This is a genomic window from Rhodococcus sp. 4CII, from assembly GCF_014256275.1.
Taxonomy (GTDB): Bacteria; Actinomycetota; Actinomycetes; order Mycobacteriales; family Mycobacteriaceae; genus Rhodococcus_F; species Rhodococcus_F wratislaviensis_A.
Genome location: NZ_JACCFE010000002.1, coordinates 3,252,394 through 3,483,079, shown reverse-complemented (window position 1 = coordinate 3,483,079; position 230,686 = coordinate 3,252,394). Strand labels below are relative to the sequence as shown.

The window sequence follows — 230,686 nt, the reverse complement described above, 5'->3', positions numbered from 1 at the left end:
ATTGACTCGAACAATTGTTCGAATTAGGATCTACCATCGCTGCACGGTCGATGTACTGGGATTCCGGAACGCCAAGATGTGGCCGGCCGCCAAGACGTTGCTCGAGGTGGGGGCGGCGTGGCGAATCGTGATGCTGGGCAGAGGTTTGCGGCTCCAGCCGGAGATCGCGGAAGAATTCTATGGCACCAACATCTCGGCGGAGCATGCCGCGCTCGTCATGAAATTCTGTGAGAGGCCGCCCAAGGGGCTGCCGGTAGAGGCGCTCGGTGCGTGCCGAAATGCATTGCTGCTCGCCGCATCCGGACCGTCTGCGAATACTGATGCGGTGCGCGCCGTCATTACGAGACTGGAACGCGCCCATCCCCGCCCACAATCGGGCCGGGCCGCGAGCATCCTGACCGTGGCGGCTCGTGCGCTGGCGCTGGACGATAACCGACGTCGACCGATCAGTCGTCGGAATGCGAAAGGCCGCAGACGGGACCGTGTTCCGGCTCGGACTGTTGCAGGGTGGACAGTCCCGCACTCTCGGACAACGTCAATCCTCGGGTCTCGGGGGCCCACAAGACCGAGATCGCTGCACCGAAGGCCGTGATGGCGGCGCCGAGGAGCATGGTCGTACCGACTCCCAGCGACGTGAGCGAGACTGGCACCAGATAGGTGCCGATTGCGGCGCCGATTCGGCTGAGCGAGGTAGCCAGGCCATTGGCCGAGCTCCGAATTTCAGTGGGAAACAGCTCGTTCGGATAGACCAGCTGCATGATTTGAGTCCCGCCGATGAAGATGGCGTACGCCAGGAAGAGGATCATGACCGTGACCGTTGACGAGTTCGGGAACAGACCGAGGAACAACAACGCGAACGCCGACCACAGAAAGCTGTGAATCATGAGTGGGCGACGTCCGATCTTGTTCACCAAGTATGCAGCCAGAATGCATCCCACCATGAATGTCACAGTGATGACCGCGGACCCGATCTGCTTCATGCTGTTCCCGAAACCGAGACCGTCGAGGATCACCGGAGCGAATGCATAGACAGCGAAGAGTGGAACGACCGAGGCGGTCCAATATGTCGTGACGAACAGCAACCGACCGCCGTATCCGGATCGCAGAAGGGCACGAAGATCGACGTTCGTCGACTGCTCGTCGGGAAGGTCCTCGACAGTGACATCGGGTCCGAATGCTTTCCGCAGGGCGTCGTTCGCACCGTCGGCCCGGCCCTTGCCGGCGAGCCAACGAGGAGATTCCGGTGTCCCAGTTCGGGCAAGCAGGAAGAGCACGGCAGGAGCGGCTGCGCTCACGAGCATCCAGCGCCAGTTGGCGTCGCCGAGTTGGGTCAGTAATTGTCCGCACACGTACGCGGCAGCGGCGCCGACGAACCACATGACGACGAAGTAACCGAGAATCGGCCCCCGATGCTTGTTCGGTGAGAACTCGGTCCACAGCGAAGTTGCGATCGGATAGTCGGCCCCGATGGCTACCCCGATGAGAACCCGAAGTATGAGCAGCCATACGAGCTCGTCCACGAAGAACTGGAGAAGTGAAAGGGCAGCGATCGAGCCGACGGTCGCCGTGAACGGGATTCTTCGACCGAATAGGTCGGAGATACGGCCACCGAGGATGCCTCCGACGAAGATGCCCAGCATCGACGAGATGCCGACCACGCCTTGCGCGGCGGTGGTCAATCCCCACTCGGTGGACATGTGCACCATTGCGACCCCGATGATCGACAGCACGTAACCGTCGAGGAATGGGCCGCCCGAAGCGGAGAACGCAAGCCGCTTGTGGAATGCCGACAGCGGGGCGTCGTCGAGAGCGTGTGTCGTCATCGAGTGTTCCTTGTCGAAGTAGGCCTTCGCGGTCGTCCGAACCGATGGCGAACCACCGAGTTTCGAGGGCAACCAGATTAGATCACAGATCACACTAGATGTTGCGTTTGGCCTGTTGACGGAGAAGGTGTATCCGTGCGCGCAGGAATCGGCACGGGGGTCGTCAGGGGTTGTCCGCGTGGGTGGTCGTGTCCTGCCTCGTCACGGCCGCCGCGGTGTCGTAGAGATCTCGCCAGCCGACGAGCACCTGATGCACGGTCTCGGCGCCGTGCAACGGGTCGGGGGGTGCGGGCAGGTCGGCGGGATAGACGAGAAACGGGGTGCTCTGCGGTCCGCCCATCCCGCCGTGCGAGCCGACCTGCTCCTCGAACGCCGCGACCTCGTCGGTCTCGGGCCAGTACGCGCCGCCGACCATGATGTCGGCGACGTTGTCGAAGGTGTCGGTGCGCCGGATTTTCGCCAGCGCGTCGGGGCCCATCGCCGCGAGCGGGTTCTGGCCGGTGACCTCGCCGGTGGTCACGTCGACCTGCCCGTGCGGCCCGAGCACCACCGACCCGCCGGGGGCGGTAACGAGCAGGAAGCCGATCCCGGGATGCTCGCGCAGACCGGTGAGCAGACCGGGGTGGGCGGCCTCGATGGCGTTCACGTCGGCGCGTCCGGGCAACCGGGGGAAGTAGACCAGGCCGAGGTTGCCCGAGCCGAGCACGATCGGCTCGCCCGCGACGGTATGCGTCTCCTCGCCGGCGGTCGGTGAGTGCACGCTGGCCGCGGCGTAACCGCGCCCCTCCGCCCCGGGTTGTGGTGAGATGCCGGATTCGCGCTCGTACCAATGTCGCTTCACCTCGGCCGGTTCGCGTCGCGCAGCGAGCCGGACAACCAACTGCCCCAACGTTTCCCCGTAGCGCTGCAGGAATGTGGCGCCCTGACTCTGCCCGTGGTCGGACAGCACGACGACGCGGTAGGTCCGATCGGCCTGATCCACCACGGCGAGCAGCATCTCGATGACGTCGTCGAGTTTGGTGAGCACCGCGAGCGTTTCGGGCCGGGAGATGCCGGAGTGGTGCGACACCTCGTCGTAACCGATCAGGTCGGCGTAGACGACGCTGCGCCCCTTGATCAGATCGCCGACCACCGCGGCCGCGGACACGTCGGTGGCGAGCACGGTCGCGAACGCCCGCACGAGGGGGTAGACCCCGCCCCGCGGCACCCGCGGCCTGACGTCCTTGCGCTTCTGCCGCAGTGACTGGCGTAGTTCGCGTTGCAGTTCCGCGACCATCCGGATGAACGTGCGCAACGCGCTGGCCGGATCGGCGAAATAGCTGCTGTAGCCGGCCCCGCCGCCGAGGCGGGCACCGCGCATCCGGCTGACGACGAGCACATTGTCGTGCGCGCCGCCGGTGAACAGGTTGCCCCGACTGGCACCGTCGTGTGCCAGCAGTCCGGGAATGTCGGATCGTTCGAGTTCACGCTCTTCGTTGTCGGCGGGATTGCTGAACACCGAGATGCGCTCGGTCGTCTTGTCGTACCAGCGGAACGCAGGCACGTTGTGATTGGAACCGTGCAGCACGCCCAACTGGGTCGCACCCGTCTGACTGCTCCAGTCGGTGTGCCACGGCACCAACCGGTGGGTCTCGCGCACCAACTTCGCCAGCCCGGGCGTGACGCCGTCGGCGATCGCGCGACGCAGCACGTCGTAACCGAGGCCGTCGATCTGGATGCACAACAGCCCCGGGGGCGCGTCCACGAGCGCGGCGTTGCGCCGCAACCGGAACCGCTGTCGGCGCACCTGCATCAGTCGGTACGCGGTGTCGGAGCGGGACGCGATCGCGCCCGAGACGACGGAGGTGAACAGCGAGAGCAGCGCCGCGAGGACGAACGCATCGCTCATCTGATCCACCGACGCGACCGGCACCAGGTAGAGCGTCAACAGCATCATCACCCCGCCGGCGAAGAACACCCCGACGAACAACAGCACCGGGCCGATCCACGACATGAACCGCATCATCACCGGCCACAGCGCGGCGTTGAGCAGGCCGAACACCAACGCGAGCGCCAGCGCGGCCGGGAGCGTCGGCAGCGGCGCGAAGCTCGACCGGTCCAGCTCGATGCCGCCGAGGATGCGGTCGAGCACGATGAGCGCGAGTGCGGACGCCCCCCAGAGCACGAGGAACTCGACGAGCACCCGCACCACGCCGCCCACCGTGCGCATCGCACCCCCTTCCCTCGTCTGGAATCGTAAGGGTGGTGAGCGCGACTCCGGGTTCGAATGCCGCCGCATTCGGTGTGCGCTGGCTCGGACATGCCAGCGCGCTGATCGCGGACCGGGGGACGGTCGTCCTCACCGATCCGGTGCTGACCGACCGCGTGGCGCACCTGCGCCGCCGCCGGGGGCCCTCGCCGATCGGGCCGCACGTGCGTAACCCGGACGCCGTCCTGCTCTCCCACCTGCATGCCGACCACACCCACCTGCCGTCGTTGCGGCTGCTGGATCCGCACGTTCCGATCGTCGCCCCGTGGCGGGCGGTCGACGGACTGCCCGCGCTGCGCCAGTTCGCGGACCGCCTGGTGCTGCTGCGGCCCGGCGAGGAGACGAGGATCGGCACGGTCACCGTGCGCGCGGTGCCCGCGCGGCACGACGGCCGGCGGTGGCGGCGCGGCCCGGAGGTCGCGCCGGCGGTCGGGTACGTCGTCGAGGGCGACCGGCGGACCTATTTCGCCGGCGACACCGACCTGTACCCGGACCTCGCCGATCACGTCGGCCCGGTGGACGTCGCGCTGCTACCGGTCGGGGGCTGGGGTCCGACCCTCGGCAAGGGGCATCTCGACCCGCCCCGGGCCGCGGACGTGGCGCGGCAGGTGGAGGCGGGCCTGGCGGTGCCGATCCACTTCGGCACGCTGTGGCCGCTCGGCCTCGACGCCGTGCGCCCCCGGTTGTTCTTCGGTCCGGGCGCCGAGTTCGTCCATCACGCCGAGCGGGCGGGGGTCGTCGCGGTGGAGTTGCACCCGGGTGGAGAACTCGGCCCAGGTTTGCCGGGGACGCACCGAGCGTGAACCCGGTGGCCCGGACGGCCGTCGTTCGAGATTCAGACCTCGGCCGCGACGGGCGGCTTGACCCCGACCACCGGGCACTGCGCCTCGAGGAGGACCCGCTGGGCGACGCTGCCCATGAGGAGTTTGCCGACGGGGGAGCGTCGCCGCATGCCGAGGACGAGGAGTTCGGCCGCGGAGTCGTAGGACGCGTCGATGAGGTTGTCGGCGTGGGAGCGGTCGGGTTCGTTTCGTGCGACGGAGAAGTCGACTCCGGCCGCGTCCGCTTCTTCTCGGGCAGAATGCAATTCGGTGTCGAACCCGGATGCCGAGGCGCTGTCGCCGTCGGCGATCACGACGAGATCTGTTGCGCGCATGCGGGCTTCGGCGAAACCGAAGGCCAGCGCCCCGCGACCTTCGACCGTCGGAACGTAACTGAGAATGACGCTCATCGTGACCTCGGCTCGAGTACGGGGGTGGTGAGGGTGCCGTCGGCGAGGTACTCGTCGAGGTTCTGCAGGGTGAGGGCCTCCATCGCGGCCCGGGTCTGGGTGGTGCCGCTCCCGACGTGGGGAAGCAGGACGACGGTGTCGAGTGCGAGGAGTGCCTCGGGAACCTGCGGTTCCCGGGCGAACACGTCCAGTCCGGCGCCGGCCAGCTTGCGCTCGGTGAGCAGTTCGACGAGTGCGTCCTCGTCGACGACGCTTCCGCGTGCCACGTTGATCAGGTAACCGTCGGGGCCCAGTGCCTCGAGGACGTTGCGGTCGACCAGTTTCGCGGTGCCCTTGCCTCCCGCGGCGGCGACGATCAGCACGTCGACCCGGGCCGCGAGTTTCACCGCCGAATCGACGTACGCGTACGGGGAATCGGGCACCTCGCGCCGATTGTGGTAGGAGATCGTGCACCCGAATCCGGTGAGCCGGGCGGCGATGGCGGAGCCGATGCGGCCGAGTCCGATGATGCCGACGCGGGTTCCGCTCACCTTCCTGGTGAGGGGGGAGTTGCCCTCGGCGGGCCACCGGCCTGCGCGCACGAAGCGGTCGGCGGCGGAGAATCCGCGGAGGGTGTCGATCAGCAAGCCGACCGCGGTGTCGGCGACGCAGTCGGTGAGAACGTCGGGTGTGTTGCTCACGCCGATGCCGAGTTCCTCCGCGAGCGCGACATCGGTTGTGTCGTAACCGACTCCGAAGTGGATGATGGCGCCGAGGTTCGGCAGGGCGGTCATCAGCGCGGCGTCGACGCCGGTGCGGCCGGACGTCACGATGGTGGTGACGGCATCGGCGTGCTCGGCGAGGAAGTCGGCGCGGCCGTCGCCGAGGGGAAGGTCGAGGGCGTCGTACTTCTCCGACAGCGTTGCGGCGAGAGACGGCTTCAGTGGCCCGACCTTCAGGACGCGACCGCCCGAAACGGTCTGTACGGCAGCTTCTTTCACGGACGCCTCTGCGGTCACCATCGTGCCTCCTGACGAGTGGTGGCACGACTCTACGCACCACCGGTTACCCGTACGGTAGGCGGCGCTCGGAATGGCTGTCCAACACGTAAATAACATGGATCGATACCCAAACGGCATGGGTTGCGGGCCTGCTGACGTGCGCAGATGCCGAAGGGTCCCGAACGTGCCGGTCAGAGACGTGCGGCAGTGATCGCGCTCTCCCCGGAACGTGCCTGTGACTGCCCTCACGGACGGTCGGGCGCCGTTTTCCGCTGTTGACGCCTCTCCGGGCCGCTCATAGCGTGTGTCTACCGTCACAGGCGGGCCCTCTTCACTCGCGTCGAGTCCGACACATCCCTACGGAGGACACCATGAGCCCTGCACGTTCGCTGCAGCAGGGAACCCGTTACCGCGTCGTCGTCGCGGCCACCGCCGCAATCACGGTGCCGGCTCTGGTCACCGGTTGCTCGGTGGCCAACTCGAGCCACAGCGATGCCGCCAGCCCCGACACCCTGCGCATCGTGCTCCCGCAGGAGCCCCCCACGCTCGAACCGTGCGACGCGTCCCTCACGTCCACCGGCGTCGTGGTGCGCTCGAACATCACCGAACCGCTCGTCGAGCGCAACGCCGACACGGGCTACCTCGAACCCAAGCTCGCCGATTCGTGGGAGCAGACCTCGCCCACCGTGTGGACGTTCCGGATCCACCCGGGAGTCACGTTCAGCGACGGCAGCGCATTCGACGCCGAGGACGCCGCGTTCTCCATCGATCGGACGGTCAACTCGTCGATCGGCTGCGACGTCGACGGTTACGTCTTCGGCGACGACGCACTGGTGGTCAAGGCAGTCGACCCGATGACGGTGACGGTCGAGACCCCGGCCGCCGATCCCATCCTGCCGCTGCGGATCTCCTTCGTGGAGATGGTGCCGACGACGACGAGCTCCGACGACAAGGTGCGCGACCCGATCGGCACCGGTCCCTACAAGGTCGACTACTGGGACCACGGGCAGCGACTGTCCCTGGTACGCAACGACACCTACTGGGGTGAGGCTCCCGAGTACGCGCGGGCGATCTACCAGTGGCGCACCGAGGGCAGCGTGCGGGCGGCGATGGTGGTGAACGGCGAGGCCGAACTCGCCACGTCCCTCGGCCCGGAGGACGGTGCCGGCGACCTCGGCGCCGCGTATCCCAACAACGAGACCACCGCGCTGCGCATCGACGGCACCCAGGCGCCGCTCGACGACTACCGCGTCCGGGAGGCCATCGATCTGTCCGTCAACCGGCCCGGCATCGTCAAGGCCCTGTTCCAGGGTCTCGGTGAGCCGGCCGGGCAACTCGTCGGGAGCAGCATCGTCGGGTTCGATCCCGACCTCGAACCGACGGAGTACGATCCCGACCGCGCCGCGCGGCTGGTGGCGGAGGCCAAGGCCGACGGTGTGCCCGTCGACCGGCAGATCCGGCTGATCGGGCGCACCGGGCAGTTCCCCAAGATCAACGAGACCGTCGAGGTGATCCAGAATTCGCTGAGCAAGGCGGGTCTCGACGTGAAGATCGAGATGATGGACACGGCCGCGCAGTTGCAGTACCAGGTGCGGCCGTACCCGCAGAGCGGGCCGGTGATGCTGGTGATCCAGCACGGCAACCAGGCCGGCGACGCGCAGTTCACCGTCGACCAGTACATGCGCAGCGACGGGTACCAGAGTTACTTCGGCACTCCCGGTTTCGACGCGCAGATCGATGCGGCCGAAAACGCTGTGGGGGAAGCCCGGCAGAACGCGTTCGCCGACGTCCTGGCGAACGAACCGAAGGACGTTCGGCAGTTCGCGTACATCGCTCACATGAACGGTGTGCTCGCGAAGTCCCCGACCGTGGCCTACACCCCCAACTCCGCGACCGGCGACGAGATGCGCCTGAGCGAGATGACGCACGCGGACGCACCCGCGAACGGTTAGCACCCTCTTCCCAGCCCACCCGGAGGAACCATGATGTCCCATCCGCACCCGATCCGAAGGCGGTGAGCGATGTTCGCCTTCCTGCGTCGTCGGATCTATACCAGCCTCGTCCCCCTGCTCGTCGTGCTCTTCGGAGTGTTTCTGCTCGCCCGGCTCACCGGCGACCCGACCAACCTCTACCTGCCGGTGTCCGCGACGCCGGACCAGCGAGCCGAGTTCGCCGCCGAGAACGGCCTCGACAAGCCGGTTCTGAGCCAGATGGCCGACTATCTGTCGGGGGTCGCGCACCTCGACTTCGGGGAGTCGCTGCGGACGGGCGAATCCGCCGCGACGATGGCCCTGCGCGCGTTCCCCGCCACCCTGCAACTGGCGTTCTTCACGATGCTGCTCGCGATCATCGGCGCCGTCGTGATCGGCTGCTGGGCGGCGTACCGGCCGAATTCGCTCGCCGACCGGATCTCCAGCCTGTTGTCGATGACCGCGGCCAGCATCCCCGACTTCTGGTTCGCGATCACCGGGGTGTGGATCTTCGCGGTCGTGCTCGGGGTGCTCCCGACGTCCGGCACCGGGAGTGCGCTGTCGTGGATCCTGCCGATCGCGACGCTGCTGATCCGTCCGCTCGGCGTGCTCACCCAGGTGGTCCGCGGCGCGATGGTGTCGGCACTGTCGGCACCATACGTACGTCTTGCCCGCAGCAAGGGCGCCGGCGACCTGCGGGTCGTCACGCATCACGCGCTCCGCAACGCCGCCGCACCGGCGCTGACCGTGGCCGGCGACCTCACCGTCGGCCTGGTCAACGGCGCCGTCGTCGTCGAGGCGATCTTCGGGTGGCCCGGCATCGGCAAACTGATGATCGACGCGATCCTGCAGCGCGATTTCGCGGTCCTGCAGGCGGCGGTGCTCCTCACCGCGGTCAGCATCTTCGTTCTCAACATCCTGATCGACGCGGGTTACGCGCTTCTCGATGCGCGTGTGCGCGAGAAGTCCAAGGTCTAGGAGGCCGCCGACATGTCCATAGACAACGCTCCCCGCCTGGGCGGGGCCGGCGGGGCCGGCGAGGCCCTCACGAGCCCCGGCGAGACCCCGGACCTCGCCGCTTCCGCCGACGACGCCGTCCCGCCGCGGCCCCCGCGGAGCAAGACCCCGCTGTGGCGGCTGCTCCTGCGCGACCGGATGGCCACGACGGCGGCCGCGCTCCTGGTGTTCGTGTTCCTCGTGGCCGTCTTCGGCCCGTGGCTCGTCGGCGACGCCGCGACCGATCAGAACCTCGACCGGTCCACCCTCGCACCGTTCGACGTGGCCAACGGGTGGATGAACATCCTCGGCACCGATCCGCTGGGCCGCAGCATGCTGGCCCGGTTGATCGTCGCGTGCCGCACCACGCTCCTGGTGGCGCTGCCCGCGGTCGCGCTGTCCTGCATCGTCGGGTCGCTCATCGGCATGTGGGCCGGCTACCACCGCGGCTGGCGGGAGACGACGGCGATGCGGGTCGCCGACGTGATCATGAGTTTCCCGTCGCTGCTCATGGCCGTCGTCGTGCTGTACGTGTTCTCACCCAGCGCCGCGAACATCGTTCTGGTGCTTGCGATCACCCGCATCCCGATCTACCTGCGCACCGCCCGCGCGGAATCGGCGGAACTGCAGAGCCGGTTGTTCGTCGACGCCGCACGCACGTTCGGCGCCCGCAGCGGTGCGGTGATCCGCAGGCACGTGTTCCCGATCCTGCTGCCCACCCTGCTCACCGTCGCGACGCTCGACTTCTGCTACGTGATGCTCGCCGAGTCGTCGCTCAGCTTCCTCGGCATCGGCATTCAGCCGCCCGAGATCAGCTGGGGCCTGATGGTGTCGCAGGGCCGCACCTACCTGCAGACGGCGTGGTGGCTGTCGTTCTTCCCCGGTCTCGCCATCGTGGTCACCACCGTATCGGCCACGGTGCTCGCCGCGTGGGCCCGGATCGCCACCGACCCCGCCCAGCGCTGGCGCCTCACCGCCCCGCGGTCGCGTCGCTCCCGGCTGTTCCCCACCCGAAAGGTCGTCTCATGAGTGCACCTGCACCGGCCGTCGACACACCCGGCATCGCCGACACCGACCGTGTCGCACTGGAGGTCGCCGATCTGACGGTCGACCTCCGCACCTCCGCGGGTACCGTCCGCGCCGTCGACCACGTGTCGTTCACCGCCCGGCGCGGGGAGACGCTCGCGTTGCTCGGCGAGTCGGGGTGCGGCAAGTCGATGACCGCGCAGGCGCTGGCCGGTCTGCTCGAACCGATCGCCGACGTCACCGACGGTTCGGTCCACCTCGGCGACGTCGACCTGGTGACGGCGAAGGCCCGGACCCGCCGCACCCTCGCCGCCACCGAACTCGCCATCGTGTTCCAGGACGCGCTCACCGCGCTCAACCCGGTCTACACCGTCGGCAAGCAACTGGCCGAGCCGTTCCGGATCCACCGCGGCATGTCGTCGAAAGAAGCGCGCCGGGAAGCGGTCTCGTTGATGCAGCGGGTCGGGATTCCCGAACCCGAGTCGCGGGTCGACTCCTACCCGCACCAGTTCTCCGGCGGCATGCGGCAGCGACTGTTGATCGCGATGGCCGTCGCGCTCAGTCCCACGGTGCTGCTCGCCGACGAGCCGACGACGGCACTCGACGTCACGGTGCAGGCGCAGATCATGTCGTTGCTGCGGGACCTCCGCACCGAACACGACATGGCCGTCATCCTCATCACCCACGACCTCGCGCTGGTCGCGGAGGAGGCCGACCGGGTCGCGATCATGTACGCGGGCAACGTCGTCGAAACCGGACCGGTCGCCGAGGTCTTCTCCTCGCCGCGGCACCCGTACACGAAGGGGCTGCTCGATTCGGTTCCGGTGCACGCGGTCCGCGGCGAAGACCTGAAGTCCATCGGCGGCACCCCACCCGATCTGCATTCCATCCCGTCCGGCTGCGTCTACCAGGCGCGCTGCCCGCTGGCCCGCGACCTGTGCCAGACCACCCGGCCGCCGCTCGCCGACGTCGCCGCAGGCCGGCGCTCCGCCTGCCACTTCCCCGAGGAGGTCTGACATGTCCGAGTCGATTCTGCAGGTGCGGGACCTCACCAAGACGTTCAAGGTGCCCGCGAACAAGGCGGGCAAGAATCAGCTGCGCGCGCTCGACGGCATCGACCTCGACCTGGCCCGCGGCGAGACCCTCGGACTCGTCGGCGAATCGGGTTGTGGCAAGTCCACTCTCGCCCGCACACTGATGATGCTCGAGCGGCCCGACTCCGGTTCGGTGACGTGGGACGGTCTCGACCCGTTCTCCCTGAAGGGCAAGGATCTGCTGGCCCTGCGCCGCCGGGTGCAGATGGTGTTCCAGGACCCTTACGCGTCGCTGAACTCCCGGATGTCGGCGGCCGACATCATCGCCGAGCCGTGGCGCACCCACAAGACGATGTACAAGACGAGCCGCGACCGGGCGGCCCGGGTGCGCGAACTTTTGCACCTGGTGGGTCTGCGGCCCAGCGACGAGCACCGGTACCCGCAGGAGTTCTCCGGCGGCCAGCGTCAGCGTCTCGGCATCGCCCGCGCGCTGGCGTTGAACCCGAGCGTCGTCGTCTGCGACGAACCCGTGTCGGCGCTCGACCTGTCGGTTCAGGCGCAGGTGCTCAACCTGCTCAACGACCTGCAAAAACAACTCGGCATCTCGTACGTGTTCATCTCCCACGACCTGTCCGTGGTCCGGCACGTCGCCGACCGCGTCGCCGTGATGTATCTCGGCCGGATCGTGGAAACGGGTGCGACGGACGCCGTGTTCGACCGCCCCGCCCATCCGTACACCGAGGCGTTGATGTCGGCGGCGCCGAAACTGGACGCCGGATCCCGGGGCAGGCGCATCATCCTCGACGGTGAGGTGCCCTCCCCGCTGAACCCGCCGTCGGGTTGCCGGTTCCGCACCCGCTGCGCCCATGTTTCGGACATCTGCGCGAGCATCGTTCCGCCGGCGGCGGTCGACGAGCGCGAGAACGGCCACGTCGCCGAATGCCACCACCCACGACGTCCGGTCGCACTCGGCGTCCCGGCCACGGTCGGGTGAGCGGGGCCGGGTTCGCGATCATCGCGTCGGCGGTGTTCCTCGCGTCCTGCATGCAGGCGTCGATCGGGTTCGGGATGGGCATGCTCGCGGCACCCGTCGTCGCGCTGGTCGATCCGAGCCTGCTGCCGGGCACGCTGATCATGACGGCGACGGTCGTCACCGTGATGGTGGTGTGGCGGGAGCGCGAAGCGCTGGATCTGGCCGGCACCGGGTGGGCCCTCGCCGGCCGGGTGCCGGGCACGATCGCGGGGGCGTTGCTCCTGGTGTCGTTGCCGGAACGCGGGCTGTCGCTGCTGCTCGCGGCCGTGGTGCTGGCGGGGGTGGTGTTCGCGTGGCTGGGCTGGGCACCGCCGCCCCGACGCCGGAACCTCGCGGTCGCGGGCGCGGCGTCGGGTCTGCTGGGCACGGCGACGTCGATCGGCGGTCCGCCGATGGCGCTGGTGATGCAGGGGTCGAAGGGCGCCCAACTGCGCGGCAACATGAGCGCTTTCTTCCTGGTGGGCTCGTCGCTGTCGGTTGCCGTTCTCGCCGTCACCGGGTCGGTGCATCGCGAGTCGGCGGTGGCGTTCCTGATGCTGATCCCGGCGACGGTGCTCGGCTACGTGGCGTCACGGTTCGTGAACCGCCACCTGGACGCGGCCCGCCTGCGCCGGGCGTCCATCGCCGTGTCCTGTGTGGGCGCGGTGATGCTGATCGGACAACAACTTTTGTGATGCAGAGTCTGCATCGGTCGATGCTCAACAAGTCTTGGACATGTATCGATCGAGCCACTTAGAGTTTTCGTGGTGAGGCGCCTCACGGGCGGCGCTGCGCTGTGAAGGAAGGTCTTCGGAAAATGAGTACATCGAGCACCCCGGTGGTCACCGACATGCGCGTGATCCCGATCGCGGGCCACGACAGCATGCTCCTGAACCTGTCCGGCGCGCATGCCCCCTACTTCACCCGGAACCTGGTGATCCTCACCGACTCCGACGGCAACACCGGTGTCGGTGAGGTGCCCGGCGGTGAGCCGATCCGCCGCACGCTCGAGGACGCCCGCGCGATCGTGACCGGGCGCAGCATCGGCGAGTACAACGGCGTGCTCGCCGACCTGCGCCGCGCGTTCGCCGACCGGGACGCCGCCGGCCGCGGAAACCAGACGTTCGACCTCCGGATCGCGATCCACGCGGTCACCGCGGTCGAGTCGGCGCTCCTCGATGTTCTCGGGCAGCACCTCGGCGTCCCCGTCGCGGCCCTCCTGGGCGACGGACAGCAGCGTGAGAAGGTGCAGGCACTCGGCTACCTGTTCTTCGTCGGCGACCGCAACAAGACCGACCTCGACTACCAGTCGGGCGAAGGGGAGTCGGACGACTGGCTGCGCCTGCGGCACGAGGAGGCCCTCACCCCCGACGCCGTCGTACGACTCGCGGAGGCAGCGCACGCCCGGTACGGATTCGCGGACTTCAAGCTCAAGGGCGGTGTGCTCGCACCCCGCGACGAGGCGGCCGCGGTCACGGCACTGGCCGAACGGTTCCCCGACGCCCGGGTCACCCTCGACCCGAACGGCGGCTGGCTGCTGTCCGAGGCCATCGAGACGTGCCGCGGCCTGAAAGACGTGCTCGCCTATGCCGAAGACCCCGTCGGTCCCGAGGGCAGCTTCTCCGGCCGCGAGGTGATGAGCGAGTTCAAGCGCGCCACCGGACTGCCCACGGCCACCAACATGATCGCCACCGATTGGCGCGAGATGGGGCACACCATCCGCTCCGGCGCCGTCGACATCCCGCTCGCCGATCCGCACTTCTGGACGATGAACGGATCCGTCCGGGTCGCGCAGCTGTGCGACGCGTGGGGCCTCACGTGGGGTTCGCATTCCAACAACCACTTCGACGTGTCCCTCGCCATGTTCACCCACGTCGCGGCCGCGGCGCCCGGCGACATCACCGCCATCGACACGCACTGGATCTGGCAGGACGGTCAGCGGATCACGAAGGCGCCCTACGAGATCGACGGTGGCTACCTCACGGTGCCGACGACGCCGGGTCTCGGTGTGGAACTCGACATGGACCGCGTCGAGGCCGCCCACGAACTGTATCGGCAGAAGGGGCTCGGCGCCCGCGACGATTCGGTCGGCATGCAGTTCCTGGTGCCGAACTGGACGTTCGACAGCAAGAAGCCCGCGCTGGTGCGCGCCTGATGAAGGTCGTCGTCGGCGACCGGAACCTGCTGCCGCACCGCGACCTGTTCGAATCCGGGCTGCCGTCCGGAGCCGCGGTGTCCTGGCATCGGACGTTCGAGGAGGCGGCGATCGTCGCCGACCTGAGCGACGCCGACGTGTACGTGGGCGGCCGGTTCACCGCCGCGATGGCCGCGGCCGCGCCGAAACTCCGCCTCCTGCACGTGGCGGGCGCGGGCACGGACAAGGTGGAATTCGCCGCCCTCCCCGCCGACACCGTGGTGGCCAACACTTTTCACCACGAGGATTCCATCGCCGAGTACATCGTGTCGGCGGCGCTGATGCTGCGCCGCGGGTTCCTGAGTCAGGATCGTGCGCTGCGCGGTGACCGGTGGGCCACCTCGGTGTACGACGACGGCCTCGCGCAGTCCCGGTCGATGCGCGGTGCCCGCGTCGGATTCGTCGGCTTCGGCCACATCGGCAGTCGGGCGTGGAACCTGCTGCGCGCCTTCGGTGCCGACGGCTGCGCCGTGACCGGTCGCGGCACCGTCGACGCCGCCGCCGAGGGGATCGAGTGGGCGGGGGACAACGCGTCGCTCACCCGCCTGATGTCGGAATCCGACGTGGTGGTGGTGTCGGCACCGCTCAACGACCACACCCACGGCATGATCGGCGCCGCGGAACTCCGGGCGCTCGGGCCCGACGGCGTCCTGATCAACGTCGGACGCGGACCGCTCGTGCAGGAACGGCCGCTCTTCGACGCGCTGGCCGCGCGCGGCATCGCAGCCGCGGCCATCGACGTGTGGTACTCGTACCCCGATGCCGGCGGGGCCGGTGCGCCCAGTGCGCTGCCCTTCCGCGACCTGCCGAACGTCCTGATGACGCCGCACTCGTCGGGCGTCACCGACCACACGTTCGTCGGACGGGTCGGCGACATCACCGACAACATCCGCCGGCTCGACACGGGGCGGACGGTCCTGCGGGTGGTCCGCCCCAGGACCGTCTGAGAATCCGTCAACTCTCGGTCGGCGGCGTCATGGACACGACAGGACCCGTGGCGCGGCCCTTCTCGTCCAGGATGTGTCCCAGATGTTTCCCGATCTGCATGACCACCGATCGATCCGCCACCCGGGCTCCGGGCAGGAGCTTCTCGAGAAGTAGTTCGAACCGGTGGACGTCGTTCAGGGTGCGCAACCACACCGCCATGATGAGGTTGTATTCGCTGGCCACGAGCACCGCCAATCGCACCTCCTCGATCCTGCCGAGCGAGGTTCGCAGCCGCTCGACCAGCGGAGCGGGAACCTGCATGAAGTACCACGCGTAGATCGGCCACTCGGAGTACGCCCGGGCGATGTCGGTGCGCAGCCGGAGGGAACCGTCCCGCCGCATCGTCGCGATCGCGTCGGTGATGCGCTGGTTGCTGACGCCGGTGCGCTCGGCGATCGCCGTGGCCGGTGCGCGGCCGTCGAGGCCGAGTTCGTGGTGGATCACGCGTTTCAGGGCGGGGGAGACCGTCCGCGCGGCGCGGGGGCGCGGCGCTCTGGCACCGGGAACCTGCGCGGCCTGCGCCGGGGACAGGGTGCGCAACCGCCAATTCCCGGCCTCGAACAGCACCTCGGTGATGAGGTGGGTGCGGGCCCGCCGGATCGCCGGGTACTCCCCGAGCCGGTGCAGCAGAAATCGCGAGGTGTCCGCTGAATCCTGCGCCATCAACGTGAGCAGGAGGTCGCGTCCACCCGCGGTGAAGTCGATGCCGGAGACCAGGGGATCGTCCGCCAGCGCCTGTGCGGTGCCGACGGATTGACCGGGTGCGCAGTCGATTTCGATCAGGGCGCCGCGCCCCGGCACCCCGGCGTCGTATCCGGTGATCCAGATCAGACCGGCGTCACGGAGCCGTTGATACCGCCGCGACAGCGTCACCGGATCGACGGCGAGGATCGGTGCCAGCGCCTTCCAGGATGCCCGCGGTTCGATCTGCAATGCATGCATGAGTGCGAAATCGACATCATCTGGCTCGTAATCCTGCATGTCCCGTCCTTCAGTGCCGATAATGCTGCAAATTTACATGACGGAATCCAGGGGGCGTCACTCTTCCACCAGTCACTTTCCACTCATCCTCTTGGAGTCGACATGAGTTCTTCGCGCCACATCCGGGGAGGCGACGCTGCCACGGCAGCGGTCGGATTCCTCGTGGTCATGGAGTTCGCCAGCGGTCTGTTGCAGGGGTGGTTCTCCCCGCTGCTCCCCGCCATCGGCGAACGCTTCGACGCGTCGCCCGCAGCCTTGAACTGGGTGAGCGCGATGTATCTACTGGGAACGGCTGCCTGCGTCCCGCTGATCGCGAAACTCGGTGATCTCTTCGGGCACAAGCGTCTTCTCGTCGTCGCCACCGCGTCCGTAGCGCTCGGTTCGTTCGTCGTGGCGCTGGCGCCCTCGTTCGCCTGGCTGCTCGTGGGCCGGGCCCTGCAGGCACCCCTCGCGGCGTTCCTTCCGCTCGAGTTCGCGATCGTGCGGGACCGCAACGCCGCCACGGCGGGCCGGAGCATCGGCCGCCTCGTCGGGTCGCTGACGCTGGGCGCTGCCGTCGGCGGTCTGCTGTCCGGGTTCCTGCTGGACTCCGTGATCGACGACGTGAAGGTCGTGCTGCTCGTTCCCGCCGTCCTCATGACGATCTGCCTGGCAGTGGTGTACTTCCTCGTCCCGGAAACGACGGTACGCAAGGCGGGCACCGTCGACTGGGCGGGTGCGGTTCTGCTCACGGTGGGTCTGCTCGGCGTGCTGGGCGGGGTGTCCAACGCGAGCACCTGGGGTTGGACGAGCGCCCTGACGTGGGCGGCCGTCGGCGCCGGGACCGTGGTTCTCGTCCTGTGGGTGTTCGTGGAACGACGAGTCCAGCACCCCCTCGTGGATCTCGAGGTCATCGGAGGAGGGATGCGGATACCGATGTTGATGGCGTTGCTCTTCGGCGCCCAGTTGTTCGGCGTCCAGACCCCCAGCGCCCTGTTCCTCCGTGCCACCCCGGTGACCAACGGCTACGGGATGGGCGTCACCGCGTCGATCACCGGTCTGATCCTGGCGCTGTTCGCGCTCGCCATGTTCGTCGGCGCGGCGGCGAGCGACCGGCTCGCCCGATCGGCGCTCACCGTGCCCGGATCCCTCGCACTGGGCGCGGCCCTGGCGGCCGTCGCCTACGTGCTGATGATCTTCGTACCGGGGACCCCGGTGACCTTCGCCCTGTGGCTGGTCGTCGCGGGACTGGGCGGCGGCGTGGTGGTCGGGGTGCTGCCCACCGTCATCGTGCAGCAGGCCCCGCCGGATTCGGTCGGCATCGCGTCCGGCCTCTACAACACGTCCCGGACCGCCGCGGGCGCGGTGGCCGGCGCCGTGTTCGCCCTCCTGATGTCGTCGATGGTGACCCCGTCGCTGACCGCCGGCGGCAAGCAGATCCCGTCGCTGGGTGCGTATCACGTGGTGTGGGGAGTGTGCGCGGCGCTGTGCGTCGCCACGGCCCTCCTGGCGCGGAAACTGCGGACACCCACGCCGGTCACCGAAAACGGCACCTCGCCGATTGCCGGCGACGAGCAAGTGCGCGCCTGACATTCCCCTCTACACCGAACGAAAGGACCACCCGTGTCAATCGATCCACATCTCCTCGCTGCCATCGACGAGCTCGGCCCGCGGTACGCCGCCCTGAGCGACGCCATCTGGGACAACCCCGAATTGCGGTGGGAAGAACACGCCTCCGTCGACGCGCAGATCGCCGTCGCCGAATCCGAGGGTTTCGCGATCACCCGGTCGGTCGCCGGTATCCCGACCGCGTTCAGCGCCGAGGCCGGCAGCGGAGCGCCGGTGATCGCGATCGTCGGCGAGTACGACGCCCTCGCCGGACTGAGCCAGAAGGCGGGAAGCGCGGTGCCCGAACCTGATCCCGGCAACGAGTCCGGAAACGGGCAGGGCTGCGGGCACCACCTTCTGGGCGGCGGTTCGCTCCTCGCCGCGACCGCGGTCAAGCGTTACCTCGAGGCGAACGGGCTCCCCGGAACCGTCCGCTACTACGGCTGTCCGGCGGAAGAGGCGGCAGCGGGAAAGACGTTCATGGTCAAGGAGGGTGGATTCGCCGACGTCGACGCCGCGGTGTCGTGGCACCCCGGTGACACCACCACCGTGCAACGAATCCGGACGCTCGCCTACATCCAGGCATACGTCCGGTTCACCGGCATCGCCGCGCACGCCGGGGTGTCCCCCGAACGGGGGCGCAGCGCACTCGACGCCCTCGAACTGATGAACGTGGGCACCAACTTCCTGCGGGAGCACATGCCGTCGGACTGCCGGATCCACTACGCGATCCTCGACACCGGCGGCCGCTCACCCAACGTCGTCCAGGCGACCGCCGAGGCGTACTACCTGGTGCGGTCGCCCGACGTGGCCGGCATGCGCGAGTTGTTCGCCCGGGTGACGAAGATCGCCGAGGGTGCCGCGCTGATGACCGAGACGTCCGTCGAGATCGAGATCGACGGCGGCTGCTCCGACATCCTGCCCAACGTCGTGCTCGAGGATTCGATGCAGGAGCGGCTCCGCGAACTCGGGCCGGTTCCCTTCGACGCCGGCGACCTCACGTCCGCGGAAGCGTTCGTCACGAAGACGGCGTCGGGGCGCACGGCGAGCACGCTCGGCGGCGAAATCGAGGGCGACGGCAGCGCTCTGCACACCGGGATCGCCACGTTCGACGCGCGCACGCCGCGGCCGACGATGACCGGTTCCAGCGACCTCGGCGACGTCAGCTGGGTGACGCCGCTCGTGCAGTGCGCCACCGCGTGCGTCGGTGTCGGCACCGCCGCCCACTCGTGGCAGATGGTCGCTCAGGGCAAGCTTCCCGCCGCGCACAAGGGGATGATCCACGCCGCCAAGCTCATGGCCGCGACCGCGGTCGACCTCTTGACGGACGCCGAACTGCTGGCCTCGGCGCGCAAGGAGTTCACCACCCGCATCTCCGAGACCCCGTACGACTCACCGCTTCCCGGTGACATCGTCGCCCCGCCCCTGCGCGGCGCAGTCGTCGCTCCGTGATCGTCGTTCGCAACTTCCAGGAAGGAACCCACCCATGACTCTCGCCACCTCCGCAGGCGACACCACCGACGCGCGTACCGAATCGCTGAAGGGGACTGCGGCGCAGGTACTCCGGAACCACGAGGCCGGCCTGCTCGAACTCAGCCACCGCATCCACGACGCGCCCGAGATCGCGTTCGAGGAGCATCGCGCCGCCGCGCTCGTCGGCCAGGCACTCCGAGACGCCGGCTTCGACACCACCGTCGGGGTGTACGGGCTCGACACGGCCGTCGAAGCGATCTACGGCAGCGGCGACCTCACCGTCGCGATCTGCGCCGAGTACGACGCGCTGCCCGAGGTCGGACACGCGTGCGGGCACAACATGATCGCCGCCGCCGGTGTCGGCGCGGCCCTCGCGCTCGCGGCGGTCGCGGACGACGCCGGTCTCCGGATCAAACTCCTCGGCACACCCGCCGAGGAGCACGGCGGCGGCAAGATCCCCATGCTCGAAGCCGGTGCGTGGGAGGATGCCACGCTGTCCCTGATGGTCCACGGGGCGTCGGGAACGGACATGCCGTGCGCCTCGCTGTGGATGCAGGCGGTCGACCGGTTCGAGGTCACGTTCACCGGCCGCGCCGCCCATGCCGCCGGCGCCCCCGAGCACGGGATCAACGCCGGTGCCGCCGCGACGATCGCACTGAACGCCCTCGGGCTGGTCCGTCAGCAGTTCCGGGCGAAGACACGCGTCAACGCGTTCGTGTCGCACGGCGGTGAGGTCACCAACATCATCCCGGCCCGGACTGTCGTGCAGGTCGAGGTGCGCGCACCCGAGATCGAGGAATGGCGCGAGGTGAAGGAACGCGTCCTCGCCTGCTTCGAGGCGGGCGCACTCGCGACCGGCTGCGAATGGGACTACGCGGCAACGGAACCGCCGTACGCGCCGATGGTCCAGAACCCGGTGCTCGCGGCGATCTGGGACCGGAACCTGCAGGCCACCGGTCGCGAGCTGACGTCCGCCTCGCTGGGCGGCGGTTCCAGCGACATGGGCAACGTGTCCCAGGTGATGCCGGCCATCCATCCGGCGATCGCCGTCCTCGGCAGCACCGCCGTCCCGCACAACGCCGACTTCGCCGACGCCGCGGCCACTCCCGCGGCCGACGCGGCGATCCTGGACGGCGCGACAGCCCTCGCGTGGACGGTCCTCGACGTCGCGCTCGATCCCGAGGTCCGCGGTGAGCTGCTGCGCCTGCAAGCGGAACGGCCCGCGGGATTCACGCAGACCGCGAACTGGGCATGAGCGCGTACGTCTCCCTGACGGATCTCTTCTCGCTCGGCATCGGTCCCAGCAGTTCGCACACCGTCGGCCCGATGCGCGCGGTAGCGGATTTCGTCGACGGACTGCACGCGTCCGGTCGGCTCGGCCATGTCGGCAGCGTCGAATGCGTTCTCTACGGCGCCCTGGCGGCGACCGGCATCGGCCACGGAACACCTGATGCCGTCGTCGCCGGGTGGGCCGGCGCCCGGCCGGAGACGTGCGACCCCGCCGAGGTCCGGGGCGCGTGGCGACGGCTCGGCGACGGGGCCACCGTCCTTCTCGGTGGGCGGCACCCGGTGGTCGTGCGGGAACGCGACGTCGTGTTCGCGCCGCTGACCCGGATGCCGTTGCACACCAATGCCTTGCGGCTGCGGGCGTTCGACGCGGACCGTGGTGCCGTCGCCGACCGGGTGTACTACTCGGTCGGCGGCGGGTTCGTCGTCCTGGAGGATGCCGAGCCCGTGATCGACGACCGGCCCGCTGTTCCGTTCCCGTTCACGACCGCGGGTGAACTGCTGACGATCTGCGACGAGACCGGGATGAGCATCGCCGACGTCGCGGACGCGAACGAGGCAGCGCTGATCGGCGCCGCGCGGATTCCGGAGGCGGCCGACCGCATCTGGTCGGCCATGGTGTCGTGCATCGACGCCGGGGTGTCCACCGAGGGCCGGTTGCCGGGCGGACTGGACGTCGCGAGGCGGGCTCCCGGCCTGTTCCGGCGGCTCGGATCCGGGGGCCACGATGCGATCGACTGGCTGCAGACGTACGCGATGGCCGTCAACGAGGAGAACGCCGCCGGCGGACGCGTCGTCACCGCACCCACCAACGGGGCCGCCGGGATCGTCCCCGCCGTCGGCCGGTACTACGAGCAGTTCCTCGCCGACGGCAGACCGGACATCCGCGCGTTCCTGCTCACCGCCACGGCGATCGGATCGCTGGTCAAGGCGAACGCCTCCATCTCGGGAGCGGAGGCGGGCTGTCAGGGCGAGGTCGGATCGGCGTGCGCCATGGCGGCCGGGGCCCTGTGCGCGGTGCTCGGCGGGCGGCCGGCGCAAGTGGAGTACGCCGCCGAGATCGCGATGGAACACCACCTCGGGCTCACGTGCGATCCCGTCGGCGGGCTCGTGCAGATCCCCTGCATCGAGCGCAACGGCATCGCGGCGGTCACGGCACTGAGCGCGGCCCGGATGGCGCTGGGCAGCGACGGCAACCAAGTCGTCTCCCTCGACACCGTCATCGAGACGATGCGGCAGACGGGCCTCGACATGTCCGCCAAATACAAGGAGACATCCACGGGCGGTCTCGCGCTGAATGTCGTGATCTGCTGAAACCTCCGCCTCGGACGCTGGACCCGCGCTCGGTCTTCGACCCTGCCGTGTTCACGTTGCTGCTGGTGGTGTTGCTCGAGGAATGGCACTGATCCATCCACCCCTGTGACACAGCCCACCGAACAGGTAAGTTATGTGTAACCGCAAAAACTACTAACCAGTAGGGGTACGACATGCCTGTTCCGACCGCCGCCACGTTCGCGCGGCTCGCCGATCTCATAGCCATCCCGGACGCGGCGGATCGCCCGACGCGGTCCGTCGTCGAGGCGTTCACGGGCAAGGAACTGGCCACCGTCCCGGTCGGCACGGCCCAGGACGCGAAGGATGCCATCGCCCGTGCTCGGGTGGCGCAGAAGGAATGGGCCAAGCGCCCGGTCACCGAACGCGCCGCGATCTTCCACCGCTACCGCGACCTGGTGCTGGAGAACCGCGACGCGCTGATGGACATGGCCCAGGCCGAGACGGGCAAGTCCCGTGCCGCCGCGCAGGAGGAGGTCCTCGACATCTCGATGACCGCCCGCCACTACGCGCGCGTCGCCCCCAAGCTGCTGCGTCCGCGCCGCATCTCCGGCATGCTCCCCGGCCTCACCAAGACGGTGGTGCGGTACCAGCCGAAGGGCGTCGTCGGCGTCATCTCGCCGTGGAACTACCCCATGACCCTCGCGGTGTCCGACGCCGTCGCCGCGCTCCTCGCCGGCAACGCCGTCGTCCTCAAGCCAGACAGCCAGACCCCGTACTGCGCCCTGGCCTGCGTCGACCTGCTGTACCAGGCAGGTCTGCCCCGCGACCTCTTCGCCGTGGTCCCCGGACCGGGCTCGGTGGTCGGCACGGCACTCGTCGAGAACACCGAATACCTGATGTTCACCGGGTCCTCCGCGACCGGTCAGCTGCTCGCCGAGCAGGCCGGACGCCGTCTCATCGGCTTCTCCGCGGAACTCGGCGGCAAGAACCCGATGATCGTCACCGCCGGAGCGAACCTTCGCGAGGTCACCGACGCCGCCGTCCGCGCCTGCTACTCCAACTCCGGGCAGCTGTGCATCTCGATCGAGCGGATCTACGTCGAGGAATCCATCGCCCCAGAGTTCACCCGCATGTTCGGCGAACGCGTCCGCAACATGAAGCTCGGCGCCGGCTACGACTTCGGCATCGAAATGGGCAGCCTCGTCTCCGAGGCGCAGGTCAAGGCCGTCTCCAGCCACGTCGACGACGCCGTCGTCAAGGGGGCCACGGTGGTCGCCGGCGGCAAGGCGCGCCCCGACCTGGGGCCCCTGTTCTACGAGCCGACCGTCCTGACCGGTGTCCCCGAGGACGCCGAGTGCTACCGCGACGAGACGTTCGGACCGCTGGTCTCGATCTACCCCGTCGCCGACGTGGACGAGGCGATCGACCGCGCCAACGACACCGAATACGGCCTGAACGCCAGCGTGTGGGCCGGGACCAAGGCAGAAGGCGAGGCCATCGCCGCGCGGATCCACGCCGGCACGGTCAACGTCGACGAGGGGTACGCCCCGGCGTGGGGCAGCACCGGCGCGCCGATGGGCGGCATGGGAGTGTCCGGCGTCGGTCGCCGCCACGGCGACGACGGACTGCTCAAGTACACCGAACCGCAGACCATCGCCACCACCCGCATCCTCAACCTCGGCGGTCCCCGGGGACTGTCGCCGAAGGTGTGGGCCAAGATCATGCCGCCGTTCGTGAAGGCGCTGCAGTGGATCCCGGGCCGGTAGACGTGGACAGGGCGAGCATCGTGATCGACGTTCCGCCCGCGGCGGTGTGGGATGTGGTCACCGACGTGGAAGGCATGGGCCGCTTCAGCCCCGAGAACACCGGGGCTCGGTGGCGGTCCGGCACCCCGGCGACGGTGGGGGCGCGGTTCGTCGGCGCCAACCGGCACGGGCCGGTGCGCTGGAAGACCCACTGCACCGTCGTGGACGTGATTCCGGAACAGAAGTTTTCGTTCGAGGCGGACGAGCCGAAGGCGCGGTGGACGTATCACCTCGAACCCTCCGGAACCGGCACCCGCGTCACGGAGACCCGGGAGATCTACGCGACCCCTGTCTGGTGGGTGCGGCTGGTGCAGAAGTCGAAGGTTCTGGGCAGCAACCGCGACCAGCTCATGCAGAATGGAATGCGGCAGACCCTCGAGCGCATGAAAGTTGCTCTCGAGGGCTGATTTTCACCCCTAGGGTGACGATTCGTCACCCTAGGGTGGCTGCCGCCGCCGAGCCGAGGGCACCAGACTGGACGGTGCCCACACCTCTCGGAGGCGCCTCCCATGAATCCTTCGCCGAGACCCGTCGAAGCCGATCGGTCGTGTCCCGACGTCCGCCGCGAAGACGTCTGGTTCTCCTCCCGCCGACAGCGACTCGCAGCCTGGTTGTACCGGCGGACGTCCGACTCTCCCATGCCGACAGCATGTGTGGTGCTCGCCCACGGCTGGAGCGGGGTGCGCGAACAGCGGCTGGACGCGTTCGCGGAGCGGTTCGCCGCCGCGGGAATCGCGGCGCTGGTGTTCGACTACCGCTACTTCGGCGCCAGCGGGGGAGAGCCCCGGCAACTGCTCGACATCGACCGTCAACTCGACGACTGGCAGAGCGCGATTTCCTACGTCCGGAGCCGTCCGGACCTCGACTCCGGCCGGGTCGCGCTCTGGGGAACGTCGCTGTCCGGCGGGCTGGTACTGACGGCGGCCGCGCGGGACCGGCGGGTGGCCGCGGTCGTGTCGCAGGTGCCGTACGTCGACGGTCTGACGAACCTTCCGCGACTCGGAATGGCCGGACTGGGCCGCATGGCGGTCGCGTACCTGCGAGACCGGTACGCCCAGTTGCGCCGTCGTCCGCCGTACATGTTCCCCGTGGTCGGTCCGCCGGGATCGTTCGCGGCCATGACCACGCCCGACGCGGAGGCCGGATATCACGGGATGGACCCGCCCGGGTCGACGTGGCGCAACGAGACCCCCGGACGGGTGGCGTTGCAGGCTGCGCTGTACCGGCCGACGACGACGGTGAAGAAGATCGCCTGCCCGGTCTTCTTCGCCATCACCGATCACGACGTCGTCACGTTCACCCGCAGTGCGCAGAAGGCCGCGGCCAGGACCCCCGGCGCCGAGGTGCACCTGTACCCGGGCGGTCATTTCGACCCCTACTTCGGCGCCCTGTTCGAGCGGGTGGTCGCGGACGAGACCGAATTTCTCGTCCGCCACCTCGGTTCGCCGGTGGGCTAGCCGACGGGCGGTCCGTCGCCGACCCTCGCCTGTTAGCAATCACTGTGCTATTTTGCTAACGAATCAGTCGCGAAGGAGACCGTCATGACCACCCCCACCCCGAATCCCAAGTCCGCCAACGCAAAGGCGGAGACACCGTCCGTCGGCTCGCAGTTCGTCGATGCCGCGAAGAAGGCGGGCAACCTGTCACTCGACGTATACGAGAAGGCCCTCGACAGCAGCCTCGACTTCCACACCACCCTCGCCGACGCCAGCAGCTTCGAGTGGATCGGCACCGTCACCGGTGCTCAGGCCACACTGGTGCGGAAGGTGAGCGACGCGGCGACCTCGGCGGCCCGTGAGCTGCTGAAGTAAGCCGCATGCCGGAGGGCCGGTCAGTCGTCGACGTTCGAGTCGTCGCCCGCTGCCGGCCTTCCCCGCTTGCGTTTGCCGCGGGTGACCTCACGGAACGCCTCGTACATTTCCGTGAGGGCCTTGCGTTGTGCGTTCGTCAGGTCGGGGTCCCGATCGATCGCGGTGACGACCCCGGACACGGCTCGAGGTTCGTTCCGGAGCTGCCCGAGCAGCATGTCGGTCGACATCTGCAGATGCTCGGCGATTGCGTCGAGGACGCGTTCGCTCGGCTCCCGGAGGTTGCGCTCGATCTGGGAGAGATAAGGATTGGAGATGCCGACCATCGCGGCGAACTGCCGCATCGGGAGCTCGGCCAGCTCCCGCTGTCGCCGGATCAGTTCCCCCAGGGTGCGATAGCGTGCTTCCTCGTCGACCACTCCATCAGGTTAACCGGTGAGGAATCGGACCAGTATCTCCGCGACGCAGACCGGTCGGCTGCCGCCCACCACGTCGAAGGTGAGGGCGATGGTGGCCTGATATCCGCCGGTGCACGGTTCGACCGCCACGAGGTCGGCGGCCGCGCTGAGCGCCGAATCCACCGGAACGGGTGCCGGAAACCGCACCTTGTTCAGCCCGTAGTTGACGACCTGGTCGCAGTCGGAGACCTCGAAGATCTCCCACAGCAGAGGAACCGCGAGCGAGAGCGTGAGGTATCCGTGCGCGATCGTGGTGCCGAACGGTCCGGTCCGCGCACGATCGCGGTCGACGTGAATCCACTGGCGATCGTCGGTGGCCTCGGCGAAGGTGTCGATGCGATCCTGCGTGACCACGAACGTCCCGGACGAGCCCAGCCGGGTACCGGCCAACGTCGGCAGTTCCGCCATCGTGACACTGCGTGCCGGTGTGTGGGTGGTGACACCTGTCGTCGAATTGGATGCGTTCATGGTCCCCCGTCGATGATGGAGATGATGGGCGAATTTCTTCCGTCATCACCCTTGGAAATCGCACAGTAACGCACACTGCACCGGTCGGGGAAGTGCTTCGCGCGCATTGATTCCGCACCCTTTTCCGGAACGTCACGGTGTTGCATGCAAGTGGCACGCAACCCGAAAAAAGTTACTGCTGAATGAATATCGATCAGAAATGCGTCTCGTGTTTCCATTTTCGACACGGACGCCCATGCTGTCGAAAATGATCTTGATCGAAATATTTATTACGCGCGAGTAACCATTCTCGGTGTTTATGCTCCGATCAACACAGGGACGAATCCCCGCGACGGGGGTGTCTGGTCCAGGTGCTGACAGAGGAGAACCGTTGACCAAGACTGCGGAGACGAAGATCGCACTCGTGACACCCGATGCCACCCCCGACGGGGAAGGTCGCGCCGACGGGTTCGGCGCGACGGACGCGGTGCGCGCACTGACGGGCGCCGTCGGGCAGGGCCGGGTGGTCCTGCGCGAGTCTCTCCGCCTCGGGCTCGAGCTGACGAAGATCGCGGTGGGCAGCTCGGATGTGGCGTCGGCCGAGGGCGATCGGCGATTCACCGACCAGGCGTGGACGGGCAATCCGTTCTACCGCCGCGTGCAGCAAACCTATCTCGCGTCGGTCGACGCGATCGACGGCGTCGTCGAGGAGTGGGGCCGACGGGTCGACCACCGCCACGCGCAGGAAGCGGCGTTCGCGTCGACCGTCCTCACCAGCGCGCTCGCACCGACGAACTACTTGCTCACCAACCCGGCGGCCGTGAAAGAGGCCTTCGACACCGGCGGCATGAGCCTGGTGCGCGGCGCCCGCAACTACGTGTCCGACCTGCGCCGCAACGGCGGGATGCCGCAGATGGTCGATCCCGACGCCTCCACCGTCGGTGTCGATCTCGCCGTGACGCCGGGCGCCGTCGTCGCCCGCGACGAGGTCGCCGAGGTGCTGCAGTACACCCCGACCACGGAGACGGTGTACGAGCGGCCGGTGCTCGTGGTGCCGCCGCCGATCGGCCGCTTCTACTTCCTCGACCTGCGCCCCGGACGCAGCTTCGTCGAGCACGCCGTCTCCCGCGGACTGCGGACGTTCATGCTGGCGTGGCGCAATCCTCGAGCAGAACAGGGGGATTGGGACCTCGACACCTATGCGCAACGCGTGTCGGACGCGATCGACGAGGTTCGGGAGATCACCGGCAGCGACGACGTCAACGTGATCGGGTTCTGCGCCGGCGGTCTCATCACCACCACCCTGCTCAATCACCTCGCCGCGACCGGGGACACCCGTGTGCACAGCATGTCGTACGCCGTGACGATGCTCGACTTCGCGGAACCGGCGGGACTCGCGGCGTTCTCGGCACCGGGTCTGCTGAAGATGGTCAAGGGCCGGTCCCGGCGCAACGGCATCATCTCCGCCCGCGACATGGGCAGCGCCTTCACCTGGATGCGGCCGAACGATCTGGTCTTCAACTACCTGGTCAACAACTACCTCATGGGGCGGAAGCCACCGGCCTTCGACATCCTCGCCTGGAACGCCGACGGCACCAACCTGCCCGGGGCGCTGCACGTCCAGTTCCTCGACATCTTCGAGGACAACACCCTTGCGACGCCGGACGCGATGACCGTACTGGGAACGCCCGTCGACCTCGGCCGGATCACCTTGCCCACCTTCGTGTCCGGCGCGATCGCCGACCACCTCACGAACTGGAAGAATTGCTACGGCACAACGCAGTTGCTGTCGGGTGACAGCAAGTTCGTGCTCAGCTTCTCCGGGCACATCGCCAGCCTCGTCAACCCGCCCGGCAACCCGAAGTCTCACTACTGGGAAGGCGGTGAGCCGGGACCCGATCCGCAGGCGTGGCTCGGCGCGGCGACGAAGAAGACCGGGAGTTGGTGGGAACCGTGGGCCGACTGGGTATCGGAGCGCGCCGGTGAGCGAATCGCCGCGAGTACACGCCTGGGCAGCGACGAGCACACCGTCCTGGGCGACGCACCCGGTCTCTACGTGCGCGACCTGCTTCCCTCGCCGACCGCGTAGGACACGTGAGATGCTCTAGCGGCTCACGGTGCCGAACTGTTCGCGCAGAACACCTTTGACCACCTTTCCGCTGGCGTTGCGGGGCAGTTGCGGCAGAATCTCGACGAACTTGGGCCGCTTGTAGCGGGCGACCCGGCCGTCGAGCCACTTCTCGAGCACCTCTACGTCGAGAACCGTCCCGGCCCGTGGGACGACGACGGCGACGGGAACCTCACCCCAGCGTTCATCGGACCGCCCGATCACGGCGACGTCGACGATGTCCGGGTGGGCGGCCAGGGCATTCTCCACCTCGGCGCAGTAGATGTTCTCCCCACCCGAGATGATCATGTCCTTCTTGCGATCCACCACGTACACGAAGCCTTCGGAGTCGACCCGCACGAGATCGCCGGAGTGGAACCAGCCACCGTCGAACGCGTCGGCGGTGGCCTCCGGGTTCCGCCAGTATCCCTCCATGAGTCCCGTTCCGCGGTAGACGATCTCACCGATCTCGCCCGGGGCCACGTCGTTCATCGCCTCGTCGACCACACGCATCGCCACGGTGTCGATCGGTTTTCCGACCGACCCGATCTTGCGCACGGCGTCCTTGCCGTCGAGCATGCACGTCACGGGCGACATCTCGGTCTGGCCGAAGAACGCGACGATCGCGGCGTCGGGGAACGCGGCGTACAGGCGGTCGAGCAGGGTGGCGGTGGCCGGCGCGGCGCCCCATCCCAGTACCCGCAGCGCGAGGTCCCGGCCGCCCGCACCGACGCCGTCGAGGATGGCCTGCCACTGGGTGGGCACCATGAACACACTGGTCACCCGTTCCCGCTCGAGCGAGTCGAGCACGTCGGTCGCGTCGAACGCGCCCGTCGGGTGGATGACGACGGTGGCGCCGATCAGCAGGAACGGCCCCACACTGCCGAGGGCGGCGATGTGGAACAGCGGCGACGAGACGAGGTTGACCTCGGACTCGGTGTCGAACAGTCGCCACCCGCGGATGAGGGTCAGCGCCTGTGCCTGCAGATTGAGATGCGACAGCACCGCGCCCTTGGGGCGTCCGGTGGTGCCGGAGGTGTACATGATGGCGGCGGGGGAGTCTTCCGCCACGTCCGCGATCGGAAGGCCAGGATCGGCGGCCCGCATCAGTGTGTCGAGCGCGACGTCGTCGGCGGCGTCCCCGACCACCAGGACGGGCACCGTGCCGTCGACCTCGGCGGCGAGGCCGGCGAGCGAATCCTCGACGACCACCACGGTGGCGTCGCTGTCGGCGACGATGAACCGCACTTCGCCGGGACTGAGCCGGAAGTTGACCGGAACGGCGATCGCGCCGAGGCGATTGGCGGCCAGCATCACCTCGAGGAACTCCGGGCGATTGGTCAGCAGCAGCACCACGCGGTCGCCGGGGCCGACACCGCGGGCGGCGAGGACCGCGGCGGTCCGGGCACTGCGGTCTTCGAGCTCACGCCAGGTGGTGGAGGCGCCCCGGAATCGCAGCGCAACCGCATCGGGTTTCGCGAAGGCGTGCCGGGCAACATGATTGGCCCAGTGTGCACGCCGGGACGCGAACGGTTGCGCGTGCGACGCCGCCGTCATCGGGGCGCTCATCCCCGGCCGAACACTGCGGGCCGCTTCTCCAGGAACGCCGCGACGCCCTCCCGGTAGTCCGCGGCGGCGAGGAGTTCGAGTTGCCCCGTGCGTTCACGGTCGAATGCGTTGTCGAGTTCGATGAGGGTCGCGTCGTTGACGGCGTCCTTGGTGAGATGGAACGCCTCCGACGGTCCGTCGGCGAGTCGGCGGGTGAGGGCGGTGACGGATGCGGCGAACTCGTCGTCGGGGAACACGTCGGCGATCAACCCGGACGCGAGTGCCTCACGTGCGGGGAGTCGTTCGGCCAGGAGCGCCAACCGCAGCGCGCGGGCGCGACCGACCGACGCCGCGACGAGCGCGGTGGCGCCGCCGTCCGGCATCAGGCCCACCTTCGCGAACGCGAGCAGGAAGTAGCTCGATTCGGTGGCGACGGTGAGGTCGCAGGCCAGCGCCAGGGAGACGCCGACACCGGCGGCCGGACCGTTGACCGCGCCGATCACGGGTCGAGGGAACGCGCGAATCGCGGCGGCAGTGCGATTCGCCGCATCGATGGTCGCGGAGTCCGGCGGCCCGGAAATGTTCTCACCACCCAGGTCCGCGCCCGTGCAGAAGGCACGGCCGGTACCGGTGAGGATTGCGACACGGACCGCGGCGTCGCCCGCGTACTTGTCGAAACTGTCGGCGACGGCGTCGAGGGTTTCGGTGGTGACCGCGTTCATACGGGCGGGACGGTTCAGCGTGACGCGCAGGACGCCGTCGTCGACGGTCGTGTCCACGCCGGGAATGTCGGAGCTCATGGGGATCCTTTGTCAGGAAGGGCGGACGGAAAGGGCGATCTTGCCGGTGGCGGAACGGGTTTCGAGTGTTCGCAGTGCGTCGCCGGCGTGCTCGAACGAGTAGGTGGTCGGTTCGGCGATCCGGAGTGCGCCCGACTCGAGGAGCGGCCCCAGGGTCGACCACTGCCGGGCCGTGTAACCGGGGTTGGTGCGCACGTACTCGCCCCAGCCGGCGCCGAGGACCGAGATGTTACGCAGGAGAAGCCGATTGACCTTGACGGTGGGGATCTCACCGCCGGTGAAACCGAGAACCACGAGCCGGCCGTTGGGTGCGAGGCTCCGAAGACTGTCGGTGAAGCGATCGCCGCCCACCGGGTCGAGGATGATGTCGACCCCGCGGCCACCGGTGAGGTCGCGGACCCGGTCCTTCCAGCCGTCCACGAGGACGACGTGAGTCGCGCGGTGGGCCTTCGCGATCTCGGCCTTCTCCTCGGTGCTGACGACGGCGATCGTCTCGAGTCCCAGCGCGGCGGCCACCTGCAGCGCGGCGACTCCGACACCGCCGGCGGCGCCGTGCACCAACACGGTTTCACCGGCGCGGTACCGGGCGCGTTCGTCGAGCGCGAAGTGCACGGTGAGGTAGTTCATCAGGAAACCGGCGCCGGCCTCGAGGGACACCGAGTCGGGGAGCGGGAACACCGAGTCGGGTTTCACCGCGACGGTCTGCTGCCATGCGCCGTCCGTCGCGAGTACGGCCACCCGCTGGCCGGCGTCGATGCCGCTGCCCGCGGGTGCGCTGCGCACGATTCCGGCGCCCTCGACGCCCAGCACGAACGGCAGTTCGCGGACCAGTTGGTAGCTGCCGGTGGTCTGCAGCAGATCGGGGAACGACACCCCGGCGGCGTGGAGGTCGACGACGACGAGACCGGTTCCGTCGGGTTCGTCGATCTCGACGAGTTGCACTCCGGCGGGGCCGGATACTGCGGTCAATTGCTGGGCATACACGTGGTGATCTCCTCCGTCGGTCCCTGAATATCCATACCAGACCCAACTGAACGGGCGCTAGATAATCTCGGCCATTGACCGTGCCTGCGACGCCGTGGTACTAACTTTAACGAGCGATCAGTAATCATGTCGAAGGCGGAGGGTGAGACGTGCCAGAACAGACCGAGACGACGGAGGCGGCCGCGCTGTGGGAACGGCGTGGAGGCATCGGCATCATCACGCTGAACCGCCCCAAGGCGCTCAATGCGGTGAACGGTGCGTTGTCGACCGCAGTCGGGACTCTGCTCGAGCAGGCCGAGAACGACCCCGACGTGCGGGTGGTCGTCGTGACCGGATCCGGCCGGGCCTTCTGCGCGGGCGCCGACCTCAAGGCTCTCGCGACGGGCGGAAACATTGCTGCGGAGGGCCACCCCGAATGGGGATTCGCCGGCTACGCGCAGCACTGGATCAGTAAGCCGACCATCGCCGCGGTCAACGGATTCGCCCTGGGCGGCGGCACCGAACTGGTCCTCGCCAGCGACCTCGCGGTCGTGGACGAGGAGGCGAAACTCGGGCTGCCCGAGGTCAAGCGCGGACTCTTCGCCGCCGCGGGCGGGGTGATCCGCCTGCAACAGCAGATCCCCAAGAAGGTCGCGCTGGAGATCGCGTTGACCGGCGAGCCGATCACGGCCGCGCAGGGCAAGGAACTGGGTCTCGTCAACCGGGTCGCGCCGTCCGGCACCGCTCTGGCTGTCGCACTCGAACTCGCGGAGCAGATCGCGGCGAACGCCCCGCTGTCGGTGCGTGAATCGAAGGCCATGATCCACCGCACCGCCACCGAACCCGACTGGGAAAACGGTGCATGGGAGGCGAACACCGCCGCCATCGCGACCATCTTCACCAGCGCAGACGCCAAAGAAGGGCCCACGGCATTCGCCGAGAAGCGCCAACCGGTCTGGCAAGGCCGCTGACCCACGGGCGGCGCAGCCGCACACAATCGAAAGGGAACATCATGACCAACGCTGTCATCGTGGACGTCGTCCGCCTCGCCTCCGGTAAGGGCAAGCCGGGCGGTGCGCTGTCCGGCACGCATCCTGTCGAACTGCTCGCGCACGTGCTGCGCACCATCGTCGAACGCAACGGTATCGACCCCGCACAGGTCGACGACGTCATCGGCGGCTGTGTCGGCCAGGCCGGCGAGCAGGCCCTCAACATCTCCCGGACGGCACTGTTGTCGGCCGGGTTCCCGGAGTCTGTGCCGGCCACCACCGTCGACCGCCAGTGCGGTTCGAGCCAGCAGGCGGCGCACTTCGCCGCGCAGGGCGTGATCGCCGGCGCCTACGACATGGTCATCGCCTGCGGTGTGGAGTCGATGTCCCGCGTCCCGATGGGCACGACCACCCTCGGGCAGGACGCGTCCGGCCCGGGCATCGCGGCCCGCTACCCCGAAGGTCTTGTCAACCAGGGCATCTCGGCGGAACTGATCGCCGCGAAGTGGAAGTTCGATCGCGACACCCTCGACACGTTCTCCGCACAGTCGCATCAGCGTGCCGCAGACGCCCTGGCGAAGGGGTTGTTCGACAAGGAGATCGTCCCGATCTCGGTCACCAACGCTGCCGGTGAGACGGTCACGCACACGGTCGACGAGACGGTGCGCGCCTCCACCACCGCCGAGGGACTGTCCGGTCTGAAGTCCTCGTTCTACTCCGAGAAGTACGCGGCCCGGTTCCCGGAAGCGCAGTGGCACATCACCCCGGGCAACTCGTCGCCGCTGACCGACGGTGCGTCCGCGGCGCTGATCATGAGCGAGGAGATGGCGTCGAAGCTGGGTCTGACCCCGCGGGCCCGCTTCCACTCGTTCGCCGTGGCCGGTGACGACCCGGTCTTCATGCTCACCGCGCCGATCCCCGCGACTAAGAAGATCCTTGCCAAGTCGGGGCTGAGCATCGACGACATCGACGCCTACGAGGTCAACGAGGCGTTCGCACCGGTGCCGCTGGCGTGGGCGCACGAGTTCGGCGCCGACCCGGCCAAGCTCAACCCGTGGGGCGGCGCCATCGCGCTCGGCCACGCGCTCGGCTCGTCGGGCACCCGACTGCTCAGCACCCTGGTCAACAACCTCGAGGCCACCGGCGGACGCTACGGCCTGCAGACGATGTGCGAGGGCGCGGGCATGGCCAACGCCACCATCATCGAACGCATCTGACTCTCACTCCCGAAAAACACTGTCTTCGAAAGGTATACACATGATCGTCAACGACAGCGTCGCCCTCGTCACCGGTGGCGCCTCGGGCCTCGGCCTGGCCACCACCAAGGCCCTGCTCGCCGACGGCGCCAGCGTCGTCATCGTCGACCTGCCCTCGTCCAACGGTGAAACGGTCGCCAAGGAACTCGGCGACCGCGTCCGCTTCGCCGCGGGCGACGTCACCAGCGAGGCCGACGTGGCCGCCGCGCTCGACGTCGCGGAGTCTCTCGGACCGCTGCGTGTCGCCGTGAACTGCGCCGGCATCGGCAACGCCATCAAAACCGTCAGCAAGAACGGCGCGTTCCCGCTGGCCGACTTCACCAAGATCGTCACCGTCAACCTGATCGGCACGTTCAACGTGATCCGCCTTGCTGCCGAGCGCATCTCGAAGAACGAGCCGATCGACGGCGAGCGCGGCGTCATCATCAACACCGCCTCCGTCGCCGCCTACGAGGGCCAGATCGGTCAGGCCGCGTACTCCGCGTCCAAGGGCGGCGTCGTCGGCATGACCCTGCCGATCGCCCGCGACCTCGCGTCGCTGCTGATCCGCGTCAACACGATCGCGCCCGGCCTGTTCAAGACGCCGCTGCTCGGCTCCCTGCCGGAGGCCGCCCAGCAGTCCCTCGGTGGCCAGGTGCCGCACCCCTCGCGTCTCGGTGACCCGTCCGAGTACGGCGCACTCGCCGCGCACATCGTGTCGAACCCGATGCTCAACGGCGAGACAATCCGCCTCGACGGCGCCATCCGCATGGCACCGCGCTGATCGGCGACCTGTGACTCTGCACGAGGACGGGCCGACGACCGCGGAATCGGCATACGCCGACTGGCGGAATTTCGAGGCCCTGCCGCTGACACCCATCCTCGAGCAGGCGCTGGAACTGTTCAACGAGAACGGCTACCACGGCACGACGGTGCGTCAGATCGCCCGTCGTGTCGGGGTGACCGTCCCCGCCCTGTACTACCACCACGAGAGCAAGGAAGCCGTTCTCGTGGCCCTGTTCGAACTGCAGATGCGCGAGCTGAACGAGCGCGCCGAGGCGGCCGCCCGCGACGCCGGCGACGACGTGGTGGCGCAATTCGTCAACGTCGTCGAGGCGATCGTCCTGTACATGACGCACCGGGTGCGGCACGTCTCTCTCGACACCGAGTTGCGGCACGTCTCCGCCGACAGCCGCAGTCGCTACGCCGCGACCCGAAAGCGTCTCGAACTGATGATGATCGATCTCGTCGGCGACGGCGTACACCGCGACGTGTTCCACAGCCGGAACGTCCCCGAGACCGTGCGCGCTCTCCTCGGGATGCTCCAGTCGATTCCGCGGTGGTACCAACTCGGCGGGGCGCTGACCCCCGCGCAGGTCGCCGAGCGCTACGTCGACATCGCCCTCCACACCGTCGGGTATCTACCCGCTCACTGACTGTTGCCCCAGAGGAGCCGTCCCATGCTCTCCACAGCGTTCACTCAGACCTTCGGCGTCCGCCACCCGATCGTGCAAGGCGGCATGCAGTGGGTCGGTCGCGCCGAACTCGTCGCAGCCGTCGCCAACGCCGGTGCGCTCGGCCTGCTCACCGCACTGACTCAGCCCACTCCCGAGGACCTCGCCAAGGAGATCGCCCGCACCCGCGAGCTCACCGACCAGCCCTTCGGCGTGAACCTGACGATCCTGCCGGCGATCACGCCGCCGCCGTACGAGGAGTACCGGCAGGTCATCATCGAGTCCGGCATCAAAATCGTCGAGACGGCCGGCTCCAACCCCGCCCCGCACCTGCCCGACTTCCACGCCGCCGGCGTGAAGGTGCTGCACAAGTGCACCAGCGTCCGGCACGCGATCAAGGCCCAGGACAGCGGCGTCGACGGCATCAGCATCGACGGCTTCGAATGCGCCGGACACCCCGGCGAGGACGACATCCCCGGGCTGGTGCTCATCGCGGCCGCCGCCGAACAGATCACCATCCCGATGGTCGCGTCGGGCGGGTTCGCGGACGGACGCGGGCTGGTCGCGGCGCTGGCGCTCGGCGCCGACGGCATCAACATGGGCACCCGCTTCATGTGCACCGCCGAATCGCCGATTCACCAGAACATCAAGGAAGCCATCGTCGCCGGCACGGAGACCGACACCGAGTTGATCTTCCGGCCGCTGCGCAACACGGCGCGGGTCGCGAGCAACACCGTGAGCCGCGAGGTGGTGGACATCCTCGATCGGGGCGGCAAGTTCGAGGACGTCCGTGAGCTCGTCGCCGGTGCCCGCGGGCGCACGGTGTTCGAGAACGGCGACCCCGACGCGGGCATCTGGACCGTCGGCACCGTCCAGGGCCTCATCCACGACATCCCCACTGCCGGTGAACTCGTCGAACGCATCGTCGACGAGGCGGAGGCGCTGATCGCAGAACGCCTCGCCGGCCTGTCCGTGCCCGTCAGCGCGTGACCCTTCGGTAGGAGAAAAACCATGCAGCGCACTATCTTCGAGAAGGATCACGAAGCGTATCGGGAGACCGTGCGCGAGTTCCTGGCCCGCGAGATCGAACCGAACTACGAACAGTGGGAGTCCGACCGGCTGATCGACCGCTCGGCATGGCTGGCGGCCGGAAAGTCCGGGATCGTCGGTCTCGCCGTGCCGGAGGAGTTCGGCGGCTCCGGCGTCGCCGACTACCGATTCCGGTATGTCGCCGCCGAGGAGATCGCCCGCACCGCGACCACGTCGTTCGGGTCCGGGCTCAGCGTGCACGACGACATCGTCATCCCGTACATCGTGGGGCTCGGCACCGCCGAGCAGAAGCAGCGGTGGCTGCCCGGCATGGCCGCGGGTGAGGTGATCGGCGCGATCGCGATGACCGAGCCCGGCACCGGAAGCGACCTGCAGGGCATCAAGACCACCGCGGTGCGGGACGGCGAAGAGTGGGTGATCAACGGTCAGAAGACGTTCATCACCAACGGTATTCACTCCGACCTGATCATCGTCGTCGCGCGCACCGACCCGAACGCCGGGTCCAAGGGATTCTCGCTCTTCGTCGTGGAGCGGGGCATGCCGGGCTTCAGCCGGGGCCGCAAGCTGCACAAGGTCGGTCTCGCCGGCCAGGACACCGCGGAACTCGTGTTCGAGGACGTCCGGGTGCCCGCGGCCAATCTGCTCGGCACCGAGGGGCGAGGCTTCGTCCATCTCATGGAGAACCTGCCCCTCGAACGTATTTCGATTGCGGTCAACGCGATCGCCGCGGCGAAGGCCGCATACCGGTGGACCCGGGACTATGTGTTCGAGCGGAAGGCGTTCGGGAAGCCGATCGGCGATCTGCAGAACACCCGGTTCGCGCTGGCGGAGATGCTCACCGAGATCGAGGTGACCGAATCGCACATCGACCGGTGCGTACTCGCCCTGAACGCAGACGAACTCACCGCCGTCGACGCGTCGAAGGCGAAGTGGTGGGCCAGTGAGCTGCAGAAACGCGTCGTCGACCGCTGCGTCCAGTTGCACGGCGGCTACGGCTACATGATGGAGTACCCCATCGGCCGCGCCTACGTCGACAGCCGCATCCAGACGATCTACGGCGGAACCACCGAGATCATGAAGGAAATCATCGGTCGCGACATCGCGGCAGGGTAGGCGGCTCCGCCGCCCGTGCGCCTTTTTGGTAGCTGGAACAACCAGAAAGGCGCACGGGCGCGAAGCGCCTATCCCAGGGACGCCCTCGCGTCGGCGTACTCGCGGGTGAGGCGTTCGACGATGTCCGCGACCGGGACGACCGCGTCGACGGCCCCGATGCCCTGCCCGGCGCCCCAGATGTCGCGCCACGGCTTGGCTTCCGACTTCGCGGCGGTATCGGCGTCCTCACCGACGCCGAAGTTCATGGCGGACGGGTCGGAGACGGCGAGGTTGTGCGGGTCGAGTCCGGCGGCCTCGATGCTGCCGCGCAGGTAGTTGCCGTGCACGCCGGTGAACAGGTTGGAGTAGACGATGTCGGAGGCGGTGGAGTCGACGATCATCTGCTTGTAGCCGGCGTCGGCGTTGGCTTCTTCGGTGGCGATGAACGCGGAGCCGATGTAGGCGAGGTCGGCGCCTGCGGCCCGGGCGGCGAGGACGGAGCGGCCGTGGGCGATCGAGCCCGACAGCAGGAGAGGGCCGTCGAACCATTCGCGGATCTCCTGGATCAACGCGAACGGTGACAGGGTGCCTGCGTGCCCGCCCGCACCGGCGGCGACGGCGATGAGCCCGTCGGCGCCCTTCTCGACGGCCTTCTTCGCGAACTTGTTGTTGATGACGTCGTGGAGGACGATCCCGCCGTAGCTGTGGACGGCGTCGTTGACGTCGGTGCGGGCGCCGAGGGAGGTGATGACGATGGGCACCTGGAACTCGACCACGGTGGCGAGGTCTTCGTCGAGTCGGTCGTTGCTCTTGTGCACGATCAGGTTGACCGCGTAAGGGGCGGACGGGGTCTCGGGGTTGTTGGCGTCGTGCTTGGCGAGTTCTTCGGTGATGCGGGTGAGCCACTCGCGCAGGACGGGCTGCGGTCGCGCGTTGAGGGAGGGGAAGGACCCGACGATGCCGGCGGTGGACTGGGCGATCACCAGATCGGGTCCGGAGACGATGAACATCGGCGACGCGACCACGGGCAGGCGAAGCCGGTCTTGCAGAATGGGGGGCAGGCTCACGAATCTCTCCTCGATGCGGTATCTGATTACGGTGCAGTGCTTTACGTCTGGGGAAGCTGGGCGGCCATCCGGGGAATGAGAGCCTGGAGGCCTTTCACGGGTCGAATCATCACCTTGAACGACGTGATCTGATCGCGGTCGTTCCAGTGGATCAGATCGACGCCGTTGACGTGGACGCCGTCGAGTTCGGTGGCGAATTCCAGCACCGCCGAACGGTCGCCGTACCACTCCTCGACGTACCGGAAGCCGGTGCCGTCGAAGACGGTCAGGGCGGCGCCGAGGTAGGCCAGGACCTTCGACTTGCCTTCCTGCGGAGTGAAGACCGCGGGGGAGGAGAAGACGGCGTTTTCGGCCACGAGGGCGTCGAGGGCGGCGAGGTCGCGGTTGTCGACGACGCGGTGCCATGCTTCGACGACGTCGGGACGCCTCGGCGTCGTGGCGGTCATCCGCGGAACGCCGGGGTCGGGAGGTCGTCGCCGAACACGTCCGGCAGGTCGTCGCGCACGCTGTCGGGGAAGACGGCGGGCCGCTTCTCGAGGAAGGCGGAGATGCCCTCCTTCGCATCGGGGCCGATGCCGCGGATGTTGATCCCCCGGGTCTCGACGCGGTGCGCGATCATCGGGTGCTCGGCGCCGAGCGCCCGCCACATCATTTGCCGGGACAGCGCCACGGAGACGGGGGCGGAGTGTTCGGTCAGGCTGCGGGCCAGGGCGTAGGCCTCGTCGAGCAGGGACTCGCGGGGATACAGCTTGTACACGAGGCCTGCGTCGAGAGCTTCCGCGGCGGGGAACACCCGGCCGGAGTACACCCAGTCGAGGGCGGTCTGGAGCGGGACGAGGCGCGGCAGGAACCAGGTGGAGCAGGATTCGGGGACGATGCCGCGGCGGTTGAAGACGAATCCGATGCGGGCGTCGTCGGCGGCGAGCCGGAAGTCGGCCGCGAGGGTCATCGTGATGCCGACCCCGACGGCCGGCCCATTGATGGCCGCGATGATCGGTTTGCGGGATTCGAACATCCGGAGCACCACGCGGCCGCCACCGTCGCGGCGGGCGTCGGCGCTCTCGTCCTCCCCCTGCTCGTCCTGCCACTGTCCGAACGTGTCGGCGCCCGCGGTGAGGTCGGCACCCGCGCAGAACGCTCGTCCGGCTCCGGTGACGACGATCGCCCGCACGGCGTCGTCGGCGTCGAACCGGTCGTAGGCAGCGATCAGCTCGTTCTCCATGGTGGTGGTGAAGGCGTTGAGCTGGTCGGGGCGGTTGAGGGTGATCGTCGCGATGCCGTCGGCGACGTCGAGTTCGATGTGCTCCACCGACCCAGCATGACATTGTTACCGAACGATCGCTAGAGCGGGTTTTGTGACGGGACGCACTACGCTGGGAGCGATCGTGTGATGGGTGAAGCGGGGACGGAGACCGAGGGATGTGCGCTGCAAAGGTGGCCGCGGTGAGCACGGGCACCGGGCGGCAGGTGATCCTCGATTCCGCGGTCGCGAACATGAACGAACGCGGCTATCACGGCACCTCCATGCGCGACATCGCCCGCGGCGCCGACATCACCGTCGCATCGATCTACCACCACTTCGCGTCGAAGCAGGAGATTCTGCAGGACATCATGGTGCGCGCGCTCCACGACGCCATCGCGATGACCCGCGGTGCGCTGCTGCGGTCGGGGGGCGTCCCCGCCGACCAGCTGCAGTCGCTGGTGCGGGCCTGGGTCATGTTCCACACCACCCGGCAACGGGACGCGATGGTCGGTGCCACCGAGATCCGCAGCCTCGATGACGCCGGCCGTCGGCTCGTCGTGGCTCTTCGCGACGAGCAGGAACACCTGTTCCGCGACGTCATCGAGCGGGGCGTCGAGGAGGGCGACTTCGGGACGGAATACCCGAGGGACGCCGTCCGCGGCATCATCAACATGGGCCAGTCGGTGTGCACGTGGTGGCACGCAGACGGACCGATGACCCCCGAGGAACTCGCCGAGCGCTACGCCGACCTGGCCCTCGCGATGGTGAAACCGGTCGCCCGATCACAATGAAATTCGCCAGAAGACTCGACGCTCTCCAGCAGAAGTACCCGGCGATGGGATTCCCGATCGCCGTCACGTACAAGTTCCTCGACGATCAGGGCGTGTATCTCGCGGCGTTGATCGCGTATTACGGGTTCATCTCGCTGTTCCCCCTGCTGCTTCTGCTGTCCACGGTGCTCGGGTTCGTGCTGTCCGGGCGTCCCGACCTGCAGCAGGACATCATCGACTCGGCGCTGAGCCAGTTCCCGGTGATCGGAGCCGACCTGGCCGACCCGCACCGGATCGGCGGCGGCGTGACGGGCCTGGTGATCGGGCTGGTCGGTGCTCTCTACGGCGGCCTCGGCGTGGCACTGGCCTGCCAGAACGCGATGAACACGGCGTGGTCGGTTCCCCGGAACATGCGGCCCGACCCGATCCGCGGCCGGTTGCGGGGTCTGCTGTTGCTCGGCACGATCGGGCTCGCCGTGCTCGGCACGGCCGCCGTCGCCGCGGTCGGCGCCGCGACGCATCTGTCCGGATCGTTCGCCGTGATCCTGATGCTCGCCGCGATCACGATCAATTCCGCGATCTTCGTCCTCGCATTCCGACTCGCCACCGCCCGCCCGCTGTCGGTCGCCGACGTCGCGCCCGGCGCCGTCGCGGCTGCCGTGTTGTGGCAGGTGCTCCAATCGTTCGGTGCGTACTACGTGAGCAAGGTGGTGAGTACGGCGTCGGTGACGAACGGGGTGTTCGCCGTCGTGCTCGGACTGCTGGCGTTCCTGTTCCTCGCCGCCGCGGCGATCGTGGTGTGCGTGGAGATCAACGTCGTCCGCGTCGACAGGCTGCACCCGCGGGCGCTGCTCGTGCCGTTCACCGACAACACCGAACTCGCGGACGGCGACAAGCGGACGTTCACCGACCAGGCGAAGGCGCAGCGCGCGGTTCCGCACGAGGGAATCCACGTCACGTTCGACGAACTTTCTGGGACGATGGACGAGACCACACCGACGTCGAAGGAGGAGCCGTGACCGATCCGATCTTCGACAAGTCGGAACAACTGAAGCAGGTGCAGCAGGGGATCCTTCCCGGTGAGACGATCATCGCCGTGTACGACTGCATCGGCGCGGGCACCGGCTTCCTCGCCATCACGAATCTGCGCGTCGTCATTCAGGACAAGAGCTTCGTCGGGAAGCGCACCGCGATCACGTCCATTCCGTACAAGAACATCCGGTCCGTCTCGTTCCTCAGCAACAAGTCGTGGGCCGGCCAGTTCTTCTCCTCCAGCAGCATCGCCGTCGACGTCGCCCAGACCACGTACGAGGCCGACTTCCGCGGCATGGACAAGGCCCACCACGTCCACACGGTGATTCTCCAGCACATCACGTGACGTAGATCGCTCCGCTCCGCTGCGTCGGCCCACGTCATGGGGATGCCCGCGTCCGAGCGTCGGTGAGTGGAATCACGCCCGACTCGATTGTTAATTCACTTGCGACCTCACCCATACTGGGACGAGCCGGTTTGCCACGATCTCGGCCCGGCATTTTCGTCAGGTGAGTCCAACGACTCGTGCTCGCCGCCCCAACGATCAGCCCCGATGGGAGTCCTGCTGCCATGACGCCACCCTCCGCTGCGCTCACCGAACCCGCGGTCGCCACTCGCCCTTCTCTGCGTCCGCGGTTTCCGTCGCCGAGTCGGCGGGGCGCGATGCTGGCGCTGGCGCTCGGCGGGTTCGGCATTGGCACAACGGAATTCGCGTCCATGGGACTGTTGCCGGCGATGGCGGCGGGCACCGGGGTGTCGGAGCCGGTGGCCGGGCACTTCGTGTCGGCGTATGCGCTCGGCGTCGTCGTCGGCGCGCCCACGATCGCGGCGCTGGCCGCCCGCGTCGAGCGGCGCACATTGCTCATCGCGTTGATGGCCACGTTCGTCATCGGCAATCTCGCGACGGCCCTGGCACCGGGATACGAGTCGCTGCTGGCGGCCCGGTTCCTCGCCGGGCTGCCGCACGGCGCGTACTTCGGCGTCGCGGCGCTGGTCGCCGCGCACCTCGCCGAGCCGGGAAAACGCGCGAAGGCGGTCGCGACGGTGATGATGGGCCTGTCGGTCGCGAACGTGGTCGGGGTGCCGGCGACGGCGTTCTTCGGTCAGATCCTCGGCTGGCGGTCCGCGTTCGTGCTCGTGGTGATCATCGGCATCGTGACGCTGGCCGCACTGGCACGTCTCGTCCCGCCGCTGGCCGGGGTGCACGTGAGCAACCCGGTGGCCGAACTCGGGGCGCTGAGCCGGGTGCAGGTGTGGATGACATTGATCTTCGCGACGGTCGGATTCGGCGGCTCGTTCGCCGTGTACACCTACATCAGCTCGACGCTCACCGAGGTGTCCGGGTTGCCGCAGACGATGGTGCCGGTCGCGTTGATGCTGTTCGGTTCGGGAATGATCCTCGGCAACGTCATCGGCGGACGGATCGCGGACAACGCGGTGGTCCCCGGGCTGTTCGGGTGCATGATCGCCCTCATCGCGGTCCTCGCGCTGTTCGTCGTCGCCGCTCGCAATCCGGTGACGGCGCTGATCGTGCTGTTCTTCATCGGTGTGGCGGTGACCGCCATCTTCCCGTCCGTCCAGTCGCGGCTGATGGACGCGGCGGGCGACGCGAAGACGCTCGCGTCGACGCTGATCCACGGGGCGTTCAACCTCGCCAACGCCGGTGGCGCCTGGATCGGAGGCGTCGTGATCGCGGCCGGGTACGGCTACACCGCCCCGGCCGCGGTCGGGGCACTCCTCGGCGTCGCCGGGCTGATCGTTCTCACCATCGCGGTCGTCCTCGACCGCAGGCGAACGACGGCTCAGGCCGTCACACCCGCGGAGTAACGCTCGCGGAGAGTGCCCTTGACCAGTTTCCCGGTGGGGGTGCGCGGCAGGTCGTCGCTGAACACGAGATTCCGCGGCACCTTGAAACGGGCGAGCCGTTCCCGGACGTGACCCAGCAGTTCGGCGGCCAGCGCGTCGTCACCGGCCACGCCGGGAACCGTCTGGACCACTGCGAGCACCGTTTCGCCCATCTCCTCGTCGGGGACCCCGATCACCGCGACGTCGAGGACGGCCGGGTGCTCGGTGAGGGTGTTCTCGATCTCCTGCGGGTAGATGTTGACGCCGCCGGAGATGATCATGAACGACTTCCGGTCGGTGAGGAACAGGTACCCGTCCTCGTCGAGGTATCCGACGTCGCCGGTCGTGGTCCAGGTCGGGTGCTGCGGGTGCTGTGCGTCCCGGGTCTTCTCCGGCGCGTTGTGGTATTCGAACGGCAGGGTGTCCCGCTCGAAGTACAGGGTGCCGACCTCGCCGGGTGCGAGGTCGGCCCCGTCGTCGCCGCAGATGTGCGCGACCCCGAGGGCGGCCCGGCCGACGGTTCCGGGCTTGCGGAGCCATTCGTCCGAGTTCACCAGGGTCATGCCGTTGAGTTCGGTGGAGGAGTAGTACTCGGACAGGATCGGACCCCACCACTCGATCATCTGCCGTTTCACCTCCACCGGGCACGGGGCCGCGGCGTGCACGGCGACGCGCAGACTGGAGATGTCATATCGCTCGCGCACGTCCCGGGGCAGCTTCAGCATGCGGACGAACATGGTGGGAACCCACTGGCTGTAGGTGACACGGAACTTTTCGATACACGCGAGCGCCGTCTCGGCGTCGAAGCGGTCCATCACGACGACGGTGCCGCCCAGCGCCTGCACCGACGCGCAGGTGCGGAGTGGCGCCGCGTGATACAGCGGGGCGGGTGACAGGTAGACGGTGTCGGGCGTGACTCCCCACACCGTCGCGTTCATCCCGGTCATGGTGTCGCCCGGGTCCTGGATCTGCCGTGCGGGCAACTCCGGTTTGATGCCCTTCGGACGACCGGTGGTGCCGGAGGAGTACAGCATGTCCGCCCCGCGCGGCTGGTCGGGGAGCGGGACGTCGGACTCCGCGGCCGCGGCGTCGTCGAGCGAGGCGTAGCCGGAAATCGTTCCCCCGAACGCGAGCCGGTGCTCGGTGCCGGGGGTGAGGACGGGGAGCTCGCGCGCCACCGCATCGAGTGCGGCATCGACGATGACGGCCCGGGCACCGCAATCCTCGACGATGTAGGCGATCTCGGGCGGAGTGAGATGCCAGTTCACCATCGTGATATAGAGCCCGGAACGCATGGCCGCCCAGTAGACGTCGAAGATCGCGGCAGTGTTCGTGGCCAGCACCGCGACGTGGTCACCGGGGCGCAGGCCGAGCGCGTTCAGGTGCCGGGCGATGCGGATCGAGCGGGACTCCAGTTCGGCGAAGGTGACCGTCTGCCCGGTGCCGGCCATGATCACGGCGGGCTTGTCGGGGGTGGTGGCAGCATGCGCGCCGGGATACATGGTTACTCCAATTCGTGATGGTTCGCGGGTGTTGAATCTCTTCAGCCGAGTTGCTCCTGCGCGACCTTCGATCTCCGGGCGACGCCGGCGACGGCGATCAGTCCGATGACGGCGGCGACGGTGACGAAGAGCGCTGGCGACAGGATGTTTCCGGTCTTCTCCACGAGCCAGACGGCGACGAAGGGGGCGGTCCCGCCCGCGATGACGACGCCGAGGTTCCAGCCCATGGCCACGCCGGTGAAGCGGACGTCCTTGTCGAACAGCAACGGCAGCAGGGTGTACGAGCCGACCTGGGTGCCGATGGTGTTGACCATGATCAGCAGGTAGGCGATCGCCGCGATCCACACACTGTGGTGCATGACGGCCATCGCGGGGTAGGTGACGATCGCGAAACCGGCCAGGCCGATGACCGTGAACCGCAACCGCCCGATCCGGTCGGCGACGATCCCGCCGAGTGGCATTGCGAGCGCAACGATTCCGATGACAGCGGTGGCGATCCAGTAGACGGGGGTGCGTTCGTAACCGAGGCTCTTCATGAGGTGGATGCTCATGTACGTGAGGCCGACGTAGGCGGTTCCGTTGCACGCCAAACTGATTCCGACCGACTGCACGAGGGCGAGCGGCTGGCGCCGGAAGACGGCGACGACCGGCGCCTGGGCCGGTCCGGGCTCGTCGTCGTCGCCGTGGGTCTCCTCGACCCGGGTGCGGGCCCACAGGCAGAGCAGGGTGAGCGGCAACGCGAGCAGGAACGGGACCCGCCACCCCCAGCTCTCGAGTTGCGCGTCGGTGGTGAGTGCGGACACGGTACCCGCGACCGCGGCGGCCATCGCGAATCCCATCGTGGAGCCGAGCGGGGTGAAGGCGCCGTAGGTCGCCTCGAGGTGCCGCGGCGCGGATTCGGAGATGAACGTGGCGGAACCGCCGACCTCGCCGCCGGCCGAGAAGCCCTGGACCATCCGGACGAAAACGAGAAGCACGGTGGCCCAGATGCCCGCCTGCGCATGGGTGGGCAGGAATCCCATCGCCATGCTGCCGAGGCCCATGCAGACGAGCGTCGCGAGGAGGGCCTTCTTCCGTCCGAATCGGTCGCCGAAGTGCCCGAACACGATGCCGCCGAGCGGCCGCATGAGGTAGGCGGTGCCGAACACGGCGAGCGCGGACAGCAGGGCCGTGGCCGGGTCGCTGCTGGGGAAGAACAGTGGCGCCATCACGATCGCGAGGTAGCCGTACAGGCTGAAGTCGTAGTACTCGATCAGGGTGCCGACTCCGCCCGCGACCGCGGCGCGGCGTGCCCGCACGCGGTCTTCGGCCCGCCATTCGGTGGTGGCTGCAGACCCGGTCAACTGGTCCGTCATAGGTGTCCTGACCTTTCGGAGGCGGATGAGACGTGCATCACTTCGGATGGATCATGGCAAGCGAACGATCGATTGGCAAGTGGTTCGATCGGACGTTCTCTCTCACCGCGGTGCCGCCGTGAACTGCACGATATCGGGATATTGACTTCGAGCTCCCGTTCGTTCGATGATGGGCAGCAACCGAACGAGCGTTTGGCTGCACTTCAGATTTCGAAAGGACGCAGCGGATGACGACGTCCCACGCCGAAGCGGACACCGACGCGGACCGGGAGGATTCGGCAGTCGATCTCACCGCCCTCGCCGCCTACCTCGACACCGCTCTCGACGGGGGTGTACAGGGAGAGTTGTCGGCGGGACTGATCAGCGGTGGCCGCTCGAACCCCACCTACCGGGTCGCCGACGCCGACCGGACGTGGGTCCTGCGGCGGCCCCCGTACGGGCACGTCCTGCCGAGCGCCCACGACATGAAGCGCGAGTTCACCGTGATCCGGGGACTGGCGGGAACCGCCGTTCCGGTACCTGAAGCGGTGCTGCTGTGCGAGGACAAGTCCGTGCTCGGCGCGCCGTTCTACCTCATGGAACTGGTGGACGGGATGTCTGTCGGGACGGTCGAGCAGGCGTCGGCGCTGACCCCGGACGACCGGCGGCGGCTCGGACTGGCCCTCGCCGACACCCTCGCGGAGTTGCACGGTGTGGATCCCCACGCGGTCGGGCTGGGTTCCTTCGGCCGCCCCGACGGCTACCTGGAACGGCAACTCGACCGTTGGTCCCGGCAATGGGAGGCCTCGCGCACCACCGACCGCCCCGAGGTGGGCGTGCTGCTGGACAAGCTCCGCCGGGCGTTGCCCACCAGTCGCTTTCCCGGAATCGTGCATGGAGACGTGAAACTCGACAACGTGCTCGCGTCCCGCGACGACGCCGGGACGATCGTCGCGGTCCTGGACTGGGAGATGGCGACCCTCGGCGACACCCTCGCGGACGTCGGGATCATGCTGAGCTTCTGGGACCAGCCCGGCGAGGTCGACAACCCGGTGACCAAGGGCCTCGCGCGACTCGACGGATTCCCCACCCGCGCGGAGCTTCTCGACCGTTACGCCGCGCAGCGCGGCATCGACATCTCCGACATCGACTGGTACACGGTGTTCGCCGACTTCAAGATCGCCGTCATCCTCGAGGGCATCACCGCCCGGCACGCGCAGGGCGGCACCGTCGGTGGCGGTTTCGACGATGTCGGCGACATGGTCGGACCGCTGTTGCAGCGCGCACTCGACCTCGCCGCGGCGTCGGCCGTGTCCGAGCTTCGCCGCTGACCGCGGCATCACCGAAACAGATTGGAGCCACGGAAGTGGAATTCGAGTACAGCCCGAAAGTGCTGGAACTGCAGGCGAAGCTGACGAAATTCATGCAGGAGCGGGTGCTGCCCGCCGAGCGGATCGCCGAGGAACAGCTGGCGTCCAAGCCGGATCACTGGGGGGCGCCGCCGATCGTCGCCGACCTCAAGGCCGCCGCGAAACGCGAGGGCCTGTGGAATCTGTTCCTGCCCGCCCGGGAAGGCGCGGGGCTGACCAACCTCGAATATGCGCCGCTCGCCGAACTCACCGGCTGGAGCCCGCTGATCGCACCCGAGACGGTCAACTGCAACCCGCCCGACACCGGCAACATGGAACTGTTGCACCTCTACGGCACCGACGAACAGAAGTCGGAATGGCTCGAACCTCTTCTCGCGGGTGAATTCCGGTCGTGCTTCTCGATGACCGAACCGGATGTCGCGAGCTCCGACGCGAACAACGTGCGCCTCGAGATCGCCGACGACGGCGATCACTGGGTGCTGACCGGCCGCAAGTGGTGGTCCACCGCGGCCCTGCGCGACGACTGCCGGGTGGCGATGGTCATGGGCGTCACCGACCCCGACGCTCCGGTCGGCAACCGGCACAGCATCGTCCTGGTGCCCATGGACACACCGGGATTGAACATCGTCCGCTCCACCAGGGTGCTCGGCTTCACCGACCGCCACGAGGGTGGACACGGCGAGATCGCCTTCGACAAGGTCCGCGTCCCGAAGGCGAATCTGCTCGGACCGCGCGGCAAAGGATTCGCGGTCGCGCAGGCCCGCCTCGGACCGGGCCGCATCCACCACTGCATGCGGCTGATCGGGATGGCCGAGCGGGCCATCGCGCTGATGACCGAACGCGCCCGCACCCGTGTTGCGTTCGGCAGACCCCTCGCCGACGAGGGCGTCGTGCAGGCCACCGTCGCCGACGCGCGCATCCACCTCGACGCCGCCCGGCTGCTGGTGCTCAAGGCCGCCTGGCGGATGGACGTCGAGGGCACCAAGGCGGCCCGCCACGACATCGCCGCCGCCAAGGTGATGGTTCCGCTGACGGTCAAGCAGATCGTCGACGATGCGATGCAGATCTTCGGCGGCGCCGGACTGTCGGAGGACACCATCCTGCCGGTGCTGTATGCGCAGGCCCGGTTCCTGCAGATCGCGGACGGTCCCGACCAGGTGCACCGCCGCTCCCTGGCCTGCGCCGAGTTCGCCGCCACCCCGGTACTGAAAGAAGTCCGCGGGTGAACGAGGACATGACGCGCGCCCGGCAGCAGTGCATCGGCGACATCCCGCGCCGGTCGGCGGCGCGGTTCCCCGGCAAGCTCGCCGTTGTGCACCGCGACGTGCGGCTGACATTCGCCGAGCTCGATGCCGTCATCGATCGAGTGGCGGCGGCGCTGCACGCGGAGGGACTGCGGGCGGGTGACCGGCTCGCACTGCTGTCGCACAACTGCTGGCAGTACCCGGTGCTGAACTTTGCGACAGCCCGGCTCGGTGTGGTCCTCGTCCCGATCAACTTCATGCTGACCGGAGGGGAGATCACGTACATCCTCGACGACTGCGCAGCCGACGCATTCGTCGTCGAGGCCGCTCTGGTCCTCGCTGCCGAGCAGGCGCTCGCGGAGTCGTCGGGAACGGTCCGGCTGCGGGCGGCGATCCCGCTGAGCGGCGGCGCCGTCCCGGACGGCTGGAGATCGGTGGACGACTGGACGGACGGCGAATACGACTCGCCGCCGGAGATATTCGTTGCCGACGACGACGTCATCCGCATCATGTACACGTCGGGGACCGAGTCGCGGCCCAAGGGTGCGATGCTCACCAGCCGGTCGCTGATGTGGCAGTACATCAGCTGCATCGTCACCGGTGGCATGAGCAGCGAAGACGTGGAGGTGCACGCGCTGCCGCTGTACCACTGCGCCCAGCTCGACAACTTCCTCAGCACCGATATCTATCTCGGCGCGACAAGCATCATCGTCGACGGTCCCGACCCGCAGGTGCTGCTCCGCACCATCGCGGCGGAGCAGGTGACCAACCTGTTCTGCCCGCCCACGGTGTGGATCTCGTTGCTCCAGTCCCCGGACTTCGCCGGCACCGACCTGAGGTCGCTGCGCAAGGGCTATTACGGGGCCTCCCCACTGCCGGTGGAGATCCTGCGCGAGATGAACCGCCGCCTGCCGGGCATCCGGCTGTGGAACTTCTACGGGCAGACGGAAATGGCGTCGCTCGCAACGGCTCTCGGGCCGGAAGACCAGGAGACGCGAGGTGGTTCGGCGGGGAAGCCGGCGCTGAACGTCGAGACGCGGATCGTCGACCAGTTCGAGCGACCGCTGCCGGCCGGCGAGGTGGGCGAGATCGTGCACCGTAGCCCGCACGCCACCGTCGGCTACCTCGGGCAACCAGAGAAGACCGCGGAAGCATTCGCGGGCGGCTGGTTCCACTCCGGCGACCTCGGCTACCTCGACGACGACGGCTACCTCTGGGTGGTCGACCGCAAGAAGGACATGATCAAGTCCGGCGGCGAGAACGTGGCCACCCGTGAGGTCGAGGAAACGCTCTACGAACTCGACGGCGTCGGTGAGGCCGCCGTGTTCGCGGTGCCGCACCCGCGGTGGATCGAAGCGGTGTGCGCAGTGGTGGTTCCCTCCGCCGGCGTCGAACTCGACGAGAAGGACGTCGTCGAGCACTGCCGCGGACGACTCGCCGGATACAAGGTGCCCAAGTACGTCGTCATCACCGACTCCCTGCCGAAGAACCCGAGCGGCAAGATCCTCAAGCGAGTTCTCCGAGACACATTCGGTTCCATTGCCCAAGACTGAGCAGGAGACCACCATGTCCACCGATTCCGCCACACGCCGCGCCGGAAAGCCCCGGGCCGCGCGAGCCTCCTTCGCCGCCGCCATTTCGACGTCGCTCGAGTGGTACGACTTCTTCATCTACGCCACGGCGGCCGCACTCGTCTTCAACACCACTTTCTTCGCGACCGACAGTCAGGTTGTCGCCGCACTCAACTCGTTCGCAACTGTGGCCGTCGGCTTCATAGCCCGGCCCATCGGCGGAGTTCTCGCCGGCCACTTCGGCGACAAGGTGGGCCGCAAGCCGGTTCTCGTCGCTGCCATCGTGATGATGGCCGTCGCGACCTCACTGATCGGCCTCGTTCCCAACACTCAGCTCGTCTGGCTCGCACCCACGATTCTCGTGACCCTGCGCATCTGCCAGGGCCTAGCGGTCGGGGCGCAGTGGGGCGGCGCAGTCCTCCTCGCCACCGAGAACGCCCCCGCCGGACGCCGCGGGTTCTACGGCAGCTTCGCACAGTTGGGGGTGCCCATCGGCGTCGTGCTCGGAAACGTCGTGTTCCTCGTCATCACAGCGCTGTTCGACTCCGAGTCGTTCCTCGCCTGGGCATGGCGCATCCCGTTCTGGATCAGCCTCGTGATGCTCCCGGTCGCGTTCCTCATCCACCGCTACCTGGAGGAGACGCCCGAGTTCCAGGAACTGTCGAAGAAGCTGGCCCAGGCGCCGGTGGCACGAAAGTCCCCAATCCTGCAGGTGCTGCGCAAGAACCCCGGCGCAGTCCTCACCGCGGCCGGAGCGAACGCGATCGGCGTCATATTCTTCTACACGATGATCACCGGCTCCGTGCAGTTCGCCACCACGTACCTCGGGATCGAACGATCCACCGTCCTCGGATTCATCCTCGCCGCCTGCGTTCTGATGATTCCGCTGGTCCCGCTGGCCGGATACCTCTCGGACATATACGGCCGGAAGCTGATCTTCGGAATTGGCACGACCGGGATGCTGCTATGGGGAATTCCCATGTGGCTCATGATCGGACACGCGAGCCAGGGCACCCTGTGGCCGTTCGCGCTCGCCGTCTTCGGCGCGGTGATCGTCATGTCGTTCCAGACCGGAACGCAGGGAACACTGTTCGCCGAACTGTTCCCGCCCGAGATCCGGTTCTCCGGGGCCTCCCTCGGCTACCAGATCTCCGCCATCATCGGTGGCTTCTCACCGATGGTCATGGTGCTGCTCATCAACGGCGATGCGTCCAACGCCTGGCGGGTCGGTGCCTTCCTCGCCGGCGCCGCAGCGATCGGGCTGCTCTGCCTCCTCGCGATCCTCCGGAAGTACTCGTCGCCGGACGTCCAGCAGTCGCCTGCCCGGGAAGCCACCGTGAGGGTGTGAGGTGACGTGAGTGGCAACAGTGAGTGAAACGCTATGGCGGCAAGCACATCTTGTAGTCCTCCAAAGAGGACACTTCGCGCCGAGCGGAGATCAGCGCGACAGTCGGCGCTGCCTTGCGTTGGCGGCGCCGACGAGCGCGCGGAGCGCCTGCGGTGCGCGTTTGGCCGTCCGCAGGATGGCCTGGTCGATCATGCCGAGCTTGGGCGCCCGGCGCGGAAGCGTCCGGGGCGCGTGGGCGGCGTCGGTGAGGGAGTACAGGGTCCAGCGGTCGGGCACCCCCTTGAGGTCGTGCTCCCCGGCGTCGGCGAACCGCAGTCCCGATCCGACCACCAGATCCCGGACGGTCCTCGACACCAGCACCTCGCCTGGGCCGGCCGTCGCGGCGATGCGGGCACCGACGTGCACGGTCATCCCGCTGACGTCCGGACCGTTCCGCTCCACCTGCCCGGTGTGGACTCCGGCCCGCACCTCGAGCCCGAGCTCCTCGGCGCCGTCGACGATGCATCGCGCGCAGTGGACAGCGGACGCCGGGCCGTCGAAGATGCTGAACGTGCCGTCCCCGGCGACGTTGAGAACCCGGCCTCCTGCCTTCTCGACCTCGTCCCGCACCTGCCACTCGTGCGCCGCGCGGAGGTCGCGGTAGGCACCGTCGCCGATCCGCGCGAGCACCTCGGTGGATCCGACGACGTCCGTGAACAGCACCGAGGCTAGGAACCGGCCGGCGTCGGGCTCCGGGTGCCCTCCGGTGGCCATCTGCTCGACGTGGTCGATGATCGGCTTCCACGCCTCCCCCAGCGACGCGCCGGGCGGCGAGGGCGGCAGCAGGTGAAAACTTCCGCGCGGGATGTGGTCGGCGACGTACCGCGCGGCGGGCACCGGCACCGGGCTGCCGGGGACGAGCACTATCCGTGCGGGACACTGGACCGACGACAGTGTGTCGGAAAAATCGAGCCGGAAGATCCACTCCATGTGCGCCTGCGCGACGGTTGGGGTGGCGGAACTGCGCTCGAGCATCGCCATCAGTCGACGGTTGAACGGGGAATCCTCCTGGGGATCCCACAGCGGCACCGTCGCCCCCGACCCCCAGTTCTGCGCCGCGGCCCGCCACCCCGTCACGAACGCGTCCCGCTCGGCGCCGGTCCAGCCTTCGGGGTCGTGGCCACCGCCGAGGAGTCGTTCGGCGAACGGCTGGATGAGGACGAGACCGGAGACCCGGTCGGGTGACCGGGCGGCGACGAGCGCGACGGCGCCGCTCGCGCTCGCCACTCCGACCAGCACGGCCCGCCGCATGCCGACCTCGTCCATGATCGCGACGAGGTCGTCGGCCTGCTCCTCGAGCGTCGGCAGGTGCTCGACCGGGTCGGACAGTCCCAGCCCACGCTGCTGGAAATACACCGTGCGCGCGAACGTGCTGCCCCGTTCCATCAGGTAGTGGATCTGCGGGTCGGTCCACATCAGGTCGAGGTGCATGTTGATCTCGAACAGCCACACCACGTCCGCGGCCCCCGCCCCCACCACCTGATACGCCAGCGCATGCCCGTCCCGCTCCACGTAACGGACGGCCGGTGGGTCCATTTTCCCAGCGTAAACCAGTCAGATCGGGATCGTGCCCAGCTCGCGAGCCCGGGCGACGGCGGACGTCCGCGACTTCACGCCGAGCTTGCCGAAGATGTGCACGAGATGAGATTTGACGGTGGTCTCGGAGAGGAGGAGGTCCTTGCCGATCTCGCGGTTGGATCGCCCGGCGGCGACGAGCGTCAGCACCTGGATCTCCCGGGGGCTGAGACTGGTCGCGGGCCGGCGGACCCGCGTCATCAGTTTCGACGCGACAGCCGGAGAGAGGGCGCTGTCGCCGGCCGACGCCGCCCGGACGGCGGCGAGCAGTTCGACTGGGGGCGTGTCCTTCAGGAGATATCCGGCGGCGCCCGCCGCGACCGCGTCGAGGATGTCGGCGTCGGTGTCGTAGTTGGTGACGACCAGCACGTGCGGGGGGTCCGGCTGGGACCGCAGGCTTCGGGTGGCGTCCACGCCGGACGTGCCCGAGCCGAACCGGAGGTCCATGAGCACGAGGTCGACCGGAGTCGTCGCGCAGAACGCCACCGCCGCCTCTGCGGTCGCCGCCTCGCCGACCACCTCGATGTCGTCCTCGTGCTCGAGGAGGGCGCGCAGGCCCGCGCGGACGATCGCATGGTCGTCGGCGAGCAGCAGTCGGATCATGCGCCGACCTCGAGCGGGAACGACACCGCGACCGCGGTCAGGCCAGGTTCCGATTCCACCGACATCGACCCGTCGAGCAGCTCGACACGGCGTCGAATGGAATTCAACCCGAACGCTTTCGACGGTTCGCGGTCGAGGAGTGTTACATCGAATCCGATGCCGTCGTCGACGACGTCCAACCGGACCGCGTCCTCGTAGTAGGTGAGGGTGACCGCCATCCGGGACGCGTGCGCGTGGCGGACCACGTTGGACACCGCACCCTGGGCAATCCGCACCAACGCCGCCTCGACGGGCATCGGCAACCGCACCGGATCGCCCACGACGACGGCGATGGTGTCGAAGGTGTCGCTGCGCGCCTGCGTGCAGATCCGCGCGAGCGCGTCCGCGAGGGACTGCCCGTCGAGGACGGCGGGTGTGAGATCGCCGATGAGCTGCCGGGTTTCGGCGAGGCTGTCGGCTGCCGTCTCGCGGGCCAGCCGGATGCGGTCGACCGCGGGGTGACCGGGGGCCGCGCGTTCGACGGCGTGGAGCAGCATCTGAATGCTCGACAGGCCCTGCGCGACGGTGTCGTGGATTTCGCGCGCGAGCCGCTCACGTTCGGCCAGGGAACCCGCCGCTCGCTCCTGTTCGGCGAGTTCGGCTCGGGTGCTGGTCAATTCGTCGATGAGACGCTGCCGCTCCACCGCCTCCCGGTACAGGGCCCGGTAGCCGAGTCCGATGGCGACCGCGACGCATGCACCGATCACCGGCCCCACGACACCCGCGACGCTCCAGCCGCGGTGCATTCCGGTCCCCACCACCGCCACCACTGTCGCGGCCGCGACCGCCAGGACTCCCCAGCGTCGCGGCAGCAGATGCAGGTAGAGGAAGAACAGTCCGAACGCGAGATAGGCGGCGTCGGGGGCGAGGAACATCAGCGCCACCCACAGTGCCGTCAGGGCAGCGAGCCACCACGCCCCGCGCAGACGGCGCGTCGCTCCCGCCGCGTACACCGCGAGGAACGCCACCGACAGCACCACGATCGCCGGCGCATGCGGCGCGTCCAGGAGGACGGCGCGCAAGATCACGACTGCAGAGAGCGCCGCGATCAGCGCGTGCAGTCCGAGTTGGAGTCCCGCGAACACGGGGGTGAGAGGGGAGCGGTGCACCTCGCCCAGCTTATCGAGGTCTGATGGCCCGGCATCCATCGAAAGTCGGAGCGGGTACCCCGACCTTCGACGGCCGGGAAGTCCATCCGACGTGCGATGGAACGGTGCGGCGATCGGGGCACCGTGAGTTCGGAGGCCGCGAGCGCGGTCGTGGAGAGGACTACCTGTGTTCGTCGCATCGAGAGACCTGCGCGCGGCGCGCGGTCGATTCGCGCTGATATCCGTCGTCGTGGTGCTGATCGCGCTACTCGTGACCTTCCTCAGCGGACTCACGTCCGGACTGCGCCACCAGAACGTGTCCGCTGTGGAACTCCTCGGCGCGGAGTCGGTGGTCTTCGCCGATACCGATGACGGCCCGTCGTTCGACGAGTCCGTGCTGACGGCCGAGCAGGTGGCGGTGTGGCAGGGCAGCGGCGCTGCGGTCGACCCGATCGGGATCGCTCGCGGCGCGGCGTCCGTCCCGGGCGGGTCATCGAAGACGGTGGCGTTCGTCGGCGCCGACGGCGGGGTCGGCGACCGCGCCCCGGGCACGCCCGGCAGCGTGATCCTCGGCGAGGGTGCGGCGCGGTCGCTCGGGGTAGCCGCCGGCGACGAGGTGACGATCGGCGGCGACTGTTTCACCGTCTCCGCCGTCCGGGGCGACGACTGGTACAGCCACAGCCCCGTCGTGTGGATGACACTCGCCGACTGGCAGCACGCCAACCCGCGCGGCGGGGCCGCGACGGTGCTGGCCGTGTCGGGCGGGGCGGACGCCACCGACACGGTCGCGGGGACGACCTCGCGTCCGGTGGCCGATTCCCTGTCGGCCATCGGCTCCTACACGTCCGAGAACGGGTCGCTGACGTTGATGACGGTGATGCTGTTCGCGATCTCCGCGCTGGTGATCGGCGCGTTCTTCACTGTGTGGACCTTGCAGCGCACCCCCGATGTCGCGACGTTGAAGGCGCTCGGCGCGTCCACCGGGTCGCTCGTGCGGGACGCGCTCGGGCAGGCACTCGTCGTCCTGCTCGCCGGTGCGGGGGCCGGTGTCGGGGTGGCAGCGGTGGCCGGTTCGATGATCGGCGACGCGGTCCCGTTCGTGCTCGACGCCTCCACCACCGTCCTGCCCGCCACCGCCCTCGTCGGGCTGGGCCTCCTCGGCGCCGCCTTCGCGCTCCGCTTCCTCGTCACCACCGACCCCCTCACCGCCCTCGGGAGCACACGTTGACCACCCCCGCCCTCACCTTCGACGACGTCACGCTCACATACCCCGACGGCGCGGGACGCGTCACCGCCCTCGACTCGGTGTCGCTGACCGTCGACCGCGGACAGATTGCCGCGATCACCGGTCCGTCCGGTTCCGGAAAGTCGACACTCCTCGCGGTGGCGTCGACACTGATCCGTCCCGACTCGGGGTCGGTCCGCCTCGGGACGACGGAACTCACCGCGTTGAGCCGGCGTGAGGCGTCGACCCTGCGGCGCGATCGGATCGGCATCGTGTTCCAGCAGTCCAATCTCGTGTCGTCGCTGACGGCCCTCGAACAGCTCGAGGTGATGACACATCTCGGGCAGCGGTTGTTCGTGCCGCGGCGGGCGGGGCGTGCGAAGGCTCGCGACCTGCTCGACGCGGTCGGGCTGGCCGACGACGCGGGGAAACGACCGGCGCAGCTGTCGGGTGGGCAGCGGCAGCGGGTCAACCTGGCACGGGCCCTGATGAACGACCCGTCGCTGCTGGTTGTCGACGAGCCGACCAGCGCGCTCGACCAGGAACGGGGCGCCGCGATCATGGACCTGATCCTCGGTGTCGTCCGGGAGCGTGAGGTCGCGACGCTGCTCGTGACACACGACCGCACGCATCTGTGCAGAATGGATGCAGTCCACCGTGTTGTCGACGGCTCGCTCACCTGTGAGTACTTGTCAACCGCGGGTTAACACGTATTCACAGGTATTTTTCAAAGTCAAGGGTTGACGTTTCTCATGTGCGTGAGATTACATCTTAGCGGTAAGCCTTTGAGGGCTTAAGTAAATGCCTCGACCCGACCCTGAGGATGCTCATGACGACGGTATCGCCCGCCATGGCTGCCACAGCTGAGATGATCAGCGCCCGACTCGAACGCCTGCCGATGAGCAGGTGGCACATCAAGGCACGCGTCATCGTCGGCGCCGTCACGTTCTTCGACGGCTTCGACCAGCTGATGATCGCGTACTCGCTTCCCGTCCTCACCCCCAAGTGGGGCCTGACTCCCGGCGACATCGCCTGGGTGATCGCCATCGGCGGCATCGGCATGCTCGTCGGCGCGCTCGCCGGCGGCTGGTTCGCCGACCGCGTCGGCCGGCTCAACGTCATCATCGCCTCGCTCGCGCTGTACGCCGTGATGAGCCTCGGCATGGCGTTCACCGACTCTCTGGTGCTCTTCCTCGTCTTCCGGTTCGTGCAGGGCATCGGCCTCGGCGCCGAGGTCCCGGTGGCCGCGAGCTACATCGGCGAGATCACCAAAGCGCACAAGCGCGGACGATTCGTGCTGCTCTACGAGGTGATCTTCCCGATCGGCCTCGTGATGTCGGCGATCGTATCGGCGTGGATCGTCCCCAACTACGGCTACAAGATCCTCTTCGCGCTCGGCGCGCTGCCCGTCGTACTGCTGCCGATGCTGTGGCGCCTTCCCGAATCCCCGCGCTGGCTCGCGTCCCGCGGTCGTGCCGAGGACGCGCACAAGGCGATGACCCGCATCGAGAACGAGATCACCGAGAAGTACGGCAAGACGCTCCCAGCTCCGCAGCCGCTGCCCGCCGTCGCCGTCGACACCCGACGCGGAACGTTCGCGGAGGCCTTCCGGGGCATCTACCTGCGCCGAACCCTCATGCTCGCGGCCATCTGGGGCTGCGCCTACTTCGTCAACTACGGCATCGCGTCCTGGCTGCCGACGCTGTACCGATCCGCGTTCCACGTCAGCGTCGGCACCGCCCTGCACTACAGCATCGTCACCAGCGTCGCCGGACTGATCGGCTGCGTCCTCGTCGCCTTCCTCATCGACAACCTCGGTCGCCGCATCTGCATCACCGCGTCGATGGTCCTGTGCTCGTCGCTGCTCTTCCTGCTCGCGGCATCCGGCGCCGACACCGCGACGAAGGTCCTGCTCTGGTCGGCCGGATCCGCGCTGTTCGTCTTCGCCGTCAACATGGCGCTCTACGTCTACACCGCCGAGCTGTATCCCACCCGGATGCGGGCCATCGGCTGCGCGATCGGCGGAGCCAGCGGACGCCTCGGCATCATCGTCGGGCCCCTCGCCGTCGGCGCCATCCTCGACGGGGGCGGCACGCTCACGGTCGTGTTCGGAATGTTCTCCGCGGTCGCGCTGGTCGGCGCCCTCGTCGTCGGCTTCTTCGCCGTCGAGACCCGCGAAAAGACACTCGAGGAGATCTCCCAGTGACCATTCTCGACACCGCACCCCGGACGCTGCCGTTCGTCCCGGTCGCCGACCGGATCCTCGTCGCCGGCGAGTGGCGGCAGGCGAGCGGCCCCGCCTTCGCCGTCACGGACCCGTCGAACGGCGAGACCCTGCAGGTGATCCACCAGGCCACCGCCGACGACGCCGACGAAGCGGTCCGGAAGGGCCGCGCCGCCGCCGACGACCCGGCGTGGCGGTCGCCGCTCCCGCACCAGCGGGCGAAGTACCTGCACCGCATCTCCGACGCCATCGAGGCGAACACGTCCCGGCTCGCGCTGCTGCAGAGCTACAACACCGGCAAGACCGTCGCCGAGACGACGGCTCTCGTCGGCAGTGCCGCGGGCACGTTCCGCTACTTCGCGGGCGTCCTCGAAACCGCGGACGACGACCTCACCGCCCCGCGCGGCAACTTCCTCACGATGAGCGTCCACGAACCGATCGGCGTCATCGGTGCCATCGCGCCGTGGAACTCCCCGGTCGCGAGCGACGCCCAGAAGATCGCCCCGGCCCTCGCGGCGGGCAACGCCGTCGTCCTCAAGCCCGCCGAGTGGACGCCGCTGGTGTCGCTGGAACTGGCCCGGCTCATCGACGAAACGGGATTGCCGAAGGGGCTGTTGTCGGTGCTGCCGGGCAAGGGTTCCGTCGTCGGCGACGCCATCGTCACCCACCCCGACGTCGGGAAGGTGACGTTCACCGGTGGCACCAACACCGGACGGTCCATCGCCCACGCGGCGGCCGAGAAGCTGATGCCCGTGTCGCTGGAGCTGGGCGGCAAGTCGCCGACCATCGTCCTCGACGACGCCGACCTCGACGCCGCCGTGAACGGCGTGATGTACGGAATCTTCTCGTCCACCGGGCAGAGCTGCATCGCCGGCTCCCGGCTGTTCGTCGACCGCCGCATCTACGACGAGTTCGTCGAGAAACTGGTGGCCAAGACGCAGCGACTGCGTCTCGGGCCCGGCCGCGACCCCGACACCCAGATCGGACCGATGGTCCACCGCAGGCACCGCGACAGCGTCGCCGCGTACGTCGACCTCGCCCGCGAGGAAGGCGGACGCGTCCTGTGCGGCGGAGCGATTCCCGACGACGAGCGACTCCGCGACGGCGCGTACTACCCGCCCACCGTCATCGACGGACTGCCCAACAGCTCACGCACCTGCCAGGAGGAAATCTTCGGACCCGTCCTCGTGGTGCTGCCGTTCGACGGTGAAGCGGATCTCGTTGCGCAGGCCAATGATTCGGTGTTCGGTCTCGCATCGGGAATCTGGACGTCCGACTACCGCCGGGCCTGGAAACTCGCCCGCCGACTCCAGGCGGGCACCGTGTGGATCAATACCTACAAACAGTTCAGCATCTCCACCCCCTTCGGCGGCGTGAAGGAAAGCGGGCTGGGTGTGGAGAAGGGCCGCGCGGGGATCGCCGCGTACTCCCGGCAGAAAAGCATCTACTGGGGCCTCGACGAGGAACCGAATCCCTGGGCCGACTGACTTGCCGTGGCTTCGGCCAATGTCACACCGGTGCAGTCTGACTGAACCAATGTCACATTGGGCGCCGAAAAGGGCGGCACCGAAGGCGGCGCACGGGGCGGCGGAGCGGGCGGCGCGGTAGCGGGACGGAAAGAAATTTCGATCAGCTCTGTACGCCCCAATACTTTAGCGCTAAGATATTGAGACCTAAGCAACTGGAGGCATGCGATGAACCAACCCATAGCCCGGCTGCGGTGCCTGCGCTCCGTCGAACTGCGCACGCAGGCCAGCGTCGAATCCACCGAGTTCTACTCGGACGTGTGGGGGCTGCGCGTGGTCGAGCAGGGGACGGACGGCGCCTGGCTGCGGGGGACCGGTGAGCACCACCATGCGCTGCAGCTCACCCAGGCGGAGCGGAACGGTCTCGGCCGCATCACTTTCGCCGTCGCGACTCCCGCCGAGGTGGACGAGGCGGCCCGCCGGCTCGAACTCCGCGGCGTCCCGATCGTCAGCGGCCCTGGGCCGGTCGACGACCTCGGCGGCGGCTACGGCGTCAGCCTCGTCGATCCGGAGGGCCGCATCGTCGAACTGCTCGCCGATGCGCTCGCCGTCCCGAAACTCGGCCGCGACGACGCCGTGCCCGTCGGCGTCACGCACGTCGTCCTCAACACGGTCGACATCGACGCCGCGGTGCAGTTCTACTGCGACGTCCTGGGCATGCGGGTCTCCGACTGGTCCGAGCACCAGATGGCGTTCCTGCGCTGCAACACCGACCATCACAGCATCGCGTTCAACCAGGCCGAGTGGACGTCCGTCAATCACGTCGCCTACGAGATGCCCACGGTCGACCACTTCATGCGCGGCATCGGCCGGCTCCGCCACCACGGCACGACACCGTTGTGGGGTCCGGGCAAGCACGGCCCCGGCGACAACACCTTCTCCTACTTCGCCGACCCGGCGGGGCTGGTGTGCGAGTACACGTCCGGCATCGCGCAGGTCGACGAGGACCGGTGGCTGTGCAAGGTGTGGCGCCGGGTGCCGGAACTGTCCGACCTGTGGGGCACCGCGGGTCCGCCGTCCAAGCAGGTCCGCGACCACATGGCCGGCGTCCCCGACCCCGGCGCGTTTGAGCGGTTCGATCTCGGGCGGGCGTCGTGACGTACGTCGTCGAATCCGGTTCCGGCCCCGCGCTGCTCATGCTGCACGGGATCGGTGGCAGCGCCGACAGTTTCGCGCCGCAGTTCGACGAACTGCCGTCGTCGCTGCGATTGCTGGCCTGGGACGCCCCCGGTTACGGCCGCAGCGAAGACCCCGGACGTCCGTTCGACCTCGACGACTACGCCGACGCCGCGGCGGACGTCATCCGCGACCGCTGCGGTGACGCCGGCGCCCACGTCCTGGGCATGTCGTGGGGCGGCGTGATCGCCACCCGTCTCGCGATGCGCCATCCCGGCCTCGTGCGGAGTCTGGTGCTCGGCAGTTCCACCGTCGGCTCGGGAGCAGACGGCGACGCCGCCGACCGGATGCGTTCCCGGGCCGCGACGCTCGAACGGGAGGGCGCGGAAGCCTTCGCCGCCGACCGGGCCCCGCGACTGCTCTCCGGCACCGCCGACGACGAGCTGGTGGCGAAGGCCACCGCGATCATGGCCGCATCGATCCGGCTGCCCGGCTACGGGTACGCCGCCGACTCGATGGCCGCGACCGATCACACCGCCGACCTCCCGAAGATCGACATCCCGACGCTCGTCCTCAGCGGGGACGAGGACTCGGTGACGGGAATCCCGGCGAGTCAGGTTCTCGCGGGGGGCATCCCGGGCGCCGTGTTCGTCACCATCCGGGGTGCGGGACACCTCGCGAACCAGGAGCGGCCGGACGCGTTCGACGCCTGGGTCGAATCCTTCATCCACATCACCGAACGCCTGCGCAACCACCTCTAGAGAAGGAGCACGACATGACACTCGAATACGGCACCGCCGACCTGAAGGAATTCACCGACTCGCTCATCCTCACCCGTGGCTCCCGCCACGAGGACTGGGACACCCTGGGCTTCCAGGCCAAGGCCGGCGACCAGTTCAAGCGCGCGCAGATTCGCTACGTCGGTTCCGGTGCGACCGGTAACCACGAGAACGACAACCGGACCATCGTTTCGCGCGGATTCACGTTCTCCAACATGCTGCTTCCTCCCGGCGCCGAGGGCCCGGAGCACACCCACCACGACGCCGAGGAAGCGTTCTTCGTCCTCGAGGGCGAGGTGGAGGTCGGCGTCCACCGCGACGGCCAGGTGGAGAAGCGCACCCTCGGCTACCGCGACATGATCGTCGTCCCGGCCGGAGTGCCGCGCAGCCTGAAGAACAACGGCACCACCGACGCCCTGTTCTGCGTCATCATCGGCGCGCAGAAGCCGCAGATCCCGACGTACCCCGAGACGTCGGCCATGCACGGTGTGACGCGGGACTGACCGTGACTCTCGACGGGAAGAACATCGTCGTCACCGGTGCCGGTCGTGGCCTCGGCCTGGCCATCGCCCGCCGACTCGGTGCGGACGGGGCAACGCTCTGGCTCGCCGACATCCGGGCCGACTGGGGCGAGCCGGCCGCCGAGAGCCTGCGCGCGGACGGGGTGAAGGCGCAGTTCGTCCACGTCGACCTCCGCGACCCGGAGTCGGTGGACGCCATGGCGTCCACGGTCACCGCGGGCGGACCGCTGTACGGGCTCGTCAACAACGCCGCGCTCGCGGACGGGGTGGGCGGCAAGCCGATTCACGAACTCGGCATCGACGAGTGGGACCGCGTGCTGGGCGTCAACCTGCGCGGCACGTTCCTCGTGAGCAGGGCACTCGTTCCCGCCATCATCGGGAACGGGGGCGGTCGGGTCGTCACCATCGGCTCCGACGCCGCCCTGTACGGCTCGCCGCGCCTCGCGCACTACATCACGTCGAAGGGCGGGGTCGCGGCCCTCACCCGGGCGATGTCGCGGGACCTCGGTCCGCACGGCATCACCGTCAACACCGTGTCGCCCGGTCTGACGGAAAGCGAATCGGCGGAGCAGGTTCCGGAGCACCGGCACGAGCTGTACCGACTGAACCGGGCGCTCGATCGGCCGCAGCGCCCCGACGACCTCGTCGGCGCCGTCGCATTCCTGATGGGGCCGGAGGCGTCGTACATCACCGGCCAGCAACTCGTCGTCAACGGCGGATTCGTCCTGCACTAGAAGAAGGGGACCACGGCGTGGACCTGCAACTGAAAGACCGCACCCACCTGGTGACCGGCGGAAGTTCCGGCGTCGGGCTCGCGACCGTCGCGATGCTGCTCGAGGAGGGTGCCAACGTGGTCACCTGTGCCCGCGACCGCGACCGGCTCGACGCCGTGATCGCGCCGCTGCCGGGCAGCGAGCGGGTCCTCACCGCCGCGTGCGACGTGCGGGACCCCGCCGCGGTCGCCGGTCTCGTCGCCGCAGGCGTCGATCGCTTCGGCGGCCTCGACGGCCTCGTCAACAACGCGGGCAAGTCGCGGATGGTGCCCCGCGGGGAGGCGACCCTCGACGACTGGCGCGACGAACTCGACCTGAAATTCTCCAGTGTCCTCAATACCGTCGACGCCGCCCTGCCGGCGCTGCGGAAGTCGGATGCGGCGGCCATCGTCAACATCTCGGCCGTCCTCGCCCGGCAGCCGGAGCCGCGGCTGGTCACCACCAGCGCAGCCCGGGCCGGCCTGCTGAACCTCAGCAAGTCGCTGTCGCTCGAACTCGCCGCCGACGGCATCCGCGTCAACTCGGTGTCGCTCGGACTGGTCGACACCGGCCAGTGGCGGCGCCGTTACGAAGAGTCGGGAACCGACGCGTCGTTCGCGGACTGGGAGGCGGAGATCGCCCAGGACCGCGGCATCGGGCTCGGCCGCTTCGGCCGCGCCGACGAGGTGGCCGCCATGATCGTGACCCTGCTGTCTCCCCGCTCGTCGTATGTGACGGGTACCAGCCTCGACGTCTGCGGAGGCGTCGCGCGCTATGTCTGAGAGGAACACCATGTCTGTTGGCAACGGCGGCGACCTGCTGGTGCAGGTGCTGCGGGAGGCCGGTGTCGACACCGTCTTCGGAATCGTCAGCGTCCACAATCAGCCCCTGGTGCAGGCGGTCGCCGAGCACCTGCGGTTCGTGCCGGTCCGGCACGAGGCCACCGCGGTCAGCGCCGCCGACGGATACGCCCGGGCCACCGGTGGACTCGGCTGCGCGCTCACCAGCACCGGCACGGGAGCCGGCAATGCCGCGGGCTCGCTGATCGAATCCCTCAGTGCCGGAACGTCGGTGCTTCATGTGACCGGCAACGTCGAGAGCCGCTACCTCGGTTCGGGCCGCGGATTCATCCACGAGACCAAGGATCAGCTCGGCATGCTGACCGCGACGTCGAAGCATGCCGCCACCATCCTCGACACCGACAGCGCGGGAAAGGTGTTGCGGGAAGGCGTCGCCGCGGCCCTCGCCGCGCCCGGCGGCCCGTCGAGCATCGAATGGCCGATCGACCTCCAGTACGCGGAACACGTCATCGACGTGGCCGAGCCGGTCACGGAGGCGCCGCGCACGCCGGACGCCGACGAGTTGGCCGTCGCGTTCGCCCTCCTGCGGTCGGCGGAACGTCCGGTGATCTGGGCCGGCGGCGGCGTCGCGACCGCGGGTGCCGAGCTGACCGCGCTGGTGGAGCGGTGGGGAGTCCCGATGCTCACCAGCAACTCCGGCCGCGGTGCCGTGCCCGAGGACCACCCGCTGTGCGTCGGCAACTACGGCAACACCCCGGCCGGCCGGGAACTCCTGCAGGACGCCGACCTGCTGCTGTCGCTCGGAACGCATTTCCGGTCCAACGAGACCGGCGACTACTCGATGCCCGTCCCGGACGTCCACGTGCAGGTCGACCTCGACCCGGCGGCGCTCGGCCGCGTCTACCCCGCGCAGGCCGGGGTGACCGCCGACGTCGCCACATTCCTGACGAGCCTGTCGGAACTGGCCCCGGTCGACGCGTCGTGGACCGAACGGGCCCGCGCTACCCGGGAACTGGTGCGCAGCAAGCAGCGCGCCGGGCTCGGCGACCACGCCGTGCTCTGCGACGCCGTGCGTGCCGCGTTCCCGAACGATTCCGTGATCGCCCGCGACGTCACCATCGCGTCGAGTTCCTGGGGCAACCGGCTGCTGCCGATGTTCGATCCCAAGTCCAACGTCTTCCCCCGCGGCGGCGGCATCGGGCAGGGCCTGGGCATGGCCATCGGTTCCGCACTGGCCGACGAGACCCGCCCCACCCTCGCCCTCGTCGGCGACGGCGGACTGGCCGTCCACTTCGGCGAGATCCTCACCATGGCACAGGAAAAGCCGTGGCTGGTGCTGCTCGTGTTCAACGACGGCGGTTACGGTGTGCTGCGGAACATGCAGAAGGGCGGCGGCGAGGACACCTACGCCGTCGACCTCGTCACCCCCGACTTCCCGCTGCTGGCGCAGTCGATCGGCGTGCCGTACCTGCGGATCGGTGGTGCCGGCGAGGCCCACGACGTGCTCGTCGATGCCGTGTCGCGGCAGGCACCGGTGATCGTCGAGGTCGATCTGGCCTCCTACGGCGAGATGCCGGCACCGTTCACCCCGCCCGTGACCGTTCCCGGAAAGGATGCCCGATGACGACGATCGCCGTGTGTGGCGGTGGAATCGGTGGCCTGGCCACAGCCCTCGCGCTGCGGAAGTTCGGCCTCGACGTCACCGTGTACGAGCAGACCCGGCAGTTCGCCCGCGTCGGCGCCGACATCAACCTGACCCCCAACGCCGTCCGGGCGCTCGACGGACTGGGTGTCGGACCGGCGATCCGCGAATCGGCCGCCCGGCCGCAGTTCCGGATCAGCCGCACGTGGGACGCCGGTGTCGAGACGTCGCGACTGCCGATGGGTGACACCGCGGAACAGCAGTACGGCGCACCGCAGTTGACGATGCACCGGGGCGACCTCATGACCGCCCTCGAGGACCGGCTGCCGCCGAATCTCGTCCACATGGGCCGCCGCGTCAGTGGCGTCGCGGACGGACGCATCGAATTCACCGACGGCAGTGGGGCTTCCGCGGACGTGATCGTCGGTGCCGACGGCATCCACTCGGCGGTCCGGACCGCGCTCCTCGGCCGGGAACAGCCGACGTTCACCGGGGTCGTCGCGTTCCGCGCGGTGGTCCCCACCGAACGCGTCGGCGACCTGCCGAACCTCGACTGCTTCACCAAGTGGTGGGGACCGGACCCGTCGACCCAGATCGTGACGTTCCCCCTCAACCAGGGCAAGGACATCTTCATCTTCGCGACCTGCGCGCAGGACGAGTGGACCGAGGAGTCGTGGACGACACCGGGGTCGGTCACCGAACTGCGCGACCTCTACCGCGACTTCCACCCCGAGGCCCGCACCCTCCTCGACGCGTGCGACGAGGTCCTGAAATCGGCTCTTTACGTGCGTGACCCGCTGGAGTCGTGGACCGACGGACGGTCGGTGCTCCTCGGCGACGCCGCGCACCCGATGATGCCGTTCATGGCGCAGGGAGCCGGCATGGCCATCGAAGACGCCGTCGTCCTCGCCCGCTGTCTGAGCCTGTTCGACGACCCCGTAGTCGCGCTGCAGACCTACCAGCAGACGCGTCTGGAGCGTACCTCGCGGATTCAGCGCGGCTCACGATCCAACGAATGGCTCAAAGTGTCCGGCAACGGCGACTGGGTCTATGAATACGACGCCTGGCAGGTGCGGTTGGAATTGGCTTCGGTCCGAGCAGGCGTGTAGATGGAACCCGTTGGCCGGCAGTCGCTGTCGAGACGGCGGGCACTGGCCCTGCTGGGTTCGGCCGCCACCGCCGTCGCCGCGACGAGTTGCGCATCGCACACCACCGCGCAGGACGTCGGGCGCGTCGACACGGACGCGGACGTCCGCCAAGTGGTTCTCTCTCACATCGGACCGGTCGGGCACGATCTCGTCCGGATCGGCGTCGGGCAGCGACGGTAGCTCTTTCGCAGATCTTGCGCGCCGTCGCTGTCCCGAGAAGGGTGGAGCTCACGACCCCGCGACGTGATCGGAGCCACGGATGGACACCACGATTACCGAGATCGCTCCCGACATCTACCGGCTGTCCACGTATCTGGACGAGCCCAATCTGATCATGAACCAGTTCCTCGTCGACGGGGAGGACGCGCTGCTGTTCCATACCGGTCAGCGTGCGCTGTTCCCGGATGTGTCCGCGGCGGTCGGTCGGCTGATTCCCCTCGACAGGCTGCGGTGGATCACGTTCGGGCACGTCGAGGCCGACGAGTGCGGGGCGATGAACTCGTGGCTGGCGGCGGCGCCGAATGCCGAGGTAGCACACGGGGCGATGGGGTGCTTCGTGCAGGTCAACGACCTGGCGGATCGCACGCCGCGTCCGCTGCAGTACGGCGACGTGCTGGAGACGGGCACCCGGCGGGTCCGTCACCTCGACACCCCGCACGTTCCCCACGGGTGGGACGCCGGCCTGATGTTCGAGGAGACGACGCAGACGCTGTTCAGCGGCGACCTGTTCACCGCGTTCGGCCGTCACCCCGCGACCACCGAGGAGGAGATCGTCGGCCCGGCCATCGCGGCGGAGGACATGGGCAGCGCGACGTGTCTGACACCGGCTCTCGGGCCCACGATCCGGGACCTCGCCGCCCTGGAGCCGCTGGTGCTGGCGCCGATGCACGCGCCGGTGTTCGCCGGTGACTGCGTGCAGAGTCTGCACGACCTCGCGACGGCGTACGAGGATCGGCTGGCGGCCGAGACAGCGCGGTACCGCGAAGCCGAATAGCCGCCCCTGCGAAATTTCCCCTCGACTGTGGCGCACGATACATCTTAGTGCTAAATTATTGAGCACTAAGGAACTATGCCTTCGGGTTGAGCTTGGGAGTGAGCGATGACAACAGACGCAGACACCGTCCCCATGATGGTGCGTCAGATGCGGGTCGAGTCCTCGGGCGTCGTCTCGCTCCGCCTCGAACGGCAGGACGGCGGCGCCGTCGACCGGTGGACGCCCGGCGCCCACCTGGACCTGCATCTGAACCGCGGGACAATCCGGCAGTTCTCGCTCTGCGGAGACCCCGACGACAAGACGGGGTATCGCATCGCGATCCTCCACGAGGTGACCGGGCGCGGTGGCTCCCGCCACGTCCACGAGACGTTACGTCCCGGCGACAGCCTGTCGGTGAGCGCGCCCCGCAACAACTTCGAACTGCTGCCGTCGAAGGGCTACGTCTTCATCGCCGGCGGCATCGGCATCACGCCGATCCTCGCGATGGTCGGTGAAGCCGAGCGCATGGGCGCCGACTGGGAACTGCACTACGGCGGACGAGCCCGCGCGTCGATGGCGTTCCTCGACGAACTGTCCGCATACGGCGACCGCGTGCACGTCGTCACCGAGGAGGCCGACGGCATCCTCGACCTCCCCGCCGTCCTCGGCACCGCCCGCGAGGAGACCCTGGTCTACGCGTGCGGTCCCGAGGGGCTGCTCGGCGCGGTCGAGGGGTTCGCCGGTTCCTGGCCGGACGGCGCCATCCGGCTCGAGCGGTTCAAGGCGAGGGAGATTCCCGCCGACACGCTCGCCGGTGACCGTCCCGTCCGCGTCGTCTGCGAACGGTCCGGCATCTCCGCCACCGTCGCCCCCGACCGGACCATCCTCGACACCCTCGAGGATGCCGGAGTGGACGTCCCCAACTCGTGCCGCGAAGGCATCTGCGGAACCTGCGAGACCCGCGTCCTCGCCGGCACCCCCGACCACCGCGACTCCCTGCTCTCCAGCTCCGAGCAGGAGTCCGGCACCACCATCATGATCTGCGTTTCCCGCGCCCGCTCCGACGAGCTCGTGCTGGACCTCTAGAAGGGAAGAACGATGAGCCTGTATCTGCAACCACGCCAGTCCGGCACGGCACCCACCCCGTACGAGCGGAAGCTGGCCGGTGCGATCGAAGAGGTCTTCGGCACCGGTGTGCATCACCTCGAGGGGTTGGTGAAGGGTCTCAACGCCCTCGGTATCCACAGTCCCGGCGGCGACGCCTGGACCACCGACACTTTCACGGACGAGATCCGACGGATGGGGGCCTGACCATGGTGAACCGACTGCACAAGGCGGCACTGACCGGCGAAGAGATCTTCGCGACCGGGATGCGCGACCAGTGGCACGCGGTGTGCCCGTCCGACTTCGTGGCGCGCGGCGACATGAAGAAGGTGCGCCGCCTCGGCGAGGACTGGCTGCTGTTCCGTCAGTCCGACGGCACCCTCCGCATGCTCGCCGACCGGTGCCCGCACCGCGGCGCCCCGCTGTCACAGGGGCAGCACCTCGGCGATCGCGTCGCCTGCCAGTACCACGGCGTGCAGGTGGACGGCGGCGGCACCGTCGTGTCCGTCCCGGGCATGCCCGGCTGCACCCTCGAGGGCAAGCGGCTCGTCACCAGCCTCCCCGTGCAGGAGGTCGCCGGTGCCGTCCTCGCCTGGTTCGGCACCGACCCGGACGCCGAACCCGCGCCGCTCGAACTGCCCGAGCGCCTCACCGACGACGGCATCTCGCACTTCCTCTGCTACGCGGAGTGGAAGGCGCCCTGGCGGTTCACGCTGGAGAACCTGCTCGACCCGATGCACGGGGCGTTCCTGCACCGCGAATCGCACTCGATGTTCGGCGGCGAGACGTCCGCGAAGTTCCGGATCCGGGAAACCGATCGCGGGTTCTTCTTCGAGAAGACCGACCAGCGCGGTGTGAACTTCGACTGGGTCGAATTCTGCCGGACCGGCATCGACTGGGTGGACCTCGAGATCCCGTACCCGCCGACCGCGGGTCCGGGCGGGTCGTTCGGCATCGTCGGGATGGGAACGCCGATCGACGCCGAGACCACCGCCGTGTTCTTCTGGCGCTACCGGCGCGTCGAGGGCTGGGAGCGCGACGTCTGGCGGTTCCTGTATCGGACCAAGCTCGAGGAGCGGCATTGGGTGGTGCTCGAGCAGGACCGCACCATGCTCGAGGCGATGGCATTCGACGCGGACCAGGCCGAGAACCTGTACCAGCACGACCTCGGCGTCATCCGGCTCCGCCGCCTGTACCGGGCGCAGGCCGAGGCTCAGGCGAAGGCGCTTCAGGGGGCGTAGCGTCGCGCGGGTTGACTTGAATGAAATGTCAACTAAGAATGTGTGACGGCCGACACGTCGGGCGCCGGCCGGGGTACGAGGAGGCGCGTGCGGTGCTTACGAACGGTGACGATCGAGGTCGGCTCGCGCTGGTGGAGGCGGCGGGGCGGTGCTTCGCAGAGCTGGGATACGAGCGCACCACCGAGGCGGTCATCGCCGCCGCCGCCGGAGTGTCGCAGGACGAATTCACCGCCCGGTTCGCCTCCCGGGACGACGCCTTCCGGGCCGTCGCCGCCGACGTGTTCGACACGTTCGTCGAGGCGCAACGCATCCCCGTCCCGCCGGACGCCGACCCGCGCAGCATCCTGCGCGCGGCCACGGCGGCGTTCATCGAGACCGTCTACAGCAGTGGTCGCCTGTTCACGATGATCGAGGACCGCGCCGCCGTGGACCCGGTCATCGGGGAGCAACTCGAGGCGGCACACAACCGGATCCTCGGCCGGTACATCCGGTTCATCGAACGGCTCAACCAGGCCGGAATCGCGACACCGTGCGCCGAACCCGCCCAGCTCGCCCGCAAACTGGCCGAGGCGCAGTGGACGGGCGCGGCGCGCCTCATCGGTGCGTCGCCCGACGAGCAGAGGCGTTTCATCGTGGAGATGACGGCGGCGTCCGAACGGTTCATCGGTCTCGGCGAGGTCGCCGATCTGACCACCCGCGCCGCCAGCTGAATCCGGGGGTCAGGTGTGGGGGGCCTGGTTCTCGACGATCGAGTGCTCGAGTTTGCGGAGCAGTTCCGCCAAGGCAGCTTGATCGTCCTTCGACATCCCGCTGAGGATCTGTGACTCGTTGGCGAAGTGTGCCTCCGCGACCTTCTCGATCACCCGCAGGCCCTCGTCGGTGAGTTGCGCGTGCACGATGCGCCGGTCCTCGGCGTCGCGCTCGCGCTGCACGAGTCCCGCCTTCTCCAGGCGGTCGACGCGCAGCGTCACTCCGCCGGTGGTGACGAGGGCCGACTCCGCCAGCTGTCCGGATGTCATCCGGTACGGCGGACCCGAACGCCGGAGGGCGGCCAGAACGTCGAACGACGCCATGTTGATGCCGTGCTCCTCGAAGACGGCGGCCAATGAAGTCTGGTAGCGCAGGTACGAACGATGCAGGCGACCCAGCACTTTCAACGGACTCACGTCCAGGGTGGGCCATTGGTGGGCCCACTGGTCGACGATGTCGTCGACGGCATCGCGAGCTGGAACGGGGCGTTGCGTCACCGGGCGCACCTCCTGGAATCCTCGAGGGTCTATCTGTTTAGTACCAAGATATCGAACGAGCATAGGTGACGGCGACGCGCCGCGGGTCCCCGTCGATTTCTCGAAACGGGGACCCGCGGCGCCGCCGGACGGGTGTGCCGTCAGCGACCCTCGACCGCCGCGACGGCGTCGATCTCGGCGATCGCGCCGTAGGGGAGGCTGCTCACCTCGAGGAACGTGCGCGCGGGACGCGGCTCGTCGAAGATGCGCTCGAACTGGCGGTTCGCCTCCTCGCGCAACGACAGGTCGGTGACGTAGTAGGTGAGCTTGACGACGTCCTGCAGCTTCCCGCCGACGGTGGCGAGACGATCGACCATGCGGTCGACGGCGGCGTCGAGCGCCTCCGTGCGGCCCGGGACGGCAGTGCCGTCGGCATCGACGGAGAGGGCACCGGAGACGAACGCGAGGCCGCCCGCGACCACGGCCGGGCTGTAGGGGTGGTGGGCGGTGACGTCGGTGAGGGACATGGAGTCTCGCTTTCTCGGTGGGCTGCTCCCGTAATTATATCTTAGCGCTAAACTAATTGACAGTGTCACGGAAATGAAACATCCGCCGACGGGTACTCGGCCCGCATGCCGAAAGCGGACAAGCCCTCGGCGGCGCCCTTCGTGCCCGACACCGTCGACCTCGACGCGTTGTCTCACGCCGCGGACGGGTGCCATGGCTGCGATCTCTACCGCGACGCCGAGCAAACCGTCTTCGGTGCAGGCAAGCGGACCGCGCGGATGATGCTCGTCGGCGAACAACCCGGCGACCAGGAGGACCGCGCCGGCGAACCATTCGTCGGTCCCGCGGGGAAACTCCTGAACAAGGCGCTCGACGCGGCGGGCATCGACCGGAATCTCATCTACGTCACCAACGCGGTCAAACACTTCAAGTTCGTCCCCGCCGAACGCGGCAAGCGTCGAATCCACAAGAAGCCGAACCGCACCGAGATCGTCGCGTGCCGACCGTGGCTGATCGCCGAACTGGCGGCGGTGCAACCCGACGTCCTGGTGTGCCTCGGAGCCACCGCCGCACAGGCGATGCTCGGCCCGTCGTTCCGCCTCACCGAGCATCGCGGCGAACTGCTGCACCTCGACGGAGAGGTGGACGCCGGTGCGGATCCGGACGTCTTCGTAACGATCCACCCGTCCGCGGTGCTTCGTGGACCCTCGGACGAACGGGAACACGCGTTCGACGGCCTCGTCGCCGACCTGAAAACGGCCGCTGCCGCACTCTGACGATCAACCCGCCGAATGTGTGGCGCGGCGGACCGTCGAGGACGAGATTGAACCCATGACGAATTCGAACGCGAACCAAACCATGAAGGCAGTGTCCTACTCGTCCTACGGCGGTCCGGAGGTCCTCGAGACCCTCGACGTGCCGGTGCCCGAGCCCACCGGAAACCAGGTGCGCCTCGTCATCCGGGCGGCCGGCGTCAACCCGATCGACTGGAAGCTGCGGTCGGGGTCGATGGCCGAGGTGATGTCGGTGCAGTTCCCGAAGATCCCCGGCAGCGAAGTGGCCGGCGTCGTCGACGCGGTCGGGCCGGACGCGACCGGTGTGCTGGTGGGCGACGAGGTGTTCGGCTGGTCCGACACCGGTGGCTACGCCGAATACGCGCTCGCCTCGATCGTCGTGCCGAAGCCGAAAGGGTTGAGCTGGACGGACGCGGCCACCATTCCCGTCGCCGGCGAGGCCGCCACGCGCGGACTCCGGCTCCTGAAGCTGAAGACCGGTGAGACGCTGCTGGTGAACGGCGCGTCGGGAGCGGTGGGAACCCTTGCGGTGCAGCTGGCGCGGGACGCGGGGGTCACCGTGATCGGCACGGCGAGCGAAAAACACCACGATGCGTTGCGCGAACTGGGCGTGACCCCCACGACCTACGGCGACGGCCTCGCGGCCCGGGTGCGCGAACTCGCCCCGAACGGTGTCGACGCCGTCCTCGACGCAGGCTTCGGCGGGCTGGAGGCGGCAATGGACCTGCGCGGGGGCACCGACCGAATCGTGACGCTGTCGGACGGTGCCGCGTTCGGGCTGGGCATCACATTCTCGTCGGGCAATGCCGACGACCGGAGCGCCGAGACACTGCGTCGCCTGGGCGATCTCGCCGCAGCCGGCACGCTGGCCCTCCCACCGGCCCGCACGTTCCCGCTGACCGACGCCGCCGACGCTCAGCGCGCCGGCGAGAAGGGCGGCAGCCGCGGGAAGATCCTCCTCATGCGCTGACGCCCGTGAGTACTTGTCAACCACGCGCGGTCAATAGGTACTCACGGGTCAGGCGGTGGTGGCCAGCGCGGCGGCGAGACCGAACGGGACCGCCATCACCACCACCTCGAAGATCGCGCGGCGCAGTGACGCCTCGGCGCTGATGCGGTGCGCGGACGCCTGCCCGACCCACGTTCGACGCCACCACCAGCCCAGCCCGAGGAGTGCCGCCAGCGCGACCGCCTTGGCGAGCACGATGCGGCCGTAGCCGGTGTCGAACAGCGGCGTCACCCCGCCCAGCCGGACCGCGGCATCGATGACCCCGGTCGCGGTCAGCAGCCACACGCACCGCCACGCGACACTCGAATACCGCGGTAGCCAGGACGACCAGTCGCCGCGCGAGCGGAGCATCAGGCCGAGGGCCGCGAGGAGCCCGAACCAGACGGCGGCGGCCAGTGCATGGACGACGTCGAGGACCGAGCCGAGAACCTGCTGCGACATGTGTCCGGTGATCGGCCGCGCCACCAGGGCGAGCGCCGCGAGAACCAGCACCGGGACCGGGATGCGGGCCTCACTGCGACGGAACGCGACCGCCGACCAACCGATGGCCGCGACCGTGCACGCGAGAACGGCGACGTCGACGCGGCCCGCACTGATCTCGGTGACGTAGGCGCCGAACCGCCCGACCGACAGTTCCGACAGTGCCAGGGCGTCGGCCTCGGACGCCGTCATCGCGAGCAGTACCGCCTCGGCGAGCATCCACGCACCGGCGATCGCGGTCGACAACCGCCACAGTCGGTCGTCCCGTCCGAGGGGCCGGCTGTCACCGCGACTCCACCAGCACAGTGCGGCGAGCCCGAGGACCGCCGAACCGAGTACCAGGCACAGCGCGCGGACGGCGCTCGACGGCGTGGGACTTTCCGGTTGCGCCAACGCCCAACCGCACGCGACGCCGACGAGCGCCGTGGGTACGGCGAACAGCAGCCACGATTGCCGCGCCGTACCCACCTCGCTCAGTTCTCGCCGCGAGGCTTGCGAAGTGCGAACCACAAGCCGCCGCCGAACACGACCACGCCGGCAACGATGAACGGCCACAGCGGAACTCCGCCACCGCCGGATTCACCGGAGCTGTCGGCTGCGGCACCGGGCGTGCCCGACCCTTCCTGGGTGAGGGTGAACGTGCGGGTTCCGCTCACCGGGTGCCCGTCGGCGGAGGTGACGCGAAACGCGATGGTGTACACCCCGGTCGGTCCGAGGTCGCCGAGTTCGGCACTGACGGTGGGCCCCTCGACGACCGGGTCGCCCTTGCTCCACAGGTTGCCGTCGGGTCCGACGACGGTGAGGGACGCGAACGATTCCTGCAGCGCCTCGTTGAACATGACGCTCACCCGTTCCGGCCCGGACGCGATCTCGGCCCCGTTCTCCGGGGTCGAGCTGATCACGACGGAGTGGGCGAACGCGGTGCCGACGCCGAGCATGCTCCCCAGCATGGTCAGCAGCCCGACCGCGATCACCTTCACCGAGGTGAGGGTGGCGCGTCTTCTCATCATCGCCGGCTCCGGACCATCGCGCCGAGACCGAGGGCCGCACCGAGCGCGCCCAGAATAAGCCCGATACCGCCGAGCCAACGGGCGGTGTCGTCGGTGCCGGACCCCGTCGGCTCGGTCTCCTCGGACGTGGTGGAGCCACCGGCGTCGTGGCTGTGATCTTCACCGCTCGACGCGGCCAGGGTGAGGGAGGGGGCCGGCTTGTCGGGTTCCGCGCCGTCGGGCCCTGCGGCCTGATCCCAGTTCACGACCTCGCCGTCGCTGTACGTCTGCACGGCCGGGAACGACACCTCGTCGCTGTCCGGCAGCGGTCCCGCGGACAGTTCGAACTGCTGGAACTGACCGGGCGCGACCCCCACGCCGGGGTCGGCGGTCCACGTCACCGATTTCGCGACCTGCGACGTCAAGTCCTTCTCGACGACGGACGTCCACCCCGGCAGCGGTGTGGTGCGGGCCGACTTCAGGTCGGGGAGCGTGACCGTCAGCTTGGTGGTGGACGCCGTCTCGGACTCGGTGGGAACGCGGAACGTCAGGACGGAGTAGCCGCCCTGCTCGGCGCCGGGGGCGACGACCGTCACGTGGGCAGCGGCCCAACCGGCCGCGAGCAACATGGCGCCACCGGCACCACCGGCCGTGAAAAGGGCACGGGAAACGAGGGAATTCATCGAAAGAAGGTCCTTTGAGAGGTCTGAAAGGAGAAGAGGTGAGAATCAGACCAGGACCGGCGGGCCGCGACGCGAAATACTCGCGCGCAGCAGGGCGTCCACGGGATTCGCGGGGCGCACCGGGACGTGCGGCGGCGTCGCCGCCGATACGGGCCGCGGGGCACCGCGGAGAACCACCCGCCAGGCGTGGACGAGGGGTCCGTAGAGACGTTCCGCGTTCGCGATCAGCAGGGCACAGACCACGGTGGCGGCGGCGTGCGCGGCCAGCATCGGGAGCGACGGGACCGCCGAGTGCATGTGCGTGGTGAGCGTGAGCGCGAAGTGCGCCGCGACCTGCCCGGCGCCGAGGGCACCCACGAGCGCGAGCTGTCCGTGGACGCGGGCGGGTAGTTGCGCGGTGATCGCGCCGACCCCGCTGCACGTGACGAGCAGCAGCGTCAGGGCGGCGGATTCAGGAAGGCCACCCCCACCGATGCCGTGCGCCGCGACCGCGAGCCCCGCCACGAGCGCGCCGACCGCAGAGCCCCGAAGGGTGGCGGTCGCAGCGGCACGGGCGGGGGGCATCGAAGTGTGCGGGTGGGTTCAGCGCACGCCGAGGCGGGCGAGGAGATCGGCTTCGACTCCGTCGAGTTCGGACGAGATGGCGTGATGGGCGGCCTTGCGGCGGGCCTGCGGCATCTGCTCGGCCGCACGGACGGCGGTGTTGAGATCGCCGAGGCGGTCGCGGATGGCGGCGGCGAACTTCTGCGTCTCGGCGTCGTCCGGCTTCTGCCCGAGGATCTCGGTGGTGGAGCTTTCGGCGCCGGCGATTCGGGCGCTGAGCTTGGCGCCGTGCCCGGTGAAGTTGGCGAGCTGGTCGACGTCGACGCCCATCCGGTCGGCGCGACGGGCATCGATCTGCCCGCGCACGACGGTGGCGGCGCGGTAGGCGATCGGCAGCAGCACCGGCGTCAGCAGTCGTGCGACACCGAGGTACTTGCGGACGGCGGCGACGGTGAAACCCTTCTGGGCGGCGGCCTTCTCCTGGGCCTTGAACGCAGCGATCTGAGCCTTCTCGACCTTCTTCTGCGACTTCAGTTCGGCGGCCTCGAGCTTGCGCCCGGCTTTGGCGGCCTGCTTGTCGCGCTTGCGTTCGTTCCTCGCGCTCAGCCTCGCTTCCACCCCAGCCTTGTGCTTGAGTGCCTTGGCTTCCGCCTTGCGGGTGGCTCGGGACTTACGTTTCTTGAACAACCCCATCGAAAAGACCCCTTTTCCTGGTGTTTCAGCGGAGCCCACGCTACCAACTGCATCCGGTGCTTCGGGATCAGCCTAGGGGAGCACATAATCTTCGTCATCGTGTGTTCCCATATCGGTCAGCAATCAGAACCCGACACCTCTCCCGGAAAGGTGTCGGGGACGGTGATCGATGCCAGCGCACTGACGCGGTGCCGCCACCGGGTGCACCTCGACGCGGCGTTCCCCGAACAACTCGCGGCGGCTCCCGAGGATCCGGGCGTCCGGCAGCGTCAGGACGCCGCCGCCGCCAAACGTGAAGACATCCGCCGGACCCTCACCGAGCACGCCCCGGAACGGTGGGTGCAGATCGACGCCGAGCAGAGCCTGCGCCGTCGCGCCGAGGACACCCTGGCCGCATGCGAGGCGGGAGCGGACCGCATCTGGGGCGCCGTGCTCCCACTCGACCGCGCCGCCGGACGGAGGGCGCGCTGCGAGATCCTCGTCCGCGACGAGGACCACGGTGGGTACATCCCGGTGATCGTCGTCAACCACAAGGTCACCGATCCGGGCCGCGGCGCGGTGACGTCGGGAATGTTCGAGTGGGACCCGCGGGAGGACTCGACCCGGAAGCCGCGCAGTCAGGTCCGCGACCAGATGCGCGTCGCGCAGGTGTACCGGATGCTCGAGAGGCACGGGCACGCGAGCCCGGCGCTGGTGGCCGGCGCCATCGGCTACGGCTCCGACGTCATCTACGTCCACGACCTCACCACCATCCTCGACGACTACGACGAACGCTTCGCGGACCGGCTGGCCGTCGCCCGCGGGGAGTCAGCGACGGTGCCGTCGAGGATCGGCGAGTGCCGTTCGTGCCCGTGGTGGCCCGGGTGTGAGGAGCAGCTGACGCAGACCCACGACGTGAGCCTGGTGGCCACCGGTTCGCGCGCCGACATGCTCCGCGACGCGGGCTGCCACACCATCGACGACCTCGCGGCCTGGGACGGCGAACCGCTCGAGGACTGGCCGCACGGGGCGTTCGAGGACGCCGTCGTCACCGCCAAGGCGTGGCTCGCGGGGGTGCCGCTGGTGCGACGCTTCCCCGAGATCCGGGTGACACGCGCGGACGTCGAGGTCGACGTCGACATGGAGAGCTACCAGGAACACGGCGCCTACCTGTGGGGAACACTGCTCAACGTCGACGGGGTGTCGGCGTACCGGCCGTTCGTCAGCTGGGACCCGGTGCCCACCCAGGACGAGGCGCGGTCGTTCGCCGAATTCTGGACGTGGCTCATGGCCGAGCGTGCCGCGGCGGCGCTGAGCGGCAGAACCTTCGCCGCGTACTGCTATTCACGGTCCGCGGAGGACAAGTGGCTGCTGGACTCCGCCCGCCGATTCGCCGGGACACCCGGCATCCCCACCGAAGCCGAGATCCGCGAATTCATCGACAGCCCACAGTGGGTCGACATCTACCAGGCCGTCAGCGACCAATTCATCTGCCCGGGCGGCAAGGGCCTCAAGAAGATCGCCCCCGTCGCCGGCTTCCGGTGGCGGGACGCCGACGCCGGCGGTGAGGCTTCGATGAGCTGGTACCGCGAAGCAGTCGGCTATGACGGCGAACCCGACCTCACCCAGCGCGAACGACTGCTGCAGTACAACGAAGACGACGTGATCGCCACGAAAGTACTGCGCGAATGGATGTCGGATCGGGCCGAGAAGGAGATCCCACTCGCCTCCGACCTCTAGGCTGCAATGAGGCCCGATTCGGTAGGGGTGGTCAGGTGGAGGTGCCGAAGACATCCACGACGCTGCGGTTCGCTCTACTTCTGACCGCAGCCGGCGGCTTTCTCGACGCTTACACCTACATCAGCCGCGGCGGTGTCTTCGCGAACGCCCAGACCGGCAATGTCATCCTCATGGCCATCGACCTGTCCGAGCGGCACTTCCACGCCGCGCGCGCACACCTGTGGCCGATCCTCGCGTTCATCGTCGGTGTCGCATTCGCACATCTGCTCAAGGGCGAACTCGCCCACAGCGTCTTCGACCACCCGATCCGGGTCGCCCTGGTCGCGCAGATCGTCGTCCTCGCCGCGGTCGGATTCGTGCCCGCAGACGTCCCCAACGCACTGGTCACCGTTTCCATCGCCTTCGTGGCGGCCATGCAGTTCGGGCTGTTCCGCACCATCGGGGAGCTGTCGTACATCGCGGTCGCCACCACCGGCAACCTCATGCGCTTCACCGAGTCGGCGTACGCCGCCTACATCGAGAAGATCCCCGAATCACGCCAACACACCCGGGTGTACGCCGCCATCGTCGGCAGCTTCGCCGCTGGCGCCGTCCTCGGAGCGTTCGCCACCCGCTACTTCGGCGGACCCGCCGCCTGGATCCCCGCCGCCCTCCTCTGCATCGCCCTCGTACTGTTCTACGTCGACGACCGGCGGCGGCGCCGCCTGTAAGCGGTTGACGAGTCCAGGAACTCGCTTCCCGCGCACAAGCGGCGAAGCCGCCTACTGCCGAACGTCCCTGCGGCGTACCACGAGTGGAAACCCGTCCTTACCCTCTGTCGGAGTGTCCTGGAACAGGATGAACGCCACGAATCCCAGGATCCAACTCCACACCAGCGCGCCGAAGGTGGGCCATCGACCATCCACGGGCCGGACGACGCACAACCCGAGCAGCCACTTACCCAGAGTGGCGTGGTAGATCGACTGCACAACGGTGCGGTGCACGAAGGACACCAGGATCCACGTGACGACGGGGGCGGCAATCGGCTTGGGGGACCCCGGTGGAAATCCGGCGCTCCCGACACGGTAGACGAGATAGGCGACGCCGAGATGGATGACGAAATCGATCGCGAAGGCCAGCGCGCGACGGACCCGTCGTGGCGACGGGTAACTCGGACCGCCTATCGGGTGCCGCGTGCGCGTGTCGAGGTTCCAGGTTTCGCTCATGATTGCCCGTCCCCCGGCCGGCCGCCGAGATCGGCCAGAGTGTTGTCGAGTCCTGTCAGCGACAGTGCCTCATCCACGATGAATCCGCTCGCCCGGTTGGAGCCGACCGTCGCGCTTTGTGCTCCGCTGCCGACCAACCCCGTGAGGGCGTTGCGCGGGTCGTTCCACTTGTCGATACCGACGACACCGTTGAGCGCGCCCTTGACGGTCCCGCTCACCGCGCCCTTCGCGCCCGCCTCGGCGATGTTCCCGAGGTCGTAACCGTCGCGTCGGCCTCGGATGTTCTCATCCACCTGCACCGCAGTCTCCAAGGCCGCCTGCGTGCCGACGCCGAATACGGCTCCCTTGGCCGCGCCGACCGCAGCGCGTCTGAGGATCGAGATGATCAGTTGCCGAATGATCATCCGTACGGTGACCTGCGTGGCCGCCTCCGCCGCGAACGCCGCGGGACTCGCTGCACCGAACGTCATCGCACTGGCCGCCGCCACCGCGACGAGTTCGGCCGCCAACACCACCAGCGCCGCGATGATCGACAGTTTCGCGACCCGGATGTCGTCGGCCGACCAGTCGAGGGTGTCGCCGAGTTCGTGGAACAACTCCGACAACTCGCGTAGCGCGCCGTCCGCACCGATCCGCGCCCACTGCTGCGCCATCGCCGCGTCGACGTCACCACCGACCCCGGACAACGCCGACCGCATCGCGGCGTCGGCCTCCTCGAGGATGTCGTCCAGCGATGCCCCGGCGTCCTTCCACCCTTGCCCGAGCCGCTCCATTGCCGTTTCGTCCGCGGCGGGCCAGTCCGCCCCGACCACCCTCTCCGCCAGCCACCGGACACCGCCCGGAACCTCGATGCCCATCAGGACAACCCGGACAGACTGGACGCGGTGCCGCGGTCGGTGTCATCGAACGAATCGGCCGTGCTCCTGAGCTTGGACCCAAGCGCGGCCAGCGCCCCGACAGCGAACCCGAGAGACCGGCCGGCCGCGTCCGCGGAGGGTAGGTACCCGCGCGCGAACGCCGCCCCCGTCTCGTCGCCGCCCCAGCATTCACCCTCGCTGTCGAGGGTCGAGGTCAGGGTGGCGGCGACCTCGGCCATCCGCTGCGACAGGTCGTCGAATCGGGGTGCGACGCTGCGCAGATGCGCGGTGTCCACCCACAACTGCGCGCTCACTGCCACCCGTCCCGCAGCACCGGCCGGTTCCACTGCCCGTCGTCGGGATCATCCGGGTCCGGATCGGCCGGGAGGTCACGGACGTCGGGTTCGAGGGGCGGGAGGAAATCCCGCAGGCTCGGGGCGCCGGGAACGAGGTCGGGCAGATCCGGCAACGTCTCGGTCGCGGCCACGATCGATCCCATGATGCGCATCGACTCTACGTGCGCTGCCTCGCCCGCGCGGCGAGCGGCTTCCGTCATCGCACGCCCCAGCGATTCGGGGGTGGACCGCCGGAACGCGTCCGGTGCGAGGTGCACGTTCACCACGCCGCCCACCGAATTCACCTCCACCTGCGCCAGGCCGTCGTCGGACGTCCCACTCACCCGCAGTTGCGCCACCTGCTGCTGAGCGGCGTGCAGATCCTTCGTCTGCCGGTCGAGCGTGACCAGCAGCGAATCGATCTGATCCTGCAGCTCGTCCTCGCGCACCCGCAGACCCTCACGGTCGAACATGAATCCCCCCTTGATAACTCACGAACGTCTCGCGTCCCACCCCGGTGCGACCCCACGACCCCCACAGTCGTGTCGACGGCGAACATTACCCCCTCGCGCGAACCACCGCCCGTGCATGCCCCACGAGTCCCTGGACTCCTCAACCGCGCACGGGCGGCGAAGCCGCAACCCCCAGGGAGAAGGCGCCGACGATTTTCGGCGTGGATTTCTCGTAGAAGCGATCGAGGTCCCGGACTTCGAATCCGGCGTTCGTCACCAGGGCGGGGATGTCGCGGGTGAGGTGGCAACCCCCGGCGACAGTTTTCTGGATGGGCTCGAGACGGTGCTGCCAGCGCCGGACGTTCTCATCCGGGGCGAGGCCGTGTTCGACGAAATGCAGTGTGCCGCCGGGTTTCAGAACGCGCCGGATCTCCCGCAGTGCGGCGTCGGCGTCGGGGATGGTGCACATCGTCCAGGTGGACAGTGCGGTGTCGAAACTGTTGTCCGGGAAGGGGAGCGATTGACCGTCGAGGCCGGACCTCTCGATCGGGGTCGTCGACGCCGCCACCCGTTTGGCTGCCAGCTTCCAGCCGAGGTCGGCGGGTTCGACCGCGGTCACCGACTCGACGGCGGCCGGGTAGAACGGGACGTTGAGTCCCGATCCGAATCCGATCTCCACCACCCGGCCCTGCAGACCGGCGCAGACGCGTCGCCGCGACGGCTCCGTGAACTTCACCCCGCAGCTGACGTTGACGAGCCGCGGAACGACCTGGTCAGAGTAGAAACCCATGCCCACCTCCCAGCGCAGGGCGCTTCGCGCCCCGTGCGCCCTTTCGGTAGCTGGAGCAACCAGAAAGGCGCACGGGCGGCGGAGCCGCCTACCGCGGCGCCATGCGCAGAGCACCGTCCATACGAATGGTCTCACCGTTGAGGTAGTCGTGTTCGACGATCATCTGAGCGAGTTGCGCGTACTCGGCGGGCTGCCCGAGACGGGAGGGGAACGGGACACCCGCTTCGAGGCCCTTGCGGTACTCGTCAGTGACGCCGGCGAGCATCGGGGTGTCGATGATGCCGGGGGCGATGGTGTTGACGCGGATCCCGAACTGCGCGAGGTCGCGGGCGGCGGGAACGGTCATGCCGTGCACGCCACCCTTGGACGCGGAGTAGGCGATTTGGCCGATCTGGCCCTCGAACGCGGCGACGGACGCGGTGTTGATGACGACGCCGCGCTGCCCCGACTCGTCGACGGTGTCCGTCTTCGCGATCGCGTCGGCGGCCAGGCGCATGACGTTGAACGTGCCGAGCAGGTTGACGGTGATGACGGTGCGGAACAGTTCGAGGTCGTGCGGGCCCTTCTTCGACAGGATGCGCCCGGCCCAGCCGACGCCGGCGCAGTTGACGACGATGCGCAGCGGCAGCCCCGACTCGACGATCTTGTCGATCGCGGCCTGGACCTCGTCGCCGCTGGTGACGTCGGTCGCGAGGAGGGTGACACCGTCCGGGACGTTGTCGCCGGCGCGCTCGATGGACTGCTGCAGATCGAGTCCGAACACGGTGGCACCGGCGTCGGCGAGGCGCTTGGCGGTGGCGGCACCGAGGCCCGAGGCGGCTCCGGTGACCAGTGCGGCGGTTCCCTGAATTTCCACGGTTCGCATCCTTCTCTCCCGGCGACCTCCGTTGGCCGACCCTGGTGACCTGCACCATAACGTTCGCTCGGCGTGACGGCAGAGGCGAGGGAAGCATTGCCGGCGGGGGAGCGGGTAGTTTCTCTCGCGGGTGGAGCGACGACCGTAGGGGGACGGATGAGCGATCGGCTCGAGGTGGACCGCGACGCGCTGGTGCGGTGCATTGCCGCGTGCGACGTGCTGGCGGCGGACATGAGGGACCTGCGCGAGCGCGCGCGTCGCGAACTCGCGCCCGAGAACTTCGGTCTCGGTGAGACGCATCTGCGGTCGGCGGCGGACCTGGCTTCGCGGTTCCGGGCGACCGCGATCGGTGGCCCGGGCGTCGCGGAAGAGGATTCGGCGGTCGGGACGTTCGCGGCGCACGAACGCTACGCCCTGGAACTGAAGGCGAATTTCGAAGCGGTGCTGGCGCGGTACGACGAGCAGGACGCCGCGACGGCACACCGTCTCGGACAACTCCGAGTTCAGTGAATCTTCGCCTGCCAGTCGGGCGGAACGCGATCCGCGGGTCCCGGGACCGTCTGATCGAGCGGATGGTGTTGCGGCGGCGCAAGTTCCGGGCCTTCGAAGGCGATTTCGGTGGCATAGTTCCAGAACCAGATCTCGCCGGGCTCGAAGCTCCGCACCACGGGGTGCCCGGTCTGGGCGGCATGCTTGGTGGCGTGCTGTGCCGGTGAGGAGTCGCAGCAGCCGATGTGCCCGCACTGCGCGCAGCGGCGCAGATGCACCCACCACCCGCCGGCGCTGTCGCAGTCGGCGCATCCGTCACCGCTCGGCGGCACGCTCGGGTCGATTCCGTCCAGCTCACCCATCTGAAACTCCTTCTGCTGATACGACTTCGGGTTCGATCGGAATGCGCACCTGGAACCGGGTGTCGCCCGGTTCGGATTCGACGCGCAGGTCGCCGCGGTGCTTCTTCACGACGATGCGCCAGGAGATGTCGAGGCCGAGCCCCGTTCCCTCGCCGACGGGTTTCGTGGTGAAGAACGGTTCGAAGATGCGCGACCGGATCTCTTCGGGCACTCCGGGTCCGGTGTCGCCGATCTCGATGAGGGCCATGTCGTCGTCGCGCCGCGTGCGGACGGTGAGGGTGCCGCGGCCGTCCATCGCGGCGACGGCGTTGTCGATGAGGTTGGTCCACACCTGGTTGAGTTCCGCGGCGTAGGCGGGGACCTGCGGCAGCGTGGGGTCGTACTCCTTCACCACCGTGATCGAGTCGCCGATCTTGCGGCCGAGCATCACCAGGGAGCTGTCGAGGAGTTCCCGCAGGTCGACGCGCTGGTACGGGGCGCGGTCCATCTGCGAGTACTGCTTGGCGGCGTTCACGAGCGTGGAGACGCGGGCGGTGGAGTCGGCGATCTCGTTCATCAGCAGTTCGGTCTCGAGGGTGTAGTTGAGCCAGCGGATCGCGCTCTCGACCATCGTCTCGTCGTCGACGGAGGCCGCGATCCGCTCGAGCCACGGCACATCGAGACCCGCCTGTACGAACGTGGGCGCCAGGTCCCAGCCGCCCGAGACGCCGTGGTCGTCGAACCAGTCGCCGAGTACGTCCTCGCGGTCGGATGCCTCGAGGGGAGTGAGCGTCGGCGCCTTCGCCACCAGTTCGGCGGCCTCCTCCTGCAACCGGATCAACGTGGCGAGCGCCTGCCGGTCGTATACGCCCGACGCGATGACGCCGAGCTTCTGCCGCATGTGCGATACCCGGTCGCGCAGCGACGCCGTCGCCCGGACCGCGGCGGCCGCGGGGTTGTTGAGTTCGTGGGTGAGCCCCGCGGACAACGAACCCAGCGCGAGGAGACGTTCCCGCTGATCGACGACCTGTTTCGCGTTCTGGTTGCCGAAGAACAGCCCTTCCAGGAGGTGCACGGCCATCGGGAACCACTCGCGCATCAGCTGTCCGAACCGGTCGGCGTCGAGGACGAAGAACTTCGACGGGGCGGTGACCCGCATCGACGCGGTGTACGTCTGGGGGGCGCGGTCACCGAGGTACGACTGCCAGGCACCGGCGTACACGCCGCGCTGGGATGTCCGGTTGAACTCGATCTCCTCGCCGCCCGACAGCTTGCTCAGTACGATCTCACCCTCGATCAGCACGTAGAAGCACGACGCGATGTCACCCTCCGCGTATACCGGCCCGGGTTCGATCAGCTCGATGTGCCCGTTCTCGCAGAGCTGCTCGAGTTGGTGGTCGGTGAGGTGCTCGAAGAGGAACAGCGTCCTCAGCTCGGGCGGTTTGCACGGGATGTGGGTCATGGTCTGCCCCCGATCACGGTTGGCCGATGTAGCGGTGGACGAGCATCACGGCCATGGCGCCTTCCCCGACCGCTGACGCCACCCGCTTCGCCGACTCGGCGCGCACGTCACCGGCCGCGAAGATCCCCGGGACGCTCGTCTCGAGGTGGTGGGGGAGACGGTCGAGGGGCCAGCCGCTCGGTGGCTTCCCGTCGACGACCAGGTCCGGCCCGGACACGACGAACCCGTTCTCGTCCCGCGCGACGACGCCGTCGAGCCATTCGGTGCGCGGTGCGGCGCCGATGAAGAGGAACAGGAACCCGGCGTCGACGGTGTCCTCGTCCCCGGTTGCGTTGTTGCGCAGCCGGATCTTCTCGAGGTGGCCCTCGCCCTCGACGCCGATCACCTCGGTGCACGGCCGGACGTGGATGCGCGGGTTCCGTTCGATCTGCTGGACGAGGTAGTACGACATCGAATCCTCGAGCGACTGCGCCCGCACCACGATGGTGACCGAGCGGGCGCCCCGCGAAAGGTACACCGCCGCCTGTCCAGCAGAGTTGGCCCCGCCGACGATGTACACGTCCTGGTCGGTGCAGCGGGCGGCCTCGGTGACGGCGGAGCCGTAGTAGACGCCGCGCCCGGTGAGGTCGTCGACTCCGGGCGCCGGATGACGCCGGTAGGAGACGCCGGTCGCCAGGATGACCGTGTGCGCGTCGATGGTGTCGCCATCCGCGAACCGGACGGTGCGCGCCGAGCCGTTGACCTCGAGCGCCACGACGTCGCGGGTGGTGATCAGTTCCGCCCCGAACCGGGTTGCCTGCCTGCGGGCCCGCTCGGCCAGCTGGGCGCCGGACACGCCGTCGGGAAATCCGAGATAGTTTTCGATCCGTGAGCTCTGACCCGCCTGCCCGCCGGTCGCCGTCCGCTCGATCAGGGCGGTGCGCAGTCCTTCCGAGGCGCCGTACACGGCGGCGCCCAGACCGGCCGGTCCGCCACCGACGACCACGAGGTCGTAGAAGTTCTCCGACGGGTCGGTCCGGAGACCGAGACGCCTGCCCAGTTCGGTGTCGGACGGCTCCACGAGGCATTCGCCGTCGGCGCAGATCACCACCGGCAGGCGACGGCCGTCCTCCCCGGCGGCGCTGAGCAACCGGCCGCCCTCCGCCTCGTCCGACATGTACCAGCGGTACGACAACTGGTTGCGGGCCAGGAACTCGCGCACTTCCGAGGACCGCGGCGCCCAGCGGTGGCCCACGACCTTCGTCTCCTCGGCGGGGTGGTGATCCGACGACGCCCACGCCTCGAGCAGCGCGTCGACCACCGGATACAGCTTCTCCTCGGGCGGATCCCACGGTTTGAGCAGGTAGTGGTCGAGGTCGATGACGTTGATCGCCTCGATGGCCGCATCCGTGTCGGCGTACGCGGTGAGCAGCACCCGGCGCGCCCGCGGATACAGATCCATGGCCTTCTCGAGGAACTCGATTCCGCTCATCGCCGGCATGCGGTAGTCGGCGAGGATCGCGGCGACGGGATCTCCCCGCAGCTTCATCTGCTTCATCGCATCGAGCGCCGACTCGCCGGATTCGGCGCGGATGATGCGGTACCTCTCGCCGTATCGGCGCCGAAGGTCGCGGGCGACGGCGCGGGAGACCCCCGGATCGTCGTCGACGGTGAGGATCGCCGGCTTGCCGCTCGCTACGGGATGGTTCACGCACGCCCTCTCGTCCGTACAGAACTGCGAGGTACTCCTGGGCTCCGAGTATTGCCCCGGGGCGCGCCTTTGTCGACCGGAATTCAGTCCTGGTGCTGCATCGGCGCGCTCTCCGCGGGGACGCCGCGCCGTCGCGACCAGACCGCGCGACCCGCGGCCCCGGCGAGTGCCAGCACGACGACCGCGACGCCGGCGATCGGGCCCACGGGATTGCCGGGCAGCAGACCCTCCAGCAGCAACCAGATGCCGAACGCGAAGAACAGCACGGCCGCGCCGACGCGGATGACGCTCTCGGGAAGGTGCCTGCCCAGTACGGCGCCGACGACGATGGCCAGGGCGTCGGCCGCCACCATGCCGACGGTCGAGCCGATCCACACGCCGACCGTGTCGTGGTCGGTGGCGAGGGTGATGGTGGCGAGCATCGTCTTGTCGCCGAGTTCGGCGAGGAAGAACGCGGACGTGACGGCCAGGAACGCGGAGCGGGTGGCCCGGCCCGCCTTGAGTTGCTCGTCTTCGCTGAGGTTGTCGCCGCGCAGCGTCCAGGCGCCGAAGACGAGGAAGGCGGCGCCGCCGACGATGCTGATCGCCGCGGTCGGGAGCGCGACGCCGAGGTAGTGGCCGACGGCCACGGACACCAGGTGGACCACGGTGGTGGCGACGGTGATGCCGGCGATCACCACCCACCAGCGGTAGCGCAGGGCGAACGTCATCGCCATGAGCTGAGATTTGTCACCCAGTTCGGCGACGAAGATCACACCGAAACTCAGCAGTGCGGCGGTCAGCACGAGCATCCTCCTCCAGGTAGTCGGTCGGAGGATGACAGGTGGATTCCTCCGGCCTGGCAGACGCGGGTACGTCTGCCCGGCCGAAGGTCTCGCCCACCGGCACCGGATGATTCGGCGACGGTTCGCCAGGCCGGGTCCGGTGCGGTGAGGCAACGAGCCAGTATGTCGACACAGGCGATTGGGGGCTACTCCCCTTCGATGTCCGCAACGTTAGCGCGGCTTACATGAAAAGGCAAAGGCGGCAATAAGTTTGGGACACCGACCGGAGAAACTTCGGGTATCCTCACGAGGCCAGCAGCATGGCCAAAACGGCAGTGTCGGGGTCGCTGATCGGGTCGATACCCACCCGACTGACCATCGACGTCACCGTCCCGTCCGCCTCCGCTTCCACCCATGCCGCCCGGTGTTCCAGCCCCAGGTGGGGGAGCCCCGGCAGGAGCACGCAGCCGGACGCGGCGCCCGCGCATTCCGGAAGCGACGGGGTGGTCTCGGACGGCGGATGCAGCATCATCAGCGCAGGCGGCTGGTGATCCGCGAAGCGGCCGGGGGCGAGCGCGAACTCCCCGAGCACGGTGCCCTCGGCCACCACGAGTCCGACGGTCTCGGGCTCCGGCTCCTCGGGAAGGTCCTCGTGCGCGCCGAAGACGGTCGTGGTGTGGAGCAGACCCGGAACGCACGCCACCCGCACGGCGAGCGCCAGCAGCTGGGCCCATTCCTTGGTGGTGTCGGGCCAGCGCCCGGAAATGACAAATCCCCGCAAGGTACCCGCAGCCTGGAAGGGCGAGATGCCGATGTAGCCGTCCCTGTTCATCTCTGCCTCCTCGGTGTGATGACGCGTTTCGAACACGACTCGTTCTGCACACCTCGTTGGGTACTTGAAGAATGCGCCCGACAGTGCCTGGCACACAAGAGCATGGGAGTGCTAACCATTTGCGGACGGAGATCTCAGAGAATCCTCAGAATCGCCACACTCTCCCGCTAGAAGAGCGCCCTACCCTCACCGGAATGACCTCTGAGCGCGCACGGAATTCCGCGAATCACGCCCGAACCGAGTCGACGCGAAAGGTCCTCGGTTCCCGGCGCGTCGCCGCGGCCGCCATGGCGGGTCTGGTCCTCGCGTCCGCGGCGGGACTCGGATACGTGTTCCTCGGCGACCGCGGGGCCGGCGGCCGGACCGTGGCGATCGTCAACACCGATGCCGGTGCCACCGTGGACGGAAAACCGGTGCGTGCGAGCGACACACTGATCGAGAAGCTCGAGGCGAACGAGGCATTCGACTGGCAGGTGGTCGACGCGGACACGGCGGCGGGTGGCGACTGGTTCGCCACGGTGACCGTGCCCGAGGACTTCAGCGACGCGGTGTCGTCGGTGTGGGGCGCGAAGCCCCGGCAGGCCACCCTCGACCTCGACGTCGCGGGTTCCGACACCGGCGCGTCCGAGGAACTCTCCGGGGTGGTGTCGTCGCAGATCGGCGCGGACGGCATCACGGATCTGCTGGCGAACATGTCTTCGTCGCGGACGCGGTTCCAGCAGGCGGGAATGACGGCCGGATTCCTCGCGGCGGGCACGGCCGCGGCGGACGATGCGGCGCAACAGCTCACCGAGGGCGCCGACACCCTGCTCCCGTATCTCGAGACGGCACGCGCCGGGTCGGTGCAACTGCTGGGCGTGGCCGATCAGGTGGCCGGTGTGGTCGGTGAGACGTCGGGGACGGCCAACGGCCTCGCGGACCGGTTGAGTGCGCTGGGGTTGACGCTGGGCGAGGCGAACGACAGCGCCACGCAGATGCGCACCAGGATCGACGACGCGATCCGCATCCTCGACGGCACCCCCGTTGCGCCGGAGGTGGTCCCGTCCCTGAGGCAGGTCGGCGCCGACCTCGATCTGCTCTCCTCGCAGCTGGGCTCGGTGCCCGGTCTCCTGGGTGGGCAGGTCGGGCCGGAGACGGACCTCGGCGAACTCGTGCGGGTCGCGATGGGTCAGCTCACCGACGCCAGCAATCAGCTGAGCAGCGGAGCGCGGCAACTGAACGACGGCATCGTCCCGATCGCCGATCAGGCACCGGCGATGCTCGACGGCGCCACCTCGCAGATCGTCGACGGCTTCGCGAAGCTGAAGGCGCTGTCGGGGCAGCTGTCCACCGACCTGAACAACGGGGTCGCGGCGATGCCGGTGCGCACGCCGGCGCAGCAGAACCAGTTGGCGACGGTCCTCGCCGAACCGGTCGCGGTGACGCGCACTCTCTCCGCGCCCGCACCGCTACTGACCGCCGAGCACCTCGCCGTCGCGTTCGGGATCACCACGGTGCTGCTCGCGGGCGCCGTCGTGTGGATGGGTCTGCGGCGCAGGGCCTGACCGTCAGCCGGCGTCCTGGATGCGACGCCACGGCGTCGCCTGCTCGAGCTCGAACGCCAACTCGAGCAGGGTCCGCTCGTCGCCGTGATCCGCGGAGAAGTGCGACGCCAGCGGCAGCCCGCGAGAGGTCTCGTGCATGGGGAGGGAGATGGCCGGCCCGCCCGACGCATTGTTGAGCGGCGTGAACGCCGTGTACGCGATCAGCTTGTCGAACAACTCCTCGAAACTCTGTGTCGGCGAGAGGTATCCGAGCTCCGGCGTCGTGTGGGCCAGGGTCGGTGACAGGATCACGTCGTACTTCTGGAACATCTGCGCGTAGTCGCGGTATGTGCGGCGCAGCCGGTACAGCACCCGCGGAGTCTTCGCGATCTTCTTGCGGTACATCGCGGCGAGTCCGCGCGTCAGGTTGTCGGTGGCGTCCCGGTCGAAGTCCGGTCCGAGCATCCGCTTTCCATTGTTGGAGATGACGAACGACAGGAACCCCCAGTAGATGCAGAAGTCCTCGACGAACGAGGGCCCCACCGGCATCGGGCACTCCTCGACGTGGTGCCCGAGATCCGCCAGCAGGTCCGCGGTCGCGTGCACCGATTTGCGGGTCTCGTCGTCGGTTCGGGTCACGGTCACCGAATCGACGACCACCCCGACCCTCAGCCGGGTGCGGCCCGGCCCCTCGACCAATCGGATGGGCGGCAGATCGGGATTGCGGTAGTACCGTTCGGCGGCCGCCATCCATTGTGCGGTGTCCCGGACCGACCGGGTGACGGCGCCCTGCGCGATGATCCGGATCGGCAACGTCTTGTCCATGGCGTCGGGGACCGTCCGGCCGCGGGACGGTTTCAGTCCGACGAGCCCACAGGCGGCAGCAGGAATGCGGATGGACCCGCCGCCGTCGTTGGCGTGCGCGATCGGCACCACACCCGAGGCGACGAGCGCGGCCGAACCGCCGGACGACGCGCCCGGCGAGTACGCGGGATTCCACGGGTTGTGCACGGGTTCGGCGTCCATGAATTCGGTGGAGGCACTGAACCCGAACTCCGGGAGGCGGCTCTTCCCGAGCGAGAGCAGGCCCGTGGACAGGTATTGGGTGACGAAGTCGCTGTCGGCGGCGGCAGGCCGCGCGACGAACGCGACGCTGCCGTGCTGCGTGGGCAGGCCCGCGACGTCGACATTGTCCTTGACGACGGTCGGCACTCCCGCGAACACCCCGTCGTGCGGGCGGTCCGCCGCCGCGAGCGCGCGGTCGAAGTCGGCGAACGCCACACCGTTCAGGGCGGGCCCGACCGCCTCGGCGCGGGCGATCGCGGCCTCCGTCACCTCGCGGACCGACACCTCCCCGGCGGCGATCCGGGCTGCGAGGCCGGTGGCGTCGAGGTCGCCGAGCGCGTCGTCGCGGAAGGCGTGGACGACGGTGTCGTCCCGGGTGGGGTCGCTGGACTCGGTCACTTCCGAAGCCTATTGGACGCTCGGCCCTGCTCGGACGCGAATTCCGGTCCCGAAACGAGCACGGGCGCCCGGAACACTCGACGGTGTTCCGGGCGCCCGAGGCTGCGAGAACCGGAGAACTAGACGATCAGACCCGCGGTCTGGGTGCGTGCCTTCTCGAAGCGAGCGGCGACATCCGCCCAGTTGACGATGTTCCAGAATGCCTTGACGTAGTCGCCCTTGACGTTCTGGTAGTCGAGGTAGAAGGCGTGCTCCCACATATCGAGGAGCAGCAGCGGCGTCAGGCCGATCGGGATGTTGCCCTGCTGGTCGTACAGCTGGACGATGAGCAGGCGCTGGCCGATGGAATCCCAGGCCAGGATGGACCAGCCGGAGCCCTGGATGGCGTTGGCGTTGGCCGAGAAGTGGTTGCGGAACGCGTCGAAGCCGCCGAACTGGTCGTCGATCGCGGCCGCGAGCTCACCGGTCGGCTTGTCGCCGCCGTCCGGGGACAGGTTGTTCCAGAAGACGGTGTGGTTGGTGTGGCCGCCCAAGTGGAAGGCGAGGTTCTTCTCGTGCAGGTTGACCACGGCCGGCAGGGTGTCGGACTCGCGGAGCTCGGCGAGCTTGTCGAGGGCCGTGTTGGCACCGGTCACGTACGCGGCGTGATGCTTGTCGTGGTGCAGTTCCATGATCTTGCCGGAGATGTGCGGCTCGAGAGCTGCATAGTCGTACGGGAGTTCCGGCAGCGTGTAAACAGACACGAGGGTCCCTTCATCAACGGGCTGTGAGCCCTGGTGTGTCCGGGTGCCGACGGCACGTGGGCACGCGCCTGACACCCGCCTGTGGCGAAATCGTTCTCGGGTATATACCCAATCTCATTGGTACACCCTGCGCAACAGTTGGGGTCACGGAGCGATTCCCGGACGATAAAGTTCGGGCACCCGAAAAAACTCTCCTGCGGCCACACTGAATGTCGTGAGAATTCGTCCGGCGGGTGAACGGAACCTTAAGCTGACGCGATGCCTTCGCTGACACCTGTTACAGATTCACACGCGGCTGCGCCGCGTGTGGAACTCACGGGCGCGAATCTGCTCCGCTTCTTCGCAGTTCTGGCCGTCATTTACTCGCACATCTCGTTCTATCTCATCGACGATCTCGGAACCGGATGGTGGTTCATCGACGTCGTCTATCAGATATTCATCGAGCGGGGCGGTCTCAACCAGCATCTGTCTTTTGTCGGGGTCGCCATCTTCATGATGTTGACCGGGGTGTTGATCACGCGTTCGGCCATTCGTTCCGAACCCGGGCATTTCCTGTTCAACCGGCTCGGACGCATTCTGCCCGCATTCTGGGTGGCCGTTCTCGCCGCGATCGTGCTGGTGCGCCTGGGCATCAACGGCATGTTCAGCGGGCAGAACGGGGTGTCCAACGTCGACGCGGCCCTGAGTTTCTTCCTCGGCGGCTTCTTCCTCAAACCCGAGGTCGCGGTTCTCGGGGTCACCTGGACCCTGGCCGTGCAGATCTTCTTCTACTTCGCCTGCGTTGCGGCGCGCCCGGTTCTGCGCACCCTGCCCATCGCGATGCCGATGGCCGGTGCCGCGGTCTGCGCGCTGATCCTGCTGTACAACCTGTACGCGCCGCAGCCGTACACGGTGCCGATGCTGTCCAAGATCGCCGCGACGCTGCCCGCAGTGTTCCTCGGGCAGATCATCTACCTCGGCTGGGCGCGGCTGGCGGACTGCCGGTGGATCGTCGTCGCCGGACTCGCACAGGTCGAGGTCATCCGGCTCGCGACCGACTTCCGGGTCTACTGGGCGGGCGATCACTACCTGTGGACGTTCGCCGTCGTCACCGCGTGCGTCGTGCTGGTGGGCCGATACGACGGGCCCGCGGCGCACTGGGCCGTCGTCCGGTGGACGGCGACGCGCAGTTACGCGATCTACCTCGTGCACACCCTGATCCTGTACCGCGTGTACGAGCACACGGTCGGGGCGTTCGGCGAGACCGGCGCGGTGGTCGCCTTTCTCGTGGTGACGGCGCTGGTGGCGGAGGGGCTGTACCGGTGGGTGGAAGTCCCGGCGACGCGGTGGGTCGCCGCCCGCGGCGAGCGGATGCGCGCGCAGGCCGCGCTCGCGGCGGAGTCCGCACCGGCACCGCGCGTAGCATCGAATCATGTCTTGGTACGACGAGCTTCTGGGTCGAGCAGCCGCTAAGTCCGTGATGGTCACCGCCGAGGACGCGCTCCCCGGACGGCAGCAACCGATCCCGGTTCCGGCAACGCACTATGTCAACGGCCATCCCCTGCAACCCCCGTTCCCCGAGGGAATGCAGACCGCGGTGCTGGGCATGGGATGTTTCTGGGGCGCCGAGAAGGAGTTCTGGCAACTCGACGGCGTCTACACCACCGCAGTGGGATACGCCGGCGGCTACACGCCCAACCCCACCTACGAGGAGACCTGTTCCGGTCGCACCGGGCACACCGAGGTGGTCCTCGTGGTCTTCGATCCGAAGGTGATCTCGTACGCCGAGATCCTCAAGGAGTTCTGGGAGAACCACGACCCCACGCAGGGCATGCGGCAGGGCAACGACCAGGGAACGCAGTACCGTTCGGCCATCTACACGATCGACGAACAGCAGGTGGAGATCGCAGAGGCCACCGGTGAGGCCTTCGAAAAGCGGCTCGCCGAAGCCGGGTACGGGGCGGTCACCACGGAGATCGCCCCGCTCACGCAGTTCTACTACGCCGAGGACTACCACCAGCAGTACCTCGCGAAGAACCCCGGCGGGTACTGCCCCGTGCACGCCACCGGGGTCAGCTGCCCCGTCGGGCTGCTGAAGCAGGACGAGGTCCCGGCGCAGACCGACATCCTGCCGCCGTCGTAACGTCGCGGTCTCAGCTGCGGGTGGCGGACCACGTGAGCACCGCGGACGCCGCCATGGCGCTGACGGTGCGCACGTGGTTCCATCCGGTCCATCCCGACAGATAGTCGCGCCAGTACGCCGCCGAGTCGGCCGCGGTGGGATCGAGCGCGTCCAGCGCGTTGTTGTGCGGCACGTGGTAGACGATGGTCAGGACAATCCCCACGAGGTACAGCGCGCAGGCGGTCACCGCGTAGACGGCCGAACCGTCGTGCCGCACCACGCTGACGACGGCGAGCGCGATCGACGTCAACGCCGTACCGAACAGCGCCGTCATGAACCAGAAGTTCGGCGCTTCCCGGTTGATCGCCTGCATCGCCGCGATGCCCTGGGCCGGCTCCAGCCGACCGAGCCCGGACATGATGAACGTGGAGAACGCGAACATCACGCCGCCCACCACGCCGGCGCTCACCGCCGTGACAACCGTCAGATAGCGCTCCATGGTCAGACCCTCCAGACCCCGGCCGCTGCTGCGGCGCGGACGTAGTCGGTGAAGTCGCGGGGCGCGCGCCCGAGTGCGCGTTCCCCCCGTCGGTGAGCGAGGCGTTGCGCCCGTCCAGCACTTCGCCGAACAGGTACGTGAGCAGGCCGATCGCGTCGGATGGTTGTCATGCATTCAGTCAAGACGGCGGTGGCAAGACTTTCCATGGTTGAAACACGCTGATCCATACGCGAGCGTCTACGCTGGATGGGTGGATCCCCTCGCCGGTCTCATCAGTGGTCCCCGCGCCGCCGGCGCGTTCGTGCTCCGCTCGATAATGGAACCGCCGTGGTCGCTGCAGATCGACGACCATGCGCCGCTCAGCCTCGTCGCGATGGGCCGCGGCGAAGCGTGGATCCTTCCGCACACCGGCGAACCGGTGCGGCTCACCGAGGGCGACGTCGCGATCGTCCGCGGACCCGAGCGGTACGTCGTCGCCGACCATCCGGACACGCCCCCGCACGTGATCATCAACCCCGACCAGAGCTGCACGACGCTCCGCGGGGAACCGCTCGCCGAGGCGATGGACCTCGGGGTGCGCACGTGGGGAAACAGCCCCGACGGCCGCACGGTGATGCTGACCGGGACTTACCAGACCCCCGGCGAGATCAGCCGCCGGCTGCTGTCCGCGCTCCCCGAACTCGTCGTGCAGCGCCGCGCCGACTGGGACTCCCGGCTGGTCACCCTGATGCACGAGGAGGTGGTGCGGGACGAGCCCGGACAGGAGGCGGTGCTCGATCGGCTGCTCGACCTCCTGCTGATGGCGGTGCTGCGCGCGTGGTTCGCGCGACCGGCCGCCGAGGCGCCCTCGTGGGTGCGGGCGCAGGGCGATCCGGTGGTGGGAAAGGCGATGCGCATCCTGCAGAACAACCCGGCGCACCCGTGGACGGTGGAGTCGCTCGCCACGGAAACCGGCATGTCGCGCGCCGCCCTCGCGCGCCGCTTCACCGAACTCGTCGGCGAACCGCCCATGACCTTCCTCGCGGGGTGGCGGCTGTCGCTGGCCGCGGACCTGCTCCGCGAACCGGACGCGACGGTCGCGTCGGTGGCGCAGCAGGTGGGGTACGGCAGCGCATTCGCGCTGAGTGCGGCGTTCAAACGCGTGCGCGGGGTGAGCCCCAAGGAGCATCGTGAGATGGCGGGGAGCAGATGAGTGTATTACGGCACAGTGCCCAAAGACACACCAGATCCACTTGATCTTGTTTGCCTTGCGTACGACCCTGGATCGTAGGGAATTGTCGGCGAGAGGACCGGATCCGAAATGTGGAACAACTCTCCATCACGGAGGCTGCGCAAGCGGTCGGCTCGTCAGCGGCACAACCCTCTCGTCCGGCGCTCGGACCGGATCGAAAACATGCTCACCCTCGCAGTCGTGGTGCTCGCATTCGCGATGCTGCCCCTCGCCATCCTGGTCGGTGCCCGGACCATCGACAGTCAGCTGTCGCTGGCGGAGAAGCAGGTCACGGATTACCGCACCGTCTCGGCCACGACGCTCGCCGACTCCACCGGCGTCTCCATGACGTCCGACGTCGCACCCTCGGGCGTCGACACCGCGCCCGCCAAGTGGACGTGGGGTGACGAGACCCGGCACGCCGACATCACCGTCGACCCCGCCACCCCGTCGGGAACCAAGGAAGACATCTGGGTCAATGCCGACGGCAACCTCACCACCGAACCGATGTCGCCGTCCGCGGCACGAGTGGCCGGCGTCATCGCCGGACTGTTCACCTGGTTCGCGGTGATGATGATCGCGCTGTCCGGCTTCCTCATCTGCCGCGCCTCCCTGAACCGCTCCCGCGACGCTCAGTGGGACCGCGACCTGCGCCAGTTCCTGGATTCGACCACCCGGCACTGAGCCCGGACCGCCCGGCGACGCGCGGGCGGCCCCGCCTCCGCCTAGCTCAGCTGCGGAACGACGTCACTCGCGACCAGTTCCAGGTGGTCGAGGTCAGCGAGGTCGAGGGTCTGCAGGTAGATCCGCTGCGACCCGGCCTCCGCGTAGCGGCCGATCTTGTCGACCAGTTCGGCGGGTGACCCGGCGAGGCCGTTCTCCCGCAGTTCGTGCACGTCACGTCCGATGCGCGCGGCGCGTGTCGCGATCTCCTCCTCCGTGCGCCCGCAGCAGAGGACGAGCGCGTTCGAGTACACCAATTCGGTGGGGTCGCGATCGATCGCCTTGCACGCGACCCGGACCCGTTCGAACACGTCCCGCGTCTCCTCGACGGACTGGAACGGGACGTTGAACTCGTTCGCGTACTTCGCCGCCAGCGCCGGCGTCTTCTTCTTGCCCGTGCCGCCGATCAGGATCGGCGGTCCGTGCGGCTGCTTCGGCTTCGGGAGCGCCGGCGAATCCTTGATCGTGAAGTGCCTGCCGTCGTAGGCGAACGTCTCGCCGAGCGGAGTGCGCCACAACCCGGTGATCACGGCAAGCGATTCCTCGAGCCGCTCGAACCGCTCCTTCAACGGGGGGAACGGAATGCCGTACGCCTGGTGCTCCTCCTCGTACCAGCCGGCACCGATGCCGAGATCGACGCGGCCGCCGCTCATCTGGTCGACCTGCGCCACCGAGATCGCCAGCGGACCGGGGTGCCGGAACGTCGCTGACGTGACGAGCGTGCCGAGCCGGATCGTGGACGTCTCCCGGGCGAGACCGGCCAGCGTGATCCACGCATCCGTCGGTCCGGGCAAGCCCTCGGTGTTCATCGCGAGGTAGTGATCAGACCGGAAGAACGCGCCGTAGCCGAAGCGTTCGGCGGCCTGCGCGACCGCGAGAAGATCGTCGTAGGTGGCACCCTGTTGGGGTTCGGTAAAGATTCGCAACTCCATGACAGCCACTCTGCCCGATCGGTGACCGGTCCTGCCGCAAGGCCCTCGGTGCGCTATACGCTGATTTCATGGCGAAGATCCCACTGACCCTGCCGAAACCGCTGGCCGACAGGCTGCCCGACGCGTTCGGAGGCTCCGGCGGCGGGGTGGTGCCGATCGTGCGACTGCAGGGGATGATCGCGTCCGGCGGTGCCGGGTTCGGGCGGGTGCTGAACGCGGAATCCGTCGAGGAACCCCTGCATCGCGCGTTCACCGCGCACGGCGCGAAAGCGGTGGCGCTGCTGATCAACAGCCCCGGCGGATCGCCGACGCAGAGTGAATACATCGCCGCCCGCATCCGTCAGCTCGCCACCGAACACGAACTGCCCGTGCTCGCGTTCTGCGAGGACGTCACCGCGTCCGGCGGCTACTGGCTGGCCTGCGCCGCCGACGAGATCTACGCGACCGCGACGTCCGTGGTCGGCTCCGTCGGTGTCATCTCGGCGGGCTTCGGATTCTCCGAGCTGATCGACCGCCTGGGCATCGAACGGCGACTGCATTCGGCCGGCGAGGCCAAGGCGCGCCTCGACCCGTTCTTCGCTGAGAAGTCCGAGGACGTGCAATGGCTCGAGCAGATCCAGGAAGGCATCCACGACGAGTTCCGCGACTGGGTGGTCGGCCGCCGCGGGGAGAAATTGACGGCAGGCGACACGGACCTGTTCAACGGCGACGTCTGGCTGGGCCGCCGCGCCGCCGAACTCGGCATCGTCGACGGCATCGGCACACTGCGCGAAGTGGTGGAGAAGAAGTTCCCCGACGCCACCCTCGAGATGACCGGGCCGCGCCGCTCCCTGTTCGCGAAGCTCGGCTTGCCCGCCGCCTCGTGGGACGAGGCGGCCGCCGCGATCGTCGGCGCCGCACACGCCCGCGTCGCGTGGTCGCGCTACGGCCGGTAGCGGTTTCGGGACGGTAACTACTTCGGGACGACGACCCCGACCGGGCCGACGCCGACGCACAGCGACAGATCGCGCGTCAGGGTGCTCACCCGCACATTCCGGCCGCCGCCGGTGAGCCGGACGAACACCGAATTCGGGCCCTGGTGCACCGGCACCCGCACCGGGTTGCCGACCTCCATCGCGACGGCGATCTCGCCGTCCGCGTCCGCCAGGTAGTTGAGTTGCACCGTCCACTCCCAGCCGGTCAGCGGGCCGTCGAGGGGCAGCGGTACGAAAGTGCGCCGGTCCACCAGGTGCCCGCAGTCCGGGACTGTGCCGGGTTCGATCGATCGGACCCAGGTGACCTGGGCATCGACCACCTTGCCCGCGTCGTCGATCATCCGGAGGTCGGGGGTGCTGTCGGAGAACGCGGGCCGGTCGCGCAGCGGGGCGAGGACGCGGCTCACCAGGTTGTTCGGATACGCCACCGGGAGCAGCACCCAGAAGGACGTGGGTTGCTCGAGGATCGGCGCGTCGGAGCGGTCCGCGAGCGATGCTCGCGCGGTCGCGAGATAGTCGGTGGTCGGGTTCTCCTCCCAGCTCCGCGTGAACGTGAACGTCGACCACAGGCTGCTCGCGACGAACGCGACCACGACCGCGACGACCACCGGCGGTCGCACCCGGACCGGGTCGGCCCGGCGGCGCGGCGCACGGGCGATCAGTGCGACCGCGATTGCGAGGATCACCGCGGTGTCGGTGAAGTACCGCAGCGTCTGCGCGAGTTCGTAGGTGGTGTCGGCGCCCCACCGGGTGACGACCATTGCGGTCACCGACAGCAGGAAGTACGCGGCCGCGAGAATCCACACCCAGCCGATGCGGCGCTTCAGCCGGACGGTCGCGGCAACGGCGGCGACCAGGACGACCCAGCCGACCACCTCCAGCGCAGTCGACGGGGTGGCCCACGGTGGGCTCGGTATCCACCGATCCCACGTCCACGGTCCGCCCACGAATGTGGGCAGAAGTCCGAGCGAGGTGCTGTGGTGCAGCAGTTCGACCGCGCGCGACGTGCCCGCCCACTCCCACCGCGACGCCACCGTGGAGAAGTAGATCGCGGCCCACACGGCGAGCACCGCCGCCGACGGAATCCACAGGCCGGCGCCTCTGCTCAACGTCGATCGCACCGGCCGCGGCCGCCCGGCGATGTGCGCGAGCAGGGCCACGGTCGCGAACGCGACGAACGGAACCACGACGGACTTCTCGAAGAACAGCAGCGACGCAACCAGTACGAGCGTGCCCGAGATCGCGTAGCGCCGCCGCCCGGTGCGGCACAACTTCAGGGCGTCGCCCGTCACCCACGCCAACCCGATCTGCAGGGGCAGGGCGTTGAGCGCCGCCGCCCACCACGCGAACGCGGGCACGGTGAGCGGAGAGAACAGGTAGAGCGCCAGCGGAACCAGCATCACGGGCCGCAGCCCGAGAAGCGTGCGCAGCAACCGGAAGACCGCGTACGACGCCATCGCCTGCAAGGCGATCACGGTCAGCATCGGCAGGATCCACTGATACGGCGCAAGCCGCGTCGCGATGCCCGCCACCACGAAGGCTCCGGGCATGAGGTGACCGTCGTGGTCGTAGAGCAGGAGGTCGCCGGACAGCAGCGGGAGGCTTCCCCCGCGTCCGGCGAGGATCAGGTCGTCCCAGTAGAAGTCGCTGCGGGCGGCCACCCACGTCCGGACGAGCAGCTGTATCGCGACGAGCACCGCGGCCACCTGGAGGACGCGGGCGGGCCGGAGGTGCCACCGCGATCCGCCAACACATGACCCGCACGACCGTGCACCGACGTCTTCCGTCATCGTTTCCCGAGATTACAGATCGGGTGGAACCAAACCGCGCCGGGCTGCGTCAGATCAAGTGTCGGGGCAAATACGCCCCGGCACAGGTGGGGGAGACGACGGCCGGTCCGGAGTTCTCGGGTCGCTTCGCGGGCGATCCGAACTGGAGGGGTAATTCCGGGCCGAGCCGTCGGTCACCGACTCCGATCGTTCACCGAGCTGCGGTGTCAAATTCATCCACCGTTGTGGACCGTTCATCCGAAGCTGTCAACAATCGCGGATCCACACGCGCTCTGACCTGTGTATGAGCACTCCTCACACTGTCCATAACTGTGTATGAACCTGTGGAAACTGTGGATAACTCGAGATTTCTCGTGGTGCAGCTCACACATACTCCCCAAAAAGGACGATTCGGTCGTGGGCTGCCCGCGCTCTCGGGTCGTGACAGAATCGGCACTGTGAAGTGGGTGCGGAGGGGATGAGCGTCGTCGTTCAGGTATGCGCGCGCTGCGCCGCGCGGTGGCCGGTCGTCGGCGGCCCGGCGCAGTGGTGCCCACGCTGCCACGGCGTGCTGCTCGCGCCGATCCGGACCGACCATCATCAGCCGCCTGCAACCCGGGGCTTCCGCTGGATCGCGCGGTCCCCGCTGCGGCGAGGCGGTCTCGCGGCCGAGCCGTCCGCCCCCAGCCCCACCCCGCACTACACCGAGATCCCGCGCTGGGGCCTGCACGACCCGGTCGTGACGCCCTCCACGCGCCGCAACTGGCCGGAACTGCTCGCCGACAAGGCGGCCTTCCTCCTCACCGTCACCGCCGGCCTGTACGCCTTCGCCGTGCTCGCCGAACTGGGTCGGTACGGCGTCCTCGTGCGCAACCGGACCCGGCTGATCGATCCCACCCTCCTCGGCCTGTCGGACATCGCGGTGTTCGTCGGTCAGACCGGCGGAATGCTCTTCGCGCTGCTGTCAGGTGTCGGTTGCGTGTGCTGGCTGCTGAGGATGCGCCGACTCACGTTCGCCCACGCTCGGACGTCCGACCCGCGCACGTCCACCGACGTGATCGTCGGGTGCGCGGTGCCGGGCCTGAACCTGGTGATGCCGGGGGTGTTCCTGCTCGAGGTGATCCGCCGCGACCCCCGCGCCGTCCTGCTGGTCCGCGCGTGGTGGAGCCTGTGGGTGTTCGGCGCCGTGCTCATCGTCTTCAATTGGTTCTGGCGGTCCCGGCCGGGGTTGCAGGCCATGGCCGACGGCGTCCTGCTCTCCGCGTTCACGGCACTGGTCGCCGCGGCGACCGCCTTCCTCACCCTGATGGTGCTCCGCCGACTCGAGGGCCGGACCCTGAAGGGAGCGAAGGAACCCGTCACCCGCTGGGTCGTCGCCACCGGACCGCCGCGACAGAAGGACACGGATCCGCAAGCGGAGAAGAAGTCCGAGGTCACCGACCGGGAAGCCCTCGCCTCGTGAGCCCCGACCGGCGCGGACCCCTCGTCGTGGCGCACCGCGGCGCCTCCGCAGCCAAGCCGGAACACACGCTCGCAGCCTACGAACTGGCGCTCGAAGAGGGCGCGGACGGCCTCGAATGCGATGTGCGGCTCACCCGCGACGGACACCTCGTGTGTGTCCACGACCGCACCGTCGACCGGACGTCCACCGGAACCGGCGTCGTCAGCGAGATGACCCTCGACGAACTCGCCGAGTTCAACTACGGCACGGAAGAGGAGCCCGCCGAACTCCTCGAACTCAGCGCCCTCATCGCCCTCACCCTCGACTGGTCGGCGCGCCCGGTGAAACTCTTCATCGAAACCAAGCATCCGGTGCGGTTCGGCGGCCTCGTCGAAAGCAAGGTCCTCGCCGAACTGCAACGGTTCGGCATCGCCGCGCCGCCGTCCGCCGACCACTCCCGCGCCGTCGTGATGTCGTTCTCGGCCGGGGCGGTGTGGCGGATCCGCAGGTCCGCGCCGATGCTCCCCACCGTCCTGCTCGGCGAATCCGCCCGGTACCTCGGCGGGGGAGCCGCGACTACCGTCGGGGCCACCGCGGTCGGCCCGTCGGTGAAGACGCTGCACGAGCACCCGGACATCGTCGACAAGGCCGCCGCCGCGGGACGCGCCACCTACTGCTGGACCGTCGACAACCGCAGCGACGTCGAACTGTGCCGCGAACTCGGGGTCAGCTGGGTGGCCACCAACCACCCCGGCCGCACCAAGAAGTGGCTGGCGTCCTGACCGGACCGGCGACGGCGTGTAGGTTTTGGCGTCGTGGCAAAGAAGAGCAAGAGAAACAGTGGTCCGAAGCCCGGTAGCGCCCGCGCCGAGAAGCTCGCGCAGCGGCAGGCGGAACGGGACAGCGCCGCGGCGGCCGTGACCCGGCCGTTCGAAGGCCTCGCCGCCGAATGCGATCTGGTGGCGCTGCGCGAATTCGTCCCGTCGGCGACCGCGCCGCTTCCCGTCAAGGATTCGTCCCGGCCGGTGACCCTCGCGACCGTGCTGCCCGGAGCCGTCGCGGCACTGGTCCGCGACGAGGGGGACAGTGCAACCGGCTTCGTCGGTGTGCAGGTCCAGGCGCATTCTGCGGATCTCGGTGCCGACCTGGCCGCGTCCGTCGCCTGGGTCCGGGACGCCGCCCCAGGCGAGTCGCTGGCCTCCGCCGAACCGGGACCGGAGACCCCCGCGCTGGCCGACGTGATCGACGCCGACGCGCCGCTCGACATCACCGTGCACCAGGATTTCAACTGGTGGCTCCCCGAGGGCGTGGAACCGGCCCCCGAGGTCGCGACCACGGTCCAGCACGCAAACGCGGCGATCATGCCGTCCGCGCGCGTCGAGGCCGAGGGCGTCGTCGCGGCGTGGTGGGTCGACGCGGGCGAGAAGGCGCACATCCGCTGGGTGCGCCCGGAGAACGAGGACGATCTGATGCTCGCGCTCGCCCGCGTGCACGCGACCGGTGGCCTGCACCTCGGTGAGGGCTCCCGGTACGCCGGGTCGTTCCGCACCCACGGCCTGCTGGTTCCGGTGTTCGACCTGGATCGCGAGAAGCATGCGAACGAATGGGCCGCGGCTACCGTCGAACTCGGTCAGCGGCTGGCCGAGGCCCTCGCCGTCGACGCGCCCCTCAACACCGAGGAACGACGCGCCCGCGACGGCCTGCGCGGACGGCAGGTCACCCTGCGATAGGCCCTCCGGGCTCGTGCGCCGTTCTGGTAGCTCCAGCTACCAGAACGGCGCACGAGCGGCGAAGCCGCCTAGATGGAGCCGCCGGCAGCGTGCGGTGCTCCGGAGGTGTCTGCGACACCGCTCATTTCCCGTGCGACGAACTCCTCGAGATCGAACAGGTTGCTGCCCGCACGGTCGGCGATGGTCAGCAGCGTCGTCATGCTCGCCACCTCCTCGACCTGCTCCTTGAGGAACCACTGCATGAACTGCTCGCCGAGGTAGTCGCCTTCTTCGCGGGCGGTGCTCGCCAGTTGCACGATCTGCTCGGTGACCGTCTTCTCCTGGGTCAGGGCGAGGGCGATCGGCTCACGCGCGTTCTCGAACTGACCCTTCGCGGCGTCGACGCCCGACAGCTCGACGGAGATGTCGCGGTCGAGGAAGTACTGGACGATCATCATGGCGTGGTTGCGCTCTTCGACGGCCTGCTTGTAGAAGTGCTTGGCCAACTGCGGAAGGTCCGCATTGTCGAAATAAACCGCAGTCGCGATGTACTGATGTGACGCGTTGAATTCGTTGCGAATCTGGTCGTGGAGCAAGGCGTGGAATTTCGTCTTGTGCGCGTCAGCCGAAGTCATGAAACGGATAATATCGCTGGTCAGAGCACGTGTCATCCAAGCTGTGCCTAATTTTGGGCAGCGTTCCCAAACTAAAGTCAACCTAAATTCGGCACCATTCTGGTGACGTTTTCCTCACGTGAACTGGCGACGGACGCCGCGCCGGAACGGCGCAATCCGCGTCGGGGGGCTCGCATCCGCGTATAAAATCACAGCGATCTGACGACGCGGCCCGGAGGGGCAGGCCAATGTTGAGACGACCCACCGCATGGATAGCGTTGATTCTCGGTGCCCTCTTCCTGGGCGCGATAATGCCCGCCCCGGCGCAGGCCGAACCGTTGTATCCCTGGCCCGACCCCGACCCGTTCTATGCGGCTCCGGCCGATCTCGGCGTCCTTCATCCCGGCGGCGTCGTGCGCACACGACGGATCGACACCTGGATGTACGCGAACTCCGACGGTTGGCAGATCGCGTTTCGGTCGACGAACTCCGCGGGACATCCGATTCTGGCGGTCACGACCGTCCTGCTTCCCCGCGGCGTCGCGAATCCACCGCTGGTGTCGTACCAGGCCATCGTGAATTCACTCGGGACCAAGTGCGCACCGTCGCACTCATTGTTCAACCTGGAACTGCAGGAATCGCCGGGCCTGTATCTCGGATTGCAGCGCGGGTGGGCCGTCTCCGTGCCCGATCACCTCGGGCCGACCGGGGCGTACGGCGCCGCGAAACTCGGCGGGATGATCACTCTCGACAGCGTCCGCGCGGTGCAACGGGTGGCCGAACTGGGATTGACGCACAGCCCGGTGGCGCTGGCCGGCTATTCCGGGGGAGGGATGGCCAGCGCGTGGGCGGCGGCCCTCGCGCCCAGTTACGCACCGGAACTGAAGATCGACGCGGTGGTCGCGGGCGGAATACCCGCCGATCTCGAGCAGATGGCGCTGGGGCTGGGGTTCAACCCCCATCCGGGGTTCGGGCTGGCGTTCGCGGCCGCGATCGGCCTGGAGCGGGAGTACCCCGAGCAGTTGCCGATCTCCTCGCAGCTGAACGAGACCGGGCTGTGGCTGCGCGAATGGATGTCGAACGAATGCCGTCGATTCCTTCTGTTCCACGGCGCCTTCCGCAGCGCCGGGCAACTCGCCGCCTCCACCAGCCTCATGGCGAGTTCGGGCGCGCATCAGGTGCTGCGCGAGAACAGTCTGCGGTTCTACGAGGGCATTCCGACCGCACCCCTCTACCTGTGGCACGGCACCCTCGACGGACTGACTCCGTTCGATTCGGTCGCGGAAACCGCGCACCGCTATTGCGCAGCCGGGGCCAAGCTGACGTTCGTCCCGTACGAGATCTCCGAGCACATGACGACGGCAGTGGTGGGTTTCCCCGACGCATACGAATACGTGGCGGCGCGGTTCCGCGGCGAACCGGCGCCCACGCGCTGCTGAGATCCGAGGGTCAGACGCCGCCGCCCGCTCTCTTCGGCGCACCAGGCCGGACCGGTGTGCTGCCGTTCATCTCGCGGGCGATGAAGTCCTCGATGTCGAACAGGTTGTCGTCTGCGCGATCGACGATCGTCAGCAGCGTGTGCATGCTCGCGACCTCCTCGACCTGTTCTTCGAGGAACCACTGCATGAACCGTTCGCCGAGGTAGTCGCCGCTGTCGCGAGCGGTCCGGGCGAGCGCGGTGATCTGCTCGGTGACCTCGCGCTCCTGCTCCACCGCCAGTGCGACGGGTGCGCGCACCGACTCGAACTCGGTGGTGACGTCGTCGATGCCGGGGACCGTCACGCGGAGGTTGTTGTCGAGCAGGTACTGGATCATCATCATCGCGTGGCCGCGTTCCTCGGCGGCCTGCGAATAGAAGCGGTGGGCCAACTGCGGGAGATCGTGCGAATCGAAGTAGACGGCCACTGCGATGTACTGCTGCGAGGCGGTGAACTCGTGACGGACCTGCTCGAGCAGGAGGGCGTGGAACTCGGTGGGGGTCTTCGGCGCCGGGTGAGACATGGGTGTCAGTTTACGGGCGTCGGTCACGGTCCGGTGGTGACCAATTCGGACGGAACCTGACGGTCGTCGGCCAGTGCGCCGAAGAACTGGGAAGCCCGTTCGTGATCCCACAGCAACACGTTGCCGGATCCGTCGACGTCCTCGAACCCGCCGACGGGGACGGTCGTGGTGACCATGTCGCCGCGGACCGCCCAGGCGAGCGCGGCGAGGTTCCAGATGTGGTCGCTCTCGTCGACGCGCAGCGATGCGGCGGTGTCGGTGATCAGCGGCCAGACGCGGAACGGGTTGAGCCACGTCGCGGGGCTCGTGGCCTTCGACATCAACGCCGCCATGAACTTTCGCTGATGATTCATCCGGTCGATGTCGGCGAGCGCGGTGGCGCGGCTGCGGACGAAGCCGAGGGCCTGCGAGCCCGACAGTTCCTGGCAGCCGGGCGCGAGGTCGATCCCCGCGAGCGGGTCGTCGATGGCCGTGTCCAGGCACATGTCGACCCCACCGATCGCGTCGACGATGCCGGCGAAACCGCCGAACCCGATCTCCGCGTAGTGGTCGATGTGCAGACCGGACGCCTCCTCGACCGTCTGGGTCAGCAGTTGCGGCCCGCCGAACGCGAACGACGCGTTGATCTTGTCCTGGTCGTAGCCGGGGATCGACACGTACGAGTCGCGCGGGATGCTCACCATCGTCGCCGGCCCGCCACCACTGGGGACGTGCACCACGATGATGGTGTCGGTGCGGTCGGGGCCGCTGTTGCCGCCGGTCGACAGTTGCTGTTCCTGCTCGGGCGTCAGCCCCGTGCGGCTGTCCGAACCGACGAGGAGCCAATTGGTGCCGGGGGTGTCGCCGATCCGGCCGGGGTAGTCGGTCAGCGCGTCGACCCGATTCAGCGAACTGTCGAGGTAGTACGTCATGCCGGCGAGCGCCAGGATCAGCACCAGGAACAGGATGCCGATGCGCCGGCCCCAGTGCCGGGGTCGACGGGGGCGCCGTTGCTGCGGCGGGTCCGCGGGCCGCGCCGGAGCGGGCGGTGGTGGCGGCGGAGGTGTGCGCGGGGGCACCCGCGGTGGCGGTGGCGGGACGTCGCGGTAGGGCTGCGGCGTCTGGGTGGGCGCGTAACCGCGCGGACCCTGCGGCGGCGCCGAACGCGACAGCTGCGGTTCGGGGGCCTGGGACCACGCCTGCTGCGGGGGCGGCGGACCGCCCCGGCCGTCCCGGCGGATCACCTGGGTGCCTTCCGGCGCGGGTGGTCCCTGCCGGGGTGCGGGGTGTCGCGGGTGGGGCGCAGGAGGCCCCTGTTGCGGGGGCGCCTGCGGCGGCACCCGCCGCGTCTGCGGGGGAACGTGCTGGTCAGGCCGTGGAATTCGGCGGTTCGGGGGCGGCGGCACCGGCTGCCCGCCCTGCGTCCGCCGGGGCGGACGGGGCGGCAGCGGAGGGTAGGGGGCGTCGCCGGTCACCCGCACGACTTTACTGGTCCGGCCGGATTACGGAATCCAGCCGACGTGTCCGCGCAGGGCCGCGTAGCCGACGAACGCGACCGAATCGATGGTGGCGTGCGCGATCACGAGAGGCCACAACCGTCCAGTCTTCTGCCAGTACCGGCCGAACACCAGACCCATCGCGACGTTGCCCAGTCCGCCGCCGAACCCCTGGTAGAGGTGATACGTCCCGCGCAGGACCGCCGACGCGAGCAGCGACGAATTCTCGCTCCACCCGAGTTGGCGCAGCCGTGTGATCAGATACGCGACGACGAGCACCTCCTCCGCGCCGGAGTTGGCGATCGCCCACAGGATCAGGGCGGGCAGCCGCCACCAGTGGTCGCCGATCGTGCTCGGGACGACGGTGAGGTTGGCTCCGAGCGCGCGGGCCACGAGATAGAGGCCGAGCCCCGGCAGCCCGACCAGTGCGGCGAGCCCGAGGCCCTGCGTCGCGTCGGGGCGCCGCCGGAATCGGCCGAGCCCGACGCGGCTCGGCCCGAGCCCGCTGCGCCACAGGAGATACAGCCCCAGCGCGGCCCACGCGAACAGCCGGACCACACCCAGCAGCTGCCGGGCCACGTCGATGACCTGGTTCTCCGCGCGGGAGACGTTGAGGGCGACGGACTGATCGGCCAGGGGGCCCGGGGTCAGCAGCGATTCGGACAGCGACAGCAGTCCCGACAGCCCGCTCGCCCCGAACGTGATGAGCAGGACGATCGTGATCTCGATCCACAGAGCGCGCCGCTCACTCCCCGTGACCGGCGGCGCTGCCGGTTCGGGTGGGGCGGGCCGTATCCAGGAGGTGAGCGTTGCACGCGAGATCACGCGGCCACGCTAGCGCGCACCGAACCGGAATGCCGATCAGCCGCGCGCGCGGAGGCCGTTCACGAACGGGCATCCCACCAGCAGCCGGATCGCCCTGCTCAGCGCGACGGCGTCGTCGACGGGGGCCGAGAACGGCATCCAGATGTCGCGGTCGCCGTGGTCGTTCTCGACGCGCAACCGTAGTCCGTAACGGTCGATGCCCAGGGGGCGGACGCGTCCCCGCCGCATGTGGGGCGGCAGTTTGCGGGACAGCATGTCGATGATGTCGCGGTGGTCCTCGTCGAGATGCTGGAGCCACGCGGTTTCCATCTCCCAGAACGGGTCGGGCCGGGCGGCGAGCAGGTCGGCGACGGCGACGGGTTCGGCGCCGCTCGAATCGGCGACCACCGCCGATTCGAGGCGGAGTTGCAGCAGCGTCGCGTCGTGGCCGACGTCGAGAAGTCCGGGGTGGGGGAACTCGGACGCGACCTCGTCGGCCAGCGAGCGGGTGTGCGCCTCGCACAGGGCGTGGAGGGTGCCGCGCAGCCAGACGAGCGACCGGACCGGCTCGCGCAACGGGAGCGGCGAGTTGTCGGTGAGTTCCAGGACCGCGGGGATGCCGCCGCCACCGGCGAGCCAGGACAGCGTGGCGGCCGCCGACTCGGTGGGGACCGCGACGACGACGTCGCCACTGGACCGCAGGTGGTGCACCGAGGTGGCGGTCGGTGCGCTGCCCTCGACGGCGAGTACCGCGCCCTGGGTCCGTGCGCACGAGCTACGCACACGCTCGGCGGTGGACGGACCGGTGGTCGTGACGGGCATGGGGCCTCCTTCGGGGTTCCGCGATACTGAGGTAACCCTAACCTAATGTGGTGTTGCCGGCGATGGCAAGACCCCGACGGAATTCCGGCCGATCCGGCGGGCATACGGTGGGAACGTGGCAATACCTCTCTCCCTCGGCGTCCCCCGCTCCCGCGGTCCTCAGTCGTTGATCGCGGAACTGCTCAGCGGGACCGGCGCCGTGGACCCGGCCGCCGGCGGCGCGCTCGGACCGCGCGTGGTCCCGGCGTCCGCGCTGCTCGGCGCCGTCGGAACCGACGCCGGTCGCGTCATCGTGTGCCTCGACGTCGACCCCGCGCGCCTGCGCACCAGCGAGCAGGCGTCCTACGAGGCCGTCCGATTCCACCTCGACTGCCCCGCCGACCAGCTGGGTGACGCGGTGACCCTGCGGCTGCCGTCGCCGCTCGCAGTGTTCGTCACCAGAGGCGACTCCGACGAGCTCGGACTGGCGGAGACCGCGCAGCACCTCGCGGATGCCGGCCGCATCCCGGGGCTCGCGAGCGGACACTCCATCGGCGAGGTCGCCGACTTCCTCGCCGTCCTCGCCCACGCCGACGTCGGGTACGTGGCGCGCGTCCGTGACACGGCCGAGGTGCTGGCGCTCCTGTCGGGCACGGTGGCGTCGCTGCGTGGCGACGACGTGCGGGCTGCGCTCGCGGCGCCGGACCCCGCGACACTCACCGCACTGATTCCCGAGGCCGCGGAGGCCGTCCGGGAGGTGCTGCTGGGCGTCGAGGTGCACGACCCGGTGCTCGTCGCCAGCGAACTCTCGGATGCGGGTCTGCGGTAAACATTCACCGGCAATGCGCCGGGCCGTCGACGCGCGATGCGTAATCTCGTAGGCGTGCCAAAGATCGCGTATTTCGGACCCTCGGGAACCTTCACGGAGATGGCGCTCGCGCAGCTCGAGGAGGCGGGCGCCTTCGACGGGCCGGTCGAGCGGGTTCCGGCGACCAGTCCGCCCGCCACCCTGGCGAAGGTGCGTGACGGCGTCGTCGACGGCGCCGTCGTCCCCATCGAGAGTTCCGTCGAGGGGGCCGTGGTGCCCACGCTCGATTCGCTCGCACTGGGCGATCGGCTGCAGATCGTGGCCGAGACGGAACTCGACGTGGCGTTCACGATCCTCGGCCGGCCCGGCATGGAGCGGCTCGACCAGGTGCGCACGGTGCGGGCCTACCCGGTGGCGGCCGGGCAGGTGCGAATCTGGCTGGAGGAGAACTGCCCCGGGGCCGAACTCCAGACTGCATCCTCCAACGCGGGCGCCGCCGAGGACGTGGCGAACGGTCTGGCCGACGCCGCCGTGTCCACAGCGCTCGCCGGTGAACGGCTCGGTCTGCGCAGCCTCGCCGACGGGGTGGCGGACGAGAAGAGCGCGCGTACCCGGTTCGTCCTCGTCACCGCGCCTGCCCCGGTACCCGCGCGCACCGGCGGCGACCGCACGTCGGCCGTCCTCGAACCCCACAACACGCCCGGCTCCCTCGTCGGCGTGCTGTCCGAGTTCGCGACCCGCGGAATCGATCTCATTCGCATCGAGTCGCGCCCGGTGCGCACGAACCCCGGCACCTACCGGTTCTTCGTCGACTGCATCGGGCACATCGACGACCCGCTCGTGGACGAAGCGTTCCGGGCGCTGCACCGAAAGTCGCACGTGCGGTTCCTCGGGTCCTGGCCCGCGGCGAACCCCAGCGGCCCGCCCCCGCCGTCCGACGGAGACGCGGCAGAATGGATCGAACGAATCCGTCAGGGAGAAAGGGAATCGTGAGCGGCAAGCTGATCCTGGTCCGGCACGGGCAGACCGAGGCCAACGTCGAGCGCAGACTCGACACCCGACTGCCGGGCGCCCGGCTGACACCCGAAGGGCGCTCCCAGGCCGAACGGCTGGGCGCCGACCTCGCCGCCGCGGCGACGACGGCCGCCCTCGTGTCCTCGCAGGCACTGCGCGCGCGACAGACGGCGCGATTCGTGGAACTGGCGTCGGGCATCGCCGTCCAGGTGCGGGAGGGCCTGCACGAGGCGCAGGCCGGTGAACTCGAGGACCGCAGCGACGAGGAATCGCACAAGCTGTTCATGAAGACGTTCCACCTGTGGCACACCGGTGAACTGGACGCCCGGGTACCCGGCGGGGAATCCGCCCACGACATCCTCGGCCGGTACGTCCCGGTCGTGGACTCCCTGCGCGAGCAGTACCTCGACGACCCGGCGGCCTCGGGCGACGTCGTGCTCGTCAGCCACGGCGCCGCCATCCGGCTCGTGGCAGCCCAATTGGCGGGTGTGCCCGGACTCTTCGCCGCCAACAATCACCTCGCCAACACGCAGTCGGTGGAGTTGACGCCGCTCGCAGGCGGTGGCTGGGAGTGCGTGCGCTGGGGCACCGTCGAGCCGCCGTTCGAGCATCGCATCGTTCCCGGCGCCGACGACCCCATGGGGTGATGTCGTTGCGCGCACCCGGGGGTTGCGCGACGATGGAGGAAACCGTCCTCGAGGAGTGACGGCGGTGGAATGGTTCGTTGGCGATGACTATTGGCTCGGTCGGCTGCTCGTCACCGAGGGACTCGCCGCGATCTATCTCGTCGCGTTCGTCGCGGCGAGAAACCAGTTCAGGCCCCTCGTCGGTAGCACCGGGATGCTGCCCATCCCGGATTTCCTCCGCCGCGTCACGTTCGGGCGCGCCCCGAGTATCTTCCACCTGCACTACTCGGACCGGTTCTTCGAGACGGTGTGCTGGACCGGCGCCGCCCTGTCCCTCGCCGCGCTACTCGGTCTGACGCAGATCATTCCGCTCACGGCGTGCATGCTCGTGTGGTTCGTGCTGTGGGTGCTGTACCTGTCGATCGTCAACGTCTCCCAGCTCTGGTACAGCTTCGGCTGGGAGTCGTTGCTGCTCGAGGCGGGGTTCCTCGCGATCTTCCTGGGCAACGCGTCGGTCGGGCCGCCGATTCTCGTGCTGCTGGTGCTGAGGTGGCTGTTGTTCCGTCTCGAATTCGGTGCCGGACTGATCAAGATGCGCGGCGATCGATGCTGGCGCAACCTCACCTGCCTGTACTACCACCACGAGACACAGCCCATGCCCGGACCGTTCAGCTGGTACTTCCACCGGCTGCCGAAGCCCCTGCACCGGGTGGAGGTGCTCGGCAACCACTTCGCTCAACTCGTGGTGCCGTTCGGCCTGTTCGCGCCGCAACCGGTGGCCGCGATCGCCGCGACGGTCATGATCGTCACCCAACTCTGGCTGGTGGCGAGCGGCAACTTCTCGTGGTTGAACTGGACGACGATCGTGCTCGGTCTGTCCGTCATCCCGGACGGCGTGTACGCGGCGGTGCTGCCGTTCGACATACCGGCAGGCAGCGATTCGGCGCCGCTGCCCTTCGTGGTGGCGGTGGTCGCGGTGACGGCGCTCGTCGCCGTGCTGAGCTACTGGCCGATTCGGAACCTGATCTCGCACGGGCAGCGCATGAATGCCTCGTTCAACAAGTGGCATTTCGTCAACACGTACGGCGCGTTCGGGAGCATCACCCGGGTGCGGTACGAGGTGATCGTGGAGGGGACGGCCGACGGACACGTCAGCCTCCGCTCCGAGTGGAAGGAGTACGGCTTCAAGGGAAAGCCGGGCGACGTGCGCCGTCGACCGCGCCAGTTCGCGCCGTATCATCTGCGACTCGACTGGCTGTTCTGGTTCACGGCGATCTCGCCCGGGTACGCCGAACCGTGGTTCCGGGGGTTCGTCGAGCGGTTGTTGCGGAACGATCGCGACACGTTGAAGCTGTTGCAGTACAACCCATTCCCGGATGAACCGCCCAAGCATGTGCGGGCGCGCATGTACCGGTACGAATTCACCACCTGGAAGGAACGCCGCGACACCGGCGCGTGGTGGAAGCGGCAGCCGATCTAGGTCAGTCGGTCGGCCAGCGATTCCAGCGCCTGCCGCAGACGCTGCGGGCTGCCGGGGCTGAGCGACGACCACGCGACCCCGTGCGCGGAGACGCTGGACGTGCCGACGACGCGTCCGCCCGGGGTGTCGAACACGGTGACGGGACCGCCCACCGGATCGTATTGCCCGTCGCCGTACGCGATTCCGACGATCTCGGCGTATCTGGTGCAGCCGGCCATCGCGTTGCCGAGGGTGGCCGCGTCGGCTGCGGTCACCCCGAGTGCGGCGAGGGCCGCGGCGAGCGACTTGCCGTCGCCGCCCTGATCGAAGGCTTCGCCGAGCTGGACCGTGGGTGCATTGACGACGCCGAAGCTCAGCGGGTCGACCGTCCCGAGCGCTCCGATGACGGGGGCGAAGATGTCGGCGCCGGCGTCCTGGACGACGTACGTGTCGCCGGCGCGCAATGCCAGCACCGCGACGGTGTCACCCTGCGAGATGCACAAACGCGAAATGCTGCCGTCGACGTACCAGCGCAGGGCGATCTCCCACCGCGGTCGGGCGAGCACCCGGAGCCGGTCGGCGAGTGCGGGGTGAACCCCACCGCCCGGGAGCAGATCCCGGGCGGCGAGGGTGTCGACGGCGCCGCGGAACGCTGCGTCCCGGGCGTCGTAGCTGTCGTACCGCGGCCCGGCATCGAGCACCACCGGCAGTACGTCGAGCGCGAGCGTGTCGACGAGATAGTCCATTTCGTCGAGGCTCAGGGTCACCGCCGGGAGGGTCGGGGTGCCCGGCTGGGTGCCCAGATCGATCACCGTCCGGACTCCCGGTGGTCGGGGTTCGCGCCGATGACCGACGGGATGACGGTGCGCCCGTCGGAGAAGTGCTCGAAGTTCTTCAGGTAGTCGGGGGTGTCGCGCTCCTCGTCGTCCTGCGAGCCCGCGCCGGCGGCGCCGCGTCCGACCGTCATCGGCCCGCTGCCTGCGGCACCGCGCGCCGCCGCAGCCGGGGTCACGTCGGCTCGGACCTCCCCGATCACACCGCCGGGTGCAGGCGCGGGTGCGCCGGGTCGGGCGCCCTGGCCGAGCCCGTCCGCCTTGCCCCAGCCCTCGGGCAGCGTCGCACCGCCGGCACCGATCGCACCGACCGACGTGCGTGCCGCCGCAGCGCTGGTCGACGCGGAGCCACCGCCGTACGATCCGCCCGACATCATCGGTGCACCAGTCAACGGGGTGACGCCGCCGCCGGTGACCGCGGACAGCGCCGCGCCGCCGATATTGCTCGCCGCCGACGTGGCGGTGGAGACGGTGGTGCCGGCGATGCTGCCGACCTGCGATGTGGCCGCGGTGACGGCGGGGTTCTGGCCGGCGGCCATCACCGCGGCCGCGGCCGCCCGCGTCGGATCGAATTCGCCGTCGGACGGAATCTCGTCGAAGCTTCCGACCTCCTTCGAATCGGCCTTGGTGACGATGCGCGGCGGCTGCTTGTACGTGCGCTGCAGCGCGAGGATGTTCGACGCGGCCTCATAGCCTTCCATCACGAGCCCGGCACGAATATCCATCGCGCGGTCGGCGGCTTCCGCGGCCGCGGCGGTGCCGTTCAGTGCGCCACCCGTCGAGTAGGCGGCGGCCTTCGCGGTCTTGACCGCGACGATCTCGGGAATGCTGGGCATGATCAGCGCGGCGGTGGTGTACGCCCCCGCCTCCAGCCCCGCCTTCGCTGCCGTATCCGCTGCGAGTTCGGCGCATTCGGCGGTCCACACCGTGAACGGCGTGATCTTGGCCAGAGCGGCGACGGCGGACACGCCCTGCCAGCCGGCGGCGAGTTCGGCCATCACACGGACGAGCGTGATGTTGGCGTCGACGAAGCTGGTGGACAACGCCGTCCACGCCGCACTCGCCACGCTGAGCGGCACCGGTCCGGCGCCCGCGACGAGGGTGGTCGAGTTGACGGTTGCCCCGCGGGGCAACCAGATGACACCTGTCAGTCCCATGGTCATGTCTGATCTCCTGGTGGTCTCGAGGCGCCCGCGGTCACATGCCCGCAGCGAGGGTCGCGCCGAGCGCGAGGTCCTCGGCGACATACAGCGCGGCCTGGGTACGGAGCGTGTTCGCGGTCTCGCGCATCTCGAGAATGCCCTGGGCGACAGCCGGAGTGAACGTGGTGGCCACGGTGTTGAAGTAGCCGGCCGCGTGCAGGGACACTTCTTCGCTCCCCGACGGGAGCACGCGGATGGCCGCGGAATTGAGCGCGACCGATGCCTCGAGACGCGCGGCGAGCGCGTCGAGTTCCACGGCGGCGGCGACGAGAGCTTCAGGTGCGACGTGCAGATCCGGCATTGCGTCGAACTCCTTCTGACCTAGGCAGGCGGAAGGCAGTTGCCCCCCGGCAAACGAACTGCATGATGCAGCTGTCCCTACTCACTTGGACGCTGCAACTCGCTCTTCGGTTCCCCCCGCTCCCGAGAATTTCTTTCTCGGGAAAACCGTTCATCCCCAGCCGAGCTCGTGCAAGCGATCTTCTTCTATCCCGAAGTAGTGTGCAACCTCGTGTATTACGGTGACGGCCACCTCGTGCACGAGTTCCTCCTCCGAACTGCAGATGTCGAGGAGGGCGTCGCGATAGACGGTGATCGTATCGGGCAGGGATCCGCCGTAATGACTGTCCCGTTCCGTCAGCGCAATCCCGTGGTAGAGGCCCAGGAGGTGCGGGTCCTCGTCGTTGCGGTCGTCGACGAGGACGACGACGTTGTCGATGGCGGCCGCGAGCTGCGGCGGGATCAGGTCGAGTGCGTCGCCCACCAATTCCTCGAATCGGCCGGGCGTCATGCTCACCGCCACATCAGTTCCCGGGAACGGGCGCTGCGCCGGGAAGCGGGGTCGGTACCGACCGGCCCTCCGGGACCGGCGGCGGCGCCACGGGTGCCGCGCCGTTGATGAGGATCTCGCCCTTCGCCGAACCGGTGAGGGTCGAGAAGCCGCCGGCGCCGGTTTCCTTGCCCACCGAGCAGTTGACCCGCCTGCTGCCCGCCAGCCAACTGTCGAGTTCGAGGTTGTCCCAGAACAACGTCAGCGTCTTGTCCCGCAGGGCGTCCGCGGAACCGAGGTACTCGTTGGCGGCCTGCGTGCACACGCCTTCGAGGTACTTGTCCTGGTCTTCGACGGACGGCATCGAGGCGGGGAACTGGGTGGCGAGGTCGACGACGGAGATCACTTCGAAGGCGTGCGGCTGCGCGCAGTCGACGGGATCGGTGGGCACGTTCTGGTTGATTCCGATGCACGTGCCCGGATCCCAGATGTTGGACTGGTCCTGCTCCGCGACCTTCCCGGTGAACGGCAGCAACGTGCCTGCGGTGCTGGAGAATTGGAGCCCGCAGCGCAGCGTGCGCTCACCCGACGCCCAACCGGACTCGCTGGGGAACATGAGGCCCACACTGAACTTGCCGTACGGGTCGAACTTCGCGCCCAGGTAGGTGTCGACGGCGGGCACGCAGTGCTCGTCCCGCAACGACGCGAACCGCAGTGCACCCGGGTAACGCGAACCCGGACCGAACTCGGCGCCCGGGTAGACGCTGAGGTCCAGTGGTGCCGCCACCTCGAACCGGTGCTCGTCGGCGCAGCCGACCTTCGCGACGTCCTTGCGGTCCTCCTGGGGATCGTTCGACGGCGTCCAGTCGAGGCAGTCGCCGGCGGCCGCCGACGAGAACGCGTCGCCTGCCACGGTCCCGGTCGCCTGCGGGCCGGGGCCGGTCGAGTGCGTCGGGAGGTTGTCGCTGCGGTTGAAACCGCCCGCGATCGCGAAGGTGGCGATCGCGGCCACCACGGCACCTGCGGCGACGGCCGCCAGCGCACGACGCGTCGTGGTCGCGGACATGCTGCGGGGAGCCTTCCCCGGTCGCCCGGAATTCTCCGGCTGGGGCTCGGCGCCGTTCGATTGATCTGAGGACATCGATTTCCATAATGCCTGTTCCGCTCGTGGAAGCAGAACAACTCCCGCAATCGGCTGGAACCTGGCGTAACTTCGACGACCATGAGCGACGATCCTCGGCAGTCCGCCGAGCAGGTGGATCCCGAAATTCAGGAGCTGGCCGGACGGGTGTTCGACACGGCACGATCCGGTGACGCCGTGTCGTTGGCCACGTACGTCGACGCGGGCGTCCCGGTGAACCTGGCCAATCAGAACGGCGACACGCTGGTGATGCTGGCCGCCTACCACGGGCACGCGGAGGCCGTTCAGGTGCTGATCGACCGAGGCGCCGACGTCGACCGGCTCAACGACAAGGGGCAGTCTCCGCTGGCAGGGGCCCTGTTCAAGGGTGAGGACGCCGTGGTTCGCACGCTCGTGGCGGGCGGCGCGGACGCACCGCCGGGCATCCGACCGCCGTCGACGCCGCCCGCATGTTCGGCCGCGAGGACCTCCTGAGCATCCTGGAACCGAAACCGGAGTGAGCCGCCCGGCGGCGCCCGGTAGGGTTTGAAGCCGTGATTGACCTGAAGTTCCTCCGCGAGAACCCCGACGCCGTCCGTGAGTCGCAGCGCACCCGCGGCGAAGATCCCGCCCTGGTCGACGCGCTGCTCGAGGCCGACGCGTCCCGCCGGGCCGCCGTTCTCGCCGGCGACAACCTGCGCGCCGAGCAGAAGGCCTTCGGCAAGAAGGTCGGGCAGGCGTCCCCGGAGGAACGTCCGGCGCTGCTGGAGGGCTCCAAGGAACTCGCAGCCAAGGTGAAGCAGGCCGAGGCCGAGCAGCACGAGGCGCAGGCCGCGCTCGACGCCGCGCACCGGGCGATCTCCAACATCGTCCAGGAGGGTGCCCCCGCCGGCGGCGAGGACGACTTCATCACCCTCGAGACGGTCGGTGACGTTCCGACGTTCGACTTCGAGCCCAAGGACCACCTCGAGCTGGGCGAATCGCTGGGCCTGATCGACATGGAACGCGGCGCCAAGGTGTCGGGCGCCCGCTTCTACTTCCTCACCGGCTTCGGTGCCATGCTGCAACTGGGAATGCTGCAGCTGGCGGCGCAGAAGGCGATGGCCAATGGTTTCCAGATGATGATCCCGCCGGTGCTGGTGCGCCCCGAGATCATGGCGGGAACCGGGTTCCTCGGTGCCCACGCAGACGAGATCTACCACCTCGCGGACGACGACCTGTACCTCGTCGGCACGTCCGAGGTCCCGCTGGCCGGATACCACTCGGGGGAGATCCTCGACCTCGCCGACGGGCCCAAGCGGTACGCAGGCTGGTCGACGTGCTTCCGCCGCGAGGCCGGCAGCTACGGCAAGGACACCCGCGGCATCATCCGCGTCCACCAGTTCGACAAGGTGGAGATGTTCACCTACTGCAAGCCCGAGGACGCGGACGCCGAACACCAGCGGCTACTCGGGTGGGAGCGGGACATGCTCGCCGCCATCGAGGTGCCCTACCGGGTGATCGACGTCGCGGGCGGCGACCTGGGGTCGTCGGCGGCCCGCAAGTTCGACTGCGAGGCGTGGGTGCCGACGCAGCAGGCGTACCGGGAGCTCACCTCGACGTCCAACTGCACGACGTTCCAGGCGCGACGCCTCGGTGTGCGGTACCGCGACGAGAATGGGAAGCCGCAGACGGCCGCGACCCTCAACGGCACGCTGGCCACCACGCGGTGGATCGTCGCGATTCTCGAGAACCATCAGCAGTCGGACGGCACCGTCCGGGTGCCCGAGGCGCTCGTGCCGTTCGTCGGCACCGATGTTCTGAAACCATGATCCGTCCGACCGAGGTTGTGGCAAGGCTACCCTTGCGCAAACGCGAGAATGATGTAACCCTTACCTAATCTGGTTGGTTGGTTAAGGAGCTCCACATGTTCGTGTGCATCTGCAAGGCCGTGACGGAAGACGAAGTGCACGAGCACTGCGCCGCCGGGGCCGACAGCGCTGATGCGATCGGTGAGCGTTGCGGCGCCGGCTGGGGATGTGGAACCTGCGTCGATCGGTTGAAGGAGATTCTGGGCGAGCGCTCGGTGGTCGCCGGCACGGCTGCGTGACGACACCGCAGTACAACTGAATCCCGCGATCCGCCACACCGCGAATTGGCCGGTGGTACGTTCGCCCTAACCTGGGCGAACGGAGAAGTCATGCGTGGCGACGACGAGATCATTGCTCTTCTCAACGAACAGTTGACCAGCGAGCTGACCGCGATCAATCAGTACTTCCTGCATTCGAAGATGCAGGCCAATTGGGGTTTCACCAAACTCGCGGACAAGACTCGGGCTGAATCCATCGAAGAGATGACGCACGCCGAGATCCTGACCGACCGGATCCTGTTCCTCGAGGCGCTGCCGAACTACCAGAAGTTGCTGCCGCTGCGCATCGGACAGGACCTGCGTGAGCAGTTCCACTCCGACCTCTCCATCGAGGTCGAGGTGGTCGAACGGCTGCGTCCGGGAATCCAGATGTGCCGCGAGAAGGGCGACGCCACGTCGGCCAAGCTCCTCGAGGGAATCCTCAAAGAGGAGGAAGACCACATCGACTACCTGGAGACGCAGATCGAACTGATGGACAAGATGGGCGACCAGCTCTACATGGCCCAGCTCGTCGATCAGCCGCCGACCGTCGGGTAGACCCGGGTGAACGTACCTTTCGGCGCCTCAGCGGCACCGAAAAGTACATTCGGCCGCCGCGCTCAGAGGTCCGTCAGGCTCAGAGCTTGGCGGACCGCAGTTCGTGACCCTTCGACGTCTTGCAGCGGCCCGACTCGAGGTCCCACTGCCAGCCGTGCAGGTTGCAGGTGAGGCTTGTGCCGTCGACGACGCCGAACTTCGACAGGTCCGCCTTGAGGTGCGGGCACCGCCGCTGGATCTCGTAGCCGCCGAGTTCGATCGACGAAGAGTCGTCGTGGGCCTCGGCGAACCAGCCGTCGGCGTACGCGATTCGCTCGTCGGTGAGGCACTTGAAGAACGTGTACAGGAACTCGTTGTACCCGCCGACGCGCCACGCCTCGAAGCGGGTGGACAGGAAGATGGTGTTCACCCAGTCGGGTTCGTCGTCGCGCAGCACCGTGCGCACCAGCTCGGGCGCGATGCGGAACCCGTAGCGGTATTTGCCGTCCTTCTCGCCGCGCGGTCGGACGGTGCGCTGCGGGAAGTCGAGGACGACGGTCTCGTCGCCCATCACCAGGCCGACGGGGTAGCCGATGCCGTCGCAGATCAGGTCGGACTGCTTCATGATCGGCTCGAACTTCGCCTTCAACGCCTCCAGCAGCGGCTCACCCTCCGCGGGCGCCCACGTGGCCTTCTCGGCGGCGAGGACCGGTGCCATGCGCTGCGCCATGTCCTCGATGTACGCGGCCTTGTCGGAGAAGATCTTGTCGACCTCGGCGTCCGGGATCGGATGTGTCAGCGTCAGCTCGCCGCCCTTCAGGTCCGCGGTGGACCCCGGGATCATCAGGATGCCGCCATCGTTGCCGTGGAGCCGCATCTGCTCGAGGAACGTGATCTGGTCGGGGAAGATGTTGCCCTCGTCGCCCCGGTCGTCGTTGAGGTAGCGCAGCGCGTCGTCGAGGAACACCGGCGGTCCGGCGGACGGGACCACCCACGTGGCCGCGACCTGCTCGATGTAGCTGCGGCAGCGGTCCATGCCGCGCTGCCGCTTCTGCTTGCCGAAGTTGGCCTTCGTCTTGGTGGGGATGTCGTAGACCATCGGGTACCAGATGGCGCCCGAGTACTGCAGCAGGTGGATGTCGATCGTGCCGAACTCGTCGTGCAGCACGTCCATGTCGACGGGGCGGGCGTCGTTCATGTTGAAACACGTGGTCTCACCGTCCGACACCACCAGGCCCGAGTCCCCGATCGGACCGTCTGCCGGGGCGCGCAGCGCGATGATCATGATGTCCAGGTCGCCCTTGGGGCCTGACACCGTGTGCTTGACCGAGTCCTCGGTCTCGAAGAACGTGTGGAACCCCAGCGCCTCGAGTTCGCGCCTGAGGTCCGGCACCGGGTAGTCGGGGAGCAGCACCGTCGCGTCCTTGTTGACGTGCTTGCTCAGGTTCTCCGGGTCGAAGTGGTCCTTGTGCAGGTGCGACACGTACAGGTAGTCGCAGTTGCCGAGGGCGTCCCAGTCGAGCTGGGTGTTGTCCGGGAACGGGAACCAGGACCCGAAGTACGCGGGGTTCACCCAGGGGTCGCACAGGATCGAGCCTGCCTCGGTCTGGATGTGGAATCCGGCGTGTCCGACGCTGGTGACCTGCACTGGTTTGCCTCCTGGGAGCTGAGCGACTGTTCCAGGGTAGGCGTTCCCCCCAGGCGAGTGACAATGCGCGCTCCAGCACACGTGCCACTCATGTGCGGTCAGGTCACTTCGCCGAGGCAATAACCGTCGGGTCCGATGGACAGGGTGATCCGCTTGGTCTCCGTCGCCCCGGACACATCGGTGACCGGAACGGACACGTCGAGGTAGTCGCCGCGGCCCTGGGTTGCGGTCATCGCGTCGGCGGCGAACGCCCTGGTGCCGGCCAGGACGTCGGGGTCGGCCTTGAGGGGCGGCTGACCGCCGGTGCCGGTGCCGGACGGGTCCCAGGGGCTGAAGCCGGGGCAGATCAACGGGTACGCGGTCTCGGTGTCGGCCCGGTTCACCGGCGCGCCCGACTCCCGCGACAGGAATCGGGTGACGGCGTATTCGGCGTCGGCGGGCGTGTAGAAGTCGGCGGTCCCGGCGGGGTGGACGTGGGGGCAGGCGTAACCGGACGCGACCTCGCTGCGCTTGACGGAGACCGTGGTGCCGCCGCCGGTCCAGGACACCGCGAACTGGCCTTCGACGCCTGGTCGGCCGAGCGCACCGAGGATCGTCGCGGTGTCTGCGTACTGATCGGCGGCCTGGGCGGGCGGCAGCGTCCAACATCGCGCGGGGACGGTGGCGGGCCGGGTGACCAGGTCGGTGGCCCAGGCCCGGACCGCGTCCGCCGCCGCCGGGTTGCCGGGAACATCGCCCACGACCACCTGCGGCACCGGGGCAGGCGGCGGCGTGGTCGTGTCGGGCTCGACCGCGGACAGTGGAGCGGAGGAGGTGTCGGCCGGGGCCTGCTCCGTCGGGATTCCGGACTGCGCGTCGCACGCCACCCCCGCCGCGAGAACCACCGCGACGACCGGCGCGAGGAGCGCCCTCCTGCCCGTGCCACCCATCCCCAGCGCGCCCTTTCTCTCGACTCCCCACCGAATGTCCGTGCCCGACGGCGGGCCAGATCGCGGATACCCGGCTACGCTAGCCGATTGTGGAACCCGTCTATCGCACCGTCATCGGCATCGCCCGCACCGTATTCGCCCTCGAGGGGCTGAAGTTCACTGTCAAGGGCGATCGGCACATTCCGGCGACGGGTGGGGCGGTGATCGCGATCAATCACACCGGCTACATGGACTTCACCTATGCCGGACTTCCGGCCCGCCGCGTCAAGCGGTACGTCCGCTTCATGGCGAAGAAGGAAGTGTTCGACAACAAGATCTCGGGCCCGATCATGCGCGCGCTCAAGCACATTCCGGTCGACCGGGCCGCCGGTGCGGATTCGTACAAGGCTGCTGTCGACTTCCTGCGTCGCGGTGAACTGGTGGGTGTGTACCCGGAGGCGACCATCAGCCGGAGCTTCGAGATCAAGGACTTCAAGTCGGGTGCCGCGCGCATGGCGATCGAGGCGGGCGTGCCGATCGTTCCGGTGGTCATCTGGGGTGCGCAGCGGGTGTGGACGAAGGGGTTCCCGAAGCGGCTGGGCCGCACGAACACTCCCATCTCGATCGCCGTCGGGGAGCCGATCCAGCCGTTCGGACCGGCGTCGGAGCTGACGGAGAAATTGCACGCCACGATGAAGACGATGCTCGCCGACCTCCAGCAGGGGTACGAGCACCCGGCCGGCGAGTACTGGGTGCCCGCCCGTCTGGGCGGCTCGGCACCGACGTTGGACGAAGCGAACAAGATGGATGCCGCCGACGCCGAGGCGAAGGCGGCGTCCCGCAAGGCGCGGGAGACCGGTAGCTAGTCGGTGCCGGTGGAGCCTGTCTATACGGCGGTCGAGTCGACGGCTCGGGCGTTGTCCCTGTTCCAGGGGTTGCGGATCACGCGGGTCGGCCTGGAAAACATCCCGGCCGAGGGTGGTGCGGTGCTCGCGGTCAACCACACCGGGTACCTGGACTTCGTCCAGTTGGCGCTCGCGGTCGGTGCGGTCGACCGCAAGCTGCGGCTGATGGCGAAGGCCGAACTCGCGAACAACAAGGTGGTGGCGTTTCTCATGCGCGGGTGCGGGGTGATCCCCGTCGACCGGACGGCGGGCGCCGGTGCGTACCTGGCCGCCGTGGAGCGGCTGCGCGAGGGCGAATTGGTGGGCGTGTATCCGGAGGCGACCATCAGCCGCAGCTTCGAGATCAAGGAACTGAAGTCGGGTGCGGCGCGCATGGCGATCGACGCGCAGGTGCCGATCGTGCCCGTCATCGTGTGGGGTGCTCAGCGGATCGCCACCAAGGGGCAGCCGAGACATTTAGGGCGGCATCGGTTCCCGGTGACCGTCGAGGTCGGCACGCCGATCGCGCCGCACGAACCGGCCGAAGCCCTCACCGAGACCCTGCACAGGCACATGGACGCGATCCTGCGCCGGGTGCAGAACGGATTCGACCATCCGGCGGGCGCCTACTGGGTGCCCCGACGTCTCGGCGGCACCGCGCCGACCGTCGAGGAGGCCACCGAGATGGACCGCCGTGAGGCCGAGCAACGCGGGGCGGGGTAACGGCCGCCCGGCGGGGTCTCCGGTTCGGCAGGCAGAATGGCCGGGTGAGCCCAGACCGACCGAGCCTTGTAGCGTCCGATGTCGACGGCACCCTTATCGGGGAGGACGAGCGCGTCAGCGCCCGCACCCGGGACGCCGTCGCGTCGGTGGTCGCGTCGGGAACCCCGTTCGTGCTGGCCACCGGCCGGCCCCCGCGCTGGATCCATCCGGTGGTCGAGGGCCTCGGTTACGCGCCGCTCGCCGTCTGCGCCAACGGCGCCGTCATCTACGACAGCGACAGCGACCGCGTGCTCAGCGCCGAGACCCTCGACGTGGACACCCTCACGTGGCTGTCGGAGCTCGCGCTCGACGTGCTTCCCGGCGCCGGACTCGCGGCGGAGCGGGTGGGCGTCAGCGCTCACGACGCGGCGACACCGCAGTTCGTGAGTTCCCCCGGATACCAGCACGCCTGGCTCAACCCCGACAACACCGAGATGTCGGAGGACGAGGTGGTGGCGGCCCCGGCGGTGAAGCTGCTGATCCGGGTGCCGGGAATGTCGAGTCAGGCGATGGTGGACGCGCTGGCACCACACATCGGGGCTCGCGCGGACGTCACGTTCTCCACCGACAACGGGCTGATCGAACTGTCGGCGTCGGGGATCACGAAGGCGTCGGGTCTCGCGCTCGTGGCGGAACGGCTCGGCGTCACGGCGTCGCAGATCGTGGCGTTCGGCGACATGCCCAACGACATTCCGATGCTGAACCTCGCGGGCCGAGGTGTCGCGGTCGAGAACGCGCATCCCGACGCCAAGGCGGTCGCCGACGAGGTCACCGCCACCAACTGGGACGACGGGGTCGCGAAAGTACTCGAGCGCTGGTGGTCCTGAGACCACCAGCGCCCGAAAGGGTGAACTTCGATCAGCCGGCCGGAACCGGAGCGGGCTCCGGGGCAGGCGCGGGAGCGGGTTCCGGAGCCGGCGGAACCTGCGCCGGGTCCGCGGGCGGTGCGACGGGTGCCGCGGCATCCACCCGGGCCCCGTTCTTGTAGGTCTCCGCATACGTGTCGTTGTACGTCTTCAGAACCTTCGTGACGATGCCGGTGAGCTCGTTGAAGATCAGCGAACCGTTCTCGAAGTCGGTGCGCAGACCGCCCGGGATCGTGTACTCGTCACTGGTCGGCAGACCCAGTTCGCCGTTGTCGGCGCCGAGACTCTGCCACGTCTTGAAGATCTGACCGAGGACCGCCCACACACCGCCGTTGGGCGAGGTGAAGACGGCGCCGTTGGTGAACTCTGCGCCCGAGTTCCCCGCCTTGGCCTGCAGCAGTCCGGTGATGGCATGGCCGAGCCGGCCGGTGTCGCCGCCCTCCGCGACCCACTTCTGCGCGACCGGCGACGGGTCGGTGAGCCGCAACAGCTCGTTGACCAGGGCCGGGATTCCCGCACCGAGGTGGCCACTGGCATCGGTGCCGGGACCGCCGGACGGTGCCGGAGCCTCACCGGCGGGTGCGTCGGAGGCGAGGGAGGCGTTGCCGCCGCTGAGGTTGGCCGCCGCGATCTGCCGGATCTCGTCCATGTGTGAGTACGCGGCATCGCCCGGGCAGGAGGTGTTGCCGACGTCGCGGTGCGCGAAGATCACCGGCAGGTCGACGGCCTCACCCTGCGCGTACGGGGTGAACTCGGTGCCCTCGGAGTACATCGTCGTCTCGCCGAGCGGATCGAGTCCGGCCTTGCCGAGCTTCCAGCCGAGGAACTTGCCGACGGCGTCGAGGGTGACCTGCGGCGGATCCTCGGTCGAGAAGTCGCCCATCATCGCGACGCCCGTGGTGTTCTCGTTGAAACCGCCCGCGTGTGCGCCCTGGACGGGACGGTCGAGACCGCCGGCGCGACCCTCGAAGATCTGGCCGTATTTGTCGACCAGCGCGTTGTAGCCGATGTCGCACCAGCCGAGCGTCTGCGCGTGGTACGCGTAGATTGCCCGGACGATCTCGGCCGATTCGGCCTTCGAGTAGTCGTTGGCGCCTGCGGTGTGGTGCACGGTGGCACCACCGATGAAGTCGTCGTAATCGGGGTCCTGGCAGCGGATGGACTCGTCCGCACCCCACTGCTGGCGGCTGATGACCTTGGGACCGCCGCTGTCGAGCGGGCTCGCGATGTCGCTGAGGGTGGAGTCGCTCGGGCTGCTGCCGGGTTCGATGAGCACGGCGGTGACGTCGTCGGCACCGGTCTGTGCCGGCTGCTGACGCAGCGGGGTGTTGACGGCGGCGGGGGTGTAGCCGAGCGGCGCGGCCCCGGCGGGCGCCGGTGCGGGAGCGGGCGCCTCGGGGGCCGGGACGGGTGCCGCTGCGGGTGCGGGCACGCCGGCGGGCGCGGGCACCGAGGTGGGGGTCAGGATTTGGATCGCCCTGGTCAGCCCCACGTACACGGGTTCGGTCGCGACCGTGCCGTCCGACGCAGTCTTGTCGGTGCGGCGGGTGTCGATCATGTCAGGGGAGACCCACTGCCCCCACGTTCCGTCGGCCTGCAGCGCGCGGACCTTGGATTCCGCGGACGCCAGCGTCTCGGAGGTGAGCGCCACCATGCTGAACGGGGTGTCACGGGACAGTTCCTTGACGATCGCGCCGGGCTGCTGATCGGCGGGCGGCAGGATCGCGGGATCGGAGACGTCGCCCGGGGCGGGGATCTTCAGCGGGATCTGCAGGTTCGGGATCTGGATTCCCCCGGGCAGCTGCAGATTGCTCGGGATGTGGAGGTACGGGGGGATCTTCAGGTTGCGGAGGTCGCCGATGTTGACGTCGGGCAGGTTCAGCCCGGTCAGTTCCTTCAGCGGAATCACGATGTCGGGGATCTGCGACAGCACGACCTGCGCGATCTCGGTGGACACTGCGGAGTTGGAGGTTTCGTTCGTGGAGCGGACATCGGAGGGTGCGCTACTGATGCCGTAGACCGCGACGGGACTTGCGACAGCCAGAGCGGCGACAGCCCCGAGAACGATCGAGGGCTTCGGTCGACGGTGCGGCAAGGGGGACTCTCCTCAGTTGTAGTTTCCTGCGAGCGACCTCGCGTGTCTGCAACTCGTAATGCTCATGTGACGGAAGCGACTGTTGTTGCTAACTCCAATCACTCTTGCCACACTAGTCACACAGGTCCATAACGCTCAACCTTACATTGAGACTTTATCCCGAATTTCTCGGACCCGCTGAGACGAGTCGCATGCCCGTCTCGGCGCTCGTTGTTCAGCGATGAGGAGTGCAGTGATGGCGAAGACCGAATTCGGGGTTCGTGCAGGTAGACCTGCCTGGACCCGCAGGAGGCGGTACATCGCGGGCCCTCCCGCCCCGCGCGGATTCAGGGCCAAACTCCTGCGCGCGTCGGCTCTCGGCATCGCGCCCGTCCTCGTGGTCGGCGCCGTTACCGGCGTCGTCGTCCATCTGCGCTCCTCCGGTCAGGAGGTCCGGGAAACCGTTGCGTCCGACACGCCGTTCACGCTGTCCGGGCACGGCAACGGCCACGGCCGCGGGATGGGCCAGTGGGGCGCCTACGGGTACGCGAAGGATCAGGGCTGGGCAGCCGAGCGCATCCTCGGCCACTACTACGGCGGGACCACGCTCGGCACCCTCGCCGACGCCCAGATCAGCGTCCGCCTGCAGGCGCGGGACGATCAGCCGCTCGACGTCTACTCCGATGCCGGCGCGGTCGTCGCCGGCAAACCCGTCGGACCGGGGGAGGCCGTCCACCTGACGCCCACCGCCGACGGCGGCGCCAACGTCGTGGTCACCAGCGGATGCGCCGGCGACGTCCTGTGGCAGGACGCCACCGACCACCCGTGGGTCGACCCGATCGACCTGGCCCCGGACCGTCCGGTCACCGAGCACCTCAAGCTGTGCGCCGGCGACACCCCCTACCGCGGCGCCCTCGGCGTCGCGCTCGACGGCGCCGCCATGCGCACAGTCAACGTCCTCGACATGGACGACTACCTGCTGGGCGTCGTGCCCGCCGAGGCGAAAGCGGACTGGGCCGATACCGGTGGGGCCGAGGCGCTTCGGGCGCAGGCCGTCGCGGCCCGCTCCTATGCCGCCGCCGAGAATCGTGAGGAGTACGCGAAGACCTGCGACACCCAGAGCTGCCAGGTGTACGGCGGGTCCGCGAAGGAAGATCCGCGGACCACCGACGCCGTCCGCTCCACCAAGGGCATGATCCTGACGAAGGACAACAAGGCGGTCGCGGCCGAGTTCTCCTCGTCCACAGGCGGATACACCGCGGGCGGCGAGTTCCCGGCCGTCGAGGACCAGGGCGACACGGTGTCGCCGAACCACGACTGGACGGTGACGCTGACCGCGGGCGACATCGCGTCCGCGTTCAATGTGGGAGACCTCGAATCGTTCGAGGTGATCACCCGCAACAACTTCGGGGTCGACGGCGGACGCGTCACCGGCGTGAAAGTGGTCGGATCGTCGGGTACCGCCGAGGCCACGGGCGCCGAGGCGCGAGCCAAGCTGAAACTCAAGTCCGACTGGTTCGCCGTCGGCGACGGACTCGGCGTCCCCGCGCCCCCGGCCGCACCCGAGGTACCCGAATCCACCCTCGCGTCCGCGGGTGAGGACCACGACACCGTCGGCACCACCGAGGGCTCGCCGATCGCGGAGAAGTACAAGGAACTCGGCGGCGTCAACAGCACGCTGGGAGCACCCGTCGGCCCGGAGATGATGCTGCCGTCCGAGGCGGGGAAGTTCCGGATGTTCACCAACGGAACCATCATCTGGACGAAGAAACTGGGCGCGCAGGTGATCGACGCCAGTGTGCTCCGCGAGTGGTTACCGACCGGCGGTAGCTAGGCCGGGCAGGGCGGACCGGTTCCCTCGAGCACGGCGAGCATTCCGTCGACGGATTCGGCCCAGCCGAAGTCCTCGGCCCGCCGCCGCGCCGACGCCCGGCGCGTCCGCGAGGGGATCTCGAGAACACCGCTGACCGCGTCTGCGAACGCCGGACCGCGGTCGCGGGCGAGCGCGCCGCAGCCCGGTGTGATGATCTCGGCGAGAGCCGACGACTGTGACGCGACCACCGGGGTGCCCGCCGCCAGCGACTCGAGCGCCGACAGGCAGAACGTCTCGTGCGGTCCCGGCGCGAGCGACACGTCCGCCGACGCGAACAGCGACGCCAAGCGGCCCTTGTCGCTGATGAACCCGGTGAAGTGCACGGGAAGTCCCCGAGCCCGGTACTGCAGGGATTCGCGCCGGGGGCCGTCGCCGGCGATGACGAGCCGGGCGTCGTGACCCTGGCGGCGCAGCAACCGGACCGCGTCGATGCTCCGCTCCACCTGCTTCTCCACCGACAACCGGCCGCAGTGCAACAGGAAGCGCTGCGCCGGGTCGGCGAAGGAGTCGCGCATCACCTGGTCGTGTTTGCCGGGGTGGAACATCGTGAGATCGACACCGAGCGGAACCCGGTACAGGTTGGGGGCACCGATCCGGGTGAACTCCTCGCTGGCGAAGTCGGTCGTGCAGACCACGGCGTCGTAGTTCCGCGCCATCCGGCGGTTCGCGACGTCGGCCCAGCTGCGAGCCACCCGACGGGGGACGACCTGGCCGAGCAACCGGTCGAGGCGTTCGTGTGACACGACCACGCTGCGAACCCCGCGGGCCCCGGCCCAGCCCCCGAAACCTCGCAGCGTGAGCCGGTCGGACACCTCGAGGACATCGGGACGCAGACCGCTCACGACATCGGCGACCCGGCGCGGGTTGACGACGCGATATCCCCCGGTCGCCGGGATGGTGGGAGCCGAGCGCGTGATCCGCAGGACCCCGCTCGGCAACAGCTCCTCGCAGTCGCGCTGACCTGGGACGACGAGGATCACCTCGTGTCCGCGTCCGACGTACCCCTGACCCCAGTTGTGGAGGGCGGTGCGGAGTCCACCCGACCGCGGTCCGTAGAAGTTCGCCAGCTGGACGATGCGCACCCGCCCATGTAGCGCGACCGCCGCGTCGGAGGGAACAACGAGGTCTGCAGAACCGGTGAATACAGGGAGAACTCCTCGTGCGTGCGGAAGGGGTCCGTGCACCCCTTGGCCGCGCACGGGCGGCGGAGTCGCTTACCCTGGTTCATCGTGACCGCTGCAACCCCAGAGACAACCGCCCCTGGCCGGTACGACCTCATCGTCGTCGGCTCGGGATTTTTCGGACTGACCGTCGCCGAGCGTGCAGCAACACAGCTGGGTAAGCGTGTGCTGGTGCTCGACCGTCGTCACCACCTGGGCGGAAACGCCTATTCGGAGGCCGAGCCCGAGACCGGAATCGAGATCCACAAGTACGGAGCGCACCTGTTCCACACCTCGAACAAGAGGGTGTGGGACTACGTCACCCAGTTCACCGATTTCACGAACTACCAGCACCGGGTGTTCGCACTCCACAAGGGGCAGGCGTACCAGTTCCCGATGGGGCTGGGCCTGGTGTCGCAGTTCTTCGGGCGCTACTTCACCCCGGACGAGGCGCGGAAGCTGATCGCCGAGCAGTCGAGTGAGATCGACTCCGCGTCCGCGTCCAACCTGGAGGAGAAGGCGATCTCCCTGATCGGTCGTCCGCTGTACGAGGCGTTCGTGCGCGACTACACGGCCAAGCAGTGGCAGACGGACCCGAAGAACCTGCCCGCGGGGAACATCACCCGGCTGCCGGTGCGGTACACGTTCGACAACCGCTACTTCAACGACACGTACGAGGGCTTGCCCGTCGACGGCTACACCGCGTGGCTCGAGAACATGGCTAAGGACCCGAAGATCGAGGTCCGGCTCGAGACCGACTGGTTCGACGTCCGCGACGACCTGCGCGCAGAGAGCCCCGGCGCCCCCGTCGTCTACACCGGACCCCTCGATCGCTACTTCGACTACTCCGAAGGCGAGCTGGGCTGGCGCACCCTCGACTTCGAGACCGAGGTGCTGGACACCGGTGACTTCCAGGGAACCCCGGTCATGAACTACAACGACGCCGACGTGCCCTTCACCCGGATCCACGAGTTCCGCCACTTCCACCCGGAGCGGGACTACCCGAAGGACAAGACGGTCATCATGCGGGAGTTCTCCCGGTTCGCCGAGAGCAAGGACGAGCCGTACTACCCGATCAACACCCCGGACGACCGCGCGAAGCTCGGCGCCTACCGCGACCGCGCCAAGGAAGAGATGTCCACGAACAAGGTCCTGTTCGGTGGCCGTCTCGGCACCTACCAGTACCTGGACATGCACATGGCGATCGCCAGTGCGCTCTCGATGTTCGACAACTCCCTGCGTCCGCATTTCGAATCGGGTGCCGACCTCGTGGGGGATGCCGAATGAGCGCCCGGCATCTGCTCGAATCCGAGAAGGTCACCGAGGACACTCCGTTACTGGGCAAGTCGCTGCTGCAGCGGGTGATCCTGCCGCGTGCCGGCGAGCCGCTCGACGTCCGCACCCTCTATCTGGAGGAGGCGAAGACCAACAGCCGCCGCGCGCATTCGCTGTCGCGGACATCGCTGTCGGTGGGCGCCGAGTCGGAGGCGTCGTTCTGCACCTACTTCAACGCGTTCCCGGCCAGCTACTGGCGCCGGTGGAGCACGCTGAGCTCCGTGGTGCTGCGGCTCGAGCTGTCGGGACACGGCCGCATCGACGTGTACCGGTCGAAGGCCGACTCGTCGCGCATCCACGTCGAAGGTCGCGAATTCCAGGACAGTGATGCCGCGCTGGAGTTCGAGGTCGAGCTCGCCCCATTCGAGGACGGCGGCTGGATCTGGTTCGACATCACCTCCGACACCGAGGTGGTGCTGGAGAGCGCCGGCTGGTACGCGCCGGTCGAGGCTCCCGGTGCGGCCACCGTCGCCGTCGGCATCCCCACGTTCAACCGACCGACCGACTGCGTCAAGGCACTCACGGCGCTGGCGTCCGACGAACTCGTCATGGACGTGGTCAAGGCCGTCATCATCCCGGATCAGGGCACCCGAAAGGTCAAGGACGAGCCCGGCTTCGCGGAGGCGGCGGACGCCCTCGGTGACCGGCTGGCCATCCACGACCAGGCGAACCTCGGCGGGTCCGGCGGCTACAGCCGGATCATGTACGAGGCGTTGAAGACCACCGACTGCCAGCACATCCTGTTCATGGACGACGACATCGAGATCGAGCCCGACTCGATCCTGCGCGCGCTCGCCATGTCCCGGTTCGCGAAGACGCCGATGCTCGTCGGCGGGCAGATGCTGAACCTCCAGGAGCGCAGCCACCTGCACTCGATGGGCGAGGTGGTCGACCGGTCCATCTTCATGTGGACGGCCGCACCCAACGTCGAGTACGACCACGACTTCTCCCGTTACCCGCTCAGCGACCGCGAGAACTCGCGCCTGCTGCACCGCCGGATCGACGTCGACTACAACGGCTGGTGGATGTGCATGATCCCGCGGCAGGCCGCCGAGGAACTCGGTCAGCCGCTGCCGCTGTTCATCAAGTGGGACGACGCCGAATACGGTCTGCGCGCCCGGAACGCCGGCTACCCGACCGTCACCATGCCCGGTGCCGCGATCTGGCACATGGCGTGGAGCGACAAGGACGACGCCATCGACTGGCAGGCGTACTTCCACCTGAGGAACCGGCTCGTCGTCGCCTCCCTGCACATGCCGGGCAACGGCCGCGGGCTCGTGATCAACACCGTCAAGGCCACGATCAAGCACCTCCTGTGCCTGGAATACTCGACGGTCGCGATCCAGAACCAGGCCATCGCCGACTTCCTGCAAGGCCCCGAGCACATCTTCGAACTGCTCCCCACCGCGCTCGGCAACGTCCACGCAATGCGTAAGGAGTATCCGGACGCCGTGGTCCTGCCGTCGTCGACGAGCCTGCCGCTGCCCTCGGGCGCCGAGGTCGGCGCCGTCGGGGAACCCCGCAACCCGCTCGCGAAGATCGTGCGACTCGGCAAGGGCCTGGTCCACAACGTGAAGCCGGCGCACGAGGAGCACCACGAGCGCCCGCAGCTCAACGTCCCCACCCTCGACGCGCGATGGTTCCTACTGTCGCAGGTGGACGGCGTCACCGTCACCACCGCGGACGGGCGAGGAGTCGTCTACCGCAAGCGCAACCCCAAGCAGGCACTCGAACTGCTGAAGGAAGCCATCCGGCTGCGCCGCGAACTCGCGCAGCGGTTCCCCGAACTCAAGCGTGAGTACCAGGACGCGGTTCCTGCCCTGACCAGCAAGGAGAGGTGGGAACGTGTCTTCGGCATCAAGTGAGGTCCAGATCCTGCAGACCATCCAGTCGACCATCGCGAGCCGACCCGGCGTCGTCTCGACCGCACGCGGGATGTCCCACTTCGGTGAGCACGCCCTCGGGTGGGTGGCCGTCGCCGGACTCGGCGCCGCGGTCGACAAGCCCCGCCGCCGTCAGTGGGCGGGCGTCGCGGTGGGTGCCGTCGGCGCGCACGCGGCCTCGATCGTGATCAAGCGAGTCGTCCGCCGCCCCCGGCCGAACGACCCGTCGATCCAGGTCAACGTGTCGACGCCCAGCAAATTGAGCTTCCCGTCCTCGCACGCCACGTCCACGACCGCGGCTGCCGTGCTGCTCGGCCGCCTCACCGGGCTACCCTTGCCTGCGTTGTTGGTACCGCCGATGCTGCTCTCCCGGCTCGTTCTGGGAGTGCATTACCCGACCGATGTGCTCGCCGGATCTGCCCTGGGGGCCGCCTCCGCGGTCGCGGTGCTGAAGGCCGAGCAGAAGTTTGGAGAGAAATGAGCGAGGAACCGGCCGTCGTTACCGGACCCCCGACGTCCCTGGCGGCAGGCATCGTCAAGGCCGTCCGCCCGCGTCAGTGGGTCAAGAACGTCCTGGTCCTCGCAGCTCCCGTCGCCGCGGGCACGGCGACGGAATCCGACGTCCTGCTTCCCGTCGCGCTCGCCTTCGTGGTGTTCTGCATGGCCGCGTCCGGCATCTATCTCGTCAACGACGCGATGGACGTCGAAGCGGACCGCGCGCACCCCACCAAGCGGTTCCGTCCCATCGCCGCCGGTGTGCTGCCGGTCAACCTGGCGTACGCGATGGCGGTCGTACTGCTCGGCGGATCGCTCGCGCTGTCGTTCCTCGCCAACTGGCAGCTGGCGGTGGTGATGGCCGTCTACATCGGCATCCAGCTGGCGTACTGCTTCGGCCTCAAGCATCAGGCCGTGCTCGACATCTGCATCGTCTCGTCCGGCTTCCTGCTGCGCGCCATCGCCGGTGGTGTGGCCGCCGAAATCGCTCTGTCGCAGTGGTTCCTGCTGGTCATGGCATTCGGTTCGCTGTTCATGGCGGCCGGTAAACGGTACGCGGAACTGCAGCTCGCCGAACGCACCGGCGCCAAGATCCGCAAGTCCCTCGAGAACTACACCACGACGTACCTGCGTTTCGTCTGGACACTCAGCGCTACCGCGGTCGTGCTCTGCTACGGACTCTGGGCGTTCCAGCAGGACGACCTGAAGGGCACCAACTGGTACGCCATCTCCATGGTGCCGTTCACCATCGCGATCCTGCGTTACGCCGTCGACGTCGACGGCGGCGAGGCGGGGGAGCCCGAGGAGATCGCGCTGGGCGACCGTGTCCTCCAACTCCTCGCGATTGCCTGGATCGGAGTGGTGGGTGTCGCTGTCTACCTCGTCTGACTTGGTAGGAGGCGCCGAGGATTCGGACGCCGCCGCGGAGCGGACCACCGAACGCCACCGGAAGGCCATCCTCTCGAGGGTGGTCTTCCTCGGGGGTGTGGCCATCTCGGCTCTCCTGATGTTCTGGGGTGCCTGGGAACGGCGATGGATTGCCGACGACGGCCTGATCGTGCTGCGCACGGTCCGGAACCTGCTCGCAGGCAACGGTCCGGTCTTCAACGCGGGCGAGCGTGTCGAGGCCAACACCAGCACCGCGTGGACGTACATCGTCTACGCGTTCAGCTGGCTCTCCCAGGCCCGGCTCGAGTACGTCGTCCTGACGATCGCGCTGATCCTGTCGACCGCGGCGATCGTGCTGGCCATGTTCGGCACGGCCCGCCTGTACCGCGGTGGGTCCTTCGCCGCCGGCGGCACGTTGTTCCTGATGCCCGCCGGTGTGCTCGTCTACATCGCGGTACCCCCGGCCCGCGACTTCGCGACGTCGGGGCTCGAAAGCTGCCTCGTCATCTTCTGGATCGCGCTGCTGTGGCTGTTGCTGATCCGCTGGAGCCAGGCGGCCACCCCGTCCACCACGTCGGTGCTGATCCTCGCGTTCACCGCGGGGATGGGCCCGCTCGTGCGCCCGGAACTGGCGATCCTCGGCGTACTGGCGCTGGCCATGATCTTCCTCGCGCCCGGTCCGACGTGGAAGGTGCGGGTGGCCATGGTCTTCGTCGCCGGCATCGTCCCGGTCGGCTACCAGATCTGGCGGATGGGCTACTACGCCCTCCCGTACCCCAACACCGCGGTGTCGAAGGACGCCGGCGGTGCCAAGTGGTCGCAGGGCTTCGCGTACCTGTGGAACCTGCTCGGCCCCTACCTGTTGTGGCTGCCACTGGTGTTCCTCCTCGCGGGCGCGGTGCTCGCCTGGCGCGGCCGGGACAAGCACATCGGTGATGGTGTTCGTCACACCTACGGGAATCCGCTGACCCGCCTGCGCGGGTGGTTGCACACGCAGAACGCCGTCGTCGTCTTCATTCTCGGAGGCGGTCTGATCCTCGGTCTGTACTCGCTGCGGGTGGGCGGCGACTTCATGCACGGCCGCGTTCTCCTCCCCGTCCTGTTCTGTTTCATCGTTCCCGTGGCGGTTATTCCGGTGCGAATTCCGGACCGTGCGTCGTGGGGGCGAAATAAGGAATCGTCGATTTTCCTGGCAATGGCATTCCTGTGGGTCGGCACCGTGGTGTGGGCATTCTTCGCCGCCAACACCACGGGAATGCCGGAAGGCGCCGTTGTCGGCCGTTCCGGAATTGTCGACGAACGCGCGTTCTACGTTCTCAACACCGGACACGCGCACCCGGTCCGTGCCGACGACTACCTGGACTACCCGCGGATGCGGGCGATGGTCCAGACCATCGCGGACACCCCCGACGGGGGCCTGCTCATCCCCTCCGCCGACTACACGTACTGGTTCGTCGTTCCACCGCCCCTTCCGATCCCGGACGGCGGTGCAGGCCACACCGTGTACTTCCTGAACCTCGGCATGACGAGCATGAACGTCGGCCTCGACGTGCGGGTGCTGGACCAGATGGGTCTGGCGTATCCGCTCGCCGCGCACACCGCCCGCATGGACGACGGACGCATCGGGCACGACAAGAACCTGTACCCCGACTGGGTCGTGGTCGACACGGGAATGATCGACAAGCATCCGTGGATGCCCGGCTTCCTCGACGAGGACTGGGTGACCGAGGCTCGGGTCGCGCTCACGTGCCCCGAGACCCAGGATCTGCTGACGTCGTATCGTTCGGAACTGACGTGGCCGCGTTTCAAGCAGAATTTCAAGGACGCGCTGCATTTCGCGAGTTATCGAATCGAGCGAGTTCCCGCATACGAAATTCAGCGGTGCAATCTCGAACCCCCGTTCCCTGATCCGGCCAAATAGGGCGAACCGGGCGGGGCCCGTGTCACTGCGGTGTCCCGGGCAGATCTCGATGTCGGAACATCAGATCTCGTTCGTGTAACGCTGGAACTGTCGGCGACGATGTACGTCGATGATGAGTCATCAGTAACGGTGGTCTGGAAGTTCTCCGGAAAACGTTCTGCGAGCGTTTGTCAGGGAACTTTGGGTGACATACAGTCCACCAAGCGCAGTGTGACTTGGAAGAGGTCCGCTGCCGACCTGGCTTCATGCCCGGGTTGGCAGGTCGCCTGTTCCCCGACGGAATCCGCCGGAGCCGCCCAGTTGGCGGAGTCCGCAGACGAAGAGAGAGAGCAGTATTCATGCGTTTTGCCAGACCGAGGTTGTCTCAGCGCCTCAAGCAGCGTGCGATGGCCATCGGTGCCGTCGCACTGGTACTGCCTGTGGGCGCAGGAATCGCTGGTGGAGCCGTCGCCGCAGCAGCACCGACGCACGCGGGTCCCGCCAAGACCGCGCCGGCCGGTGGCTACGAGGAACTGTGGGTTCCCTCTTCCATGGGTCCGATCAAGGTCCAGGTCCAGTGGGCGGCCCGCGGCGGTAGCTCCGCGCTGTACCTGCTCGACGGCCTGCGTGCCCGCAACGACCGCAACGCGTGGAGCTTCGAGACCAACGCATTCGACCAGTACCGCAACGACAACGTGACCCTGGTCATGCCTGTCGGTGGCGAGTCCAGCTTCTACTCGGACTGGTACTCGGCGAGCAACTTCAACGGACAGCCCGTCACCTACAAGTGGGAGACGTTCCTGACGCAGGAACTGCCCGACTTCCTGGCCAACTACGGCGTCTCGCGCACCAACAACGCCGTCCTCGGCCTGTCGATGGGTGGCAGCGCCGCCCTCACGCTCGCGGCGTACCACCGCGACCAGTTCAAGTTCGCCGGTTCGCTGTCCGGGTACCTGAACATCTCGGCTCCCGGTATGCGTGAGGCGATCCGTGTGGCGATGCTCGACGCCGGCCGCTTCAACGTCGACTCGATGTGGGGCCCGCCGTGGAACCCGGCGTGGCTGCGCAACGACCCGTTCGTGTTCGCTCCGCGCCTGAACGGCCTGTCGATGTTCATCTCGGCCGCCAGCGGTCTGCCCGGCGAATTCGACCACCCGAGCGCTCCGATCGACTACTACAACACCGCGAACGGCATGGGTCTCGAAGCCCTCGCCCTGGCCAACACCCGCGCCTTCCAGGTGCGTCTGGCCAGCCTCGGTGTCCCGGCCACCTTCGACTTCCCGGCCAACGGCACGCACTCGTGGCCGTACTGGGGTGCGGAGCTGTGGAAGGCTCGTGGCCAGATCCTGGACACGCTCGGCGCCTGGTGATCTAGACGCCACCATGTTCGTGGCGACTGCCGCCCCGCCTCACCGGCGGGGCGGCACTCGTGCGTTCTGAAGTGCACCGTCCCACATCGGAGGGGTGAGAGGAATGCCTCGGAATCCGTTCGCCCCCGGGAGTGCACAACGGAACGTTTTGTCAGTAAGGTGATTCCGTCGAGACGCCACCCGCGCAGTGATCGCTGTGCGGGTGGCGTCTGTACGTGAGATTTTCACGAGAGTTATCGAGTGGTTGCCGCGGCCGCGGCGCAAGACGCATCAAGCGGAGGGAAGACGAGTTCATGCGAGTTGGGGGTTCGACGAGAACAAGCGGATGGGCCAGGCGTACTGCCGCCGCAATTGCTCTGGCGGTCGCACTGCCTCTGGGCGTGACCATGGTGGGCGGCGGCGCAACCGCATCCGCCGCCTTCGACCCCGCCGCGCAGGACGTCTGGGTCGACTCCAGCATGGGTCCGGTCAAGAGCCGCATCTGGCGTGCCGCCGACGGCAACACCAACCGCGTCGTCTACCTGCTCGACGGTCTGCGTGCGCAGGACGACCTGAGCGGCTGGGAGATCAACACCGACGCGGGTCCGTTCCTCGCCTCGCAGAACATCAACGTCGTCCAGCCGGTCGGTGGGCAGTCCAGCTTCTACTCCGACTGGTTGTCGAACTCGAACTTCAACGGCCAGAAGACGCCGTACAAGTGGGAGACGTTCCTCACCGAGGAGCTCCGTGACGCGCTGGCGAACCGGCTGGGCTTCCAGTCGACCCGCAACGGCGTCATCGGCCTGTCGATGGGCGGCAGCGCGGCGCTCACCCTCGCCGCCTACCACCCGGAGCAGTTCAACTACGCCGGATCGCTGTCGGGGTACCTGAACATCTCCGCCCCGGGTATGCGTGAGGCGATCCGTGTCGCGATGCTCGACGCCGGGCGCTACAACGTCGACGCCATGTGGGGCCCGCCGTGGAACCCGGCGTGGCTGCGCAACGACCCGTTCGTGTTCGCGAACAAGCTCCGCGACAACAACACCCGCCTGTGGGTGTCGGCCGCCAACGGCATCCCTGCCCCCGGTGGCCCGGCGCCGACCAGCGGTTTGGACGTGTTCAACGCCACCACCGGTGCGAGCCTCGAGGCTTTGTCGCTGGCGAACACCCGTGCGTTCCAGGTCAAGATGGCGACCCTCGGCGCGCAGAACGTCACCTACAGCTTCCCGCCCCGCGGCATCCACACGTGGCGTTACTGGCAGCAGCAGATCCACGATCTGGCCGGCGACCTCGGCAACACGATCGGGTAGCTGGGACGTAACAATTGCACCAGCTGTAACAGCGCGGCACCCCCACTCGTCTGTTGTTTGCGTGTAGAAAGAACCGGAACGCGAGGCCGTGCTCCGTGCTCCGGCCTCGACGCGCAGAGAGAGAGTGACCGTCATGCGAGTAGGCCTGTTCAGGGCAGGACGTCAGCGTTCGTCGGCCGGAAATGTTCGAAGGCGGACGCTCGCCTCGCTTGCCGCCGTGCTCGTGGTGCCGGTGGCGGTCGGGTTCACCCAGACCGCCACCGCGTCGGCTCTCCCGGTCGTCCACGCGGCACCCGCCGCCGCGCAGGCGCCGGTGACAACGCAGGCGCCCACCGGCGCGACGATCCATCACGTCGACTGGCTCTCCGACCGTCGCGTCGCGATCTGGATCAACTCCCCGTCGATGGGGGTGCCGATCCAGGTGCAGATGCTGCTGGCGCGCGACTGGAACTCGAAGCCGACGGAGAAGTTCCCGTCCGTCTACATGCTCGACGGTCTCCGCGCGCAGGACAACGAGAACGGCTGGACTCTCGAGACCGACGCCCAATCGTTCTTCGCCGACAAGAACATCAACGTCGTCCTCCCGGTGGGCGGGCAGTCCAGCTTCTACTCCGACTGGGTGGCCCAGGACAACGGCCAGAATTACCAGTGGGAGACGTTCCTCACGAAGGAACTGCCCCCGATCCTCGAGAGCGACTGGCGCACCACCCAGACCCGCGGCGTGGTCGGTCTCTCGATGGGCGGCACGTCCGCGATGTTCCTCGCGGCCCGCAACCACGGATTCTTCAAGTTCGCCGCCTCGTTGTCGGGCATGCTCACCACCACCGCGCTCGGCATGCCGCAGGCCGTCGCGTACGCGATGAGCGACGCGGGCGGATTCGATGCGAACGCGATGTGGGGTCCCCCGACCAGCTCGGCGTGGGAGGAGCACGACCCCTATCTGCTTGCCGACAAGCTCAAGGGCGTCAGCCTCTACATCTCCAGCGGCAGCGGAACCACCGGGCCGTACGATCAGCCGTCCGGGATCCCCGGTGTCAGCACCAACTACGCGGGTATGGGGCTCGAGATCCTCTCTCGCCTCACCTCCCAGACCTTCGCGACCAAGCTCAACAAGCTGGGCATCCCGGCACAGGTCAACTACCGGCCGTCCGGTACCCACTCGTGGCCGTACTGGCAGTTCGAACTGCACCAGCTGTGGCCGCAGCTTGCCGGCGCCGTCGACGTCGAACCCGAGAAGCCGGCCTGCACCACCGGTGGTTCCATCGCCGGGGTTGCGGGCGCCAACCCGTGGATCGGTGACTGCCTCACCCCCGAGTACAGCCTCGCGGGCGGAACGGTCCAGGACTTCCGCAACGGCCGGATCTTCGCGAAGTCCGACACCGGCGCCCAGCCGGTAGCCGGTGCCATCGGCGGCGTCTACCAGGCGACCGGTGGTCCCGGCGGGCCGCTCGGCTACCCGACGACGCCGGAGCTGGGCACCCCCGACGGCCGCGGTCGCTTCAACCACTTCGAGCACGGTTCCATCTACTGGACGCCGCAGACCGGCGCGCACGCCGTCCGCGGCGCGATCCGCGACGAGTGGGCGCGCCAGGGCTGGGAGGGTGGACCCCTCGGGTACCCGGTGGCCGAGGAAGTTCCCACCCCCGGCAAGGACGGTGCGGTGCAGGGCTTCGAGATCGGCGCCATGTACTTCAGTCCCACGAACGGCACCCACGGCGTGCAGGGAATGATCATGGGCAAGTACGCCGAACTCGGCTACGAGGGCGGCTGGCTCGGATTCCCGAAGACCAGCGAGATCGCCGTCAAGGACGGCGGCAGGTTCAACCAGTTCGAGAACGGCAACATCTACTGGAGTCCGCGGTCGGGCGCCTGGGCCGTCGAGAACGGACCGATCTTCGACGCCTGGAAGAGCGCGGGCTACGAGGGCGGCCGGCTCGGATTCCCGATCAGCGACAAGTTCGCCATTCCCGGCGGTGTCCAGCAGAACTTCCAGACCGGTTACGTCACAGTGATCGACAACAAAGCCGAGATTCACTGATGGCCCGGCAACACTAGAAATCTCACGCGCAGCGGGCGGAGCCGGGTTCGGTAGACCAGGGTTCCGCCCGATCTGCGTCTGTACCCTGTCGAGAGACAACGACTTGGAAAGCAAGGACGGAAATAGATGCCGCAGCACTCACGTATCAGCACCACCTTCCGACGGGCGATCGCGGTAGGCGCGCTCGCCGTCGCAGCGAGCGGATTGTTGGTCGGGTGCGGTAGCGACGACTCCACGGCGACGTCCAATCCGTCCACCAGCGCAACGACATCCGCTGCTGCGTCCAGCACCGCCGAGAGTTCGGCGTCCGCCGCGCCCAGCGCTTCGGCTTCGGCGTCGGCGTCGGCGTCGGCTTCGGCCTCGGCGCCGGTGACGAGCCCCGGCGAGGCGGCGACGGCGCCGCCGAAGCAGCCCGAAGCGGTTCCGAACGATTTCCCCGGCCCCAGTGAGGTCCCGGTCAGCGCCGACGGCCAGAAGTTCCTCGACGCGCTGAAGAGCAAGGGCATCGCGCCGGCCGCCGACGGCACGATGGCCGTGAGCACCGCCGACTTCATCTGCCAGGCCAAGGCCGAAGGCAAGAGCGACGCCGACACGATGGTGTTCGTCACAGCGATGGTCGGCACCGAAGCGTCCGCTGCGGGTCAGGAACTGACCCAGGAGCAGGCCACGGCCAACGCACAGACGTACATGGATGTCGCCCACGCGACCTACTGCAAGTAGACGCCGATGACGTCGACCGGGCGCGGAACGCAGAAGAAGAAGAGCAGCCTCCTGCGCAAGCTGACGGTGCTGATCGTGATCCTGCTGGTGATTCTCGTCGCAGTGATCGCGCTCTGGTATCTCCTCGCCGGGAGGCTGCCCAAGCCGATCCCGACCCCGCCCGGTCCCGAACGTCCCAACGCCCAGCCGGCGAGCTGTCCCGACGTCCAGGTGGTGGTCGTCCCGGGCACCTGGGAGTCCAGCGCCACGGACGATCCGTACAACCCCACGGCCAATCCGGCGTCGCTGATGCTCAACGTGTCGCGACCCCTGCAGGAGCAGTTCCCGTCGTCGCGCGCCGACGTGTACACCGTTCCGTACGTCGCTCAGTTCTCGAACCCGGTCGCGTTCCCGCCGGACGGGCAGCAGTCGTACAACAACAGCCGCGGCGCCGGTACGGCCGCCACCAACGACATCCTGGTGCGCCGGCACGCCGAGTGCCCCCTCACCAGCTTCCTGCTCACCGGATTCTCCCAGGGCGCGGTCATCGCCGGTGACGTTGCGTCGAGCATCGGCGCTGGTAACGGGCCCGTTCCGGCGGATCTGGTGCTGGGTGTCGGGCTCATCGCGGATGGTCGCCGCGACCCGGCCGCCGCGACGAACGTCGGGCAGCCGGTCGCCGGCGTCGGCGCCGAACTGTCGCTGGCCGGACTGCAGATCCCCGGCATCACGATGACCGGTGCCCGGCCAGGCGGTTTCGGGGATCTCACCGATCGGGCAGTCGAGATCTGTGCCCCGTCGGACGGAATCTGCGACGCCCCGGCGCAGGCGCTGAAGCCGAGCAATTGGATCGGCAGCGGGCTGCGACTTCTCGAGTACAACAACAACCCCGTCCATGCGATGTACAACTCGTACGTGGTGGACGACTCCGGCACCACCGCGACGCAGTGGATCGCCGGTTGGGCCGCCGAGAAGATCGAGGCCGCCCCGACCCCGGCCCACAGTTGATTTTGTGGCGGATGAGTTCACCGTGGCCGGTGAGCCGTGAAACGTCCCAAACAGAGAGACGAGACGTGTACTGGCCGGTAGTGTGCGTTTCCCGGCACCGGTAGAGTGCTGCACTGTTGCGGTACCACCGGTGCCCGACCCACCGATGTTCACGTCCTGAAACGGGGGCGTTTCACCACAGGAGAAGCTATTCATGAGTTCCGACGCCAGCTCGTTGCGTAAGTTCCGATTCGCGGCAGGCGGAGAGGGCAACGCAGACGAGGGCGGCGCGCGTCGGTTCGTCAAGCTCGCGCAGAAGGCCGAGGAACTCGGATTCGACAGCTTCATGATCCCCGATCACCTGGGCAACCAGGTCGGACCGATCGCTGCGCTCGGGGCGCTCGCGGTCGCCACCGACAAGATCCGCCTCGGCACCGCCGTCCTCGCCAACGGCTTCCGGCACCCGGCGATTCTCGCCAAGGACGCCGCCACCATCGACGTGCTGTCGGGCGGCCGCCTCGAACTGGGCATCGGCGCGGGCTGGATGAAGGAAGAGTTCGACAAGGGCGGCATCGAGTACGAACGCCCGGGCGTCCGGATCGCCAAGCTCGAGGAGTCCCTGCAAATCCTCGACGTGCTGCTGCGCGGCCAGGAGTGCAACTTCGACGGCAAGTACTACCAGATCAAGGGACTGACGGGCAGCCCACGGCCGCGGCAGGGTCCGCGCCCCCCCATCGCTGTCGGTGGTGGCGGCCCGAAGATGCTGGCCCTCGCCGCCAAGTACGCCGACATCATCTCCGTGGCCACGCCGACCAGCAAGGAAGGCAAGCTGCTGCTGTCGGGGGTCACGCTCGACAAAACGATGGAACGAGTCGACCGGATCCGTGAGGCCGCCGGAGACCGATTCGACGACATCGAACTGAACTGGACCATCACCACGATCGTCATCACCGACGACCGGGAGCAGACCGCCGAGATGGCGCTCGCCGCCCTCGACCAGGGCTTCCCGCCGAACATCGAGGTCGACACCAAGCTGTCCGTCGAAGACATCCTGAGCTCGCCTTATCTCGCGATCGGAAGCTTCGAGGAGATCGCCGATCAGATCCGTATGGTGCGAGAAAAGACGACAATGTCTTACGTCGGTGTGTTCCCCACACAGATGGAAGCGTTCGCGCCGATCATCTCGCAATTGAAGGGCGAGTAGACGCAGCGTACCGAGGGCGGCGATGCCAATCTGTAACATATCGATGGTTTGGACTCGATGAACTTATTCGGGTGAGTGGCGTGTTACGGCATTCCCCGCGAGTTGTACAAGATCCGATTCGGCGAAGGAAGTCTGGGGCGCAGTCATGCCGGTGGCATGCCTGTGTGATCGCTTCGGAGGAGATGGAATGAACGCGAAGTTCGATGATTTTATCGACGAGACGGGCCATATCAGGCTCGACTCGGGAAGCACGCTGGTCGATTACGTCCAGCGGCACACCCGGGAGAACTCGGACGAGCTGGCATACCGCTACATCGATTATTCGCGCGACCGAGACGGCGAAGCGCAGGAGCTGACCTGGGAACAGTTCGGTCACCGGTTGCGGGCCGTCGCGGCTCGCCTCCAGCAGGTCACCAAGCCCGGCGACCGAGTCGCAGTCCTGGCGCCGCAGGGTCTCGACTACGTCATCTCCTTCTTCGCCGCGATCCACGCCGGAACCATCTCGGTGCCCCTGTTCGACCCGGACGAGCCCGGCCACACCGACCGCCTGCACGCTGTCCTCGGTGACTGCAAGCCTGCCGCCATCCTCACGGCCACCTCCTCCGCCGCGGGTGTTCGGCAGTTCTTCCGGTCCCTCCCGGCGGCCGAGCGTCCCCGGATCATCGCCGTCGACGCCATCCCCGACAGCGTCGGCGAATCCTGGGTGCGCCCCGAGATCGACCTCGACGACATCGCCTACCTGCAGTACACGTCCGGCTCGACCCGCGTGCCCGCCGGTGTGGAGATCACGCACCGCGCGGTGGGCACCAACGCGCTGCAGATGGTCGACTCCATCGAGCTCAACGAGAACTCGCGTGGCGTCACCTGGTTGCCGCTGTTCCACGACATGGGGCTGCTGACGGTCATCCTGCCCGCCCTGGGCGGCAAGTACATCACCATCATGAGTCCGCGCGCGTTCGTGCAGCGGCCGTATCGGTGGATCAAGGAGCTGGCAGCGGTGTCCGACGGTGCGGGCACGTTCGCGGCCGCACCCAACTTCGCGTTCGAGCACGCGGCCGCCCGCGGTCTGCCGAAGAACGGCGAGAGCCTCGACCTGAGCAACGTCATCGGCCTGATCAACGGCAGCGAGCCGGTGACCACGTCGTCGATGCGCAAGTTCAACGAGGCGTTCGCGCCGTACGGGCTGCCGAAGACGGCGATCAAGCCGTCGTACGGCATGGCCGAGGCCACCCTGTTCGTGTCCTCCACCCGGCACTCGGACGAGGCCCGCGTCATCTACGTCGATCGTGACGAGCTCAACGCCGGCCGCGTCGTGAAGGTGGACCAGGACGCCGAGAACGCCATTCCGCAGGTGTCCTGCGGGTACGTCGCGCGCAGCCAGTGGGCTGCCATCGTCGACCCGGAGTCGCGCATCGAGCAGCCCGACGACCGGGTCGGGGAGATCTGGTTGCACGGCGAGAACATCGGCATCGGGTACTGGGGTCGTACCGACGAGACCGCCGAGACGTTCCACAACAAGCTCACCAACCGGCTCGCCGAGGGCAGCCACGCGGAGGGCACGCCCGAGGACGCCAACTGGATGCGCACCGGCGACTACGGCGTGTACATCGACGGTGAGCTGTTCATCACGGGCCGCGTCAAGGACCTCGTGATCGTCGACGGCCGCAACCACTACCCGCAGGACCTCGAGTTCTCGGCGCAGGAGGCCAGCACCGCGCTGCGTCCCGGCTTCGTCGCCGCGTTCGCGGTCCCGGCCAACCAGCTGCCCGCCGTCGTGTTCGAGAACACGCAGTCGGGTCTGAACTACGACGCGGACGATTCGGCCGAGCAACTCGTGATCGTGGCCGAGCGCGCACCGGGTGCGGGCAAGGCCGACCCGCAGCCCGTCGCCGACACCGTGCGGGCCGCGTTGTCGACCAGGCACGGGGTCACCGCGCGCGACATCCTGCTGGTGCCCGCGGGCTCGATTCCTCGTACGTCGAGCGGCAAGATCGCCCGCCGCGCGTGCAAGGCGAGCTACATCGAGGGCACCCTGCGCGGCGGATACACGCAGACGGCCTTCCCCGATAGCGTTTCCGAATAGTCCACTTCCTGACGGGTAGCTTGGTGAGTTGATGGCTGAAAAAGATGACGACCGGACCGGGGCGAGCGAAGCGACGGGGAATGTGGTCGGGGCGAGCGAAGCGACGGGGAAGGTCACTGGCAACACAGGTGACATGACGGTCGCGCAGCTGCGTGACTGGCTGCGCAACTGGATTGCCGACGCAACCGGGCAACCGGTCGGTCAGATCACCGACGACCGCCCGATGGAGGAGTTCGGTCTGTCGTCTCGCGACGCCGTCGCACTCAGTGGCGAGATCGAGGAACTGGTCGGCGTCACGCTCACGGCGACAGTCGCGTACCAGCACCCCACCATCGCGTCGCTGGCCACCCGCATCATCGAGGGCGAACCCGAGCAGCCCGACGACTCGACGGACGCCGCGTACTACACGTCGGCGGCGACGTCGGACGCGCACGACATCGCGATCGTCGGCCTGGCCTCGCGGTTCCCTGGGGCGGGAACGACTCCCGCCGAGATGTGGCGGATGCTGGCGGAGGGTCGCGACGGCATCTCCGACCTGCCCGAGGGCCGCTGGGAGGAGTTCACCTCCGACCCGCAGATCAAGGCCGCCGTCGAGAAGGCCAACACGCAGGGCGGCTACCTCGACGACGTGAAGACGTTCGATGCGGAGTTCTTCGCGATGTCCCCGCTGGAGGTCGCGAACGTCGATCCACAGCAGCGTCTGGCGATGGAACTGACGTGGGAGGCGCTCGAGCATGCCCGTATCCCGGCCAGCGACCTCAAGGGCGAGCAGGTCGGTGTGTTCATCGGCAGCTCGGCCAACGACTACCAGTTGCTCGCGGTCAGCGATCCCGTCCATGCGCATCCGTACGCGCTGACCGGTACGTCGACGTCCATCGTCGCGAACCGTGTCTCGTACTTCTACGACTTCCGCGGACCGTCCATCGCACTCGACACGGCGTGCTCGTCGTCGCTGGTGGCGGTGCACCAGGCGGTGCGCTCGCTGCGGTCCGGTGAGTCGGATCTCGCGCTTGCCGGCGGCGTAAACATGCTCGTGGCCCCGCCCGCGACGCTGGGCTTCGACCAGCTGGGTGTGATGGCCCCCAACGGCCGTATCAAGGCGTTCTCCTCCGACGCCGACGGCATGATCCGCGCCGAGGGCGGCGGTCTCGTCGTCCTGAAGCGTCTCGAGGACGCCGAGCGGGACGGCGACGAGATCCTCGCCGTCATCGCCGGCAGCGCGGTCAACCAGGACGGCCGCTCGAACGGTCTCGCGGCACCGAATCCCGACGCGCAGGCCGACGTGCTGCGGCACGCCTACCGCGACGCGGGTATCAACCCGGCCGGCGTCGACTACATCGAGGCGCACGGCACCGGCACCATCCTCGGCGATCCCATCGAGGCGGATGCGCTCGGGCGCGTCGTCGGTCGTGGGCGCGCCGACGACAAGCCGGCGCTGCTCGGTTCGGCGAAGACCAACTTCGGTCATCTGGAGGCGGCCGCGGGCGCCGCGGGTCTGATCAAGGTCGTGTTGTCGATGCAGGAAGACACCCTGCCGCCGACGCTGAACTTCGCCGGACCCAACCCGTACATCGCCTTCGACAAGGCACACCTGCAGGTCATCCCCGAGGGCGCAGCGTGGCCGCGCTACACCGGCTCCGCCGTCGCCGGTGTGTCCGGGTTCGGTTTCGGTGGAACCAACGCGCATGTCGTCGTGCGCGAGTACACCGGGCCGGCTGTGGACGAGGCGGCCGAGCCGGCCGCTCCGGCCCCCGCCGTTCCCACCGAAACATCGGTGTCCGAGGCCGTCGAGCCGACGGTCGTTCTCGCGGTGTCGGGTGCGCTGCCGTCGCGTCGCCGCCGTGCCGCCGCGGATCTGGCCGACTGGCTGGAGACGGAAGAGGGCAGCACCACCGCGCTCACCGACGTCGCCCGCGCTCTCGCACGCCGCAACCACGGCCGCTCGCGTGCCGCGGTACTCGCGAAAACCCGCGCCGAGGCCATCACCGGTCTGCGCGCCGTCGCCGCAGGCAAGCCCGGTCAGGGTGTGTTCACCGCGGACTCGCCGTCGTCGAAGGGGGCCGTCTGGGTGCTGTCGGGCTTCGGTTCGCAGCACCGCAAGATGGCCAAGCAGCTCTATCTGGAGAACCCGGTCTTCGCCGCGGCCATCGACGAGGTCGACGCGCTCATCGAGGACGAGGCCGGCTACTCCATGAAGGAGAAGTTTCTCGACGACGCGATCGATTACGACGTCGAGACCTCGCAGGTCGGCATCTTCACCATCCAGATCGGTCTGGCGGCCCTGCTGCGTCACCACGGCGCCGAGCCGGAAGCCGTCGTCGGGCACTCGATGGGTGAGGCCGCGGCGGCGTACATCTCGGGCGGTCTGCCGCTCGAGGACGCCGTGCGGGTGATCTGCGCTCGGTCCCGCCTGATGGGTGAGGCCGAGGCCACGCTCGAGGGCGACGACATCCGTCTGATGGCGCTCGTCGAATACAGCGCGTCCGAGATCGAGACCGTCCTCACCGACTTCCCCCACCTCGAGGTCTGCGTGTACGCGGCCCCGACACACACCGTGATCGGTGGCCCGGAACCCGAGGTCAACGCAATCGTGGCGCGCGCCGAGGGCGAAGAGAAGATGGCCCGCGTCCTGAAGACGAAGGGCGCCAGCCACACCTCGCAGGTCGATCCGTTGCTGGGTGAACTGGCCGCGGAGCTGGCCGGCATCGAGCCGACCAAGCTGAAGCTGGGTGTGTACTCGTCGGTCGACCAGGACACCTACTACCGCGCCGGCCACGAGCCGATCCACCGCGAGGAGTACTGGACCAAGGGTCTGCGCCACAGCGTGTACTTCACCAACGCGGTCCGCCTCGCCGTGGGTAGCGGGCACACCACTTTCGTGGAGCTGGCACCCAACCCGGTGGCCCTGATGTCCGTGGCGGCCACCGCATTCGACGCCGGTCTGCACGACATGCAACTCATCCAGACGCTCAAGCGCAAGGAGGACGAGCCGCTCGGTGTCCTCGCCGCGCTCGCGCAGCTGTACGTGCACGGGCATGCCGTCGACCTGTCGTCGCTGCTGCCGGGCGGCGACTTCGCGGCCGTGCCGCGGACCGCATGGATCCGCAAGCCGTACTGGGTGGAGACCCGGATCGATTCGAGCGGCAACACCCGTGTCCCGGGCGCGCACGTGTCGCTGCCGGACGGTCGCCACGTGTGGGAGGTCCAGGCCGGTGCGGTCACCGACCTGCCCGCTCTGGTCACCGCCGCTGCGTCCCAGGTGCTGTCGGACGTGACGCTCGCCGCGTCGGTCCTGCACGCGCACGCTCCGGCGGAGGGAACGCTCACCACCACACTCAACCCGCATCCGGGTGGTGCGTCGCTGCAGGTGCACGCGAAGAGCGGCGCGAGTTTCACACTGCTGTTCGACGCCGCCGTCACGTCCGGTGAGGCGCTGCCCGAACCGGTTCTCGCGGCGCCGGTGCAGGCGACGTCGCCGGTGGAGGAACTGCCGGAGGTCGTCGAGGACATCGGCGACAAGTGGGATCCGAACGGATCGCAGACGTTGGAAGACCGGCTCGCACTGATCGTCGCCGAGTCCATGGGCTACGCCCCGGAAGACCTGCCCGCCGAGATCCCGCTCATCGAACTGGGCCTCGATTCGCTGATGGCCGTTCGCATCAAGAACCGCGTCGAGTACGAGTTCGACATCCCGCAGCTGCAGTTGCAGGCCGTCAAGGACGCCAACCTGATGGAGGTCGCCAAGTACCTGCGCTACGCGGTCGAGAACCGCGAAGAGGTGCAGGCGCTGGCCGATCAGCAGAAGGCGGAGAAGGAAGCGGCGGAGGCCGCGGAGGCCGACCGTGACGCGGAGGCGGCGGAGGCCGACCGTGACGCGGAGGACGTCTCCGGGTCGGCGCTCGACGCCGAGGACACGTCGGTGGAAGCGGAGGCTGAGGCGATCATCGCGGGCACCCCGGTGCCCGAGATCGCGGAGGTGCCAGGGACCCCGGAGACCACGCAGGCACCGGTGGCGGACGGTGACGTTCCACCGCGCGACGCCGCCGAGCGCCTGACGTTCGCGACGTGGGCCGTCGTCACGGGTGAGTCCGCCAAGGGCATCTTCAACACGCTGCCGATCCTGGGCGACGAGCAGGCGGAGAAGCTCGCGGCTCGTCTGTCGGAACGCGCGAACGGCGAGATCACGTTCGACGACGTTCTCGATTCCACGACCATCGAGGAACTGGCCAACGTGGTGCGCGGATTCCTCGAGGATTCCGGCAAGATCGACGGTCTGGTCCGCGCCCTGCGGCCCCGCCCGGAGGGCTCCGACGCCGTCCCCGTGTTCGTGTTCCACCCGGCCGGTGGTTCGACCGTCGCGTACGAGCCGCTGCTGAAGCGTCTGCCGGAGGGCACGCCGATGTACGGGTTCGAGCGCACCGAGGGGCCGATCGACGTCCGGGCGGCCGAGTACCTGCCGTTGATCCGTGAGATCCAGGGCAACGGACCGTACGTGCTGTACGGCTGGTCGCTGGGCGGTGTGCTGGCCTATGCGGTGGCGAAGCTGCTGCGCGAGTCGGGTGCAGACGTCCGGATCGTCGGGCTGATCGACACGGTAATGGCCGGGGAGAAGGTCGAGGACACCCCCGACGAGATCCGTAAGCGCTGGCAGCGGTACGCCGCGTTCGCGAAGAAGACGTACAACGTGGACTACCCGCTGCCGTACGACAAGCTCGCTGCGGCGGAGAGTGACGAAGAGCAGATCAAGATCCTCACGGAACTCCTCAAGCTGAGCGGCACGAAGATTCCGGGTGGGATCATCGAGCATCAGCGGACGTCGTGGCTCGACAACCGAGCGATCCAGACCGCCGAGCTGGAGCAGTACGACGGCGACGTCGTCCTGTACATGGCCGACCGGTACCACGACGACGTGATGAACCTGGAGCCTGCGTTCAAGACCCGCAAGCCGGACGGCGGCTGGGGTGACGCGGTGAAGAACCTGGAGATCATCCACGTGGGCGGCGATCACATCCAGATCGTCGACGAGCCGTACATCGCGAAGGTCGGTGCCGACCTCACCAAGAAGCTGGCGGCGATCCAGGCCGCCGGAACCGGAGCGCATCAGTGACCACCACTACCGCAGAGAAGCTTGCCGAACTGCGCGAAAAGCTCGCGCTGGCGAAGGAACCCGCGGGCGACGTGGCTGTCGCCAAGCGCGCGAAGAAGGGCATCCCGAGCGCGCGCGAGCGCATCGACATGCTGCTCGACCCGGGAACTTTCATCGAGGTCGGCGGACTGATGCGCCAGCCCGGCGACCCGAACGCCCTCTACAGCGACGGCGTCGTCACCGGCCACGGGACCGTCGACGGACGCCCCGTCGCGGTGTTCTCGCACGACCAGACCGTGTTCGGTGGCTCCGTCGGTGAGATGTTCGGACGTAAGGTGGCCGCGATCATGGAGTTCGCCGCGAAGATCGGCTGCCCCTGCGTCGGCATCAACGACTCGGGCGGAGCCCGGGTACAGGACGCGGTGACCTCGCTGGCCTGGTACGCGGAGCTCGGCCGTCGGCAGGAGCCGCTGTCCGGGATGTGCCCGCAGATCTCGATGATCCTCGGCAAGTGCGCGGGCGGTGCGGTGTATGCGCCGATCAACACCGACGTGCTGGTGGCCACCGAGGAGTCGTACATGTTCGTCACCGGACCCGACGTGGTCCGGAAGATCACGGGCGAGGACGTCAGCCTCGAGGAACTCGGTGGCGCCCGGAACCAGGCGCAGTACGGCAACCTGCACCACGTCGCGCCGGACGAGAAGGCCGCGTTCCAGTGGGTGCGCGAGTACCTCAGCTTCCTGCCGTCGAGCTGCATGGAGAAGCCGCCGATCGTCAACCCGGGTCTCGAACCGGAGATCACGGCGTCCGACCGCGATCTGGACACGTTCATTCCCGACGCCGACAACGCCGGCTACGACATGCACGACATCCTGCTGAGGATCTTCGACGACGGTGAGTTCCACGAGATCGGCGGACAGGTCGCGCTGAACATCATCACCGGCTTCGCCCGCGTGGACGGCCGCACCGTCGGAGTCATCGCGAACCAGCCGCTGGTCGCGGCGGGGGCGCTCGACGCCCAGGCGTCGGACAAGGCGGCGCACTTCATCCGCATCTGCGACGCCTTCGACATCCCGCTGGTGTTCGCGGTCGACACCCCGGGATTCCTCCCGGGACTCGAGCAGGAGCGGATCGGCGTCATCAAGCGCGGTGGCCGGTTCATCTTCGCGTTCGTGACGGCGACCGTGCCGAAGGTGACGGTCGTGATCCGGAAGGCGTACGGCGGCGCCTACGCCGTCATGGGGTCCAAGCAGTTGGGTGCCGACATCAACTTCGCCTGGCCCACCGCCCGCATCGCGGTGATGGGCGCCGAGGGTGCGGTGGACCTCATCGGACGCCGGCAGATCGAGGCCGCGGGCGAGAACGCCCCCGCGGTGCGCAGGCAGCTGATCAACTTCTACAACGAGAACATCGCGACGCCCTACATCGCCGCCGAGCGCGGCTATATCGACGCGGTGATCGAGCCCTCGACCACCCGCCTCGAGATCCGCAAGGCGCTGACGATGCTGCGCGACAAGAAGGTACAGCGCAACCCGCGCAAGCACGACCTGATGCCCCTCTGATTCGTCCTCACTCGCTCGCCCGATGTCGCACCGGTGCTCTCTGATTGCACCGATGTCGCATCGGGCGCCGCGGTGACTCATGCCGACCGCAGGTTCGGTTCGACGTGCACGAACACCGCAGGCCGGGGTCGTGACGCCGCGAGCGAGTACGCGGCACGCAGGTCCGCGCGGACCGTCGACGGGTCTGCCGAAATCTGCTTCGGCAGGTGGGTTACGACGATGATTCCCTCGCGCTGCATCCGCGCCCGCCGCCGGACCGTCGCCTCGTGGAGTTCGGGCGAGAAGTGGTACTTCAGCGAGTCGATCTCCCAGGCGACGGCGACGTCGTCCAGCCAGCCGTCGGGGCGCGCGATCCACAGCCCGGCGGCCGACAGCACGACCACGTTGTGCCGCATCGGCGGGAGACCGCTCGTCGAATACAGCTTCTGCGCGTGGACCTCGGCGACGGAATGCGCGTCGTCGCTCAGATCCCGCAGGACCGCCCGAGGCAGACGGCTGCCGCGGTCGCTGCCCTGCGACAGTTCACGCGCTAGTTCGTCGACCGTCGCGTCGCCGCGCTGGATGCCGCCGGCAAGGAGTGCGCGGCAGCTGTCTGCCTGGACGGTGCGACGCCCGGCGTCGAGGAGGCTGCGGACCGGTGGTGCGAGTCGCAGCAGCCCCCGGTGGATCGGTTCGGGCATGCGCCAGGTGCGCTCGACCTTCACGTACGACCAATCCCGCCGATGCCGCGTGGACGGGATGAGCAGCAGGACGTCGTTCCTGGACGCCGACGCGGTGTAGCCGAGGGCAGCGAGGGCGGCATGCCCCGACAGCAGGGCGTCCGGGCCGCCGTACTCGAGGGCCGCGAGATTGCGTTGCAGCGTCGTCGGTGGCCCGTTGTGCAGTAGGACCACGCCGGGGAGGATCCGCTGCCACGGGCCGCCGTCGTTGCAGCGCGAAGAGATGGTGCCCTTCGCGACGCCGAGTCGCTCCAGGGTGGCGGCGCGGATCACCCCGTCCCGGCTGACGGCGGCTATCGCTGACAGGTCTTCGGCCCAGCGTCCTCTTCGCATGGGTCCGAGCATGCCGTGGGCGAATCGGCGCGCCGCGGTTAAGCCCACGTCGGAAATTGCCCTGTGGATGAGCGGGACGTTGTGGATAACGTCACCGCGAAACCTGGGTGTCCGTCGTATCGGACCGCCCGGAGCGGCGCCCGATGTGACATTCGTTCAGCCAGACGGAACGCGTGTGACATTGGGCGACGCAAGCCGACTAGCGACGCAAGCCGAGCTGGCGACGCAAGCCGAATGGACGCCGTTACGGGCTGTCGTACACCCGCAGGGTGCCGGGGTTCCAGAGTCCCGAGCGGGTGGCGGTGTCGGTGTCCACGGTGGCCGCGGTGGCGTTCGGGTAGTACCGGTCGAAGCGTTCGAGGGAGCCCCAGTCGCGACCCCAGTCGTCCCGCATGTAGGTGGGGATGGCGGTGGCGCTGGCGAGGAGTTCGGTGAAGCCGAGGGGGCCGCCGTTCTCCGCGGACTGCCAGGTGTCGGTGGAGCTGACGGCCAGGGGGCGGTCGGGGAGGATGCGGTAGTTCGGCATTTCCGCGACCCCGTACTGGTGGTCGAACGGGCGCTGGCAGGGGAACTGCAGGCCCACGGCCCAGTCGAGCAGCACCGGTTGTGAGCTGCCGATCGTCGAGTTGAGGGTCTCGAGTTTCGGTACGCGCGGCGGGGTGAATGCGAGCCACTGGTCGCCGGTGAGGTTGGGGTCGTTGGCGACGATCCGGACGGCGTCGGCGTCGGGGGACAGCTCGTCGATCGGGACGCGCAGGTTGCGCCACGACGGTGCCGGGCCGATGTCCTTGGGCAGGTAGGTGCCTTGCGACTGGACGGTGCCGTCGGGTTGGCGCTTGCCGTATTCGAGGAGCAGCGACTGGCCGTAGGTGAGGGCGCCGGTCGGGTCGACCGACCAGATGCGTCCGGCGGCGGACATGACGATGAGCGGGGTGTCGTCGCTGCGTTCGGGGAGTGCGTACCAGCTGGACGACAGCTTCGCGGGCTCCTGGACGCCCTCCTGGTAGCTGCCCATGACGGGGGTGGTGCCGGGGTCGAGTCCGAACGGCAGCTTGGCGTCGCTGCCGTTGACGCCGACGCGTCCGGTGCCGCCGCTGGTTCCGGCGCTCGATCCGGTCTCGAAGCTGGGGCCGACGCTCTGGTTGTCGGTGTTGCCCATTCCCTGCTTGACCTCGACGTAGTCGGCGGTCAGGTCGGACGGCACCCCGTTCGGGGAGAAGCCGACGGGGTTCGCACCGCCGAGCGGGTCGGCGGGGTTCGCGAGAGGCTGCCCGGGGTCGGCGAGGGGGGTGAGGTTTCCGCCGTTGGTGTTGCCCTCGACGAGGACGTCCTCGGCCAGTCCGCAGGTCTGGCCGGTGAGGGAGTCGAAGTTGGAACGGGCCAGCGAGTACGCCGGGTACTGGGAGACGGCGCCCTTGAGGAGGGAGAGGACTTCGAACAGCACCATGATGCCGGCGATGACGGTGAGGGGGGCGGCAGCGAATTTCCTGATCCGTCTGCCCTTCTCGGTGTTCGCGCGGGCGGGTGGCGCGGCGAATCCTTCCCGCAGGTACTGCCAGGCGGCCAGTGCCACGGCCAAACCGAACAGGACGAGGAAGAAGGTGTTGGACTGGCGCCCGCCGATGGAGACGGGCTTGTCGAACCACGGCACGCCGTAACTCGAGACGTACCAGTATCCGTTGATGCCTGCGAACGTCAGGGCCAGCATGAGCAGCAGTCCGGCCAGGAAGATCGTGCGGTTGCGGCGCGACCGCAGCGCCGACGCCGACACCGCGACGGCGGTGAGCGCGGCCAGTGAACCGGCGATGCCCGCGTACGCCCCGAAGTGGTGGGTCCACTTGGTGGGGTTGAACATCATGAAGAAAATCGTGCCGAACACGACGCCGAGCAGGCGCCACGACGGTCCGGTGGCGGCGCCGGGAATCCGCTTGCGGCGCAACAGGATAAACAGGGTCGTCAACAGGCACAGGATCATCGTCAGGAATGCGAAGCGGCGCGCCACAGACCCGTCAACGGTGGGGACGAACAGGTAGTAGTAGCGCAGGAAATCCTTGTACCACTCGAGGTTCGGGCCGATCAGGGTGCGGACCCGGGTGGCTTCCATCACGGTGGCCAGGGTCTGGTCGGCAAACACGACCACCAGGACGATCGTGCCTGCGGCCGCGATCGGGGCGAGCAGCGGCAGCGTTCCCACCTGGCGGTGGCGCTTGACGACGATGCGGACGAGCGGGCGGGCGCCGGCGAGCAGGGCGGCCACACACATCAGGCCGGTGGGCGCGGCGGCGAGCGTGAATGCGCCGATCAGCACCGCGACAGCGGCGGGGAGGAGGCGTCCGGTGGCGATGGAACGCTCGATGGAACACCAGGTGAGCAGGGCGCCGAGTGCCACGATGGGCTCGGGCCGCAGGCCGTTGTTGAACGGCAGCCAGAACGACAGGAAGACGAGGCCGCCGGTCCACAGCGCGACCTTGTTGCGCCGGACGGACCGGCCGAGGCGCGGAGCAACCTCCCGGCTGATCACCATCCAGCACAGGATGCCGGCGACGAGCGCGGGCAGCCGCATGAACGGGCTGGCCGTCGAGATCTTGGCCATCGCCGCGAGGACGTCGTAGTACCAGCCGAACGGCGCCTCGGGGACGCCGAACCAGCGGAAGTAGTTGGCCATGTATCCGGCGTGGTCGGAGACGCGGGCCATGGTGAGCAGGTAGCCGTCGTCGGAGGTATTGGCGCCGATGAAGTGCCACAGCACCAGCGTGCCCACGACGATCGTGTCGAGCCCGGTGAACTTCCACCAGTGCGACGGCAGGAAGTTGCGGTGCCCGCGCCCGTCGGTGCCGTCGAGGCGGCCGAGGGCGACCAGGGCGATGGCCGTGGCGAGGAGAGCCACGATCATGGCGACCAGTTTGATGAGCGTGGGGCTCGACGAGAACCGGGAGTCCACGTTCATCGTGAACGACAGGCCCGCAGGCGCCGCGCCGTCGCGGAGGTCGCTGAACACGCCCACCACCTGCGGGCGGAGGTCTCCGACGAGGGAACCGGCTATGGGGTCGCCGGCCGGCGTGGTGAGGCCGGCGAATTCGGCGGACGTCGCGTCGATGTTCGATGTGATGCGGATCTCGGAGCAGGCGCCCGACAGCACCTGTTCGCGGGGTGCCGTCGCGATCGTCACGTTGCGATCGAGCACGTCCACCGACTTGTCGGACACCCGGACGAACATCGCGTTCAGCGCGGCACCCTCACCCTGTGCGGGTGCGGTGGCCAGCAGGATGCCGCCCTGCGGCGGGAGCTGGGCCACCGCGGAGCACGGAATGGCCGCCGACAGGTCGACGGGTACCTGCGACATCAGCGGCGCCTCGACATCGCCGACGATGCCGTTGTGCGGCCAGTTCACGGCTGCGGTGGTCTGCTGGACCGGCATGAACGGGGTGGCCACTGCCAGCACGAACCCGATGAGGCCGGTGACGATGGCAACCAGACGAGCGGTCCGGTACTCACTCCGCCGGTCCTGGCGAGCAGGCGGCGAAGGGGCTTCGGGTTCGGAGACGGAAGTTGTCACGGCGTCGGGCACGGTTGTCGATGGTATGTCAGGAACCTGAGGAGGCATATCCGTGGCTACCAGAGGGTTGAGCTCCGCCTATTGGTAGCGCACCGGGCCGGGCGACCAGGTACCCGACCTGGTCACCTGTTCGGACTCCACCTGCGCCGGCGTCGCCGACTCGTCGAGTGGCGTGTACCGCTCGAGCGAGCCCCAGTCGCGGTCCCAGTCGTTCGACAGGTACGTGGCCAGGGTGCTCGCCGACAGGAGCTGGTCGGTCCAGCCCAGTGGTCCGCCGCCGAACTTGTCCTGCCAGGCGTTCGTGGACTCGGCGCCGATGCGGTCGGGCAGGACGCGCCAGTCCGGGACCTCGGCGACGCCGTAGCGGTGGTCGAAGGGGCGCTGGCAGGGGAATGCGAGCCCGACCGCCCAGTCGAGGAGCACCGGGTCGCTGGAGCCGACGACGGTCTGCAGCGTCTGCATCTTCGGCACCCGGGGCGGCGTGACCGCCAGCCACTGGCCGGGGTCGGTGGCCGGGTCGTCGGCCACCAGCCGGACCGTGTTCGCGTCGGCGGGTAGCTGATCGAGCGGCACCCGCAGGTTGCGCCACGACGGCGACGGCCCGATGTCGATCGGGTCGACGGTGCCGAGCGCGGTCACCGAGCCGTCCGGGCCGGTGACGCCGTACTCGACCTTCAGAATCTGCCCGGGGGTGACGACACCGTCCGCGTCGACGAACCGGATGCGTCCGGCGGCCGAGATGGTGAGGATCGGTGCGTCGTCGCTGCGCTCGGGCAGTCCGTACCAGCCGGTGGTGAGGGCGGCGGGTTTCTGCTCCCCACCCCGCTGGTAGCTGCCGAGAACAGGGGTCCGGGCGGGGTCGAGGCCGAACGGCAGCGTCACGGTGCTGCCGTTGACTCCGGCAGTGGCCTCGGTGCCGCCGCCGGTGCCGGAGCTGGTGCCCGTCGTCGTCTCGTCGGTCTCGGTGTCGACGGTGTTGGCGCCGCCGGTGGCGATCTTCTCGGAGTCGGCGGTGAGGTCGTCGGCGATGCCGTTGGGGGTGAAACCCTCCGCCGAGGTCGCGCCGAACGCGCCGGCGCCGTTCGGGTCGGTGACCGGGGCGATCGGCTGCAGCAGGGCCGCGGTCGGATCGGTTTCGACGAGGACCTCGTCGGCGAGCGCGCACGTGCCACCGGTCACCGACTCGATGTTGGCCTTCGCGATGGAGTACCCGGGGTACTGCGCGACAGCGCCCTTGAGCAGCGACAGCACCTCGAACAGGACGACGGCACCGGCTGCCACGGTCAGCGGCGACGGCGCGAGCATCCGTGCGCGCTTGCCGTTGGGCTTCTTGCCGTGCTCGTACGGTTCGCGGACGTGGTACCAGGCGGCGAGGAGCAGCGTGAGCACCGTGAGGCCGAGGAACACGGTGGAGAAGCCCTTGCCGGCGATCATCGGCGGCTTGTCCCACCACGGGACGCCGTAGCTGGACACGTACCACCAGCCGTTGGAGCTGGTGAACGCGACCGCGAGGATGAAGAGGACGCCCGCCGCGAACAGGGTGCGGTTGCGTTTGGACCGGATACTCGCGGCGCCCACACCGACCGCGGCGAGCACCGCCACCGAGCCCGCGAGTCCCGCGTACACACCGAAGTGGTGGGTCCACTTGGTGGGCGTGAACATCATCAGCAGCAGCGACGCGAACACGATGCCGAGGATGCGGCGGGACGGTCCGATCGCGGTCCCGGGCACCTTCCCCTTGCGCAGGATCAGCATCACGCAGACCACGACGCACAGCAGCATCACGAACACCCCGAACCGGCGGGCCAGCGAGCCGTCCGGCGAGATCCCCATGAGCGAATCCCAGCGCAACCGCTCGTCGAACCATGCGACGTTGGGGCCGAGGGCGGTTCGCACCCGGGTCGACTCGAGCACCGTGGCCAGCGTCTGGTCCGCGAACACGGCCACCATCACCACCGTTCCGGCGGCGAGGATCGGCAGGATCTGGGAGGCGAATCCGACCCGGTGGCCGCGCGCGATCACGATCTGCAGGATCGGCCGGGCACCCGCGATGAGCGCGGCGATACAGATCAGCCCCGAGGGTCCGGCCGCGAGCGAGAACGCGGCGATGAGCACGGCGACGGCGCCGGGGAGTAGTCGTCCGGTGGCGATGGCGCGTTCGATCGAACACCACGTCAGCAGGGCGCCGAGCGCGATGACCGGCTCGGGGCGCAACCCGTTGTCGTACGGCAACCAGAACGCGAGGAAGACGAGCCCGCCGGTCCAGAGGGCAGTCCTGTTGCGGCGCACCGCCACACCGAGCCGGGGTATGACCTCGCGGCTGATCACCATCCAGCAGAGCAGGGCGGCGAGCAGCGTCGGCAGCCGCATCCACATGCTCGCGGTACTCACCTTCGCCAGCGCTGCGAGAAGTTCGTACGACCACCCGAACGGCGCCTCGGGGACGCCGAACCAGCGGAAGTAATTGGCCATGTAGCCGGAATGTTCCGAGACGCGGGCCATGCCGAGGAGATAGCCGTCGTCGGAGGTGTTGGCGCCGACCACGTGCCACAGCAGCAACGTCCCGATCACGACGGCGTCGACGCCGGTGAACCTCCACCAGTGCGCGGGCAGGAACCGGCGGGCGCGTCGGCCGTCGATGCCGTCCACCCGGTGCAGCGCGTACAGCGACGTCAACGTCGCGAGGACGCACACGATCATCGCCAGCAACTTGAGGAGGGTCGGGCTGGACGAGAATCGGGAGTCGGGGCTGACGTGCACGCTCAACCCGGCCGGTGCCGTCCCGTGCAGGTCGGTGAACAGGCCGACCATCTGCGGTCGCTGGTCGCCCTCGACGGAGCCGGTCAGCGGCTGTGCGGTGCCCGTGACCTCGGCGGACGTCCGCTGGTGGTCGGAGGTGACGGTGAGGGCGGTGCAGCCCTGGAGATCCGCGGCGCTCGCCGAGATCAGGGACGTGCCGCGAATCGTCACGTCGACCGTGCCGTCGGCGCCGGCCTTGACCACGAGGCCGTTCTTCTCGAAGTCGGGCGCCCGGTTCGGGAGGGTGGAGACGACGGTGCCGCCGGCGGACCCGAGTTGGGCGAATACCGAGCAGGGGACGCTGACCTGCATGTCCAGCGGTGTGTACGAGACGAGCGGCGCCTCGACACTGTTCAGGTCGCCGCCCTGCGGCCAGTCGATGGACGCGACGTCCTGCTTCACCGGCAGGAACGGGGTGGCCAGGGCGAGTACGAAACCGATCAGACCGGTGACGATCGCGACGAGCCGGGAAGTACGAATGCTCCGTACGTCGGGCAGCGGTGGTTGGGGCGGCACAGCACGATGTTAGTCACCCGTGAGTACTTATTGCCGTCCGGCGGTTGATAAGTACTTACGGGGCCGAAGGCAATGCCCGCACGTCCCACACCCACACGCCGTCGACGGGTTTCGCGGGAAAACCGATGAGCTGACGGACCGTCTCGCGCAGCACGCGATCGTTCTGGGTGTGCGGCAGAACCAGGACGTCCGCGTTCCAGAACTTCAGATCCGCCAGCGCCTGGGCCCTCGCCGCGTCGTCGACGGCGGGCACCTGACCGGACGACTGGGCGGAGGCGAGGAGCAGAGCGGTCGGACGGTCGTCGGGACCGTACTTCCCCCGCTGCTCGCTGCCGGCCGGGCCGACGAAATATCCACCGGCGATGGGGAATGCGAGATCCTGTTCGGTCTGCCACCGCAGCATTCGCGCGTTCTCCGGGGAGGGGAGCGGCACGGTGACGACCGAACCGTCGGTGACGTACTCCCGCCACGTGCCGTCGGCGAAGAAGTTCGGTGCGGTGTCGCGCTGGACGACCGCGAGAGGTGTGGGGGCCAGCGGAAGCAGTGCCACGGCGAGCCACCCCACCCACAGCAGAGTGGTGGTCCGCTGGCCTTCGCGGGCGGACGCCAGCGCGCGGTCGGTGCCCAGCGCGAGCAGCAGTGCGGCGGCGGGAAGGCAGCCCATCGCGAACCGCGACTCGAGCACGGATTCGAGGAGGGGCAGATGGGAAATTAGCTTCCACGGCAACGGAATTCCGGAGTCCCAGCCGCCGATGGTCAACGACGTTCCGAGTGAGAGCACACCCATTGCGGCGACCGTCGCGGCCGCGGCGCGGGCCAACGGCATGCGCCACAACCACAGTGCCGACAGGCCGAGGAGGATTAGCAGAGGCCAGCCGAAGTAGGCGTTCTCCTCGGTGGCGTTCATGCTGAATTCGGCCGAACCCGGCTCGCCTGCCAGCGAAGACGTCGGGAAACTCGTGAACGCTTCGGTGTCGTTGCCGACGGGTCCGTGCTCGATCGCCCGGTAGCTGTCGGGCCCGAAGAACTGCCACCACAGGGGTATCGCGGCGATGGCCAGTGCGACACAGCCCGCCACCGCGAAGCCCTTGATGCTGTGTTTGGCTGCCGAGAGCGCCGTCCGTGGCCGGGACGCCGCGAAGGCGAAACCGAAGACTGCGAACGCCAATGCGTAGATCAGGAGGGGTTCTTCGCCGAGGAAGATCTGATAGGCGATCAGCAGGCCGAGGACGATGCCGTTGCGGACCGGGCGCACGCCGCTGCCGAGCCGGATCACGGCCAGTGCGATGAACGGCAGCAGGAACAACGCGACGAAATTGGGGTGCCCATTCGTGTGCGAGATCAGGGCCGGAGCGAAACCGCACAGGCCACCGCCGACGGCGGCCGCGAAGCGTGACGACACCACGTGCCGGGAGAACACCCAGTACCAGGCAATTGCGGTGCCCGACAAGCCAAGTGTGAGCGCGAGCGTGAACGTGACGGTCGGTCCGAACAGCAGTGTGACGGGCGCCAGCGGGATGCTGATGCCGAACATCGCGGTATTGCCCATCAGGTTGACGCCGAGCGGGTAGTTCTGGAGGTCACTGGACAGCGGATTCTCCAGGTGGACCAGCGATCGTGCGGCGACGGCGAAGAACCATTCCCACATCGTCTGGTCCTGGCCGCTACGGACCAGGTAGCCGGTGCCGAGGTGTTTCCATTGGCGGGCCAACACGAATGCAGCCAGGCCGGCGTAGAAGACGACCGCCGCGGCATCGGCCGGGTGCGGCCGGAGACGGGAGCGGAGAGGGCGAGCGGTGGTGCTGGTGGTCTCTGCCGGCCGAGTGGTCTCGACCTGGGTGAGTATCTCAGTCACGCAGCAGCGCCTCCGGTTCTCGGGTCGATGTCAATCGACCGAGGGTACCGGAGATCGCTGAGAGCTTTCCGGGTTGCGATCGGGTAATTGTTGCGTGTATCACATCAAGTTGATTTGTGAACTTCTGATCAATACAGGGATATTCTCCTGCCCCACTGGTTACGCTCAGCATGCTTTTTCGTATCGGTTGCAGTGCACTCTGAATGGGGTCGGCATGACGGACATCAGCACATCTCGATTTGGGTACAAACGGTTTACGCGCTCGGTAGCAGTCGCAGGTATCGCAGTGCTTGCCATGGTCATGGGAAATGGCACGGCCTCGGCCGGTGTGGACAATTCCAGCTCTGTTGTCGATTCGAGAGGCAATCGGATCGAAGTTTTGCAGGGCGACACTTCGTATCAGGTGGTGCCGCCGCTCGACGGCGTGCCCACCAGCGTGGAGTTCTTCCACAACGGTTACGCCGGAGTCAACATCACCGGACCGAACGCGGCCGAGTTCAAGGGAACTAAGCTCACCGTCGGCTATCAGATCGGTTACCCGATCGCGTTGGCCGGAGCCACGATCGTTCTCAACTCGCCCGGACTCGGGTTTGCGATCGGCACGAGCAACGGCATCGACCTCGCACTTCCGTTTATGCCGGGGGATCAGATCGGACTGCACGCGGATAACCACGCCGACCTTGTCGGTGACATCATCCCGTCGCAGGAACTCGACATCGATCTGGAGCCAGGTGGAATCACCACCGTCCCGCTCCTGGAGAATCAGTCGTTCGACGGACCGTCGGCTGTGGTGAAGATGCAGGGAGTTCATGGTTCCATCTCCGGTGCGCTCGGTGCGGTGACCATCCGTCCGTACGCGATGGCGGTAACGGAGAACGGTGACACCGTCATGACTTACGGTGTGCCGCAGAAGCTCAACTAGGCAGCCCGCCCGACAGGGTGCCTGACAGGGGTCGCCGGACTGATGTCCGGCGACCTCTGTCGACTGATGTGGACGACGACGTCGCCCGCGATCCACACGGCGGCACCGAGCAAGGCGAGCACGAAAAGCGCCCAGTGCCCGACGTAGACACCGACGATCGCTCCGATCGTCACGGCGAGTCCGGCATGCACGACCACCTCACCGTCGGCGGTGCCGAGAAGAAAGTCTTCGGCACCGCTACCGGCACGTCGAGGCTCCACAACATCCGGCATGACTGCTCCTCGCGACGTCCCGACAATTCCCCTCGGGGGACGGAAAATACCCGCCGCCCTGATTGGGTGCGGTGTTCCCGCGGGCACGGCGACGTAAACGTGAACAGACCGATCAGTTTCTTGTGACGACCACGAACGGCCCGGTCTCCGACACCGTGAATCGGGGGTCGTCGAACAGTTCCTTCGGGAACGTGACGGTGTACCGGCGGACGTTGGGATCGTTGGGATACACGTCCTCGGCGAGGCGCAGCGTGTAGCCGTCCGGACCCTGACGGAATACGAATGCGTCGGGTGCCCGCCATGCCGCGGAGTCGAGTGCGGCCACCAGTTGGTCGGGGGTCTCGAGTTCGCTCCAGTCGGCGATGGTTTGCGCGCGGCCGGCGAAGTCCGCCAGGGGATTCGAGTAATGCGATGTCAGCGCCTGGAATCCGAGGTAGGGGTAGAAGCTGAGGAAGCTCGTGTCGGCGGTCAGGACCACGGTGTCGTCGCGGTCGCGGGGGACCTGCGCCTGGATCAGTTCGTCGACTGCCGCGTAGTGGGCGGCGGCGCCGGGCGGGCGCTGGTCGGCGCGTTCGCCGTTGCCGTCGGTGTCGGTGTAGGCGACGGCGATGTCGGAGTCGAGGAACTTCGGGATGTTCTGGACGAACGAGAGCGCGCCCAGCACGCCGATCACGAGGACCGACCACTTGACGCGCGGGTTGTCGCTGGTCGCGAGCACGAGCCAGCCTGCGAATTCGACGAATCCGAAGACGCCCGCCGCGCCGAGCAGGACGATCAGCACGGGCTCGAGCCGGAAGGAGAGAAGGGTGCTCCCGAGTACGGTGACCGCCATCGACAGCAGCGACCACAGGTAGATTGCCACCACTCCGACGCCGAGGGCCTGGGCTCGTCGTGACGAGGACGCCCGGGCCACGAGCCAGACGGTGCCGAGGAGGCACAGTGCGCCGGTGAGGGAGAAGTGGATCATCGGGAGCGGCAGATGTGCTCCCGCCTCGGGAAGATAGTGCAGCGCGGTTCCCGAGGCCGCCGGTGATCCCCCGACGACCGTCAGCAGATACGGCAGCCAGACGGTGAGTGCGAGGAGTCCGGACACCGCGGCGATCACGATCAGCCGGACCAGCGGGTCGAGCGCCGCCCGCCACGACTTCTGCTCGCGGATCCGCAGGGCCGCGGCCAGCAGTGCGAGCAGGGTGATGGCGAAGGCGGCGAGTCCGAGGTAGAGGGTGTAGAACGTGGCGGCCAGACCGAGGAACAGGCCGGTGCCGATCACGGCACCCCACCCTCCGCGTCCGTCCACCCGGTTGAGGCCGCCCCAGGCGAGGACGAGTGCGGGTCCGATCAGGAGGGTGATGACGGCGCCGTACGGCTCCGGCGATCCGTAGGCCAGGACGAGTGCCGAGGTCGCGACGGACACGACGATCGCCAGGTCGTGCCGGATCAGGTTGCTCCACAGCACGAGTGCGACGACGGCCGCGACGGCGAGCGACCCGATGGCGTACGGCTTGAACGCTTCCCAGCCGTCCATGCCGAGGAGGTTCGCGACGCGGCCGCCCACCCAGAACCAGCCCGCCGGATAGTAGGGCGGCAGGTCGGCGTACGTCATGTCGTGCAGGGCCGCCGAGTCGGTCAGGCGCGTGAGATATTCGGTGCGGAATTCCTGGTCGACGGAGACGCCGTGCAGGTAGAGCTTGGTCGCGGCGAGGGGCAGGCCCAGGGTGACGGTCACGAACCCGGACAGGCTCACCCACGACAGCAGCCGGGCGAACCGCGGGGCCCGGTGCAGTCGCACGAGCAGGACGGACACCGCGATACCGGCGATGGCCGCCACCTGCCCGACCGTCGTGACGGCCTGGGTCACGTTGGACGAGTTGAACGCCGGCCACTGCACGCGCGCGAATGCGAACAGTCCGACGGCCGCCACCACTGCGGCCACGACGGCCCCCAGCAGCATTTCGACAGCTGTCGACAGGGACCGTCGGGCCGGTGCTACGTCTGCTTCCGTCACGAGGGGGAAGCTTAGATGGGCAGCTTCTTGAAGATCGGTCGCGGGATGTGGCGCAGGATCATCATCACGTACCGGAATGCGCCGGGCGCCCAGACGAGGTCCTTGCCCTTCTCCGCGGAGGTGACCGCGAGCTTGGCCACGTCCTCCTTGTTCACGGTGAGCGGAGCTTCTTTCACGTCCGCGGACATCCGGGTGCGGACCTGGCCGGGACGGATGACGAGGACGCGCGGGCCGAACTCGCGCAGCGCCTCACCGAGTCCGAGGTAGAAGCCGTCGAGGCCGGCCTTGGTGGAGCCGTACACGAAATTGGAGCGGCGCACGCGCTCGCCGGCGGCGGACGACATGGCGATGATCTGGCCGTAGCCCTGCGCCTTCATCTTCTCGCCCACCAGAACACCGACCGACACCGCGGCCGTGTAGTTGACCTCGGCGATCTGGACGGCCTTGCGCTGGTTCTGCCACAGTTCCTCGGCGTCGCCGAGGAGGCCGAACGCGACGATCGCGACATCGACGTCGCCCTTCGCCCAGGCGTCGTCGATGACTTTCGGGTGGCTCTCGGTGTCGACGGCGTCGAAGTCGATGACGTCGACGGCGTTGGCGCCGGCCGACTTCAACTGTGCGACTGCGGCGTCACGGCCCGGGTCGCCGGGCAGTGCGGCGAGGATCACCCGCATCGGCGCCTTCTTCAAGTACTCCTCGCAGATGGCGAGACCGATCTCGGACGTGCCACCGAGCAGCAGGAGGGTCTGGGGGTTCCCGACAGCGTTGATCACTAGAGTTCCAACCTTCTGGACATATCGGAGGCGAAGACATTGGTGGGGTCGTACTTGCGGCGGGTGGCGATCCACTCGTCGATCCGCGGGTACATCGCGTGGAACGTCTCGGCGGTGGTCCGCGAGTCCTTGGCCGTGTAGAGGCGGCCGCCGAACTTCAGCACGCGCTGGTCGAGTTCGGTGACGAACTCGTTCAGGCCGGCCTTGATCGGGAAGTCGACGCACACGTTCCAGCCCGGGATCGGGAAGCTCAGCGGCGCCTGGTTGCCCTCGCCGAACAGCTTGAACACGTTGAGGAATGAGTAGTGCCCCGACTTCTGGATGTCGCGGATGATGGCCTTGAACTCGTCGACGGCGTTGGTCGGCACCACGAACTGGTACTGCAGGAAGCCGTTCGAGCCGTAGGCGCGGTTCCATTCCCCGAACATGTCGAGCGGATGGTAGAACTGCGTCAAGTTCTGGACCTTGTCGCGGTACGTGCCGGACTTGCGGTACCAGAGTTCACCGATCGGACCGAACGTGTATTTGTTGGCCAGGCCGTTCGGGAAGACGTCCGGGAACGTCAACAGCTGCGGCGCGTCGAAGGCGAGCGGGTTCTTCTGCAGCTTGGGCGGCAACTGGTCGAGCTTGGCCAGCGATCCGCGGGAGATCGCGGCGCGGCCCAGCTTCGGCGGTGCGGCGATGGCGTCGAACCAGGCGCTCGAGTACTCGTAGTTCGCCTCGGAGCCGTCGCTGTGGAACGCGATCGTCTCGTCGAGGCTGCCCGTGACGTCGCCGTCGGCGATGAAGTACGCCGTCTCGGTCGGCGTCATCTTGATCGTGGCCTTGAGGATGATGCCCGTCAGCCCCATGCCGCCGATCGTCGCCCAGAACAGTGCGCCCTTGGGGTCGTTGCGGCCGCCCTTCGGTGTCAGCGTCCGCACCGTGCCGTCCGCGGTGAGCAGGTCCAGCGAGACCACGTGGTTGCCGAAGCTGCCGGCGCTGTGATGGTTCTTGCCATGGATGTCGGAGCCGATGGCGCCGCCGATGGTGACCTGCCGGGTGCCCGGCAGCACCGGGACCCACAGTCCGAACGGCAGGGCCGCCTTCATCAGCTGGTCCAGGTTGACGCCGGCCTCGACCTCCACGAGGTGGGTGTCGCGGTCGATGCGGTGGATCTTGCTCAGCGCATTCATGTCGACGACCAGGCCACCGGCGTTCTGCGCCGGGTCGCCGTAGGAGCGGCCGAGGCCACGGGCGATCACCCCGCGCTGCAGGTGAGAGGGCTTCGACTCGTTCTGCTCCGCGACCTGGGCGACCGCACGCGCGATCACTTCCACGTCGGGTGTGGACAGCACCTGCGCGGTGGTGGGCGCGGTGCGTCCCCAGCCGGTGAGGGTGCGGGTCTGTGTGGGGAGCGCCTGGGTGGGCTGCTCTTCTGCTGTCGTGGACATCGAGGTAGAGGCTACCGCTTGTGAGTATTTGTCAGCCGCGGGCGGTTAAGAAGTACTCACAGGGCGCTAGCCTCGTCGTCGTGTCTGATACCCAGCCGAGTCACGAGCACGAACCTCACGTTCCGCTCCCCGTCGAGATCCCCGTCACCGAGAACATCGCGGACGACGCCCTGGACCTGAAGACGCAGATCGTCCGTTTCGTCCTGACCGGTGGACTGTCCGCGATCGTCGACTTCGGCCTGTACTTCCTGCTGTTCCAGGTGGTCGGCCTCCCCGTGAACGTGGCGAAGTCGATCAGTTTCATCGCGGGCACCACCACCGCGTATCTGATCAACCGCCGGTGGACGTTCAAGGCCGAACCGAGCCGGGCCCGCTTCGTCGCCGTCGTGGTCCTCTACGCGGTCACGTTCGCGGTCCAGGTGGGTCTCAACTGGGTGATGTACCACGCATTCCCCGACACATGGTGGCGTCTGCCGCTCGCGTTCGTCATCGCGCAGGGCACGGCGACGGTCATCAATTTCGTCGTGCAGCGCGCGGTGATCTTCAAGATTCACTAGCGCCGGCGGGCAACTGCGCGGCAACGCCCTGGCCGGTGGGGCGATACGCCCGGCCGCGGTATTTCGGTAACGACTCAGCAACTTCTCTGGCGCGGCAGTCGCGTTCGGTGAGAATCGATCAATGCTGATTGTTCTCGACACCTCGGCCGTCACCCGGGACGCGCGCTTCGAGACGTTCGTCCGCGACGCACTGGACCGGGGCAGCCGGGTGCTGATCCCTCGCCTCGTCCTCGTCGAGGTCGCACACCGTTACCAGCGGGAATCGGTTGCGATGATCGACGCCCTCACCGTGCAGGCGCGAATGTACGACCGGCTCGGTCTGCGCGACGACCTGTCGGTGTTCGTCGACGCCGCGCGGGCCAAGGCCGACGGGTACGTCGATTCGCTGGCCCGGCAGTTGGAGGCGATGGGTTGCGACGTGATCGAACCGGCGCATGCCTCGCACCTCGAGGTCGCCGGGCGCGAGTTGCAGCGCCGACGCCCGTACGTGGACAAGAAGCGGCACGGCTACCTCGCCACGGTGAACTGGCTGACGGTCCTCGACATCGCCGACCGTCGCCCGTCCGAGGACGTGGTGTGGGTCAGCGCCAACTCGCGGGCGTTCGGTAGCGGTGAGCCCTCGGTGTGGCACGACGAGATCTGGGCCGAGCTGCAGGAGCGTGGGCTGGGGCACCGATTGCGCTGGGTCGTCGACCTCGACGACGTGGATCTGGGTGAATCGGTCGTTCCCCGCCTCGACCGGACCGTCCGGTCCGTCGCCCCGCGGCCGGTACGCACCGAGCCGGCCCCGCTTCCGCCACGTGCACCCGTCGCAGCTCCCCAGCGCGTGGAGGCCCCGCTTCCGCCCCGTGCGCCCGTCGCAACTCCCGACCCCGTCGAGCCCCCGGCCGTAGCGCTGCCTCCCGTGCCCGTGGCGAAGCCCCGGGTGGCGCCGCAGCGCATCCTGCCGTCGGGCAACGCGGACACGGGCGGACGCCGCGGTCTCGGCCGGATGATGGGGGGCCGCAAACGGAAGGTCACCGTGGTCGAGGAGCTCGACGACCTCGATTTCGGGTGAGACGGCCGCGCCGATAACGATTCGGGCAGTCGTCATAACGACTTGGAGCCGAAGCGCGCATGAGTGACACATGACCGCAGCGGGTACTCCAAGGTTGAAGTTACGTATCCGTCAACGGCGACGGGTATCGGCGACCAGGGGAGAAGGCATGAAATCTGTGCCGAACGACCGCAATCCGGCTGCGCAGCAGCGGACCGGCAATCCGACTGTCCAATACCGTTCCGGGGCACGGCTCGCGGGCCCGAGTATCGAATCCCAGGTTCTCTACCAGGCGTGCAGATGGTTCCTCCGACCCGTGGTGCGGATGGCTCCGCTCAACGAGTCGGCCATCCGCCGGGCGGCGCTGCTGGACATGGCGGCGGGATTTCGTCCCGCCTCCGGCATTCGCCGACAGAAGGTCCGACTGCCGGGTTTCGACGCTGAGATCGTGCGCGCACCGGGGGTGTCACCGGATCTGGGGGACGGCGTCGTTCTGTATCTGCACGGCGGCGGATTCCTGTGCTGCGGACTGAACACGCACCGGCCGGTGGTCGCGACGATCGCGAAACTGACCCAATTGCCGGTGATGCACGTGGGCTACCGCCAACTGCCCGACACGAACATCAGCGGTTCGGTCGACGACTGTCTGACGGCGTACAAGTGGTTGCTGGAGAACGGGGCCCGCGCGGGCGGAACGGTGTTCGCCGGTGATTCCGCGGGCGGGTTCCTCGTGTTCGCGACGGCGTTGAAGGCGCGGGAGGAGGGTGTCGACCTGCCGGCGGGCCTGGTCGGACTGTCGCCGCTGCTGGACCTGGACTGCGCCGACAAACTGGTGCACGCCAACGCCGCCCGCGACGTCTTCGCCCCCGTGGAGGCGCTCGTCACCATCGGCAGGCTCGGTGGTGAGGTGGACGGTGTGCTCGACCCCGCGCTGTCACCGGTGAACGGCGTCCTGGAGGGGCTGCCGCCGTCGTTGCTGATCGCCGCGGAAGGTGAAGTGCTGCGGTCGGATTCGGAGTTGATGGCCCATCGGCTGAGCGCTGCGGGTGTGCCGACGACATTGCAGATCTGGGACGGTCAGGTGCATGCGTTCCCGGCGCTGTGGCCGGGTCTGCCGGAAAGCCGTGCGGTGCTGCGCCGTATCGCCCGTTTCGTGGCGACGCGGATGCGGTCGGACGACGGTGTGGCCCGGGACAAGTCGGCATGACGCATTAGCGGGGCGGTCCCTCGTCGAGGACGATCGTCGCCGAGCGCTGTTGTCCGCTGTCGTCGAGCCAGCGCAGCGCGACCGCGTCACCGGGGTGCCGGGCGATCATCTGTTCGCTGAGATCGGCGGACGAGCGGACGGCGGTTCCGTCGAATTCGGTGACCACGTCGCCGATGTCGATGCCGGCCTCGTCGGCGGGGGTGCCGATGCTGACCCACAGCACCTCCGCCCCGCGGTCGTCGTCGGTGACGCTGATGCCGAGCAGGGCGGTATCGCCGACGTGCACGGTCGCGGACGTTCGTCCGGCGCGCACCTGATCGACGACCGTCATGGCGGTCTCGATGGGCACCGCATACGACCGCGGTTGTGCAGGAGCGGGTTTCGACGGGTCGGAGTCGGCGTTGCCTGCGGTGTTGACGCCGATCACCGCGGCGCCGGCATCGACGAGGGGGCCACCGGAGTCGCCGGGGCGGACCGCCGCGTCCACCTGGACCAACCCGTTCAACCGATTTCGGGAGCCGTCGGTGGAACTGCGGGCGGTAATCGTCTGCCCGAGATCGGTCACGAAACCGCGGGCCGCCACCGGGACTCCGCCACCCTCCGCGTTGCCCACCGCGGTCACCGGGTCTCCGATCCGGGCGGTCGCGTCTTTCGCGAGGGTCGCGGCAGGAAGGTCGGCGGCACCCTGCAACTGGAGTACCGCGATGTCGCGGGAACTGTCGTAACCGAGGACGACCGCGTCGTACTCGGCGCCGGTGCCGAGCGTGACCGCGCTGATGTCGAGGGCGCCGTCGATCACGTGATGGTTGGTGAGGACGACGCCGTCGGGGGTGAGCACGATTCCCGTTCCCGCGGTCTGGGCGAGACCCGAATCCGAGACGAGGGTGACGATCGCGGGGATCACCCGGGCTTCGACCTCCTCCGGGGCGAGAACGACCGGCGGCGGTGGGGGCGGTGCGGCGGGCTGGGCCACCGTCACCGCGGGCGGTCCCGCCTCGCGGACCGGCGGTGCGCTCAGCAGCAGACTGCCGATCACCGCCGCGGCCACGGCGAGGACCGTTGCGGCGCGGGGCGTCGTCATGCCCGGGTGTCGTCGTCGGCGCGGATTCGGTCAGGACTGTTTCAGCGAACCCCAGCCGTGCCAGGTGTCGATCTCGATCCACGCGCTGACCCGTTTCCGGTCGCGCACGGGGTAGGGGTTTCCGCTGTAGTGCTTCGCGAGGCGGTCGATGTCGGCGAGATCTTCGTCGTCGACGAACTCCGTCACCCGGCCCTGGATGCTGACGTGGGTGATCCAGTCGGCGGGATCCATCGCGGTGAGGCTCACGCGCGGGTCGTTCCGCAGGTAGTCGAGGCGTTTGCGCTCGGCGTCCATGTTGACCAGTACCCTGCCGTCCTCGTACAGATACCAGGTGGCCACGGACACGGGCTGCCCGTCGGGTCGGACGCAGGCGATGGTGGCGTAGTTGGGCCGAGCGAACATCTCGGCGGCCTTCGGTGTCAGGGGTGGCTTCGACATGTCCGAAAGATACTCCCTAACGTCGGTCCCGGAACTGCGGTTCGCGCTTGTCCTTCCGCGCGGCGGTGGCCTCCTCGAAATTGTCGGTGAGTAGTCGCACCAGCAGCTGTCCGAGACCTTCCTGGTGGATGTGGGCCTCGAGGGAGGCGGCGTCGAGGCCGGACCACAGCGTGCGCTTGGTCAACTCCAGGCCCGGCCGGGAGAACCGTGACATGCGCTCGGCGAGGTCGAAGCATTCGTCCAGGAGGTCCTCACCGGGCACGCTCCGCGACACGAGTCCGATCCGCTCGGCCTCGTCGGCGTGCACGTCCCGCCCGGACAGCATGATCTCGAACGCCCGGGACGAACCGATCGCCCGCGGCAGCAGGTAGCTCAGGCCCAGCTCACTCGCGGTCAGTCCGTTGTTGATGCCCGCCGCGCGGAAGTAGGCGTCCTCCGCCGCGATCCGGATGTCGGAGGCGAGTGCCAGGCACAGCCCACCGCCGATGGCGGCACCGTTGATCGCGCTGATCACCGGCTGATGCATCCGGCGCAGCGACAGCACCACGTTGTCGAGCATCTCCATGGCCCGCAGCGCGACGGTCGGCGGGGTGAGTCCGTCGACGTGGGGGAGCGTGCCCGCGGACCGCTGGTCGGCGCCGGAGCAGAAACCGCGGCCCGCCCCGGTGATCACCACCGCGCGCACCGAGTTGTCGTTGCTGACCTCCTCGAGCGCGTCGCGGAATGGGATCATCACGTCGAACGCCATCGCATTCATGCGTTCCGGGCGGTTGAGCGTCACCAGGGCGATGCCCGGCCGGGGGTGGTCGACGACGACGAAGTTCACGCCTCCGATACTAGAACACGTTCCAATTCTGTGGATCGATTTGCGGTCGCGGACGTCCGGGGGCGACCGTCCGCGCGAGGATGCCGAGCGTCGCGCGCAGGGCATTCTCGGAGATCACCGGGAAGATCCCCGCCTCGCGCCACACCGGATCGATGGACGACCAGTCGTAGAACGACGTCACCATCGTCCCCTCGTCGATCGGCTCGAGCCGGTAGCCGAAGACGTGCCCGATCTGCGGGCGGATCTGGCCGAGCACCTTCCAGGAGATTTCCCGGTCGGGTACGAACGTCTCGATGGTCACGGTCACGTCGTACAACCCGAGGTCGAAGTCGTTCAACGCGTCGCGGTCCATGTGCACGACGAACGTGTCGCCCGCCGCCGTGACGCGGTCGCCCTCCGCGGACATCAGCATCCCGGAGCTGTCGATCGCCACATGTCCCTCGGGGTCGCAGAGGAGTCCGAAGATCGTTGCCGGGTCCGCGGCGACAGCCCGCCGGACCTCCAGCCGTTCGCTGATGTCAGTCGTCATGCCCGCATCCTGGGGAAGGTGGGGAGCACTCCGGCGTCCAGCGCCTGCTGCAGGGACGGCGCGGCCGAATCCTTCTCGGACAGCTGGAACGTCAGCGGGGTGCCGTCCCTGCCGGTCGTGGGCCAGTCGATTCCCAGTTCGGGATCGAGCGGATGGAGGTCGTGGTCGAGCGCCGGGGCGTACTCGATCGAGCACAGGTACATCACCGTGGACGCGTTCTCGAGGGACAGGATTGCGTGGCCGACTCCCGCAGGCAGGTAAACGGCGCGGCGGTCGACGTCGTCGATGAGCACCGAATCCCACTGCCCGAACATCGGTGACCCGACCCGCAGGTCGACGATGACGTCGAGGAACGCGCCCTTGACGCAGGTGACGTATTTCGCCTGCCCGGGCGGGTTGTCGGTGTAGTGGATGCCGCGCAGCACACCGGCGGCGGACACCGAGCAGTTGGCCTGCGAGAGTTCGAGGCTGTGCCCGACGGCGGCCTCGAACTCCGAGCCCTTGAACCATTCGAGGAAGACGCCGCGGTCGTCGCCGAACTGTCGCGGGGTGATCTCCCAGGCGCCCGGGACCTTCAGTTCGCGATATTCCACGTCACCAGTCCTTGCCGCGCTCGAGGAGTTCGAGGAGATAGTCGCCGTACCCCGACTTGCCGAGAGTGTCGGCGCGGGCGGACAATTCGTCGTCGGTGATGAACCCGCGGCGCCACGCGACCTCTTCCGGGACGCCGATCTTCAGTCCCTGCCGGTGTTCGAGCGTGCGGACGAAGTTCGCCGCCTCGAGCAGCGAATCGACGGTGCCCGTGTCGAGCCAGGCGGTTCCGCGGGGCAGTACCTCGACCTGCAGGCGTCCGGCCTGCAGGTAGGCCTGGTTGACGTCGGTGATCTCGTATTCGCCGCGGTCCGACGGCTTGAGGTCGCGCGCGATGGAGACGACGTCGTTGTCGTAGAAGTAGAGCCCGGGGACCGAGAAGTTCGACTTCGGGGTGGCGGGTTTTTCCTCGATCGAGATGGCTCTGCCCCGGTCGTCGAATTCGACGACACCGTAGGAGCTGGGATCGGACACCCAGTAGGCGAACACGGCGCCGCCGTCGATGTTCTCGAAGCGGTTCAGCCGGGAACCGAGGCCGGGGCCGTAGAAGATGTTGTCGCCGAGCACGAGGGACACGGCCTCGTTGCCGATGTGATCGGCGCCGAGGACGAACGCCTGCGCGAGGCCGTTCGGTTCCGCCTGCACCTTGTACGTGAGGTTCACCCCGAACTGGGAGCCGTCGCCGAGAAGCCGGCGGAACTGCTCGGCGTCGTGCGGGGTGGTGATGACGAGGATGTCCCGGATGTTGGCCAGCATCAGGGTGGAGAGCGGGTAGTAGATCATCGGCTTGTCGTAGACCGGGACCAGTTGCTTGCTCACTCCGAGAGTGATCGGGTGCAACCGGGACCCCGTGCCCCCTGCCAGGATGATTCCGCGCATGTGCGCAGTGTTCCAGTGTTCGCGTCGGATAGAAACTCGGGCTCGACACTAGGGTATGTGCACATGAGGCTTCTCGTGACCGGCGGCGCCGGGTTCATCGGTGCGAATTTCGTGCACCAGACGGTGGCCGAGCGGCCGGACGTGCAGGTGACGGTGCTCGACGCGTTGACGTATGCCGGCAACCGGCGGTCACTCGACGCGGTGGCCGACCGCATCGAGTTCGTGCACGGCGATGTGGCGGATTTCGCGCTGGTGGACCGGTTGGTCGCGGATGCGGACGCGGTGGTCCACTTCGCCGCGGAATCGCACAACGACAACTCGCTGGCCGATCCGTCACCGTTCGTGCAGACGAACGTGGTGGGGACGTTCTCGCTGTTGCAGGCCGTCCGCACCCACGACGTCCGCTACCACCACATCTCCACCGACGAGGTGTACGGCGACCTCGAGTTGGACGACCCCGAGCGCTTCACCGAGTCGACCCCCTACAACCCGTCGAGTCCGTACTCGGCGACCAAGGCGTCGAGCGATCTGCTGGTGCGGGCGTGGGCGCGGTCGTTCGGGGTGCGGGCCACCCTGTCGAACTGTTCCAACAACTACGGTCCGTACCAGCACGTCGAGAAGTTCATTCCGCGGCAGATCACCAATCTGATCGACGGGGTTCGTCCCCGGCTGTACGGCAGCGGGAAGAACGTGCGCGACTGGATTCACGTCGACGATCACAACTCCGCCGTGTGGACGATCCTGGAGAAGGGGACTCTCGGTCAGACGTACCTGATCGGCGCGGACGGCGAGGTCGACAACCGGACCGTCGTCGGAACGCTGCTCGAACTGTTCGGCCGCGACACGAACGACCTCGACTTCGTCACCGACCGCCCCGGCCACGACCTGCGCTACGCGATCGATTCGACGCGGTTGCGCACCGAACTGGGCTGGACGCCGCAGTACGAGGATTTCCGCAGCGGCCTCGAGGCGACCGTGCGGTGGTACCGCGACAACGAATCGTGGTGGCGAGCGCAGAAGGCATCGGCGGAGAAGGCGTATGCGGCCACCGAGTCCGTCATCGGCTGACGGTCCCGCTGAACGCCCACGCTCGCGCGGTCATCGCGGTCTCCTCACGACGGCTGCGGTACCCGCGAATCCTCGTGGACGAGTGCGTTGCGGAGCGACCGCGACCCGGCGATCGCGGCGACGAAACCGGCGAGCACCTCGCAGAGCGTGAACACCAGGCGTGAGGCGAGGGCCAGCCCGAGGGCGACCCCGCTGTCCATGAACGGGGACAGTGCGGCGACGACGACGGCCTCCCTCACCCCGATCCCGGACGGCGCGACGACGACGAGCACGCCGGCGCACATGCCGAGGGCGATCGCGCCGATGCACTGCACCAGGGTGCCGGCCGTGAATCCCGCCGTGCTCGACGCGAGGAGCCAGAGGTGCACGCCGTAGAGGACCCAGCTGACGGCGCACCAGCCGAGGGCCCGTCCGATCTTGTGCATGGTCAGCTGCCGCTGGAGCGGGGCGCGGCGCAGGATCCGCAGGGCCAGGTTCACCAGCCGGGTGAGGACCGGTGGGTAGCAGCAGACGAGCGCGATCGGGACGAGAACGATCACCGCGACCGCCGCGACGGTGCTGATGTGGAACAGGGCGGGCAGCGCCAGCAGCCCCACGACCAGCGCCGATGTGATGCTCAGGCCGACGGTGACGAGGACGGCGACGAACCCGTTGGCCCGCGACACCCCGGCCCGGCGGACGAGTTCGGTCTGCAGGACGAACGCCCACACACTGCCCGGGAGGTACTTGCCGAGCTGACCGACGAGGTAGCAGCGCGCGGCGTCGAACGCGGGAATCGGATGCTCGAGGGCGCCGAGGGCGTGCTGCCACGCACGGACCGCGGCGGCCATGCCGAGGAACACGAACACCGCGGAGAGGGCGAGCGCCCACCAGTCGAGTTGGATGATCGTGTCCCGGACCTCGGCCCACTGCGATTTCACGGCGAACACGATGGCCACGACGATCGCGAGGGTGACGAGGATCCGCAGCGCGTTCATCAGGACGGCGCGACCGCCGCGGTCCGGGACGATCTCGGGATCGGTGTCCACGAGAACCACCCCCTCAAGGCAGTGCGCTGCGGCAGTGCAGCGTTCGGTTCCGACGATAGCAATCGGAGCGCGCCGGATCAGGAAACGAGCGGTTTCACTGCCAGTTCCCGCCACCAGGCGAACGCGTCGGCGAGCGAACGGGGGAGTTCCGCATCGGCGTCGAGTCGCCCCGGCGCGTACAGCGCCTCGACGGCGGCGATGTCCTCTTCGGGGATCCCGGCGCGGTCCATGCCCACCCGGTTGGTGCCGCGCAGGGCGGCGGGGTTGCCGAACACCGTGGCGAACGGCGGAATGTCCTTGGCGACGACCGATCCCATACCGACCATCGCGCGCGCACCGATCACCCGGCGCTGATGCACCACCGCGCTCATGCCGATGTTGACACCGTCGCCGAGGGTCACGTGGCCGCCGAGGGTGCAGGACGGCGAGAGGACACAGCTCTCGCCGACCTGGACGTCGTGCTCGACGGACGTGTGGTTCATGACGAATCCGCCGCGGCCGACGGTCGTCGGCCGCTCGGCGCCCTGCTGCACGGCGCTCATCTCCCGGATCACGGTGCCCGCGCCGATCACGACCCCCCGATGCGGGCTCACCTCCGTCCAGCTGCGGGGATGCGTCTTCCCGATCCACTCCGGCGGCGCCCCGAGCGTGACGTGGGCACCGATCCAGCAGCCGTCGCCGATGTCGAGCGGCCCGGTGAGGACGGCGTACGGGCCGATGCTCACCCCGGCGCCGACGGTGACGCCGTCGCCCAACACGACGGTCGGGTGGATCTCGCAGTTTTCACCGATGGTCATGAAAGTTGCCGATTCCTTCCAGGAGCCGTGCAGACCGTGGGAACCTTCAAGTGGTTGCAATCTGTGAAGACGGTGTGAACTGCACGTCAATCTATCGGAGGAACCGTGATCGCGATCTCGAGTATCTCCTTCGGCGAGGATGTCGAGCGCGAGGTTCTCGACACCCTCCGATCCGGGATGGTCGCCCAGGGGCCGAAGGTCGCGAGGTTCGAGGAGGGGTTCGCCGACCTCGTCGGCACCCGGCACGCGGTGGCCGTCAACAGCGGCACCACCGCACTGATCGCGGCGCTGCGGGTACTGGATCTCGCGCCCGGTGACGAGGTGCTCACCACCCCGTTCACGTTCGTGGCCACGCTGAACGCGATTCTCGACGCCGGCGCGACCGCGCGGTTCGCCGACATCGGGGAGTCCGATTTCGCGCTCGACCCCGACGTCGTGGCGCAGAGTGTCAACGACCGCACCCGGGTGCTGATGCCGGTCCACCTGTACGGGCAGACCGCCGACATGGGTGCGCTGATGCCGCTGGCCGAGTCCCGGGGACTCGCCGTGGTCGAGGACGCGGCCCAGGCGCACGGCGCCACGTTCGACGGCAAGGGTGCGGGCAGTTTCGGGCTCGGCTGCTTCTCCTTCTACGCCACGAAGAATCTCACCACCGCCGAGGGCGGCATGATCACCACCGACGACGACGCGGTGGCCGATCGGTTGCGGGTGCTGCGCAACCAGGGCATGCGACGCCGGTACGAATACGAGATGGCGGGCCAGAACTTCCGGATGACCGACCTGCAGGCCAGTCTCGGGTTGCCGCAACTGGGTTCCTATCTGCAGCAGGTGGAGTCGCGCCGCCGCAACGCCGAGGCCCTGCGGACCGGACTGAAGGACGTCGAAGGACTCGTGCTGCCCGCCGAACTCGCGGGCCGCGGGCACGTGTGGCACCAGTTCACCGTGATCCTCGCGCCGGACGCGCCGATCGACCGCGACACCCTCGCGCAGCGACTGGGCGAGCGCGGAGTCGGCAGCGGCGTCTACTACCCGAGAACCGTCTGCGAGTACGACTGCTACCGCGAGCACCCCCGGGTGATCACATCGCCCACGCCGGTCGCGACATCCGTTGCCCGCCGGTGCCTCAGCATCCCCGTCCACGCCGCGCTCTCCGCGGACGAGGTCGACCGGATCGTCGCCGCGGTCCGCGAGGCGATGGAGATGTGATGACGACGACGCGACCGCGGATCGCGCTCATCGGATCCGGCAAGATGGGTTCGCTGCACGCCCGCGTCCTCGCGCAGTCGCCGCTGTGCGAACTGGCCCTGCTCGTGGAACCGCGTGCGGAACACGGCCGGGAGATTGCCGCGCGGTTCGACACCGGATGGGCGCCGGATTTCGACGACCTGGACGGCATCGACGCCGTCGTCGTCGCGGCGGCGACACAAGCCCACTACGAGTTGGCGGGCCGCGTCCTCGACCTCGGCAAGCCGCTGCTCGTCGAAAAGCCGCTCGCCGCAACGTACGACGAGAGCACCGATCTGGTGAAACGCGCCGCCGCGACCGGGATGCCGCTGATGTGCGGCCTGCTCGAGCGGTTCAACCCGGCGGTCCGCACGGCCCGCGAGTTCGCCGGTGACGTGTGGCAGGTCAACGGAATCCGGCACTCGCCGTTCGTCTCCCGCATCCCCACGGGCGTCGCGACCGACCTGCTGATCCACGACGTCGACCTCGCAATCGGATTCGTCGGATCACCGCCCGTCGGGGTGAAAGCCGAATTCGGCTACTTCCACGACAGTTCGCGACGCAACGAGGCCGAGGACTGCGCGGAGGCGGTGCTACGTTTCGAATCCGGTGCGGTGGCCACCATCTCGGCCAGCCGGGTGAGTCACCGCAAGGTCCGGCAACTGTCGTTGCTGGAGCCGGACCGCCTGATCGAGATCGACCTCCTGCGCCGCGACATCACCATCCACAAGCACATCGACGACGACCTGCCCCCCGACCGGGACGGCTACAAGCAGCAGACGGTGATCGAGATCCCCACCCTCCGCTACAGCGAGGAACCCCTCGCCGCCCAGCTCGCTCATTACATCGGACTGATCGGCGGCGAGGGGGATGCCGACGCGGAACGCGACTCGATCCTGCCCGCGCATCGCGTGGTCCACGAGGCAACCGTGTCGGCTACCGGCTGAGCGCCCCGGCGACCGCCAGCCGGGTGTCTTCCGCGATGAGGTCGGCGTTGAGGGCCGCGGCGGCGTTCAGACCAGCTCCGGCGGCGACGATCACCTGCGCCTTCGGGTCCGCGACGTTGCCGGCCACCCACACCCCCGGTACCGCGGTGGCGCCGGTCTGATCGGCGGCGACGGCGGTGCCGATCACGTGCCCGCCCATTTCCATCTCGGTGGTGGCCAGTCCGAGGCTGTCGAGGAAGCCGGCGCGCGCCCGGAACAGCGGGGGAACCACCACGGCAGCAAGGGGGAAGACCTGACCCGTGCGCAACCGGACGCCCGTCAGCCGGTCGTCCTGGACGTCGAGTCCTGCCACCGCGCCGTCGATCACGGCCACACCCCGCGCGGCGAGTTGCTCGTACTCCTCGCCGGTGGGCTCGTTCGCGTCGTTCAGGAACAGCGTCACGTTCTCGGTCCACTGCCGCCACATCAGCGCCTGGTGCACCGCCAGCGGGCTGCCCGCCAGGACGCCGACCGGCTGGTCGCGCACCTCCCAGCCGTGGCAGTACGGGCAGTGCAGAACGTCGCGACCCCACCGCTCGGCCACCCCCGGAACCTCGGGGAGGACGTCGACGAGGCCGGTGGTGACGAGCAGTCTCCGCGCCCCGACGGTCCGGCCGTCGGCGAGCGTCACCCGGAAGTCCCCGTCCCCGCCCTTGTCGGCCGACGTGACGGTGCCGGTCACGATCTCCCCGCCGTACCCGGCGACCTCCGCGCGTCCCGCGGCCAGCAGTTCGCCGGGCGGGGTGCCCTCGCGGCCCAGGTAGTTGTGGATGTGCCCGGCCGGTGCGTTGCGTGGTTCGCCCGCATCGATCACGAGCACCGAGCGGCGGGCCCGAGACAGGGCCAGGGCTCCGCTGAGCCCGGCCGCGCCGCCACCGACGACCACTACGTCATAGCTGTCTTTCACCGCGTTCTCCTTCGTTCGTCGACCTCGTGTGGTGACACTGTCCGTCCCTCCCGGCGGATCTGGCAAGTGCATTTGCTGCTGTGGCAATATGGGGGTGTGAACGAAGACGTACCCGATCTCGACGGCGTCCTCGACGCCGTGGGGCCGCGGCTCAAAGCGCTCCGCCAGGAACGCGGCGCGACCCTCGCCCAGCTCTCCGAATCCACCGGGATCTCGGTGAGCACCCTGTCGCGGCTCGAATCCGGTCAGCGCAAACCCACTCTCGAACTGATGCTGCTGCTGGCCCGCGCCCACCAGTTGCCCCTCGACGAACTCGTCGACGCGCCCGCCACCGGCGACCCGCGCGTGCACCTGCGACCCCTCGAGCGCAACGGGACGACCATCATCCCGCTCACCCGCAGACCGGGCGGAATTCAGGCGTTCAAACACGTGATCCCGCCGGGCGATCCGAACGTCGAACCGCAACTGCAGGTCCACGAGGGGTACGAATGGCTGTACGTGCTGTCCGGCCGGTTGCGGCTGCTGCTCGGTGAGCACGACGTGATCCTGACCCCGGGGGAGGTCGCCGAGTTCGACACCCACGTCCCGCACTGGTTCGGCAACCCCGGACCGCAGCCCGTCGAAATCCTCAGCCTGTTCGGGCCGCAGGGTGAGCGGGCGCACGTGCGGACCGTCCCTCGGGGAGCGGCGGCCGACGACCGCCGTCGGTAGAATTCGTGCGGACCGGTGACCAGCGCTCCTCCGAGGCGCAGGACGTGATGGGGAGGCCCCGTGAGACGCTGGATTCTCGCTGTTCCCGTGGCGGTCGTGCTCCCGCTCGTCGCCGGCTGCTCCACCACCTCGACGTCGCCCGCGGCGCAGCCGCAACCCGAGCAGCAGTCCCCGCCGACGGTCGCGACCCTGGTGGGTTTGGGGGACTCGATTCCCGCCGGTGACGGCTGTCCCGGATGCACGCCGTTCGTCGAATTGTTCGGCGACGAACTCTCCGGCGGTGACGCCCTGCCCGTGCAGGTGGCGAACCTGGGGGTGGGGGGCTGGACCAGCACCGACCTGCTGGACTCCCTCGAATCCGGCGCGTACGACGCCGACGCCGTCCGGGACGCCGACGTCGTCACCGTCACGATCGGCGCCAACGACTTCTACGCCGAACTCGACGACTACCTGGACGGCGATTGCGGCGGCGACGACGGGCTCGGCTGTTTCGCGCCGGTGCTTCCGCAGCTGCAGACAACGCTGACGTCCGTGCTCGACCGCATCACCGAACTGCGCGACGGACAGCCGACCGCGGTACTGGTCACCGGGTACTGGGACGTCTTCCCGGACGGCGACGTGGCCCGCGGACTGTTCGGCCCGCAATTCCTCCGGGACAGTTCCGCGCTGACGTTGCGCGCCAACGACGTCATCTCGGAGGTCGCGGGGGCGGAGGGGGCCACCTACGTCGACCTGTTCGGGGTATTCAAGGGGGCGTGGGGTGACGGCGACCCCACCGGACTGCTGGCGGACGACGGCGATCACCCGAACCAGAGCGGGCACCAACGGATCGCGGACGCGCTGTCGTCCGCAGCGGTCGGGCAGTCCGGAGCCACCGAGGCGTCGGCGTTCACGCCCTCCGAGTGGTCGCCGCGCTGAGCTTCCGCCTGCGCACCACCACATCGGCGACGGTGAGGATCAGCACCACGACCGTCGCGGCGCCGAACGCGGCGACCGACAAATTCTGCCGGGGCGGCCGGAACGTCACGACCACCTCGTGGTCACCCGGCGGCACCGTCACCTCGAGCAGACCGTGCCATCCCGCGGTCGCGGGCACCGGTTCGCCGTCGACGGTGGCCGAGTAGCCGGGCCACGCGAGTCGGGCGAGCGAGACGGTGCCGCCGCTGCCCGTCACCCGCACCGTTTCCGTGGCCGGGCTCGACTCGGACGAGACCACCCGGACGCCGTCGGACGCGAACGACACCCGCCCGGGCAGGGTCAGCGGCCGGTCGCGCTGCAGCACCGTCCGGGTATCGCTCCGTTCGGTGACGTGCCAGCCGGGCGGGGGCGGCGCCGTCTCGACCTCGGGCAGCAGCGCATGCTGTACCACCAGCGTCGACACCCGCAGGTAGTCGATCAGTGGGATCGGGATGGCCGCGTTCACCGGCTGCCACAACGCCCCGTAGACACCCGGGCAGACGGCGCCGCGGTAGTCCATGCACAGTGCTTCCTGGAATTCGGTGAACCCGATTCCGGTGTACGCGTTGACGCTGCCCGCTGCGGTCGACGCCATGATCTCGTTGCCGAACAGGATCCGGCCGGCCGTGATGTCGCCCGCCGGGGTGGCGTCCAGTGCGGCGAGTTGCAGGACGGTGCCCTGATAGCGGTCCGTCTGCGCGGACAGCCGGGACGTACTGGACGGGTCGGCGCGGCTGCCGGTCTCGACGTCGTGGGTGAGGGACCACACCTGCGCGGCGGTCACCGCCGCCGTTCCCAGAACGAGGGCGGCGACGAGACCGCTCCGGCCTGCGCGCCCGGCGAAGTATGCGATCGCGCACAGCGCGGCGATGAGGAGCGCGAACAGCGCGTGCCGACCGGTCAGCGCCGGTGAGGACGAGAACGCCAGATAGAAGCCCAGCGCGATCAGCACCGCCGACGCCGTCGCCCGGCGACACACCCGGTCGCGGGCCACGCCCAGCGACAGCGCCAGGGACAGGCCGATCAGCACGCAGAGGTACAGGTACTCGACCAACCGGATCGGCCACCGGAACATCCCGACATTCGACGGTCCGAACGTGAAGAGAAAGTAGACGACGGTGATCACACCGAGGCTGATCAGCTGCCGCCCGTGCGTGCGGCGGAACCCCGGCGACGCGAACAGGGCGCGGATCCGCCCCCACGGCAGCCACGGCAGCAGCGGCAGCACGAACCAGGCGAGGTAGAGCGACGGGATGACCTCGACGGGGCCGCCGAACGTCATGATCACCGGGAGGTAGGACGGGCTGCTCATCGCCGCGAGTCCGCCGAGTTGCGGCTGCAGGAACGTGTCGTTGAAGATGCCGGTGCTGCCGGCGCGGGTGGTCACGTCGACGCTGAGGAACAGCGGCAGATACGTCACGAGCGCGGCGGTGCCCGCGCACGCGCCGGTGATCACCAGCACGAGCAGGCGGAAGAACTCCCGCTGGACGAGGAGACCGATCCCGAGTCCCAGCAGCACCACCACGGCGCCGAGCGCGGCGTACGGGTTGCCCATGCTCACCGTCAGCGCGCCGATCAGGAACGTGACCAGCGCGGGCGTGCGACCGCGGGACAGGCGCAGCGCCGACCACCAGAACAGCGTCACCCACGCGACCGCCATCATCCCGGACGGCCAGCCGCCCGCCTCGTAGAACAGGGTGAAACCGCTGAACGGGATCGTCAGTCCGGCGAGGATCGCGGGACCGCGGCGGGCACCGTATTCACGGCACAGCAGGTAGGTCGCGAGGGCGAACAGCGCGAGGAATTCGGTCATGATCACGAATGCGGCGACGGACAGGTCCTCGAATTTCGCGGTCAGCGTGTAATTGGCGAGGTTGACGGGGTTGTAGAGACCGTAGGCCGCCTCGCCGGCGTAGTTGCCGCCGATCCACGCGTCCGGGTTGACGGCGAGCCACCGCCCGGCCAGGAGTTCCGTCCCGATCCGGTGCCAGGACGGCACGAACGACTCCAGCATGTCGCCGGCGTAGTAGAAGCGGTTGTCCACGATCCGGGGAATCGTCGCAATGGCCGCGGCGGCCACCGCGACGGCCAGTGCCACCGTCCACTCGGGAACGCCGCGTATCGATCGGGTGACGGTCGAGGACACGGACGCGGAGGGTGCCACGGGTTCCGAGCCTACGAGTTAGGCTGCGCCCGTGCGCCTTTTCGGTTGTTCCCACGACCAGAACGGCGCACGGGCGCCGAAGGCGCTCTCCGTCGTCATCCCCGCCTACAACTCCGCCGCGGTCATCGAGCAGACCGTCCGCCGGGTGGCCGACCGCCTCGCCGGAGACGACGTCGAGATCATTGTCGTGGAGAACGGCTCCACCGACGGCACCGCGGACCTCTGCGCCCGCCTCGCCGCCGGGTGGGCGGCCGGGCCGGTCACGCTCACCGTCCTGCAGAGCGAGAAGGGGATGGGCAACGCGTTGCGGGCCGGAGCAGAGGCGAGTCGCGGCGCGCACGTGCTGCTGACCGCCGACGACCTGCCGTTCGGATTCGACGACCTCGACGGCGCCGAGCGACTCGCCTCCGACGGCCGGCTGCCCCGGGTCGTGATCGGGTCCAAGGCCCACCCCGACTCACAGGTGCGGCGCGGTGCCCTCCGAGGAACTCTCACCTGGGGATTCTCCGCGATGCGGCGGGTCGTCCTCGGGATGCGCACCGGCGACCCGCAGGGCACCGTCCTCATGGACGGCGACCTGATCCGCGAACTGGTTCCCGGCCTCGTCGAGCCCGGGTTCCTGTTCACCACCGAACTCGTCTACCTGGCGGAGCGGTCCGGCATCGTGCCGGTCGAAGTTCCGGTGCGTCTGAGCGACGACCACGACAGCCACGAAACCCGCATATCCAGGGCCGATGTGCTGGCGATGGGGGTGGGGCTGTTCCGGTTGCGGGCCCGTCACCGGGACGGGGGTCGCCTCGCACGGTCGGGGAGCGCGTCGCGAGGTTGATACCCTGCGAACCGAGAAGAGGATCGTGCCGTCGCCGTGGTGCGGTCCAGCCCACCTCTCGCGGGGAACAGTAGGAGCACTATGAACGAGTCTGCGTCGGTAGCACCTGTGGACGGGAGCACGGCCGCGGTCCGGAGTGCTCTCACCGAGCATCGCGCACCTGATCGGCTCGTGGTGGCGCGAGGTCTCTTCACGGGACCGACCACCCGGGTCAAGGACGATCTGTACGCCAGGATCGTCAAGGGTCGCGCGCACCGCGAGCGCCACGTCGTGCACCTCGAGAAGGGCGCGACGGTCGACACCGACACCTACTTCGGCCGGTTCGCCGCCAGCTACTACCAGCGGTGGACGACGGTCACCGACGTGACGGTCGCGTTCCGCCACGAGGCCGACGGTCGCGCCGTGGTGGCGCTCCGGGGCTCGGATTCGGGCGGCAACTCCCGCATCCTGAGCACGACGGAGATCGACGGCTCCGGCACGGCGACACTGTCCGCGAAGCTCGACGCCTACCTCGACGGCGGCTCCCTGTGGGTCGAGTTCACCGCAGTCGACGGCCCCCTCGACGTGAGTGAACTGGAATGGACCGTCGCCGCACCGTCGGTGATCCGTCCCGCCGCCATCGCGATCTGCACGTTCAACCGCGCCGACGACTGCGCCGAGACCGTCGCCGCCATCGCGAACGATCCGACGATGGCCGCGGGCATCGACGCCGTGTACGTCGTCGACCAGGGCAGCGACCACGTATCGGACCGGGAGCGGTTCACCGACGTCGCCGAGATCCTGGGCGACAAACTGGTGTACCTGCGACAGCCGAATCTCGGCGGTGCCGGCGGATTCACCCGCGGGATGTACGAGGTGTCGGGCATCAACGAGCACGCCAACCTGATCCTGATGGACGACGACATCCTGTGCGAGCCGGAGTCGATCCTGCGGATGAACGCGTTCGCCAACGTCACCTCCGAGCCGACGCTCGTGGGCGCGCAGATGCTGTACCTGATGAACCCGGAGCACCTGCACGTCAGCGCCGAGGAAGCGGACCTGTCGAAGCTGAAGGCGGGCCGCTGGGCGGCCGGATCGCGGCACGACATCAACCTGCTCAAGAAGAAGCAGCACAAGCGCGTCGACGCCGGCTACAACGCGTGGTGGTCGTGCCTGATCCCCGCCGAGGTGGTCGCGCAGATCGGGCTCCCGCTGCCGATGTTCTTCCAGTGGGACGACATCGAGTACGGCATCCGTGCCCGCGCAGCCGGATTCGTCACGGTCACCCTGCCCAACGCCGGCGTGTGGCACGCGGACTTCCATTGGAAGGACCGCGACGACTGGGCCAAGTACTTCAGCATCCGCAACTCGCTGATCGCGGCCGCGCTGCACAGCGACTTCGACGCCAAGTCGCTGAGCAAGTTGATGACGCGGGAGATCACGCAGTACCTGGTGTCGATGCAGTACGGGTTGGCGTACACCATGATTCGCGGCATCGAGGACTTCCTCGAGGGGCCGGAGGTTCTCGAGGACGGCGGTCAGGCCGTGCTCGCGTCGATCCGGGAAGAGCGCAAGCGGTTCCCGGAAACCGTCAAGCACCCGGCGACGAACATCCCCGGTATCCGGAACTCCGACCTCGTCACCCGGCACGCGGGTTTCCAGCCGGACAAGAGCAAGATCGACCTGGTCCTCGCCAAGCGCGCCGCCTATCAGTGGCTCGGCCGCACCCAGCACGGTGTGGCGAGTATCCCTGTGGCCGAGGCGCACTGGTGGCATGTGTCGCTGTTCGACACCGCCGTCATCACCGACGCCTCCCAGTCGGGAGTACGGGTGCGCCGCCGCGACAAGGAGACCGCCCGCGAACTCACGGCACGGACGGCCAAGCTGATGAAGCGGTTCCGCGACGACGCGGCATCGACGCAGCGCCGGTACCGGGACGCGTTGCCGCAGCTCACCAGTCGAGAGAACTGGGCCCGCCTCTACGGTAAGTGACGGTGACCGGACCGCTTCCTGTCCGCGATGCGCGTGGGCTGCTCCGGGATTCGTCCCTAGTCTTCGCGCTCGGTGTGGTGCTCGGGGCGGCGTGGAGCTGGCGGCCGTCGTTCTGGTACGACGAGGTCGCGACGCTGTATTCGAGTCAGAGGTCCCGGCCGGACCTGTCGAATCTTCTCGGCCACATCGATGCCGTGCACGGCCTGTATTACGTCGGGATGCGGTACTGGTTCGAGCTGTTCGGGGCGTCGGAGTTCTCGGCGCGGTTCCCGAGCGCCCTGGCTGCGGGCGCGGCGGGGGCCGGGGTGGTGGTGCTCGGTGCGATGATCGCCACCCGGCCGGTGGCGGTGCTGTCGGGCACCCTGTTCGTGCTGCTGCCCAGCGTCACGTGGGCGGCGGTCGAGGCCCGTGGATACGCGGCCACCGCGGCGGCCGCGGTCTGGCTGACCGTGATTCTCCTTGCCGCCCTGCGGTTCCGGCGCTGGTGGTTGTGGTCGCTGTACGCCGTCGGCCTGGCCGTGTCGATCGTGTTGTTCGTCTACCTGATCACCCTCGCTCCCGCGCACCTGCTGACGATTCTGCTGCTGCGCGAGGCCCGGCGGTCCTGGCTCGGCTGGACGTCGGCCACGGCCGCGGGTGTGGTGGCCGCGGCGCCGTTCGTGGCGTTGGTGCGCCGGGAATCCGTCCAGGTGGCCTGGATCCCGCCGCTCGGCGACCACCTGCCGCGGGCCGTGGCCGAGTACCAGTGGTTCGTCGGTGCACCGTGGTTCGCCGTGCTGTTCGCCGTGCTCGTCGTCGCCGGGTCGGTGGCGCTGGTGCGCGGCCGCCGGCCGCCGCCGGCGCTGTCCGTCGCGCTGCCGTGGGTCGCGGTGCCGATGGCGGCGCTGCTCGCGTACTCGCTCCTGCGCAGCCCGGTGTACCTCCCGCGCTACTTCACGTTCACCACGCCCGCGGTGGCCCTCGTCGGCGGACTGTGCCTGGCCGCCCTGACCCGGAAGTGGTGGCAGACCGCCACGGTGCTGGCGGTGTTCGCCGTGGTGGCGTCGCCGGCCTACGTCGCGCAGCGTGCGCAGTGGGCGAAACCCAGCGGCATGGACTTCAGCACCGTCAACGGTTTCGCCGGCGAGCACCTCCACACCGGCGACTGCGTGCTGTTCGACACCCCGGCCTGGATCCCCACGTCGCTGCGGCTGGTGAAGAACGTCCGGCCGGAGGCCTTCGACGGCACCCGCGACATCGGACTCGGGACCACGGCCGCGAGCCGGGGGTCGCTGTGGGACGACCAGCTCGCCGTCCCGGATGTCGCGGGCGCACTCGGCTCGTGCTCGGTGGTCTGGTACTTCACCGACTACGAACGCGACACCGAGCGGATCATCCGGCACACGTCCAACGAGGTGTGGACGCTGCCGCCGTACCACTTCGAGGACACCGAGGCGTTCGCGGCGCTCACCCGGTCGGGGCTGCGGATCGACGAACGCCGCACGTTCAACGTCACTCAGGCCGTGAAGCTGGTGCGGTGATCCGGACCACCACCTGTTCGTGGTTGGCGGTGTAGCTCAGGTACTCGTAGCCGATCCCGGTGCGGTCGACGAATTCCGTCCACGCCCGGTACTCGTGCTCCTGCCACCCGGGGAAGTTGAAGAACTCGTCGAACACGATCACCGTGCCCGCGACCAGCCGGTGCCCGATCCGATCGAGCACCGATTTCGTGGACGAGTACAGGTCCGCGTCGAGGTGCACGAACGACACCGGGCCCGGGTGCTCGTCGAGGAAACCCGACAGCGTGTCCTCGAACAGCCCGGGGACCAGTTGGGCGCCGCGCACCTGCGGCAGGTTGTCCTGCGCGAACTCGCCGGCCGGGAATCCGGTGCGCCACGTCTGCGGCAGACCCGAGAACACATCGAATCCGAACACCTCGTGCCCGGCGTCCTTCAACTCCTCGACGATGATGCGGAGTGTCGCGCCCGCCGCCACCCCGAATTCGAGGGCCAGCCCCTCGACCTCCACCTGGGACAGGCCGTACCGCAGCGTGTCCTGCGGATGCCAGAACACGGGCGCCTTCGGCATGTGCTCGAGCACGAACGCGGCGGCCTGATTGGTGGCCCGCACGTCGAGGGCCTGGGTGATGTCGCGGCGGGCCTGCTGCTCGAGTTCGCCGAGCCGCTGCTGGACGTCGGAGATCTCCATGCGGGCATCCGACAGTTCGGACAGCACCCGCGCGAGTTCCTGGTTGGTCGCACTCAGCTCGGCCAGCGTCTGGTCGTGCTGGTTCTCGGTGAGTTCGCGGGACCGCCGATCCGACTCGGCTACCACCTCGGACATGGCACGTTGCAGCTTGAGACGGGCCTTTCTCCGAAGATCGAACATGATTCCATCGTGCCAGCCGCATCCCGGCTCAGGGAGTGAACCGGGATGCGGGCAGGCGGTCCGGTCAGTGGCCGCGGCTGCGGTACATCTGCCGTTGCCAGCGGCTGATGGTCTTCCATTCCCGCTCGCGTTCGGCCCTCAGCCGCGCGTCGGAGCGCGACGCGATCCACCCGTTCTCGCGAATCAGCTTGCGGTAGCTGGCAAGCCTGCGCTCGGGTAACTCGCCGCGTGCCACCGCGTCGAGGACCGCGCACCCGGGTTCGGTGTCGTGCGAACAGTCCGCGAACCGGCACTGCCGCGCGAATTCGTCGATCTCGGGGAACGCCTTGTCGATCCCGTCGGCCGCGTCCCACATGCCGACACCCCGCAGCCCCGGTGTGTCGATCAGGGTGCCGCCGCCGGGCAGCGGCAGCAGTTCACGGTGCGCCGTCGTGTGACGTCCCTTGTGGTCGCCGTCGCGGACGCGTCCGGTGGCCAGCCGGTCTTCGCCGAGCAACGCGTTCGCGAGCGTCGACTTGCCCGCGCCCGACGGTCCGATGAGGGCGACCGTCCCGTCGGTCACGGCGGTGAGGACGTCGATGCCGTCCCCGGTTTCGGCGCTCACCGCGAGCACGGTCGCGCCCGGCGCCACCGCTGCCACCTCCGCGGTCGCGAGGGAATCGTAGTGCACGGTATCGGATTTGGTGAGAGCGACCACCGGCTGGGCGCCGCTCTCCCAGGCCAGGGCCAGCAGGCGTTCGATGCGCCCGAGATCGAGGGCGGTGTCGAGTGCGGCGGCGATCACCACCGTGTCGACGTTGGCCGCGAGCACCTGGCCCTCGGACCGCCCCGACGCGGACGACCGGACGATCGCGCTGCGCCGGGGGAGCAGATCGGCAACGGCGATCTCGTCGCCGAGACGGTGGAGCGTCACCCAGTCGCCCGTGCACAGGGTGTGCTCGCCGGCGAGAGCGCGGACGAGACCGCTGGGGGCGGCGACGTCGCACCGGCCGCGGTCCACACGGATCACCCGCCCGGGTTCGCGACCGTCGGTCGGGTATTTGTCGAAGGAGTCGGAAATTGTGTCGTTCCAGCCGTAGGGCAGGAGTGGTCCGGGGTCGAACATGGTGGATGTGATCCTCGGGTCGATGAGCGCCGACCGGACCACTGCGCGGGTTCGGTCAGGCGAGGGGGAAGGGGGAGCGGACGCACACGGCGTCGGCCGACGAGACCGTCATCGGACACTCACTCCTTCACACACATCGGGATCGAGACACCGAGGGATCATTCGATCGGAACTCCCCGATGCTCCCACCGGGCGGAACCCGGGCGCAACCGAATTACGGCCGCTCGAACCTCTCCTGGCGGCCCAGCTTGCGCAGTCGTATCCACTCCCGCAGACCCTGCGGATCACGCCGCGTGACGAGGAAATACCACCCGAACCGCACCCATTCCTGCGGCAGCAGTTTCCGCATGCCCGGCTGGGACAGCAGATAACCCCGGTTGCGGTAGGTGAAGAAGCGTTTCGTCTCGTTGTCCGGGTACTGCGTGTGCATGCGGCCACCGAGGATCGGCTTGAACTCCTCCGCACCATTCGGATGCACGTACGCCGTCTGCAGGCAGGTACCGAACGGCAGCCCCGAACGCACCAGCCGGCGATGCACCTCCACCTCGTCGCCGCGGACGAACAGCCGCAGGTCGGGGACGCCGACCGTGTCGATCGCCGACGCCCGGAACAGGGCGCCGTTGAACAGGGACGCGATGCCCGGGAGCAGGTCGGCGGAGTCGTCACCGTCGGCGAACAGTTCGGAGCGCAGTCGTCGCCACTCCACACCGCGGCGCAGTGGGAACGCGAGACGGTCGGGGTCGTCGATGTCGCAGACCACGGGGGAGACTTCCGCCAGCCCGTGCCGCTGCGCGCAGTCGAGCAGCGTCTCCAGGACCTTCGGTCCCTCGGGTCTGCCGTCGTCGTCGGCGAGCCACACCCAGTCGGCGCCGAGCGAGAGGGCATACAGAATCCCCAGGGCGAAGCCGCCCGCCCCGCCGAGGTTGTGCTGCGAACCGAGATAGCTGACGGGAATCCCGGACGATTCGACGAGCGCGCGCACATCGTCCTCGGCGGCGTTGTCGACGACCACCAGATGGTCCAGCGGACGCGACTGGGAGCCGAGCACCTTCAGCGATTCCGCCAGCAGTTCGCGGCGTTTGTGGGTGACGACGACGCCGACGATCCGCTCGGCAGGAGCGCTCACGCGGACTCCGCCTCGGCTTCCGCGGTCGTACGGGCGTCCCGTCCGGCCGAGGAGCCGAGCCCGGACTTCTCCCGGTCCATCTCGTAGATGACGTGCCGGACGTGGTCGGCGGCGTCGTCACCCTCGTACGCGCGGACGACGTCCTCGATGCCGCCCTGCTGCCGGATCCGGCCGTGATCGATCCACATGGCCGTGTCGCACAGCTGGGCGAGGAACTCGTTGGAGTGGCTGGCGAATACCAGGATGCCGGAGCGTTCCACGAGGGCCTGCAGACGCACGCGCGCCTTCTTCATGAACTCCGCGTCGACGGCGCCGATGCCCTCGTCGAGCAGCAGAATCTCCGGGTCGATGCTGGTGACCACGCCCATCGCGACGCGCACCCGCATACCGGTGGAGTACGTGCGCAGCGGCATCGACAGGTACTCGCCCAGCTCGGTGAACTCGGCGATCTCGTCCATCTTCGCGAGCATCTGCTTACGGGTCTGCCCCAGGAACAGGCCGCGGATGATGATGTTCTCGTAGCCGGAGATCTCGGGGTCCATGCCCACGCCGAGATCGAAGACGGGGGCCACCCGGCCGCGGATGCTCGCGCTGCCGCGGGTGGGCTCGTAGATGCCGGACAGCAGCCGCAGCAGCGTCGACTTGCCCGCGCCGTTGTGGCCGACCAGGCCGATCCGGTCGCCTTCCTTCAGCGACAGGTTGATGTCGCGCAGGGCCTCGACCACCACGACGTCCGAATTGTTGCGCCCGATGGAACCGCCGGCCTTGCCGAGGAACGCCTTCTTCAGCGACCGGGACTTGGCGTCGAAGATCGGAAAGTCGACGCAGGCGTCCCGCGTCTCGATGCTCACATGCTCTGTCATGGTGACCCCTAAACCCAGTAGGGCACGCGGGCCCGGTACTTGCGAAGCGCGAGGATGGCGGCGGTCCACCCGACGGCGGTGATGGCCAGCACGATGTACCAGTGGTACGCCTGCTGGTCCTGCCCGATCATGGGTGCGCGCACGATGTCGAGGTAGTGGAACAGCGGGTTCAGCTCTGCGAGCTTGACGCGCTCGGCGGCCTGACCGCCCTGCGCCTCGAGGCTCTGCGTGGTCCACATGATCGGCGTCAGCACGAACAGCAGCAGTGTCATGCTGCCGAGGATCGGCGCGATGTCCCGGTACCGGGTGGAGAAGATGCCGAACATGATCGACACCCACGCGGCGTTGACGACGATCAGCCCGATCGCGGGGATCGCGGCCAGCGACATCCAGGTCAGGTGCCGCCACACCCCGAACACGAACAGCATGATCACGTAGATCACGAGGTTGTGGGCGAACAGCAGCAGTTGCCGCCACACCAGCCGGTACACGTGGACGCTCAGCGCCGACGGCAGCTGTTTGATCAGCCCTTCGTTGGCGATGAACACCTCGGACCCCTCGAGGATGCTCGCGCTGATCAGGTTCCAGACGATCAGCCCCACGGTGACGTACGGCAGGAACTCGTCCAGCGGGATGTCCAGCAGGGCGGAGTACAGGATGCCCATCGCCGCAGCCTGCACGCCGGTCGCGATCGTGATCCAGAACGGACCGATCACCGACCGGCGGTAGCGCTGCTTGATGTCCTGCCAGCCGAGGCTCAGCCACAGCTCGCGCTGAGCGAAGCCGTCCCTGAGGTCCTTGAACGCGCGACGGAAGGTCTGCGAATCGGACGCCGGGAGCGGGCCGCCTGCGGCCTCGGTTTCGATAGCGGATGCTGACACGGGCACCGAGCCTACCGGGAGTCGAGTTCCATGCTGTTTTGCCCGTTGCTACAGGTACTGGCCCGTACCGCTCGACTGCGACCCCGACTCGTGGTTGTGCTGCCCGTGCGGGTTGCCCATGCTGAGGCCCGGAGGCAGCGCGCCCTGACGCATCTGCTCGAGCTGGGAGCGGGCCGCCATCTGCTGGGCGAACAGGGCCGTCTGGATGCCGTGGAACAGTCCTTCGAGCCACCCGACCAGCTGCGCCTGCGCGATGCGGAGTTCGGCGTCGGTCGGGACGGTGTCGTCGGTGAAGGGAAGCGTGAGGCGTTCGAGTTCGTCGCGCAGTTCGGGGGCGAGGCCCTGTTCGAGCTCGTGGATCGACGACTCGTGGATCTGCCGCAACCGGTTGCGGCTGGCGTCGTCGAGCGGCGCGGCGCGCACTTCTTCGAGGAGCTGCTTGATCATGGTGCCGATGCGCATGACCTTGGCCGGCTGCTCCACCATGTCGGCCACCGATTCGGTGCCGTTCCCGTTCGTGTCTCCGGCGGTTTCGGGGTCTTCGGATTTGCTCGCGGCCTCGGCGACGGGGATCGCCATGGGTTGACCGTCGGGGCCGATCACGACTACGTGTTCATTCTCCGAGTTCGTCATGCCTCCATCTTGTCTGTTCCTGCTCGGCGGCGCGAAGGTGCGTCCGATTTGGGGCCATTCCATTTTGTTGCTTATCGCAACAATTGATGGCTGGCTTCGACCGTATTGACTTGGGGTCTTAGAGTGTCGGGCATGGCTTACGACGTTGCCCGCGTTCGGGGACTCATCCCCTCACTCGGCGACGGTTGGATCCATCTCGATCCGCAGGCCGGCATGCAGATTCCGGATGCGGTGTCACGCACTGTCTCGACAGCCTTCCGGGCCTCTGCCTCTTCGTCGACCGGACGGCATGTGTCCAGCCGGCGCAGTGCGGCGGTACTCGATGCGGCCCGAGCAGCCGTCGCCGACCTGGTCGGAGGCGATCCCGCCGGGGTCGTCCTCGGCCCCGACCGATCCGTTCTCCTCGCCTGGCTCGCGGAATCCCTCAGCACCCGCCTCGGTCTCGGAACCGGCCTGGTGCTCTCCCGCCTCGACGAAGAAGCGAATGTCGCGCCCTGGCTGCGCGTCGCCAGCCGCTACGGCGCCCAGGTGCGGTGGGCGGAAGTCGAGATCGAGACCTGTGAGCTCCCCAGCTGGCAGTTCCAGGACCTCATCACCACCACGACGCGTCTCGTCGCACTCACCGCCGCCTCCCCGATCGTGGGCTCGGCGCCCGACGTCCGCGTCGCGTCGGACCGCGTCCACGAGGTCGGCGGACTCATGGTCGTCGACGCGATCGGCGCCGCCCCCTACGCGCACGTCGACATCAACGAACTCGGCGCCGACGTCGTCGCCGTGGGTGCCACGTCCTGGGGCGGACCGCAGGTCGGGGCACTCGTGTTCCGCGACCCCTCGCTCCTCGACCGCATTCCGGCGGTGTCCCTCAACCCGTATGCGCGGGGTGTCGAACGTCTCGAGGTCGGCGGGCACCAGTTCGCACTCCTCGCCGGTCTCACCACGTCCATCGACTTCCTCGCGAACCTCGACGAGTCGGCCACCGGTTCCCGGCGCGAGAAGCTCGAGGCGTCCATCAGCTCGCTGCAGAACTACCAGGACACCCTGTTCGACCACCTCATGGCGTCGCTGAAGCGGCTACCGCAGGTCATGGTCATCGGGCGCTCGCCCAGCCGGGTTCCGACGCTCAGCTTCACCGTCGCGGGAGTCTCGGCCGACAAGGTGGCGTCGCACCTCGCCGACAAGCGCATCGCCACCGTCAGCGGCGTCCACGGCGGCTCCCGGCTGCTCGACGCACTCGGCGTCAACGACGAGGGCGGCGCCGTCACCATCGGTCTCGCGCCGTACACCACCCGCTACGAGATCGACCAGCTCGTCAACGAGCTCGCCACCCTGGGCTGAGCGAGTCCCCGGCCCACTGCCGCGCCCCGGTCCACCGCCGCGCCCAATGTGACATTCGTTCCGTTGGACTGGACGAATGTCACATTGGGCGACGACGGGACGTGTCAGTTCCGCGGGATCGTGAGGATCACCTTGCCGACGGTGTCCGCCGAATCGAGCAGCTCGTGTCCGCGCGGCGCCTCGGTGATGGGCAGTTCGGCCGAGACGATCGGTTGCACCGCGCCCTCCGCGATCAGCGGCCACAGCCGCTTGCGGACGTCGGCGACGATGTCGGCCTTGCCCTCGCGTCCCGTCTCGGGGCGTCCCCGTAGTCCGGCGGCCGTCACGTGGCCGCGTTTGCCGAGCAGCTTGCCCAGATCGAGTTCGCCCTTGCGGCCGCCCTGCATGCCGATGACGACGAGCCGGCCGTCGGCGGCGAGCACGTCCACGTTGCGGTCGAGGTAGGCGCCGCCCATGTTGTCGAGGATGACGTCGGCGCCGTGACCGTCGGTCGCCTTGCGGATCTCGTCGACGAAGTCGGCCTCGCGGTAGTTGACGAGGATGTCGGCGCCGAGTTCGCGGCAGCGCGCGAGCTTCTCTTCGGACCCGGCGGTGACGGCCACGCGGGCCCCCAGCGCGACACCCACCTGGATGGCGTGGGTGCCGATGCCGCCGCCACCGCCGTGCACCAGCAGTACGTCGCCGCGGGACAGTCCGGCGCCCATCACGACGTTCGACCACACCGTGCACGCGACCTCCGGCAGCGATGCGGCGACGCGCAGGTCCACGCCCTCCGGCAGCGGGAGCAGTTGCGACGCCGGGACGGCGACCTTCTCCGCGTAGCCGCCGCCGGACAGCAGCGCGCACACCTGGTCGCCGACGGACCACCCCGACACGCCGTCACCGAGTTCGGCGATCGTGCCGGAACATTCGAGCCCGAGGATGTCGCTGGCTCCGGGCGGCGGCGGGTAGAACCCCTGCCGCTGCAGCAGGTCGGCGCGGTTGACGGCTGTCGCGGCGACGTCGAGTAGGACGTGTCCGGGTGGGATTTCCGGGTCCGGCTGCTCGGCCCACTTCATGACTTCGGGGCCGCCCGGTTGGTCGATCGTGATCGCATACATGGGAACGACGCTAGCGAAACGAGCCCGTCTCCTGTGCCCGCGACTGTCCGAGCGACCGCTCGGCCTCATCCGGTACCGCACGCTACTGGAAAGTAATGTCGCACTACTAGAATGTGAACCTGTGACAGCAGAAACCTCCGACGCCGCAGCAGCGACCAATTGGTTGACCCCTGCCGAGATGCGCGCATGGCGCGGGTACATGGACGGCAACCAGCGGCTGATGGATATCCTGAACCGGGATCTGCAGGAGAAACACGATCTCTCCCTGGCGGACTACCGGATTTTGGTACTGCTGTCCGAGTCTCCGGACGGTTCGCTGCGCATGAGCGATCTCGCGGACGGCGTCCTCTCCTCCCGCAGCCGCCTCACCCACCAGATCCGGCGGATGGAGGCGCAGGGCATGGTCGGCCGCGACACGTGCGTCGAGGACGGTCGTGGGGTGCTGGCCGTCATCACCGACGAAGGTCGCGCCCGGCTCGCCGCCGCGGCGCCCACTCATGTAGCCGGGGTGCGCAGCAACCTCGTCGATCTGCTCACCAAGTCGCAGCTGAAAGTTCTCGCCGAGGTGTTCGAACGCGTCGACAAGGCCATCGGCGACCGCTGACCGGTTGCCCGATGCCGTCTCCGTACCGATAAGATCGCCCACGGAAGCGTGGCAGAGCGGCCGAATGCACTCGCCTTGAAAGCGAGCGTCGTGAAAGCGACCGGGGGTTCAAATCCCTCCGCTTCCGCCAACGACCGGCAGCCCTGATCTGATATCTCGCCAGATCGGGGCTGCTGTCGTCTCTACTTCTTCCCGGACTTCGGTTGTTTCGGCGGCAGTTCGGCGATCTCGGCGAGCGCGCGTTCGACCCAGGGTGTGGCGAGGTCCGGGGTGTTCCGCCACTGGTCCGGCAGGGCCAGGTATTCGCGCATCGGCTTCTCTCCCGGACCGAACGGGCCGACGCCGTCGGCGGACGCCAGTTCGTCCTTCGCCTGCTCGGTGAGGAGCCGGATCCCGACGCTCGGCCCGAGAAGTCCGGCGAACATGTTCCCGTTGACGAAGGCGCCGAGGTTGCCGAACATCGGTTTCACCTCGACGCCGGGGGTGTCGGGGATCAACGACCGGAAGAACTGTTTGTCCTCCTCGGAGGGTTTCGGCATCTTCACGGTTCAGGATTCCTGACGTTCCGCGGGCGTCATGATGCTGAAGACTGCGCCCTCCGGGTCGGCGACGCCGGCCATCCGGCCTACGGTGGGGATGTCCATCGCCTCTTCGACGATCTTGCCGCCGAGTGCCACGACCTTCGCGGCGCTGGCGTCGACGTCCTCGACCGCGAAGTAGACGCGCCAGTGGTTCGGTGTGCCTGCCGTCAGCGGCTGCCCACACCCACACACCTGGTCTCCGCCCACCTCGAACAGCGTGTAGGTGTATTCCGGACCCATGGACATCTGCGACGTCGTGATCCCGAAGACGCTGGTGTAGAACGCAACTGCCGCGTCGACGTCGCCGGTGTTCAGTTCGTTCCAGACGCAGGCGCCGGGGTCGCCGACGAGGGAGGCGCCGATGTGCTTGTTCGCCTGCCACAATCCGACGGCCGCTCCGGTGGGGTCGGTGACGAAGGTCATGCGGCCGGCTTCCCCCACGTCGAACGCCGGCATCAGAACCTGGCCGCCGGCGGCGGGGACCTTCCCGACGGTCGCATCGACGTCGTCGACCGCGATGTAGGTGTTCCAATTCGCGGGCGCCCCGGCCGCGGCCGCGTCGGGTTGCAGTGGCGCGATGGCGGCGACGTTCTCGCCGCGCAGGGTGGCCATGGAGTAGACGGGACCTTCGGGCATCGGCCGGTCGTCGTACTCCCAGCCGAACAGTTCGGAATAGAACTTCTTGGCCGCGTCCTGATCGCGGGCTTGGAGGTCGACCCAGTTCGGTGTCCCCTGGGTGTATTCCGATTTGATGGGCATGACGATTCCTTTCCGTTGTGGTGTCAGGCTGCCGGGGAGGGGTGACGGCCGGTGTAGGCGACGAGCCGGGTCACCGCGTCGCTGGTGTGCGGGGCGGGTACGGGGTCGTCGAAGCCGACGGCCTTCCTGCCCTCGGGCGAGATGATCTTGTGTGCCAACGTCAGCACGTATTCGGCGAGAGGTTCCGGGATGGCCGCCGGCCGCCCGGTCGCGGCCGCGAAATCCCAGGCGTGGACCAGGAATTCGATCGAGAGGATCCCTGCGGCGACGGTGGCGGGGATGTCGTTCGGACCGATTGTCACCGTGCCGTCCAGGCCACGCCCGCGCCACGCCTCCAGTGCGGGCTGAGCGAGGTCGGCGATTCTGATCTCGACGGGTGCGGTGGGGTCGTCGTCGAACTGCGCGCCCGCCGCGCCGCCGAGGGCGGTGATCGAGCCGACCAGGTGATCGGCGAGCTGGGAGACGGTGAACTCGGTGCATGCCGTCTGCGCAGACATGTCGTCCGCCGTGACGTCGCGCAGGACCCGTTGGACGACGGCCAGTGTGGCTTCGGCACTGGACAGTTCGTCGAGCGGGTCGGGTGCGGCGGCCCACTCGTCGGGGCCGGCGTCGCTGTTCTGCGCGGCGGCGACGAGACGATCCAGGTAATGGTTCCAGCCTTCCGCGTGGCGTGCGGCCTGGGCGTCGGTGAGTCCGTCGTGCACGAGGCGCACCTCGGTTCCGCCGGCTGTGGGGGTGAGTGTCACCGTCACGGTGGACGTGCCCGGCGGGAGTTCGTCGTCGCCTTCCCATCCCCAGGTGAACACCACCCGCTTGCCGGGGACGATCTCGTGGAACGTGCCGGTGGCGGAGTGTCCGGGGACGACGGTCCATCGGTACTCGCCGCCCGCCTGCAGGTCGACGCGGGCGGCGACGGTCTGCCACCGCCGCAAGCGTTCCGGTCGGGTGACGAGGTCGAATGTCGCGTCCGGGTCCAGCGGGACGACGACGGTTTTGTCGAAAGGCATCAACTGTCTCCTTTGGAAGCTGCTTCCTCGGTGGCGTCCGCGACGAGCCGGTCGAGTTCGTCGATCCAGAAGGAGTCGAACAACGCGCGGAGTTGCACGAGTCCCTGTGGGTCGAGCCGGTAATACCTGAAGCGTCCGTCCTTGCGCGCAGTGACCAGTCCCGCCTCGGTGAGCACCCTGAGATGTTGCGATATCGCCGACCGGCTCGCGGGGAAGTGTGCGGCGAGGTTGTTGACGGTCTGTTCACCAGATGTCAGCAGTTGCATGAGGCGTCTCCGGGTGGGCTCAGCTGCGACTTCCAACTGATCGAGCACGAGCAATACGTTAGTCGTGACTAACACGTTGTGCAATGGGTCTCGCCGACGGACCGGTGAGGTGGAAGAATTCGTAATCGACGAGGGAGTGAAAAATGACAACGTCAAGCCCCTGGCCCACGATTCACGACGAACGCCGCGCCCTGGTGGACGACCTCGAACCGCTGACCGAAGAGCAGTGGTCGACGCCGTCGCTCTGCGAGCGGTGGACAGTGCGGGACGTGTTCGCGCACATGACGGCGACGGAGAAGATGACGCCGCCGAAGTTCGTCGGAAAACTCGTCGGATCGGGATTCCGCATCAACACCATGTTCGAGAAGGACATCGCCCGCGAAGAAGAAGGAACACCGGCCGAGGCGCTCGACGAATTCCGGGCACACATGGGCGACTCCACGCATCCGCCCGGCCCCATCGACGCCATGCTCGGCGAGATGATCGTCCACGGCGAGGACATCCGCCGCCCACTCGGCATCGCGCACGACTACCCGATGGACGCCGTCGTCCGCGTCGCCGACTTCTACAAGAATTCCAACCTGCTCATCGGCTCGAAGTCCCGGGTCGCGGGCCTGACGCTGCGAGCCACCGACACCGACTGGACCACGGGATCGGGGCCGGAGGTCTCCGGTCCGATGCTCGCACTCGTCCTGGCGATGACGGGTCGCAGCGCCGCCCTCGGCGAACTCGGTGGCGACGGTCTCGGCCAGCTGAAGTCCGCCCTCTCGAAGTAACGGACCCGCGTGAAACGGGTGCGTCTGTCGAGGTGTGGACCGCGGTGACTACAACGTGATCGGGCCGGGGCACACAGCTGTCACAAAACCTCTAAGCTCTTGTTGACCGGACGCATTTTGTACTGTGCAATCGGGGTCCACACAGTCGGGGAAGAGGGATTTCTGTATGCGTCGCGAAGCATTGGCTGCTGTCGGTCTGGCAGTGTCACTGACCCTCCTGGGGCCGGCGTTCACTGCAGTCGCCGACCCGGCGCCTGCTCCGGCCGCGCCCCAGAACAACGGCGTCGCCAGCGTCGACAAGATCGTTCCGCTCACCGACACCCGTAGTGCCGTCTTCATCAATTCTCCCGCCATGGGCCGGGTCGTGCAGGTGCAGGTCCTGCATCCTGCTGGGGGTGGGGCGAGGCCGTCGCTGTATCTGCTGGACGGCGTCAGCGCCGGCGCCGAGTCGAACTTCCAGGAGAGCACCTGGACGCAGAAGACGGACGTCGTCCAGTTCTTCGCCGACAAGAAGGTCAACGTGGTGCTCCCAGTTGGCGGCACCGCCAGCTACTACACCGACTGGCTGCAACCCGACCCCACGCTGGGCGTCAACAAGTGGGAGACGTTCCTGGCCAACGAACTCCCGCCGATCATCGACCGGAACTTCAGCGGGAACGGCGTCAACGCCGTCGCGGGTGTGTCGATGGGCGCGATGGGTGCCGCCAATCTCATCACCCGGCACCCGCAGCTCTACCGCGGAATGGCCGCCTACAGCGGATGCCTCGACAACTCGAATCCCAGCTCGCGCGATTCGGTCCGCGGAACGGTGGCGTTCAAGGGCGGAAATCCGGCCAACATGTGGGGGCCCGACACCGATCCGGCCTGGACCGCTCACGATCCCTCGGTGAATGCCGAAGCCTTGCGCGGCAAGCAGATCTACATCTCCACAGGCAACGGTCTCCCCGGACCGTACGAGATCGGGGGAGACATCGCCTCGACGATCGCGGTGGGTGGTCCGCTGGAGGCGGCGGCGAACCTGTGCACGCGGACGTTCCAGCAGCGCCTGACCCAGCTCGCGATCCCGGCGACGTTCATCTACCGGAACTTCGGCACGCATTCGTGGCCGTACTGGCAGGACGAGCTGCGGACGTCGTGGCCGGTCCTGAGGAGCGCGCTCGGCGTCTGATCGCGCTCACTGTCCGCCGATCACCGTGATCCGGTCGGTGGTCGGCAGCGCCACGGGTGATTGCGCCCCCAGATAGGCCGTGAAGGCGTCCAGGTCGCAGCCCACGTGCACGGCCTCGGTGCGGGTGCGGAAGGCGTCGAAGCCGTCGCCGCCGTCGGCGAGGAACTTGTTGACCGCCACCCGGTACGAATTCTCGGAAGTGACCGGTGCGCCGTTCACCCGCAGGTCCGAGATGCGTTCGCCGACAATTGCCGAGCGGTTCATCGCGTAGGTCAGTGAACTCGACGGGGCGAGGATGCGCTCGGTGATCGTGCCGTCGCCGCGCGGCTGGAACTGCTGCTCCAACGCGGACTTCAGCGTCGCGCCGGTGACCGTGAGGACTTCGAGGGTGTTGCCGAACGGCTGAGCGGCGTAGGCCTGTCCGTAGGTGACGGCGCCGTCCGGGCCCCGCAGCAGGTCGTCCCGGAGCCCGCCCGGGTTGGTGAGTGCCACCTGGGCGCCGTGCCCGGAACCGGTGGCCAGCTGGGCGTCCGCGACGACGTTTCCGAGGGTGGATTCGCCGCTGCCGGTCGCGTCGCGGGTGAGGTCGCCCGTCAGCGACGCGACCCGCGCCCCGCCGACCTCGGAGGCCTGGCGGGCGGCGTCGTCGGCGAGCGCCTGGATGCCGGGGTCGGACGGGATGTCGTGGGTGACCACCTGATTGAACGAGGACGCGCGGTCGCGCAGGATGTCCCGGGTGGTGCGGTCGATCGTCACGTCGACCACCGAGATGATCCGCCCGTGCGACGCGCCCTGCATCGTCACCCGCGGGTTCCCCATCGGGTCGGGGAACGAGCAGTTGTACTGCTGGTGGCTGTCGGCGGTGAAGATGACGTCGACCTTCGGGGACGCCCGCAGTGCGAGGTCGCGTGCGGGTCCGGACGTCACCTCGCACGAGTTGGGGCCGTTGTCAGCGACGGGTTCGGCGCCCCTGTGCATCAGCAAGGCGATGGCCCGCACCCCGAAGAAGTCGAGGAGATCGGCCGTCCGGTCGACGGCCGCGAGTTCGTCCGTGAAACGCAGCCCTCCCACACCCTCGGACGTCACCATCCTCGCGGTGTCGGCGGGCATGGTCGCGATCACGCCAACCGGGATTCCCTCGACGTAGTCGACGGTGAAGGGAAGCGTTGCCGGCGCGCCGTTCTCGAACTCCATGTTCGCGGCGAGGAGCGGGAACCGGGCGCCCTCGAACGTGTCCCCGAAGCGGCAGCCGTCGACGGGATGGCAACCGCCGGTCTGCATCCGCCGGAATTCCGTGTACCCCTCGTCGAGTTCGTGATTGCCGATCGCGGACGCGTCGACGCCCATCCGGTTGAGCAGTTGCACGGTCGGTTCGTCGTGGAACATCGCGGATTCGAGTGCCGACGACCCCCAGTTGTCACCCACCGAGTACAGCAGCGAATGGGTCGCCTGGCCGCGCAACTGGTCGACGTAGGCGGCCAGGTAGGCGGCGCCGCCGGCCGGGGCCAGCGAACCGTCGGCGCGCTTCACCTGACTGCGGATGCCCAGCGGTGGTTCGAGGCTGCCGTGGAGGTCGTTGAACGCGAGCAGCCGGACCGACACGGTCGTGTCCTGCGCCTGCGCCGCGGACAGCCCCGACGTCACCGACACCGTCAGCGCCGTCGACAGTCCGGCCGCCAGCGCGGCGGTGCGGAGCGCGGCGCGGCGACGCATGTGGGGGCTCCCTTCGGCAAAACCTCACTGAGTCTGCCAAGAAGGAGTCACGGGCGTTATACCCGTGGGTAACGTTTACGTCTCGAGCGTTACGCCCGCACCGCGACGTTCGCGATCGACCGGGCCTCGGTGCCTGTGGCGAAAGCGAGGAAGGCGTCGTTCTCCGCCGGATCGCCGATCGTGATCCGCACCCCGTCGTCGCCGTAGGGGCGCAGCAGCACACCGGCTTCTGCGCTGGCGGCCGCGAACGGTCCGGAGTGCGTTCCCAGCGGCAGGTAGACGAAGTTGGCGGCCGATTCGGGCACCTCGTAGCCGGCGGCGAGCAGGGCGTCGCGCACCCGGTTCCGCTCGGCGATGACGCCGTCCGTGCGCGCGAGCAGCTCGGCGGACGCGGCCAACGACGCGATGGCGGCGGCCTGCGCGACGGCATTGACCGCGAACGCGATGTGCACCTTGCTCAGAGCGGTGACGACCGCAGGGTCGGCGACCGCGTATCCCACCCGGATGCCCGCGAGACCGTAGGCCTTGGAGAACGTGCGCAGCACCACCACGTTGGGGCGTCCGCGGAACAGTTCGATGCCGTCGGCGTCGGACCGGTTGTATTCGAAATAGGCCTCGTCCAGGGCGACCAGGACGTGCGCGGGAACGGCGTCGAGGAAACGCTCGAGTTCGGCCTTGGTGAGGGCGTTGCCGGTGGGGTTGTTCGGGTTGCAGACGAAGATCAGCCGGGTGCGGTCGGTGACCGCGGCGGCCATGGCGTCGAGGTCGTGACCGTGGTCCGCGGTGAGCGGAACCTTGACCGGCGTCGCCCCGCCCACCCGGGTGACCACGGGGTAGGCCTCGAACGACCGCCACGCGAAGACGACCTCGTCGCCGTCGTTGCACGTGGCCTGCACCAGTTCCTGGCACAGGCTGACCGAACCGCAGCCCGCGGCGATGTTCTCGGTGGCCACCCCGAGGTGGTCGGCGAGCGCCGCGATCAGGGCGACGTGACCGTTGTCCGGGTACCGGTTGGCGTTCCCGACGGCGTCGGCGATGGCGTCCCGCACACTCGGCAACGGGCCCAGCGTGGTCTCGTTGCTCGCCAGCTTGATCGCGCCCGGAAAATTCTTGCCGGGGACGTAGGCCGGAATCGTGTCGAGGTCTGCCCTGGTTCGCGGAGTCACCAGGCGATTATGCGCCTCCCGATCCTCTGCGCCGACGCCCCCTTCGTGCCAAGGTAGGGACATGTCGGGATTCTTCAGGGACAGTGCAGCCCTGCGGACGTCCGGAGACGCGCCGGAAGGTCCTCAGCTGCGAGTTCCGCTCACCGCGGTGGAACCGGACGGTCCGGCGCGGGGCGGCATCGTGGTCCTGCACGAGTCACGAACCTTCAGCGAAGCTCTCCTCGATCTGATGCGCGCGCTCGCGATGGAAGGGTGGGTGACGGTCGCGCCGCACCTCTTCCACCGCGAACCGGCGCCCAGCGATATCGAGGTGTTCGGCGAAACGCTGTTCGCCGACTTCGACGCCACATTCGACTGGCTCATCGCGCGGGGCATCTACGCCGACTGCGTAGGAGTGCTGGGATTCGACGACGCCGGGACCGCGGCCCTGCTCGTCGCGACGACGCGTCCCGTCGGTGCCGCCGTGAGCGTCGCCGCCCGCGGGATCGTCGAACCGCTGTCGGACGACGCGCCCGCGCTGGTGCACGCCGCCCCCGACCTGAAGGCGCCGTGGCTCGGTCTGTACGGGGAGGACGATCCGTCGACGCCGCCCGATCAGGTCGAGCTGCTGCGCGACGCCACCGCCAGATCCGACGTCGCGGGGCTCGTGGTGAGCTATGCCGGGCTCGCGCACCGGGCCGACGAACCGCCTCAGGTTCCCGACGGCCGCGACGACGACCCGGGGGTGGAAGCCATCGTCGACGCACAGCGCCGGATCTTCGACTGGTTCGACGGCTACCTGCGGTAGAGCGGCCATCCTTGCGCTCTGACCAGCCGTTTTGCCTTTGTGGTGGAAAGGTGTGTAATCTTTCGCACCGGCGGTCCGAAGGGATCGGAACCACCCCAGGGAGGCGTGCCAGAGCGGCCGAATGGGACTCACTGCTAATGAGTTGTCCCTTTTGCGAGGGACCGGAGGTTCAAATCCTCTCGCCTCCGCCACACCGGGCCTAGACGGCCGGTGCAAGCTAGACAACTGAAGAACATGCGCCCGTAGCTCAACGGATAGAGCACTTGACTACGGATCAAGAGGTTAGGGGTTCGAATCCCTTCGGGCGCACCACGAAGCCCCCGTCAACTGCAATGATGCAGGCGGCGGGGGCTTCTCGTTGTGGTCGGCCGGATGGTCACGACGTTCGCGTGCTCGATTCGAGACCGATCGTCGTGGTGGTCGAACCGAGACCGATTCGTGGCCAGCCGGCGGTGACCGCGATGAACCCGGAGGCGGGTATCGCGTCCAGCCAGTAGTGCGGTTCGGTCCGGTACTCGGGTGGCCCGCTCTGCGCCGATTTGGACGCCGACGCCGGATGGTAGGGGTCGGCCTCGCCCTCGACGTCGTCGACGCGTGCGCGCACGGACAGATAGGACCATCGGGTCGAGGGATCGTCGGGATCGGACAGCGACCGTGTTTCGTACTGCGCCAGTTCCGCGGGTCTGCCCGTCGCGGTCAGGGCCATCCGGAGGTGGAGACCGTCCGCGAACGCCACGACTTCGAAGAGTTCGAGGGTGAGGTGTTCTTCCGTCGTGAGAAGCAGGGGGCCGTGGACCTGGTGTCCCCCGGTGGTGGGTGGCGCTACTGCCGGCCAACGCGGTCTGCGCATACCCCTATGTTCCCACCGATCCGAATGCAGATGCAATGGTGGACAACGAAGTTCATGCCGTGTATCGGCCGGCGCAGCCGCGACCTCAGCGGGTGGGCGGGACGAACTCCGGCTGGTCGAGAAGCCGCAGCCACGTTCCGTCCGGTTGCCTGCGGACCACCTGCGCCCGCGCGCCGGATCCGTCCTTGGGTGGGGTGGAGGTGAGGGCGATGTCGTCACTGATCAGCGTGGGGAGCGGGGTTTCGAGTTCGAAGTGCGGGGCGTTCGCGAGTACCGATTCCCACAGTGCCCGGATGGCTTCCCGTCCGACCGTCCGGCTGCCGGGCGGATATGCCATGACGGCGTTCTCCTCGTACAGGGCAGCGACCCCGGCGGCGTCGCCGGCGTTGCTCCGCTCGACGAACAGGCGGGTGAGGTCTTCGGGCTTCAGGGCCTTCTCGTGCTCGGACAATGCGCATCCTCTCATCGGTGATCTGCTGTCATCTCCCAGGATGGGGCCCGCAGAATCGGAAGTCCAACAGATAGTTGTGCTTGATACTAGAATTTTTGGTTATGGAACTCCGGCAGCTCGAGTACTTCGTCGCGGTCGCGGAGGAAGCGAACTTCACCCGAGCCGCGGAACGGGTCCACATCAGCCAGTCGGGGATCAGCGCGCAGATCCGGCAGCTCGAGCACGACCTCGGCGCGACGCTGATCGACCGGTCGAGCCGGACCGCCACACTCACATCCGCGGGGGAAGCGGCACTCGTGCACGCCCGCGCGGCCCTCGCCTCGGCCGAGGCGGTCCGACAGGCCGTGGACGACGAGAACCAGCTGGTCCGCGGTCGCCTCGTCGTCGGGATGGTCACCGCCTGCACCGTGAAACCCCTGTTCGACGCTCTGTCCGCGTTCCATCTCGCGCACCCGGGTATCGAGATCACGCTGATCGAGGACAATTCCGACCGACTCGTCGACCGCGTCCGTTCCGGCGGGACCGATCTGGCTCTCGTCGCCACCGCGTCCGCGCCACCGGACGGGCTGGACGCCTTCCCGATCATCAGCGAGGGGCTGGTCGCTGCGGTGGCCCCAGGTCATCCGCTGGCGCGGCGATCCCGCGTCGCGCTGGCCGAACTCGCCGACCATACGATCGTCTGTATGCCGACCGGAACGGGCATCCGGACGGTGTTCGATCAGGCGTGTGCGGCCGCCGGCCTCCGCCCCGAGATCGCCCTGCAGGCGAGTGCGCCGGATGCGGTCGCCGACCTCGCCATCCGCGGACTGGGGGTCGCGATCCTGAGCGAGTCGATGGCGACCGACTACCGGGGCCGGCTGACGGCGGTCCCGCTCGACGACGTCGACATCCCGGCCGTGCTCGCGCTGGTCTGGAAGGGTCGCGGCGGCCCCGCGCTGCGCGAACTCGTCCGGCACACCCGCCGCTCCTTCGGGGAACTGCAGACCGACCCGGCCCGGTAGTTCCTCACACCGCTGTGGACTCACCCGAACGTGCTGGTCAGCCCACACACTGCAGCCCTGAACCCCGCAGAGGACCGGCTGATCGCGGAACTGTGCGCGCGCAACGCCACTCGCTTCCTCGACGGCGAGGAGCTGATCAACCGGTGGACACCGTCGAGTTCTACTGAGGATTCGGAGGACGCTCAGGATCCGAGCAGCTTGGCCTTCGCCGCCGCGAACTCGTCGTCCGTGAGCACTCCCGCCTCCTTCAGGCGGGCGAGTTCCTGGAGTCGGGACACCAGGTCGTCGCCGCCCGCCGGTGCGGGTGCGGGTGGTGGCGGGGCGGCCTGTTGCTGCGCCGCCTGCTGCTCTGCGTACTGCTGCTGGGCGGCCTGGTCTGCCCGGGCCTGAGCCTCCGCATCCTTGTTGGCGGCGCGCCTGTTCATCGCGTTGGACGTTGCCCGTGCGGTGCCGGTGATCACCGCGGTCCGGGCCACCGTGCCGAGCAGTCCCGGACGTCCCACGCGGCGTGGACCTCTGAAAACCATGTCGTTCTCCGTTTCTGTGCGTGCGGGTCAGGTTGCCGCGGCGATGGCCGCCTCGACCACCTCGCGCGGGATGTGCAGGTGGAGGGCCACCTCGCCGCCGGCCTTGCGGGAGGCGGCCGCGACCTTGCGCGCCCACGTCTGCTCGTAGACGATCGCGACGGCGGACGAGCCCGGCTCCAGCGATTCCCGCACCACCTCGAGGTCCTCGTCGCTGATCAGTTCCTTGGCCTCGAGCGACAGGGCGGCGAGACCGATGCTGTCGAGGTCCTCGTCCACCTCGACCTGACGCATCGTTCCGTCCGTTCCCTTCGAAATGAACACGAGGTCGAGGATCGTGACCAGCCCCTGTTCGACTGCGTCTCGGAAGGTCTCGACCACCTCGGGATCGGCCTGCTCGCCCGGGAAGGTGAGAAAGAGGAACGCGACCGGCCCGACATCTTCAGCTGAACTCGACATCTTTTCTCCCTGCGCTGGGGTGCCCTGGTGTCGATGATCGCCACCGGCCGGGAGCCGCGCATCATCCACGACGGGTGATTCCGGTTGGTGGCGTTCATCCGCTACGGATGATGTCTCCCGATCCGGGCTCTGTGAGGCTCGAGCCCAGTGCTGTTTGCGGTGGATCGAGAGACGGGGTGACGCATGCCTTCCCTGGGAGCCTCACTGTTCTGGATCGTGGCGTGCGCGGTGGTGGCCCCGCTGCTCGCCGGGCTGTTTCCCCGGAAGCTGGTACCCGAGGTCGTGCTGCTCCTCGTCGCCGGGATCATGATCGGGCCCCACGTCTTCGACCTGGCGGTCGAGGGGAGCGAGATCGCGCTGTTGCGCGACCTCGGGCTGGGACTGCTTTTCCTGCTCGCCGGGTACGAGATCGACACTGCCGAGATCACCGGCCGCGGCGGGCGCCGCGCCCTCGTGACGTGGCTCGTGTCGCTGGTCGCGGCGTTTGCGGTGGTGTCGCTGCTCAGCCTCGTCCACGTGGTCGATGCGGGCACCGCGGTGGCGATCGCGATGACGTCGACGGCGCTCGGGACGCTGCTGCCGATCCTGCGGGACGCCGGCGCACTCGACACCCGGCTGGGCCGGACCATCCTCAACCACGGTGCGTTCGGCGAACTCGGACCCGTCGTGGCGATGGCGGTGCTACTCGGCTCCCGCGGGTCGGTGGCGTCGATCGTCGTGCTCGGACTGTTCACCGCCGCAGCGGTACTCGTCGCGTTCATACCCGCCCGGGTGCGGCGCGAGGGGTCGCGCATCACCGCGATCATCAGGTCGGGATCGGAGACGACGTCGCAGACGACGGTTCGGCTGACCATGCTGCTCCTCGTCGCGCTCACCGTGCTGGCCGCGTCGTTCGGCCTCGACACCATCCTCGGCGCGTTCGCCGCCGGATTCATCCTGCGGCGGGCCACCCCCGAAGGCGACGAGACCCTGGAGACCAAGCTCGACGGTCTGGCGTTCGGTTTCCTGATCCCGATCTTCTTCGTCACGTCGGGCATGGCCATCGACGTGGCCGCGGTGGCCTCCGCACCCGGCGTCCTGATCGCGTTCGTCCTCCTGATCCTGCTGGTGCGGGCCGGCCCGGTCTACGTCGCGGGCAGATTCGACCGGGGAGCGGAAGGCTCGGACCCGCCCTTCACCGTCCGCGAACGCACCCAGCTGGCGCTGTATGCGGGGACGGGTCTGCCGCTGATCGTCGCCGTCACCGGGGTAGCCGTCGACTCGGGCGACATGACGTCCGCCAACGCGTCCGTGCTCGTCGCCGCCGGCGCGATCACGGTTCTCCTCTTCCCGCTCGGGGCGACCCTGCTCGCATCGACCCCCGAACCGGCGGCAGACACGGCCGGCCAGGCGCCGGGCGGCGACACGACTCCCGGGAGCAGACCATGACCCGCACCGAATCCACACAGGCCCCGGCCCGGCCGACGATCATCCTCGCGACCCTCATCCTCGTGGCCGCCGTCGCCAACCTGAACCTGTCGGTCGCGAACGTCGCGCTGCCCGACATCGGCCGCGCATTCGACGCAAGTCAGACGCAACTCAACCTCATTGCGGTGGCGTACTCCCTCGGGCTCGCCGCGTCCGTCCTGTATCTCGGGGCGCTCGGCGACCGCTACGGGCGCAAACAGATGCTGGTGCTGGGCATGGCGCTGTCGCTGCCCGCGTCGGCGATCGCGGGTTTCGCGGGAAACTTCGAAATACTGTTCCTCGCACGCGTTCTCGGTGGAATCTCGGCCGGACTTGCGTACCCCACCACCCTGGCGATCATCACCGCACTGTGGGCGGGGCCGGCGCGGACCAAGGCCATCGCCCTGTGGTCGGCCCTCGGTGGCGCCATCTCCTCGCTCGGGCCCATCGTGTCGGGTGCGCTGCTCGAGCAGTTCCACTGGGGCTCGGTGTTCTTCGTGACCCTCCCGCTCGCCGGCATCGCCCTCGTCGCCGCCATGGTGTGGGTGCCCGCCCACGTCAACGAGACGACCGATCCCGTCGACAATCTCGGCGGCATCATCTCCGTCGTCTTCGTCGCCTCGCTCATCCTCGCGATCAACTTCGCACCCGTCGACGGCGCGGGCGCGACCGCCCTCGGGCTCGGGGTGATCGCCCTCGCGTCGGGCGCCGCGTTCTTCCTGCAGCAACGTCGCGCGGCGCACCCGCTGTTCGATCTGCACGTCGCCGCCCGGCCGACGTTCTGGGTGGCCGCCGTCGGCGGGGTGATCGTGTTCGGTGCGTTGATGGGAGCGATGTTCATCGGGCAGCAGTTCCTGCAGAACGTCCTCGAGTACTCCACGCTCGCCGCCGGATCGGCGATCATCCCGGCCGCCGTCGCGATGGTCGTCGTCGCGCCCCGGTCCGCAAAACTCGTCGAATCGCACGGCGCCCGGTTCACCCTGCTGGTCGGTTACCTGTTCGTCGTGATCGGGCTGGTGGTCGCGCTGGTGTGGTGGGACGAGGATGCGACGTTCTGGTGGGTGGCGCTCGCGTACGCGTTCGTCGGCATCGGCGTCGGGTTCGCGGGCACCCCCGCGTCCCGTTCGCTGACGGGGTCGGTGCCGGTGTCCCGCGCGGGCATGGCGTCCGGCACGTCCGACCTGCAACGCGACCTCGGTGGCGCGATCATGCAGTCGATCCTCGGGGCCGTGCTCACCGCGGGCTACGCGAAGTCGCTGTCGGCGACGATCGCGGCGTCGCCCGCCGCCGACCAGGTGTCGCCGGAAACCCAAGCGGCACTGACCAAGTCGTTCTCCAGCGCCGAGGTACTCGCCGAGCGGTACCCGCAGTACGCGGAACAGATCATCACCGCCGCCCGCAACGCCTTCCTCGACGGCGACGACCGGGCGTACCTCGCCGCAATCCTCCTGGTGTGCGCCGGTGCCGTGGTGGTGTTCTTCTTCTTCCCGCGCCGGGACGAGGAGAAGCGGTTGCTGGCCGAGTATGCGACCGAGAGAACGGAGTAGGGCGAATGTACCGCTCGTCGCGGCGGAAGCGTCGAAAGGCACATTCGCCCCACGGTGCCGGAGTAAATTTCCGGCAGGGGCACCTCGACGACGGGACCGCACGATGACAGCTCAGGTCGTGACCAAGACGAATCGGCGCCGACTCCTCGGGGCGGCCGCAGCAGCATTGCTGCTGGTGGCGCCCGTCGCGTGCTCGGACGACTCGTCTTCCACGGGTGCTTCCGCAACCTCGACGACGGAACGGTCGGGGTCGCCGAGCACCGGGGCGGACGCGCAGATCGACTCCGGTGTCGCGGCCCGGCTCGACGAGGCGATCGACAAGACGATGTCGATGGCGTCGATCCCCGGCGCGATCGTGGGCGTGTGGGGGCCCGACGGCAACTACATCAAGGCCTTCGGTGTTTCCGACAAGACGTCGGGGGCGCCGATGGAGACCGACTTCTTCCACAGAATCGGCAGTGTGACAAAGACGTTCACGGTCACCGGGGTTCTGCAGCTGGTCGACGAGGACAAGGTCGCGCTCGACGATCCGATCGCCAAGTACGTCGAGGGCGTGCCGCTGGGCGATCAGATCACCCTGCGCGAACTCGCCCGCATGCAGAGTGGGCTGCCCAACTATTCGGCCAACGAGGACTTCCAGAAGGCCCTGCTCGCCGATCCGCAGGCGGACTTCACCCCGCAACAGTTGCTCGACTACGCGTTCGCGCAGCCGGCGTCCTTCCCGCCCGGGCAGGGATTCGAATACTCCAACACGAACACGATCCTGCTGGGTCTCGTCATCGAGAAGGTCAGCGGAATGCCGCTCCCGGAGTACGTGACGCAGAAGATCATCGAGCCGCTGAAGATGGCGGACACGAGCTTCCCGACCACCAACGCCTTCCCCGAACCGCACGCGCAGGGCTACACGGAGCAGACCTCGGACGGCAAGGAAGCCACGGCCACCGACTGGAATCCGTCCTGGGGATGGTCGGCGGGCGCCATGATCTCGACCCTCGACGACCTGCACATCTGGGCTCCCGCGCTGGCCACCGGAACCCTGCTGCAGCCGGCCACCCAGGCACAACGGCTCGAGACGGTGAACGCCCCGGGGCTGGCGCCCGACGTCGGCTACGGGCTCGGCATCTTCGACGTCGCCGGCTGGATCGGGCACAACGGCAGCCTGCCCGGTTACCAGACGGTCTGCGTCTACCTCCCCGAGCAGCAGACGACCCTCGCGATCATGATCAACACCGACGTCGCCTATCAGGACAGCGAACCGAGTACCGCGCTGGCGGGGGCCGTCACCGAGATCATCTCACCGGAGCACGTCTATCACCTGCGCCCCGGAGCGCAGAATCCCGAGGCGTCCACCCCGGCGACGCCGACACCCTCGGAGACACCGGCGACAACGACGACCTCCGCCCCGCCGACCAGCTGAACCCCACGTGAGTGTCCGGGAGGTCTCAGCGGTTCGGGGTGAGCGCGATGACCGGTATCGGCCGGTCCGTCTTCTTCTGGTACTCGCGGTACCGGCCGCCGTTGACGTCGTTCATCGTCGCCCACATCCGGTCGTAGTCCGGGTCGCCCGGTAGAACTTTCCGCGCCGCCACGGTGATGTGCTCGCGGCCCACCTGGATCTCGCAGGTGGGGGCGGCCAGCACGTTGTGCATCCACGCCGGCGACGTGGGCGCACCGCCCTTCGACGCGACGACCAGGAACGCGGCGCCGTCCCGGCCGTACGTCAGGGCGGACGTGCGCGGTTCCCCCGACCTTCGGCCGACGCTGTGTAACAGCAGAGTCGGCATCCCGAACAGCAACCGGTGCCCCACCCATCCGCGGCTGCGCTCGTAGACGAACTGATGGAGCTGAAGAGCTTTCACGAACAGGTCGGTCACGGCGTCCTCGTCTCGGCACTGGGAGCTGATCGAACCTCACGGGACGGCGACGCCGAGCGGTCTACGGGCTGTGGAACGTGAAGATGCGGCAACCGCTCATGTTCGCCGCCGACACGACGCCGTCGGCCCGCACGTAGTCGCCTTTGGCGGCGAGATTGTTGGCGAGCGCGGCTTGATCGTCGCAGAAACTCTGGTCGGTCGGGTTGGCCGGGGGATTGCTGATGTAGGCGTCGCCCGGTGCAGCCGCGGCAACGGCCGGCACGAGTGGGACGGCCGCTACTGCAATCGCAATGGAGGCCGCCGCGACGATACGGCGGATCATCATGCTCCTCCGAGGATGGTTCGAGTAGTGGGTGTCACACCATCCTGCACCGATCGGGGGCGCGCGACCATACCCCTAGGGTGGAAATTACGACACCTCCACCGTCACCCTCAGCGCGGCCCGGCGTCCCCGTCGTCCAGAACGCGCTCGACCCTGTCCGCGGCCGCCACCGGATTCTCGTGCTCCCAGATCCGCACCACCGTCCAGCCGGCGTCCGTCAGTCTCGTGTCGGTGTCGCGGTCGCGTGTGACGTTCCCGGCGAGTTTCTCCGCCCACCACTGGGCGTTGTTCTTCGGGAACGTGGCGTGCTGCGGGCAGCTGTGCCAGAAGCAGCCGTCCACGTACACGGCCACCTTCCGCCGCGGAAACACCAGGTCGGCGCGGCGGCGGACGCCCTTCATCGGGGCCCGGTCCACGAAGTACCGGATCCCACGCCGATGCAGTTCGCGGCGCAGTGCAAGCTCGGGTGCGGTGTCGCGCCGCCGCTGCGCCCGCATCCGGGCACTGGTCGCGGGATCGGTGGCGGGCATCGCGGGTCCGTCCGCCTACGCGGCGGCCTCGGGAAAGCCGCCCATCCGGTCGAGGTGGCTCTCGACGTCGTCGATGAACCCGGGAACGAACCGCAGATTCCCCATCCGCGCCCGCTTCAGGAACCCCGCGGTCGCACGTGCCGACAGCAGCCGGGTGTCCTCGAGGAATCCGCTGAGATCCTCGTACGGTTCCTGCACGGGCCACGTCGACGTGTGCACTCGGAACGCCTGACGGTTGCTGCCCCACGCCGCCGCCGGCCACGCGTCGCCGGGCTTCATCGGCGTCTCGACGCCGCGCTCGTAGTCCGCCGGCTCGAGCAGCCGCCGGCCGACCCACGCCGCCATCCGCACACTCACCGCGTTGCCGACGAGCTTCCACCGATGGCTGTTCCGCAGACCGGGCACCAGCGCGGCCGGCGCCGTCCAATCGGGGTCGAAACCCTGCAACCGCTCGGCATCCACCAGTCCGGGGGTCACGATCTCGCCCGACGGCAGCCGCACCGCGGGCGGGCTCGCGATACCGACGGACGAACCACCCTTGAGCGTCGGGACCGCGTTGACGGCCCACCCGAGTCCGCGGGTGCCCTCGGTCCAGTAGAAGCCGCACGGGAAGTCGGCGGGATCGTCGACCGGGCGCTCCCCGGCGTCCTCACCGAACAGGACCGCCCGCGGATCCTCCGTCCGCGAGGCGAGCATCAGGACCCGCTGCCGGCGCTGGGGGAGGCCGAACGCGCGCGCATCCACCACCCGGTACGCCCACGTGTAGCCGAGGTCCTCCAGAGCGTCCGTGATGTGCCTCATAGCAGCCCCCCGGCCCAACTGCAGCATGAACGGAACGTTCTCGATCAGCAGCCAGCGCGGACCCCTCTTCCGCTTCACCAATCGGAACACCTCGTCGACGAGCCCGGACCGCGAGCCCGTGATGCCGGCGGTCCGGCCGGCCTGGGAGAGGTCCTGGCAGGGGAAACCGGCGGCCACCAATTCGATGTCCTGGGGGAGGGAACGCAACTTGGTGACGTCCGAATGCACTGGGACGTCCGTGAATCGGGTACGCAGCACCGCCTGGGCGCCCGGGTCGATCTCACAGAGCAGTTCGGTGTTCCAGCCGTGCTCTCTCAGACCCAACTCGAGCCCGCCGATACCGGCGAACAGGCCCACCATGCTCCCGGTTGACGTCACGGCACCCTTCCTCACGAACCAGTCACCCGAGAACGTTACTCGAGATCTGCGCCTGTGATGACCAACCACCCGTGAGTACAACTACTCACGGGCCGGAGGCATCTAGACTTTTCGTGGGTGGGAACACAGGGAGGCGCCATGATCTCGGGTTTCCGGCACCGGTCGCATCTCTTGCGCGACGCTCAGGGCAGCGGCCTGGTCGAAGCGTTCGTCATCATCGGCATCGTCACGATCCTGCTCACCCGTGCCTACCTCCACCTCACCGGATATCCGCAGGTCGGGGGTTCGTCGCTGCACATCGCACACGTCCTGTGGGGCGGACTCGGCATGGTCGTGGCCCTCGTGACCGTGTTCTCGTTCCTCGGGATGAAACCGCGGGTCCTGGGCGTCGTGGTCGGCGGCGTCGGGTTCGGGTTGTTCCTCGACGAGATCGGCAAGTTCGTCACCAAGACCAACGACTACTTCTACCGGCCGTCCATCGCGATCATGTATGTGGTGATCGTGGTGTTGCTGCTGGTCAACCGGTCTTTGCACGACGTGCGCCCGCCGACCCCGACGGAAGACGTCGCCAATGCCGCCGCGATCGCACTCGGCGGACTCGACCGCGGACTGGACCGCGGGCGGCGGGAGCAGGCGCTGGCGCAGCTGCGCCGGGCCGCGGCGGCCGGCGCCGACGACGCGACGCTCACGTCCGTCCGGGATCTGCTCGGTCGCTGCCCCGACCGCGCCGGCCGGACCCTGCCCACGGCACGGGAGCTGGCCCGGCGCGCGACCCCCGACTTCGCCAAGGGTCCCGGCATGCTCTGGACCGCGGCCGTGCTGCTCACCCTGTTCTCCACCCTGGGACTGCTCAGTGCGGTGATCACGCTCGGCGACGACCTTCGCGGCGACGAGGGAACCGATATCACCACCATCGGGCAGCTCATCGGATCCGCCATCGCTTTCGTGCTGTGCTGGGCGGCCATCGTGCGACTGCGGAACGGCAAGCTGTGGCCGCTGCAGTTCCTGCGGGCCGCCGCGCTGGTCACCGTCCTGCTCACCGAGGTGTTCGACTTCGTCGCGCAGGAATTCGGAGCGCTGCTGAACGTGGCCGTCGGACTCGGCGCCCTCGTCGTCTTCTCGTCGCGCATCGCGATCACGGAACGCGCGCGGGCACTGGCGCTCGACAACTCTGCTGCAACGAAACTCGGCCCGTTGCCACCCCGGGAGCCGTCGTCGCTTACCGTAGACAGGTGAGCATCCAAGCCTCCGGTGCCTCGACCTGGCCCGCAGTACTGACGTGGCGGGCGGACAACGCACCCCGAATGGAATCGGTGCGCGTCCAGCTCAATGGCGACCGCATCAAGGCCGCCGGGCGGATCATCGGCGGCGAGTGCGCCGAGCATCCCGCGTTCAGCGCGTCCTACGACCTCGTCACCGACGAGAGCGGTGTCACCCGCCGGCTGTCGCTGCGGACGTCCGTCGCGGCCGGTGAACGGCAGATGTCGATCAGCCGGGACGAAGAGGGCACGTGGATGGTGGAACACGGCGCCAACCACCAGCGATCCACGTTCGACGGTGCCCTCGACGTCGACATGGTGCTCAGCCCCTTCTTCAACGCCCTGCCCATCCGGCGGTACGGCCTGCACCTCGGATCGGAGGACGTCGAGGTTCCCGTCGTGTACGTGAACCTCCTGGACCTTCGGGTCGAGGGTGCGATCCTCACCTACAGCAGCGGCCCGGACGGCATCCACGTGCTGTCGCCTGTGTCGAGTTCCTCGGTGACCGCCGATCGAGACGGGTTCATCGTCGACTACCCGGGCCTGGCCGAGCGGATTTAGGCGCTGCGCGCCCGTGCGCCTTTTTGGTAGCCCCAGCAACCAGAAAGGCTCACAGGCGGCGGAGCCGCCCTCCCCGCCGACCCGCGTCCCGCATCTCCTCGATCCAGCCGTCGCGGCCGGGGACGATGCCGGTGATCTCCCACGTCTCCTGGTTGTCGTACGTCAGGCGGGCGGCGTGACCGTCCTCGACGAGCGCCGCCGTCGACGCCTGCTCCGACAGTTCGGTCCGCGCGTTCTGCAGCAGTACCAACGCCTCGTCGAGGGCGATCAGAAGGGCGTCCCGGTTGCCCTCGCACATGGCCCGGACGAGTCCGGGCGCGCTGCCTGCGACCCGGGTGCCGTCGCGGAACGATCCTGCCGCCAGACCGAGTGCCAGCGGTCCGCCCCGGGCGCCGGTGATCGCGAGGGTCTCGGCGAGCAGGTGCGGTAGGTGCGAGATGCGTGCGACGGCACGGTCGTGTTCGCCGGACTCGGCGGGCACGACGACGGAACCGCAGTCCAAGGCGAGCTGTGCGACCTGCGTCCAGATGCCGGGGTCGACGCCGTCGTCGGTGCCGACCACCCACACGGCCTCGCGGAACAGGTCGGCGCTGCCGACGCTCCACCCCGACGCCGACGTTCCGGCCATCGGGTGCCCGCCCACGTAGCGGTCGGCGAGCCCCTGACGGGCCGCCGCCGCGGCGACCTCCGCCTTGACGCTGACGACGTCGGTGATCGAACAGTTCGGCGCGTACAGGGCGATTGCGGTGAGGGTCGCGGCGACTGCGGGGACGGGAACGGCGATCACGATCAGCGCCGACTCCGCCGACGCGCGCTGGAGCACCGCGACGAGATCGGTGTCGGCGTCGAAGCCGTCGGCGCGGGCGGCGTCGACGGACGGCGCGGATCGGTTGTGGCCCCACGCTTCGCGGCCCGCCCGGACCGCCGCACGCAGCAGTGAACCGCCGATCAATCCCAGGCCGAGCACGCACACCGGAGGTGCGGAAGCGGTATCAGACACCCGAACAGGTTGGCACATTCCCGTGCGGACTTCATTTACCGGCACCCCGCGGGCTACCGTTGCGCTCATGGGTGCACAGCGCGCGGAAAACAACAGCGCCTCCTCGGATCGGGCAGAGGATCTGGAGGGCTTCGGTGTCGCGGTAGTACACGAGGACGGCCGGTGGAAGGTCAAGGCCCTCACGTCGGCTGCTCTGACCAGTCTGAGCGTCGCGGAGGAGGAGCTTCGGGCCCTCCGTAGCGCGGGCGCGTTCTTCGGTCTGCTGGACGTGGACGACGAATTCTTCGTCGTGCTCCGGCCGGCGCCGTCGGGAACGCGTCTGCTGCTGTCCGACGCCACCGCCGCCATCGACTACGACATCGCCGCCGACGTCCTCGAGGCGCTCAACGTCGAGGTCCCGGACATCGATCCGGACGAACTCGACGACATCGACCCCTGGGAGGAGGGCGACCTGTCGCTGCTGTCCGACCTAGGTCTGCCCGAACCCGTGCTGGCCGTCATCACGTCCGAGACGGACCTCTACCCGGACGAGCAGCTCGGGATGATCGCGCAGCGGCTCGGGTTCACCTCGGAGCTGGCCGGCGTCCTCGACAAGCTTCCCCGGTAGCTTCGCGCGCCGTGACACTGCAGGACGACGAGCGGATGATCCGCTCGGCGATCGAGGCCGCCCGCGCCGCCACCGACGCGGACGTGCCGGTGGGTGCGGTGGTGTTCGACGCCGAGGGGGTCGAGGTGTCGCGGGCCGTGAATTCGCGCGAGGCGATGTCGGATCCGACGGCGCACGCGGAGATCATCGCGTTGCGGGCGGCCGCGCGGGTGTACGGCGACGGCTGGCGCCTCGAAGGGGCGACGCTGGCGGTGACGCTGGAGCCGTGCACGATGTGCGCGGGCGCGCTCGTCCTGGCCCGGATCTCCCGGGTGGTGTTCGGGGCGTGGGAGCCGAAGACGGGTGCGGTGGGCTCGCTGTGGGATGTGGTCCGCGATCGCCGGCTCACGCACCGTCCGCAGGTCAGGGGCGGTGTTCTCGAGGACGAATGCGCCGGGATCCTCGAAGATTTCTTCCGTGAACGCCGCTGACCGGTTTCAAACCCGTTCGTGGGGTACTCGACAGTTTGTGGCCGGGTCCGCATGACCCGTGCTTCTCTGGAGAAAGGTGCCGAATAGGCGCCGCCGGACCCGAGGCCGGGTCCGAAAACGGATTCACGGAGGTATCTCGTGGGAATCGCAGACAAAGCTTCGAACAAGGCAGAAGATCTGAAGGGCCAGGCCAAGGAAGCCACGGGCAAGGCGACGGGCGATCCGGACCTGCGCGACGAAGGCAAAGCAGATCAGGCCTCGTCGGCGGTGAAGGATGCCGGCGAGAAGGTCAAGGACGCCGCCAAGAACCTCAAGGACAAGCTCACGTAACGCGGGTTCACCTGGCGATTTCGGGCTCGGGCGCCACATCCGGTAAAGTCACCGGCGGTGGCGTGTCCGAGCGGCCTAAGGAGCACGCCTCGAAAGCGTGTGACGGGTAACCCCCGTCCGAGGGTTCAAATCCCTCCGCCACCGCCAAAGCTCCCCACCTGCACCCGCAGGTGGGGAGCTTTTTTGTTCCCAGCGCACTCCCAGGTCGTAGCGAGTGACAGCAATTGAAGCTGCAACTAGCCTGAGCTCATGAAGAAACTGTGGTGGTTGGTCGGCGCAGTTGTCGTTGTGGTGGTCGCGGTGCTGGTGGGACCGTGGTTCTACGGCCAGTTCATCGCAGAGGACGACGCTCCGGCGGCCTCGGTGTCCACCGAGGGCGCGCAGGCGGCCACCGGGTCGGTCGACGGGCAGTGGACCGTCACACCGGGTGAGGGGTCCAACCAGACCGCGGCGGGGTACACCGTCCACGAGATCCTCAACGGCGCGAGCGTCACCGTGGTCGGGTCGACCGGCGACGTCACCGGCACCGCGACCGTCGAGGACGAGAAACTCACCGCAGGTGAGGTGACGGTGCAGGTGGCGACCATCGCAACCGATCAGTCTCGCCGCGACGGCCAGTTCCGCGGCAACGTCATGGACACCGCCACGTTCCCGACCGCCACGTTCACCGTCGACGCCCCGGTCGACCTGTCGGCGCTGCCGGCGGACGGTTCGGTGGGAACGGTCACCGCTCAGGGCACGCTGACCCTCAAGGGGCAGTCGCGACCGGTGTCCGTCGACATCGACGTGCTGCGCTCCGGCGACGACCTCATTACGTCGGGCAGTATCCCGGTCACCTGGACGGATTTCGGTGTGACGCCGCCGTCACTGGGCTTCGTGACCGTGGACGGCAACGGCACGGTCGACTTCCTGGTGAGCCTTTCGCGGTCCTGACGGCGCCCACCCGGGCGGCCCGAAGGCGTACCCCAGTTTGTCGCGCCACGACGGTGCCCGGCGCCAGTCCCGCGCGATGGCGGCGTACTCGTGGATTTGCAGCGTCCAGATGTTGTAGGTGCCGACGGGCGTGGTGAGTCCGTAGGTGGGGCGGTGGGTTTCGGGTTGGAACGTGCCGAACATCCGGTCCCACACGATGAGGATGCCCGCGTAGTTGCGGTCGAGGTATTCGGGGTCGCAGCCGTGGTGGACGCGGTGGTGCGAGGGCGTGTTGAACACGAATTCGACGGGCCGGGGCAGCTTGTCGATGCGCTCGGTGTGGACGAAGAATTGGTAGACGAGGTTCACGGAGAACCCGATGAACACCATCCACGGGGGAATGCCGATCAGCGGCAGGGGAATCCACATCAGGATCTCGGCGCTGTTGTTCCACTTCTGCCGCAGCGCGGTGGAGAAGTTGAAGTACTCGCTCGAGTGGTGGGCCTGGTGGGTGGCCCAGATCAGCCGGATGCGGTGCGACATCCGGTGGTAGGTGTAGAACAGCACGTCGACGCCGAGGATGAGGATCACCCACGTGTACCAGGCGTCGGCGGGCAGATGCCACGGCGCGAGGTACACCCAGATGGCGGAGTATCCGATCAGGGCGAGAAGTTTCCAGAACGTGGTCGTCAGGATCGACACGGCGCCCATTGCGACGCTGGCTCGCGCGTCACGACGTTCGTAACCGCCCCGGACGGGGAGGGACCGGCCGTCGGGGTCGGTGGCCGCATCCTCGAGGTGCCGCGCCGCGCACCATTCGATGACCAGGAACAGGACGAACGCCGGGATGGCCAGCGTCACCGGTTCGTGCAGGGGCGTCAGCAGCGCCGAGTTCCAGGCCGACGTCACGGTGTCCCACATTGCGTCCTCCACGGCAAGACGAGCGTCCAGGTCAATGTACCTCGACGTGACGGGTATCACTGAGTTGCCCGTTTTCATACTCAGATGGTAGGAATTCGGTGTGCACATCACCGCCAAGGTGGACTACGCCGTGCGGACGCTGATCGAACTGGCCGCTGCCGGGCCGTCCCCGTCCAAGGCCGAGTTCCTGGCACAGTCGCAGACCATCCCGCACAAGTTCCTCGAGGCCGTGCTCGCCGACCTCCGGCGTGGGGGTCTGGTGAACAGCCGGCGCGGACCCGACGGCGGCTACTGGCTCGCCCGTCCCGCCGAGGACATCACGATCGCCGACGTGATCCGGACCGTCGAGGGTCCGCTGGCGTCGGTCCGGGGTGAGCGGCCCGAGGACGTCGACTACAGCGGTCCGGCCGCCAAACTGCAGGACGTGTGGATCGCGGTGCGGGTGAACCTGCGTGCCGTGCTCGAGAACGTGAGCCTGGCGGATGTGGCGAACGAGCAGCTGCCGGACTTCCTCTCCACGCTGACGTCCGACCCGGGCGCCTGGGAGCGTCGGACCCCGCCGGCTACGACGGCGGACGAGGCCGCAGCGCGCGGCTGATGGTCCGGCCTGCGGCGCGCACCAGCGGGACCAGTGCATTCACCGAGGCGGTCTCCGCCGACACCACCAGCGACACGGCCGCGACGGCGGTTCCGGGGCGTTCGAAGATCGGTGCGGCGACGGAGACGGCGTCCAGGGTCACCTGACGATCGCTGATCGCGACTTCGGACCGGCGGATCTCGGCGAGCGTCCGCCGCAGGACGACGGGGTCGGTGACGGTCCGGTCGGTGAACTTCTCGATCGGCCCGGCCAGCACCTGCTCCTGCACGTCGGCGGGCATGTACGCGAGCAGGGCGAGGCCGATGCCGGACGCCGTCAGCGGGAACCTGCCGCCGACGCGGGTGTGCACGGGGACGGCCTTCTGCCCGGCGATGCGTTCGACGAACACGACCTCCGTGCCCTCACAGATTCCGAGTTGGACGTTCTCGCGGGTGATCTGCGAGAGGTCCTCCATGACCGGCATCGCCAGCTCGCGGAGCATCGTGCCGCGCGGTGCGAGCGAGGCGATCTCCCACAGCTTGAGTCCGACGGTGAAGCGCCCGCTGCTGTCCCGCTCGAGGGCGCCCCATTCGATGAGGTCGCTGGTCAGCCGGTGCACGGTGCTCAGCGGGTACCCGGACTTCCGCGACAGGTCGCTGAGGGTCAGCCGCGGAGCCGACGGGGTGAACAGTTCGAGGAGACGCAGCGAGCGGATGGTCACCGATCCGGTGATCGCCATGGCTCGTTCTCCATCTCACAGTTCCAGGATCAGGCGCGGGCAGGTCGCCCGCGAGACGCAGATCATCATAGTGTCGTCGGCGGCCTGCTCGTCCGCGGTGAGCAGGGAATCCCGGTGCTCGACGGTGCCGCCGAGGACGGCCGTCTCGCAGGTTCCGCAGGTCCCTTCCTCGCAGGACGAGAGCACCTGCACGCCGGCGGCCGTGACGGCCTGCAGGATCGTCTGATCGGGGGCGACGGCGACCGTCTTGCCGCTGAGCGTCAACTCCACCTCGAACCCCTCCGACCGAACCGGCGCGTCGAGGTCCTTGGCCGCGAAGCGCTCGAGGTGCAGGGCGCCGGAGGGCCAGCCGTCGCAGTGACCGGTGACGGCGTCGAGCAGCGGCGCGGGCCCGCAGCAGTACACGAGCGTGTTCTCGCGAACCTCGCCGAGCAACCCGGGCAGGTCGATCAGGCCGTGTTCGTCCTCGGGGTAGACCACGAGTCGGTCGCCGAAGCGCGCGGCGAGCGTGTCGGCGAACGCCATCGAACCGCGGCTGCGTCCGCCGTAGACGAGGGTCCAGTCGGCGCCGGCGTCGTCCGCCGCCTGCGCCATGGTGAGGATCGGGGTGATCCCGATGCCGCCCGCGATGAACAGGTACCGCGGTGACGGCTCGAGTTCGAAATGATTGCGCGGCCCGCGGACGGTGACAGTGTCGCCCACGGTCAGCTTGTCGTGCACGAACTGGGAACCGCCGCGGCCCATCGCCTCCCGCAGCACCGCGACCCGCCACGTGCCGGTGTCGGCCGGGTTGCCGCACAGCGAGTACTGGCGGGTGAGCTCGGGGGTGAGCAGCAGATCGATGTGCGCGCCGGGCGTCCACGCCGGCAGGTCGGCGCCGGACGGGTCGCGGAATTCGAGGACGACGACGCCGTCGGCGCCGGTGGTCCTGGCGGTCAGTTGCAGCTCGAGTACGGGTTCGGGTGGCATGACGGTCTCTCCGGATCAGACGGGAACGGCGGCGAGGGGCGGTGCGGCGTCGTCGGGTGCGGGTGAGTCGACGGCACGGTGCCCGACCGGGTGGGCGAGGAGCCACTCCCACAGGGCGGCGGGGTTGTCGGCCTCGTGTGCCGCTCCGCAGTGGCAGACCCCGCGCAGCCGGTCGGTGCCCGGCAGCCAGACGATCCGCAGAACATTCGCGCCGCGGAGCATGCGCGTCGGTTCCACGGTCATGACGCGGGCACCGTCGTGCGGGAGTTGTCCACCAGCTTCTTCAGCAGCCGGCGTGCGCCGAGGCCGCCGGCGTCGATGTTGATCGACAACTCCTGGTAGCCGGCCTGCTCGGTGTCGAGTGCCCGCTGCAGAACGTTGAGCGCCACGACGTCCTGCATCACGACGGTCCGGTTGTTCTCGGCGAGGAACGTGGTGACGTCGTCGTCGCCGAGCGCGAAGTCGCGGGCCACGGCCCAGAAGTCGAGGGTGGAATTCTCGGTGGATGGGGTGATCGCGTAGACGATCTCGCTGTGGAAGGCGTGCGGGTCAATGCCGTTTTCGCCGGGCAGCGGTGCCCCGATCGGGGCGATGCGGCTGTGCAGCAGGTACAGGCACGGCGGCGTGTACTCGATGTCCTGCCAGCGGGTGATGCGTCCCTCGATGCCGGTGGACGTCGAGTAGAACGGCGGGCACTCGGCGTCGTCCATGTGCCGGGACACGTAGATGACGTTCCGGTCCTCGTCGACCTCGGTGGTGATCGGGGTTTCGGCCACCTCGGGGGTGCCGATGTAGCCGCCGTGCAGGTACGTCTCGTGCGACAGGTCCATCAGATTGTCGACGAGCAGGCCGTAGTTGCAGTCGATCGGTTCCATCCCGGACACGACGGTGTAGTCGGGGGAGTCCATCCACGGCGCGCGGGGGATGCGGGTGGGGTCGCCCTGTTCGGGGTTCTCCGGGTCGGCGATCCAGACCCACATGAACGAGTCCTGCTCGACCACCTGGTACTGCTTCAGCCGGGCGGTGCGGGGGACGCGTTTCTGGCCCGGGACGAACACGCAGCCGCCGTCGCTGCCGTAGGTGAACCCGTGATAGCCGCAGACCACGGTGTCGCCGTCGAGCCGGCTCGGCGCCTCGGACAGCGGGTAGCGGCGGTGCACGCACCGGTCGCTCATCGCGACGGCCTCGCCGGCCTCGGTGCGCCAGAACAGGATCGGCTCCTCGCAGATGGTGCGCGAGAGCAGGTCGCGTCCGACCTCGCGGCCGTACGCTGCGACGTACCACTGGTTGCGGGCGATCGTGGACATGAGGCCTCCGGAATGTGCTGGGCTGCGGCGGAATTCGTGACGCGGGACGCGGTGGGGCATCTGCGTCGTCTCCACCACTGTGCGCCACCGGAGGTGATCCACCGCACTTGGTTTCCGAATGCCGGAAGGGTTTGTCAGGGTTTGCGTACGAGGTAGGCGAACATCGTCACCGACATGTGGAAGTCGCCGATGCGGGCGGCGGCGGTCAGCCGCTCGAGCAACTCGACGCGCTCCGCCTCGGTGATTGCACCCTCCGCGACGGCGGCGGCGGTCATAATCTGGACGAGCGGGCCGGTCGCATCGTCCGGGTCCTGGATCAGCGCCTCCGTGCCGACGTCCTCGACGACGAGTCCGGCGGCCGTGAGCTGCCCCGGGAGCCGGCGTCCGGAGTGCGGGTTCGCGGTGTGCGAGAGCATCACGCCCATGATCCGGTGCAGCATCTCCGGTTCGCCGGGGTGCATGATCGCCGTCCCCCAGTCGCTGTCGACGATGACAGCCCGGCCGCCCCGCCGGAGGACCCGTGCCACTTCCCCCGCTGCACGCTCCGGTTCGCTCAGGTGCTGGAAGACGCGCTCGCTCCGGGCCACGTCGAGGCGTTCGTCGGGGAAGGGCAGCGCGTAGGCGTCGCCGACGACGAACTGCGCGGTCGAGCCCTCCTCCTCGGTCCGCTCACGGGCGAGGAGCGCCATCCCGGGGTTCGGGTCGAGTCCGATCGCGCGACCCGACGCGGTGACCGCCGCGGCGAGGGCTCGTGTCTCCGATCCGGTGCCCGAACCGATGTCGAGGGCGCTGTCGCCCGGCTGCACCTGCAGTGCGGCGTGCGACCACTCGCGCAGTCGCCGGATGCCCGGGCGCGCGGCCTGCAGGTCGAGAACGGAGGCGAGTTGGTCCAGTGCGGCGCGGTCGATCTCGTCCGCCCGGAACGACAGCGGCGCCGTCGGATCGGACATGCTTCCACCGTAGCCGCCCGGTGACTCCCGCCACAGTGTTGCGGGAACTGTGGGCAAGGACATGAAAATTGCACACTCGCGCAAATTTGCAGAGCTGCGCAAGTTCTGTACCGTCGGTGTAGTGATTTCGGAAATCGGACTGCGGGACCGCAAGAAAGCCGCCACGCGCGCGGCCCTCAGCGGTGCCGCCGCACGCCTGGCCCGGGCGCTGGGCATCGAATGCGTCACCGCCGACGCCATCGCATCCGAGGCGGGGGTCTCGACTCGGACGTTCCACAACTACTTCTCCAGCAAGGAGGAGGCGGTACTGGCCCACTTCGAGGAGTCCGTCCACGACTGGGTGAACCTCCTCCGCGCGCGCCCCGAGGACGAGCCGATCTGGGATTCCCTCGAGCACGTGGTGGTCCAGATCGTCACCGCTCCCGGGAAGCCGCTCGAAGAGACCGCCGTGATGATGGAACTCGTCGAGTCCAGTCCCGCGCTGCTCGCGAAGAAGCTCGAAGTGCACCTCCGGGTGACGCGCCTCATCGGCGAAGTCATCGCCGAACGCACCGGCACGAACATCGACACCGACCTCTACCCCAACCTGCTGCACATGGCGGTCGGATCGGCGTGCAAGGCGTCGATCGACCTGTGGCGCAGCGGCAAGACCGGCGCGAGCGGACCCGAAGAACTGGTCCGCGACGCCATGCGCCAACTCCGGCAAGGAATCCCGCAGCCGTAGCCGGCTGCCCAGAACCACCCTCGTTCCCACTGACTCACAAGGAGCCTCCCGTGGCCACCTATCTCTATCGGATCGGCCGATTCGCCTACCGGCGAAAAGGCGCGGTCCTCAGCGTCTGGCTGGTGATCCTGGTCCTCATGGGCGTCGGGGCGGCCACGCTGTCCGGACCCACCAAGGACTCGTTCTCCATCCCGGGCACTCCCGCGCAGCAAGCGCAGGACCTCATGGCCGAACGCTTCCCCGAAGCCGCGGGCAGCGATCCGATGAACGCGGTCAGCGCGCGCTACGTGTTCGCCGCACCCGAGGGGCAGACTCTCGCGAGCGAGCAGAGTCGGCAGGCGATGGACGCCGTTCTCACCAAGGTCCGTGGCATCGAGCAGGTCCAGGACGCGGCCAAGGTGGATCCCGCCACCGCATCGGGCGCCGACGCCACGAAGGCGCTGGTCAACCCCGTCACCGCGAACGACCAGCTCGTCGAGATGGCGAAGTCCACCGCGGCCGACAAGGGCATCAGCGAGCAGACGGCCGTCGCGAACGCGCAGGCGCTGTCTCCGCTCAACGCGGACAAGACCGTCGGCTACGTCGAAGTGCCGTTCACGGGCACCGTGGCTGACGTCGACCAGGCGCTGCGCGACCAGATCGCCTCCGCGGCCGACGCCGGCCGCAATGCGGGTCTCACCGTCGAGATCAGCGGTTCCGTCGTCAACGAAGCAGCACCGCCGGGCGGCGCCACCGAACTCGTCGGCATCGGCGTGGCCGCTGTCGTCCTCGCGCTGACGTTCGGTTCGCTCGTCGCCGCGGGTCTGCCCCTGATCACCGCGATCATCGGCATCATGATCGGCAGCCTCGGCATCACCGTCGCCACCGGATTCACCGATCTCAGCTCGATGACACCCACGCTGGCCATCATGATCGGCCTGGCCGTCGCCATCGACTACTCCCTGTTCATCGTGTCCCGGTTCCGGCACGAACTCACCCTCACGGACGACCGCTCCGAAGCGGCCGGACGTGCCGTCGGAACCGCAGGATCCGCCGTGGTGTTCGCCGGTCTCACCGTCATCATCGCGCTGATCGCCCTGCGCGTCGTCGGGATCCCGTTCCTCTCCGACATGGGCGCGGCCGCCGCGTTCACGGTGTTCATCGCCGTGTCCATCGCGCTGACCCTGCTGCCCGCGATCCTCGGGCTGTTCGGGAAGAAGGCGTTCGCCGGCAAGATCCCGTTCCTCAGCAGTCGGGACCTCGAGGACGACGAGGGCAAGCCGAGCCTCGCGCTGCGCTTCATCAGCGCCGTGGTCCGCAGGCCCGCGATCCCGCTGATCGCCGGAGTCGTCGTGCTCGGCGCGCTCGCCGTCCCCGCCGCCGGCCTGAGCCTGGCCCTGCCGAGCGAGGGCACCGGCGACCCCGCCACCAGCTCCCGGCAGGCGTACGACCTGGTGAGCGACGGCTTCGGCCCCGGCAAGAACGGCCCGCTGCTCGTCGTCGTCGACGCCAGGGACATCACCACCGGAACGCCGTCGGAGGCGTTCGGTGAGGTCGTGAAGACCATCACCGCGCAGGACGACGTGGCCAACGCCCAGGTCGTCGGCATGAACAAGGCCGGCGACACCGCGCAGATCCTGGTGACGCCGAGCAGTGCCCCGAGCGATCCCGCAACCATGGACCTCGTCGACAACATCCGCGGGGCCGAGGGCGCCCTCCACGACTCGATCGGCGTCAATTACGGCGTCACCGGGCAGACCGCGCTCGAAGGCGACGTGTCCGAGACCCTGCAGGACGCGCTGATCCCGTACCTCGCGGTGGTCGTGGGCCTGGCGTTCCTCCTGCTCCTGCTGGTGTTCCGCTCGCTGCTCGTGCCGCTGACCGCCACGCTCGGCTTCCTCCTCAGCGTCGCGGCCACCTTCGGCGCCACTGTCGCCGTGTTCCAGGAAGGCTGGGGCGGCATCATCTCCAACCCGCAGCCGATCGTCAGCTTCATGCCGATCTTCCTGATCGGTGTCGTGTTCGGTCTCGCGATGGACTACCAGGTGTTCCTGGTGACCCGGATGCGGGAGGAATACGTCCACGGCGCCACCGCGAAGCAGGCCGTCACCGTCGGCTTCAACCACGGCGCCCGGGTGGTCAGTGCCGCCGCCGTCATCATGATCTCGGTGTTCGCGGCCTTCATCGCCGAACCGAACTCGTTCATCAAGTCGATCGGCTTCGCTCTGGCAGCGGCCGTATTCTTTGACGCTTTCGTTGTCCGCATGGTCATCATCCCGTCCGTGATGGCACTGCTCGGCGACAAGGCCTGGTGGCTGCCGACGTGGCTGGACAAGATCCTGCCCAACGTCGACATCGAGGGCGAGAAGCTGAAAAAGGTGCTGGACGACGCGGACGAGCCGCTGCAACCCGTCCGATAGGCGCTCCGCGCCCGTGCGCCTTT

General features: G+C 68.4%; 220 protein-coding genes, 4 tRNA genes and 4 pseudogenes. 126 read left to right on the top strand and 102 right to left on the bottom strand.

The window, feature by feature from the left end; all coding sequences use genetic code 11:
- Positions 1-34: 34 nt before the first annotated feature.
- Positions 35-355 (top strand): annotated as a pseudogene (locus H0B43_RS41585) (HNH endonuclease); the annotation flags it as partial.
- Positions 356-446: 91 nt separating this feature from the next.
- Here H0B43_RS41585 and H0B43_RS16855 read toward each other — a convergent pair.
- Together H0B43_RS16855 and H0B43_RS16850 are read right to left on the bottom strand one after the other, a co-directional pair.
- Positions 447-1,823, bottom strand: a complete 1,377-nt coding sequence (locus H0B43_RS16855) for an MFS transporter (RefSeq protein WP_185726881.1) — start codon at positions 1,821-1,823, stop codon at positions 447-449.
- 163 nt (positions 1,824-1,986) lie between these two features.
- Positions 1,987-4,032 carry a phage holin family protein gene (locus H0B43_RS16850; RefSeq protein WP_185726882.1) on the bottom strand — a complete coding sequence of 682 codons (2,046 nt, stop codon included), beginning with the start codon at positions 4,030-4,032 and terminating at the stop codon, positions 1,987-1,989.
- Between the two features lie 35 nt (positions 4,033-4,067).
- On the opposite strand from H0B43_RS16850, the gene H0B43_RS16845 reads away from it, so the two are divergent.
- Entirely contained in the window at positions 4,068-4,874 is an 807-nt protein-coding gene (locus tag H0B43_RS16845; protein WP_185726883.1) for an MBL fold metallo-hydrolase, read from the top strand.
- 32 nt (positions 4,875-4,906) lie between these two features.
- Here H0B43_RS16845 and H0B43_RS16840 read toward each other — a convergent pair whose 3' ends face one another.
- Positions 4,907-5,302: a universal stress protein gene (locus H0B43_RS16840; RefSeq protein ID WP_185726884.1), complete on the bottom strand. Its 396-nt coding sequence runs from the start codon at positions 5,300-5,302 to the stop codon at positions 4,907-4,909.
- Positions 5,299-6,303, bottom strand: a complete 1,005-nt coding sequence (locus H0B43_RS16835; RefSeq protein WP_185726885.1) for a 2-hydroxyacid dehydrogenase — start codon at positions 6,301-6,303, stop codon at positions 5,299-5,301. The genes H0B43_RS16840 and H0B43_RS16835 overlap by 4 nt, the downstream gene beginning before the upstream one ends.
- Positions 6,304-6,653: 350 nt before the next feature.
- On the opposite strand from H0B43_RS16835, the gene H0B43_RS16830 reads away from it, so the two are divergent.
- From H0B43_RS16830 to H0B43_RS16795, 8 genes are all read left to right on the top strand, one after another.
- On the top strand, positions 6,654-8,234 hold the full coding sequence (locus tag H0B43_RS16830; protein ID WP_185726886.1) for an ABC transporter substrate-binding protein: 1,581 nt from the start codon (positions 6,654-6,656) through the stop codon (positions 8,232-8,234).
- A 69-nt stretch (positions 8,235-8,303) separates the two neighbouring features.
- Complete coding sequence (locus H0B43_RS16825; protein WP_185726887.1) at positions 8,304-9,230, top strand: ABC transporter permease; 927 nt, start codon at positions 8,304-8,306, stop codon at positions 9,228-9,230.
- A 12-nt stretch (positions 9,231-9,242) separates the two neighbouring features.
- Positions 9,243-10,277 (top strand): ABC transporter permease, encoded by a 1,035-nt coding sequence (locus tag H0B43_RS16820; protein WP_185726888.1) that lies wholly within the window; start codon positions 9,243-9,245, stop codon positions 10,275-10,277.
- Positions 10,274-11,290: an ABC transporter ATP-binding protein gene (locus H0B43_RS16815; RefSeq protein ID WP_185726889.1), complete on the top strand. Its 1,017-nt coding sequence runs from the start codon at positions 10,274-10,276 to the stop codon at positions 11,288-11,290. The genes H0B43_RS16820 and H0B43_RS16815 overlap by 4 nt, the downstream gene beginning before the upstream one ends.
- A gap of 1 nt (position 11,291) precedes the next feature.
- Complete coding sequence (locus tag H0B43_RS16810; protein WP_185726890.1) at positions 11,292-12,302, top strand: ABC transporter ATP-binding protein; 1,011 nt, start codon at positions 11,292-11,294, stop codon at positions 12,300-12,302.
- A complete protein-coding gene (locus H0B43_RS16805; RefSeq protein WP_185726891.1) occupies positions 12,299-13,015 on the top strand; it encodes a sulfite exporter TauE/SafE family protein in 717 nt (238 codons plus the stop codon). The genes H0B43_RS16810 and H0B43_RS16805 overlap by 4 nt, the downstream gene beginning before the upstream one ends.
- A gap of 122 nt (positions 13,016-13,137) precedes the next feature.
- Positions 13,138-14,475, top strand: coding sequence for a glucarate dehydratase (gudD, locus tag H0B43_RS16800; protein ID WP_185726892.1), 1,338 nt, complete (start codon positions 13,138-13,140; stop codon positions 14,473-14,475).
- Positions 14,475-15,461, top strand: a complete 987-nt coding sequence (locus H0B43_RS16795; protein ID WP_185726893.1) for a 2-hydroxyacid dehydrogenase — start codon at positions 14,475-14,477, stop codon at positions 15,459-15,461. The genes gudD and H0B43_RS16795 overlap by 1 nt, the downstream gene beginning before the upstream one ends.
- Before the next feature lie 7 nt (positions 15,462-15,468).
- Here H0B43_RS16795 and H0B43_RS16790 read toward each other — a convergent pair whose 3' ends face one another.
- Positions 15,469-16,482, bottom strand: coding sequence for an Lrp/AsnC family transcriptional regulator (locus tag H0B43_RS16790; protein ID WP_185726894.1), 1,014 nt, complete (start codon positions 16,480-16,482; stop codon positions 15,469-15,471).
- Positions 16,483-16,584: 102 nt separating this feature from the next.
- On the opposite strand from H0B43_RS16790, the gene H0B43_RS16785 reads away from it, so the two are divergent.
- From H0B43_RS16785 to H0B43_RS16750, 8 genes are all read left to right on the top strand, one after another.
- A complete protein-coding gene (locus tag H0B43_RS16785; RefSeq protein ID WP_185726895.1) occupies positions 16,585-18,051 on the top strand; it encodes an MFS transporter in 1,467 nt (488 codons plus the stop codon).
- Positions 18,052-18,084: 33 nt separating this feature from the next.
- On the top strand, positions 18,085-19,521 hold the full coding sequence (locus H0B43_RS16780) for an amidohydrolase (protein WP_185726896.1): 1,437 nt from the start codon (positions 18,085-18,087) through the stop codon (positions 19,519-19,521).
- 34 nt (positions 19,522-19,555) lie between these two features.
- The gene (locus tag H0B43_RS16775; RefSeq protein WP_185726897.1) at positions 19,556-20,797 is read left to right on the top strand and encodes an amidohydrolase; all 1,242 of its coding nucleotides are present in this window, start codon (positions 19,556-19,558) and stop codon (positions 20,795-20,797) included.
- A complete protein-coding gene (locus H0B43_RS16770; RefSeq protein ID WP_185726898.1) occupies positions 20,794-22,143 on the top strand; it encodes an L-serine ammonia-lyase in 1,350 nt (449 codons plus the stop codon). The genes H0B43_RS16775 and H0B43_RS16770 overlap by 4 nt, the downstream gene beginning before the upstream one ends.
- A gap of 173 nt (positions 22,144-22,316) precedes the next feature.
- The gene (locus tag H0B43_RS16765) at positions 22,317-23,870 is read left to right on the top strand and encodes a succinic semialdehyde dehydrogenase (protein WP_185726899.1); all 1,554 of its coding nucleotides are present in this window, start codon (positions 22,317-22,319) and stop codon (positions 23,868-23,870) included.
- 2 nt (positions 23,871-23,872) lie between these two features.
- On the top strand, positions 23,873-24,316 hold the full coding sequence (locus tag H0B43_RS16760) for an SRPBCC family protein (RefSeq protein ID WP_185729931.1): 444 nt from the start codon (positions 23,873-23,875) through the stop codon (positions 24,314-24,316).
- Positions 24,317-24,418: 102 nt separating this feature from the next.
- Entirely contained in the window at positions 24,419-25,366 is a 948-nt protein-coding gene (locus H0B43_RS16755; protein WP_185726900.1) for an alpha/beta hydrolase, read from the top strand.
- 84 nt (positions 25,367-25,450) lie between these two features.
- Positions 25,451-25,720, top strand: coding sequence for a hypothetical protein (locus tag H0B43_RS16750; protein ID WP_185726901.1), 270 nt, complete (start codon positions 25,451-25,453; stop codon positions 25,718-25,720).
- A 20-nt stretch (positions 25,721-25,740) separates the two neighbouring features.
- Here H0B43_RS16750 and H0B43_RS16745 read toward each other — a convergent pair whose 3' ends face one another.
- Both H0B43_RS16745 and H0B43_RS16740 read right to left on the bottom strand, forming a co-directional pair.
- Positions 25,741-26,136, bottom strand: a complete 396-nt coding sequence (locus tag H0B43_RS16745; RefSeq protein ID WP_185726902.1) for a helix-turn-helix domain-containing protein — start codon at positions 26,134-26,136, stop codon at positions 25,741-25,743.
- Between the two features lie 9 nt (positions 26,137-26,145).
- Entirely contained in the window at positions 26,146-26,643 is a 498-nt protein-coding gene (locus tag H0B43_RS16740; RefSeq protein WP_185726903.1) for a MaoC family dehydratase, read from the bottom strand.
- A gap of 370 nt (positions 26,644-27,013) precedes the next feature.
- On the opposite strand from H0B43_RS16740, the gene H0B43_RS16735 reads away from it, so the two are divergent.
- Entirely contained in the window at positions 27,014-28,711 is a 1,698-nt protein-coding gene (locus H0B43_RS16735; protein WP_252189773.1) for an alpha/beta hydrolase, read from the top strand.
- Between the two features lie 15 nt (positions 28,712-28,726).
- Here H0B43_RS16735 and H0B43_RS16730 read toward each other — a convergent pair whose 3' ends face one another.
- Genes H0B43_RS16730 through H0B43_RS16720 form a run of 3 tightly spaced genes read right to left on the bottom strand, consistent with a single transcriptional unit; the run spans position 28,727 to position 32,061 of the window.
- Positions 28,727-30,286, bottom strand: a complete 1,560-nt coding sequence (locus tag H0B43_RS16730; protein ID WP_185726905.1) for an AMP-binding protein — start codon at positions 30,284-30,286, stop codon at positions 28,727-28,729.
- 8 nt (positions 30,287-30,294) lie between these two features.
- Positions 30,295-31,077 carry an enoyl-CoA hydratase gene (locus tag H0B43_RS16725; RefSeq protein ID WP_185726906.1) on the bottom strand — a complete coding sequence of 261 codons (783 nt, stop codon included), beginning with the start codon at positions 31,075-31,077 and terminating at the stop codon, positions 30,295-30,297.
- 12 nt (positions 31,078-31,089) lie between these two features.
- Positions 31,090-32,061: an NADPH:quinone oxidoreductase family protein gene (locus H0B43_RS16720; RefSeq protein WP_185726907.1), complete on the bottom strand. Its 972-nt coding sequence runs from the start codon at positions 32,059-32,061 to the stop codon at positions 31,090-31,092.
- A 149-nt stretch (positions 32,062-32,210) separates the two neighbouring features.
- Between H0B43_RS16720 and H0B43_RS16715 the strand changes: the two genes are divergently transcribed.
- Genes H0B43_RS16715 through H0B43_RS16690 form a run of 6 tightly spaced genes read left to right on the top strand, consistent with a single transcriptional unit; the run spans position 32,211 to position 37,881 of the window.
- Positions 32,211-33,011: a crotonase/enoyl-CoA hydratase family protein gene (locus tag H0B43_RS16715; RefSeq protein WP_185726908.1), complete on the top strand. Its 801-nt coding sequence runs from the start codon at positions 32,211-32,213 to the stop codon at positions 33,009-33,011.
- 41 nt (positions 33,012-33,052) lie between these two features.
- On the top strand, positions 33,053-34,246 hold the full coding sequence (locus tag H0B43_RS16710) for a thiolase family protein (protein WP_185726909.1): 1,194 nt from the start codon (positions 33,053-33,055) through the stop codon (positions 34,244-34,246).
- Between the two features lie 40 nt (positions 34,247-34,286).
- Entirely contained in the window at positions 34,287-35,048 is a 762-nt protein-coding gene (locus tag H0B43_RS16705; RefSeq protein ID WP_012691007.1) for a 3-hydroxyacyl-CoA dehydrogenase, read from the top strand.
- Between the two features lie 10 nt (positions 35,049-35,058).
- Positions 35,059-35,700 (top strand): TetR family transcriptional regulator, encoded by a 642-nt coding sequence (locus H0B43_RS16700; RefSeq protein WP_185726910.1) that lies wholly within the window; start codon positions 35,059-35,061, stop codon positions 35,698-35,700.
- Positions 35,701-35,724: 24 nt separating this feature from the next.
- Entirely contained in the window at positions 35,725-36,708 is a 984-nt protein-coding gene (locus tag H0B43_RS16695; RefSeq protein WP_185726911.1) for a nitronate monooxygenase family protein, read from the top strand.
- Positions 36,709-36,729: 21 nt separating this feature from the next.
- A complete protein-coding gene (locus tag H0B43_RS16690; RefSeq protein WP_185726912.1) occupies positions 36,730-37,881 on the top strand; it encodes an acyl-CoA dehydrogenase family protein in 1,152 nt (383 codons plus the stop codon).
- A gap of 68 nt (positions 37,882-37,949) precedes the next feature.
- On the opposite strand, the gene H0B43_RS16685 is transcribed toward H0B43_RS16690, so the two are convergent.
- Genes H0B43_RS16685 through H0B43_RS16675 form a run of 3 tightly spaced genes read right to left on the bottom strand, consistent with a single transcriptional unit; the run spans position 37,950 to position 40,236 of the window.
- Positions 37,950-38,927: a nitronate monooxygenase family protein gene (locus H0B43_RS16685; RefSeq protein ID WP_185726913.1), complete on the bottom strand. Its 978-nt coding sequence runs from the start codon at positions 38,925-38,927 to the stop codon at positions 37,950-37,952.
- A 41-nt stretch (positions 38,928-38,968) separates the two neighbouring features.
- Positions 38,969-39,373 carry a nuclear transport factor 2 family protein gene (locus H0B43_RS16680; RefSeq protein WP_185726914.1) on the bottom strand — a complete coding sequence of 135 codons (405 nt, stop codon included), beginning with the start codon at positions 39,371-39,373 and terminating at the stop codon, positions 38,969-38,971.
- Positions 39,370-40,236, bottom strand: a complete 867-nt coding sequence (locus H0B43_RS16675; protein ID WP_185726915.1) for a crotonase/enoyl-CoA hydratase family protein — start codon at positions 40,234-40,236, stop codon at positions 39,370-39,372. Before H0B43_RS16675 ends, H0B43_RS16680 begins: the two co-directional genes overlap by 4 nt.
- Before the next feature lie 110 nt (positions 40,237-40,346).
- Between H0B43_RS16675 and H0B43_RS16670 the strand changes: the two genes are divergently transcribed.
- The 4 genes from H0B43_RS16670 to H0B43_RS16655 all read left to right on the top strand — a co-directional run bounded on the left by H0B43_RS16670 (position 40,347) and on the right by H0B43_RS16655 (position 43,799).
- Positions 40,347-40,961: a TetR/AcrR family transcriptional regulator gene (locus H0B43_RS16670; RefSeq protein WP_185726916.1), complete on the top strand. Its 615-nt coding sequence runs from the start codon at positions 40,347-40,349 to the stop codon at positions 40,959-40,961.
- Positions 40,958-41,959 (top strand): YihY/virulence factor BrkB family protein, encoded by a 1,002-nt coding sequence (locus H0B43_RS16665; RefSeq protein WP_185726917.1) that lies wholly within the window; start codon positions 40,958-40,960, stop codon positions 41,957-41,959. The genes H0B43_RS16670 and H0B43_RS16665 overlap by 4 nt, the downstream gene beginning before the upstream one ends.
- Positions 41,956-42,318: a PH domain-containing protein gene (locus H0B43_RS16660; protein ID WP_087561913.1), complete on the top strand. Its 363-nt coding sequence runs from the start codon at positions 41,956-41,958 to the stop codon at positions 42,316-42,318. The genes H0B43_RS16665 and H0B43_RS16660 overlap by 4 nt, the downstream gene beginning before the upstream one ends.
- Before the next feature lie 224 nt (positions 42,319-42,542).
- A complete protein-coding gene (locus tag H0B43_RS16655; protein WP_252189774.1) occupies positions 42,543-43,799 on the top strand; it encodes an MFS transporter in 1,257 nt (418 codons plus the stop codon).
- On the opposite strand, the gene H0B43_RS16650 is transcribed toward H0B43_RS16655, so the two are convergent.
- Together H0B43_RS16650 and H0B43_RS16645 are read right to left on the bottom strand one after the other, a co-directional pair.
- Positions 43,775-45,319, bottom strand: coding sequence for an acyl-CoA synthetase (locus H0B43_RS16650; protein WP_185726918.1), 1,545 nt, complete (start codon positions 45,317-45,319; stop codon positions 43,775-43,777). The two genes, H0B43_RS16655 and H0B43_RS16650, sit on opposite strands and share 25 nt — an antisense overlap.
- Positions 45,320-45,360: 41 nt before the next feature.
- Positions 45,361-46,674, bottom strand: a complete 1,314-nt coding sequence (locus H0B43_RS16645; protein WP_185726919.1) for an MFS transporter — start codon at positions 46,672-46,674, stop codon at positions 45,361-45,363.
- A 227-nt stretch (positions 46,675-46,901) separates the two neighbouring features.
- Between H0B43_RS16645 and H0B43_RS16640 the strand changes: the two genes are divergently transcribed.
- Genes H0B43_RS16640 through H0B43_RS16625 form a run of 4 tightly spaced genes read left to right on the top strand, consistent with a single transcriptional unit; the run spans position 46,902 to position 52,186 of the window.
- Positions 46,902-47,984: a phosphotransferase family protein gene (locus H0B43_RS16640; protein WP_185726920.1), complete on the top strand. Its 1,083-nt coding sequence runs from the start codon at positions 46,902-46,904 to the stop codon at positions 47,982-47,984.
- 35 nt (positions 47,985-48,019) lie between these two features.
- Entirely contained in the window at positions 48,020-49,249 is a 1,230-nt protein-coding gene (locus H0B43_RS16635; RefSeq protein WP_185726921.1) for an acyl-CoA dehydrogenase family protein, read from the top strand.
- A complete protein-coding gene (locus H0B43_RS16630) occupies positions 49,246-50,820 on the top strand; it encodes an acyl-CoA synthetase (RefSeq protein ID WP_185726922.1) in 1,575 nt (524 codons plus the stop codon). The genes H0B43_RS16635 and H0B43_RS16630 overlap by 4 nt, the downstream gene beginning before the upstream one ends.
- A 13-nt stretch (positions 50,821-50,833) precedes the next feature.
- Positions 50,834-52,186 carry an MFS transporter gene (locus tag H0B43_RS16625; protein ID WP_185726923.1) on the top strand — a complete coding sequence of 451 codons (1,353 nt, stop codon included), beginning with the start codon at positions 50,834-50,836 and terminating at the stop codon, positions 52,184-52,186.
- Positions 52,187-52,276: 90 nt separating this feature from the next.
- Here the strand turns inward: H0B43_RS16625 and H0B43_RS16620 are convergent, their stop codons facing one another.
- The 3 genes from H0B43_RS16620 to H0B43_RS16610 are packed head-to-tail and all read right to left on the bottom strand — an operon-like array spanning position 52,277 to position 55,551.
- Positions 52,277-53,761, bottom strand: a complete 1,485-nt coding sequence (locus H0B43_RS16620) for an adenylate/guanylate cyclase domain-containing protein (protein ID WP_185726924.1) — start codon at positions 53,759-53,761, stop codon at positions 52,277-52,279.
- 18 nt (positions 53,762-53,779) lie between these two features.
- Positions 53,780-54,403, bottom strand: coding sequence for a response regulator transcription factor (locus H0B43_RS16615; protein WP_185726925.1), 624 nt, complete (start codon positions 54,401-54,403; stop codon positions 53,780-53,782).
- The gene (locus H0B43_RS16610; RefSeq protein ID WP_185726926.1) at positions 54,400-55,551 is read right to left on the bottom strand and encodes a sensor histidine kinase; all 1,152 of its coding nucleotides are present in this window, start codon (positions 55,549-55,551) and stop codon (positions 54,400-54,402) included. The genes H0B43_RS16615 and H0B43_RS16610 overlap by 4 nt, the downstream gene beginning before the upstream one ends.
- A gap of 166 nt (positions 55,552-55,717) precedes the next feature.
- On the opposite strand from H0B43_RS16610, the gene H0B43_RS16605 reads away from it, so the two are divergent.
- The 17 genes from H0B43_RS16605 (at position 55,718) to H0B43_RS16525 (ending at position 71,291) form a co-directional block, all read left to right on the top strand.
- Complete coding sequence (locus H0B43_RS16605; RefSeq protein ID WP_185726927.1) at positions 55,718-56,758, top strand: ABC transporter permease; 1,041 nt, start codon at positions 55,718-55,720, stop codon at positions 56,756-56,758.
- Positions 56,755-57,462, top strand: a complete 708-nt coding sequence (locus H0B43_RS16600; protein WP_185726928.1) for an ABC transporter ATP-binding protein — start codon at positions 56,755-56,757, stop codon at positions 57,460-57,462. The genes H0B43_RS16605 and H0B43_RS16600 overlap by 4 nt, the downstream gene beginning before the upstream one ends.
- A 116-nt stretch (positions 57,463-57,578) precedes the next feature.
- On the top strand, positions 57,579-58,961 hold the full coding sequence (locus H0B43_RS16595) for an MFS transporter (protein WP_185726929.1): 1,383 nt from the start codon (positions 57,579-57,581) through the stop codon (positions 58,959-58,961).
- Positions 58,958-60,466, top strand: coding sequence for an aldehyde dehydrogenase (locus H0B43_RS16590; protein ID WP_185726930.1), 1,509 nt, complete (start codon positions 58,958-58,960; stop codon positions 60,464-60,466). Before H0B43_RS16595 ends, H0B43_RS16590 begins: the two co-directional genes overlap by 4 nt.
- Before the next feature lie 207 nt (positions 60,467-60,673).
- Positions 60,674-61,603 (top strand): VOC family protein, encoded by a 930-nt coding sequence (locus H0B43_RS16585; RefSeq protein WP_185726931.1) that lies wholly within the window; start codon positions 60,674-60,676, stop codon positions 61,601-61,603.
- Positions 61,600-62,382 (top strand): alpha/beta fold hydrolase, encoded by a 783-nt coding sequence (locus H0B43_RS16580; RefSeq protein WP_185726932.1) that lies wholly within the window; start codon positions 61,600-61,602, stop codon positions 62,380-62,382. Before H0B43_RS16585 ends, H0B43_RS16580 begins: the two co-directional genes overlap by 4 nt.
- A gap of 14 nt (positions 62,383-62,396) precedes the next feature.
- Positions 62,397-62,903, top strand: coding sequence for a cupin domain-containing protein (locus H0B43_RS16575; protein WP_185726933.1), 507 nt, complete (start codon positions 62,397-62,399; stop codon positions 62,901-62,903).
- A 2-nt stretch (positions 62,904-62,905) separates the two neighbouring features.
- Positions 62,906-63,655 (top strand): 3-oxoacyl-ACP reductase family protein, encoded by a 750-nt coding sequence (locus H0B43_RS16570; protein ID WP_185726934.1) that lies wholly within the window; start codon positions 62,906-62,908, stop codon positions 63,653-63,655.
- A 17-nt stretch (positions 63,656-63,672) separates the two neighbouring features.
- Positions 63,673-64,455 carry an SDR family oxidoreductase gene (locus H0B43_RS16565; RefSeq protein WP_185726935.1) on the top strand — a complete coding sequence of 261 codons (783 nt, stop codon included), beginning with the start codon at positions 63,673-63,675 and terminating at the stop codon, positions 64,453-64,455.
- Positions 64,448-66,097 (top strand): thiamine pyrophosphate-binding protein, encoded by a 1,650-nt coding sequence (locus H0B43_RS16560; protein WP_185726936.1) that lies wholly within the window; start codon positions 64,448-64,450, stop codon positions 66,095-66,097. The genes H0B43_RS16565 and H0B43_RS16560 overlap by 8 nt, the downstream gene beginning before the upstream one ends.
- Positions 66,094-67,224: an FAD-dependent monooxygenase gene (locus H0B43_RS16555; protein ID WP_185726937.1), complete on the top strand. Its 1,131-nt coding sequence runs from the start codon at positions 66,094-66,096 to the stop codon at positions 67,222-67,224. The genes H0B43_RS16560 and H0B43_RS16555 overlap by 4 nt, the downstream gene beginning before the upstream one ends.
- Positions 67,225-67,443: a hypothetical protein gene (locus tag H0B43_RS16550; protein WP_185730164.1), complete on the top strand. Its 219-nt coding sequence runs from the start codon at positions 67,225-67,227 to the stop codon at positions 67,441-67,443.
- A 79-nt stretch (positions 67,444-67,522) separates the two neighbouring features.
- Positions 67,523-68,257 (top strand): MBL fold metallo-hydrolase, encoded by a 735-nt coding sequence (locus H0B43_RS16545; RefSeq protein WP_185726938.1) that lies wholly within the window; start codon positions 67,523-67,525, stop codon positions 68,255-68,257.
- A 105-nt stretch (positions 68,258-68,362) separates the two neighbouring features.
- Complete coding sequence (locus H0B43_RS16540) at positions 68,363-69,322, top strand: PDR/VanB family oxidoreductase (protein ID WP_185726939.1); 960 nt, start codon at positions 68,363-68,365, stop codon at positions 69,320-69,322.
- A 12-nt stretch (positions 69,323-69,334) separates the two neighbouring features.
- Complete coding sequence (locus H0B43_RS16535; RefSeq protein WP_005248918.1) at positions 69,335-69,547, top strand: recombinase-like helix-turn-helix domain-containing protein; 213 nt, start codon at positions 69,335-69,337, stop codon at positions 69,545-69,547.
- Positions 69,548-69,549: 2 nt separating this feature from the next.
- Complete coding sequence (locus H0B43_RS16530) at positions 69,550-70,581, top strand: aromatic ring-hydroxylating dioxygenase subunit alpha (RefSeq protein ID WP_185726940.1); 1,032 nt, start codon at positions 69,550-69,552, stop codon at positions 70,579-70,581.
- Positions 70,582-70,601: 20 nt separating this feature from the next.
- Positions 70,602-71,291, top strand: a complete 690-nt coding sequence (locus tag H0B43_RS16525; protein WP_185726941.1) for a TetR/AcrR family transcriptional regulator — start codon at positions 70,602-70,604, stop codon at positions 71,289-71,291.
- Between the two features lie 9 nt (positions 71,292-71,300).
- On the opposite strand, the gene H0B43_RS16520 is transcribed toward H0B43_RS16525, so the two are convergent.
- Positions 71,301-71,828, bottom strand: coding sequence for a MarR family transcriptional regulator (locus tag H0B43_RS16520; protein ID WP_312033725.1), 528 nt, complete (start codon positions 71,826-71,828; stop codon positions 71,301-71,303).
- A gap of 140 nt (positions 71,829-71,968) precedes the next feature.
- Complete coding sequence (locus tag H0B43_RS16515; protein ID WP_185726943.1) at positions 71,969-72,334, bottom strand: RidA family protein; 366 nt, start codon at positions 72,332-72,334, stop codon at positions 71,969-71,971.
- A gap of 105 nt (positions 72,335-72,439) precedes the next feature.
- Here H0B43_RS16515 and H0B43_RS16510 point away from each other — a divergent pair, with 105 nt between their 5' ends.
- On the top strand, positions 72,440-73,090 hold the full coding sequence (locus H0B43_RS16510) for a UdgX family uracil-DNA binding protein (RefSeq protein ID WP_185726944.1): 651 nt from the start codon (positions 72,440-72,442) through the stop codon (positions 73,088-73,090).
- A 55-nt stretch (positions 73,091-73,145) separates the two neighbouring features.
- Complete coding sequence (locus H0B43_RS16505; protein WP_185726945.1) at positions 73,146-74,078, top strand: NADP-dependent oxidoreductase; 933 nt, start codon at positions 73,146-73,148, stop codon at positions 74,076-74,078.
- Positions 74,079-74,126: 48 nt separating this feature from the next.
- On the opposite strand, the gene H0B43_RS16500 is transcribed toward H0B43_RS16505, so the two are convergent.
- From H0B43_RS16500 to H0B43_RS16480, 5 genes are read right to left on the bottom strand one after another with little or no spacing between them, the layout of a single operon-like run.
- Entirely contained in the window at positions 74,127-75,065 is a 939-nt protein-coding gene (locus H0B43_RS16500; RefSeq protein ID WP_185726946.1) for a CopD family protein, read from the bottom strand.
- Positions 75,066-75,070: 5 nt separating this feature from the next.
- Positions 75,071-75,604 carry a copper resistance CopC family protein gene (locus H0B43_RS16495; RefSeq protein WP_185729933.1) on the bottom strand — a complete coding sequence of 178 codons (534 nt, stop codon included), beginning with the start codon at positions 75,602-75,604 and terminating at the stop codon, positions 75,071-75,073.
- Positions 75,604-76,269, bottom strand: a complete 666-nt coding sequence (locus tag H0B43_RS16490; RefSeq protein WP_185726947.1) for a YcnI family protein — start codon at positions 76,267-76,269, stop codon at positions 75,604-75,606. Before H0B43_RS16490 ends, H0B43_RS16495 begins: the two co-directional genes overlap by 1 nt.
- A 45-nt stretch (positions 76,270-76,314) precedes the next feature.
- Positions 76,315-76,833, bottom strand: coding sequence for a hypothetical protein (locus H0B43_RS16485; RefSeq protein ID WP_185726948.1), 519 nt, complete (start codon positions 76,831-76,833; stop codon positions 76,315-76,317).
- 18 nt (positions 76,834-76,851) lie between these two features.
- Positions 76,852-77,505 carry a DUF6474 family protein gene (locus H0B43_RS16480; RefSeq protein ID WP_185726949.1) on the bottom strand — a complete coding sequence of 218 codons (654 nt, stop codon included), beginning with the start codon at positions 77,503-77,505 and terminating at the stop codon, positions 76,852-76,854.
- A gap of 162 nt (positions 77,506-77,667) precedes the next feature.
- Between H0B43_RS16480 and H0B43_RS16475 the strand changes: the two genes are divergently transcribed.
- Both H0B43_RS16475 and H0B43_RS16470 read left to right on the top strand, forming a co-directional pair.
- Positions 77,668-79,224, top strand: coding sequence for a TM0106 family RecB-like putative nuclease (locus H0B43_RS16475; RefSeq protein ID WP_185726950.1), 1,557 nt, complete (start codon positions 77,668-77,670; stop codon positions 79,222-79,224).
- A gap of 35 nt (positions 79,225-79,259) precedes the next feature.
- A complete protein-coding gene (locus H0B43_RS16470) occupies positions 79,260-79,934 on the top strand; it encodes a YoaK family protein (protein WP_185726951.1) in 675 nt (224 codons plus the stop codon).
- Positions 79,935-79,985: 51 nt separating this feature from the next.
- Here H0B43_RS16470 and H0B43_RS16465 read toward each other — a convergent pair whose 3' ends face one another.
- The 6 genes from H0B43_RS16465 to H0B43_RS16440 all read right to left on the bottom strand — a co-directional run bounded on the left by H0B43_RS16465 (position 79,986) and on the right by H0B43_RS16440 (position 83,719).
- Positions 79,986-80,429, bottom strand: a complete 444-nt coding sequence (locus H0B43_RS16465) for an RDD family protein (protein WP_185726952.1) — start codon at positions 80,427-80,429, stop codon at positions 79,986-79,988.
- Positions 80,426-81,286, bottom strand: coding sequence for a hypothetical protein (locus H0B43_RS16460; protein ID WP_185726953.1), 861 nt, complete (start codon positions 81,284-81,286; stop codon positions 80,426-80,428). Before H0B43_RS16460 ends, H0B43_RS16465 begins: the two co-directional genes overlap by 4 nt.
- Positions 81,286-81,600, bottom strand: a complete 315-nt coding sequence (locus H0B43_RS16455; RefSeq protein WP_185726954.1) for a WXG100 family type VII secretion target — start codon at positions 81,598-81,600, stop codon at positions 81,286-81,288. Before H0B43_RS16455 ends, H0B43_RS16460 begins: the two co-directional genes overlap by 1 nt.
- On the bottom strand, positions 81,597-82,094 hold the full coding sequence (locus H0B43_RS16450) for a YbaB/EbfC family nucleoid-associated protein (protein WP_185726955.1): 498 nt from the start codon (positions 82,092-82,094) through the stop codon (positions 81,597-81,599). The genes H0B43_RS16455 and H0B43_RS16450 overlap by 4 nt, the downstream gene beginning before the upstream one ends.
- Positions 82,095-82,233: 139 nt before the next feature.
- On the bottom strand, positions 82,234-82,863 hold the full coding sequence (locus H0B43_RS16445) for a class I SAM-dependent methyltransferase (protein ID WP_185726956.1): 630 nt from the start codon (positions 82,861-82,863) through the stop codon (positions 82,234-82,236).
- An 88-nt stretch (positions 82,864-82,951) separates the two neighbouring features.
- A complete protein-coding gene (locus tag H0B43_RS16440; RefSeq protein ID WP_185726957.1) occupies positions 82,952-83,719 on the bottom strand; it encodes an SDR family NAD(P)-dependent oxidoreductase in 768 nt (255 codons plus the stop codon).
- Between the two features lie 156 nt (positions 83,720-83,875).
- Here H0B43_RS16440 and H0B43_RS16435 point away from each other — a divergent pair, with 156 nt between their 5' ends.
- A complete protein-coding gene (locus H0B43_RS16435; RefSeq protein ID WP_185726958.1) occupies positions 83,876-84,229 on the top strand; it encodes a hypothetical protein in 354 nt (117 codons plus the stop codon).
- On the opposite strand, the gene H0B43_RS16430 is transcribed toward H0B43_RS16435, so the two are convergent.
- The 5 genes from H0B43_RS16430 to H0B43_RS16410 form a co-directional block, all read right to left on the bottom strand.
- Positions 84,223-84,570: a UBP-type zinc finger domain-containing protein gene (locus H0B43_RS16430; RefSeq protein WP_185726959.1), complete on the bottom strand. Its 348-nt coding sequence runs from the start codon at positions 84,568-84,570 to the stop codon at positions 84,223-84,225. The two genes, H0B43_RS16435 and H0B43_RS16430, sit on opposite strands and share 7 nt — an antisense overlap.
- Positions 84,563-86,011: an ATP-binding protein gene (locus H0B43_RS16425; protein ID WP_185726960.1), complete on the bottom strand. Its 1,449-nt coding sequence runs from the start codon at positions 86,009-86,011 to the stop codon at positions 84,563-84,565. The genes H0B43_RS16430 and H0B43_RS16425 overlap by 8 nt, the downstream gene beginning before the upstream one ends.
- A 13-nt stretch (positions 86,012-86,024) precedes the next feature.
- Complete coding sequence (locus tag H0B43_RS16420) at positions 86,025-87,701, bottom strand: FAD-dependent oxidoreductase (RefSeq protein ID WP_185726961.1); 1,677 nt, start codon at positions 87,699-87,701, stop codon at positions 86,025-86,027.
- Between the two features lie 83 nt (positions 87,702-87,784).
- Positions 87,785-88,492 (bottom strand): TMEM165/GDT1 family protein, encoded by a 708-nt coding sequence (locus H0B43_RS16415; RefSeq protein WP_185726962.1) that lies wholly within the window; start codon positions 88,490-88,492, stop codon positions 87,785-87,787.
- Positions 88,493-88,769: 277 nt separating this feature from the next.
- Entirely contained in the window at positions 88,770-89,297 is a 528-nt protein-coding gene (locus H0B43_RS16410) for a hypothetical protein (protein ID WP_005248897.1), read from the bottom strand.
- Between the two features lie 194 nt (positions 89,298-89,491).
- Here H0B43_RS16410 and H0B43_RS16405 point away from each other — a divergent pair, with 194 nt between their 5' ends.
- Positions 89,492-90,841, top strand: coding sequence for a hypothetical protein (locus H0B43_RS16405; protein WP_185726963.1), 1,350 nt, complete (start codon positions 89,492-89,494; stop codon positions 90,839-90,841).
- 3 nt (positions 90,842-90,844) lie between these two features.
- On the opposite strand, the gene H0B43_RS16400 is transcribed toward H0B43_RS16405, so the two are convergent.
- Together H0B43_RS16400 and H0B43_RS16395 are read right to left on the bottom strand one after the other, a co-directional pair.
- Entirely contained in the window at positions 90,845-92,284 is a 1,440-nt protein-coding gene (locus tag H0B43_RS16400) for an amidase (RefSeq protein WP_185726964.1), read from the bottom strand.
- A 119-nt stretch (positions 92,285-92,403) separates the two neighbouring features.
- On the bottom strand, positions 92,404-93,027 hold the full coding sequence (locus H0B43_RS16395; protein ID WP_012691075.1) for a superoxide dismutase: 624 nt from the start codon (positions 93,025-93,027) through the stop codon (positions 92,404-92,406).
- Positions 93,028-93,285: 258 nt separating this feature from the next.
- On the opposite strand from H0B43_RS16395, the gene H0B43_RS16390 reads away from it, so the two are divergent.
- Both H0B43_RS16390 and msrA read left to right on the top strand, forming a co-directional pair.
- Positions 93,286-94,479 (top strand): acyltransferase, encoded by a 1,194-nt coding sequence (locus H0B43_RS16390; RefSeq protein ID WP_185726965.1) that lies wholly within the window; start codon positions 93,286-93,288, stop codon positions 94,477-94,479.
- On the top strand, positions 94,439-95,149 hold the full coding sequence (gene msrA, locus H0B43_RS16385) for a peptide-methionine (S)-S-oxide reductase MsrA (protein ID WP_185726966.1): 711 nt from the start codon (positions 94,439-94,441) through the stop codon (positions 95,147-95,149). Before H0B43_RS16390 ends, msrA begins: the two co-directional genes overlap by 41 nt.
- 10 nt (positions 95,150-95,159) lie before the next feature.
- On the opposite strand, the gene H0B43_RS16380 is transcribed toward msrA, so the two are convergent.
- Both H0B43_RS16380 and H0B43_RS42845 read right to left on the bottom strand, forming a co-directional pair.
- Entirely contained in the window at positions 95,160-95,627 is a 468-nt protein-coding gene (locus H0B43_RS16380) for a DUF1772 domain-containing protein (protein ID WP_185726967.1), read from the bottom strand.
- Between the two features lie 2 nt (positions 95,628-95,629).
- Positions 95,630-95,790: pseudogene (locus H0B43_RS42845) on the bottom strand (NmrA family transcriptional regulator); the annotation flags it as partial.
- Between the two features lie 87 nt (positions 95,791-95,877).
- Here H0B43_RS42845 and H0B43_RS16375 point away from each other — a divergent pair.
- Both H0B43_RS16375 and H0B43_RS16370 read left to right on the top strand, forming a co-directional pair.
- On the top strand, positions 95,878-96,819 hold the full coding sequence (locus H0B43_RS16375; RefSeq protein WP_185726968.1) for an AraC family transcriptional regulator: 942 nt from the start codon (positions 95,878-95,880) through the stop codon (positions 96,817-96,819).
- 201 nt (positions 96,820-97,020) lie between these two features.
- Complete coding sequence (locus H0B43_RS16370) at positions 97,021-97,521, top strand: hypothetical protein (protein WP_252189777.1); 501 nt, start codon at positions 97,021-97,023, stop codon at positions 97,519-97,521.
- Positions 97,522-97,562: 41 nt separating this feature from the next.
- On the opposite strand, the gene H0B43_RS16365 is transcribed toward H0B43_RS16370, so the two are convergent.
- On the bottom strand, positions 97,563-98,492 hold the full coding sequence (locus H0B43_RS16365) for an LLM class F420-dependent oxidoreductase (protein WP_185726970.1): 930 nt from the start codon (positions 98,490-98,492) through the stop codon (positions 97,563-97,565).
- Positions 98,493-98,560: 68 nt separating this feature from the next.
- Here H0B43_RS16365 and H0B43_RS16360 point away from each other — a divergent pair, with 68 nt between their 5' ends.
- Positions 98,561-99,427: a S49 family peptidase gene (locus H0B43_RS16360; protein WP_185726971.1), complete on the top strand. Its 867-nt coding sequence runs from the start codon at positions 98,561-98,563 to the stop codon at positions 99,425-99,427.
- Between the two features lie 17 nt (positions 99,428-99,444).
- On the opposite strand, the gene H0B43_RS16355 is transcribed toward H0B43_RS16360, so the two are convergent.
- Positions 99,445-101,256, bottom strand: coding sequence for a hypothetical protein (locus H0B43_RS16355; protein ID WP_185726972.1), 1,812 nt, complete (start codon positions 101,254-101,256; stop codon positions 99,445-99,447).
- A gap of 457 nt (positions 101,257-101,713) precedes the next feature.
- Here H0B43_RS16355 and H0B43_RS16350 point away from each other — a divergent pair, with 457 nt between their 5' ends.
- From H0B43_RS16350 to H0B43_RS16340, 3 genes are read left to right on the top strand one after another with little or no spacing between them, the layout of a single operon-like run.
- Positions 101,714-102,697 (top strand): DUF4328 domain-containing protein, encoded by a 984-nt coding sequence (locus H0B43_RS16350; protein WP_185726973.1) that lies wholly within the window; start codon positions 101,714-101,716, stop codon positions 102,695-102,697.
- On the top strand, positions 102,694-103,458 hold the full coding sequence (locus tag H0B43_RS16345) for a glycerophosphodiester phosphodiesterase (RefSeq protein WP_185726974.1): 765 nt from the start codon (positions 102,694-102,696) through the stop codon (positions 103,456-103,458). Before H0B43_RS16350 ends, H0B43_RS16345 begins: the two co-directional genes overlap by 4 nt.
- 33 nt (positions 103,459-103,491) lie before the next feature.
- Complete coding sequence (locus H0B43_RS16340; protein WP_185726975.1) at positions 103,492-104,406, top strand: DUF5926 family protein; 915 nt, start codon at positions 103,492-103,494, stop codon at positions 104,404-104,406.
- Positions 104,407-104,474: 68 nt separating this feature from the next.
- On the opposite strand, the gene H0B43_RS16335 is transcribed toward H0B43_RS16340, so the two are convergent.
- Positions 104,475-105,020, bottom strand: coding sequence for a ferritin (locus tag H0B43_RS16335; RefSeq protein ID WP_185726976.1), 546 nt, complete (start codon positions 105,018-105,020; stop codon positions 104,475-104,477).
- A 227-nt stretch (positions 105,021-105,247) separates the two neighbouring features.
- Between H0B43_RS16335 and H0B43_RS16330 the strand changes: the two genes are divergently transcribed.
- Positions 105,248-106,438, top strand: a complete 1,191-nt coding sequence (locus H0B43_RS16330) for a lipase family protein (RefSeq protein ID WP_185726977.1) — start codon at positions 105,248-105,250, stop codon at positions 106,436-106,438.
- A 10-nt stretch (positions 106,439-106,448) separates the two neighbouring features.
- Here the strand turns inward: H0B43_RS16330 and H0B43_RS16325 are convergent, their stop codons facing one another.
- The 4 genes from H0B43_RS16325 to H0B43_RS16310 all read right to left on the bottom strand — a co-directional run bounded on the left by H0B43_RS16325 (position 106,449) and on the right by H0B43_RS16310 (position 110,101).
- Entirely contained in the window at positions 106,449-107,000 is a 552-nt protein-coding gene (locus H0B43_RS16325) for a ferritin (protein ID WP_185726978.1), read from the bottom strand.
- Between the two features lie 23 nt (positions 107,001-107,023).
- The gene (locus H0B43_RS41580; protein WP_312033727.1) at positions 107,024-108,223 is read right to left on the bottom strand and encodes an LCP family protein; all 1,200 of its coding nucleotides are present in this window, start codon (positions 108,221-108,223) and stop codon (positions 107,024-107,026) included.
- Between the two features lie 258 nt (positions 108,224-108,481).
- Positions 108,482-109,300, bottom strand: a complete 819-nt coding sequence (locus H0B43_RS16315; RefSeq protein ID WP_185726979.1) for a CPBP family intramembrane glutamic endopeptidase — start codon at positions 109,298-109,300, stop codon at positions 108,482-108,484.
- 36 nt (positions 109,301-109,336) lie between these two features.
- Positions 109,337-110,101, bottom strand: a complete 765-nt coding sequence (locus H0B43_RS16310; protein ID WP_185726980.1) for a DUF2470 domain-containing protein — start codon at positions 110,099-110,101, stop codon at positions 109,337-109,339.
- Positions 110,102-110,216: 115 nt separating this feature from the next.
- Between H0B43_RS16310 and H0B43_RS16305 the strand changes: the two genes are divergently transcribed.
- The 4 genes from H0B43_RS16305 to H0B43_RS16290 all read left to right on the top strand — a co-directional run bounded on the left by H0B43_RS16305 (position 110,217) and on the right by H0B43_RS16290 (position 114,008).
- Positions 110,217-110,909 carry a hypothetical protein gene (locus tag H0B43_RS16305; RefSeq protein ID WP_185726981.1) on the top strand — a complete coding sequence of 231 codons (693 nt, stop codon included), beginning with the start codon at positions 110,217-110,219 and terminating at the stop codon, positions 110,907-110,909.
- A 36-nt stretch (positions 110,910-110,945) separates the two neighbouring features.
- Positions 110,946-111,881, top strand: a complete 936-nt coding sequence (gene pheA, locus H0B43_RS16300) for a prephenate dehydratase (RefSeq protein WP_185726982.1) — start codon at positions 110,946-110,948, stop codon at positions 111,879-111,881.
- A complete protein-coding gene (locus H0B43_RS16295) occupies positions 111,878-112,549 on the top strand; it encodes a histidine phosphatase family protein (protein ID WP_185726983.1) in 672 nt (223 codons plus the stop codon). Before pheA ends, H0B43_RS16295 begins: the two co-directional genes overlap by 4 nt.
- 64 nt (positions 112,550-112,613) lie before the next feature.
- Complete coding sequence (locus H0B43_RS16290; protein WP_397517464.1) at positions 112,614-114,008, top strand: lipase maturation factor family protein; 1,395 nt, start codon at positions 112,614-112,616, stop codon at positions 114,006-114,008.
- Here H0B43_RS16290 and H0B43_RS16285 read toward each other — a convergent pair.
- The 5 genes from H0B43_RS16285 to H0B43_RS16265 form a co-directional block, all read right to left on the bottom strand.
- Positions 114,005-114,799 (bottom strand): ESX secretion-associated protein EspG, encoded by a 795-nt coding sequence (locus H0B43_RS16285; protein ID WP_185726985.1) that lies wholly within the window; start codon positions 114,797-114,799, stop codon positions 114,005-114,007. The two genes, H0B43_RS16290 and H0B43_RS16285, sit on opposite strands and share 4 nt — an antisense overlap.
- On the bottom strand, positions 114,796-115,983 hold the full coding sequence (locus H0B43_RS16280) for a PPE domain-containing protein (RefSeq protein ID WP_185726986.1): 1,188 nt from the start codon (positions 115,981-115,983) through the stop codon (positions 114,796-114,798). Before H0B43_RS16280 ends, H0B43_RS16285 begins: the two co-directional genes overlap by 4 nt.
- Before the next feature lie 34 nt (positions 115,984-116,017).
- On the bottom strand, positions 116,018-116,323 hold the full coding sequence (locus H0B43_RS16275; protein ID WP_185726987.1) for a PE family protein: 306 nt from the start codon (positions 116,321-116,323) through the stop codon (positions 116,018-116,020).
- Between the two features lie 150 nt (positions 116,324-116,473).
- Positions 116,474-116,824, bottom strand: coding sequence for a metallopeptidase family protein (locus H0B43_RS16270; RefSeq protein WP_185726988.1), 351 nt, complete (start codon positions 116,822-116,824; stop codon positions 116,474-116,476).
- Position 116,825: 1 nt separating this feature from the next.
- Complete coding sequence (locus H0B43_RS16265; RefSeq protein ID WP_185726989.1) at positions 116,826-117,932, bottom strand: septum formation family protein; 1,107 nt, start codon at positions 117,930-117,932, stop codon at positions 116,826-116,828.
- 81 nt (positions 117,933-118,013) lie between these two features.
- On the opposite strand from H0B43_RS16265, the pseudogene H0B43_RS16260 reads away from it, so the two are divergent.
- The 4 genes and pseudogenes from H0B43_RS16260 (at position 118,014) to bfr (ending at position 120,576) form a co-directional block, all read left to right on the top strand.
- Positions 118,014-118,432: pseudogene (locus tag H0B43_RS16260) on the top strand (ankyrin repeat domain-containing protein).
- Between the two features lie 33 nt (positions 118,433-118,465).
- Entirely contained in the window at positions 118,466-119,722 is a 1,257-nt protein-coding gene (serS, locus tag H0B43_RS16255; RefSeq protein WP_185726990.1) for a serine--tRNA ligase, read from the top strand.
- A 95-nt stretch (positions 119,723-119,817) separates the two neighbouring features.
- The gene (locus tag H0B43_RS16250; RefSeq protein WP_185726991.1) at positions 119,818-120,000 is read left to right on the top strand and encodes a bacterioferritin-associated ferredoxin; all 183 of its coding nucleotides are present in this window, start codon (positions 119,818-119,820) and stop codon (positions 119,998-120,000) included.
- Positions 120,001-120,090: 90 nt separating this feature from the next.
- Positions 120,091-120,576: a bacterioferritin gene (bfr, locus tag H0B43_RS16245; protein WP_072938629.1), complete on the top strand. Its 486-nt coding sequence runs from the start codon at positions 120,091-120,093 to the stop codon at positions 120,574-120,576.
- Positions 120,577-120,655: 79 nt separating this feature from the next.
- On the opposite strand, the gene H0B43_RS16240 is transcribed toward bfr, so the two are convergent.
- Positions 120,656-122,203: an MBL fold metallo-hydrolase gene (locus H0B43_RS16240; protein WP_185726992.1), complete on the bottom strand. Its 1,548-nt coding sequence runs from the start codon at positions 122,201-122,203 to the stop codon at positions 120,656-120,658.
- A 98-nt stretch (positions 122,204-122,301) separates the two neighbouring features.
- On the bottom strand, positions 122,302-123,132 hold the full coding sequence (locus H0B43_RS16235) for a hypothetical protein (protein ID WP_185726993.1): 831 nt from the start codon (positions 123,130-123,132) through the stop codon (positions 122,302-122,304).
- A gap of 89 nt (positions 123,133-123,221) precedes the next feature.
- On the opposite strand from H0B43_RS16235, the gene H0B43_RS16230 reads away from it, so the two are divergent.
- From H0B43_RS16230 to H0B43_RS16220, 3 genes are read left to right on the top strand one after another with little or no spacing between them, the layout of a single operon-like run.
- Positions 123,222-123,977, top strand: coding sequence for a 1-acyl-sn-glycerol-3-phosphate acyltransferase (locus tag H0B43_RS16230; protein WP_185726994.1), 756 nt, complete (start codon positions 123,222-123,224; stop codon positions 123,975-123,977).
- Between the two features lie 9 nt (positions 123,978-123,986).
- Positions 123,987-124,718, top strand: a complete 732-nt coding sequence (locus H0B43_RS16225; RefSeq protein WP_185726995.1) for a 1-acyl-sn-glycerol-3-phosphate acyltransferase — start codon at positions 123,987-123,989, stop codon at positions 124,716-124,718.
- Between the two features lie 44 nt (positions 124,719-124,762).
- On the top strand, positions 124,763-125,584 hold the full coding sequence (locus H0B43_RS16220) for an HAD family hydrolase (RefSeq protein ID WP_185726996.1): 822 nt from the start codon (positions 124,763-124,765) through the stop codon (positions 125,582-125,584).
- A gap of 31 nt (positions 125,585-125,615) precedes the next feature.
- Here the strand turns inward: H0B43_RS16220 and H0B43_RS16215 are convergent, their stop codons facing one another.
- Positions 125,616-127,718, bottom strand: coding sequence for an N-acetylmuramoyl-L-alanine amidase (locus H0B43_RS16215; RefSeq protein ID WP_185726997.1), 2,103 nt, complete (start codon positions 127,716-127,718; stop codon positions 125,616-125,618).
- A gap of 235 nt (positions 127,719-127,953) precedes the next feature.
- Between H0B43_RS16215 and H0B43_RS16210 the strand changes: the two genes are divergently transcribed.
- Positions 127,954-129,531 (top strand): SpoIID/LytB domain-containing protein, encoded by a 1,578-nt coding sequence (locus H0B43_RS16210; protein ID WP_185726998.1) that lies wholly within the window; start codon positions 127,954-127,956, stop codon positions 129,529-129,531.
- Here H0B43_RS16210 and H0B43_RS16205 read toward each other — a convergent pair.
- A complete protein-coding gene (locus H0B43_RS16205) occupies positions 129,528-130,652 on the bottom strand; it encodes a glycosyltransferase (protein WP_185726999.1) in 1,125 nt (374 codons plus the stop codon). The genes H0B43_RS16210 and H0B43_RS16205 overlap by 4 nt on opposite strands.
- A gap of 147 nt (positions 130,653-130,799) precedes the next feature.
- On the opposite strand from H0B43_RS16205, the gene glf reads away from it, so the two are divergent.
- From glf to H0B43_RS16135, 14 genes are all read left to right on the top strand, one after another.
- Positions 130,800-132,017, top strand: a complete 1,218-nt coding sequence (gene glf, locus H0B43_RS16200) for a UDP-galactopyranose mutase (RefSeq protein WP_185727000.1) — start codon at positions 130,800-130,802, stop codon at positions 132,015-132,017.
- Positions 132,014-133,930 carry a glycosyltransferase gene (locus H0B43_RS16195; RefSeq protein WP_185727001.1) on the top strand — a complete coding sequence of 639 codons (1,917 nt, stop codon included), beginning with the start codon at positions 132,014-132,016 and terminating at the stop codon, positions 133,928-133,930. Before glf ends, H0B43_RS16195 begins: the two co-directional genes overlap by 4 nt.
- Positions 133,911-134,429, top strand: a complete 519-nt coding sequence (locus H0B43_RS16190) for a phosphatase PAP2 family protein (protein WP_185727002.1) — start codon at positions 133,911-133,913, stop codon at positions 134,427-134,429. The genes H0B43_RS16195 and H0B43_RS16190 overlap by 20 nt, the downstream gene beginning before the upstream one ends.
- Positions 134,426-135,331, top strand: a complete 906-nt coding sequence (locus H0B43_RS16185; protein WP_185727003.1) for a decaprenyl-phosphate phosphoribosyltransferase — start codon at positions 134,426-134,428, stop codon at positions 135,329-135,331. Before H0B43_RS16190 ends, H0B43_RS16185 begins: the two co-directional genes overlap by 4 nt.
- A 1-nt stretch (position 135,332) precedes the next feature.
- Positions 135,333-137,252 carry a flagellar motor control protein ZomB gene (gene zomB / locus H0B43_RS16180; protein ID WP_185727004.1) on the top strand — a complete coding sequence of 640 codons (1,920 nt, stop codon included), beginning with the start codon at positions 135,333-135,335 and terminating at the stop codon, positions 137,250-137,252.
- 338 nt (positions 137,253-137,590) lie between these two features.
- Positions 137,591-138,601: an alpha/beta hydrolase family protein gene (locus tag H0B43_RS16175; RefSeq protein WP_185727005.1), complete on the top strand. Its 1,011-nt coding sequence runs from the start codon at positions 137,591-137,593 to the stop codon at positions 138,599-138,601.
- A gap of 293 nt (positions 138,602-138,894) precedes the next feature.
- Positions 138,895-139,890, top strand: a complete 996-nt coding sequence (locus tag H0B43_RS16170; protein WP_185727006.1) for an alpha/beta hydrolase family protein — start codon at positions 138,895-138,897, stop codon at positions 139,888-139,890.
- 133 nt (positions 139,891-140,023) lie between these two features.
- Positions 140,024-141,928 carry an alpha/beta hydrolase-fold protein gene (locus H0B43_RS16165; protein WP_185727007.1) on the top strand — a complete coding sequence of 635 codons (1,905 nt, stop codon included), beginning with the start codon at positions 140,024-140,026 and terminating at the stop codon, positions 141,926-141,928.
- 126 nt (positions 141,929-142,054) lie between these two features.
- On the top strand, positions 142,055-142,648 hold the full coding sequence (locus H0B43_RS16160) for a DUF732 domain-containing protein (RefSeq protein WP_185727008.1): 594 nt from the start codon (positions 142,055-142,057) through the stop codon (positions 142,646-142,648).
- A gap of 6 nt (positions 142,649-142,654) precedes the next feature.
- Entirely contained in the window at positions 142,655-143,635 is a 981-nt protein-coding gene (locus tag H0B43_RS16155) for a cutinase family protein (protein ID WP_185727009.1), read from the top strand.
- 193 nt (positions 143,636-143,828) lie between these two features.
- Positions 143,829-144,818 (top strand): LLM class F420-dependent oxidoreductase, encoded by a 990-nt coding sequence (locus H0B43_RS16150; protein WP_185727010.1) that lies wholly within the window; start codon positions 143,829-143,831, stop codon positions 144,816-144,818.
- A gap of 187 nt (positions 144,819-145,005) precedes the next feature.
- Positions 145,006-146,901 carry a long-chain-fatty-acid--AMP ligase FadD32 gene (gene fadD32 / locus H0B43_RS16145; protein WP_185727011.1) on the top strand — a complete coding sequence of 632 codons (1,896 nt, stop codon included), beginning with the start codon at positions 145,006-145,008 and terminating at the stop codon, positions 146,899-146,901.
- 133 nt (positions 146,902-147,034) lie between these two features.
- On the top strand, positions 147,035-152,008 hold the full coding sequence (pks13, locus tag H0B43_RS16140; protein ID WP_185727012.1) for a polyketide synthase Pks13: 4,974 nt from the start codon (positions 147,035-147,037) through the stop codon (positions 152,006-152,008).
- Positions 152,005-153,549: an acyl-CoA carboxylase subunit beta gene (locus tag H0B43_RS16135; RefSeq protein ID WP_185727013.1), complete on the top strand. Its 1,545-nt coding sequence runs from the start codon at positions 152,005-152,007 to the stop codon at positions 153,547-153,549. The genes pks13 and H0B43_RS16135 overlap by 4 nt, the downstream gene beginning before the upstream one ends.
- 77 nt (positions 153,550-153,626) lie before the next feature.
- Here the strand turns inward: H0B43_RS16135 and H0B43_RS16130 are convergent, their stop codons facing one another.
- The 4 genes from H0B43_RS16130 to H0B43_RS16115 all read right to left on the bottom strand — a co-directional run bounded on the left by H0B43_RS16130 (position 153,627) and on the right by H0B43_RS16115 (position 163,327).
- Complete coding sequence (locus tag H0B43_RS16130) at positions 153,627-154,601, bottom strand: hypothetical protein (RefSeq protein WP_185727014.1); 975 nt, start codon at positions 154,599-154,601, stop codon at positions 153,627-153,629.
- A 244-nt stretch (positions 154,602-154,845) separates the two neighbouring features.
- Entirely contained in the window at positions 154,846-158,169 is a 3,324-nt protein-coding gene (locus tag H0B43_RS16125; RefSeq protein WP_185727015.1) for an arabinosyltransferase domain-containing protein, read from the bottom strand.
- Positions 158,170-158,235: 66 nt separating this feature from the next.
- Positions 158,236-161,472, bottom strand: coding sequence for an arabinosyltransferase domain-containing protein (locus H0B43_RS16120; protein WP_185727016.1), 3,237 nt, complete (start codon positions 161,470-161,472; stop codon positions 158,236-158,238).
- 55 nt (positions 161,473-161,527) lie between these two features.
- A complete protein-coding gene (locus H0B43_RS16115) occupies positions 161,528-163,327 on the bottom strand; it encodes a glycosyl transferase (RefSeq protein ID WP_185727017.1) in 1,800 nt (599 codons plus the stop codon).
- A 214-nt stretch (positions 163,328-163,541) separates the two neighbouring features.
- Between H0B43_RS16115 and H0B43_RS16110 the strand changes: the two genes are divergently transcribed.
- A complete protein-coding gene (locus H0B43_RS16110; RefSeq protein WP_185729935.1) occupies positions 163,542-164,249 on the top strand; it encodes an MspA family porin in 708 nt (235 codons plus the stop codon).
- Here the strand turns inward: H0B43_RS16110 and H0B43_RS16105 are convergent.
- The 4 genes from H0B43_RS16105 to H0B43_RS16090 all read right to left on the bottom strand — a co-directional run bounded on the left by H0B43_RS16105 (position 164,246) and on the right by H0B43_RS16090 (position 168,732).
- A complete protein-coding gene (locus H0B43_RS16105) occupies positions 164,246-164,521 on the bottom strand; it encodes a hypothetical protein (RefSeq protein WP_185727018.1) in 276 nt (91 codons plus the stop codon). The genes H0B43_RS16110 and H0B43_RS16105 overlap by 4 nt on opposite strands.
- Positions 164,522-164,633: 112 nt before the next feature.
- Positions 164,634-166,526 (bottom strand): galactan 5-O-arabinofuranosyltransferase, encoded by a 1,893-nt coding sequence (locus tag H0B43_RS16100; protein WP_185727019.1) that lies wholly within the window; start codon positions 166,524-166,526, stop codon positions 164,634-164,636.
- Positions 166,527-166,537: 11 nt separating this feature from the next.
- Complete coding sequence (locus H0B43_RS16095; RefSeq protein ID WP_185727020.1) at positions 166,538-167,299, bottom strand: decaprenylphospho-beta-D-erythro-pentofuranosid-2-ulose 2-reductase; 762 nt, start codon at positions 167,297-167,299, stop codon at positions 166,538-166,540.
- Complete coding sequence (locus H0B43_RS16090) at positions 167,299-168,732, bottom strand: FAD-binding oxidoreductase (RefSeq protein WP_185727021.1); 1,434 nt, start codon at positions 168,730-168,732, stop codon at positions 167,299-167,301. Before H0B43_RS16090 ends, H0B43_RS16095 begins: the two co-directional genes overlap by 1 nt.
- Positions 168,733-168,812: 80 nt before the next feature.
- On the opposite strand from H0B43_RS16090, the gene H0B43_RS16085 reads away from it, so the two are divergent.
- The 3 genes from H0B43_RS16085 (at position 168,813) to H0B43_RS16075 (ending at position 171,532) form a co-directional block, all read left to right on the top strand.
- Positions 168,813-169,289, top strand: a complete 477-nt coding sequence (locus H0B43_RS16085) for a GtrA family protein (protein ID WP_312033732.1) — start codon at positions 168,813-168,815, stop codon at positions 169,287-169,289.
- 121 nt (positions 169,290-169,410) lie between these two features.
- Entirely contained in the window at positions 169,411-170,346 is a 936-nt protein-coding gene (locus H0B43_RS16080; RefSeq protein ID WP_185727022.1) for a PIN domain-containing protein, read from the top strand.
- Positions 170,347-170,494: 148 nt separating this feature from the next.
- Entirely contained in the window at positions 170,495-171,532 is a 1,038-nt protein-coding gene (locus H0B43_RS16075) for an alpha/beta hydrolase (protein ID WP_185727023.1), read from the top strand.
- A 4-nt stretch (positions 171,533-171,536) separates the two neighbouring features.
- Here the strand turns inward: H0B43_RS16075 and H0B43_RS16070 are convergent, their stop codons facing one another.
- The 6 genes from H0B43_RS16070 to rfbA are packed head-to-tail and all read right to left on the bottom strand — an operon-like array spanning position 171,537 to position 175,876.
- A complete protein-coding gene (locus tag H0B43_RS16070; protein ID WP_185727024.1) occupies positions 171,537-172,613 on the bottom strand; it encodes a S1C family serine protease in 1,077 nt (358 codons plus the stop codon).
- Positions 172,614-172,643: 30 nt separating this feature from the next.
- The gene (locus H0B43_RS16065; RefSeq protein WP_185727025.1) at positions 172,644-173,051 is read right to left on the bottom strand and encodes a PPOX class F420-dependent oxidoreductase; all 408 of its coding nucleotides are present in this window, start codon (positions 173,049-173,051) and stop codon (positions 172,644-172,646) included.
- Between the two features lie 16 nt (positions 173,052-173,067).
- A complete protein-coding gene (locus H0B43_RS16060; protein ID WP_185727026.1) occupies positions 173,068-173,877 on the bottom strand; it encodes an enoyl-CoA hydratase in 810 nt (269 codons plus the stop codon).
- Between the two features lie 10 nt (positions 173,878-173,887).
- Positions 173,888-174,406 (bottom strand): polyketide cyclase, encoded by a 519-nt coding sequence (locus tag H0B43_RS16055; RefSeq protein WP_185727027.1) that lies wholly within the window; start codon positions 174,404-174,406, stop codon positions 173,888-173,890.
- Positions 174,403-174,999 (bottom strand): dTDP-4-dehydrorhamnose 3,5-epimerase family protein, encoded by a 597-nt coding sequence (locus H0B43_RS16050; RefSeq protein ID WP_185727028.1) that lies wholly within the window; start codon positions 174,997-174,999, stop codon positions 174,403-174,405. Before H0B43_RS16050 ends, H0B43_RS16055 begins: the two co-directional genes overlap by 4 nt.
- 1 nt (position 175,000) lies before the next feature.
- A complete protein-coding gene (gene rfbA / locus H0B43_RS16045; protein WP_185727029.1) occupies positions 175,001-175,876 on the bottom strand; it encodes a glucose-1-phosphate thymidylyltransferase RfbA in 876 nt (291 codons plus the stop codon).
- Positions 175,877-175,939: 63 nt separating this feature from the next.
- Between rfbA and rfbB the strand changes: the two genes are divergently transcribed.
- Positions 175,940-176,944: a dTDP-glucose 4,6-dehydratase gene (gene rfbB, locus H0B43_RS16040; protein ID WP_185727030.1), complete on the top strand. Its 1,005-nt coding sequence runs from the start codon at positions 175,940-175,942 to the stop codon at positions 176,942-176,944.
- A 44-nt stretch (positions 176,945-176,988) separates the two neighbouring features.
- On the opposite strand, the gene H0B43_RS16035 is transcribed toward rfbB, so the two are convergent.
- Together H0B43_RS16035 and H0B43_RS16030 are read right to left on the bottom strand one after the other, a co-directional pair.
- Entirely contained in the window at positions 176,989-177,972 is a 984-nt protein-coding gene (locus H0B43_RS16035; RefSeq protein ID WP_312033733.1) for a lysylphosphatidylglycerol synthase transmembrane domain-containing protein, read from the bottom strand.
- 77 nt (positions 177,973-178,049) lie between these two features.
- On the bottom strand, positions 178,050-178,769 hold the full coding sequence (locus H0B43_RS16030) for a DapH/DapD/GlmU-related protein (RefSeq protein WP_185727032.1): 720 nt from the start codon (positions 178,767-178,769) through the stop codon (positions 178,050-178,052).
- Positions 178,770-178,874: 105 nt separating this feature from the next.
- Here H0B43_RS16030 and H0B43_RS16025 point away from each other — a divergent pair, with 105 nt between their 5' ends.
- Both H0B43_RS16025 and H0B43_RS16020 read left to right on the top strand, forming a co-directional pair.
- Complete coding sequence (locus H0B43_RS16025) at positions 178,875-179,975, top strand: DegT/DnrJ/EryC1/StrS aminotransferase family protein (RefSeq protein WP_185727033.1); 1,101 nt, start codon at positions 178,875-178,877, stop codon at positions 179,973-179,975.
- A complete protein-coding gene (locus tag H0B43_RS16020; RefSeq protein WP_185727034.1) occupies positions 179,975-180,940 on the top strand; it encodes a Gfo/Idh/MocA family protein in 966 nt (321 codons plus the stop codon). Before H0B43_RS16025 ends, H0B43_RS16020 begins: the two co-directional genes overlap by 1 nt.
- Here H0B43_RS16020 and H0B43_RS16015 read toward each other — a convergent pair.
- On the bottom strand, positions 180,930-181,886 hold the full coding sequence (locus tag H0B43_RS16015) for an NAD(P)/FAD-dependent oxidoreductase (protein ID WP_185727035.1): 957 nt from the start codon (positions 181,884-181,886) through the stop codon (positions 180,930-180,932). The genes H0B43_RS16020 and H0B43_RS16015 overlap by 11 nt on opposite strands.
- Before the next feature lie 96 nt (positions 181,887-181,982).
- Here H0B43_RS16015 and H0B43_RS16010 point away from each other — a divergent pair, with 96 nt between their 5' ends.
- On the top strand, positions 181,983-182,597 hold the full coding sequence (locus tag H0B43_RS16010) for an XRE family transcriptional regulator (RefSeq protein ID WP_312033734.1): 615 nt from the start codon (positions 181,983-181,985) through the stop codon (positions 182,595-182,597).
- 60 nt (positions 182,598-182,657) lie between these two features.
- The gene (locus H0B43_RS16005) at positions 182,658-183,515 is read left to right on the top strand and encodes an SGNH/GDSL hydrolase family protein (protein WP_185727036.1); all 858 of its coding nucleotides are present in this window, start codon (positions 182,658-182,660) and stop codon (positions 183,513-183,515) included.
- Here H0B43_RS16005 and H0B43_RS16000 read toward each other — a convergent pair.
- A complete protein-coding gene (locus tag H0B43_RS16000; protein ID WP_185729938.1) occupies positions 183,487-185,700 on the bottom strand; it encodes a hypothetical protein in 2,214 nt (737 codons plus the stop codon). The two genes, H0B43_RS16005 and H0B43_RS16000, sit on opposite strands and share 29 nt — an antisense overlap.
- A 49-nt stretch (positions 185,701-185,749) precedes the next feature.
- Here H0B43_RS16000 and H0B43_RS15995 point away from each other — a divergent pair, with 49 nt between their 5' ends.
- The 3 genes from H0B43_RS15995 (at position 185,750) to H0B43_RS15985 (ending at position 190,038) form a co-directional block, all read left to right on the top strand.
- A complete protein-coding gene (locus H0B43_RS15995; RefSeq protein WP_185727037.1) occupies positions 185,750-186,547 on the top strand; it encodes a glycosyltransferase in 798 nt (265 codons plus the stop codon).
- Between the two features lie 81 nt (positions 186,548-186,628).
- Positions 186,629-188,518, top strand: a complete 1,890-nt coding sequence (locus H0B43_RS15990) for a glycosyltransferase (RefSeq protein ID WP_185727038.1) — start codon at positions 186,629-186,631, stop codon at positions 188,516-188,518.
- Entirely contained in the window at positions 188,515-190,038 is a 1,524-nt protein-coding gene (locus H0B43_RS15985; RefSeq protein ID WP_185727039.1) for a mannosyltransferase, read from the top strand. The genes H0B43_RS15990 and H0B43_RS15985 overlap by 4 nt, the downstream gene beginning before the upstream one ends.
- Here the strand turns inward: H0B43_RS15985 and H0B43_RS15980 are convergent.
- The 6 genes from H0B43_RS15980 to H0B43_RS15955 form a co-directional block, all read right to left on the bottom strand.
- The gene (locus H0B43_RS15980; protein WP_185727040.1) at positions 190,010-190,885 is read right to left on the bottom strand and encodes a class I SAM-dependent methyltransferase; all 876 of its coding nucleotides are present in this window, start codon (positions 190,883-190,885) and stop codon (positions 190,010-190,012) included. The two genes, H0B43_RS15985 and H0B43_RS15980, sit on opposite strands and share 29 nt — an antisense overlap.
- Before the next feature lie 64 nt (positions 190,886-190,949).
- A complete protein-coding gene (gene rsgA, locus H0B43_RS15975) occupies positions 190,950-191,990 on the bottom strand; it encodes a ribosome small subunit-dependent GTPase A (RefSeq protein WP_213015153.1) in 1,041 nt (346 codons plus the stop codon).
- 214 nt (positions 191,991-192,204) lie between these two features.
- A complete protein-coding gene (locus tag H0B43_RS15970) occupies positions 192,205-193,116 on the bottom strand; it encodes a glycosyltransferase (protein ID WP_185727042.1) in 912 nt (303 codons plus the stop codon).
- The gene (locus H0B43_RS15965; protein WP_185727043.1) at positions 193,113-193,979 is read right to left on the bottom strand and encodes an ABC transporter ATP-binding protein; all 867 of its coding nucleotides are present in this window, start codon (positions 193,977-193,979) and stop codon (positions 193,113-193,115) included. The genes H0B43_RS15970 and H0B43_RS15965 overlap by 4 nt, the downstream gene beginning before the upstream one ends.
- An 8-nt stretch (positions 193,980-193,987) precedes the next feature.
- Complete coding sequence (locus H0B43_RS15960; RefSeq protein ID WP_185727044.1) at positions 193,988-194,860, bottom strand: ABC transporter permease; 873 nt, start codon at positions 194,858-194,860, stop codon at positions 193,988-193,990.
- A gap of 48 nt (positions 194,861-194,908) precedes the next feature.
- Entirely contained in the window at positions 194,909-195,493 is a 585-nt protein-coding gene (locus tag H0B43_RS15955; RefSeq protein ID WP_185727045.1) for a bacterial proteasome activator family protein, read from the bottom strand.
- A 132-nt stretch (positions 195,494-195,625) separates the two neighbouring features.
- On the opposite strand from H0B43_RS15955, the gene H0B43_RS15950 reads away from it, so the two are divergent.
- A complete protein-coding gene (locus H0B43_RS15950; RefSeq protein ID WP_185727046.1) occupies positions 195,626-196,828 on the top strand; it encodes a cysteine desulfurase-like protein in 1,203 nt (400 codons plus the stop codon).
- Positions 196,829-196,932: 104 nt separating this feature from the next.
- Here the strand turns inward: H0B43_RS15950 and H0B43_RS15945 are convergent, their stop codons facing one another.
- Positions 196,933-197,928, bottom strand: coding sequence for an NAD(P)H-quinone oxidoreductase (locus H0B43_RS15945; RefSeq protein WP_185727047.1), 996 nt, complete (start codon positions 197,926-197,928; stop codon positions 196,933-196,935).
- 121 nt (positions 197,929-198,049) lie between these two features.
- Here H0B43_RS15945 and H0B43_RS15940 point away from each other — a divergent pair, with 121 nt between their 5' ends.
- Together H0B43_RS15940 and H0B43_RS15935 are read left to right on the top strand one after the other, a co-directional pair.
- Positions 198,050-198,532 (top strand): MarR family transcriptional regulator, encoded by a 483-nt coding sequence (locus tag H0B43_RS15940; protein ID WP_185727048.1) that lies wholly within the window; start codon positions 198,050-198,052, stop codon positions 198,530-198,532.
- A 42-nt stretch (positions 198,533-198,574) separates the two neighbouring features.
- Positions 198,575-198,662 (top strand) — tRNA-Ser (locus H0B43_RS15935).
- 52 nt (positions 198,663-198,714) lie between these two features.
- Here the strand turns inward: H0B43_RS15935 and H0B43_RS15930 are convergent.
- The 4 genes from H0B43_RS15930 to H0B43_RS43160 are packed head-to-tail and all read right to left on the bottom strand — an operon-like array spanning position 198,715 to position 201,193.
- Entirely contained in the window at positions 198,715-199,077 is a 363-nt protein-coding gene (locus tag H0B43_RS15930) for a TfoX/Sxy family protein (protein WP_185727049.1), read from the bottom strand.
- Positions 199,078-199,080: 3 nt separating this feature from the next.
- Positions 199,081-199,872, bottom strand: coding sequence for a VOC family protein (locus H0B43_RS15925; RefSeq protein ID WP_185727050.1), 792 nt, complete (start codon positions 199,870-199,872; stop codon positions 199,081-199,083).
- 23 nt (positions 199,873-199,895) lie between these two features.
- Entirely contained in the window at positions 199,896-200,879 is a 984-nt protein-coding gene (locus H0B43_RS15920; RefSeq protein WP_185727051.1) for a TIGR03086 family metal-binding protein, read from the bottom strand.
- Positions 200,879-201,193 carry an ArsR/SmtB family transcription factor gene (locus H0B43_RS43160; RefSeq protein ID WP_397517465.1) on the bottom strand — a complete coding sequence of 105 codons (315 nt, stop codon included), beginning with the start codon at positions 201,191-201,193 and terminating at the stop codon, positions 200,879-200,881. The genes H0B43_RS15920 and H0B43_RS43160 overlap by 1 nt, the downstream gene beginning before the upstream one ends.
- 95 nt (positions 201,194-201,288) lie before the next feature.
- Here H0B43_RS43160 and H0B43_RS15910 point away from each other — a divergent pair, with 95 nt between their 5' ends.
- Both H0B43_RS15910 and H0B43_RS15905 read left to right on the top strand, forming a co-directional pair.
- Positions 201,289-201,921 (top strand): maleylpyruvate isomerase family mycothiol-dependent enzyme, encoded by a 633-nt coding sequence (locus H0B43_RS15910; RefSeq protein ID WP_185727052.1) that lies wholly within the window; start codon positions 201,289-201,291, stop codon positions 201,919-201,921.
- 166 nt (positions 201,922-202,087) lie between these two features.
- Positions 202,088-203,089, top strand: a complete 1,002-nt coding sequence (locus H0B43_RS15905) for an alpha/beta hydrolase family protein (protein ID WP_185727053.1) — start codon at positions 202,088-202,090, stop codon at positions 203,087-203,089.
- 6 nt (positions 203,090-203,095) lie between these two features.
- Here H0B43_RS15905 and H0B43_RS15900 read toward each other — a convergent pair whose 3' ends face one another.
- Positions 203,096-204,802, bottom strand: coding sequence for a bifunctional UDP-sugar hydrolase/5'-nucleotidase (locus H0B43_RS15900; RefSeq protein ID WP_185727054.1), 1,707 nt, complete (start codon positions 204,800-204,802; stop codon positions 203,096-203,098).
- A gap of 89 nt (positions 204,803-204,891) precedes the next feature.
- On the bottom strand, positions 204,892-205,968 hold the full coding sequence (gene hisC / locus H0B43_RS15895) for a histidinol-phosphate transaminase (RefSeq protein ID WP_185727055.1): 1,077 nt from the start codon (positions 205,966-205,968) through the stop codon (positions 204,892-204,894).
- Between the two features lie 61 nt (positions 205,969-206,029).
- On the opposite strand from hisC, the gene H0B43_RS15890 reads away from it, so the two are divergent.
- The 3 genes from H0B43_RS15890 to H0B43_RS15880 all read left to right on the top strand — a co-directional run bounded on the left by H0B43_RS15890 (position 206,030) and on the right by H0B43_RS15880 (position 207,067).
- Positions 206,030-206,755 (top strand): dienelactone hydrolase family protein, encoded by a 726-nt coding sequence (locus H0B43_RS15890; RefSeq protein ID WP_185727056.1) that lies wholly within the window; start codon positions 206,030-206,032, stop codon positions 206,753-206,755.
- A 99-nt stretch (positions 206,756-206,854) separates the two neighbouring features.
- A tRNA-Ser gene (locus H0B43_RS15885) sits at positions 206,855-206,946 on the top strand.
- A gap of 45 nt (positions 206,947-206,991) precedes the next feature.
- Positions 206,992-207,067, top strand: a tRNA-Arg gene (locus H0B43_RS15880).
- 64 nt (positions 207,068-207,131) lie between these two features.
- Here the strand turns inward: H0B43_RS15880 and H0B43_RS15875 are convergent.
- Both H0B43_RS15875 and H0B43_RS15870 read right to left on the bottom strand, forming a co-directional pair.
- A complete protein-coding gene (locus H0B43_RS15875) occupies positions 207,132-207,605 on the bottom strand; it encodes a hypothetical protein (protein WP_185727057.1) in 474 nt (157 codons plus the stop codon).
- Positions 207,606-207,690: 85 nt separating this feature from the next.
- A complete protein-coding gene (locus H0B43_RS15870; RefSeq protein WP_185727058.1) occupies positions 207,691-208,056 on the bottom strand; it encodes a nuclear transport factor 2 family protein in 366 nt (121 codons plus the stop codon).
- Between the two features lie 101 nt (positions 208,057-208,157).
- On the opposite strand from H0B43_RS15870, the gene H0B43_RS15865 reads away from it, so the two are divergent.
- Together H0B43_RS15865 and H0B43_RS41575 are read left to right on the top strand one after the other, a co-directional pair.
- Complete coding sequence (locus H0B43_RS15865) at positions 208,158-209,057, top strand: LysR family transcriptional regulator (protein WP_185727059.1); 900 nt, start codon at positions 208,158-208,160, stop codon at positions 209,055-209,057.
- Positions 209,058-209,063: 6 nt separating this feature from the next.
- Positions 209,064-209,224, top strand: a pseudogene (locus H0B43_RS41575) (D-2-hydroxyacid dehydrogenase); the annotation flags it as partial.
- 15 nt (positions 209,225-209,239) lie between these two features.
- On the opposite strand, the gene H0B43_RS15860 reads toward H0B43_RS41575, so the two are convergent.
- Positions 209,240-209,584: an SHOCT domain-containing protein gene (locus H0B43_RS15860; protein ID WP_185727060.1), complete on the bottom strand. Its 345-nt coding sequence runs from the start codon at positions 209,582-209,584 to the stop codon at positions 209,240-209,242.
- 27 nt (positions 209,585-209,611) lie between these two features.
- Complete coding sequence (locus tag H0B43_RS15855) at positions 209,612-210,040, bottom strand: DUF6325 family protein (protein ID WP_185727061.1); 429 nt, start codon at positions 210,038-210,040, stop codon at positions 209,612-209,614.
- Between the two features lie 183 nt (positions 210,041-210,223).
- Here H0B43_RS15855 and H0B43_RS15850 point away from each other — a divergent pair, with 183 nt between their 5' ends.
- The 3 genes from H0B43_RS15850 (at position 210,224) to H0B43_RS15840 (ending at position 214,450) form a co-directional block, all read left to right on the top strand.
- The gene (locus H0B43_RS15850) at positions 210,224-211,468 is read left to right on the top strand and encodes a cation:proton antiporter (protein ID WP_185727062.1); all 1,245 of its coding nucleotides are present in this window, start codon (positions 210,224-210,226) and stop codon (positions 211,466-211,468) included.
- The gene (locus H0B43_RS15845) at positions 211,465-213,033 is read left to right on the top strand and encodes an MFS transporter (protein WP_185727063.1); all 1,569 of its coding nucleotides are present in this window, start codon (positions 211,465-211,467) and stop codon (positions 213,031-213,033) included. The genes H0B43_RS15850 and H0B43_RS15845 overlap by 4 nt, the downstream gene beginning before the upstream one ends.
- Before the next feature lie 103 nt (positions 213,034-213,136).
- On the top strand, positions 213,137-214,450 hold the full coding sequence (locus H0B43_RS15840; protein ID WP_185727064.1) for a serine hydrolase: 1,314 nt from the start codon (positions 213,137-213,139) through the stop codon (positions 214,448-214,450).
- Between the two features lie 25 nt (positions 214,451-214,475).
- Here the strand turns inward: H0B43_RS15840 and H0B43_RS15835 are convergent, their stop codons facing one another.
- From H0B43_RS15835 to H0B43_RS15820, 4 genes are all read right to left on the bottom strand, one after another.
- On the bottom strand, positions 214,476-214,907 hold the full coding sequence (locus H0B43_RS15835) for a nitroreductase family deazaflavin-dependent oxidoreductase (protein WP_185727065.1): 432 nt from the start codon (positions 214,905-214,907) through the stop codon (positions 214,476-214,478).
- A 61-nt stretch (positions 214,908-214,968) separates the two neighbouring features.
- Positions 214,969-215,232, bottom strand: a complete 264-nt coding sequence (locus H0B43_RS15830; protein ID WP_185727066.1) for a hypothetical protein — start codon at positions 215,230-215,232, stop codon at positions 214,969-214,971.
- A 107-nt stretch (positions 215,233-215,339) separates the two neighbouring features.
- Positions 215,340-215,759 (bottom strand): very short patch repair endonuclease, encoded by a 420-nt coding sequence (locus H0B43_RS15825; protein WP_185727067.1) that lies wholly within the window; start codon positions 215,757-215,759, stop codon positions 215,340-215,342.
- Positions 215,760-215,774: 15 nt separating this feature from the next.
- A complete protein-coding gene (locus tag H0B43_RS15820) occupies positions 215,775-216,920 on the bottom strand; it encodes a DNA cytosine methyltransferase (protein WP_185729940.1) in 1,146 nt (381 codons plus the stop codon).
- A gap of 156 nt (positions 216,921-217,076) precedes the next feature.
- Between H0B43_RS15820 and H0B43_RS15815 the strand changes: the two genes are divergently transcribed.
- Both H0B43_RS15815 and H0B43_RS15810 read left to right on the top strand, forming a co-directional pair.
- A complete protein-coding gene (locus tag H0B43_RS15815) occupies positions 217,077-218,174 on the top strand; it encodes a hypothetical protein (protein ID WP_185729941.1) in 1,098 nt (365 codons plus the stop codon).
- Entirely contained in the window at positions 218,171-218,758 is a 588-nt protein-coding gene (locus H0B43_RS15810) for a putative glycolipid-binding domain-containing protein (protein WP_185727068.1), read from the top strand. The genes H0B43_RS15815 and H0B43_RS15810 overlap by 4 nt, the downstream gene beginning before the upstream one ends.
- A gap of 49 nt (positions 218,759-218,807) precedes the next feature.
- Here the strand turns inward: H0B43_RS15810 and H0B43_RS15805 are convergent, their stop codons facing one another.
- Positions 218,808-219,776: a prephenate dehydrogenase gene (locus H0B43_RS15805; RefSeq protein ID WP_185729942.1), complete on the bottom strand. Its 969-nt coding sequence runs from the start codon at positions 219,774-219,776 to the stop codon at positions 218,808-218,810.
- Positions 219,777-219,825: 49 nt separating this feature from the next.
- Between H0B43_RS15805 and H0B43_RS15800 the strand changes: the two genes are divergently transcribed.
- From H0B43_RS15800 to H0B43_RS15780, 5 genes are all read left to right on the top strand, one after another.
- Entirely contained in the window at positions 219,826-220,365 is a 540-nt protein-coding gene (locus H0B43_RS15800) for a tRNA adenosine deaminase-associated protein (RefSeq protein WP_185727069.1), read from the top strand.
- 11 nt (positions 220,366-220,376) lie between these two features.
- Positions 220,377-220,835: a nucleoside deaminase gene (locus tag H0B43_RS15795; RefSeq protein WP_185727070.1), complete on the top strand. Its 459-nt coding sequence runs from the start codon at positions 220,377-220,379 to the stop codon at positions 220,833-220,835.
- Positions 220,836-220,973: 138 nt separating this feature from the next.
- Entirely contained in the window at positions 220,974-221,165 is a 192-nt protein-coding gene (locus tag H0B43_RS15790; RefSeq protein ID WP_009477222.1) for a CsbD family protein, read from the top strand.
- Between the two features lie 56 nt (positions 221,166-221,221).
- Positions 221,222-221,312 (top strand) — tRNA-Ser (locus tag H0B43_RS15785).
- Positions 221,313-221,414: 102 nt separating this feature from the next.
- Positions 221,415-222,098 carry a YceI family protein gene (locus H0B43_RS15780; protein ID WP_185727071.1) on the top strand — a complete coding sequence of 228 codons (684 nt, stop codon included), beginning with the start codon at positions 221,415-221,417 and terminating at the stop codon, positions 222,096-222,098.
- On the opposite strand, the gene H0B43_RS15775 is transcribed toward H0B43_RS15780, so the two are convergent.
- Positions 222,030-222,998, bottom strand: a complete 969-nt coding sequence (locus H0B43_RS15775; protein WP_185727072.1) for a sterol desaturase family protein — start codon at positions 222,996-222,998, stop codon at positions 222,030-222,032. The genes H0B43_RS15780 and H0B43_RS15775 overlap by 69 nt on opposite strands.
- A gap of 100 nt (positions 222,999-223,098) precedes the next feature.
- Between H0B43_RS15775 and H0B43_RS15770 the strand changes: the two genes are divergently transcribed.
- A complete protein-coding gene (locus H0B43_RS15770) occupies positions 223,099-223,596 on the top strand; it encodes an Rrf2 family transcriptional regulator (RefSeq protein WP_185727073.1) in 498 nt (165 codons plus the stop codon).
- On the opposite strand, the gene H0B43_RS15765 is transcribed toward H0B43_RS15770, so the two are convergent.
- The 5 genes from H0B43_RS15765 to H0B43_RS15745 all read right to left on the bottom strand — a co-directional run bounded on the left by H0B43_RS15765 (position 223,562) and on the right by H0B43_RS15745 (position 227,540).
- Entirely contained in the window at positions 223,562-224,314 is a 753-nt protein-coding gene (locus H0B43_RS15765) for an IclR family transcriptional regulator (protein ID WP_185727074.1), read from the bottom strand. The two genes, H0B43_RS15770 and H0B43_RS15765, sit on opposite strands and share 35 nt — an antisense overlap.
- Before the next feature lie 15 nt (positions 224,315-224,329).
- Complete coding sequence (locus H0B43_RS15760) at positions 224,330-225,283, bottom strand: PDR/VanB family oxidoreductase (RefSeq protein ID WP_185727075.1); 954 nt, start codon at positions 225,281-225,283, stop codon at positions 224,330-224,332.
- 15 nt (positions 225,284-225,298) lie between these two features.
- Positions 225,299-225,526: a hypothetical protein gene (locus H0B43_RS15755; RefSeq protein ID WP_252189778.1), complete on the bottom strand. Its 228-nt coding sequence runs from the start codon at positions 225,524-225,526 to the stop codon at positions 225,299-225,301.
- The gene (locus tag H0B43_RS15750; protein WP_185727076.1) at positions 225,523-226,590 is read right to left on the bottom strand and encodes an aromatic ring-hydroxylating dioxygenase subunit alpha; all 1,068 of its coding nucleotides are present in this window, start codon (positions 226,588-226,590) and stop codon (positions 225,523-225,525) included. The genes H0B43_RS15755 and H0B43_RS15750 overlap by 4 nt, the downstream gene beginning before the upstream one ends.
- Before the next feature lie 134 nt (positions 226,591-226,724).
- Positions 226,725-227,540, bottom strand: coding sequence for a class I SAM-dependent methyltransferase (locus H0B43_RS15745; RefSeq protein ID WP_185727077.1), 816 nt, complete (start codon positions 227,538-227,540; stop codon positions 226,725-226,727).
- Between the two features lie 121 nt (positions 227,541-227,661).
- Between H0B43_RS15745 and H0B43_RS15740 the strand changes: the two genes are divergently transcribed.
- Both H0B43_RS15740 and H0B43_RS15735 read left to right on the top strand, forming a co-directional pair.
- Positions 227,662-228,264, top strand: a complete 603-nt coding sequence (locus H0B43_RS15740; protein WP_012691279.1) for a TetR/AcrR family transcriptional regulator — start codon at positions 227,662-227,664, stop codon at positions 228,262-228,264.
- Between the two features lie 50 nt (positions 228,265-228,314).
- A complete protein-coding gene (locus H0B43_RS15735) occupies positions 228,315-230,663 on the top strand; it encodes an MMPL family transporter (RefSeq protein WP_185727078.1) in 2,349 nt (782 codons plus the stop codon).
- Positions 230,664-230,686: the final 23 nt, after the last annotated feature.

Coding starts and splice junctions, on each gene's coding strand:
- H0B43_RS16855 (WP_185726881.1), bottom strand. CDS start 1,823: ATGACGACACACGCTCTCGACGACGCCCCGCTGTCGGCATTCCACAAG.
- H0B43_RS16850 (WP_185726882.1), bottom strand. CDS start 4,032: ATGCGCACGGTGGGCGGCGTGGTGCGGGTGCTCGTCGAGTTCCTCGTG.
- H0B43_RS16840 (WP_185726884.1), bottom strand. CDS start 5,302: ATGAGCGTCATTCTCAGTTACGTTCCGACGGTCGAAGGTCGCGGGGCG.
- H0B43_RS16835 (WP_185726885.1), bottom strand. CDS start 6,303: ATGGTGACCGCAGAGGCGTCCGTGAAAGAAGCTGCCGTACAGACCGTT.
- H0B43_RS16830 (WP_185726886.1), top strand. CDS start 6,654: ATGAGCCCTGCACGTTCGCTGCAGCAGGGAACCCGTTACCGCGTCGTC.
- H0B43_RS16825 (WP_185726887.1), top strand. CDS start 8,304: ATGTTCGCCTTCCTGCGTCGTCGGATCTATACCAGCCTCGTCCCCCTG.
- H0B43_RS16820 (WP_185726888.1), top strand. CDS start 9,243: ATGTCCATAGACAACGCTCCCCGCCTGGGCGGGGCCGGCGGGGCCGGC.
- H0B43_RS16815 (WP_185726889.1), top strand. CDS start 10,274: ATGAGTGCACCTGCACCGGCCGTCGACACACCCGGCATCGCCGACACC.
- H0B43_RS16810 (WP_185726890.1), top strand. CDS start 11,292: ATGTCCGAGTCGATTCTGCAGGTGCGGGACCTCACCAAGACGTTCAAG.
- gudD (WP_185726892.1), top strand. CDS start 13,138: ATGAGTACATCGAGCACCCCGGTGGTCACCGACATGCGCGTGATCCCG.
- H0B43_RS16795 (WP_185726893.1), top strand. CDS start 14,475: ATGAAGGTCGTCGTCGGCGACCGGAACCTGCTGCCGCACCGCGACCTG.
- H0B43_RS16790 (WP_185726894.1), bottom strand. CDS start 16,482: ATGCAGGATTACGAGCCAGATGATGTCGATTTCGCACTCATGCATGCA.
- H0B43_RS16785 (WP_185726895.1), top strand. CDS start 16,585: ATGAGTTCTTCGCGCCACATCCGGGGAGGCGACGCTGCCACGGCAGCG.
- H0B43_RS16775 (WP_185726897.1), top strand. CDS start 19,556: ATGACTCTCGCCACCTCCGCAGGCGACACCACCGACGCGCGTACCGAA.
- H0B43_RS16770 (WP_185726898.1), top strand. CDS start 20,794: ATGAGCGCGTACGTCTCCCTGACGGATCTCTTCTCGCTCGGCATCGGT.
- H0B43_RS16765 (WP_185726899.1), top strand. CDS start 22,317: ATGCCTGTTCCGACCGCCGCCACGTTCGCGCGGCTCGCCGATCTCATA.
- H0B43_RS16755 (WP_185726900.1), top strand. CDS start 24,419: ATGAATCCTTCGCCGAGACCCGTCGAAGCCGATCGGTCGTGTCCCGAC.
- H0B43_RS16750 (WP_185726901.1), top strand. CDS start 25,451: ATGACCACCCCCACCCCGAATCCCAAGTCCGCCAACGCAAAGGCGGAG.
- H0B43_RS16740 (WP_185726903.1), bottom strand. CDS start 26,643: ATGAACGCATCCAATTCGACGACAGGTGTCACCACCCACACACCGGCA.
- H0B43_RS16730 (WP_185726905.1), bottom strand. CDS start 30,286: ATGACGGCGGCGTCGCACGCGCAACCGTTCGCGTCCCGGCGTGCACAC.
- H0B43_RS16725 (WP_185726906.1), bottom strand. CDS start 31,077: ATGAGCTCCGACATTCCCGGCGTGGACACGACCGTCGACGACGGCGTC.
- H0B43_RS16710 (WP_185726909.1), top strand. CDS start 33,053: ATGACCAACGCTGTCATCGTGGACGTCGTCCGCCTCGCCTCCGGTAAG.
- H0B43_RS16705 (WP_012691007.1), top strand. CDS start 34,287: ATGATCGTCAACGACAGCGTCGCCCTCGTCACCGGTGGCGCCTCGGGC.
- H0B43_RS16695 (WP_185726911.1), top strand. CDS start 35,725: ATGCTCTCCACAGCGTTCACTCAGACCTTCGGCGTCCGCCACCCGATC.
- H0B43_RS16690 (WP_185726912.1), top strand. CDS start 36,730: ATGCAGCGCACTATCTTCGAGAAGGATCACGAAGCGTATCGGGAGACC.
- H0B43_RS16680 (WP_185726914.1), bottom strand. CDS start 39,373: ATGACCGCCACGACGCCGAGGCGTCCCGACGTCGTCGAAGCATGGCAC.
- H0B43_RS16670 (WP_185726916.1), top strand. CDS start 40,347: ATGTGCGCTGCAAAGGTGGCCGCGGTGAGCACGGGCACCGGGCGGCAG.
- H0B43_RS16665 (WP_185726917.1), top strand. CDS start 40,958: ATGAAATTCGCCAGAAGACTCGACGCTCTCCAGCAGAAGTACCCGGCG.
- H0B43_RS16655 (WP_252189774.1), top strand. CDS start 42,543: ATGACGCCACCCTCCGCTGCGCTCACCGAACCCGCGGTCGCCACTCGC.
- H0B43_RS16650 (WP_185726918.1), bottom strand. CDS start 45,319: ATGTATCCCGGCGCGCATGCTGCCACCACCCCCGACAAGCCCGCCGTG.
- H0B43_RS16645 (WP_185726919.1), bottom strand. CDS start 46,674: ATGACGGACCAGTTGACCGGGTCTGCAGCCACCACCGAATGGCGGGCC.
- H0B43_RS16640 (WP_185726920.1), top strand. CDS start 46,902: ATGACGACGTCCCACGCCGAAGCGGACACCGACGCGGACCGGGAGGAT.
- H0B43_RS16625 (WP_185726923.1), top strand. CDS start 50,834: ATGTCCACCGATTCCGCCACACGCCGCGCCGGAAAGCCCCGGGCCGCG.
- H0B43_RS16620 (WP_185726924.1), bottom strand. CDS start 53,761: ATGGACCCACCGGCCGTCCGTTACGTGGAGCGGGACGGGCATGCGCTG.
- H0B43_RS16615 (WP_185726925.1), bottom strand. CDS start 54,403: ATGATCCGACTGCTGCTCGCCGACGACCATGCGATCGTCCGCGCGGGC.
- H0B43_RS16595 (WP_185726929.1), top strand. CDS start 57,579: ATGCTCATGACGACGGTATCGCCCGCCATGGCTGCCACAGCTGAGATG.
- H0B43_RS16585 (WP_185726931.1), top strand. CDS start 60,674: ATGAACCAACCCATAGCCCGGCTGCGGTGCCTGCGCTCCGTCGAACTG.
- H0B43_RS16575 (WP_185726933.1), top strand. CDS start 62,397: ATGACACTCGAATACGGCACCGCCGACCTGAAGGAATTCACCGACTCG.
- H0B43_RS16560 (WP_185726936.1), top strand. CDS start 64,448: ATGTCTGAGAGGAACACCATGTCTGTTGGCAACGGCGGCGACCTGCTG.
- H0B43_RS16555 (WP_185726937.1), top strand. CDS start 66,094: ATGACGACGATCGCCGTGTGTGGCGGTGGAATCGGTGGCCTGGCCACA.
- H0B43_RS16550 (WP_185730164.1), top strand. CDS start 67,225: ATGGAACCCGTTGGCCGGCAGTCGCTGTCGAGACGGCGGGCACTGGCC.
- H0B43_RS16545 (WP_185726938.1), top strand. CDS start 67,523: ATGGACACCACGATTACCGAGATCGCTCCCGACATCTACCGGCTGTCC.
- H0B43_RS16540 (WP_185726939.1), top strand. CDS start 68,363: ATGACAACAGACGCAGACACCGTCCCCATGATGGTGCGTCAGATGCGG.
- H0B43_RS16535 (WP_005248918.1), top strand. CDS start 69,335: ATGAGCCTGTATCTGCAACCACGCCAGTCCGGCACGGCACCCACCCCG.
- H0B43_RS16530 (WP_185726940.1), top strand. CDS start 69,550: ATGGTGAACCGACTGCACAAGGCGGCACTGACCGGCGAAGAGATCTTC.
- H0B43_RS16525 (WP_185726941.1), top strand. CDS start 70,602: ATGAAATGTCAACTAAGAATGTGTGACGGCCGACACGTCGGGCGCCGG.
- H0B43_RS16515 (WP_185726943.1), bottom strand. CDS start 72,334: ATGTCCCTCACCGACGTCACCGCCCACCACCCCTACAGCCCGGCCGTG.
- H0B43_RS16510 (WP_185726944.1), top strand. CDS start 72,440: ATGCCGAAAGCGGACAAGCCCTCGGCGGCGCCCTTCGTGCCCGACACC.
- H0B43_RS16505 (WP_185726945.1), top strand. CDS start 73,146: ATGACGAATTCGAACGCGAACCAAACCATGAAGGCAGTGTCCTACTCG.
- H0B43_RS16495 (WP_185729933.1), bottom strand. CDS start 75,604: ATGAGAAGACGCGCCACCCTCACCTCGGTGAAGGTGATCGCGGTCGGG.
- H0B43_RS16490 (WP_185726947.1), bottom strand. CDS start 76,269: ATGAATTCCCTCGTTTCCCGTGCCCTTTTCACGGCCGGTGGTGCCGGT.
- H0B43_RS16485 (WP_185726948.1), bottom strand. CDS start 76,833: ATGCCCCCCGCCCGTGCCGCTGCGACCGCCACCCTTCGGGGCTCTGCG.
- H0B43_RS16480 (WP_185726949.1), bottom strand. CDS start 77,505: ATGGGGTTGTTCAAGAAACGTAAGTCCCGAGCCACCCGCAAGGCGGAA.
- H0B43_RS16465 (WP_185726952.1), bottom strand. CDS start 80,429: ATGAGCGAAACCTGGAACCTCGACACGCGCACGCGGCACCCGATAGGC.
- H0B43_RS16460 (WP_185726953.1), bottom strand. CDS start 81,286: ATGGGCATCGAGGTTCCGGGCGGTGTCCGGTGGCTGGCGGAGAGGGTG.
- H0B43_RS16450 (WP_185726955.1), bottom strand. CDS start 82,094: ATGTTCGACCGTGAGGGTCTGCGGGTGCGCGAGGACGAGCTGCAGGAT.
- H0B43_RS16445 (WP_185726956.1), bottom strand. CDS start 82,863: ATGGGTTTCTACTCTGACCAGGTCGTTCCGCGGCTCGTCAACGTCAGC.
- H0B43_RS16435 (WP_185726958.1), top strand. CDS start 83,876: ATGAGCGATCGGCTCGAGGTGGACCGCGACGCGCTGGTGCGGTGCATT.
- H0B43_RS16430 (WP_185726959.1), bottom strand. CDS start 84,570: ATGGGTGAGCTGGACGGAATCGACCCGAGCGTGCCGCCGAGCGGTGAC.
- H0B43_RS16425 (WP_185726960.1), bottom strand. CDS start 86,011: ATGACCCACATCCCGTGCAAACCGCCCGAGCTGAGGACGCTGTTCCTC.
- H0B43_RS16415 (WP_185726962.1), bottom strand. CDS start 88,492: ATGCTCGTGCTGACCGCCGCACTGCTGAGTTTCGGTGTGATCTTCGTC.
- H0B43_RS16410 (WP_005248897.1), bottom strand. CDS start 89,297: ATGAACAGGGACGGCTACATCGGCATCTCGCCCTTCCAGGCTGCGGGT.
- H0B43_RS16405 (WP_185726963.1), top strand. CDS start 89,492: ATGACCTCTGAGCGCGCACGGAATTCCGCGAATCACGCCCGAACCGAG.
- H0B43_RS16390 (WP_185726965.1), top strand. CDS start 93,286: ATGCCTTCGCTGACACCTGTTACAGATTCACACGCGGCTGCGCCGCGT.
- msrA (WP_185726966.1), top strand. CDS start 94,439: ATGTCTTGGTACGACGAGCTTCTGGGTCGAGCAGCCGCTAAGTCCGTG.
- H0B43_RS16380 (WP_185726967.1), bottom strand. CDS start 95,627: ATGGAGCGCTATCTGACGGTTGTCACGGCGGTGAGCGCCGGCGTGGTG.
- H0B43_RS16370 (WP_252189777.1), top strand. CDS start 97,021: ATGCTCACCCTCGCAGTCGTGGTGCTCGCATTCGCGATGCTGCCCCTC.
- H0B43_RS16365 (WP_185726970.1), bottom strand. CDS start 98,492: ATGGAGTTGCGAATCTTTACCGAACCCCAACAGGGTGCCACCTACGAC.
- H0B43_RS16360 (WP_185726971.1), top strand. CDS start 98,561: ATGGCGAAGATCCCACTGACCCTGCCGAAACCGCTGGCCGACAGGCTG.
- H0B43_RS16355 (WP_185726972.1), bottom strand. CDS start 101,256: ATGACGGAAGACGTCGGTGCACGGTCGTGCGGGTCATGTGTTGGCGGA.
- H0B43_RS16350 (WP_185726973.1), top strand. CDS start 101,714: ATGAGCGTCGTCGTTCAGGTATGCGCGCGCTGCGCCGCGCGGTGGCCG.
- H0B43_RS16335 (WP_185726976.1), bottom strand. CDS start 105,020: ATGACTTCGGCTGACGCGCACAAGACGAAATTCCACGCCTTGCTCCAC.
- H0B43_RS16330 (WP_185726977.1), top strand. CDS start 105,248: ATGTTGAGACGACCCACCGCATGGATAGCGTTGATTCTCGGTGCCCTC.
- H0B43_RS16325 (WP_185726978.1), bottom strand. CDS start 107,000: ATGTCTCACCCGGCGCCGAAGACCCCCACCGAGTTCCACGCCCTCCTG.
- H0B43_RS16310 (WP_185726980.1), bottom strand. CDS start 110,101: ATGCCCGTCACGACCACCGGTCCGTCCACCGCCGAGCGTGTGCGTAGC.
- pheA (WP_185726982.1), top strand. CDS start 110,946: ATGCGTAATCTCGTAGGCGTGCCAAAGATCGCGTATTTCGGACCCTCG.
- H0B43_RS16280 (WP_185726986.1), bottom strand. CDS start 115,983: ATGACCATGGGACTGACAGGTGTCATCTGGTTGCCCCGCGGGGCAACC.
- H0B43_RS16275 (WP_185726987.1), bottom strand. CDS start 116,323: ATGCCGGATCTGCACGTCGCACCTGAAGCTCTCGTCGCCGCCGCCGTG.
- H0B43_RS16265 (WP_185726989.1), bottom strand. CDS start 117,932: ATGTCCTCAGATCAATCGAACGGCGCCGAGCCCCAGCCGGAGAATTCC.
- H0B43_RS16250 (WP_185726991.1), top strand. CDS start 119,818: ATGTTCGTGTGCATCTGCAAGGCCGTGACGGAAGACGAAGTGCACGAG.
- bfr (WP_072938629.1), top strand. CDS start 120,091: ATGCGTGGCGACGACGAGATCATTGCTCTTCTCAACGAACAGTTGACC.
- H0B43_RS16235 (WP_185726993.1), bottom strand. CDS start 123,132: ATGGGTGGCACGGGCAGGAGGGCGCTCCTCGCGCCGGTCGTCGCGGTG.
- H0B43_RS16210 (WP_185726998.1), top strand. CDS start 127,954: ATGGCGAAGACCGAATTCGGGGTTCGTGCAGGTAGACCTGCCTGGACC.
- H0B43_RS16195 (WP_185727001.1), top strand. CDS start 132,014: ATGAGCGCCCGGCATCTGCTCGAATCCGAGAAGGTCACCGAGGACACT.
- H0B43_RS16185 (WP_185727003.1), top strand. CDS start 134,426: ATGAGCGAGGAACCGGCCGTCGTTACCGGACCCCCGACGTCCCTGGCG.
- H0B43_RS16175 (WP_185727005.1), top strand. CDS start 137,591: ATGCGTTTTGCCAGACCGAGGTTGTCTCAGCGCCTCAAGCAGCGTGCG.
- H0B43_RS16170 (WP_185727006.1), top strand. CDS start 138,895: ATGCGAGTTGGGGGTTCGACGAGAACAAGCGGATGGGCCAGGCGTACT.
- H0B43_RS16165 (WP_185727007.1), top strand. CDS start 140,024: ATGCGAGTAGGCCTGTTCAGGGCAGGACGTCAGCGTTCGTCGGCCGGA.
- H0B43_RS16160 (WP_185727008.1), top strand. CDS start 142,055: ATGCCGCAGCACTCACGTATCAGCACCACCTTCCGACGGGCGATCGCG.
- H0B43_RS16155 (WP_185727009.1), top strand. CDS start 142,655: ATGACGTCGACCGGGCGCGGAACGCAGAAGAAGAAGAGCAGCCTCCTG.
- H0B43_RS16150 (WP_185727010.1), top strand. CDS start 143,829: ATGAGTTCCGACGCCAGCTCGTTGCGTAAGTTCCGATTCGCGGCAGGC.
- fadD32 (WP_185727011.1), top strand. CDS start 145,006: ATGAACGCGAAGTTCGATGATTTTATCGACGAGACGGGCCATATCAGG.
- pks13 (WP_185727012.1), top strand. CDS start 147,035: ATGACGGTCGCGCAGCTGCGTGACTGGCTGCGCAACTGGATTGCCGAC.
- H0B43_RS16130 (WP_185727014.1), bottom strand. CDS start 154,601: ATGCGAAGAGGACGCTGGGCCGAAGACCTGTCAGCGATAGCCGCCGTC.
- H0B43_RS16110 (WP_185729935.1), top strand. CDS start 163,542: ATGACGGACATCAGCACATCTCGATTTGGGTACAAACGGTTTACGCGC.
- H0B43_RS16105 (WP_185727018.1), bottom strand. CDS start 164,521: ATGCCGGATGTTGTGGAGCCTCGACGTGCCGGTAGCGGTGCCGAAGAC.
- H0B43_RS16090 (WP_185727021.1), bottom strand. CDS start 168,732: ATGTCCACGACAGCAGAAGAGCAGCCCACCCAGGCGCTCCCCACACAG.
- H0B43_RS16080 (WP_185727022.1), top strand. CDS start 169,411: ATGCTGATTGTTCTCGACACCTCGGCCGTCACCCGGGACGCGCGCTTC.
- H0B43_RS16075 (WP_185727023.1), top strand. CDS start 170,495: ATGAAATCTGTGCCGAACGACCGCAATCCGGCTGCGCAGCAGCGGACC.
- H0B43_RS16070 (WP_185727024.1), bottom strand. CDS start 172,613: ATGACGACGCCCCGCGCCGCAACGGTCCTCGCCGTGGCCGCGGCGGTG.
- H0B43_RS16065 (WP_185727025.1), bottom strand. CDS start 173,051: ATGTCGAAGCCACCCCTGACACCGAAGGCCGCCGAGATGTTCGCTCGG.
- H0B43_RS16055 (WP_185727027.1), bottom strand. CDS start 174,406: ATGACGACTGACATCAGCGAACGGCTGGAGGTCCGGCGGGCTGTCGCC.
- rfbA (WP_185727029.1), bottom strand. CDS start 175,876: ATGCGCGGAATCATCCTGGCAGGGGGCACGGGGTCCCGGTTGCACCCG.
- rfbB (WP_185727030.1), top strand. CDS start 175,940: ATGAGGCTTCTCGTGACCGGCGGCGCCGGGTTCATCGGTGCGAATTTC.
- H0B43_RS16030 (WP_185727032.1), bottom strand. CDS start 178,769: ATGACCATCGGTGAAAACTGCGAGATCCACCCGACCGTCGTGTTGGGC.
- H0B43_RS16020 (WP_185727034.1), top strand. CDS start 179,975: ATGACGACGACGCGACCGCGGATCGCGCTCATCGGATCCGGCAAGATG.
- H0B43_RS15990 (WP_185727038.1), top strand. CDS start 186,629: ATGAACGAGTCTGCGTCGGTAGCACCTGTGGACGGGAGCACGGCCGCG.
- H0B43_RS15980 (WP_185727040.1), bottom strand. CDS start 190,885: ATGTTCGATCTTCGGAGAAAGGCCCGTCTCAAGCTGCAACGTGCCATG.
- rsgA (WP_213015153.1), bottom strand. CDS start 191,990: ATGTTCGACCCCGGACCACTCCTGCCCTACGGCTGGAACGACACAATT.
- H0B43_RS15965 (WP_185727043.1), bottom strand. CDS start 193,979: ATGACAGAGCATGTGAGCATCGAGACGCGGGACGCCTGCGTCGACTTT.
- H0B43_RS15955 (WP_185727045.1), bottom strand. CDS start 195,493: ATGACGAACTCGGAGAATGAACACGTAGTCGTGATCGGCCCCGACGGT.
- H0B43_RS15950 (WP_185727046.1), top strand. CDS start 195,626: ATGGCTTACGACGTTGCCCGCGTTCGGGGACTCATCCCCTCACTCGGC.
- H0B43_RS15945 (WP_185727047.1), bottom strand. CDS start 197,928: ATGTATGCGATCACGATCGACCAACCGGGCGGCCCCGAAGTCATGAAG.
- H0B43_RS15925 (WP_185727050.1), bottom strand. CDS start 199,872: ATGCCCATCAAATCGGAATACACCCAGGGGACACCGAACTGGGTCGAC.
- H0B43_RS15920 (WP_185727051.1), bottom strand. CDS start 200,879: ATGCCTTTCGACAAAACCGTCGTCGTCCCGCTGGACCCGGACGCGACA.
- H0B43_RS15910 (WP_185727052.1), top strand. CDS start 201,289: ATGACAACGTCAAGCCCCTGGCCCACGATTCACGACGAACGCCGCGCC.
- H0B43_RS15905 (WP_185727053.1), top strand. CDS start 202,088: ATGCGTCGCGAAGCATTGGCTGCTGTCGGTCTGGCAGTGTCACTGACC.
- H0B43_RS15900 (WP_185727054.1), bottom strand. CDS start 204,802: ATGCGTCGCCGCGCCGCGCTCCGCACCGCCGCGCTGGCGGCCGGACTG.
- H0B43_RS15890 (WP_185727056.1), top strand. CDS start 206,030: ATGTCGGGATTCTTCAGGGACAGTGCAGCCCTGCGGACGTCCGGAGAC.
- H0B43_RS15875 (WP_185727057.1), bottom strand. CDS start 207,605: ATGCGCAGACCGCGTTGGCCGGCAGTAGCGCCACCCACCACCGGGGGA.
- H0B43_RS15865 (WP_185727059.1), top strand. CDS start 208,158: ATGGAACTCCGGCAGCTCGAGTACTTCGTCGCGGTCGCGGAGGAAGCG.
- H0B43_RS15860 (WP_185727060.1), bottom strand. CDS start 209,584: ATGGTTTTCAGAGGTCCACGCCGCGTGGGACGTCCGGGACTGCTCGGC.
- H0B43_RS15855 (WP_185727061.1), bottom strand. CDS start 210,040: ATGTCGAGTTCAGCTGAAGATGTCGGGCCGGTCGCGTTCCTCTTTCTC.
- H0B43_RS15850 (WP_185727062.1), top strand. CDS start 210,224: ATGCCTTCCCTGGGAGCCTCACTGTTCTGGATCGTGGCGTGCGCGGTG.
- H0B43_RS15845 (WP_185727063.1), top strand. CDS start 211,465: ATGACCCGCACCGAATCCACACAGGCCCCGGCCCGGCCGACGATCATC.
- H0B43_RS15840 (WP_185727064.1), top strand. CDS start 213,137: ATGACAGCTCAGGTCGTGACCAAGACGAATCGGCGCCGACTCCTCGGG.
- H0B43_RS15830 (WP_185727066.1), bottom strand. CDS start 215,232: ATGATGATCCGCCGTATCGTCGCGGCGGCCTCCATTGCGATTGCAGTA.
- H0B43_RS15825 (WP_185727067.1), bottom strand. CDS start 215,759: ATGCCCGCCACCGATCCCGCGACCAGTGCCCGGATGCGGGCGCAGCGG.
- H0B43_RS15820 (WP_185729940.1), bottom strand. CDS start 216,920: ATGGTGGGCCTGTTCGCCGGTATCGGCGGGCTCGAGTTGGGTCTGAGA.
- H0B43_RS15815 (WP_185729941.1), top strand. CDS start 217,077: ATGATCTCGGGTTTCCGGCACCGGTCGCATCTCTTGCGCGACGCTCAG.
- H0B43_RS15805 (WP_185729942.1), bottom strand. CDS start 219,776: ATGTGCCAACCTGTTCGGGTGTCTGATACCGCTTCCGCACCTCCGGTG.
- H0B43_RS15800 (WP_185727069.1), top strand. CDS start 219,826: ATGGGTGCACAGCGCGCGGAAAACAACAGCGCCTCCTCGGATCGGGCA.
- H0B43_RS15780 (WP_185727071.1), top strand. CDS start 221,415: ATGAAGAAACTGTGGTGGTTGGTCGGCGCAGTTGTCGTTGTGGTGGTC.
- H0B43_RS15775 (WP_185727072.1), bottom strand. CDS start 222,998: ATGTGGGACACCGTGACGTCGGCCTGGAACTCGGCGCTGCTGACGCCC.
- H0B43_RS15765 (WP_185727074.1), bottom strand. CDS start 224,314: ATGGCGATCACCGGATCGGTGACCATCCGCTCGCTGCGTCTCCTCGAA.
- H0B43_RS15760 (WP_185727075.1), bottom strand. CDS start 225,283: ATGCCACCCGAACCCGTACTCGAGCTGCAACTGACCGCCAGGACCACC.
- H0B43_RS15755 (WP_252189778.1), bottom strand. CDS start 225,526: ATGACCGTGGAACCGACGCGCATGCTCCGCGGCGCGAATGTTCTGCGG.
- H0B43_RS15750 (WP_185727076.1), bottom strand. CDS start 226,590: ATGTCCACGATCGCCCGCAACCAGTGGTACGTCGCAGCGTACGGCCGC.
- H0B43_RS15745 (WP_185727077.1), bottom strand. CDS start 227,540: ATGTCCGATCCGACGGCGCCGCTGTCGTTCCGGGCGGACGAGATCGAC.